Origin of the sequence: Methanococcoides sp. AM1 (assembly GCF_900774055.1) — an archaeon.
GTDB lineage: Archaea > Halobacteriota > Methanosarcinia > Methanosarcinales > Methanosarcinaceae > Methanococcoides.
Window position 1 is genome coordinate 114,156 of sequence record NZ_CAAGSW010000001.1, and the last position, 230,686, is coordinate 344,841.

The 230,686-nt window shown below is 44.2% G+C and carries 226 protein-coding genes, 6 tRNA genes, 1 other RNA gene and 2 pseudogenes (1 of these 235 running past the window's edge); 129 read left to right on the forward strand and 106 right to left on the reverse strand.

From position 1 onward, the window contains the following. Positions 1–829 precede the first annotated feature (829 nt). A complete protein-coding gene (locus E7X57_RS00580; protein ID WP_135609487.1) occupies positions 830–2,134 on the forward strand; it encodes a PQQ-binding-like beta-propeller repeat protein in 1,305 nt (434 codons plus the stop codon). A 558-nt stretch (positions 2,135–2,692) separates the two neighbouring features. Here the strand turns inward: E7X57_RS00580 and E7X57_RS00585 are convergent. From E7X57_RS00585 to argC, 13 genes are all read right to left on the reverse strand, one after another. After that, entirely contained in the window at positions 2,693–3,091 is a 399-nt protein-coding gene (locus E7X57_RS00585; RefSeq protein WP_135609489.1) for a hypothetical protein, read from the reverse strand. Between the two features lie 135 nt (positions 3,092–3,226). After that, entirely contained in the window at positions 3,227–4,168 is a 942-nt protein-coding gene (locus E7X57_RS00590; RefSeq protein WP_135609490.1) for a DUF4430 domain-containing protein, read from the reverse strand. Between the two features lie 667 nt (positions 4,169–4,835). Next, complete coding sequence (locus E7X57_RS00595) at positions 4,836–6,710, reverse strand: PQQ-binding-like beta-propeller repeat protein (RefSeq protein WP_135609492.1); 1,875 nt, start codon at positions 6,708–6,710, stop codon at positions 4,836–4,838. A 768-nt stretch (positions 6,711–7,478) separates the two neighbouring features. Next, on the reverse strand, positions 7,479–8,255 hold the full coding sequence (locus tag E7X57_RS00600) for a hypothetical protein (RefSeq protein ID WP_135609494.1): 777 nt from the start codon (positions 8,253–8,255) through the stop codon (positions 7,479–7,481). A 25-nt stretch (positions 8,256–8,280) separates the two neighbouring features. Beyond that, the gene (locus E7X57_RS00605) at positions 8,281–9,927 is read right to left on the reverse strand and encodes a PQQ-binding-like beta-propeller repeat protein (RefSeq protein WP_135609496.1); all 1,647 of its coding nucleotides are present in this window, start codon (positions 9,925–9,927) and stop codon (positions 8,281–8,283) included. Positions 9,928–10,247: 320 nt separating this feature from the next. Further along, positions 10,248–12,728 (reverse strand): nitrous oxide reductase family maturation protein NosD, encoded by a 2,481-nt coding sequence (locus tag E7X57_RS00610; RefSeq protein ID WP_135609498.1) that lies wholly within the window; start codon positions 12,726–12,728, stop codon positions 10,248–10,250. A 61-nt stretch (positions 12,729–12,789) separates the two neighbouring features. After that, on the reverse strand, positions 12,790–16,053 hold the full coding sequence (locus E7X57_RS00615; RefSeq protein WP_167880847.1) for a PQQ-binding-like beta-propeller repeat protein: 3,264 nt from the start codon (positions 16,051–16,053) through the stop codon (positions 12,790–12,792). A gap of 940 nt (positions 16,054–16,993) precedes the next feature. After that, positions 16,994–17,236 carry a hypothetical protein gene (locus E7X57_RS00620; RefSeq protein ID WP_135609502.1) on the reverse strand — a complete coding sequence of 81 codons (243 nt, stop codon included), beginning with the start codon at positions 17,234–17,236 and terminating at the stop codon, positions 16,994–16,996. 204 nt (positions 17,237–17,440) lie between these two features. After that, positions 17,441–18,790 (reverse strand): ADP-dependent glucokinase/phosphofructokinase, encoded by a 1,350-nt coding sequence (locus E7X57_RS00625; protein ID WP_135609504.1) that lies wholly within the window; start codon positions 18,788–18,790, stop codon positions 17,441–17,443. 9 nt (positions 18,791–18,799) lie between these two features. Beyond that, a complete protein-coding gene (gene pfkC / locus E7X57_RS00630; protein ID WP_135609506.1) occupies positions 18,800–20,260 on the reverse strand; it encodes an ADP-specific phosphofructokinase in 1,461 nt (486 codons plus the stop codon). Between the two features lie 36 nt (positions 20,261–20,296). Then, positions 20,297–21,481 carry a bifunctional ornithine acetyltransferase/N-acetylglutamate synthase gene (gene argJ / locus E7X57_RS00635; protein WP_135609508.1) on the reverse strand — a complete coding sequence of 395 codons (1,185 nt, stop codon included), beginning with the start codon at positions 21,479–21,481 and terminating at the stop codon, positions 20,297–20,299. Between the two features lie 10 nt (positions 21,482–21,491). Next, positions 21,492–21,956 carry a CBS domain-containing protein gene (locus E7X57_RS00640; RefSeq protein WP_135609510.1) on the reverse strand — a complete coding sequence of 155 codons (465 nt, stop codon included), beginning with the start codon at positions 21,954–21,956 and terminating at the stop codon, positions 21,492–21,494. Positions 21,957–21,979: 23 nt separating this feature from the next. Further along, positions 21,980–22,993, reverse strand: coding sequence for an N-acetyl-gamma-glutamyl-phosphate reductase (gene argC / locus E7X57_RS00645; protein WP_135610261.1), 1,014 nt, complete (start codon positions 22,991–22,993; stop codon positions 21,980–21,982). 590 nt (positions 22,994–23,583) lie between these two features. Here argC and E7X57_RS00655 point away from each other — a divergent pair. From E7X57_RS00655 to E7X57_RS00670, 4 genes are all read left to right on the forward strand, one after another. Then, positions 23,584–24,468, forward strand: a complete 885-nt coding sequence (locus E7X57_RS00655) for a DUF1616 domain-containing protein (protein ID WP_135609514.1) — start codon at positions 23,584–23,586, stop codon at positions 24,466–24,468. 1 nt (position 24,469) lies between these two features. After that, the gene (locus E7X57_RS00660) at positions 24,470–25,411 is read left to right on the forward strand and encodes a CPBP family intramembrane glutamic endopeptidase (RefSeq protein ID WP_135609516.1); all 942 of its coding nucleotides are present in this window, start codon (positions 24,470–24,472) and stop codon (positions 25,409–25,411) included. A 129-nt stretch (positions 25,412–25,540) separates the two neighbouring features. Continuing rightward, positions 25,541–25,801, forward strand: coding sequence for a hypothetical protein (locus tag E7X57_RS12645; protein ID WP_244603550.1), 261 nt, complete (start codon positions 25,541–25,543; stop codon positions 25,799–25,801). A gap of 322 nt (positions 25,802–26,123) precedes the next feature. Further along, a complete protein-coding gene (locus E7X57_RS00670) occupies positions 26,124–26,552 on the forward strand; it encodes a nucleoside 2-deoxyribosyltransferase (protein ID WP_135609518.1) in 429 nt (142 codons plus the stop codon). A gap of 17 nt (positions 26,553–26,569) precedes the next feature. Here E7X57_RS00670 and E7X57_RS00675 read toward each other — a convergent pair whose 3' ends face one another. The 5 genes from E7X57_RS00675 to E7X57_RS00695 all read right to left on the reverse strand — a co-directional run bounded on the left by E7X57_RS00675 (position 26,570) and on the right by E7X57_RS00695 (position 32,404). After that, positions 26,570–27,172 (reverse strand): TIGR00296 family protein, encoded by a 603-nt coding sequence (locus tag E7X57_RS00675; RefSeq protein WP_135609520.1) that lies wholly within the window; start codon positions 27,170–27,172, stop codon positions 26,570–26,572. 22 nt (positions 27,173–27,194) lie between these two features. Then, a complete protein-coding gene (locus tag E7X57_RS00680; protein WP_135609523.1) occupies positions 27,195–28,439 on the reverse strand; it encodes a phosphoglycerate kinase in 1,245 nt (414 codons plus the stop codon). Positions 28,440–28,554: 115 nt separating this feature from the next. Then, on the reverse strand, positions 28,555–29,622 hold the full coding sequence (locus tag E7X57_RS00685) for a phosphotransacetylase family protein (RefSeq protein WP_135609525.1): 1,068 nt from the start codon (positions 29,620–29,622) through the stop codon (positions 28,555–28,557). 49 nt (positions 29,623–29,671) lie between these two features. Then, positions 29,672–31,762 (reverse strand): acetate--CoA ligase alpha subunit, encoded by a 2,091-nt coding sequence (gene acs / locus E7X57_RS00690; protein ID WP_135609527.1) that lies wholly within the window; start codon positions 31,760–31,762, stop codon positions 29,672–29,674. Positions 31,763–31,861: 99 nt separating this feature from the next. Then, complete coding sequence (locus tag E7X57_RS00695) at positions 31,862–32,404, reverse strand: dihydrofolate reductase family protein (protein WP_135609529.1); 543 nt, start codon at positions 32,402–32,404, stop codon at positions 31,862–31,864. 238 nt (positions 32,405–32,642) lie between these two features. On the opposite strand from E7X57_RS00695, the gene E7X57_RS00700 reads away from it, so the two are divergent. Together E7X57_RS00700 and E7X57_RS00705 are read left to right on the forward strand one after the other, a co-directional pair. Continuing rightward, positions 32,643–33,206, forward strand: coding sequence for a flavodoxin family protein (locus E7X57_RS00700; protein WP_135609531.1), 564 nt, complete (start codon positions 32,643–32,645; stop codon positions 33,204–33,206). 112 nt (positions 33,207–33,318) lie between these two features. After that, complete coding sequence (locus tag E7X57_RS00705) at positions 33,319–35,058, forward strand: chloride channel protein (RefSeq protein ID WP_135609533.1); 1,740 nt, start codon at positions 33,319–33,321, stop codon at positions 35,056–35,058. An 83-nt stretch (positions 35,059–35,141) separates the two neighbouring features. Here the strand turns inward: E7X57_RS00705 and E7X57_RS00715 are convergent, their stop codons facing one another. The 3 genes from E7X57_RS00715 to cgi121 all read right to left on the reverse strand — a co-directional run bounded on the left by E7X57_RS00715 (position 35,142) and on the right by cgi121 (position 38,157). After that, a complete protein-coding gene (locus E7X57_RS00715; RefSeq protein ID WP_135609535.1) occupies positions 35,142–36,434 on the reverse strand; it encodes a tRNA (N(6)-L-threonylcarbamoyladenosine(37)-C(2))-methylthiotransferase in 1,293 nt (430 codons plus the stop codon). 11 nt (positions 36,435–36,445) lie between these two features. Then, positions 36,446–37,534, reverse strand: coding sequence for a class II fructose-bisphosphatase (glpX, locus tag E7X57_RS00720; protein WP_135609537.1), 1,089 nt, complete (start codon positions 37,532–37,534; stop codon positions 36,446–36,448). An 89-nt stretch (positions 37,535–37,623) separates the two neighbouring features. Beyond that, positions 37,624–38,157 carry a KEOPS complex subunit Cgi121 gene (cgi121, locus tag E7X57_RS00725; protein WP_244603551.1) on the reverse strand — a complete coding sequence of 178 codons (534 nt, stop codon included), beginning with the start codon at positions 38,155–38,157 and terminating at the stop codon, positions 37,624–37,626. A 157-nt stretch (positions 38,158–38,314) separates the two neighbouring features. On the opposite strand from cgi121, the gene thrC reads away from it, so the two are divergent. Together thrC and leuS are read left to right on the forward strand one after the other, a co-directional pair. Further along, the gene (gene thrC, locus E7X57_RS00730; RefSeq protein WP_135609539.1) at positions 38,315–39,523 is read left to right on the forward strand and encodes a threonine synthase; all 1,209 of its coding nucleotides are present in this window, start codon (positions 38,315–38,317) and stop codon (positions 39,521–39,523) included. Positions 39,524–39,565: 42 nt separating this feature from the next. Next, on the forward strand, positions 39,566–42,448 hold the full coding sequence (gene leuS, locus E7X57_RS00735) for a leucine--tRNA ligase (protein WP_135609541.1): 2,883 nt from the start codon (positions 39,566–39,568) through the stop codon (positions 42,446–42,448). Between the two features lie 63 nt (positions 42,449–42,511). On the opposite strand, the gene E7X57_RS00740 is transcribed toward leuS, so the two are convergent. Then, the gene (locus tag E7X57_RS00740; protein WP_135609543.1) at positions 42,512–43,120 is read right to left on the reverse strand and encodes a hypothetical protein; all 609 of its coding nucleotides are present in this window, start codon (positions 43,118–43,120) and stop codon (positions 42,512–42,514) included. Positions 43,121–43,359: 239 nt separating this feature from the next. On the opposite strand from E7X57_RS00740, the gene E7X57_RS00745 reads away from it, so the two are divergent. From E7X57_RS00745 to E7X57_RS00755, 3 genes are read left to right on the forward strand one after another with little or no spacing between them, the layout of a single operon-like run. Then, entirely contained in the window at positions 43,360–43,869 is a 510-nt protein-coding gene (locus E7X57_RS00745) for an ArsR family transcriptional regulator (RefSeq protein ID WP_135609545.1), read from the forward strand. Then, positions 43,866–44,654 (forward strand): winged helix-turn-helix transcriptional regulator, encoded by a 789-nt coding sequence (locus E7X57_RS00750; protein ID WP_135609547.1) that lies wholly within the window; start codon positions 43,866–43,868, stop codon positions 44,652–44,654. The genes E7X57_RS00745 and E7X57_RS00750 overlap by 4 nt, the downstream gene beginning before the upstream one ends. Before the next feature lie 38 nt (positions 44,655–44,692). Further along, positions 44,693–45,223: a metallophosphoesterase gene (locus tag E7X57_RS00755; protein WP_135609549.1), complete on the forward strand. Its 531-nt coding sequence runs from the start codon at positions 44,693–44,695 to the stop codon at positions 45,221–45,223. Positions 45,224–45,243: 20 nt separating this feature from the next. Here E7X57_RS00755 and E7X57_RS00760 read toward each other — a convergent pair whose 3' ends face one another. The 13 genes and pseudogenes from E7X57_RS00760 to E7X57_RS00815 form a co-directional block, all read right to left on the reverse strand. Continuing rightward, complete coding sequence (locus tag E7X57_RS00760) at positions 45,244–45,480, reverse strand: hypothetical protein (RefSeq protein WP_135609550.1); 237 nt, start codon at positions 45,478–45,480, stop codon at positions 45,244–45,246. A 102-nt stretch (positions 45,481–45,582) separates the two neighbouring features. Then, positions 45,583–46,149, reverse strand: coding sequence for an RPA family protein (locus tag E7X57_RS00765; RefSeq protein ID WP_135609553.1), 567 nt, complete (start codon positions 46,147–46,149; stop codon positions 45,583–45,585). Further along, the gene (locus E7X57_RS00770; RefSeq protein ID WP_135609555.1) at positions 46,150–47,412 is read right to left on the reverse strand and encodes a replication protein A; all 1,263 of its coding nucleotides are present in this window, start codon (positions 47,410–47,412) and stop codon (positions 46,150–46,152) included. A gap of 106 nt (positions 47,413–47,518) precedes the next feature. Further along, on the reverse strand, positions 47,519–49,351 hold the full coding sequence (locus E7X57_RS00775; RefSeq protein ID WP_135609557.1) for a cation:proton antiporter: 1,833 nt from the start codon (positions 49,349–49,351) through the stop codon (positions 47,519–47,521). Positions 49,352–49,553: 202 nt separating this feature from the next. After that, positions 49,554–50,957, reverse strand: a pseudogene (gene mtbB / locus E7X57_RS00780) ([dimethylamine--corrinoid protein] Co-methyltransferase). Between the two features lie 23 nt (positions 50,958–50,980). Continuing rightward, complete coding sequence (mtbC, locus tag E7X57_RS00785; protein ID WP_135609559.1) at positions 50,981–51,646, reverse strand: dimethylamine corrinoid protein MtbC; 666 nt, start codon at positions 51,644–51,646, stop codon at positions 50,981–50,983. Positions 51,647–51,770: 124 nt separating this feature from the next. Then, on the reverse strand, positions 51,771–51,929 hold the full coding sequence (locus tag E7X57_RS12330; protein WP_167880836.1) for a hypothetical protein: 159 nt from the start codon (positions 51,927–51,929) through the stop codon (positions 51,771–51,773). A gap of 12 nt (positions 51,930–51,941) precedes the next feature. Further along, positions 51,942–52,238: a hypothetical protein gene (locus tag E7X57_RS00790; RefSeq protein WP_135609560.1), complete on the reverse strand. Its 297-nt coding sequence runs from the start codon at positions 52,236–52,238 to the stop codon at positions 51,942–51,944. Between the two features lies 1 nt (position 52,239). Further along, positions 52,240–53,304: a DMT family transporter gene (locus tag E7X57_RS00795; RefSeq protein WP_135609562.1), complete on the reverse strand. Its 1,065-nt coding sequence runs from the start codon at positions 53,302–53,304 to the stop codon at positions 52,240–52,242. A 129-nt stretch (positions 53,305–53,433) separates the two neighbouring features. After that, positions 53,434–54,084, reverse strand: a complete 651-nt coding sequence (locus tag E7X57_RS00800; protein ID WP_135609564.1) for a methyltransferase cognate corrinoid protein — start codon at positions 54,082–54,084, stop codon at positions 53,434–53,436. A gap of 38 nt (positions 54,085–54,122) precedes the next feature. Continuing rightward, a pseudogene (mttB, locus tag E7X57_RS00805) lies at positions 54,123–55,613 on the reverse strand ([trimethylamine--corrinoid protein] Co-methyltransferase). 813 nt (positions 55,614–56,426) lie between these two features. After that, positions 56,427–58,049 (reverse strand): methylamine methyltransferase corrinoid protein reductive activase, encoded by a 1,623-nt coding sequence (locus tag E7X57_RS00810; protein ID WP_135609566.1) that lies wholly within the window; start codon positions 58,047–58,049, stop codon positions 56,427–56,429. A 200-nt stretch (positions 58,050–58,249) separates the two neighbouring features. Then, the gene (locus E7X57_RS00815) at positions 58,250–58,849 is read right to left on the reverse strand and encodes a hypothetical protein (RefSeq protein WP_135609568.1); all 600 of its coding nucleotides are present in this window, start codon (positions 58,847–58,849) and stop codon (positions 58,250–58,252) included. Positions 58,850–59,181: 332 nt separating this feature from the next. Here E7X57_RS00815 and E7X57_RS00820 point away from each other — a divergent pair, with 332 nt between their 5' ends. Next, a complete protein-coding gene (locus E7X57_RS00820) occupies positions 59,182–59,496 on the forward strand; it encodes a DUF6951 family protein (protein ID WP_135609570.1) in 315 nt (104 codons plus the stop codon). Between the two features lie 36 nt (positions 59,497–59,532). On the opposite strand, the gene E7X57_RS00825 is transcribed toward E7X57_RS00820, so the two are convergent. Both E7X57_RS00825 and E7X57_RS00830 read right to left on the reverse strand, forming a co-directional pair. Further along, a complete protein-coding gene (locus E7X57_RS00825) occupies positions 59,533–60,396 on the reverse strand; it encodes an RPA family protein (protein ID WP_135609572.1) in 864 nt (287 codons plus the stop codon). A gap of 5 nt (positions 60,397–60,401) precedes the next feature. Beyond that, positions 60,402–61,703 (reverse strand): Single-stranded DNA binding protein, encoded by a 1,302-nt coding sequence (locus E7X57_RS00830; RefSeq protein ID WP_135609574.1) that lies wholly within the window; start codon positions 61,701–61,703, stop codon positions 60,402–60,404. Positions 61,704–61,923: 220 nt separating this feature from the next. Here E7X57_RS00830 and E7X57_RS00835 point away from each other — a divergent pair, with 220 nt between their 5' ends. Continuing rightward, positions 61,924–62,145 carry a histone family protein gene (locus E7X57_RS00835; protein ID WP_048195467.1) on the forward strand — a complete coding sequence of 74 codons (222 nt, stop codon included), beginning with the start codon at positions 61,924–61,926 and terminating at the stop codon, positions 62,143–62,145. Positions 62,146–62,161: 16 nt separating this feature from the next. On the opposite strand, the gene E7X57_RS00840 is transcribed toward E7X57_RS00835, so the two are convergent. From E7X57_RS00840 to E7X57_RS00890, 11 genes are all read right to left on the reverse strand, one after another. Further along, a complete protein-coding gene (locus tag E7X57_RS00840) occupies positions 62,162–62,668 on the reverse strand; it encodes a small multi-drug export protein (protein ID WP_135609576.1) in 507 nt (168 codons plus the stop codon). 4 nt (positions 62,669–62,672) lie between these two features. Then, complete coding sequence (locus tag E7X57_RS00845; protein ID WP_135609578.1) at positions 62,673–63,647, reverse strand: replication factor C small subunit; 975 nt, start codon at positions 63,645–63,647, stop codon at positions 62,673–62,675. Between the two features lie 149 nt (positions 63,648–63,796). Next, the gene (locus E7X57_RS00850; protein ID WP_135609580.1) at positions 63,797–64,129 is read right to left on the reverse strand and encodes a DUF4870 domain-containing protein; all 333 of its coding nucleotides are present in this window, start codon (positions 64,127–64,129) and stop codon (positions 63,797–63,799) included. Positions 64,130–64,145: 16 nt separating this feature from the next. Then, positions 64,146–64,943: an Rnf electron transport complex subunit RnfB gene (rnfB, locus tag E7X57_RS00855; RefSeq protein WP_135609582.1), complete on the reverse strand. Its 798-nt coding sequence runs from the start codon at positions 64,941–64,943 to the stop codon at positions 64,146–64,148. After that, positions 64,940–65,527, reverse strand: coding sequence for an Rnf electron transport complex subunit RnfA (rnfA, locus tag E7X57_RS00860; protein WP_135609583.1), 588 nt, complete (start codon positions 65,525–65,527; stop codon positions 64,940–64,942). Before rnfA ends, rnfB begins: the two co-directional genes overlap by 4 nt. A 1-nt stretch (position 65,528) precedes the next feature. After that, complete coding sequence (gene rnfE / locus E7X57_RS00865) at positions 65,529–66,140, reverse strand: Rnf electron transport complex subunit RnfE (protein WP_048195476.1); 612 nt, start codon at positions 66,138–66,140, stop codon at positions 65,529–65,531. Between the two features lie 11 nt (positions 66,141–66,151). Beyond that, the gene (gene rnfG, locus E7X57_RS00870) at positions 66,152–66,724 is read right to left on the reverse strand and encodes an Rnf electron transport complex subunit RnfG (protein WP_135609585.1); all 573 of its coding nucleotides are present in this window, start codon (positions 66,722–66,724) and stop codon (positions 66,152–66,154) included. After that, on the reverse strand, positions 66,717–67,646 hold the full coding sequence (gene rnfD / locus E7X57_RS00875) for an Rnf electron transport complex subunit RnfD (protein ID WP_135609587.1): 930 nt from the start codon (positions 67,644–67,646) through the stop codon (positions 66,717–66,719). The genes rnfG and rnfD overlap by 8 nt, the downstream gene beginning before the upstream one ends. Position 67,647: 1 nt before the next feature. Continuing rightward, on the reverse strand, positions 67,648–68,988 hold the full coding sequence (gene rnfC, locus E7X57_RS00880; protein ID WP_244603552.1) for an Rnf electron transport complex subunit RnfC: 1,341 nt from the start codon (positions 68,986–68,988) through the stop codon (positions 67,648–67,650). 31 nt (positions 68,989–69,019) lie between these two features. Continuing rightward, positions 69,020–70,495 carry a methanogenesis multiheme c-type cytochrome gene (gene mmcA / locus E7X57_RS00885; RefSeq protein WP_135609591.1) on the reverse strand — a complete coding sequence of 492 codons (1,476 nt, stop codon included), beginning with the start codon at positions 70,493–70,495 and terminating at the stop codon, positions 69,020–69,022. 11 nt (positions 70,496–70,506) lie between these two features. After that, on the reverse strand, positions 70,507–70,908 hold the full coding sequence (locus E7X57_RS00890; protein WP_135609593.1) for a hypothetical protein: 402 nt from the start codon (positions 70,906–70,908) through the stop codon (positions 70,507–70,509). Positions 70,909–71,165: 257 nt separating this feature from the next. On the opposite strand from E7X57_RS00890, the gene E7X57_RS00895 reads away from it, so the two are divergent. Next, positions 71,166–72,062: an FAD:protein FMN transferase gene (locus E7X57_RS00895; protein WP_371413131.1), complete on the forward strand. Its 897-nt coding sequence runs from the start codon at positions 71,166–71,168 to the stop codon at positions 72,060–72,062. Between the two features lie 102 nt (positions 72,063–72,164). Here E7X57_RS00895 and thpR read toward each other — a convergent pair whose 3' ends face one another. Beyond that, positions 72,165–72,710, reverse strand: coding sequence for an RNA 2',3'-cyclic phosphodiesterase (thpR, locus tag E7X57_RS00900; RefSeq protein ID WP_135609595.1), 546 nt, complete (start codon positions 72,708–72,710; stop codon positions 72,165–72,167). 123 nt (positions 72,711–72,833) lie between these two features. On the opposite strand from thpR, the gene E7X57_RS00905 reads away from it, so the two are divergent. Beyond that, a complete protein-coding gene (locus E7X57_RS00905) occupies positions 72,834–73,727 on the forward strand; it encodes a diadenylate cyclase (RefSeq protein ID WP_135609597.1) in 894 nt (297 codons plus the stop codon). Positions 73,728–73,741: 14 nt separating this feature from the next. Here E7X57_RS00905 and E7X57_RS00910 read toward each other — a convergent pair whose 3' ends face one another. Then, positions 73,742–74,785: an mRNA surveillance protein pelota gene (locus tag E7X57_RS00910; RefSeq protein WP_135609599.1), complete on the reverse strand. Its 1,044-nt coding sequence runs from the start codon at positions 74,783–74,785 to the stop codon at positions 73,742–73,744. Positions 74,786–74,834: 49 nt separating this feature from the next. Continuing rightward, positions 74,835–76,832 carry a ribosome rescue protein RqcH gene (rqcH, locus tag E7X57_RS00915; protein WP_135609600.1) on the reverse strand — a complete coding sequence of 666 codons (1,998 nt, stop codon included), beginning with the start codon at positions 76,830–76,832 and terminating at the stop codon, positions 74,835–74,837. A gap of 142 nt (positions 76,833–76,974) precedes the next feature. Between rqcH and priS the strand changes: the two genes are divergently transcribed. The 9 genes from priS (at position 76,975) to E7X57_RS12335 (ending at position 82,496) form a co-directional block, all read left to right on the forward strand. Then, positions 76,975–78,147, forward strand: a complete 1,173-nt coding sequence (priS, locus tag E7X57_RS00920) for a DNA primase catalytic subunit PriS (protein WP_135609602.1) — start codon at positions 76,975–76,977, stop codon at positions 78,145–78,147. Continuing rightward, positions 78,137–78,847 (forward strand): hypothetical protein, encoded by a 711-nt coding sequence (locus tag E7X57_RS00925; protein WP_135609604.1) that lies wholly within the window; start codon positions 78,137–78,139, stop codon positions 78,845–78,847. The genes priS and E7X57_RS00925 overlap by 11 nt, the downstream gene beginning before the upstream one ends. Before the next feature lie 29 nt (positions 78,848–78,876). Continuing rightward, entirely contained in the window at positions 78,877–79,155 is a 279-nt protein-coding gene (locus E7X57_RS00930; protein ID WP_048195501.1) for a 50S ribosomal protein L44e, read from the forward strand. Next, positions 79,152–79,337, forward strand: a complete 186-nt coding sequence (locus E7X57_RS00935) for a 30S ribosomal protein S27e (protein ID WP_135609606.1) — start codon at positions 79,152–79,154, stop codon at positions 79,335–79,337. The genes E7X57_RS00930 and E7X57_RS00935 overlap by 4 nt, the downstream gene beginning before the upstream one ends. Before the next feature lie 11 nt (positions 79,338–79,348). After that, positions 79,349–80,149 (forward strand): translation initiation factor IF-2 subunit alpha, encoded by an 801-nt coding sequence (locus E7X57_RS00940; RefSeq protein WP_135609608.1) that lies wholly within the window; start codon positions 79,349–79,351, stop codon positions 80,147–80,149. A 7-nt stretch (positions 80,150–80,156) separates the two neighbouring features. Continuing rightward, a complete protein-coding gene (locus tag E7X57_RS00945; protein ID WP_135609610.1) occupies positions 80,157–80,327 on the forward strand; it encodes an RNA-protein complex protein Nop10 in 171 nt (56 codons plus the stop codon). Further along, the gene (locus E7X57_RS00950; protein WP_135609612.1) at positions 80,320–81,093 is read left to right on the forward strand and encodes a proteasome assembly chaperone family protein; all 774 of its coding nucleotides are present in this window, start codon (positions 80,320–80,322) and stop codon (positions 81,091–81,093) included. Before E7X57_RS00945 ends, E7X57_RS00950 begins: the two co-directional genes overlap by 8 nt. A gap of 9 nt (positions 81,094–81,102) precedes the next feature. Next, complete coding sequence (locus E7X57_RS00955; RefSeq protein WP_135609614.1) at positions 81,103–82,326, forward strand: TIGR00375 family protein; 1,224 nt, start codon at positions 81,103–81,105, stop codon at positions 82,324–82,326. A 51-nt stretch (positions 82,327–82,377) separates the two neighbouring features. After that, positions 82,378–82,496: transfer RNA gene (locus E7X57_RS12335), tRNA-Ser, on the forward strand. A gap of 264 nt (positions 82,497–82,760) precedes the next feature. Here E7X57_RS12335 and E7X57_RS12910 read toward each other — a convergent pair. The 4 genes from E7X57_RS12910 to E7X57_RS00975 all read right to left on the reverse strand — a co-directional run bounded on the left by E7X57_RS12910 (position 82,761) and on the right by E7X57_RS00975 (position 85,238). After that, entirely contained in the window at positions 82,761–82,904 is a 144-nt protein-coding gene (locus E7X57_RS12910) for a hypothetical protein (RefSeq protein ID WP_135609616.1), read from the reverse strand. 138 nt (positions 82,905–83,042) lie between these two features. Then, the gene (locus tag E7X57_RS00965; RefSeq protein ID WP_135609618.1) at positions 83,043–83,384 is read right to left on the reverse strand and encodes a DUF3795 domain-containing protein; all 342 of its coding nucleotides are present in this window, start codon (positions 83,382–83,384) and stop codon (positions 83,043–83,045) included. Between the two features lie 177 nt (positions 83,385–83,561). Further along, positions 83,562–84,410, reverse strand: a complete 849-nt coding sequence (locus E7X57_RS00970) for a protease inhibitor I42 family protein (protein ID WP_135609619.1) — start codon at positions 84,408–84,410, stop codon at positions 83,562–83,564. Between the two features lie 120 nt (positions 84,411–84,530). Beyond that, positions 84,531–85,238: a DNA alkylation repair protein gene (locus tag E7X57_RS00975; protein ID WP_135609621.1), complete on the reverse strand. Its 708-nt coding sequence runs from the start codon at positions 85,236–85,238 to the stop codon at positions 84,531–84,533. Between the two features lie 90 nt (positions 85,239–85,328). On the opposite strand from E7X57_RS00975, the gene E7X57_RS00980 reads away from it, so the two are divergent. Both E7X57_RS00980 and E7X57_RS00985 read left to right on the forward strand, forming a co-directional pair. Then, a complete protein-coding gene (locus E7X57_RS00980) occupies positions 85,329–86,435 on the forward strand; it encodes a hypothetical protein (RefSeq protein ID WP_135609623.1) in 1,107 nt (368 codons plus the stop codon). Positions 86,436–86,450: 15 nt separating this feature from the next. After that, positions 86,451–87,608 carry an ABC transporter permease gene (locus E7X57_RS00985; protein WP_135609625.1) on the forward strand — a complete coding sequence of 386 codons (1,158 nt, stop codon included), beginning with the start codon at positions 86,451–86,453 and terminating at the stop codon, positions 87,606–87,608. Between the two features lie 285 nt (positions 87,609–87,893). On the opposite strand, the gene cofD is transcribed toward E7X57_RS00985, so the two are convergent. After that, on the reverse strand, positions 87,894–88,814 hold the full coding sequence (gene cofD, locus E7X57_RS00990; RefSeq protein ID WP_135609627.1) for a 2-phospho-L-lactate transferase: 921 nt from the start codon (positions 88,812–88,814) through the stop codon (positions 87,894–87,896). A 64-nt stretch (positions 88,815–88,878) separates the two neighbouring features. On the opposite strand from cofD, the gene E7X57_RS00995 reads away from it, so the two are divergent. From E7X57_RS00995 to E7X57_RS01030, 8 genes are all read left to right on the forward strand, one after another. Beyond that, positions 88,879–90,075 carry an HD domain-containing protein gene (locus E7X57_RS00995; protein ID WP_135609629.1) on the forward strand — a complete coding sequence of 399 codons (1,197 nt, stop codon included), beginning with the start codon at positions 88,879–88,881 and terminating at the stop codon, positions 90,073–90,075. A gap of 18 nt (positions 90,076–90,093) precedes the next feature. Next, complete coding sequence (locus E7X57_RS01000; RefSeq protein WP_135609631.1) at positions 90,094–90,441, forward strand: hypothetical protein; 348 nt, start codon at positions 90,094–90,096, stop codon at positions 90,439–90,441. Between the two features lie 8 nt (positions 90,442–90,449). Then, complete coding sequence (locus tag E7X57_RS01005; protein WP_135610269.1) at positions 90,450–91,001, forward strand: UbiX family flavin prenyltransferase; 552 nt, start codon at positions 90,450–90,452, stop codon at positions 90,999–91,001. 219 nt (positions 91,002–91,220) lie between these two features. Then, positions 91,221–91,298: transfer RNA gene (locus tag E7X57_RS01010), tRNA-Pro, on the forward strand. Between the two features lie 121 nt (positions 91,299–91,419). After that, on the forward strand, positions 91,420–91,698 hold the full coding sequence (locus E7X57_RS01015) for a ubiquitin-like small modifier protein 1 (RefSeq protein ID WP_371413132.1): 279 nt from the start codon (positions 91,420–91,422) through the stop codon (positions 91,696–91,698). A 41-nt stretch (positions 91,699–91,739) separates the two neighbouring features. Beyond that, a complete protein-coding gene (crcB, locus tag E7X57_RS01020; protein ID WP_135609635.1) occupies positions 91,740–92,132 on the forward strand; it encodes a fluoride efflux transporter CrcB in 393 nt (130 codons plus the stop codon). Next, positions 92,116–92,481: a fluoride efflux transporter CrcB gene (crcB, locus tag E7X57_RS01025; protein WP_135609637.1), complete on the forward strand. Its 366-nt coding sequence runs from the start codon at positions 92,116–92,118 to the stop codon at positions 92,479–92,481. Before crcB (E7X57_RS01020) ends, crcB (E7X57_RS01025) begins: the two co-directional genes overlap by 17 nt. Before the next feature lie 22 nt (positions 92,482–92,503). After that, positions 92,504–92,824, forward strand: a complete 321-nt coding sequence (locus E7X57_RS01030) for a DUF190 domain-containing protein (RefSeq protein ID WP_135609639.1) — start codon at positions 92,504–92,506, stop codon at positions 92,822–92,824. A 14-nt stretch (positions 92,825–92,838) separates the two neighbouring features. On the opposite strand, the gene E7X57_RS01035 is transcribed toward E7X57_RS01030, so the two are convergent. The 3 genes from E7X57_RS01035 to E7X57_RS01045 form a co-directional block, all read right to left on the reverse strand. After that, a complete protein-coding gene (locus E7X57_RS01035; protein WP_135609641.1) occupies positions 92,839–93,105 on the reverse strand; it encodes a YhbY family RNA-binding protein in 267 nt (88 codons plus the stop codon). A gap of 91 nt (positions 93,106–93,196) precedes the next feature. Next, positions 93,197–93,898, reverse strand: coding sequence for an RAD55 family ATPase (locus E7X57_RS01040; protein WP_135609643.1), 702 nt, complete (start codon positions 93,896–93,898; stop codon positions 93,197–93,199). 219 nt (positions 93,899–94,117) lie between these two features. After that, positions 94,118–94,651: a molybdenum cofactor biosynthesis protein B gene (locus E7X57_RS01045; RefSeq protein ID WP_135609645.1), complete on the reverse strand. Its 534-nt coding sequence runs from the start codon at positions 94,649–94,651 to the stop codon at positions 94,118–94,120. 322 nt (positions 94,652–94,973) lie between these two features. Here E7X57_RS01045 and E7X57_RS01050 point away from each other — a divergent pair, with 322 nt between their 5' ends. The 5 genes from E7X57_RS01050 to E7X57_RS01070 all read left to right on the forward strand — a co-directional run bounded on the left by E7X57_RS01050 (position 94,974) and on the right by E7X57_RS01070 (position 100,615). Then, on the forward strand, positions 94,974–95,492 hold the full coding sequence (locus E7X57_RS01050) for a 50S ribosomal protein L16 (protein ID WP_135609647.1): 519 nt from the start codon (positions 94,974–94,976) through the stop codon (positions 95,490–95,492). 32 nt (positions 95,493–95,524) lie between these two features. After that, the gene (locus E7X57_RS01055) at positions 95,525–96,136 is read left to right on the forward strand and encodes a translation initiation factor IF-2 subunit beta (protein ID WP_135609649.1); all 612 of its coding nucleotides are present in this window, start codon (positions 95,525–95,527) and stop codon (positions 96,134–96,136) included. A gap of 389 nt (positions 96,137–96,525) precedes the next feature. After that, on the forward strand, positions 96,526–97,737 hold the full coding sequence (locus E7X57_RS01060; RefSeq protein ID WP_135609651.1) for a radical SAM/SPASM domain-containing protein: 1,212 nt from the start codon (positions 96,526–96,528) through the stop codon (positions 97,735–97,737). A 68-nt stretch (positions 97,738–97,805) separates the two neighbouring features. Further along, positions 97,806–99,104 (forward strand): tryptophan--tRNA ligase, encoded by a 1,299-nt coding sequence (locus E7X57_RS01065; protein WP_135609653.1) that lies wholly within the window; start codon positions 97,806–97,808, stop codon positions 99,102–99,104. Positions 99,105–99,127: 23 nt separating this feature from the next. Continuing rightward, a complete protein-coding gene (locus tag E7X57_RS01070) occupies positions 99,128–100,615 on the forward strand; it encodes a phenylalanine--tRNA ligase subunit alpha (RefSeq protein ID WP_135609655.1) in 1,488 nt (495 codons plus the stop codon). Between the two features lie 66 nt (positions 100,616–100,681). Here E7X57_RS01070 and E7X57_RS01075 read toward each other — a convergent pair whose 3' ends face one another. Genes E7X57_RS01075 through larE form a run of 4 tightly spaced genes read right to left on the reverse strand, consistent with a single transcriptional unit; the run spans position 100,682 to position 103,649 of the window. Continuing rightward, a complete protein-coding gene (locus E7X57_RS01075) occupies positions 100,682–101,821 on the reverse strand; it encodes a DUF362 domain-containing protein (RefSeq protein ID WP_135609657.1) in 1,140 nt (379 codons plus the stop codon). Between the two features lie 5 nt (positions 101,822–101,826). Continuing rightward, entirely contained in the window at positions 101,827–102,387 is a 561-nt protein-coding gene (locus E7X57_RS01080) for a DUF531 domain-containing protein (RefSeq protein WP_135609659.1), read from the reverse strand. Between the two features lie 3 nt (positions 102,388–102,390). Next, positions 102,391–102,825, reverse strand: a complete 435-nt coding sequence (locus E7X57_RS01085; RefSeq protein ID WP_135609662.1) for a GNAT family N-acetyltransferase — start codon at positions 102,823–102,825, stop codon at positions 102,391–102,393. 2 nt (positions 102,826–102,827) lie between these two features. After that, positions 102,828–103,649 carry an ATP-dependent sacrificial sulfur transferase LarE gene (gene larE, locus E7X57_RS01090; protein WP_244603553.1) on the reverse strand — a complete coding sequence of 274 codons (822 nt, stop codon included), beginning with the start codon at positions 103,647–103,649 and terminating at the stop codon, positions 102,828–102,830. 171 nt (positions 103,650–103,820) lie between these two features. On the opposite strand from larE, the gene E7X57_RS01095 reads away from it, so the two are divergent. The 10 genes from E7X57_RS01095 (at position 103,821) to E7X57_RS01140 (ending at position 111,919) form a co-directional block, all read left to right on the forward strand. Further along, positions 103,821–104,225 carry a hypothetical protein gene (locus tag E7X57_RS01095; protein WP_135609664.1) on the forward strand — a complete coding sequence of 135 codons (405 nt, stop codon included), beginning with the start codon at positions 103,821–103,823 and terminating at the stop codon, positions 104,223–104,225. 42 nt (positions 104,226–104,267) lie between these two features. After that, a complete protein-coding gene (locus tag E7X57_RS01100) occupies positions 104,268–105,392 on the forward strand; it encodes an ATP-binding protein (RefSeq protein WP_244603554.1) in 1,125 nt (374 codons plus the stop codon). 14 nt (positions 105,393–105,406) lie between these two features. Beyond that, positions 105,407–107,005, forward strand: coding sequence for a VWA domain-containing protein (locus E7X57_RS01105; RefSeq protein ID WP_135609667.1), 1,599 nt, complete (start codon positions 105,407–105,409; stop codon positions 107,003–107,005). A gap of 57 nt (positions 107,006–107,062) precedes the next feature. Continuing rightward, a complete protein-coding gene (hpt, locus tag E7X57_RS01110) occupies positions 107,063–107,635 on the forward strand; it encodes a hypoxanthine/guanine phosphoribosyltransferase (protein ID WP_135609669.1) in 573 nt (190 codons plus the stop codon). Further along, positions 107,622–108,617 carry a diphthamide biosynthesis enzyme Dph2 gene (gene dph2 / locus E7X57_RS01115; RefSeq protein ID WP_244603555.1) on the forward strand — a complete coding sequence of 332 codons (996 nt, stop codon included), beginning with the start codon at positions 107,622–107,624 and terminating at the stop codon, positions 108,615–108,617. Before hpt ends, dph2 begins: the two co-directional genes overlap by 14 nt. Before the next feature lie 7 nt (positions 108,618–108,624). Beyond that, positions 108,625–109,230, forward strand: coding sequence for an METTL5 family protein (locus E7X57_RS01120; RefSeq protein WP_135609673.1), 606 nt, complete (start codon positions 108,625–108,627; stop codon positions 109,228–109,230). A gap of 149 nt (positions 109,231–109,379) precedes the next feature. Further along, on the forward strand, positions 109,380–110,171 hold the full coding sequence (locus E7X57_RS01125) for an exosome complex RNA-binding protein Csl4 (protein WP_244603556.1): 792 nt from the start codon (positions 109,380–109,382) through the stop codon (positions 110,169–110,171). Positions 110,172–110,204: 33 nt separating this feature from the next. Beyond that, complete coding sequence (locus E7X57_RS01130) at positions 110,205–110,480, forward strand: DNA-directed RNA polymerase subunit L (protein WP_135609675.1); 276 nt, start codon at positions 110,205–110,207, stop codon at positions 110,478–110,480. 87 nt (positions 110,481–110,567) lie between these two features. Continuing rightward, complete coding sequence (gene pscS, locus E7X57_RS01135) at positions 110,568–111,722, forward strand: O-phospho-L-seryl-tRNA:Cys-tRNA synthase (RefSeq protein ID WP_135609677.1); 1,155 nt, start codon at positions 110,568–110,570, stop codon at positions 111,720–111,722. 125 nt (positions 111,723–111,847) lie between these two features. Continuing rightward, positions 111,848–111,919, forward strand: a tRNA-Gly gene (locus tag E7X57_RS01140). 170 nt (positions 111,920–112,089) lie between these two features. Here the strand turns inward: E7X57_RS01140 and E7X57_RS01145 are convergent. Then, complete coding sequence (locus tag E7X57_RS01145) at positions 112,090–113,040, reverse strand: hypothetical protein (RefSeq protein ID WP_135609679.1); 951 nt, start codon at positions 113,038–113,040, stop codon at positions 112,090–112,092. Continuing rightward, on the reverse strand, positions 113,033–114,055 hold the full coding sequence (locus E7X57_RS01150; RefSeq protein WP_135609682.1) for a hypothetical protein: 1,023 nt from the start codon (positions 114,053–114,055) through the stop codon (positions 113,033–113,035). Before E7X57_RS01150 ends, E7X57_RS01145 begins: the two co-directional genes overlap by 8 nt. A 227-nt stretch (positions 114,056–114,282) precedes the next feature. On the opposite strand from E7X57_RS01150, the gene E7X57_RS01155 reads away from it, so the two are divergent. The 7 genes from E7X57_RS01155 to E7X57_RS01185 all read left to right on the forward strand — a co-directional run bounded on the left by E7X57_RS01155 (position 114,283) and on the right by E7X57_RS01185 (position 122,104). Continuing rightward, entirely contained in the window at positions 114,283–115,545 is a 1,263-nt protein-coding gene (locus E7X57_RS01155; RefSeq protein WP_135609684.1) for a rhodanese-like domain-containing protein, read from the forward strand. After that, positions 115,542–116,504 (forward strand): L-histidine N(alpha)-methyltransferase, encoded by a 963-nt coding sequence (gene egtD / locus E7X57_RS01160; RefSeq protein WP_135609686.1) that lies wholly within the window; start codon positions 115,542–115,544, stop codon positions 116,502–116,504. The genes E7X57_RS01155 and egtD overlap by 4 nt, the downstream gene beginning before the upstream one ends. Beyond that, positions 116,501–117,682, forward strand: coding sequence for an aminotransferase class V-fold PLP-dependent enzyme (locus tag E7X57_RS01165; RefSeq protein WP_135609688.1), 1,182 nt, complete (start codon positions 116,501–116,503; stop codon positions 117,680–117,682). Before egtD ends, E7X57_RS01165 begins: the two co-directional genes overlap by 4 nt. After that, complete coding sequence (locus E7X57_RS01170) at positions 117,679–118,095, forward strand: SufE family protein (RefSeq protein ID WP_135609690.1); 417 nt, start codon at positions 117,679–117,681, stop codon at positions 118,093–118,095. Before E7X57_RS01165 ends, E7X57_RS01170 begins: the two co-directional genes overlap by 4 nt. Positions 118,096–118,669: 574 nt before the next feature. Continuing rightward, positions 118,670–119,968: a PKD domain-containing protein gene (locus E7X57_RS01175; RefSeq protein ID WP_135609692.1), complete on the forward strand. Its 1,299-nt coding sequence runs from the start codon at positions 118,670–118,672 to the stop codon at positions 119,966–119,968. Between the two features lie 217 nt (positions 119,969–120,185). Further along, on the forward strand, positions 120,186–120,770 hold the full coding sequence (locus E7X57_RS01180) for a metal-dependent hydrolase (RefSeq protein WP_135609694.1): 585 nt from the start codon (positions 120,186–120,188) through the stop codon (positions 120,768–120,770). Positions 120,771–120,841: 71 nt separating this feature from the next. Next, positions 120,842–122,104: a serpin family protein gene (locus E7X57_RS01185; RefSeq protein ID WP_135609696.1), complete on the forward strand. Its 1,263-nt coding sequence runs from the start codon at positions 120,842–120,844 to the stop codon at positions 122,102–122,104. A gap of 73 nt (positions 122,105–122,177) precedes the next feature. Here the strand turns inward: E7X57_RS01185 and E7X57_RS01190 are convergent, their stop codons facing one another. Then, positions 122,178–122,678 (reverse strand): phosphate-starvation-inducible PsiE family protein, encoded by a 501-nt coding sequence (locus tag E7X57_RS01190; protein WP_244603557.1) that lies wholly within the window; start codon positions 122,676–122,678, stop codon positions 122,178–122,180. 320 nt (positions 122,679–122,998) lie between these two features. Between E7X57_RS01190 and E7X57_RS01195 the strand changes: the two genes are divergently transcribed. Beyond that, positions 122,999–123,583: a class I SAM-dependent methyltransferase gene (locus tag E7X57_RS01195; RefSeq protein WP_244603570.1), complete on the forward strand. Its 585-nt coding sequence runs from the start codon at positions 122,999–123,001 to the stop codon at positions 123,581–123,583. 62 nt (positions 123,584–123,645) lie between these two features. Here the strand turns inward: E7X57_RS01195 and E7X57_RS01200 are convergent, their stop codons facing one another. Both E7X57_RS01200 and E7X57_RS01205 read right to left on the reverse strand, forming a co-directional pair. Continuing rightward, the gene (locus E7X57_RS01200) at positions 123,646–124,161 is read right to left on the reverse strand and encodes a GNAT family N-acetyltransferase (protein ID WP_135609700.1); all 516 of its coding nucleotides are present in this window, start codon (positions 124,159–124,161) and stop codon (positions 123,646–123,648) included. Between the two features lie 43 nt (positions 124,162–124,204). Continuing rightward, a complete protein-coding gene (locus E7X57_RS01205; protein WP_135609702.1) occupies positions 124,205–124,825 on the reverse strand; it encodes a YigZ family protein in 621 nt (206 codons plus the stop codon). 128 nt (positions 124,826–124,953) lie between these two features. Here E7X57_RS01205 and E7X57_RS01210 point away from each other — a divergent pair, with 128 nt between their 5' ends. The 10 genes from E7X57_RS01210 (at position 124,954) to comE (ending at position 136,036) form a co-directional block, all read left to right on the forward strand. Continuing rightward, positions 124,954–126,087 carry an aldo/keto reductase gene (locus tag E7X57_RS01210; protein ID WP_135609704.1) on the forward strand — a complete coding sequence of 378 codons (1,134 nt, stop codon included), beginning with the start codon at positions 124,954–124,956 and terminating at the stop codon, positions 126,085–126,087. Between the two features lie 89 nt (positions 126,088–126,176). Further along, the gene (locus E7X57_RS01215; RefSeq protein ID WP_135609706.1) at positions 126,177–128,174 is read left to right on the forward strand and encodes a PAS domain-containing sensor histidine kinase; all 1,998 of its coding nucleotides are present in this window, start codon (positions 126,177–126,179) and stop codon (positions 128,172–128,174) included. Between the two features lie 280 nt (positions 128,175–128,454). Beyond that, positions 128,455–131,163, forward strand: coding sequence for a PAS domain-containing sensor histidine kinase (locus E7X57_RS01220; RefSeq protein ID WP_135609708.1), 2,709 nt, complete (start codon positions 128,455–128,457; stop codon positions 131,161–131,163). Positions 131,164–131,211: 48 nt separating this feature from the next. Continuing rightward, positions 131,212–131,445, forward strand: coding sequence for a cytochrome b5 domain-containing protein (locus E7X57_RS01225; protein ID WP_135609710.1), 234 nt, complete (start codon positions 131,212–131,214; stop codon positions 131,443–131,445). 184 nt (positions 131,446–131,629) lie between these two features. Continuing rightward, positions 131,630–132,883 (forward strand): cysteate synthase, encoded by a 1,254-nt coding sequence (locus E7X57_RS01230; RefSeq protein WP_135609712.1) that lies wholly within the window; start codon positions 131,630–131,632, stop codon positions 132,881–132,883. A gap of 1 nt (position 132,884) precedes the next feature. After that, on the forward strand, positions 132,885–133,649 hold the full coding sequence (locus E7X57_RS01235; protein WP_135609714.1) for an ATP-binding cassette domain-containing protein: 765 nt from the start codon (positions 132,885–132,887) through the stop codon (positions 133,647–133,649). Then, positions 133,646–134,344 (forward strand): GTP-binding protein, encoded by a 699-nt coding sequence (locus E7X57_RS01240; RefSeq protein WP_135609716.1) that lies wholly within the window; start codon positions 133,646–133,648, stop codon positions 134,342–134,344. Before E7X57_RS01235 ends, E7X57_RS01240 begins: the two co-directional genes overlap by 4 nt. Positions 134,345–134,347: 3 nt before the next feature. Continuing rightward, positions 134,348–134,974 carry a (Fe-S)-binding protein gene (locus E7X57_RS01245; protein ID WP_135609718.1) on the forward strand — a complete coding sequence of 209 codons (627 nt, stop codon included), beginning with the start codon at positions 134,348–134,350 and terminating at the stop codon, positions 134,972–134,974. 4 nt (positions 134,975–134,978) lie between these two features. Next, positions 134,979–135,476, forward strand: a complete 498-nt coding sequence (comD, locus tag E7X57_RS01250) for a sulfopyruvate decarboxylase subunit alpha (RefSeq protein WP_135609720.1) — start codon at positions 134,979–134,981, stop codon at positions 135,474–135,476. After that, the gene (comE, locus tag E7X57_RS01255) at positions 135,473–136,036 is read left to right on the forward strand and encodes a sulfopyruvate decarboxylase subunit beta (RefSeq protein ID WP_135609722.1); all 564 of its coding nucleotides are present in this window, start codon (positions 135,473–135,475) and stop codon (positions 136,034–136,036) included. The genes comD and comE overlap by 4 nt, the downstream gene beginning before the upstream one ends. Here comE and E7X57_RS01260 read toward each other — a convergent pair. The 6 genes from E7X57_RS01260 to E7X57_RS01285 all read right to left on the reverse strand — a co-directional run bounded on the left by E7X57_RS01260 (position 136,005) and on the right by E7X57_RS01285 (position 142,759). Next, a complete protein-coding gene (locus E7X57_RS01260; RefSeq protein ID WP_135609724.1) occupies positions 136,005–137,282 on the reverse strand; it encodes a methanogenesis marker 16 metalloprotein in 1,278 nt (425 codons plus the stop codon). The two genes, comE and E7X57_RS01260, sit on opposite strands and share 32 nt — an antisense overlap. Positions 137,283–137,300: 18 nt before the next feature. After that, the gene (locus E7X57_RS01265) at positions 137,301–139,301 is read right to left on the reverse strand and encodes a cation:proton antiporter (protein WP_135609726.1); all 2,001 of its coding nucleotides are present in this window, start codon (positions 139,299–139,301) and stop codon (positions 137,301–137,303) included. Positions 139,302–139,436: 135 nt separating this feature from the next. Continuing rightward, positions 139,437–140,573 carry a hypothetical protein gene (locus E7X57_RS01270; protein WP_135609728.1) on the reverse strand — a complete coding sequence of 379 codons (1,137 nt, stop codon included), beginning with the start codon at positions 140,571–140,573 and terminating at the stop codon, positions 139,437–139,439. Positions 140,574–140,672: 99 nt separating this feature from the next. Next, positions 140,673–141,626 (reverse strand): tyrosine--tRNA ligase, encoded by a 954-nt coding sequence (locus tag E7X57_RS01275; RefSeq protein ID WP_135609730.1) that lies wholly within the window; start codon positions 141,624–141,626, stop codon positions 140,673–140,675. Positions 141,627–141,749: 123 nt separating this feature from the next. Then, positions 141,750–142,478 (reverse strand): tRNA(His) guanylyltransferase Thg1 family protein, encoded by a 729-nt coding sequence (locus E7X57_RS01280; protein ID WP_135609732.1) that lies wholly within the window; start codon positions 142,476–142,478, stop codon positions 141,750–141,752. Between the two features lie 8 nt (positions 142,479–142,486). After that, positions 142,487–142,759 (reverse strand): PRC-barrel domain-containing protein, encoded by a 273-nt coding sequence (locus E7X57_RS01285; protein WP_048195595.1) that lies wholly within the window; start codon positions 142,757–142,759, stop codon positions 142,487–142,489. 279 nt (positions 142,760–143,038) lie between these two features. Here E7X57_RS01285 and E7X57_RS01290 point away from each other — a divergent pair, with 279 nt between their 5' ends. From E7X57_RS01290 to E7X57_RS01305, 4 genes are all read left to right on the forward strand, one after another. Beyond that, positions 143,039–143,464: a hypothetical protein gene (locus E7X57_RS01290; RefSeq protein ID WP_135609734.1), complete on the forward strand. Its 426-nt coding sequence runs from the start codon at positions 143,039–143,041 to the stop codon at positions 143,462–143,464. A 198-nt stretch (positions 143,465–143,662) separates the two neighbouring features. Beyond that, complete coding sequence (locus E7X57_RS01295) at positions 143,663–144,424, forward strand: ribonuclease H-like domain-containing protein (protein WP_135609736.1); 762 nt, start codon at positions 143,663–143,665, stop codon at positions 144,422–144,424. Between the two features lie 49 nt (positions 144,425–144,473). Beyond that, entirely contained in the window at positions 144,474–146,279 is a 1,806-nt protein-coding gene (gene uvrC, locus E7X57_RS01300) for an excinuclease ABC subunit UvrC (protein ID WP_135609738.1), read from the forward strand. 165 nt (positions 146,280–146,444) lie between these two features. After that, complete coding sequence (locus tag E7X57_RS01305; RefSeq protein ID WP_135609740.1) at positions 146,445–147,146, forward strand: YkgJ family cysteine cluster protein; 702 nt, start codon at positions 146,445–146,447, stop codon at positions 147,144–147,146. 6 nt (positions 147,147–147,152) lie between these two features. On the opposite strand, the gene E7X57_RS01310 is transcribed toward E7X57_RS01305, so the two are convergent. From E7X57_RS01310 to E7X57_RS01335, 6 genes are all read right to left on the reverse strand, one after another. Further along, positions 147,153–148,259: a TIGR04013 family B12-binding domain/radical SAM domain-containing protein gene (locus tag E7X57_RS01310; protein WP_135609742.1), complete on the reverse strand. Its 1,107-nt coding sequence runs from the start codon at positions 148,257–148,259 to the stop codon at positions 147,153–147,155. Positions 148,260–148,269: 10 nt separating this feature from the next. After that, the gene (locus E7X57_RS01315; protein ID WP_135609744.1) at positions 148,270–149,388 is read right to left on the reverse strand and encodes a site-2 protease family protein; all 1,119 of its coding nucleotides are present in this window, start codon (positions 149,386–149,388) and stop codon (positions 148,270–148,272) included. An 18-nt stretch (positions 149,389–149,406) separates the two neighbouring features. After that, complete coding sequence (locus E7X57_RS01320) at positions 149,407–149,820, reverse strand: DUF126 domain-containing protein (RefSeq protein WP_135609746.1); 414 nt, start codon at positions 149,818–149,820, stop codon at positions 149,407–149,409. Then, positions 149,807–150,994: an aconitase X catalytic domain-containing protein gene (locus E7X57_RS01325; protein WP_135609748.1), complete on the reverse strand. Its 1,188-nt coding sequence runs from the start codon at positions 150,992–150,994 to the stop codon at positions 149,807–149,809. The genes E7X57_RS01320 and E7X57_RS01325 overlap by 14 nt, the downstream gene beginning before the upstream one ends. A gap of 24 nt (positions 150,995–151,018) precedes the next feature. After that, a complete protein-coding gene (locus E7X57_RS01330) occupies positions 151,019–152,284 on the reverse strand; it encodes a UbiD family decarboxylase (protein ID WP_135609750.1) in 1,266 nt (421 codons plus the stop codon). 549 nt (positions 152,285–152,833) lie between these two features. Next, complete coding sequence (locus E7X57_RS01335) at positions 152,834–153,298, reverse strand: DUF5806 family protein (protein ID WP_135609752.1); 465 nt, start codon at positions 153,296–153,298, stop codon at positions 152,834–152,836. 244 nt (positions 153,299–153,542) lie between these two features. On the opposite strand from E7X57_RS01335, the gene E7X57_RS01340 reads away from it, so the two are divergent. From E7X57_RS01340 to E7X57_RS01355, 5 genes are all read left to right on the forward strand, one after another. After that, positions 153,543–154,712 (forward strand): FtsX-like permease family protein, encoded by a 1,170-nt coding sequence (locus E7X57_RS01340; protein ID WP_135609754.1) that lies wholly within the window; start codon positions 153,543–153,545, stop codon positions 154,710–154,712. Then, on the forward strand, positions 154,705–154,878 hold the full coding sequence (locus tag E7X57_RS12915; protein WP_371413134.1) for a hypothetical protein: 174 nt from the start codon (positions 154,705–154,707) through the stop codon (positions 154,876–154,878). Before E7X57_RS01340 ends, E7X57_RS12915 begins: the two co-directional genes overlap by 8 nt. Further along, a complete protein-coding gene (locus tag E7X57_RS01345; RefSeq protein WP_371413135.1) occupies positions 154,856–155,365 on the forward strand; it encodes an ABC transporter ATP-binding protein in 510 nt (169 codons plus the stop codon). The genes E7X57_RS12915 and E7X57_RS01345 overlap by 23 nt, the downstream gene beginning before the upstream one ends. 4 nt (positions 155,366–155,369) lie before the next feature. After that, the gene (locus tag E7X57_RS01350) at positions 155,370–155,861 is read left to right on the forward strand and encodes a Fe-S-containing protein (RefSeq protein WP_135609756.1); all 492 of its coding nucleotides are present in this window, start codon (positions 155,370–155,372) and stop codon (positions 155,859–155,861) included. A gap of 138 nt (positions 155,862–155,999) precedes the next feature. Continuing rightward, complete coding sequence (locus tag E7X57_RS01355) at positions 156,000–156,410, forward strand: universal stress protein (protein WP_135609758.1); 411 nt, start codon at positions 156,000–156,002, stop codon at positions 156,408–156,410. Between the two features lie 76 nt (positions 156,411–156,486). Here the strand turns inward: E7X57_RS01355 and E7X57_RS01360 are convergent, their stop codons facing one another. Continuing rightward, positions 156,487–157,296 (reverse strand): sugar phosphate isomerase/epimerase family protein, encoded by an 810-nt coding sequence (locus E7X57_RS01360; protein ID WP_135609760.1) that lies wholly within the window; start codon positions 157,294–157,296, stop codon positions 156,487–156,489. 92 nt (positions 157,297–157,388) lie between these two features. Here E7X57_RS01360 and E7X57_RS01365 point away from each other — a divergent pair, with 92 nt between their 5' ends. From E7X57_RS01365 to mtrH, 10 genes are all read left to right on the forward strand, one after another. Then, entirely contained in the window at positions 157,389–158,423 is a 1,035-nt protein-coding gene (locus tag E7X57_RS01365) for a peptidase U32 family protein (protein WP_135609762.1), read from the forward strand. Beyond that, on the forward strand, positions 158,420–158,806 hold the full coding sequence (locus E7X57_RS01370) for a DUF5402 family protein (RefSeq protein ID WP_135609764.1): 387 nt from the start codon (positions 158,420–158,422) through the stop codon (positions 158,804–158,806). The genes E7X57_RS01365 and E7X57_RS01370 overlap by 4 nt, the downstream gene beginning before the upstream one ends. Positions 158,807–158,993: 187 nt before the next feature. After that, on the forward strand, positions 158,994–159,899 hold the full coding sequence (mtrE, locus tag E7X57_RS01375) for a tetrahydromethanopterin S-methyltransferase subunit E (protein WP_135609766.1): 906 nt from the start codon (positions 158,994–158,996) through the stop codon (positions 159,897–159,899). Then, a complete protein-coding gene (gene mtrD / locus E7X57_RS01380) occupies positions 159,896–160,615 on the forward strand; it encodes a tetrahydromethanopterin S-methyltransferase subunit D (RefSeq protein ID WP_135609768.1) in 720 nt (239 codons plus the stop codon). Before mtrE ends, mtrD begins: the two co-directional genes overlap by 4 nt. 1 nt (position 160,616) lies before the next feature. After that, positions 160,617–161,429 carry a tetrahydromethanopterin S-methyltransferase subunit MtrC gene (mtrC, locus tag E7X57_RS01385; RefSeq protein ID WP_135609770.1) on the forward strand — a complete coding sequence of 271 codons (813 nt, stop codon included), beginning with the start codon at positions 160,617–160,619 and terminating at the stop codon, positions 161,427–161,429. After that, on the forward strand, positions 161,426–161,749 hold the full coding sequence (locus tag E7X57_RS01390; RefSeq protein ID WP_135609772.1) for a tetrahydromethanopterin S-methyltransferase subunit B: 324 nt from the start codon (positions 161,426–161,428) through the stop codon (positions 161,747–161,749). Before mtrC ends, E7X57_RS01390 begins: the two co-directional genes overlap by 4 nt. Position 161,750: 1 nt before the next feature. Further along, positions 161,751–162,476, forward strand: coding sequence for a tetrahydromethanopterin S-methyltransferase subunit A (gene mtrA / locus E7X57_RS01395; RefSeq protein ID WP_135609774.1), 726 nt, complete (start codon positions 161,751–161,753; stop codon positions 162,474–162,476). A 5-nt stretch (positions 162,477–162,481) separates the two neighbouring features. Beyond that, positions 162,482–162,718 (forward strand): tetrahydromethanopterin S-methyltransferase subunit F, encoded by a 237-nt coding sequence (locus E7X57_RS01400; RefSeq protein WP_135606500.1) that lies wholly within the window; start codon positions 162,482–162,484, stop codon positions 162,716–162,718. After that, a complete protein-coding gene (mtrG, locus tag E7X57_RS01405) occupies positions 162,715–162,942 on the forward strand; it encodes a tetrahydromethanopterin S-methyltransferase subunit MtrG (RefSeq protein WP_048195637.1) in 228 nt (75 codons plus the stop codon). The genes E7X57_RS01400 and mtrG overlap by 4 nt, the downstream gene beginning before the upstream one ends. Positions 162,943–162,956: 14 nt before the next feature. Next, on the forward strand, positions 162,957–163,913 hold the full coding sequence (gene mtrH, locus E7X57_RS01410) for a tetrahydromethanopterin S-methyltransferase subunit H (protein WP_135609776.1): 957 nt from the start codon (positions 162,957–162,959) through the stop codon (positions 163,911–163,913). Positions 163,914–164,284: 371 nt separating this feature from the next. On the opposite strand, the gene hdrB is transcribed toward mtrH, so the two are convergent. Both hdrB and hdrC read right to left on the reverse strand, forming a co-directional pair. Next, positions 164,285–165,166: a CoB--CoM heterodisulfide reductase subunit B gene (gene hdrB, locus E7X57_RS01415; protein WP_135609777.1), complete on the reverse strand. Its 882-nt coding sequence runs from the start codon at positions 165,164–165,166 to the stop codon at positions 164,285–164,287. Positions 165,167–165,191: 25 nt separating this feature from the next. Then, complete coding sequence (gene hdrC / locus E7X57_RS01420; protein ID WP_135610280.1) at positions 165,192–165,650, reverse strand: CoB--CoM heterodisulfide reductase subunit C; 459 nt, start codon at positions 165,648–165,650, stop codon at positions 165,192–165,194. A 395-nt stretch (positions 165,651–166,045) separates the two neighbouring features. Here hdrC and glnA point away from each other — a divergent pair, with 395 nt between their 5' ends. The 8 genes from glnA (at position 166,046) to E7X57_RS01460 (ending at position 174,943) form a co-directional block, all read left to right on the forward strand. After that, positions 166,046–167,395 (forward strand): type I glutamate--ammonia ligase, encoded by a 1,350-nt coding sequence (glnA, locus tag E7X57_RS01425; protein ID WP_135609779.1) that lies wholly within the window; start codon positions 166,046–166,048, stop codon positions 167,393–167,395. 71 nt (positions 167,396–167,466) lie between these two features. Next, positions 167,467–168,519: a glutamine amidotransferase family protein gene (locus E7X57_RS01430; protein WP_135609781.1), complete on the forward strand. Its 1,053-nt coding sequence runs from the start codon at positions 167,467–167,469 to the stop codon at positions 168,517–168,519. Beyond that, positions 168,516–170,027, forward strand: a complete 1,512-nt coding sequence (locus tag E7X57_RS01435) for a glutamate synthase-related protein (RefSeq protein ID WP_135609783.1) — start codon at positions 168,516–168,518, stop codon at positions 170,025–170,027. The genes E7X57_RS01430 and E7X57_RS01435 overlap by 4 nt, the downstream gene beginning before the upstream one ends. 4 nt (positions 170,028–170,031) lie before the next feature. Beyond that, entirely contained in the window at positions 170,032–170,775 is a 744-nt protein-coding gene (locus tag E7X57_RS01440; RefSeq protein WP_135609785.1) for a hypothetical protein, read from the forward strand. 4 nt (positions 170,776–170,779) lie between these two features. Next, positions 170,780–171,796 (forward strand): Coenzyme F420 hydrogenase/dehydrogenase, beta subunit C-terminal domain, encoded by a 1,017-nt coding sequence (locus E7X57_RS01445; protein WP_135609787.1) that lies wholly within the window; start codon positions 170,780–170,782, stop codon positions 171,794–171,796. A 138-nt stretch (positions 171,797–171,934) separates the two neighbouring features. Continuing rightward, entirely contained in the window at positions 171,935–173,158 is a 1,224-nt protein-coding gene (gene xseA, locus E7X57_RS01450; RefSeq protein WP_135609789.1) for an exodeoxyribonuclease VII large subunit, read from the forward strand. A 4-nt stretch (positions 173,159–173,162) separates the two neighbouring features. Further along, positions 173,163–173,444 (forward strand): exodeoxyribonuclease VII small subunit, encoded by a 282-nt coding sequence (gene xseB, locus E7X57_RS01455; protein WP_135609791.1) that lies wholly within the window; start codon positions 173,163–173,165, stop codon positions 173,442–173,444. A gap of 116 nt (positions 173,445–173,560) precedes the next feature. Then, a complete protein-coding gene (locus E7X57_RS01460; RefSeq protein WP_135609793.1) occupies positions 173,561–174,943 on the forward strand; it encodes an ATPase domain-containing protein in 1,383 nt (460 codons plus the stop codon). 69 nt (positions 174,944–175,012) lie between these two features. Here E7X57_RS01460 and E7X57_RS01465 read toward each other — a convergent pair whose 3' ends face one another. Further along, a complete protein-coding gene (locus E7X57_RS01465; protein WP_135609795.1) occupies positions 175,013–175,252 on the reverse strand; it encodes a MarR family transcriptional regulator in 240 nt (79 codons plus the stop codon). Between the two features lie 110 nt (positions 175,253–175,362). On the opposite strand from E7X57_RS01465, the gene ffs reads away from it, so the two are divergent. The 3 genes from ffs to E7X57_RS01480 all read left to right on the forward strand — a co-directional run bounded on the left by ffs (position 175,363) and on the right by E7X57_RS01480 (position 176,156). Beyond that, positions 175,363–175,677, forward strand: an RNA gene (gene ffs / locus E7X57_RS01470) — signal recognition particle sRNA. A gap of 79 nt (positions 175,678–175,756) precedes the next feature. Beyond that, positions 175,757–175,841, forward strand: a tRNA-Ser gene (locus tag E7X57_RS01475). A 69-nt stretch (positions 175,842–175,910) separates the two neighbouring features. Further along, positions 175,911–176,156, forward strand: coding sequence for a hypothetical protein (locus E7X57_RS01480; RefSeq protein WP_135609797.1), 246 nt, complete (start codon positions 175,911–175,913; stop codon positions 176,154–176,156). On the opposite strand, the gene E7X57_RS01485 is transcribed toward E7X57_RS01480, so the two are convergent. Both E7X57_RS01485 and E7X57_RS01490 read right to left on the reverse strand, forming a co-directional pair. Further along, positions 176,153–176,485, reverse strand: coding sequence for a ribonuclease P protein component 4 (locus E7X57_RS01485; RefSeq protein ID WP_135609804.1), 333 nt, complete (start codon positions 176,483–176,485; stop codon positions 176,153–176,155). The two genes, E7X57_RS01480 and E7X57_RS01485, sit on opposite strands and share 4 nt — an antisense overlap. A gap of 46 nt (positions 176,486–176,531) precedes the next feature. Beyond that, positions 176,532–177,197 carry an MBL fold metallo-hydrolase gene (locus E7X57_RS01490; protein WP_135609806.1) on the reverse strand — a complete coding sequence of 222 codons (666 nt, stop codon included), beginning with the start codon at positions 177,195–177,197 and terminating at the stop codon, positions 176,532–176,534. 261 nt (positions 177,198–177,458) lie between these two features. Between E7X57_RS01490 and E7X57_RS01495 the strand changes: the two genes are divergently transcribed. Then, positions 177,459–177,854, forward strand: coding sequence for a DUF1699 family protein (locus E7X57_RS01495; protein ID WP_135609808.1), 396 nt, complete (start codon positions 177,459–177,461; stop codon positions 177,852–177,854). Positions 177,855–177,939: 85 nt separating this feature from the next. On the opposite strand, the gene E7X57_RS01500 is transcribed toward E7X57_RS01495, so the two are convergent. Together E7X57_RS01500 and E7X57_RS01505 are read right to left on the reverse strand one after the other, a co-directional pair. After that, positions 177,940–178,359, reverse strand: a complete 420-nt coding sequence (locus E7X57_RS01500) for a secondary thiamine-phosphate synthase enzyme YjbQ (RefSeq protein ID WP_135609810.1) — start codon at positions 178,357–178,359, stop codon at positions 177,940–177,942. Between the two features lie 13 nt (positions 178,360–178,372). Next, positions 178,373–178,552: a hypothetical protein gene (locus tag E7X57_RS01505; RefSeq protein ID WP_135609812.1), complete on the reverse strand. Its 180-nt coding sequence runs from the start codon at positions 178,550–178,552 to the stop codon at positions 178,373–178,375. A 107-nt stretch (positions 178,553–178,659) separates the two neighbouring features. On the opposite strand from E7X57_RS01505, the gene E7X57_RS01510 reads away from it, so the two are divergent. Both E7X57_RS01510 and E7X57_RS01515 read left to right on the forward strand, forming a co-directional pair. Continuing rightward, on the forward strand, positions 178,660–179,160 hold the full coding sequence (locus E7X57_RS01510; RefSeq protein WP_135609814.1) for a hypothetical protein: 501 nt from the start codon (positions 178,660–178,662) through the stop codon (positions 179,158–179,160). A 22-nt stretch (positions 179,161–179,182) separates the two neighbouring features. Continuing rightward, a complete protein-coding gene (locus E7X57_RS01515; RefSeq protein WP_135609817.1) occupies positions 179,183–180,571 on the forward strand; it encodes a DHHA1 domain-containing protein in 1,389 nt (462 codons plus the stop codon). Here E7X57_RS01515 and E7X57_RS01520 read toward each other — a convergent pair whose 3' ends face one another. Both E7X57_RS01520 and E7X57_RS01525 read right to left on the reverse strand, forming a co-directional pair. Further along, complete coding sequence (locus tag E7X57_RS01520; RefSeq protein WP_135609819.1) at positions 180,572–181,330, reverse strand: DUF128 domain-containing protein; 759 nt, start codon at positions 181,328–181,330, stop codon at positions 180,572–180,574. It abuts the gene before it with no gap. A 93-nt stretch (positions 181,331–181,423) separates the two neighbouring features. Then, positions 181,424–182,155, reverse strand: coding sequence for a glucose-6-phosphate isomerase family protein (locus E7X57_RS01525; protein ID WP_135609821.1), 732 nt, complete (start codon positions 182,153–182,155; stop codon positions 181,424–181,426). A 208-nt stretch (positions 182,156–182,363) separates the two neighbouring features. Between E7X57_RS01525 and E7X57_RS01530 the strand changes: the two genes are divergently transcribed. The 9 genes from E7X57_RS01530 (at position 182,364) to thiC (ending at position 196,090) form a co-directional block, all read left to right on the forward strand. Then, positions 182,364–183,812 (forward strand): exonuclease SbcCD subunit D, encoded by a 1,449-nt coding sequence (locus E7X57_RS01530; protein ID WP_135609823.1) that lies wholly within the window; start codon positions 182,364–182,366, stop codon positions 183,810–183,812. Continuing rightward, complete coding sequence (locus tag E7X57_RS01535; RefSeq protein ID WP_167880850.1) at positions 183,809–186,475, forward strand: AAA family ATPase; 2,667 nt, start codon at positions 183,809–183,811, stop codon at positions 186,473–186,475. The genes E7X57_RS01530 and E7X57_RS01535 overlap by 4 nt, the downstream gene beginning before the upstream one ends. Before the next feature lie 111 nt (positions 186,476–186,586). Continuing rightward, positions 186,587–187,357: a hypothetical protein gene (locus E7X57_RS01540; protein ID WP_135609826.1), complete on the forward strand. Its 771-nt coding sequence runs from the start codon at positions 186,587–186,589 to the stop codon at positions 187,355–187,357. Positions 187,358–187,383: 26 nt separating this feature from the next. Continuing rightward, on the forward strand, positions 187,384–190,908 hold the full coding sequence (gene smc / locus E7X57_RS01545) for a chromosome segregation protein SMC (protein WP_135609829.1): 3,525 nt from the start codon (positions 187,384–187,386) through the stop codon (positions 190,906–190,908). Next, positions 190,905–191,726, forward strand: coding sequence for a ScpA family protein (locus E7X57_RS01550; RefSeq protein ID WP_135609831.1), 822 nt, complete (start codon positions 190,905–190,907; stop codon positions 191,724–191,726). Before smc ends, E7X57_RS01550 begins: the two co-directional genes overlap by 4 nt. A gap of 15 nt (positions 191,727–191,741) precedes the next feature. Beyond that, positions 191,742–192,845, forward strand: coding sequence for an SMC-Scp complex subunit ScpB (gene scpB / locus E7X57_RS01555; RefSeq protein WP_135609838.1), 1,104 nt, complete (start codon positions 191,742–191,744; stop codon positions 192,843–192,845). A 113-nt stretch (positions 192,846–192,958) separates the two neighbouring features. After that, positions 192,959–193,510: a TATA-box-binding protein gene (locus E7X57_RS01560; protein ID WP_135609840.1), complete on the forward strand. Its 552-nt coding sequence runs from the start codon at positions 192,959–192,961 to the stop codon at positions 193,508–193,510. Beyond that, the gene (gene aglJ, locus E7X57_RS01565; protein WP_135609842.1) at positions 193,511–194,440 is read left to right on the forward strand and encodes an S-layer glycoprotein N-glycosyltransferase AglJ; all 930 of its coding nucleotides are present in this window, start codon (positions 193,511–193,513) and stop codon (positions 194,438–194,440) included. Positions 194,441–194,806: 366 nt separating this feature from the next. Then, positions 194,807–196,090 carry a phosphomethylpyrimidine synthase ThiC gene (gene thiC, locus E7X57_RS01570; RefSeq protein WP_135609844.1) on the forward strand — a complete coding sequence of 428 codons (1,284 nt, stop codon included), beginning with the start codon at positions 194,807–194,809 and terminating at the stop codon, positions 196,088–196,090. Positions 196,091–196,319: 229 nt separating this feature from the next. On the opposite strand, the gene E7X57_RS01575 is transcribed toward thiC, so the two are convergent. Next, on the reverse strand, positions 196,320–196,595 hold the full coding sequence (locus E7X57_RS01575) for a hypothetical protein (RefSeq protein ID WP_135609846.1): 276 nt from the start codon (positions 196,593–196,595) through the stop codon (positions 196,320–196,322). A 250-nt stretch (positions 196,596–196,845) separates the two neighbouring features. Between E7X57_RS01575 and E7X57_RS01580 the strand changes: the two genes are divergently transcribed. The 3 genes from E7X57_RS01580 (at position 196,846) to E7X57_RS01590 (ending at position 198,454) form a co-directional block, all read left to right on the forward strand. Continuing rightward, the gene (locus E7X57_RS01580; protein WP_135609848.1) at positions 196,846–197,271 is read left to right on the forward strand and encodes a peptidylprolyl isomerase; all 426 of its coding nucleotides are present in this window, start codon (positions 196,846–196,848) and stop codon (positions 197,269–197,271) included. Positions 197,272–197,431: 160 nt separating this feature from the next. Continuing rightward, on the forward strand, positions 197,432–198,175 hold the full coding sequence (locus tag E7X57_RS01585) for a hypothetical protein (protein ID WP_135609850.1): 744 nt from the start codon (positions 197,432–197,434) through the stop codon (positions 198,173–198,175). Between the two features lie 66 nt (positions 198,176–198,241). After that, positions 198,242–198,454, forward strand: a complete 213-nt coding sequence (locus tag E7X57_RS01590) for a DUF1059 domain-containing protein (protein ID WP_135609852.1) — start codon at positions 198,242–198,244, stop codon at positions 198,452–198,454. A 29-nt stretch (positions 198,455–198,483) separates the two neighbouring features. On the opposite strand, the gene E7X57_RS01595 is transcribed toward E7X57_RS01590, so the two are convergent. After that, complete coding sequence (locus E7X57_RS01595; protein WP_135609854.1) at positions 198,484–198,840, reverse strand: helix-turn-helix domain-containing protein; 357 nt, start codon at positions 198,838–198,840, stop codon at positions 198,484–198,486. Between the two features lie 90 nt (positions 198,841–198,930). Between E7X57_RS01595 and E7X57_RS01600 the strand changes: the two genes are divergently transcribed. The 9 genes from E7X57_RS01600 to E7X57_RS01635 all read left to right on the forward strand — a co-directional run bounded on the left by E7X57_RS01600 (position 198,931) and on the right by E7X57_RS01635 (position 205,992). After that, positions 198,931–199,590 (forward strand): NAD(P)/FAD-dependent oxidoreductase, encoded by a 660-nt coding sequence (locus tag E7X57_RS01600; protein ID WP_135609856.1) that lies wholly within the window; start codon positions 198,931–198,933, stop codon positions 199,588–199,590. 134 nt (positions 199,591–199,724) lie between these two features. Then, positions 199,725–200,513, forward strand: a complete 789-nt coding sequence (locus E7X57_RS01605) for a DUF166 domain-containing protein (protein WP_135609858.1) — start codon at positions 199,725–199,727, stop codon at positions 200,511–200,513. 27 nt (positions 200,514–200,540) lie between these two features. After that, entirely contained in the window at positions 200,541–200,861 is a 321-nt protein-coding gene (locus E7X57_RS01610) for a CGGC domain-containing protein (protein ID WP_371413137.1), read from the forward strand. Positions 200,862–200,891: 30 nt separating this feature from the next. Beyond that, the gene (locus tag E7X57_RS01615) at positions 200,892–201,260 is read left to right on the forward strand and encodes an ATP-binding protein (RefSeq protein ID WP_135609862.1); all 369 of its coding nucleotides are present in this window, start codon (positions 200,892–200,894) and stop codon (positions 201,258–201,260) included. A 6-nt stretch (positions 201,261–201,266) separates the two neighbouring features. Continuing rightward, positions 201,267–202,241, forward strand: coding sequence for a formylmethanofuran dehydrogenase (locus E7X57_RS01620; protein WP_244603558.1), 975 nt, complete (start codon positions 201,267–201,269; stop codon positions 202,239–202,241). Positions 202,242–202,358: 117 nt separating this feature from the next. Further along, positions 202,359–202,850, forward strand: a complete 492-nt coding sequence (locus tag E7X57_RS01625) for a metal-dependent transcriptional regulator (RefSeq protein ID WP_135609863.1) — start codon at positions 202,359–202,361, stop codon at positions 202,848–202,850. Between the two features lie 303 nt (positions 202,851–203,153). After that, positions 203,154–205,181 carry a ferrous iron transport protein B gene (gene feoB, locus E7X57_RS01630; protein WP_135609865.1) on the forward strand — a complete coding sequence of 676 codons (2,028 nt, stop codon included), beginning with the start codon at positions 203,154–203,156 and terminating at the stop codon, positions 205,179–205,181. Further along, the gene (locus E7X57_RS12340) at positions 205,178–205,342 is read left to right on the forward strand and encodes a hypothetical protein (protein WP_167880851.1); all 165 of its coding nucleotides are present in this window, start codon (positions 205,178–205,180) and stop codon (positions 205,340–205,342) included. Before feoB ends, E7X57_RS12340 begins: the two co-directional genes overlap by 4 nt. Further along, the gene (locus E7X57_RS01635) at positions 205,339–205,992 is read left to right on the forward strand and encodes a metal-dependent transcriptional regulator (RefSeq protein WP_135609868.1); all 654 of its coding nucleotides are present in this window, start codon (positions 205,339–205,341) and stop codon (positions 205,990–205,992) included. The genes E7X57_RS12340 and E7X57_RS01635 overlap by 4 nt, the downstream gene beginning before the upstream one ends. A 13-nt stretch (positions 205,993–206,005) precedes the next feature. Here the strand turns inward: E7X57_RS01635 and E7X57_RS01640 are convergent, their stop codons facing one another. Next, positions 206,006–206,323 (reverse strand): cupin domain-containing protein, encoded by a 318-nt coding sequence (locus tag E7X57_RS01640; protein WP_135609870.1) that lies wholly within the window; start codon positions 206,321–206,323, stop codon positions 206,006–206,008. Between the two features lie 182 nt (positions 206,324–206,505). On the opposite strand from E7X57_RS01640, the gene E7X57_RS01645 reads away from it, so the two are divergent. The 4 genes from E7X57_RS01645 (at position 206,506) to E7X57_RS01660 (ending at position 213,105) form a co-directional block, all read left to right on the forward strand. Next, positions 206,506–207,732: a hypothetical protein gene (locus E7X57_RS01645; RefSeq protein WP_244603559.1), complete on the forward strand. Its 1,227-nt coding sequence runs from the start codon at positions 206,506–206,508 to the stop codon at positions 207,730–207,732. Positions 207,733–207,878: 146 nt separating this feature from the next. After that, positions 207,879–211,997, forward strand: a complete 4,119-nt coding sequence (locus E7X57_RS01650) for a hypothetical protein (RefSeq protein ID WP_244603560.1) — start codon at positions 207,879–207,881, stop codon at positions 211,995–211,997. A gap of 47 nt (positions 211,998–212,044) precedes the next feature. Further along, on the forward strand, positions 212,045–212,596 hold the full coding sequence (locus E7X57_RS01655; protein ID WP_244603561.1) for a sarcinarray family MAST domain-containing protein: 552 nt from the start codon (positions 212,045–212,047) through the stop codon (positions 212,594–212,596). 98 nt (positions 212,597–212,694) lie between these two features. Beyond that, positions 212,695–213,105: an HIT family protein gene (locus tag E7X57_RS01660; RefSeq protein WP_135609874.1), complete on the forward strand. Its 411-nt coding sequence runs from the start codon at positions 212,695–212,697 to the stop codon at positions 213,103–213,105. A gap of 173 nt (positions 213,106–213,278) precedes the next feature. Here E7X57_RS01660 and E7X57_RS01665 read toward each other — a convergent pair whose 3' ends face one another. Further along, positions 213,279–213,479 carry a hypothetical protein gene (locus E7X57_RS01665; protein WP_135609876.1) on the reverse strand — a complete coding sequence of 67 codons (201 nt, stop codon included), beginning with the start codon at positions 213,477–213,479 and terminating at the stop codon, positions 213,279–213,281. A 312-nt stretch (positions 213,480–213,791) separates the two neighbouring features. Here E7X57_RS01665 and E7X57_RS12845 point away from each other — a divergent pair, with 312 nt between their 5' ends. Beyond that, positions 213,792–213,926 carry a hypothetical protein gene (locus E7X57_RS12845; protein ID WP_256369401.1) on the forward strand — a complete coding sequence of 45 codons (135 nt, stop codon included), beginning with the start codon at positions 213,792–213,794 and terminating at the stop codon, positions 213,924–213,926. A gap of 94 nt (positions 213,927–214,020) precedes the next feature. Here E7X57_RS12845 and E7X57_RS01670 read toward each other — a convergent pair whose 3' ends face one another. From E7X57_RS01670 to E7X57_RS01725, 11 genes are all read right to left on the reverse strand, one after another. Next, entirely contained in the window at positions 214,021–216,945 is a 2,925-nt protein-coding gene (locus E7X57_RS01670) for a DUF3427 domain-containing protein (RefSeq protein ID WP_135609878.1), read from the reverse strand. Between the two features lies 1 nt (position 216,946). Continuing rightward, the gene (locus tag E7X57_RS01675; protein ID WP_135609881.1) at positions 216,947–217,342 is read right to left on the reverse strand and encodes a (deoxy)nucleoside triphosphate pyrophosphohydrolase; all 396 of its coding nucleotides are present in this window, start codon (positions 217,340–217,342) and stop codon (positions 216,947–216,949) included. Between the two features lie 785 nt (positions 217,343–218,127). After that, a complete protein-coding gene (locus E7X57_RS01680) occupies positions 218,128–219,447 on the reverse strand; it encodes a PAS domain-containing sensor histidine kinase (RefSeq protein WP_135609883.1) in 1,320 nt (439 codons plus the stop codon). Between the two features lie 618 nt (positions 219,448–220,065). Beyond that, positions 220,066–220,572 carry a hypothetical protein gene (locus tag E7X57_RS01685; RefSeq protein ID WP_135609885.1) on the reverse strand — a complete coding sequence of 169 codons (507 nt, stop codon included), beginning with the start codon at positions 220,570–220,572 and terminating at the stop codon, positions 220,066–220,068. Positions 220,573–220,879: 307 nt separating this feature from the next. Then, entirely contained in the window at positions 220,880–221,638 is a 759-nt protein-coding gene (locus tag E7X57_RS01695; RefSeq protein WP_135609889.1) for a HEAT repeat domain-containing protein, read from the reverse strand. Positions 221,639–221,824: 186 nt separating this feature from the next. Further along, positions 221,825–222,976 carry a Fic family protein gene (locus tag E7X57_RS01700; RefSeq protein ID WP_135609891.1) on the reverse strand — a complete coding sequence of 384 codons (1,152 nt, stop codon included), beginning with the start codon at positions 222,974–222,976 and terminating at the stop codon, positions 221,825–221,827. 427 nt (positions 222,977–223,403) lie between these two features. Continuing rightward, positions 223,404–223,476, reverse strand: a tRNA-Gln gene (locus tag E7X57_RS01705). 52 nt (positions 223,477–223,528) lie between these two features. Then, complete coding sequence (locus E7X57_RS01710; protein ID WP_135609893.1) at positions 223,529–224,620, reverse strand: GTP-binding protein; 1,092 nt, start codon at positions 224,618–224,620, stop codon at positions 223,529–223,531. 55 nt (positions 224,621–224,675) lie between these two features. Further along, a complete protein-coding gene (glp, locus tag E7X57_RS01715) occupies positions 224,676–225,893 on the reverse strand; it encodes a gephyrin-like molybdotransferase Glp (protein WP_135609895.1) in 1,218 nt (405 codons plus the stop codon). Positions 225,894–225,945: 52 nt separating this feature from the next. Beyond that, complete coding sequence (gene ilvE / locus E7X57_RS01720; RefSeq protein WP_135609897.1) at positions 225,946–226,824, reverse strand: branched-chain-amino-acid transaminase; 879 nt, start codon at positions 226,822–226,824, stop codon at positions 225,946–225,948. 167 nt (positions 226,825–226,991) lie between these two features. After that, on the reverse strand, positions 226,992–227,549 hold the full coding sequence (locus tag E7X57_RS01725; RefSeq protein WP_135609899.1) for a hypothetical protein: 558 nt from the start codon (positions 227,547–227,549) through the stop codon (positions 226,992–226,994). 214 nt (positions 227,550–227,763) lie between these two features. Between E7X57_RS01725 and E7X57_RS01730 the strand changes: the two genes are divergently transcribed. Both E7X57_RS01730 and E7X57_RS01735 read left to right on the forward strand, forming a co-directional pair. Next, positions 227,764–227,838 (forward strand) — tRNA-Arg (locus E7X57_RS01730). 371 nt (positions 227,839–228,209) lie between these two features. After that, entirely contained in the window at positions 228,210–229,844 is a 1,635-nt protein-coding gene (locus E7X57_RS01735) for a glycosyltransferase family 4 protein (protein ID WP_135609901.1), read from the forward strand. A gap of 198 nt (positions 229,845–230,042) precedes the next feature. Here E7X57_RS01735 and E7X57_RS01740 read toward each other — a convergent pair whose 3' ends face one another. After that, on the reverse strand, positions 230,043–230,686 hold the 3' portion of the coding sequence (locus E7X57_RS01740; protein ID WP_135609903.1) for a Mur ligase family protein. It continues 952 nt past the right edge of the window; 644 of the gene's 1,596 nt are visible here — the last part of the coding sequence; its start codon lies off the right edge, out of view; the stop codon is at positions 230,043–230,045.

Below are 230,686 nucleotides of genomic sequence, written 5' to 3' on the forward strand. Positions count from 1 at the left end.
TGTAAATAAGAGATGATAATATATAAACAAACTTATAAGAGTTTTATTCATATAATTAGAAACTTGATAATAACTATTGTTAGCTACAGTGCAAATGACAACTCATTAAGTTCTACAAAAACGTTCAATTAGGCCATAATTCCTTCCATTCTAATTGGATATCACCAAACTTATACGTAATTTACAAATGAATCCGAATCTATAACCATTTTGCAAGTTCGTCATCAAAGCAATTGATACGCTGTAAACGTTATTGTAACATACAACTTCTTGTTTTTTATTCCATTTGAATCAAGTATCAGAGTTCTTTGAATCAGCTATTTCCACATACATCGCAATTGTACCCAAAACAGATCCAATATCACAAGAAAGAAAGTAAAAGCGAGACATATTATAAGGAACCTTTCTGAAGGTATTCCCTAAGAACTTTCTTTCTGATATGCCTAAAAGCTGCATTTGTTACATCGATATTAGTCCTATTAAATGGACAAAGAAGCGTGATACAAACTTATGATGTTATCTTTTTTGATAATGTATTTTTGCTTTAAGGGAAACTATATATATAATCGATCATTATCATTATGATCATAGTGTTACTTCTAAAATAAACACTATAAACTACAGGAAATCTGAGAAATAGAACTTGAAAAATTAGATAATCGAGGGACTCCTGAAATCAATTTTGGTAAATGTAAACTGATTTCAAGAATCCGCATCAATAGATAGTTCTTTCTCCTAAATAAGTTTTCCTGATTAGTCGATAAGAAATCACTTATTAGGTTTTTTATTGACACAAAATCGAAAAAGAAACATACGGAGAAACTAAAACATGCAATCAAGAAATTTAGCACTAGTAATTAGTGCAATGATGCTCGTGGGTTTGCTTGCAATCCCTGCATCTGCCGATACAGACTGGGCACAGTTCCAGGGAGATTCCGACAAGAACGCTTTTACGGCTGAAGACGGACCTACCTCTGTCAGTACAAGTTGGGAAACCTATATTGGAGGCGGTGGCTGGATGGGAGTCGATTCCACCCCTATTGTAGTAGGTAACTACGTATATGCAATGTCCTCTAATGGAAATCTTTCCAAGGTAAGTGATACAGGAACTGCAGTTACTTCAGGAAACTGGCCAGTTGATCTGGCTGGAAGCGGTTTCCAGAATTCTGTAGCAGCAACAAACGGAAGTGCAATTTTCGTAGTAACAACAGGTTATAGCAGCGCCACACCAACGCTTTACGCAATCGATGCAGATGATGGTAGCACACTCTGGGATGAGACAATTGGAACCAGCGATTACCAGTGTTCATGCCCTATCCTCTACGATAATGGTAAACTTTACTTTGGTACTGTCAAGATGAGCAACCTCGATGCCACCAATGATAGTGATGATGGAACCTATTATTGCTATGATGAAGACGGAACTCTGGAATGGAGCACTTCTACAACAGACAACAAAGGATACTACTGGGCAGGAGCATGCAGTGTAGGCAATTATATTGTCTATGGTAACGATGCCGGTAATGTAACCCTGGTCGAGAAAGCCGATGGTGATGTTGCAGATTCCTTTGACATCAGCACTGTATTCTCTGACAATGCAGAAATCAGGTCAACATGTGTTTTCGATAGTACAAATAAGAGAATATATTTCACCTCCAAGAGTGGCTATTGCTACTTTGTAGGACTGGATTACAACCAATTTACCCAGGTATACTCCTTCGACACCACCGATACCGCAAGCAGTTCCAGTATGTCCTACAGTACATCCACTCCTGCAATTGACATCGGCGGAGATGTTGTTTATGTTTGCGCAGGCAGCTTTAGCAGTGGCGGACTGTTTGCTCTGAATGCTGATGATCTCTCCGAGAACTGGCAACACGGTTCAGATGGCGCACAGTCATCCCCTGTGGTAAGTGAAGATCTGGACAGCACTAAGAACGTTGTCTACTACACTACAAACGTAGCCCAGGGCACATGTTATGCCGTAAGGGACGATGGTTCTGGTAGCAACGATTACACCCAAAAGTTCGCATACACTCCTACCAACGATAACTACATACTTCAGGGTGTAGCAATTTCAGGCAGCCAGGTCTTCTTCGGTAACGATGATGGTTACCTTATTGGACTTGCATAAATAATTCCTAAATTGAGAAGATTGTGCTTAGGCAAATCTTCTCTTCTTTTTTATTATTCAAGCATCATAATTTAAATTAATTCACTCGAATTGTTGATGTAAACATATGTCGTCCTGATCAAAGCAGCATTATCATTAATGTTTTCAACTTTACCAAAAAAGGAATTAAACGATAGTATCTTTAAGAACAAAATAGAAGATCCTTTGGTCGAATCTCTAGAAATCAAATAACAGGATGCATTATCTCATATTAAATGTTCATTTGTCTTTTTAATGATAAAGCTATCTGTGAATATGCGGTTCACAAGCCCTCAATAACTTGTTGCTATCAATACAACCTTTCCAAAGTTTGCTGAAATACCGGGAAATCCGAAAAATAATCGAGATTTTTAAAGGCAGATTTGTTCAAATCGGAAAGGACCTGTTGCTGACAAAAAAATCCAGATGTTCTCAGCTTTTTTTATATTTTAATTGCTAAAAATAAAGCCAAGAACACTAGTACCTAGTTTAACTTACAAAGATTAGACTCGAAGTTACAGACAATATAAAGCTAAATGTTTAGGAATTCAAACGATGTACGTCATACACTAACTGTTCATTTCCCAGGCGTACATCTATTGTTACATTTCCAATATCATACCCCTTTAGGTATTGGTCGCACATTTCAGAAGAGTACTCAAAGTATGCGTCTGCTTCAAAAGGATCATGGAGTAAAACCACAAGTATTTTTTCACCATTTATGACCAGAAAACTGACTTCCTTAATGCCATCATCCTTTTCCAGTTCGATTTTAAGCTGCTCAATCGATTCGTCAAACCCAGATGTATTATCTCCCGTAATCTGATCACCAGATACATCCGGGGATGTAGACGATTCTTTATTTATATCAGTACATCCGGAGGATATACAAATTATGAGAACTAACAAAATAGAGAGGGATGTGGAGTTTCTATTCATAACTTAAGTTTCCTTTTTACTTTGATATTCATTATAGAAATAAATTATTTATAACAACAATTAGGATTGTTATTTAGCCAGATTCTGGCTTCGAAAAGAAAGGAGCATCTGGGAAACCAGATGCTCACTACCAATTTACGTCTCGTCTACCTCCACTTCGATCTCAACGACGTATGTTGCATTTGCTGCATCTACATCGATGTAAGGTGGTACAAATGTGTATTCAAACGGTGCATAAAGGAATGTCAGCTGATCGTTGTCACCTACATCATTGGCACTAAGTCCGTATGGTGCAAGCTGGTCATTTATGTAAATAAACCATGATGTTTCATCGGTATTTTCGATTCCATTTATGTCAGTAAGGAAAAATGAACCGAAATATCCATAGTATGCATCAGATGCATTATAGGTAAATCCATCATTTTCATCATTAGAAGCTGCATCAAGGGCACCATGATCAGTCAGTGTGTCAACCTGATAACTAGCAGTCGGGTTGTTGGAAGGCACGAAAGTGAAAGTACCTGTTTCTAGTTTGACTTCACCATCAAAGAACTCTATCAAGTCAATTTCGTCCTCAACTTCCTCGATTTCCACTTCAATCTCAACAATGTATGTTGCATTTGCTGTGTCTACATCAATGTAAGGTGCTACAACTGTATATTCAAATGGAGCATAGAGGAATGTTATCTTATCATCATCTTCTACTGCATTGTCACTAAGTCCATATGGTGCAAGCTGGTCATTTATGTAAATGAACCATGATGTTTCATCGGTATTTTCGATTCCATTTATGTCAGTAAGGAAAAATGAACCGAAATATCCATAGTATGCATCAGATGCATTATAAGTAAATCCATCGATTTCATCATTAGAAGCTGCATCAAGGGCACCATGATCAGTCAGTGTGTCAACCTGATAACTGGCAGTAGGATTATTTGAAGGCACGAAAGTGAAAGTACCTGCTTCTAAGTTCACACCTCCATCAAATATTTCAACTGGCTCTGCTGCTGCAGCACCAACCATCATTACACTGAGAAGTGCAACTAAGGCTATACTTATTATTTTTTCTGTTTTCATTTATTTCATCTCTTGCAAATATATATGGAATTATAATAATTTCTGCTAAAAATATTGTAATAATGTACAATGTTCTTGACTTAGCAATTATAATACCATTCAAAATATAACATTACGCATAATCAGATACTGTTAATATATATAACAATATCTTTTTTGATAATATATAATAGTTAAAAGGATAATATAATTTGGAGACGTTAAACCAGCAATCTGTTTGGAATTACTGTAGCGTCTATGAGTAAACACTAAACTCTCGTGAAATATTCAGAGTTTGGATGGAAACGTGCAGATAACCTGATTAGTATCAACTGCTTCGTCGCATTCGAAGGTCCTATGTACATACGATGAAGATAACACCGCCAAGAATGTGCAGAACATCCTGAAAGGCGTCTCCAGAAAACATCATGCTGGATAGACCATCAATTAGATTGCTCATACAATCTTTTCATCCCATGAACAACCCAGGACGAATAATAAAAAAGAAAAAAGGGATTTTACAGATATAGCATCGGGTTTACAGACTGTGCCTTTTTGCACATGCCTCTGATCCGGGAACAAGACACTATACATGTACAAAAATGCACAGAGAGTAAACTTGTCGATACATATCTTTTGTATTCACCAGCTTTTGATCTTTCTTCGGCGATCCATGTTTAGCATAGACTTAGGAAGTTAGCCATAGATTGATCAGATTCTGCAACCTGTCAGTTGTGATTATAGAATCTGTTACTGGTGCGGGTTCATCCGTTAGCCAGCAATTGATCGCCTCCTGCAGTTCTGCTGTATCGATAGCTGAACTTAAAGTCGAGTGTGGATCATCCCATGGGTTCCACTCTGCAAGCCCGAAAAGATAGCCCCTGTCATTGCCATAGAATATACGACCGTCCTTTATCGCCACACCATGCAGCGTATATTCATTCAGTTCAGAGGGGGCTTCATAGTACCACTGAAGTTCAGGCTCAGTATTTCCCGTATAATCCTTCAGGCAATATACCCTTGCATCATCAATGTTCGTGGTGAAGTAGATGTATACTTCCCCATCCCCGTCATCGTAGGCAGTGGATATTACCGGAGAGCCCTGTACACCACCATTCGGAGTGTATTTCCAGATCTGTGAAAGATCAGCTTCGTTGAGGCAATAAACATCTCCCGAGCCTGTGAAAGTACCTGTACCCACGTATACCCTGCCATTGTAAACAGTTGGAGTACATGTGCTTTTACCGATGGAGGCCTTCCGGGCATCCGCAGTGTTGAAGGTGCCGTCCTGATTGAAACCGATCGAGAAGCAGTAACCCGCTTCTGAAGAGGAATAGAGGCGACCTGTTTCCGGAACATATGTTATCGAATTCCTGATCTCATCCCGTTCTCCGCCATAACCAAAGCCCAGTAGTTCGGAAACGTTTACTTCATCAACAACGGTTCCGTCATATTTGTCCAGGGATGTAAGATGAAGGGCATCATCACCAAAAATCATATATCTTCCCACAACTGACGCTCCGGCCCAGTAATAGCCCTTTCCGGTAGGTGAAACATATGTCCAGGCCAATGTGCCATCTTCATTATAACAGAAGTACTTGCGGTTTGTTTCTCCGAAACTTTGCCATTCCCCGAAATAAACCCTGCCATCATCATACATTACAGGAGTGTTCAACTGGGTGAATTCCAGGTTTTCAGAATCAACAGTGACATTAAACAGCTCATCGCCTGATATGGCGTCATACGCATAAAATTTCCCGAAAGCGGTAACAAACAGTTTACCGTTCCCGTAAGCCGGGGTTCCAAGGGGAGCAGTGACACCTTCGGCAATATCATTCGTCCATTTAATATCCCCTGTGTTCCTGTCAACTGCAAATACGGAGCCCATTGCTGACACATAAACCATATCCCCTACTACAAGAGGGTGCACATCGATTCCATAAGCACCTGCTATCCCGTATGTCATAGTAGACCAGGATTCTGACATATCCGGTTCCTGAACAGGAGCCCTGTCGCTTGTGACAGCATTGTTGTACAGATCTTTGCCGATCAGGGGCCAGTCCGTGGAAGTGAATACCTCATCACCGATAATCTCTACTGTGGAATCACCGGTGACTGCACCACCCACAAGGATCTCTGCATCAAAAGCAAATGCATTTGCCTCCCCAGTAATACTTTTAGCACCGGGACCTTCTCCGGAAGGGATGGTGACAGTATAGACATAAGTTACGGTATCCCCGGGAGATATTTCCTGAGCAACAGCCTGCCATGTATAGGAATCTCCGATAGGAGTAGGACTGCCATAACCCGCATTGTCGACTTCTGCGAAAATCCAGCCACTTGGCAATGTTTCTGTAGTTTGCATGGATACAAGATGATCAGTGGAAGAACCGGTACATTCCAGCTCCACTGTAACGGTAAAGGTATCTCCCGGCTCTGCATCAGTCACCGAAATAGATCGAGTTGCTGTCAACCCTATATCTGCCAGGGCAGGAGTTGCCATGACAGTAAGGTAAACTATTACCATAAGCAGCAATAAACTAATTGTTCTTTTTACATTCATATTTGTACCTCTATTATTCAAGATAATTACATTCGAATTTGTTATACTCAGTTAAACACAAATAACTGGATTTCCGAGTTCAAAAATATGTGGTACGTGGCCGGAATGATTCTGTTTTTCCGCAAGAATCGATGCTACTAGGAGCTACGGACATATGGAGAATAACACGAATGATGCTATTGTTAATATCATATTCTTATGTAACACCACACCACCTGTCTGAAACCGAATGCAAATCTACCACAATTAAACTCTAAAGATCACCTTTACCAGAAACGGAACTTAAGTGTCAGTCCCGGCGAAATGTACCAATAAAATATTTAAGGTATTTTACACCAAATTATAAAATAAATATATTTAACCGTTGCGCTTAACCTTACATATATAATTTAAAAAGATTTCATGAATTAAAGAAAACGTTTGACGTCAAAAATAATTTTCATACTTTTTGCTTGTTTTTTCTAGTTCAACACAATAAATGGATTGCCGGAATTAACTAAACTCAAATTCCAGCCTTCAGAAAGGTCTTCATGGATGGCTAGAAACTAATTTCGATGATCTAATAGATAGTCCTAGCAGATAGCCATGCTGTGTACCCTAACGCCATACTGGATCAAAAACGACCATCATCCCCTTCGTAATAACTCCTCTGCTGCCATTGCAGGCAGGAAAAACGAAACAACTAGTAAAAATGCCACCAATCGCAATAATGTTCTTTTATATTCATTATCACCTCCCTTTTCCATTAGAGAGTATGCTTTACCTTATTCAGTATCTTTTACACAAATACACGGACATCAATAGCCCTACAACAGCTAACATAAGATCGAAAACCGGGAGTTTAGTCTCAGAATCCGGATGTTGTACATCAGCCTCGGAAACATCAGAGTTCGGAAGTTCCTCCGCAGACCCTTTCCCAATGATAGAATCGATACTGCTCCCTTCTTCATTCACTTCAACATTACCTTCAGAAATTGATTCAGTAGTGAACGTGGAAGTACTTGTTGAAGAAGAGTTGCTTGAAGAAGGTTCATCAGAAATATCAGCGTTTCCGGAAGATGCCGATCCCATTACAGTGATCGAAGAGTCACCTGAAACCGCACCACCCACAATGATCTCTGCGTCAAATGAAAATGCATTTGCTTCCCCGGTAATACTTTTAGCCCCGGATTCTTCCCCGGAAGGGATGGTGATATTATACACATAAGTTACTGTATCCTCAGGATACATTTCCTGAGCAACAGCCTGCCATGTATATGAATCTCCGATAGGAGTAGGGGTGCCATAACCCGCATTGTCCATTTCGGCGAAGATCCAGCCGCTTGGCAACGTTTCTGTAGTCTGCATGGATACAAGATGATCAGTGGAAGGACCACTACATTCCAGCTCTACTGTAACGGTAAAGGTATCTTCTGGCTCCGCATCAGCCACCGAGATAGATCGAGTTGCTGTCAACCCTATATCTGCCAGGGCAGGCGTTGTCATGACAGAAAGGAAAACTATTGCCATAAGCAGCAATAGTCCCACTATCCTTCTTACATTCATATTCGCACCCTTATTTTCAAGATTATTACATCGGGGTCTGCTTTTTCCATTTAAACACAAGTAGCTGGATGTCCGAATTTGAAATTATGTGACCCGTATCTATCGGGGTCTGCTTTTTCCATTTGAACACGGCAAACTGAATCTCGCTGTTTGTTATCAAGCTTCCACCATCTGACTCAGGGTTGTTCCAGGGATTCCAATCGACATTGATATAGCCCACCTTTGTTTTCATGTCCATTCCCTGTGAACCTATCGCTGTCAGGGTTACGTTGTAAACGCCTGCCGTATCATAAATGTGTACAGGATCCCTTACGGTATAGTCCGTGTTTCCATCACCATCCACGTCCCATCTCCACATGGTTGCTCCGGTGGACAGATCGTTGAATTGCACAGTGAGTGGAGCATCCCCTGAGGTTGTATTTGCCGTGAAATCCGCAAAGACATATTGCGTGTTGAGGCTTTCACTGGTAGCAAGGCTGAACAGGTAGCCAAGATCATTGCCATAGAATATCCTGCCGTTCGAGATGGAAACTCCCTGAAGGGTATACTGGTTCTTCTCTGAAGGTGGCTGGTATTCCCACATCACGTCCATCTGGGTGTTTCCCGGAAGATCCTTCAGGCAATATGTCTTTGAATATTGACTATTTGTGGTGAAGTAGATATAGATCTCACCGTCCCCGTTATCATAGGCTGTGGATATCACAGGAGAAGCCTGTACACCGCCATTTGGAGTATGGCTCCATATTGGTGAGAGGTCCGATTCATTCAGGCAATAGAATTTCCCATTAGATCCGTAAAGGCCACTTCCTACGTATACCCTGCCATTATAGACCACAGGAGTTGAGGTACTCGCCAGATCAATATCCTGCCTGATTACATCCGATTCATTGAAAGTTCCGTCCGGGTTCATACCTACGGCATAGCAGTAACCTGCTTTGGATGAAAAGTAGATCCTGTTGTTCTCCTCGTTGTAGCAGATCGATGAAGAGATCTGGAGGGCATCAAAACCCGGCCACAGGGAGGACATATTAAGTTCGTCCACGGTTGTGCCGTCATTTTTGTTGACGGAAGTAATATAGGACCCATCGTCCCCGAAAACAAGGTAATCCCCTGAACTTCCAACCACTGATGCTCCTGCCCATTTATACTGTTTTCCGCTGGAAGATGGCCTGCTCCAGCATTCTGTCCCGGTACCATCATAGCAGTAATATTTGTTATCTCCTTCAAAGTCACCGATGTATATCCTGTCACCAATGAACGTGATAGGAGAATTCAATTCTCCGGAAGATACTGTGACATTCCAGAGCTGAACTCCTGTCACAGCGTCGAAAGCATGGACCTTCCCGGCATTGGTGGGAACGAACAGCTTTCCGTTACCGTACGCAAGGTTCCCTGTAAGGAAACCACCGCCACTTGAGGAATTTGTCCATTGCAGCACTCCTGTGTTCTTATCATATGCCCACACCGACCCGTCAAATGTTGATACATACACCATGTCCCCGACAACAAGAGGAACAATATCTATTCCCCCCATGCCATTTGAAGCCACATACGTGTCCCAGCACTGCGAAGTTTCAGGCGCGGTTATAGGTGCTTTGTCAGACGTTATGCCTGTCCTTTGTGTATTCACCTGGAATTGTGTCCAGTCGGCTGCTGAAACCAACATCGGCATAAATATCAGAATTATGAGTATTGAACTTAGAAACAAAAATGTTCGTTGATCTTTTTTCAAAAATTTCCCTCCATCCCTGCAGATTTGCTTAATTTGATAAATTGATAAATTTGCCTTTTATCACACAGGACACCTGTTCATACTAACTCCAGCCCTTCAGGTAACCTGAAGAAAACATATCCCACCTGGACAAAAACCTGCTATTGTTATTCATATTCTCTCAAAAATTATATTCCACCACATTTTCCGTATTATCAAAAAATTAAAAAAAAGTTCACCCGGTTTCCCGGATGAACAAGACCTGAAATCGCAATTCAGGTTTATTCAGGAGAGTCAAGCCACTGTGTGATGACGAACTGCAACCTGTCTGTGGTAATTTGTGCCTCTGTTACCGGAGCAGGTGCGTCGGTAAGCCAGCAGTTGATTGCCTGCTGCAGTTCACTGGTGACCACGTTCTCATCAGCTACAGAGTCAACATCATCCCATGGGTTCCAGTCATCGCTGATTGCAATAGAAGCATCCCCACCTACAGGAATGTCATCAACATCTGCTCCAAGAGCGAATGCAGAAACCAGACCTGTGAAGGTATAGTCAGCCATAGGCTCATCGTATGGAATCTGTACGATGTATGAGATGGTTACTTCCTCTCCATCAGTCATATTGTCTGCCCATACCCATTCATAGGTATCTGCTGCATCAGGGTATTCCCTGAATGATGAACCATTGTTGTCTGAAGGAGTTAATATCCATCCTTCTGGAACATTTTCCTTAAGAGTCAATGCTTCAATATCTCCTACAGCTTCCATTGTAATGGTCACAAGGGTTGCATTGTGCTGTGTGACACCTTCAGCTTCGAGGAAGCTGTCCTGCATGAAGGTCTGGTACATGATATCCCTGGTTGCAATTACCGGAGTATTTTCGTTCATGTTGACATTGATGCACACACCATAGTTTGCACCGTCTGCGCCAGCAACCCATGTACCGGTTTCATCCTGTGTCCAGAGTGGAGCATAGAACTCAACGACATCGCCATCATTGAGATAATTGGCACCGAGACCATTATCTGCTGGAATTCCATTGATCAGAATTCCCCAACCTGTACCGCCTACAGCACCGATATCATTGATCCAGAAGGAAGCAGGATATGGATCTGATGCAGGGGAATAGCTTGCATCGATATCAAGACCGGTTTCCATAAGAGCTGCAAGGTCTGTACTGGAATCCCAGGAAGTTCCTGCAGCAGGGTCGACTGAACTTGGATCGATCTTGCCGTATTTGTCAAGTGTAACTTCATATGACATCAACACAAGGCTGGATTCGACTTCACTGTTCTCAGCATTCCATGCGCCCATGAGTGGGTAGGTGTCGTTAACCGGAGGAATGTCAGAGATCAAATACCAATCTTCACCAACACCGTCACCGTTGCTGTCTTCACCTGCGTAGTCGGAATAGTAGTTACCGAGGTAACCTGTGTAGGTTGTACCCCTGTAGGAGTAGGTTACCGGAGTGGAGGTGTTACAAACTGCCGGTACTCCGTTATTGTATGCGCTAATACCGTCACAATTAATGAAATTGTTCAGGTATACCTGGCCATTAAATTTTATGGCAGATGTAGCATTTCTGAATTCATTGTAACGAATGATGTTACTACCGGAGTTGTAAGCATTAATATTTCCAGAAGTGCCTTCAAATACATTGTTCTCTATTAAGAGGTTACCCCCTTGATTGACAATGTACACGTTATCAAGTGTGTTGCCTCTTAAAATCAAATTGCTGGAGTCACCTCTTATATTACCATTGCCGCTGTTATCCTCAATTGTTACATCATTGCCAGTAAGCACGAGCTTAGTATATGCTCCAAATGTAGAATTTCTGACAACTGAATTGTCTGCAAGACAAAGGGTTTCAAAATCACCAGCAGGAAGGTTAAAGCTACAACCATCATATAACGCATCAGAGTAAGCGTATGCACTATTGCTATCACCAATAGATTCAGGACAACTTATAGCAAGTCCATCATCAAAAGTTATTCCTACAAATGAAGTTCCAGATGCATCATATATTGGAAATGCTGAAAAGTCGTCTGCTGGATCTAACCCTATAAAAATTGAAGGCATGCCGCCTGTTGGAGCAATGATTACTTCCCCGCCGTCAGCCATGAAAGTAAGGTTAGGCTTGGCTATGGACAAAACACCCATTCCAATTGAGTTAACATCAAGATCATATGCACCAGGAGCCATCATGATTGTGTCCCCGTCCTGTGCAGCGTCCACTGCTGCCTGCAGGGAGTCGCCTGGGCTGATTGAAATTATTGGGTTGTGAAGGACATTGACATCTGTGTCGCCGAGAGTCGTGCCCGATAAATATACCTCAGAGTCAAATGTCCATGCAGATGATGTTCCGCTGATACTCTGGACACCACCACTTTCACCGGCAGGAATGGTAACATCATAAACAAAGGTTACAATGTCCCCGGGAACCATTTCCTGGGCAACAGCCTGCCAAGTGTATGAATCACCGATAACAGTGGGACTGCCATAACCTGTACTGTCCACTTCTGTGAAAATCCAGCCGCTTGGAAGGATTTCTGTAACAGCCATCGCGGTAAGATGATCAGTGGAGGTAAAATCTGTGCATTCCATCGACACTGTAACTGTGAAAGTATCACCTGGTGCCGCCTCGGTAACCGAGATGGATCGATCTGAAGTCAAACCTATATCTGCCAGGGCAGGGGTTGCCAGGGCAGTAACAGCTACTATTGCCACCATCAACAATAGCCCAAATGTTCTATTTACATTCATTTTCGTACCTCTATTTTTCACTCTGTGTTTTTACTCTTCTTTTTATTTTTCAAAGCTTGTTTTACATGGGAGTTTGTTTTTTCCACTTGAATACAAGTAGCTGGATATTCGAATTTGATATCACATAACCTGTACTCGGCAGAAGTGTCTGCTTTTTCCACTTGAATACAGCATACTGTATCTCGGAATTGGAGATCACTGCACCACTTTCAGAGAGCTCATCATTGAAAGGATTCCACTCACTTTCAATGCAGTAGACACCAGCATTGGTACCATAGTACACCTTGCCCTGGGAAACTGCAGCTCCCTGTAAAACATAGCTATTATCACCAGGAGGATTATACTCCCAGATGAGCATGCCATTCTCGTCGATACAATACAAGGACCCGTCCTCCATTGCCGACGTGAAATAAATAAACGGTTTATCGTAATAGGTTGAAACGGCCGGTGATGATTTTACACCATCCGGTACATCGTATGACCAGATCAACTGCCCTGTGGAATCATCCACACAGTTGAGCTTACCAGTATAGCCGTGCTCCCCCTGTCCGACATACACCCTGCCATTATAGACCACTGGAGTAGACGTGCTGAAACCCTGCATCAGGCTCCATCCATCATTCAGGATTTGACCTGTACTGGAATCAAAACCTACCTTCCAGAGGAAACCCATAGCCTGGCCCTGCTCAGAGGTTGTATAGACATAACCGTCTTCATATACCACTGAAGAGCGGAACAGACCCGGAGTTTCGTTTGCAAAAGAGATCCTGGTATCCAGATCGCTGTCAAGGTTCACCTCATCGACAAGTGTACCGACCTTCCGGTCAAGGCATACCAGTTTACCCTCATGTGTAGAATAAACAACATAATCTCCGACAACTGCAGCACCGTTCCAGAGGAAGCCGCCACAATCAGCATTCGGATGGCTCCACAGGTGATTCCCAAGATCATCATAACAATGGAAATATTTGGTGCCCACACCCTGTCCCAGGCCATCACCAATGTATATCCTGTGATCATAGTAGGTTATCGGGGATTCGAAACAGTCCCCAGCAACATCGATTGTCCACTGCTCAACACCGGTATCAGCATTGTAGGCAGACAGGGATCCACTCTTTGATGCAACGAATATATTACCATCGCCGTATGCCGGAGTACTGGACTGGATAACGGCAGGATCAAGACCTTTCTTCCACAGGTAAGTTCCATCGTTCTTATTATAGGCATACAGTGAACCATTTGAAGTGAAAGTGTAAACCACATCTCCAACCACAACCGGCGGACAATCCACACGTTCTCCTGAAAGATCTACACTCCATTTGAGAGCTGCAGAGTCCTCGATCGGAGCATAGCTACCTGTTTCACCAAGGTTGTTCCACCCATTCTGGAACTGCGCCCAATCATCGACTGCAAGGGTCTCGATCGTCGTTTCGGGCATCACAGAAACTGAGACATCTAACGCGTTGTTTGATTCTGAAAGTTCCTCATTCCCATAATCCGTGTCAACGGTAACGGTTAATGAACTGTCACCGGTGGTGGATGGTGTCCATGTAAAACTGACATCTTCACTTGTACCCGGAGCCACTGCAGGCAATGTAACATCACCAATAATAGTACTGCCTTCCTTAACAGTAACAGTGCAGGGAACAGAATACTTGTAACCGATGTTATTGACAGTAGCTGTCATATCATAGACCTGGTTCACGTAGATCTCAGATGGCGTAAGAGATATAGGCTGAAGGTCACAACCTCCGTCCATCACGTAGATGGATTCCGAGATGATATTGTTTGCTTCATTATTTTCCACGATAGAATCCTGCGGATCAACAGAGATCGAAATTGTGTGCGTACCTGCCTCAGCTACTGTAGGTGTCCAGACAAATGTGACATCCTCTGACCAACCTGCGGCAACATCGATTGTCTGACTGCTGATCTCCACCCCGTCGTCCAGCAGGGAAACCTTTACATCGGTGATGTAAGTTGTTCCCTGGTTTTCGATGGTCGCTGTAAACTCATTTGGAATATCAACATATGCCTCCAGGGTTGCAAGATCAAGGCTCGTAGGCGTCAGGTCATTGACAGCATTGCCTCCATCATAACAATATAGGCTCTTATCATTGTGTATCGTGAACAGTTTGCCATTGTATATTGCCGGCGAGGAACCTCCGTAAGGAGCTATCCAACGCATTTCACCGGTGAGTGCATCCAGGGCGTACAAAGTATCATAGCCACTCGTCATTTCGCTACCACTAGGCGCAGCGCCCCTTCCGACATACACCTTCCCATCAGCAACAGCTACCGATTCAGTCCAGTGTCCGATCCAGAGAGAACCGTCTGTTTCCCACACAGTATTACCGGTAGTTGCATTGAAACAGTAGACTTTACCCCATTCGTAGCCACCAGCCACATAGACATTGCCATATGCAAGTGCGGGGGTTCCATCCGTCCTCCATGTTTCACGCTCCCAGATTATTGAACCGTCATTGGCATCAAGCGCATACGTGGCACCATTACCGTAGAAATTATAACTAGATACGTAAACACGTCCATCGTCCCCGCAAGCCACAGAACCGCATCCATTCTGTTCCATTGAGGTCTTCCACTTTTCAGTACCGGTTTCAGCATCGACACAATATACGAAACCCTGTGCAAGAGAACCATTCTCAACGTGCTGGTAACTGAAACTTGTCAGGTATGCTTTACCATCCATATAGGCAACACAGCCCTGAGCCCTGGGACCATTAAGTCCTGTTCCACCGGAGTCATAAACTGAAAAGTTCCATAACTGTGTACCGTCCGCTTCATTAAGACAATAATAGTGCCCTCCATCCCAGTCGCTGCAGAATACCTTTCCATCTGCAATGGTCGGACCACCATTTACAGAAGCAGCTATAACACCTTCAACCGGCGGATTCACAAATGTCCATTCAATATTCCCTGTTGCTGCATCGATACATGATGTGTTTCGCCCCGATGATGTGAACACATAGCCATTATGGTATGCAGGTGAAGACCAGGACCCATATTCCATGGAATCTAACTCAGTACTCCAAACCAGACTTCCATCGGTAATATCAACTGCTTTGATCCAGCTATAACCGTCAGGTCCGACGTATTGATAGCAATTCACAAAGGCCTTACCCTCAGCAATGACCACAGATGAATCCTTTATAGCATGAATAGGACCAGTTGTCCAGGCGATATTGTTCGTGTCCGGCCCATCGACCTGATAACCTGTGTGCTCAACATCCTTGTGGAACTGATGCCACGAAACATCTGTTGTCTCTTCTGCCATAGCTGGCGAAACAAGCAATACTAAACTCAAAAAAATGAGTGTAAAGATAATTGTTTTCAACTTATTATTCATCAATAATAACCTCCATTAGAGATTTTACAATTTTTTATCCAAAGTTATGTTATATATTAAGATCATACCTGGTCACCACACCAATTATATATTGTATGATATTTAAACAATATATTGCATATTGAACTTAAAATTAAAAGGATTATATATACTTAAAGGTATTGAGTTAGATAACTTATTTTAGCTATATTGATAATATGAAATATATAAGATTCAAATATTAGACTAATTCCATCATTTCCCCTATTAAGAGGGGACATCACGCTTTTTTTATCCAATCTAAAATTACATTTTGAGATCATACCCGGTCACCACACCAATTGTATATTGAACATCTTCAGATAAACAGTTAGGATTCTGACTTTAAAATGATAGGTTTTTACATATATAAAGTTAGTTATTTGAATAATACAACTTATTGAATTGGATAATTGTAGCAAAATATTAACAGTCACCAACTTGCCAAAATTTCGAAATCCACGGTTACAAACAGGCCTGATAACTTGCATTAAACCAATATAATCAAAAGCAGCTTTTGGTATCCTTCAGAAAAAGTTCTGCTCTATTTACATTGAAAATATTTCAAAAAATAACAGAGCAAAAAACGAGTCAATTTGAGCAGATCAATGAAAAAGAAGCGTCCTTTTGATCAAATATCTATCTGGTTCCCACCTTCTTTGTATAAATGTGAACAGACATGAAAATGATGTCTGATCCCATATCAATATGCGTATTGGACGGATGTCCGCTAGTATCCGGCATCAACTTACGTTATGAAAATGTATGCAGTTATCCCCATTAAAAGAGATAACTGCACAATTCCGCTTATGTGCCCGACAAAGTCCTTCTATAATAGAAACGAACCTATCCCACTTTTCAGATGCCAGCAACGACCATTTTACATGGGGTACTGGTTTTTCCAGTAGAGCACTGCGAGCTGAATCTCGCTATTTGCTATAAGGCTACCTCCGTCCGAATCCGGATCATTCCAGGGATTCCAGTCCAACACAATATAAGGCCTGTAAATGACATAATCACTTACCTCAGCCACTGCATGGTTCACCACCCCGCTGTAACCAGAACCGTCTGTTCCGGTGTAGGTCTGCACATTACCACTAATGTTTGCACCGGTGATCAGCACATTTACAGCACCCGAGTATACAAATTGAATTTATTAAAAATGTTGTTATGACTTATTTATTAGAAAAATATTATTAGATATGATTATTGAGATATCTTTTAATGCTAACATATGGTTGTCATAAAACAGGTGGAAGTGAATCGAGCATCCTGGTTATATATCCTGTCCTTGACCACCCTGCTTCATTAGATAAGCTTCAAGTAGTTATTGCCCCTCATCCACCCCGACCTCCAGCCACCTTAAAAAAGTAGCCGAAGACACCGTATCCCCAAGCCCCACCGTAGATACAGGCTTTTCACAGATGATTGTCGGCAGGATACACACCGAATAACCCCTGTACTCCCCGCATACACCGCCCTCAAGCTGTTCACCGCCGATACAATCCTGCAATTTGTTCAACTGATCAACTCCTTCTTCACTTCTGGCAAGACCACTCACCGATTTCTCAAGTTGTGATCGAACAGGCAGTTTTCCTGATGCTGCAAAGGCTGCTGCACACATCACACCGAATTGCATACTTTGCATTTCACGAATGGTACTGGAAGTTCCTTTCCTGAAAATGCTCATAATGAAATCACGGGTATGCAGGATGATCTTCTTCAGGCCCGTCGATAAAGCACATCTCACACAGGCATCCAGAATAGCACAGGCATCCATTTTTCGGATCATGTCCGATGGAACACCATGAAGTTCAGCAAGCATCACCAGTTCGTCCTCGTTCATTCCAATGCTATCCGCCGTACCGGCAAGTTCGGAAAAAATGGAAACACCCATATCCATGCTCATGAAATGACCTAGCTCAACATGTATCGGCAGATCAGGATTCCGTTCTTTCCAACCAATTAATTGAGAATGTGCCCTTTCAAAGCGCTCAGAATAACCGGAACCGTCAGGATAGCATTTCTGCAGTTGGTTGAAACCGGAAATGATCGCACCATCCATCTCGGCCACGTGCTCAAGGCTGTATTCTTCAAATTCAGGAGTGATGGTAAGTTCTGTATTGACATCATCATAAGTAGCAATGAAACGATTCTCCCGGGGTACGATTACATCAGTACCAAAAAAATCGAACTGGGTCCCACTGCTAAAATCAAAAACGAAATGGATGATCTCATTTGCTTCTCTGGAGAGTGGAACATCCTGTGGAACAGACTTTCCCGAAAAAACAATATTTTCCCCTGAAATCAATGGTTTTATAGATCCTATATCGCCAACCGCATTCATGACAACGTGCTCTGCACCCATATGGGACATGATGTTTGCCATTATGCCCGCGTTACCACCAAGGCGGATCTCACTCTTTTCATAATAACGGCTTTTCAGGAAATGGAAAACATCGTCCGAATAAATGAACCATTCCGCACCTGTTCCTTTCTGCATATGCAGGATCAGTCCGGCCACTAGATCAGAAAGTGACCTTATTTCACCCGGAGCATCGCATATTTTCCCGATCAGTTCATCTTTATCCACCAACTTCAGCAGATCAGACATCTCCAGCCCGGTTATCGTGTACAAAAAATCAATATTCACATTATATCCGCAAAGGACCTTCATGCAAAACCCTCATTTAAGCTTTGAAAGAAATGCCACAAAAGCAGTAGCTGATATCGCATCCCCTATTCCAACTGTGGCAACCGGTTCGCTTACGACCTTTGTCGGGACGACAAGTGCATCATAATAGGGAGTGCAAATACATCCGTTCTCGAAGTCCTCCATGCTTGACATTCCACTCCTCACAAGATGCTTTTCGAGCTTTTCAAGTTCTTTGTGACCTTCATCAGAAATGGGAACATCAAGACCTGACTCCGTACTTTCAAGAGAAACGATCTCACCATGAGATGCCTTTGCAGCTGCAACCGTTGATCCAAAAAGCAGGGCACTGCGGTGATCCTCAATGGACACCGGACAGTCTTTCGATACAAGACATATGTAAAAACCGAGGGAATGAATGTGTACCCTTTCAAGTTCAAGCTCCCTCAAAAGCTTCACCGCACCCTCATATAGTGAAATGATAGAATTCTCACCCTTATTAATTACAGAATAGGCCAGTTCCTCATAACCAAGAACATTCAGGGCATTTGCAACCTCAACGGTATCAAGGCCAAGAGAATGAACATGCTGTCGGACTATATGTTTTAGTATTGCCTTCCTGATAACCTTGTTCTGTATTGAGGTGAATTCCACGTGTATACGTATGTCAGGATTTCCTTCCTTGAGCTCTTCGATGACATTTACTGCCTTCCCAACATAATCCATGTAGGTTGAACCGTCCTCATACTCCTCTTTTATCATCTGGTAGCCTGCAAGTATAGCACCGTCAATGTCCGCCTGCAACTGAGGTATCCTCTCGTAAAGCTCAGGGTCCATCTCGATACGGATCCACTTTGGCCGGGAAGAGATGATCAGACGATTATCTCTTGGAATGACGAAATGTTCTCCCGCAAACTTCACCTCCATTCCCTTTGAGAATTCCAGTATCCAGTTGACCTTTGGACTGTTATCAGGATCAAATGCCTCTTTGGGATGCTTGAGAATCAACTTCCCGTCCTCCACAACAGGAAAAAGCAGGTTCTCAGAATCAACAAAGTACTCTGCCTGCTCCTCAGAAAGCCATGGTACATAGGTAATTACTTTCTCTATCCCCATGGATGCAAGAAGATTGGAGATAATTCCTGCCTGCCCGCCCATTCGTGCAGAATCAAAGACAAGATGATCAGTAAGCCAGTCATGTATGTCAGTTGTGTTCGTAGGTACCTCTGCAGCCTTACCATCGCGCATAGCGATGATAAGTCTTGCAACAAGGTCAGAAGGAGAATCTATCTGGCGCGGATATTCGAAAACCTTCTCCCGGACCTCTGAGATATCCACATTCATCAGCAAATGCTCAATATCCTCCGCACCTATGTGCTTGATGGCATCGATATTGCTGTTATATGCAACAAATATCCCCCTTACATTTCCAATAGACGAAAGAATGTCCTCATAGGACTTATGATAAATAGACTCCCACTCCCTTATTTCCATAAGATCACCTTCATTTAAAATGCCAGATCGGCCATTTTACGTGGTATATTCGGCATTGATCCTCACATAATCGTACGTCAGATCGCAGCCCCATGCTGTCGCACAGGAATCACCCATGTGGAGATCTACCTTAATAATTACCTCCGGGCTACCCATGATCGACCCCAGCTTTTTTAGCAGATCATTATCCTCTGATACGATCTTCCCGTTATCAACCAGAACTGCAGAATCCGAAATATTGGAAAATGCAAGCGATATCTTATCCTGATCAACATCCGCACCGGAATAGCCTGCTGCTGCCACAACTCTCCCCCAGTTAGGGTCCTTCCCGAAAACTGCAGATTTAACAAGTGGAGACCTGACAATAGCTTTTGCGACAAGTCTGGCGTCTTCCAGTGAAACTGCACCACTGACCTGTGCCTCGATCAGCCTTGTAGCACCTTCTCCATCTTTTGCGATCTGTTTTGCAAGATCCATCAGGACATGCTCAAGCCCCTGCTGGAACTCGTTCATATCAGGCTTTTTCCCGGAAGCACCTGTGGCTGTAAGCAACACCATGTCGTTGGTACTGGTGTCCCCATCCACTACCACCATATTGAAACTCTTATCCACAGCTTTTTTCAGGCAACTATCAAGAACATCGGTAGCAACTTCAGCGTCCGTGTATACAAAACCAAGCATCGTTCCCATATTCGGTTCGATCATTCCGGAACCTTTGCCAATACCACCAATACAAATGCCAGAACTAAGTTCAACAGCAGCCATCTTCGGAACAGTGTCCGTTGTCATAATAGCGCGTGCAGCATGGCTGTTTCCCTGAGGTGATGATATAAGTGAATCCACGACTTCATCGATGTTGTCTTTTATCCAGCCAACATCAAGTTTCCTTCCGATCACACCTGTGGATGCCACCCCAATAAGCTCACTGTCAACCCCAAGTTTTGCCGAAAGAACAGATGCCATCTCCCTGGCATCAGCCAGACCGTCCTCACCGGTAAAAGCATTTGCATTGCCACTGTTAGCTATTATAGCAGCCAGTTTTCCATTCTTTTGGAGCGCTTCACGGGTCACGACCAGAGGAGCAGCTATCACTTTATTTCTGGTAAAAACGCCTGCTGCATTCCCTTCGCCTACGATCACCGCAAGCCCCATCTTTCCCGGCTTGATACCGTAAGAACGTACACCTTTTACTGAACAGATCCCACCATCTATAATTTTCATTTAAATCACATTAAATACCTGCAAGACCGCGAATTATATCCCCACGTGTAATTATACCCACAAGCTTATCACCATCGAGCACCGGAAGCCTGTTAACTTTATGCTTTGTCATTAATCTGGAAGCATCTTCAACTGAACTATCAAGGCTTACCGTAAAAATATCTTTCACCATGATCTCACTGACCGGTTTTGAACCGACATCTGAAAGCATCTTCTTGGTATCCTCCCAGCTGATAAGTTCACGTATGGGTATCTCTATGACCTCAAATGGACTGGGAAGCCATAGACCGCCATGTTCAGGGATCTCCAGAAGTTTAAGAAGGTCAACTTCTGAGACAATGCCCATGACATTACTATCAGAGACCACAGGAACTCCGCTTATGTCCTCTTTCTTCAGCAACTGTGCAACACTACTGATGGAATCTTCAGGACTGCATACAATGACACTGCTGCTCATAATATCCTTTACTTTCATGATCATATCTCCTTTTTCATTATTTATGGTGAAGTTGCCGGAGTCCAGAGACCTGTGGTCTCATCAAGCCCACACATCACATTCATGTTCTGGATCGCCTGCCCTGAAGCACCTTTAACAAGATTGTCTATCGCTGAGATCACAACGATGCGACCATTATTAGCATCTACTTCAAATCCGATGTCACAGAAGTTAGAACCCCTTACAGCACCAAGGGACGGGATGTCATCCAGTACCCTGACAAAGGGTTTGTCCTTGTAGAAATCTGCATAAATGTCCCTGACATCTTCCACTGACAAGCTGTCATTTACGAAAAGGTGAGCTGTTGTAAGAATTCCACGAATGGATGGAATTACATGTGGCGTAAAACTAACATCCGTGAGTTTGCTGTCCAGGCGATTCAGTTCCTGGAAGATCTCAGCCCTGTGCCTGTGGGTTGTCAGCTTGTACGCCTGCACATTCTCTGCCATGTTAGGATAATGAGATGACAGTGTTGGATTGATACCCGCACCTGTGATCCCTGATTTGGAATCGAATATGGCCATTTTAAGAAGCCGGGCAGCAGCAAGTGGAGCTGCAGATAGAGTTGCCCCTGTGGGATAGCAGCCCGGATTCGCAATGAATGACTGTTCCTTTATTTCCGGATGGAGCTCCACAAGACCAAAGACCACATCCCTTGGATCAGCGTGTTCCATTCCATAGACATCTTCGAAAATATCGGTCTTCAAGCGATAATCTGCGCTCAGGTCAATTACCTTCACATCATTGCCAATAAGCTCAGGAACTATGTTCATTGCAGTTCCATGCGGTACTGCCACAAAAACAACATCACACCGCTCTTTGATCTCTTCCGGATCAAGATCTTCGAACTTAAGGTCAGAAAAACCACGCAGATGCTTGTGAGTATCACTTACAGCTTCCCCTGACAGACGGCGGGATGTCGCTGCCTCAATATTAACATTCGGATGGTTTAAAAGCAGGCGCATCAGTTCGCCACCTGTGTAACCGGAGGCACCGACTATTCCTGCATTGATCATATCGGTCATGCATTTATGTATAGTTCCAAGATTAATTAAGGTTGTTATTTTTACGAGAAATTAAGGTTGTTATTTTCACGAGATATTTTGTGAGAAAAAAACTGAAATATAGGTGAACAGAACAGTTCATGGATGAGGTTTAGTAAAAGAAGAAATTATTATTAAAGATTTGGTCTAAAAGTATCATATTAGCTTTAAGAACAGGAATATTCAAAATATTTCGATGAATATCAGAACGCATCTTGATATTCTATCGGATGTAAAAGCAATATCGTTCACCTGATTTGAAACTCCCACCACGGCAACATCCTAAGATTTGTATAAACTAATTCACTGAAACAAATACTAAACACATGTATTTATTTCAGAACCACCCACTAATATGTCAACTACTTTTGAGTCTGTTCTACACTGCATTAGTATTTTGGGACAGAATCGCATAAATATGTGAAACTATTTATTATGAAGAATCAAATAAAAGACTAGATATACAATTAAAAGTTAAATGCTGTGCAAAGCCTCCCATAAATAGATGTAAAGCACATAATATATTTACAAATGTGCTGCCACATAAACTGTTGAGAAATAAAATGTCACATAGGAATAAGATTCCCTCCGATATTCAGGTTGTCATAGCACTTGTTCTACTTACCTGCATATTCATAATGGTCCCCACTTTGAGCAACACACCCATACGAACTGCCCTGGGGCTTCCAATGATCTTGTTCTTATCAGGTTATGCATTGATAGCAGCACTTTTTCCAGCCAGAGATGATCTGGACGGAATCGAGAGATTCGCCCTTAGTTTTGGTATGAGTATTGCAGTAGTTCCTCTTATTGGCCTTGCACTCAACTATACACCATGGGGGATCAGGCTTTATCCCATACTAATATCACTTTCAGCCTTTAGTATCATAATGTGTACAGTAGCAGTGTTCAGGAGAAAATCCTTACCCGAAGATGATCAGTTTACGGTTCCTTTTCAGTCAGCATATGTTTCATTAAAAGAAGATATCTCAAAGAAACCGGAGAAAAAACTTGACTGGATCCTGACCATTCTTCTGGTGCTATCAATAGTGGCCTCAATGATAGCGCTTGCAAATGTAGTTGTTACACCAGAAGAAGGTGAAAAGTTCACTGAGTTCTACATCCTTGGACCTGAGGGCATGGCTGAAGGTTATCCCACAGACCTACAACTTGGTCAAAATGGTACCGTAATCATTGGGGTTGTAAACCATGAATATACAGATACAGAATATTCTATAGAGCTAATGCTTGATAATAATTCACAACTGATGGATACGGAATCACTTCACATAATCCTCCCACACAATGAGACTTGGGAAAAGGAAGTATCTTTTACACCAGCATCTGCAAATGAAGACATAAAACTTCAATTCCTGCTCTACAAAGATAAGGATATGACAGAACCATATAGAGACCTCCATTTATGGATTGATGTCAGGGAGATCTAAAATGGAGACTGAAGCTGAAGATTTTGTTGTAGAAAACGAGATATTTAGCAAAATAAGGAGGGCGGACCAATTCCAAATTGATCTTCTTGTTATAGCCATCCCTTCAATAATGATAATAATTGCAGAGATGTCATTCTTTACTGGTATGACAAAGTTCACGTTGTGGACACATTTGGTCCTGCTGATAACTTTAACATTCTCTACAATGATATTTAACGACAAGAACAAACAGCATATATTAAGTGCATTCATTCTCCTGTCCTTGCTAAGGATAGTCAATCTATCAATGCCAGTGTTCTTTGAGATGACACTTCATTCATATATATTGATATATGCGCCTCTGGCAATTCCGATATATATTTTTGTAAAGAACCAGAACCTTGGGATCTCAGACCTTGGAATTACCAGGAATATAAAGTACTATGACCTGCCTCTTGTTCTGATAGCAAGTGTTGTGATCGCAGCAGGGGAATTCCTCATCATCAAACCCAGCTATCTGATACCTGATCTATCATTATTGAACTTATTTAAATTATCGATCATAATGATTTTTTTTGTAGGGCTTATTGAAGAACTTATATTCAGGTCAATACTGCAAACGAAGCTTGAAGAAATGATAGGCAGGTATCAGGGACTTATCCTTGCAACTATACTTTTCGCAGTTATGCATTCCGGATATAGCACTCCATATGAAATAGCATTTGCCGGGTTTGCAGGTTTTATACTTGGAACCATTTATTTAATAAGAAGAAATCTGTTACTTGTGACGATGACACAGGGATTGGTGAACATACTACTCTTTGGAGTACTACCTCACATAGTAATTCCAAAATTGAATACTTCAGGGTTAGCCATGGAAAATACCAAGTTGATAGTTGGATTCATATTTTTGATCATATCAATCGTTGCAATCGGATTCATTGAATTAAGAAAGAAAAAATGATCCAAACCAAAACATTCCCTTTGAACTATCTTAATATAAGTTCTGCTTCAATTAATGGTCAGACTTAGAAAAGCAAATATAATTTCATAACGTCCTTATAAATACTAATAATGTTTTAATTAAGGGAGAGTGTCGCAAATTCTAACGAGCATAATTCCAGCTACTGGTGCTGTATCATCAACTGTAGTACTAATGATGACAGAGATAGGATTGCATGAATATGACATACTAACAGTTATTGTTCTTATATTTCTACTGTCTGCAAAGGAGATATTATCTGCTTCAAAGTACTGGACAAAATCGTTAGGTACATCCCTTAATATGAGTATACTCACACTTCTCGTAGTCTTTGCAAGCATTGTGATCTTCAAGATAACAGAAATAATTTAAAATTATATCAAAATAGCAGAAAAAGTTATTTCCTTTCAATTTTTCGACTTTTTAATTTGTTTCTTGTTTATGGAATCTTGAGAAATATTCCCTGCAAGTACATTTTCAAATGAATTATCAAGAATCACTTCAACCTTATTTTCAACTGAAGTTCAACTTCATTGAAAAACATACATTGTGAAATGAAAGTGGATCAATTACATCAAAAACCATCGGAAATAGAGTTTATAAACAACAATTCAACTACAGTTGAAGTCTCCAGAATGATTATGAATCTTAACTTACATTACGTAGAGGGCAGAATCAAGTCAAGGGAGATAAAATGAGCATAACTAAAAGAATATATCTTGCAGCGCCCCTGTTCTCTGAAGCTGAACAGGAATTCAACAAAAAGCTGGAAACTGCACTGGAAGAGCTTGGATTCTCGGTCTTTGTGCCTCAGGAGGACTCGAACGATACAGAAGCAGCAAGAGAGGATATGAACTCCGGTAATATCTTCAATCTGAATGTTGAAGCCATCGATGACTGTGACATAGTCGTTGCTGTTCTTGATGGCGGCACTGATGTGGACTCAGGGACTGCATGGGAGATTGGCTACGCCTATGCAAAGAGCAAGACAGTAATAGGCATTAAGACCGATTTCAGAACACTGGGACCTGAAGGTCTTGTAAACCTTATGATCGGAGAATCTGTTGATGAGCTTGAGACCAGCTTCAAAATCCTTCTGAAAACAATGGAAAAATACAGTTAAGAGGACTCTAACCCTCTTCACTTACAACATGAATTGAACTTTTCTTCTTCAATGTCGCCCCGCGGGCTCATCTCTTTGAAGATCTGTCCTTCAAACCAATACATTTGTGCACTTGTAAGCCAGGCATCGTGCGACAGACCAGCCTTTAAGCAGGTATGGCTCAAAAAATCAATAGCATCAAAATCGTTTTCAGGTGCCACCTGTGGAAGCAACAACCCCTGGTATGGACCGTCCTTAGCAATAAGACCGTGTCGACCTATTTCGATAACCTCAGGAAGCTTTTGCGGAGGCACGTCGATAAGTTCAGGTTGCGTCAGTACAGTTACCTCCACAACAATATCATCCATCTCAGAGATATTCACTGCAGGGAAGCGAGGATCCCTTGTTGCTGCCGAAATAGCAGAATCAATGATAGCATCATTCAAAGGTGAGTCAGGATATGGATGACCGATACAACCCCTTAGTTCACCTTCTATTGTCAATGTAACAAAAACACCGCGTAATTCATCGAAAACTTTCGGCAGTTCGGATACATGCATTTTCTTGCCGCTCCTAAGGAACAGTTCGATCGTATCCCTTGCGAGACCTACAGCCTTCTTACCTTCGGAATCACTGAGCATATTCAACCCCCCCATATCACATTCATTCAATGTCAAGATATTTCCTTGCAGCCACTTTCAAGGCTTCTATACCGGGTAGTGCATCCCCGGCAAGGAAATCGATACATGCACCACCGCCGGTACTGATATGTGAGAACTTGTCCTGATAACCCATATTGCGCACCTCAGCAGTGATATGACCGCCGCCAGCAATCGAGTATTCGGCATTCGCTGCAGCTTTTATGATCTCAAATGTGCCGATCTCAAATCCATCGATCTCCGAAACGCCTGCAGGACCGTTCAGGACAACTGTCTTTGCATTCTCGATCTCACTGGAATATGCAACAATGGTCTCAAGGCCAATGTCATTTATCGGAAGGTTCCTTGAACCAACTTCTTCAATGCTAACATTGACCCGGTTACCCTTATCGTTCAGTGCAGCATCGCGAGGCAGGCCGATCTTTCCATCAAAATGATCAAGGACCTGTTTTGCTTTATCGATCTGGTCCAGATAACCCTGGGATTCGATGAATTTCATATTGGGTTCACCAATATCAACACCTGATGCAGCAAGCATGACGTTTGCCACAACACCTGTGACCAGCACCCTGTCAGCACCGCCACTGGAGAGAACGTTCTCTGCAACTTTGATGGAATCATCCACTTTTGCACCCCCAAGTACGAATATACATGGACATTCATTCCCTTTCAAACTCTTATCAAGAGCTGTGATCTCTTGCTCCATCAAACGTCCAGCACCACTTGGAAGCAGCCCGGTAAAACCAACGATGGAGAGTTGTGACCTATGGGATACTGCAAAAGCGTCATTAAGGAAAATATCAAATAGTGGAGCCAGTTGTCGTACCATGTGAGTACCCTGCTGCTCGCTTACAGGCCTTTTCAGGGACTCTTCCGAATAGAAACGCACATTCTCAAGAAGTAGAACATCACCATTTTCCATTGCCGATATCCTTGACCTTGCATACGTGCCAAAGATATCATCAATATAGGTCACCTTGCGACCAAGGTGCACGGACATTATCCGCGCATGTGCCTCCATGGTAGAAAAATCGTTCTTCCCGGGCCGGCTCTGGTGGGCAAGAAGTACTACCTTTGCGTTCTCAAGGGCCCTCAGAGTAGGAATGTGGCTATTGATCCTCATGTCATCAAGAATGCCACCCTCCGGATCCATTGGAGAATTCAGGTCAACCCTCACAAGAATTGTTCTATCCTCAATGTCAAAATCGTCGATCGTGAGAAAATCTTTAGCAGTCAAGGTATTCATCACCAGTATCAATATTTGGATTAGTAAGATAATTTTGTTTTAAATCGAAACGAATGCAATGCACGACATTATATACCAATTTTATATTTATCTATATCCATCTGAAATATTCCAGATCTCATAGACCTATAATTGATAACAAGCTATTAACGTCCACATTATTCTCGATAAGCTCAACCATGCGACCGAGTTTATGCTCTTTCCTGAATCTTGCATGCCCGATCAGGCTTTCCATCCTACCTATGGTAGACATGGTATCACCTCGAACAAGTATTACAGGAATTCCTGCTTCGTCCGCACTTCCCAGCACCGCGCCGCTCGGCTGGAGATTGCCGGTAAGCACAAGACATTTCACACGTGCTTCAATGGCAGCCATCTGAATATCTGCCCTGTCACCACCGGTAATGACAACTGAACCAGGATTGCGTCGGAAATACTTGATAGCCGAGTTAACCTCCATTGCACCTACAAGATAGTGTTCCACAAGCTCTTCAAGGTGCTCTGAACCAGCAAGGACCTCTGCATGCAGATCTTCAACTATCTCGGAGAGAGGAACTGAACGAAGTGTTGAGTCTTTTGGTAAAACACCAACGACCTTGATGCCCTTATCCTCCAGGAAAGGAACAACCAGTTCGCAAACATACGTCATCTGCCCCTCATCGACCTCGTTGAGTATAACGCCTGCAAGCATATCAGGATCATTTATCAACTTAATATCACAGAGGATTCGGTCCACAGCATAGACAGAATCATAGCGCGTCACCAGAAGCATCTTTGTTCCAAGTATAGAACTTACCTGAGGATCAGAAAGACCATACATCGCGCCTCCCCCAATGCCACCTGTACCTTCAATGAGAACGACATCCTTGCCTTTTGAAACTTCAGAGAATGCATTGGTAAGAGTTCTATCGAAGTGCTTCTCAACGCCTGCAAGAGCATCTTCCGCGAGGTTGTCGGTCAGCAATATAGGAGTGATATGATTTATATCATCTTTCAGGTCGAAGACCCTGCGCATCTGTTCCGCATCCTCATCGGAGAGGACACCGTTAACATCCACCAGCATGTTACCTATCGGTTTCATATAACCGACAGAATAACCCTTGTTCTGGAGGATGATACCAATTCCCGTACAAAGAGAGCTTTTACCCGAGTATTTTTCAGAGGAACTTATCAATATAGATGCCACAATTACCACCTTTGTCTTTCAATTATCTCAAATGTCAATGTTAGCATGTTCATTCACTCCCGAGGGTCAGCCTGATGTCCATTGCAACACAACCCTGCCCTTCAGGCAGCACCATCAGAGGGTTGATCTCAAATTCAAGGATCTCAGGAAAATCTATAACGAGTTGTGAAACCCTGCAAAGGGTATCAACTATTGAATTAAGATCAGAAGGGCTCTCACCACGCACACCTGCAAGTATTGGATAGGTCTTGATCGAAGAGAGCATCTTTCGGGAGATATCCTTCCCAATCGGAGCAACACTAAAAGATACGTCCTTAATTACTTCCACATAGGTCCCCCCGAGGCCGAACATTAGCAGAGGACCAAACTGTACATCCCTGTTCATGCCAATGATCACTTCTTTCCCACCTGTGATCATTTTCTGTATCTGCACACCGGATATAACAGCATTTGGCATGTATCGCCTTACATCCGACATCATGGTGTGATAGGCCCGTTCAACATCATCCCGGTTCTCCAGGCCAATGCGAACACCACCGACATCGGTCTTGTGGGAAATATCAGCGGAAAGTACTTTCATTACAACAGGATAGCCTATCTCCGCACAGGCATCGATCGCTTCCTGCAAGGTCTTCACGTTGGAAGTTCCCACAATGGGAATACCATATGCCTTCAGTATATCAAAGGATTCCAGTCCAAGAGTATGCCTGCCCTCAGAAAGTGCTTTCTTCAATATCGAAGATACTACATCCTTATCTGCATCGATTTTCTCGGGTTCAAGGTAAACGCGTTTTTTTATCACACCATAGTTGCACAGCGCTGCCATGCTTGAAACTGCCCTTTCCGGAAAAGCAAAGTTCGGTATATGATTCTGATCAAGTATGTCCTCGCCTTCCTCGATCCTGGTGCCACCGACAAAACTGCACAGGATAGGTTTTCTTGAGGAAACGGCCTTCTCTGCAACTACTTCAGCGATATTCTTAACGTCCGTCATTGCCTGTGGCGATGTCAGTACGATTATGCCATCAACATTTGGGTCATCAAGGATCGTTTCAAGTGCATACCCGTAGATATCCGGATGTGCGTCACCAAGTACATCCACCGGATTGTAGAAATTCGCTGCAGGAGATAACTTCTCACGAAGGCGATCTATCGTAGATTCATCAAAAGATGACAGTGAAAGACCTGCATAATGGCAGGCATCGGCTGTCAGTATGCCTAGTCCACCAGCATTGGTAACTATTGCAATGTTCTTTCCATCCGGCACTGGCTGGCTGGAAAAAGCACGTATGTAGTCGAGCATCTGCTCAACGGAATCAGCCCGCATCACACCGCTCTGCGCAAATGCTGCATTGTAGGCCTCATCTGAACCCGCCAGCGTACCGGTGTGAGAAGACACTGCTCTTGAACCTACTGCAGTCCTACCGGATTTTACCACAACGATAGGCTTCTCGTGCGATACCTCGCGGGCGATCTCCATAAACTTTGGCCCGTCCTTCACACCTTCAAGATAAGCTGCTATTACCGAAGTTCTATCATCGTCAGCCATCTCCAGCAGGAAATCGTTCTCTGAAAGGTCTGCCTTGTTCCCAAGACTGATGAATTTTGAAAATCCGACCCCTCTGGAATCTGCCCAGTCAAGCGTAGAAGTGCATATCGCACCGGACTGTGACATCATTGCAATATTACCTTTCTTTGCCATGGATGCAGCAAAGGAAGCATTCAGACCGGAACCGGTGTCAATGATACCAAGACAGTTGGGGCCGACCATTCGCATCCCGTACTTGCTGACGATATCAGCACATCTTCGTTCCAGTTTTGCTCCTTCGATACCCGACTCCTTGAAGCCTGCGGAGATCACGACAACATTACTTACACCTGCAAGACCACATTTTTCCAGTGCATCGGGAACCATTGCTGCAGGCAGGACAACGACTGCAAGCTCTGCTGCATTTGGAGCATCCAGAATGTTCGGATAACAGCGCAGGCCAAGGATCTCATCCGCCTTCGGATTTATAGGAATGATCTCCCCCCTGTAGCTCTCGATCAGATTATCAAGTACCGCCCGCCCCACTTTGCCCTTAGTACGGGAGGCACCAATTACCGCCACAGATGTTGGTTCAAATAATTTTTCAAGCATTGTTATACCTGTAATTTTCTACCTAATATTGAAGATAAAGGTAGATAATGGTTTTTATTAGATATTGCTTAAAATATTCAATGAAGATGGCTTATCGGTTCAGGAACCATCAACTACTGTGTAATGCAATTGCACCATTCCCTTTTGATAGCTACTTACATTCAGAAGTTCCAGTTTTGTTTCACCTGAACCCTCATGGAACAGAGGAAGACCATCGCCCAACAGGACAGGCATAATTCCAATAATGATCTCATCGATCAAACCGGAACTTAAAAATTCACTGACCACTGCCCCTCCGCCCAATATCCAGATATCCTTTTCCGTACTGGAACCAATCTCATCAACGAGCTCATCGATCGGAGATTTAGTAAAGCTTACAGTATCAGTATCATTAAATTCATCACTGCTGGTCAGAACGAAACTGGGAATTGATCCATACGGCCAGTCGATATCAAAGGACATTATCATTTCATATGTTTTCCTACCCATGATAATAGACCCGATGCCCTCAAGGAAACTTTCATAAAAAACATAATCGGGATATTCTACAAGCCAACCAATATCCCCGGACTTGGTGGCAATATACCCATCCAGGCTCATGGCAATGTACAGGATCTTTTTAGGTTCCGTCTTTTCACCCATAATAGAGTTATCTCCGTTAATGCTGTTCACTAAAATCTTATGATATAACAAAGCACAATTGCAATACAACATCAATACAATAACTATAGTACATCACGCTCTCTAAGCTTAAGTAATGGACTAATTCACCAGATTGACTTCTATAAAAACTATTAATCAACAGGTTTAAGAAGTTACAGCCCGGAAACGGTACCCAAATACTAATAATACCGCACTAACTATGCGTATCGGTGATCATATGAAGATACTTGGAATATCCGGAAGCCCTACAAAAGAAGGCAACAATGAGAAGATCATAAGCGTAGTTCTTGAGATAGCAGGAACAAAAGGTTTTGAAACAGAAAGCATACTGCTCTCCGAAAATAAGGTCAGCCCATGCATCGCATGCGGAACCTGTTCACGCGGAGAGAAATGTCCTATCAATGATGACATGCAGGACATATACACCAAGCTTGCAGAAGCAGATGCTATCGTGTTCTCATCACCGGTCTACTTCGGCGGAATGACAGCACAGCTCAAAGCACTGTTCGACAGGAGCGTCCTTCTCAGAAGGCAGGGATTCCAGCTCAAAGGCAAGTTCGGTGCAGCTATGGCCGTTGGTGGATCACGTAACGGCGGACAGGAAAAGACAATCCAGAGCATCCATGACAGCATGCTCGTCCACGGCATGATGCCTGTTGGAGACGGTGCCCACTTTGGAGGCATTGCACAAAAACCGGTGGACGATGATGAGATCGGAATGAAGACGATCATTGACACCATCGAGAACCTTTGTGAGACGCTGGAAAGACTGGAAGCCTGAACAAGCGTTAACTATTCAACAATCGTACAAAAGAACAGGTAAGTCCTGTTCTTTTTGATCTATTCTTAATGGCTCTTCCAAAGAACCATTTAGTGTTTTTAAGAGGCGCTTCTTGAACAACAGGTTCTCAAAATTGAACATAAAGGATGCAATATTCAGAAGACTGCATTCAGAACCAGGAATCTCAAATAATCTGGCAGTACTGATAGGTATCTTCACAGGCCTTACTATCGTTGCATATGACCTTTGCCTGAAATATGTGGAAGGTCTGTTCTGGAATGGAGAAATTTCAGGTCAATATTATGTGATATTTATCCCTGCAATTGGGGGGTTGTTCGTCGGGCTCGTGACCCACCTCTACAAGGACCTGAAACGATGCAATGTAGCTGAAGTTATCGAAGGCACTGCATTACACGGAGGAAGAATTCGGATACGTGAAGCTTTCCGGGAAGTCCTTCTGTCCATAGTATCCATAGCAACCGGAGGTTCCGTAGGAAAGGAAGCACCCGGAATACTTGCCGGAGCAGGTATCGGAACCATTTTTGCAAAAGCTATCAATGCGCCCGACAACCGTTACAAGATATTTCTTGGCTGTGGTGCTTCCGGAGGCATAGCTGCTGCATTCAACGCTCCTCTTGCAGGAGTTGTCTTTGTCGTAGAAGTGATATTTGGAGAACTTGAAACAAAGACTTTCATACCCATTGTACTGTCCTCGGTCTTTGCAACACTAGTTGCAAACCTCATTTTCGAAGTACATCCAATAGAAGTTTCCTATTACGGGCTTGTAGACCCCATCAGGGAATCCGGTCTTTATCTTGTTCTGGGCATCCTTTGTGGTATTGCTTCTGTTATACTGATACGAACCCTTTACATCACCCATGATACCTTCCGGAAGATCCCGGTACACCCGGCATTTAAACCAGCCATTGGCGGACTTTTTGTAGGTATCATCGGATACTTTTACCCACAGGTCAGAGGCATAGGATATGATGTGATCACAGAAGTTCTGGCTAATAATTTCACACTTCAGTTGCTGCTGATACTTCTTGTCCTTAAGATCCTGGCCTTTTCATTCACCATTGGATCAGGAAATGCAGGTGGTTCCATCGTTCCTTCTATGTTCGTAGGCGCTATGCTGGGTGGTGCATACGGAACTATCGTGCATCAGCTTTTTCCCGCAACTACCGCCGTTTCCGGAGCTTATGCACTTGTAGGAATGGCAGCAACCCTTGCTGGAACTGCGAGGGCACCTCTAACATCCATGCTGATCCTCTTTGAGCTCACAAAGGACTATAATCTGATCCTCCCACTGATGTTCGCCTGCGTTGTAAGTAACTCAATATCAAATGGTCTTCACGAGGAATCCATATTCACAGAAGTTCTCAAAAGACGTGGATTCACAATTCGCCGGGGAAAAGAGATCAACGTAATGGAATCCATGCTTGTAAGAGGCAATATGAGATCCGATGTCCATACGATCTCAATGAACGACACTGCAAAGGACCTTCTTAACCTCATGCAATCAAGCCGTCATGCAGGATTCCCTGTCCTTGACGAAAATAAAAAACTACGAGGCATTGTCACCCTGGAAGATATGCGGGAAAAAGTGAATTATGGAGAACTTACCACAAAGATCAGTGACATTGCAACCCTTGATCCTGTAGTGGCATATCCCGATGAATCACTGGACGTTGTCCTTAAAAGACTTGCAATGAAGGATATCGGAAGGTTGCCTGTGGTGTCCAGAACTGATGAAACCGAACTGCTGGGAATAATCACAAGAAGTGATGTTGTCAAATCCTATAACAAAGAAATAGTCAAAAGCGTTCACGAGAAGGATGTTCAAAAATGAAAAAAGTACGGTCAGCCAGTCGATAAATAGATCGATCAATCAATCAATCAATCAATCAATCAATCAATCAATCAGTGATCAAATTAATCTACTAACCTTGCAAGGAAATATCCTGATGTTGTATCGTAGATCTCAACATTGCATGAACTTCCAGGCTGAACGGAACCTTCCGGAATTACGACAGGCTTATAGGAAGCTGTCCGTGCCATCACTCCTTTTACCTTTGCATCCATAGATACGAAAACCTCACCTTTCCAGCCGACCATTTTTTTCTTTGATCCTAACTTGATCTCATCGCATAGACGGTGAAGTCTATTGGACCTATTCACAACGATCCGGCTGTCGATATTACGATATTCAAGTGCCTTTGTCAGAGGACGTGGGGTATAGCGGGATATGTTCACCTTATCCGGCCTGATGTCCTTTACCCATTCAAGTGTCCTGTCGAAATCATCATCGGACTCCCCGGGATAACCGACAATTATATCAGTAAATATTGTAAGTTCCGGGAAGACTTCCTTAAAGCGTGAGATGATGTCGTTGGTTTCTTCTATGGTGTGGAAACGATTCATTTTTTTCAGGACAGCATTCGATGCAGACTGTATCGGCAGGTGAAGTATCTTGTATATTTTGTCCGACCTGAAAGCCTCGATAAGATCATCGATTATAGGTGTCACTGAAAAAGGATTCATCATGCCTACACGGACCTTGAAATCACCGGGGATCCCCACGATACGTCCCAGAAGTTCCGGCAGCAGTACATCCCTGTCAGTACCATACTGGCCGTTGTCCTGCGAGGTCAGCCAGATCTCACGGCATCCTTCAGAAACTGCCATGCGAACATCCTCAACTATTGAATCCGCATCAAAGGACCTTAAGCTGCCTCTTGCAATTGTTACGATGCAATAAGCACAGCTGTAATTGCAACCCTGTGATATCTGGCAGATGTGAATATTAGGATTGAACCTTGAATGAGCGGTCTTAAGGAAACCTTCCGGTTCGGTACTTAGCAGTTGTACCCTTTCATGTGAGCCGCCACTGCGGGAATCTTCGATGACATTCAGGACCTTGCCGATCTTTGCAATGGAATTAACGCCAAGGATATGTGCATCAGGGTTCTTCTCAAGTATAGCTTCCAGTTGAACCTGTGGCATGCAACCGGTAACGACCACATCTATGCCCTTATGCCCGAGATCCTCTATCCTGAAGAGGATCTTCTGCTCAGTTGCATACTTCACAGTACATGTGTTGATAACGACAACATCGGCATCCTTTTCATCAACAAGCTCATGCCCAAGATCCCTGACCGAAGCGATCATGATCTCGGATGATGCCTGATTTGCCGAACATCCATATGTCAGGACATGTACTTTCATTTTTTAAAAAATTACATACGAAGCGGAGTGTCCTCTTTGTCCCCGATGTAGATGGAATCGGTGAACTTCACAACGCCGGAACTTCCCATAGATATGCTGTTCACCCTTGCATCGCCGCCACCAAAGAGGTTAACCTGATGCAGGAACTGACCCGGTGTGATACCTGATGCTGCAAAGATAACATCCTTGCCGGGCACAAGTTTATCCGTGTCAAGTATATCATTTATGTTCTCTTCGGTGATACCCATGGTCCTGAGCCTTGGCATTTTCTCTGCCTTTTCCTTTTCGATCTCTTCATCAGACATTCCGTTAGCAACCGATGGGAGGACAAGCCTTGCAAGGACCTTGCCGCCGAGTATCTTTATGGCAGAGGCCGTAAGGACTGCCTCACCTGAACCGCCTGAACCCATGACAACATGCACACCTGAACCTCTGATAGCCGTTGAAACACCTGGCATCAGGTCACCGTCAGTAACAAGGCTCACACGTGCACCGGTTGCACGGATCTCCTTGATCTTGCTCTCGTGGCGTTCCCTGTCAAGGATGACTACGACCAGTTCCTCGATGTCCCTGTTAAGTGCCTTTGCAACGATCTCAAGGTTCTTCGCAACAGGAGCATCAAGGTCGATCTTCTCATCGGGGTGTTCCTTCTCATATTTTACGACCTGGGAACCCACCACGATCTTATCCATATAGACATCCGGACCGTGGAATAATCCACCGGGTTCTGCCATTGTCATAACTGAGATCGAACCGGGAGTCCCATCCGCAGTAAGGTTCGTTCCCTCAAGCGGATCTACAGCGATATCCACTGCAATATCACCTTCACCGGTACCGACTTCCTCACCAATGTACAGCATAGGAGCCTCATCGCGTTCTCCCTCACCGATCTTGATAACACCTTTGAAATCAAGACAGTTCAGCATCCTGCGCATGGCTTCCACAGAAACGTGATCGGCATAGTTCTTGTTTCCTCTTCCCATTTGATAGGAAGCGGCAATAGCTGCAGCCTCTGTAACGTGAACGAGGCTGGGTAACAAGGCAGTCTCAATAGGGCCTGCACTTTTCATCATGTTTTCTGCTGTCTTTGGGTGAGGCAAAATATCATCTCCAATAAATGTATGTAGCTGACTAATGTTCCAAAGTTATTAATATTTTCCACCGGCTTCACTTTTCTGCCTGAGTACACTTATTTCAGGACATCCACAAGAGCAACGCGTTCCAGTACCAGCTCAGGGATCATTTCATCTCCCACAGCGGCAAGCTCATCCCCGGTGATGCAGAACTGTGAAACGATAGCATCCTTTTTGGAATCGGAATAATCCAGTACCGATGAAGGTCCCAGTGACCCGGAAAGACTTTCCACAGCGCTTTCTACTGAAGCAGTTTCCCCGATGACAATGAATAACACATTCATCTGCCCTTCCGTAAGACCAATTGAAAAAGCTTCCCCGATCTGCCTCTTCCCGGAAGCGTAGCGCATAATCTCAACGCCAATATCCTTGGCCACATTTGTACCGTTGTCCATAGAACGCATGGCTTTTTTGATGGCACTGTCCACATGGCCCTTACCTGCGACCTTGTCTGCATTGATCCCCTGTATGATGACATCATGTTCTGATGCCATTGTGGAGAGTCTCCCCAGATATGAGCGCAGATCATCAATGAAAAGTGAACCTTCTACAAGCCGGATATTCATAGGTGTAAGGGATGATATTTTCATTCAATAAGTATGACGGTCGGGACCACGAAATGAAAAGACCAGATCCCAAAGCTAAACGATTATTCCGCTTCTTTTATTTAGGTTGTCATTTATTAAACACATTATAATCAGACACTATAATGAGACCATTGATGCTCTTATTTTGAGGAGACCTTTGATGTACCATCTGGAATGCATAGAATGCGGTCAAAAGTATACAAAGTCAGAAGTCATCTATACCTGCAAATGTGGCGGGTTGCTCGATGTTATCTATGACTATTCTGCTATTGAGATCGATATGCAAAAGCTCCGGGATGAAACACCATCTGTATGGAAATACAGGGTATTGTTGCCGATCGAGGCAAATCCTGTCAGCATCCAGGAAGGTGGCACACCACTTTACCGTTGCGATCGCCTTGCCAGGAAGATCGGGATCAAAGAACTGTACGTCAAACATGAAGGTCTGAATCCAAGCGGTTCTTTCAAAGACCGTGGGATGACGGTCGGAGTTTCAAAGGCGATCGAACTTGGGATGAAGACACTTGCATGTGCATCCACAGGAAACACATCTGCATCCCTTTCCACCTACGGTGCTAAGGCCGGTCTGCCTGTTATTGTATTGCTTCCGGAAGGTAAGGTAGCTCTTGGAAAGGTCGCACAGGCATTGATACATGGTGCAAAGGTCTTAAGCATCAGGGGAAATTTTGACGAGGCGGTGGTCCTTGTACGTCAGCTTTGTGATGAAGAGAAGATCTACCTGCTCAATTCTATTAATCCGTACAGGCTTGAAGGCCAGAAGACAATTGGTCATGAGATCATTGACCAGCTTGGTCTCAATGTTCCTGACAGGGTCGTTGTTCCGGTAGGTAATGCAGGAAATGTCGCTGCAATCTACAAAGGATTCAAGGAGTTCATGGAACTTGGGATCACAGACCGTGTCCCGAAAATGACAGGTATCCAGACCGAAGGAGCCTGCCCGGTCACAAAAGCATTCAAAATAGGTGCGGAAGAAATTGTTCCTGAAAAGAACCCGGAGACCATTGCAACGGCAATACGCATAGGTAACCCGGTCAATGCAAAGAAAGCTCTGAGGGCGATCTATGAGTCAGGTGGTAATTCAGAAGCAGTGTCAGACGAAGAGCTTGTACAGGCACAAAAGGATCTTGCACAGCTTGAAGGGATAGGTGTCGAACCTGCGAGTGCAACTTCTGTGGCAGGACTTAAAAAACTTGTAGATACAGGCATTATTGGTCGTGATGAAACGGTCGTTTGTGTCACAACAGGTCATCTGCTAAAGGACCCTGAAGAAGTTATTAATATATCTACAGAACCAATTAAAGTGGATGCTAATATTGAAGCTGTCCGCAAGGCGGTTTTCTCCAAATAACAAAATCTCCGGATTACAAAAATTGTTGGAACGGTGTTATTCATGCAACAAGATTATATTTCACGTGATATCGAACAGAAATGGCAGAAAAAATGGAATGAGAGCGGCGTCTTTGAAGCTGAACCTGATGAACGCGAAAAGTTCTTCATAACCATTCCATACCCTTACCTGAACGGGAACCTGCATGCCGGACACACAAGAACATTCACCATCGGAGATGTTGTTGCAAGGCACAAGAGGATGCACGGGTATAACGTCCTGTATCCAATGGGATTCCACGTAACAGGAACACCTATAGTCGGACTTGCCGAACTTATCCAGAACCAGGACCCTCAGACCATGAAGGTATATTCCCAGTTCCACGGCATACCAATGGAAACATTAACGGGACTTGATACCCCTGAAAAGATCGTGGAATACTTCAGTGTGGAAGCTGAGAAATCCATGCGATCAATAGGTTATTCCGTTGACTGGAGACGCAAGTTCACCACCACCGATCCAACTTACAAGAAGTTCATTGAATGGCAATTCAACCTATTATACGAAAAGGACCTGATCGTAAAGGGTTCCCACCCTGTAAAATGGTGTCCTAATGACAACAACCCTGTGGAAGATCACGATATTCTCCACGGTGAAGAGGCAACAATTATTGATTATACCCTTATCAAATTCAAGTACGATGATATCGTATTACCCTGTGCCACCCTCAGGCCTGAAACAACCTTCGGTGTAACGAATCTCTGGATCAATCCTGACCTTGAACATGTCAAGATCAAGGTAACATTCGAAGGCATGGAAGAGTTCTGGGTCGTCAGCAAGGAAGCATACCACAAGCTCACTTTTACTGACAGGGAGATCGAGTTCATCGAAGATGTGGATGCAAAGTCACTTATCGGCATCAAAGTAAAGAACCCGCTTACAGGAGCAGAGGTTATCACTCTTCCAGCATCTTTTGTAAAAGGTGAGAACGGAAGCGGTATTGTAATGAGTGTGCCATCACATGCACCTTATGATTATCTCGCTGTACGTGACCTTTACGACAAGGACCTCAGCGAATATGGTATTACAGAAGACCTTCGAGACATTAAGTTCATTTCACTTATCAAGGTCCCGGAGTTCGGGGAACTTCCAGCCATAGAAGCTGTGGAACAGTTCAACGTTAAGGACCAGAAAGACCCTAAAGCAGAGGAAGCAACAAAGATAGTCTATCGCCGTGAGTTCCATGGTGGTGTGCTTAAAGAGAACACCGGAAAGTATGCGGGAATGGCAGTCTCCAAGATCAAGGATGTACTTACAAGAGATCTTATCGAACAGGGACTTGGAGAAGTCTTCTATGAGTTCAGCGAGCCTGTTGTATGTCGCTGTGGAACTCCCTGTGTTGTCAATATGGTCAAGGGACAGTGGTTCCTGAACTATTCTAGCCCGGAGTGGAAGGATAAGGTCTACCGTTGCATCGAGAATATGGACATCATCCCTGAGGAACTAAGGGTCGAGTTCAATAATAAGGTAGACTGGCTCAAGGACAAAGCATGCGCCAGGAAGAAAGGCCTTGGTACACTTTTGCCATTTGACAAGGACTGGCTTATCGAATCCCTGGGAGATTCCACCATCTACATGTCCTACTATATCATTGCCAAGTTCATAGCACAAGGCATTGAAACGCAGCAGTTAGTTCCTGCACTGTTCGACTATGTCCTTCTTGGAAAAGGAACTGTTGAAGATGCTGAGGCACAGAGTGGTGTCAGTTCAGATATCCTTGAACAGATCCGAAGTGATTTCGAATACTGGTATCCTGTTGACCTGAGATCATCAGGTAAAGATCTGATACCAAACCACCTGCTATTCTTCCTGTTCCACCATGTTGCACTCTTCGAGGAGGATAAATGGCCTCGTGCAATCGCTATCAACGGCTTTGTGTCACTAGAAGGAAAGAAGATGAGCAAGTCCAAGGGGCCTTTGCTTACCCTCAATGATGCAATAACCAATTATGGTGCAGACATATCCAGGATGTACATACTTTCAAGTGCTGAACAGATGCAGGATGCTGACTGGAAGAACAGCGGCATAGAATCTGCAAGAAAGCAGATCGACAGGTATTACAAGCTTGCAAAGGACATCATCGAATCCGGTGCATCATCGGGCATTGGCAGTGATATGAAAGGTATCGACCGGTGGATGCTGAGCAGACTGCAACAACGCATCCATGAAACAAATGAAGCCCTGGATACCATAAAGACAAGAAATGCGTTGCAGAACTCTTTCTTCCTGCTGCTCAATGACCTGAAGTGGTATCAGAAGCGTGGTGGAAGCATACTTCTCTACGATATTCTTGAAACATGGGTACGCCTTATGGCACCGTTCACACCTCACGTCTGTGAAGAAATATGGGAAGCAATGGGCAAGAACAGCATGGTTTCTCTTGAAGCATATCCGGTGTATGATGAAACACTTGTCGACAACCGTGCTGAGTTTGCAGAAGAGCTGATCAGCAGCACACTATCAGATGTTGATGAGATCATAAGGGTTACAAAGCTCACACCGCAGAAAGCGATCCTTTACACAGCACCGGAATGGAAAACAAAAGCCTTCAAGATAGCACTCTCAATGCAGAAGGAAGGCTCTCTTAACCCCGGTGTACTGATAAAGGGATTAATGAGCGACCCGGAAATGAGACGTTATGGAAAAGAAGTATCTAAATTTGCACAGAAACTTGTTGCAGACATAACATCCATGAGCGAGGATACGTTCAACACACTGGTAAACTTCGATCTTGATGAGAAGATCGCCCTTGAAGAGAACATCGATTTCTTTGAAAAGGAAATTGGGTGCCCGGTAGAAGTATATTCAGCTGACAATGTAGAATATGATCCCGAGAACAAAGCGAGGTTTGCTTTCCCATTAAGGCCGGCGATCTATCTGGAATAAGGTGAAAGGGGCATCCCTTCACCACTATTAATTTTTAAAGAACGACTTTCAGAAAAGATTCACTTAGATAAGAGTTATCTGTTTGGTCTTGGGTATAAGGCCGCTCAGATCAGACATATCCTTTGTTAGTGCAATGAGAACAGAACCTTTCAGTGCAATGAACTCGTCTGTGGATGAAGCTTTGTCCGCCTCATATGCAGGATCCGTATCAGGGACCCGTATCCTTGTAATAGACCTTCGAAGATCGCGAATGTCCTTTCCGTTTGTCTCTTTGACAATTAAAAGAGAACGACGATAATTCCTTATGTGAGAATCATTGATCCCCACCATCTTTAGCTCTTCCTTAAAGACAGGCCTCTCAAAGATGGAGGATAAGATGCAAACTGCTGCCGGAAAACGAGCGTCCGGATCAAGTGAATGAAGATGTTTGGCTAGCAGGGAATAAATATCATTTTCAAATGTTTCAGAACCTTCTACACACACATATATCTTTGATGGAGGTATTTCCACCTCATTGAGCTTGTGCATGTCCCTCAGTGCACGAAGATAACCTGTCAGAATAAGACGATGCTCATCAAAACCCTCTGCTTTCAGCTCCCTGCTGATCCCACTGATGGACAATTGCTTCTTTTGAAGTATTCTGCATATCTTCGCGTAAAGGTCTTCAGACATAATATCTAATCAATATTGATAACAAAGTTGGATAAATGTATCGGTCAATTAAAATGATGTGGAATTTCCAACAAAAGCATTCTATAACAACAAAAGATCCGGCTTGTAAACAACCTTGCCACAACACATTTATTTAGTTAGAGTTGCATATGTACCAAAGCTAAGTTAACAATCGAACTGGATTTATTATCTATCATATTGTATTATCCCCCCTACGTACCTAATAAGAGGTATTAATGATGCCCAAAAGGACTCGAATTATAAATGATCCCTCAGAACTAGTTCCCCTTCTCCAAACCTTTCAGTCAGGACAACATAAACAGGTCTTCAATCTTCTTTTGGTTGAATGGATGACAAAAGGAGACCTGGAAGACAAAATGGGTTGTGATGTTTCTGAAAGTATCACAATATTGAAAGAATGTGGCTTGCTCGAAAGCCAGTGGCATATGCCAGAACCAGGTAAAAAACCTGAAAAAGAGTACCATTCATCTTATTCCAAAGTGCAGACAAATTTCCAGTGTTCTTTTGAAGACCTAAGTGAAATTATAATGCTCACATTCCACCCTTATGAAGAAATAAAAGATGTAATAGAGGAACTGGAAGAACTTGTGGAAAAAGGCAATCACTCAATGAGCAGCTTGACACGTGCAATGAACAAGAGTCCAATTTATGTTCGTTCTCTGGCAAGAAGGTCACCTAAACTCACTGTTATGGGACAAAGACTCAAGATCAATGAGGAAACTGAATGATAGATATTCTCCAAAGCAAAAGCGGCATCACTAAATTTCAGATCCTGACAGAAGTTGCTGCTCATCAGCCTAACGTTCGTCAAAAAGAAATTGCTGAAAAGATCGGTGTAACACCACAAGCAGTATCTGAATATATCAAGGAACTCACAGCTGAAGGTTTCATCTATTCAGATGGAAGAGTAAGGTATCGGATCACGAAAAAGGGCGTGGAATGGGTACTGGAAAATGCCGCTGATATGAAACGCTATGCTAATTTTGTCATGAGCGATATAATCAGCCATGTGTCTACATGGACAGCAATCGCAGATGAAGATATTGAAAAGGGGGAAAATGTATATCTTCAGATGAGAAACGGATTGCTTTATGTGAGCAAAAGTATTGAAACCGGTGCAACGGGCATGACCATATCTGCTGCTGAGAAAGGCGATGATGTAGGCGTCACCAACCTTTTAGGCATGATCGATCTTGAAAATGCCAGTATTACTGTCTGCAAGGTTCCGCGTAGTGAACGTGGAGGATCACGCAATGTTGACCTGGAGAGGCTACAAAAGCTTGCCAGTTCAAAATCCTACATAGCAGTCATCGGCGTCGAATCTCTTGTTGCATTGAAGAAGATCAATATTACCCCGGATGTCATGTACGGAGCTAAAGAATCCGTTGTTGAAGCAGCTTTCCACGGATTATCATCTCTTGTGCTTGCTATTGATGAAGAAGTGCCCCAGATCATGAGCCGATTGGAAATGGAAAATCTGGATTACGAATTAGTTGACCTTACCCTGCCGTGAACTGGCAACAGCAGGTTATGAATAGATAAGGGATCGATATGAAGATAATTGCTCTTTCTGATACCCACCTTATACGAGGGGGGATCCCACCCACATTCAAATGCCTTCTTGATGACTGCGACATAATAGCTCATGCAGGTGATTTTACAACAATGGAATGTTACCAGGCTTTTGCCGATACTGGCAAGCTAAAAGCAGTCCATGGAAATTCAGATGATAGCGAACTAAAAGAAATATTGCCTGAAAAGTTAGTGTTTAATGCCGATGGTGTCAAAATAGGTCTTGTACATGAGGGAGCGCTATCAATTATGGATACCACCCCATTACGCTATCTTGCACTCGAGATGGAAGTGGATGTTTTGATATTTGGTCATATCCACAGGCCACTGGTGGAAACAAGCGATGTCATACTTATCTGCCCGGGATCACCTACAAACCCCCGCATGTCTGATCCATCCATCGTAGAAATCAATGTTGATAATGGTAAAGTCTCTGCAGAGATAGTGGAGATAGAGGGACATTCATGTGGATTTATTGACTTTTCTCGTAAGCTTGAAACCATGAAGTAAAAAGATACCAGAATTTCTTTTTATTCATCCGCTCCGTTAATAGTTTCGATCTTGAACATTGTACCAGTATCATGAAGACTTAAGTGGACCTTGTCACCAAAACTCAATATCTCATCAAGATCGACGTTGTTGCCCCACTCATAAACATAATCATATGCCCCCTGAATTGGTTTAAAACCCATTGACATCAATCTTCTATTGACATCTGAAGGACTGGCACCATTACTGCTGAACCATATCAATAGGTATGTCTTCATGTTATCACCCAATAATAACAAAGATAGACTCCCTTATCATTTTTGTGGTTAAAAAAAGATAGCTACTGCACTTAATATGCAGTAACACTTATAAAATGCAGATCAAACATCTTCTTTTAATGATCTCAAGGCTTCCTTTACTATTGAAGAATATTGTGTACTATCAGCACCATAGTGCTCTTTTGCCTTGATGACATTTGGATCCATACTATCAAGATCTTTAATGCGTTCAAGTGTTCTTTTTGCAGTGTCTGCAACCCATAGATCACGTGTAGCACCATCTACCAGGGAAATTGATTCCGGTCTGACAGATGTTAGTACAGTGCCTTCTGCTGTCGTGTAGGTACTTGGTTTCCCTACAATGGCTACAAAAGCAGGTGTTTCACATTCCGCAAGGAACTGGGCTGCTTCGGGTTGATACTGCCCGGCATATATCATGAAAGATCCTGTAGGGTCAGACACCCGGCCCCTCCAATATTCGGAATCGGTCCCAATATCTTCTTTTTCAATAAGTGTCCCTACAATAAAAAGACGATTTACTTTTGCACCGGTAGGGGTTAACAGGTACTGTGGAGAATATTGATCGTCACCATCCTTGAATGTCAGATTGGATTCCCTGAACTCTTGTGCAAAAATGCGACGTGAAACTTCCCTTACATATCCGGCCATTTACAACACCTCCGCCTCTGAAATAAGTTCATCAATTGTTTCCGGGCTCAATTCCGCCTGCTCTTCGATAGAATCGACAAGGATATTACGGTCCATCTTGGAACCGGTGACAGTGAAATATTTTCCGAGAAGCTTAAGTTTCATCTGGTCAAGAACAACACCCTGATCAAGAGCATCTGCTGCCATTGAGATTGCATCATCAAGGGTCATATTGGAAACCTGTTCTGCAAGTTCCCTCCTAAGGAGCGAATCCTGGGCAATGTTCCCATCATCAAGAACGGCTTTGATACGAAGGTCGTAAACACCATTTACCTTTCCATGTTCCATACATGCTCCTTTGGTCAATGCCCTGTTGCATGTAGGACAACGTTTTATCAGGCCTGATCCGGACTGAACATCCACCATTACACCACTAAAAGTAACAGAAGATGTGCCGATGTCCACGTCCTCATCAAGCTCTTCTATTGCACTGTTCTTGTTAAGAGTAACTTCAAATCGGTCATTCCATTCCTGAGCAACCACGTTGTTGAAAAGATAGCTTTTCTCTTCTTCGATATCCGGAAGACCAGCACTTGTCCACTTTATGAATTTGATAGTGCCTGTTCCATCCCCTATCAGACCGACCTGAGATATGGATTCATGAGTATTGTCCCAGAGCTGTGATACCCTTACTTTAAGAGAGACCCACTTACCATCTTCGGTAATATCAGCAACACTTACCATAGGTGCAGGCTGACCATCTGCCGGAGAAGACAGTGCAGTGGATACTACATCGATATCCTCAGAGATCTCTTCGATAACCGTGTTCTTGTTAAGTGTTATCTCGAACCTTCCGTTCCACTCATTGATGACAACATTGTTGAACTGGTAGCTTTTACCTTCCTGGACATCAGGGACATCATCGCGTGCCCACTTAATGAATTTGGTCGTTCCGGTATCATCGCCTAAAAGACCTACCTGAGATACGGATTCATGGGTGCTGTCCCAGAGCTGCACGACCTTTCCCCTGATGTTTACCCATTTACCACCCTCATTGACCTCATTGATCTTTACAAGAGGAGTTGATCCCTGACCTGTGAAAAAATCATTCCTGTCAATGTTGTATTCTTTCAGGAAATATGCTATAACGCTCCTGCGGGCTTCATCCAAAGGAACCTTGAACTTTGTGACAAGTTTGTCAAGTCTTTCGGTAATATTCTCAATGGGTATATCTACACCAAGTTCCAAAAATCTATTCTTGATATTCTCTGCTGTCTTATCCATATTAATTCCTCAAGCCTCTTGTTTGTATCTGATTTGAGAGGCAAGTTAAGTTATAACTCATAACTATATAAAAGTAAAGTTAGCAAGGTGAAAGTATTCACCTTACTTATCTGCCTAACAGGTCTGCAACGATCTTTGCAGCATCCCCTTCACCTATGACCGTGACCATATCATCGAATTCCAGCACAAGGTTTCCGTTTGCGATAAATGACTCATCCCCCCGCCTTACCATCAACAACAGGCTATCCTCAGGAAGTGATAGCTCTTTGATGGCTTTGCCGGAAACTTTTGGATTTGTAACCTTGACCTCAAGTATATCACCGCCTTCGCCTACCTCACACATAGAGAACATATGCGGCCTTCCGACCATATTGTCAAGGAAAAGAGCAGTACTCATGGCAGGGCTCATGGCACGGATCTCAAGGTCCCAGAACGCATGAAGGTTCTCCATGTTGTTGACCCTTGCAATGATCTGATCTTCTTTGAAGCCGAACTTGGTCTTGGCTATCTGGCAGACCAGAAGGTTAGTATTATCCTGATCAGTACTTGCAATGAAATACTTTGCATTTTCGATACCCGCTTTTTTAAGCACATTGACATCTTCAGCATCACCATGAACCACGCGTATTCCGGATTTCATCAAACGCTGGCAGTTCTCTTCAGAGGATTCAATAACAACAACATTTTCACCCCTCTTTTCAAACCTTTCAGAGAGGATCCTTCCGACTTCCCCTCCGCCTACTACAAGAATTTCCATAGGTATCACTCCTAAAAATCTAGCTACAGGTTTTGACAGGAAACCTGTCATGAACACAGTAATAATTACAGTTAAGAATACCAGACCAACAAGTTCCTGACCACCTGTTATGTTCAAGCCATTGAGCTTAATTGCGAAATATGTTGCAATTGATGCAGGAACAACGCCACGTGGCCCTACAAATGAAATGAACAGCTTTTCTTTTGTCCTGAAAGTTGTCCTTGCAGTACTGGCGAACACGGAAAGCGGCCTGACAAAGAATATCAGCAGCAATACAACAATTATCCCGACAGTTCCGATCCTGAATATATCTTCGAACTTTAGCATTGCAGCCAGGAGAATGAATATCAATGACAGCATCATGACCACAAGGTCTGATTTGAATTCTTTCAGTGCAGCTTTGTAAGGAACATTAGAAGTCCCTACAATAATACCGAAAAGCGCCACTGCAAGAATTCCTGATTCTGCACCTAATGACTCAGCTATGACAAAAGTTGCTATCACTGAGGTAAATGTCACAAAACGGACCACCTGCTCAGAGTGGACTGAACGTGACAAAAAGCGAGTTAGCAAAAACCCACTCGCTACACCCATAATAAGACCTATCATCGCCCTGTAGAGCAAAAAGCCTACAACTTCAAATCCTGAAAGTTCGGAAATAATTACCTCGAACACAAGCGCAGCCAGGATAACACTCACAGCATCATTAAGTATTCCTTCAAGCTCAAGCGTTTTGCTTACCCTGTGATTTACACGCACCTGCCTTACAACAGGAGTGATCACAGTAGGTCCCGTTGCAGTCACCAATGCTCCAAATACGGCAGATATCTCCAGTGGAAGACCAACGATGTAGTAGGTGAAAAATGTTGCACAAATAAATGTGATCATCACACCAACTGTAACAAGACTTAGCACACCCTGCTGGATAGACCGTATGGACTTCACATCGATGTGAAGACCTCCATCAAATACGATCACTGCCACAGATAATGAAACGATTGCTGTCAGACCTTCCCCAAGAAGTGTCGGGTCCAGTATACCAAGAACCTCAGGTCCTATTATGATACCTTCGACCAGAAGGAAGATAAGAACAGGCATCTTGAATATTTTGCTCAGGCTTTGGGCCACAAGACTCATTACCAGAACAGCAAGTGCGATCTGTAACAAATATATGGATTCCACGATCAATCTCCAGAATATATGTAATTATAAGAATTACCAAATAACATCATGGAGATAACGCAATTAAAATATAAATTGTTTTTGAAAAGATGACCTTGATTGAGGCCACATTATCGAATTGACAGACCTATAGAATGGTCTTAAGATACCTAGTAAAAAGAAAAGATACAGACCGGGTAAAACCCGGGTCTGTTTATTGAAATTATGCGATGGTTTCCCTGAACTTGTCACAGCAGTTGATGTTGATACCGAGAAGTTTCTCGATGTTCATCTTAGCTGCAATACCTTTTGCGCATCCAGGAACTGATGTGATTACACCAATGTCGAGTTCTTCTCTGAGCTCTCTCATGACGTACTCGTCGGAAAGGTCTGCATTCTCGACACCGAGCTTCTTTGATACGAAGTCCTTTGCGTCGTTGATCCTCATGTTCTTGCTGAACTGCATCCTTGCAACAAGGTCACCAGCTGCTCTCATTCCGGTCATACCTGATGCCATGATGTGTGCAATTGGCATACCGAGTGGGTCGCCAACACCGATCTATATACCATCGACGCCTGCGATCTCGACCATTGCCTTGCTTGCCCTGGTTACTGCATCTATTGGTGGGGTCTCAAGCATTGGGATACCACCGACACCCATACCCATATCTACGTGACATGGTATTGGAGATGCCTCAACAGCTGCCTTCATGAAGGTAACTGAGCGACCAAGGTTCCATGCGGAGGTCTTGCTGGTGTTAGTGTTACATACAGGACCGAAGATGTTTGCTCCTGCCTTTGCAGCAAGTCCTACCTGCTGGTGTGGCCAGAGACCTGCCAGTACTGTACCATCGTACTCAAGCTCACCGTGCATACCAAGAACTAGTTCTCCTGCCATACCTGCATTGATGTACATGTTAGGGAATTCTTTCCTCAGTGCTTCGATTGCATTAAGTGATGCATACATGTCACCGTCACCGGCTGCACCGATGGTATCGAAGTTGACACCGTCGCAACCGACGTGCTGGAGTCTCTGCATGATCCAGGTCATGTCACGGATTCCGTGGTCACCAGCTTTCTGGATGGATTCCTGAGCTTCAGATATCTTGAATGCTTTCATCAGGTCACCTGGGTTTTCGAATGGACCATCAGGTGTGTAGTACAGACCCATGTTTGGCATTGCACCGTAGAGCATAGGAATGATCATGTTCTGCTGGCAAACTTCCATTGTCTGCTGTTCCTGGGAAATGACTGGCTTGACAGGTTTGTAACTGTAGTCGATGTGACCGAGTTCCATTGTGTCTGCACCAAATGCACGCTCGTGGATCATTGAACCGACGAGTCTGCTTGCAGGAATACCTACACCGCTGTTACCCTGGTCACCATCGATCCTGATTGCACCGATGTCGTGTGTTACCGGAACTTCCATTCCTGGTTCTACACCGACAATTCTGCCAGGTGATATGATGATATCGAGCATTTTCTCCATTTCATCTTCTGAAAGGGATGGGATGTCCCCAAGGTCAGCTGCATCTGCACAACCTGCTTCGATGTCAGCTCGGATGTCTTCCTTGCTCATGAAGATCTTTGCGCCGTCACCCATTCTTAAGAAATATTCTGTTGCCATGTTTACACCTTAATTAGATGAAATTATAAGAGGAGTTCTTTTGCTTTTACTACAGCTTCACTTGCATTTTCTGCATAGCAGTCTGCACCGATCTTCTTTGCCCATGCGTCTGTTGCTGGAGCGCCGCCGACCATGACCTTGATACCATCTCTCATACCGTTTTCCTTGAGAAGCTCAATGACTTCTTTCTGGCCCTGAAGGGTGGTTGTCATAAGTGCGGAGAGACCGACCATGTCAGCGTTGGTTTCCTTGATCTTGTCGATGAAGTTCTGGAGTGGAACATCCCTGCCAATATCGTGGACTTCAAAACCTGCTGCCTGGAGCATTGTTGATACGATTGCCTTACCGATGTCGTGAACGTCACCCTCAACTGTACCGTTGACGATTACACCGAGCTTAGCGGATCCTTCCCCGGATGCAAGTTCATCCTGAAGAAGTTCAACACCAGCGGACATTGCATCTGCTGCCATCATAACGTGTGGAAGGAAGAGTTTTCCTCTCTCGAAGAGTACACCGACTTCGTTCATACCTGCTGCGAGACCGTTGTCGATAAGTTCTACTGCTGGTGCCTGGCCCTTTGCCTTGCTTACTGCAGCGATTACATCATCTTTCTTGCAACTTACTACCGCATCGGATAGTTCTTTGAATAATTCTTCTGTTGTCGTTTTAAAACCTCCTTTGAAAACAATTCTATGACAATCCCACAGGGATTTTATAGAAAATGTAAATGTAGTTGGCGGATATGCCCCGGGAATTTAACCCGGTGCTTACCCAAAAGCCCAACTACATATATATATTTTGTGTTCCGTGTCTTTAGAATTGGGACACAAATGTCCTTGCCTGCCACAATGCAATCAAAGCAATAACAATGATCGCGATCATCCAGGTGTATTCTGCTGCTGGTACAGGGGCCATGGTCATGTCAAAGCCTTCGCCATAGTAACCTACCATATAGTCGTTCATTACTCCCATATTCAAACCTCCTTATACGTACTCCAGACATGCATCGGATGCACGAACCTTTCCGAAGTCAGTGATCACATACTTGTGCAAGAGGAAGCCTTTCTTGTATATGCCATCCTCATCGACCTTTGACTCTACAGATTTAAGCATACCACCTGAAGCAAGCTCAAGGATATCGAAGTTGATCGAATCCCTGCCGAAATTGCTGTTCATGTTGTATTCTTTCTGGATCTGTGTGACGATCTCGTTGTTCCAGTGCTCTTTCTCATCAGAGAATAGCTCAAGTAACCTGAATTTTAATGGGCGTTGTCCAGCCATATTATTCACCTCTCAGAGATTCTGACTCACCTGTTTCTTCAGAGATCATTACAAAGCTACCGAGTACACAAAGTGCACCACCGACAAGTACGGTCCATGCTGGCACCTGTGCAAGGAACAGGTACATGAAGATCACAGCACAAAGACCGTAAAGGTTTCCAATACCCTGACCTCTTCCAACACCAATGAGTGGGAATGATTTATACCAGCAAACATAGCAGTAACCAAATGTGATACCTGCGAATCCCAGGACCATTATTGACAGTGGGTTGAATGCCTGAATTGCATACTCGAAGACTGGATATCCAGCCAGTGCGACTGCAGGTACAAGGATTACCCACCAGATAAGGTTCTCACCAAGGAACCTGATTGTAATTCCTACATCCGGTTCTGCGATATCAAGACCTTTTCCGGCAATTGCGCCTTCAATACCCCATCCTAATGCTGCCATCAGACCACCAATGTATCCAATGTAATTGATACTGCCAGATGTGATCTCAGTAATTGCTCCACCGACGAAGATGGTCAGACCACCAACAATAATAACAAGGATACCTAACCAGGCCCTCTTGGAAATCTGTTCACCATACCATTGTCTTGCAAGAATGGAACCGATCACAGGGTACATCAAAGCAGCGACTGCTGCGAATCCTGCTCCAATGAAACCAATAGCGATGAATGAACCAAGGATAGCGATAGGTCCACCGAAGATAGATGCAAGGAAGAACCATTTACTGCATGGGTGGAACTCTTTCAATGTCCTCTTCATCTCACCGAACTTACCAAGCACACCGTTCCATAACAAAAGTGCAATTATAACAGTTAGCGCATTGAATGCGGATATCAGCACAGCGACCACAAGTGTTGCAGCTGTTGCACTTTCATAGGTTCCTGCACCGGTTGGGTCTGCGATGTTGATCCACATTGCATCGAATGGAGGTACTGCCCAGATAATAGTACCTGGAATATACCATATACCCCATAAGATTGCACAGAAAAGGGCCCACATATAACCCTTGTTCATTTTCCTTTTATTTTCTAATTTCTTCAACTCTCTTATGTCCAAAATAACTCCTCCTCCAACTCTTTTATAATGATGATAATTGACACAAGTTATAATATATACAGATAGATCAGCTTAAAGAATTACAGTGAAGAGTTCTTACGAACACTCCACTGCGCTTCTAAAGCAGATTTACTCAGCAGCTGCGTTACATTTAACGACTGCGTCTGTTGCGTTCTCAGCATAGATGTCTGAGCCGATCTTGTCTGCCCAGTCCTGTGTGACAGGTGCGCCACCGACCATGGTCATGACAGTGTCACGGACACCAGCTTCCTTGAGCTGTTCTTCGATCTGCATCTGAAGGACCATTGTTGTGGTCATGAGTGCGGAAGAACCGACTACAAGTGGGTTGTGTTCCTTGACTGCATCGACGTATGTGCCGATTGCAACATCTCTGCCGAGGTCAACGACCTTGAATCCAGCGATCTTGAGCATTGTTGCGACAATGTCCTTACCGATGGAGTGGATGTCACCCTCGATGGTACCGATGACGATTGTTCCCTTGGATTTTACAGCTCCGCCCTGTGCCTCAAGGACAGGGGTGAGGACTGCGACACCAGCGCTCATTGCTTCGGATGCTGCAATGACGTGTGGAAGGAAAAGGGTACCCTGTTCGAACTGGTCGCCCACTTCGTTCATACCTGCGGTAAGACCGTCCTGAATAAGGGATACTACATCGACCTTTGCTTCGATTGCTTCTTCACATATTTCTTCTACTGCTTCGTCATCGAAATCCATGACTGCAGCTTTTGCTTTTGCGTTAATTTCATCCTGTGATACCATTTTTAAAACTCCTTTATTTATTTAGATAGTTAGCCAATTTACATGCTGGCTCTGAAGTCAGCATCTGCCTTGTCTACTACAGCCTGCATGTCTGCTAAGAGGTCAGCGTCGATTGCCTTTACCTCATGGTTCTTCATGATGTCAACAACCTTCTCGTGTGCGACGGTTGCAATGTCCTTGGAACCTGCTGCTTCCCAGTCTCCGAACATGTCCCTGTCAATGAGCTCAGGGGCAGATACGAGATTGAGGTTGTTCCTGGTTTCCTTGTGTGCAAGGAAGTTGTTACCGATTCCTACCTTCTGGATGGATGGTACAGCGAGTGTCTCGTCTGATACTGGGACACCGCGCATTGCGGACTGTGTCATCTTGATGATGTCAGCGTCGATTACAAACTGTTCCATAGAGAATGTCATACCGAGCTCGAGCATACCTCCACCGTAGATGGTGTTACATCCGGCGAATGCTGGAAGGAGGGTTGTCATTGTCTTTTCGTGGCCTGCCTGTGCATCTGGGACCTTAGCATCTGCCTAGGTACCTGCAACATAGGTTGGGAGGCCATAGAACTGACCCATCTTACCGACTGCAGCGCTGATAAGACCGAGTTCTGGTGCACCGACTGGAGCTGTTCCTTTTCTCAGGTCGAAGGTTGTGGTTGAGCTACCGTAGAATACTGCTGCTCCTGGCTGGACGAGCTCTGCAAGTACGATACCTGCAAGGATCTCTGCGTTGTGTGTAACGAGTGTACCTGCTCTGAATACTGGTGAGGATCCACCGGACATTGCCATACTCAGGACGTTCACTGGCATACCGAAGCGTGCACCTTTCATGATGACCTGACATGCGTTGACACTGAGTTCGAGTGGGCTGGTTGGGCAGAGAAGCATGGACATGATTGGTCTCTTGCGAGCTTCTTCAGAGTCGCCACCGTAGTATGCGTCGACAATTCCCTTGTAGTACTCGACATTCTCACCGACAGGGTCGATGTGGTGGAAGTGTTTGGTAGTACCTGCGAGAGGTGTGATGGTCTCGTGGACATCCTGTGCTCCCTTTCCTGCCCAGTCCCTTGCGGAAACGGTAAGTGAGAAGTAGCTGAACTCATCGAGGTAGTCACAGACCTTTGCGGTATCTGTAATGTCCTGCTCGACAGAGTCGATTGTCTGGTACTTGCCTGGTGAAACGTAGTTGCACATCTTGACACCGGTACCGAAAGGTATGTAGTGGACCCTGCCTTTGTGAACCATATCGACAGTGTTCTTCTTGTCACGACCATAAAGCAAGAACCTTGATGGTGCGTCAATAAGTGCCCTGTTTACAAGGAACTCTGGGATCTTTACGACCTGGGTCTTCTCGTCGACTTCACAGCCAGCTTCCTTGAAGATTGCCCTTGCTTCTGGATCAGATACCTGGACACCAGGGTTCATGAATACTTCCATTGAAGCGTAGTGGATAGCTCTCATGTCATCGTCAGAGAACAACTCTAACTGTACGCCCTGAAGTGGGAATCTAGCTGGATAAGATGCTTTTACCATTTTCTTTACAACTCCTTTATTTATCTTTTTTGATAGGTCAGGTCACACCCGAATCGAATGATACTGACCATAATACTGACAGATCACATCCAAAAGCGATGAATGCAGTCATGCCAACATTAAATGTTTCGAAATGAATACATGCAAAATGTTTCACGCATGCGGTGCATAAATGCCGATCCCGAAGGAACACATGCAGATTCATCATACAGCATTTCATATGGTGTATTACAATATCCAATGGAGCCCAAATGTCACACCCAAGGCAAATATCTACAAGAGATCCATGCCAAAAGGATATGTATTCGAGTCGTTCCACCATCCGTTGTCAGACACACTTTCGATTTAACTGATACTACCCTGTTTTCAACACGAATATATATATTTACTGGTTAAGTTATCGAAAAATATATGATATAAAATGCCCTCATGCGGACAATTTGTGAGGATGTACAAGCCTTATTTTTTTTGTAACCCTGACAAATCAAGAAGATTTGCCCATCGGATATGTAACATACAAATAGCCGTATAAAATTAAAAAACAGTTTCAAGAGAACCATATAGTGGATATATGATGAATATAGGCAAAATAACACAAGAAAAGTTGCTCCTATAAGTTGAATATACACATGTGCCAATCGACAGTACAACAAAATATGAAATGAGTGCGTGAGTAAAACATCACACTCTTAGAAGACATATAATAAGCAAAAAAGAAATACAATTTTGCAAAAGGCTTAAATAGAAAAAAGAAAGCCGCCCTGACTCAAGGGCGACAGAAAGTAATGCCATAGATATATGGCAAAATACCAATCATTCCTTAATGGAAATAGTCTTATAATGGATCGCAGACACAGGACAGATCGAAACACAACGCCTGCAACTGGTACCAAGACACCTTTCACTATTATAGTTTGCAAACAGTTCCCCATCACGTTCAATTATAGTGATAGCATCTTCAGGACATTCTTCCTCACACTTGTGGCAAAGAATACACTCAGAAGCTTCCTCTTCAATAATAATTCCAAGATCACTGACGATCTTTAATCCGTCTTTTCCAACCTCATCAATGTCCTTTGCAACCCTCTTCTCGATACCTGGATTCTCGAACGTCTCAGGAAGAGGAGGAAGCTTGTACATACCGAGCATCTGGTTATACGTCTCGATAGGCATACCCTGCGTCCAGTAGGAAAGCTCACAAACATAGATATTAGAGAAAGTATCGCTTGTAGCCATCATCAGGTGATCTGCCTTGATCTTATGTGCGACCTTAATAACCTCATCCAGTTTGGACTCATCCATTACAAGATCCCTTGCAAGAGCGACTGAAGTATTACCAAATTGTACGATATTGTGTGCGAAGTTAGGACATGAACCCAGCTTTCTTGCCTTATCTGCATTTACATAGGCACCGGTAGCACCGGCCATGTACATATTCTCAAGGTCCTCATAAGCAGTACCGGATTCTAATAGAAGGGTCAGCTGTGCAGCCCTGATAGCACCAATTGCTTTTCCCGCCTCTTCAATATCCTTTTCAGTAATTTCAATCCTATCCCCAAGTATAAGTTTTCCATTTGGTACCTCAGGGATCTTTGTAATAATTCCAGTCTCAATAGCCAGAGAAAGTGCGGCGATAGCACCTGTACCGGTCACACCTTTCGCAACAATTTCAGAAGATTCCTTGATCACGCCGGTAAGCGGATCTATCAAATGCCCTTTGCGCTCGTCCATAAGCCCATCGAGGATCGTGACCCTCCAATAGTCACCTTCAACATTAACATCAGAGATAGCACCAGGACTTGCCAGCATACCACAGCTCATGCCCTGACCTTCTATTGCAGGTCCGGCTGCAGCACTTCCGGTTATGATCTTGTCACCTACTTTAATGGCCATTTCTGCATTTGTACCATAATCGGTTACCATCGAAGGGACATCCATATCCATGAAATCAGTCTTTATCATCATCGCCAGTGCATCTGCACCGATCTCGTGTTTAATAGCAGGAGGCACGATCAAGGTACAGTTAGGAAGATCTACGATGCCCTCGAACAGTTCACTTGCAGGAAATACTCTTGCATCGCGAGAAACATTTTCAACACCAAGTTTCTTTTGTTTGTTCTCACCGGCATAGGCAAGATCCCTGATCTCTATGTTCTGGAATAAAGACAACTGTATAGGATTACCACACACAGCAAGCCTCTTGATAAGAGTGGTGTCTACATCCAGTTCATCAAATATCTTGCTAACGGTGTCCAGTATGATCTCGTGTGCAAGATCAGCACCCACCTGGATAGCAAAGTCCAGATGATCCATCACATTTCCACCCGGAAGCGGATGCCTCATAGTAATAGCAGTCCTTAATACCTCCTTAGCTTCCAGATCGATCAATTGAGCACGAAAACCACTTGTTCCCAAATCCAATGCAATACCATACATTTTGATTACCTCTGACTTATAATATTTAATTTCAGTAATAGATAGACATATGCATTAAAAAAAACAAGTTAATGATATATAAGGGCTTTGTACAAACCACGCAAAACCCCCTTAACGCGTGTTAACATTCGACAGCAAGAGAAGAAAGATCATAAATAAAAAAGTAAAAACATAAAGACTTTTAAAAATAAACTATTTAATTATTCACATTCACACTGACATTTGCACTCAAAGTCAAAACCAAGAAGGAAACTTCCAGTACCATGCTCGCTTTCAAGACCCATCCTTTCCTTCAGGTATTCATCCGTTGGTGGAGAAGGTGACGCAAGGGTTACATTGCAAATATGAGGTAACTCTTCGATCTCTACACAGGGCTTTGGCGGTAATACCACAACAAGAGGCTCGGACTTACTATTGAGAGACGTCAGTACAGATTTATCATATATCACAATATTCCCGATCACAAGGGAATCACTGCTTTGTTCCAGTGACTTTATTTTATCCGCATCATCAATGTCCTCTCCAACAACCTTGTCATCATGCATAAGGATAACATTAGGCCCACATGGCCATTTGTACTCCATTGTTGTCTGGAAAGGTATAATGACATCACGCTGAAGAACGGCCTTTATACCTTTATTGTCACCCCTGCCAAGTCCCATCAAGGTCATCTGGTCTGCTTTTTCCTCAAGTTGAGCGATGGTCTTACAGTCCTCATCATTAAGCACCAGTGTTTTGCCAACACCGACCATACATTCCAATCCTTCTCGTACCGTTTTGATAATCTCATCTTTTTCCATGACAATCCCTATACCTGCTTGTAGGTTCAAATTAACATGATCACAGAGGCAATTTGAAGAGATACAATAGCGAATTACCTATTCTACTTTGCTTATATAAGCATATCGAATATACTTCAAAAAATCAAAGTAATTTAAATTACTAACGATAATGAAAAAAAGAAACAAACAGATGTATTAAACAGACTTCAAATTGATCAGGACCTGACGGTTTTGCATGTGCTCCACAAAACCCTTATATACAAAGTTTACTATAATGTACAGTATAAAGACGTCAGAATAGCGATAATATTGCTTTTAATTGACATTCATTACCCATACAGAGGATCAACATGACAGACATCACAGTGAATTCAAGAATTTGTGGTTTTACACACAAAATACACGGAACCAAGGATGGAAAGAACGTTAAAGTAAAGATCGAAACGCAATGTCCAAAGGTTAAGAACATTTCCGAGCTTGAAGTACCAATGATGCAGCTCTTTGGCATCAAAGAGAACATTGTCACCGCTAAAGCACAAGAAGGAAACTGTTGCGCAACATGTCTGGTACCATGCGGAGTCCTCCATGCATGCAACCTTGAACTGGGACTTATCTCCGAAAAACTTGCAAAAGATGTAGGCGATCTCAGCATCGAGTTTGAGTGAACCGGAAAAATAGAAATACTGGGATCTGAAATGATGTTATGAGATCGGCCTAATGATGCCGATCTTTGGTTCATAACATTGCCCCTTTGCAAGCAAAGACCTGACTGCTGAATCTACTGCTTTTTCATTTATATTGCGGGAATTTGCAACTGAAAGAAGATCTATATACTCCACACCTTTTCCTTCATCAAGCTCTTCCAGCAATTCCATTACGACAACATCTATGTCTTTATCGCCATCTGCAGAAGATGCAAGATCGGTGAAAACAATACACTTTTTAACTACAGACCTCAGCTCATTCAGATAATCAGTACCAGTACCGTAATTCTCAATGGCCAGGCAGATGCCCTCTGATAAATTAGATGGAATTGCCATATTTTCCGTACAATTGCAGGAATCAGGATCACCTTTACATAAGGACAGTATTTTTGAAAATAAATCGACCCTGTCAAGAGTCAGTTCTGCAGTATCAGTTACCCAGCAGTTGCGCATACTTTCATCTGCCAGATGGATCTCTTCAGGCCTCAGGGATATGATCGGGCTCCCGGCATCCGGCTTATATACACGCACTTTCCCCACTACGGAAACGAATGCAGGAGTTTCAACCGACGAAAGGAATATAGCTGCTTGTGGTTGATACTGGCCGGCATATATTGTAAAAGCCCCTGAAGGATCAACCACACGGGCTTTCCATGTATCCGTATCATTGCCTACATTATCAACCTCCGTGAGAACACCAACAATGAAAACACGATTAACCATTGTTCCCAGAGGAGTGAGAAGGTAATTTGGAGTATGGCCCTCTGAATTTATTGCCTCGTCAATAGTAGAATGTATTGTAGAACTCGAATCGTTCAACTCTTTTGCAAATATCCTGTGTGCAATTTCACGCTCCACCATAAAGATCACTCCACTCCTTCAAGTCGCTCCAGAAGATCTGATGCCCGCTTATCAAGATCCTCAGACGGAACCCATACGGATTTTGCTACGAATGTGACACCATACTCGATCTTCGAAGTATTTCCACGCACACCGAGATAATGCCCCGTAAGAATACTTTTCATATCATCATAAACAACATTTGCAGACATTGCCTTACCCATAAGAGACTCAGACTCCTGAAGCGTCTTACCATAAACGATCTCGGAAAGTTCCCGATTCAGCATAACAAGAAGAGACCCTGTACCATCATCGAGGATTAGCTTGATACGCATGTCCTGAACCCCTTCTACACCACCATGTGACCGACAGGTGTCCTTCATAATGACACGATTACATTCCGGACATCGGGCAATCACACCGGAACCCGGTCGTACGGAAACAATGTTCCCTTCCACCGATACATCGAACATTCCTTCATTTTGTAAAACATCCCCTATAGGCAATGGTTTTGGTGGCAGGTTCACTGATGCAAAAGTGAAAGGCAGGTTTTCCCCGGATCCGACAATATGAACCGAGGTCGATTCATTCAGGTGTATGGAAGGTACACCCCGATACATGCTAACCGATGCATCTTCGAAGCGCACTATTGTGCCGATGTCCACACCATCAAGAAGAGACCATGAAACAAAAGGCAAGCGACTGGTCTCATCAGCGAGAACACCTTCTATGATAGTAAGGTCCTTTCCTTTCACATTGACATCCCTGTGATATAGTTCAATGACTGCTGCCACCGAACTTATGAACATGTCCGAATAGCCAACCTCGCCTAATTTTTTAATAGGAGTTGCTGAAAGTTCAGAGATATCAGGGAGATATGTATCCTCAAGAAGTTCCACTTCCGAACGATCCCCTATACTAACTTCCGCCCTGTTATGCCAGGCCCTGACGCTGGCATCCCGGATCCTTACAGCATCCCCGGGATTTAGAGAGATCGGTTTCCATGATGTGAACGAACATAATCCAGTCTCATCAGCAAGTGCACCGGAAAAGATAGTTACAGAATCACCACGTAAATTAACATTTTTTTCATTGATATTAAGAATGCGAACCTCAAGAGCTATTCCCCTGTCACCGATAGCAAGATCTTCCACCTTTTTCGATACCGGAGAATCGTTTTGGAATTTCTTAAGAATTGATCTCTTTGCCTCGTCTATAGGTACTCGGTACTTTAGCAACAGTTCCAGTTCATCTTCTATAGTAGATCTGCTTATGTTTCCTAGCGCCTTTGTTAGCTCTTCAATATGAGGCGCAAATTTCTTGTCCATGCTGTCTTCCCTCACGTGTGAGATGTTTACATAATCAAAGCCATACACACATAAATAAGGTATACCTGAATTATTAAAAGGAATTGAAAGGACTAAATTCCAAAAAACATAAATATGTAGCTTTTTAAGTTAATAAAAACATATTTATAGATTTTTAACTAAATTAAAGGTACAAATACAATTAATTAAACATAATAGGTACAAAAAGAGGTTATAAAAAATGCCCATACTACCATTGGCTTCTGTAGAACGTTTAATTCGCAGTGCAGACTCAGAAAGGGTCAGTGAATCTGCAGCATCTGCACTTTTGGATATACTCGAAGATTACGGTGTAAAAATATCAAAGGAAGCTATAATCTATGCAAACCATGCCGGAAGAAAAACTGTAAAAGCTGAAGATATAAAGCTGGCCTATGACATGCTCACGAAGCCTCGTGACTAATGTCATATTCCTTTTTTTAATTTAACAGGTCAATAGCACCCATTCCTGCAAGGGTCACCAAAGTCACCACAATACCCGAGATCATAACACCTGCTGCGATCGCCATCATTGCATGCCTGAACTTAATGCCAAACACGAAGGCAGCTGCACAGCCAGTCCATGCGCCTGTAACCGGTAATGGAACTGCCACGAACAGAGTAAGTGCAAGTATGCCATAACGTTCCATATTCCGAGAATGCTTTTGACGAGTTCTTGTAAAAAGCCAGGTGAAGAATGAATCCCCTACTTTGAACTGCCTGAGGTAAGATGACACAGGATCCAAAAAAAGTAAGAGAGGGATTACCGGTAGAAGGTTTCCTATGACTGCAAGAAGATAAGCATCAATAGGATCAATACCGTATATCCCGATAGCAACAGGGATCGCACCACGAAGCTCTGACACCGGCAATGCACTGAGCACTACGGTTGCCAGCCATGAAGGAACGCTTGCAAGTGTATCCAGCAGTTGCTCTTCAAAAGGCATTGCCTTATTGCTCCTTTGTCAACGCAAAATGTGCCAGCAAAGCATCAAGCTGTATTCTTTCATTAGCACCTTCAGTAAGCCTGAAATCAACTTCCCCGATCATATCCATAAGATCAACCATACGCTGACCGGATACTTCCATGTCGAAGATAGCACGATATATCTGCCCGACGACATCCTCTCCTGAAAGACCTTTTTCCAGCATCAAAGTATCAAGCTTTTTGCGTGCCAGTACAAAATTACCGGATAGTGCAGTCTTGAGGAGCTCCATGATCTCTTCCGGGTGAGCTGTTGCAGTTATTCTGTATATGGCATCCTTGTGGATGGTCTTATCAAAAAGAGCTGCTGCCTGTAGTGCATTTATTGCTTTTCTCATGTCACCCTGGGCAACATACTTCAATGCGTCCATACCATCATCAGCAATTGAAAGACCTTCCTTTTCTGCAATATGCCTGCACCTTTCAGCTATAGAATCTTCAGTAAGGTGGCGGAATCGGTAAACAGCACATCTTGACTGGATGGGTTCGATTATCTTTGAAGAGTAATTGCATGACAGGATAAACCGACAGTTGCTGGTATACCGTTCCATTGTACGGCGCAGTGCAGACTGTGCATCGGATGTCAGAGCATCTGCTTCATCAAGGAAAATTATCTTGAAATCGGCACCTCCAATAGGAGATGTCTTCGCGAAGTTCTTTATCTTCGTCCTCACTACATCGATACCGCGCTCATCTGAAGCATTGAGTTCCGTGAAGTTCTCGCGCCAGCCATCCCCGAACAGTTCCCGCGCAATGGACACAGCAGTTGCGGTCTTTCCAACCCCCGGAGGACCTGAGAACAACAAGTGAGGAAGATTGCCGCTCTTTACATATGATATCAGCCTTTCCGTCGTTTCCTTTTGACCTACAATGTCTTCAAGCTTAAAAGGCCTGTATTTCTCGATCCATATCTCTTCTTTTATTTCGAACCCTCCAGTCATAACTGATAATCTATGATATCGATGCAGGGAGAATAAGGTTGATTTTGCTTTTTAATCTTTCGTGACGTGACCGGTAAAAAATAGAATATAAGGATCATGGTCTTTACGAATGCATGATCCATTAGGGATGAGAACGGAATGATCCGAACTCACTTATATACATAGTTGTAAGCGATCTTACCGATAACCGGAACCTTGATCTTTGAACCTCTCCAGGCAATGAACATTAAAGAAAGCCAGACGAAGAGGGAGAAGAATCCTCCGAAATCAGCAAGCAGCCAACCGACGTATGGAATCCATGCAACCAGGAAGACGATAGCTGTCAGGGTCATAAAGACCATTGCTGACTGGATCGCGTGGAAACGGACAAACTTGTTCTCCTTCTCAATAAAAAGGAAAAGAACACCAGTCATCCAGAATCCCAGATAGCACAATATCCCTACAATATTCTCATTAAGTCCAATGGAAGTCTTGTATGTCATATAATCACTCCACTCCTTACCTCATTTCAATACATTTCTGCGGGCATTTCTCAACACATATGCCGCAGGCTGTACATTTGTCCTGATCGATCTCTGCAAGGAACTTCGTTACTGTGATAGCTTCTTCCGGACAGTTCTTTTCACATATCTTACAGCCGATACATCCAACTTCACAGACTGCCTTTACAGTCTTACCTTTGTCATGTGAATTACACTCCACATGGACCTTCTCAGAATCCTTTGCAAACATCAGCACATCGTTAGGGCATGCCTCGATACAAAGACCACAGCTCTTACAGAGGTTCTTGTTCACAACAGGAAGACGGTCCTCGCCGATCGTAATAGCATCGAATGGGCATGCACGCACACAGGTTCCGCGACCCATACATCCGTAATTACAACCCTTCTCACCGTCAGAGAGCATGATCACAGCAGTACAATCCTGGATACCTACGTAATCGAACCGGTCAACGCATTTGCTACCACCATTACACTTGAGGTATGGGTACTCCTTCTCTGCTTCTGAAACATCCTGCCCGAGAATTCCACCGATCTCCTTTGCAGTCTCAAAGCCACCTACAGGACATCCGTCAAGAGGAGCATTTTCCTCAACGACGCGTTCTGCAAAGTCTGCACATCCTGCAAACCCACAAGCACCACAGTTAGCACCTGGAAGGACCTCAACGACCTCTTCAACAAGTGGATTGGTCTCCACCTTGAACAACCTTGATGCTGCGATCAGCATGATACCGATCACAAGACCAAGACCACCAAGTGTTGCCATTGCCTGGATAATTAAAGTTGTCAGGCTCATATTGGAATCACTCCGAAGTAGTTAACAAATGCCATTGAAAGCATTGTTGCGATAAAGAATGCCTGAGGAAGACCACGAATAGAAGACGGAACACTAACAAGAGTGCTACGCTCCCTGATACCTGACATCATCAACATAACTATAGTGTAACCGAGACCTGCTGCAACTCCAAACACAACACTCTGTATGAATGAGTATTCATTCAGGACATTGAGCAACACAACACCAAGAACCGCACAGTTGGTTGTGATAAGCGGGAGATAGATACCAAGTGAACGGTATAGTGAAGGAACATTCTTCCTGACAACGAACTCTACAAGCTGTACAAGAGCTGCGATCACTACAATGAAACTGATCAGGCTAAGGAACTCGAGCTTTAGCGGTATCAATACGTAAGAGAATATAAGATACGACACGGTTGCTGCCATTGCCATTACAAAAATAACAGCACCTGACATTCCTGCAGCACTCTTTGTATCCTTGGTAACACCCACGAATGAACACAGGCCAAGGAACTGGATGACCAGGAAGTTCTTTATGAACACACCATCCATGAATATCTGGAAAAGACTTGCGTCAGCCATTTTAGCCACCTCTTGCGAGCTTCTTTGCTCTTCTATAATTGACTATTGCCATCAAAACACCTATTGTAAGGAAAGCTCCTGGTGAAAGGATCATGTAAGTAATAGGGTTAATTGGGATCTGGATGACTTCCAGACCAAAGATCACGATCTGACCGGTTCCGAGAAGTTCCCTGATACCTCCGATGAGCACAAGGACAAGAAGGAAACCAGTTGATATTCCCAATGCATCAATGAACGAATAGAACATGTTGTTCTTATTAGCATATGCTTCTGCACGTCCGATGATGATACAGTTGACAACAATAAGAGGAATGAACACACCCAGTGCCGCATACATCGGTGGGAAATAAGCTTTCATTACCATCTCTACGATCGAAACGAACGTTGCTATTATCAAAATAAATATTGGCAATCTCACTGAAGCAGGGATTTGCTTCCTCAGGCCTGAGACCAGCAGGTTGGAACAGATAAGTACGAAAGCCGTTCCGGCTGACATACCAATCGCATTTTCAATAGACGTGGTAACTGCCAATGTAGGACAAAGACCCAATACCAAAGCAAATATAGGGTTATCTTTTGTAATTCCACGAATAAATTCACTTAAAGCATTCATCATATCACCTATTAAGCCTCTGCTCCCCGTATAACTTCAACCTGGGCATTCAGGGCATCTACTACTGCCTGAGATGATATCGTGGCACCGGTAATTGAATCAATTGCACCACCAGACTTTGACAAACTCAGGTCTGCTACTTTTACGTTTTTGAACTGATCCTTGAAAGCGGGTTCAGTGATCTTTGATCCCAGACCAGGAGTTTCTGTGTGGGACATGATACTCATACCACTTATCTCATTGAATGACGAATCAACACCACCGGCAACTTCCAATAGACCTTGTGCACCGGGATGTTCCCTGAAGAAAGCATATCCGATAAGATTGCCGGAACTATCTTTTGCACGGTAGTATAAAATTTCCCTGTCACCCTCATCGTTAATGATCTCATCGCCGTAAACTGGCTCAAATTCTGCTGCCTGAGGCATCAGCTCAGCAAGCGTTAAGGTCCTCGCTTCTTCATAGTTCTTCTTTAATTGTTCACTTGTAGGCACATATGTTACAGCCAGAAGTGCTGAAGCGACCACCGAGATCAGAACCAGCTTACCTATGATAACTATTACATCCTTGTTTGAATCAGTCATCTAATAACACCTCCAGGCGGTCCTTGAAAGGAACCTTTTCCAGAATGCGTTTGTACTTACGCTGCAGGTAGGTCTCTGAACCATAAGATCCAGGAAGTGTGTTGTTATCGATCAATGCTGAAACACAATTTGCAAGGAACAGACCATAGAAGGTCGCATCGATATAATTTGCAAAATGACCATATATTACAACCAGAACACCACAAACGATCCCATAGATCACACGCCCGTTCTTTGTAACAGGTGAACTTGAAGTGTCCGTTGCAAGGAACAATACTCCAAACAGAACAACACCAAGGACAACGTATGATAAACTGTCACCCAGAAGAACTGCGAGCAATATAGTGGTCACGAAGAAGGAAACGGGAATTCTCCATTCAACATAACGAAGTAATATTAATATTCCACCTGCCAGTAACAATGCAAGAGGAGATACCCCTGCCATTACACCTGCACCGGTTTCCAGTACCAGATCAGACAATGCTGTAGTCTGCGGATAGGATAATGGAGACATTATTGAACCCCATGCAAGACTCAGGAATACCCATGCAGCAAGTACCGGGTTGAACACATATGATCCGATACCACCAAAGGCATGCTTACCTATTCCGACCGCAAAGACAGAACCTATCATCGGCATCCATAATGGGACCTCCGGCGGGACCACCATAGCGACCATTAGACCGATAAGAATGGCATGCCCATCTGCAATTGTTATCTTCTGGTCAAATGCTTTCTGTATTGCAACCTCGGTCACAACTGCTGCCAGAATGCCTGCAATGACCAATCCTATTGCAGGAAGACCAAATAGATATACAGATAGCAGGACCACGGGCACAAGAACAATTATCTTGGCCCACATAATCTTATTAAAAGTGATATCCTCTTTTTTATGAGGAGGAGCTGAAATCGTAAATGTCATCTTATTCGCCTCCACCGCAGCCACATCCTAACTTAAGATTAGTAGATGATTCTTTTGGAGCAAAGTCTTCATACGCCTTTTCGATAGAATTCTTTGCATATTTTATAAGCTGAAGAACATGTATCTTTGAAGGACAAACGGCTGCACATCTGCCACATTCAACACAATTCATAATATGCATCTGACGGCATTCATCAAAACGTCCCTGGTCAGATAGTGCTGCGATCCTGCTGGGTACGAGGTTCACAGGACATACATCAACACATCTTGCGCAATGCGTACAATCAACAAATTCTCCCCTTACCACATCATCAGCTGACTGAACGAATATGGATGTCGTCGTCTTACTCACAGGCACTTCATCAGTATACTGTGCTACACCTGTGATAGAACCATTTGCGATCAGCTTACCAGGTTCACCCACATAGCCACCACATGCATCAATTACATCTTTGAAAGTAGTGCCGATCCTTACAAGGATCTTCTGTGGATCCTTCACATTTCCGGAAACTGAAACCACGGTTTCGATATATGGCTTTCCGGTATTCACTGCATCATAAAGTGCTTTTGCAGATTTTACACTGCATATAGCAACACCGACATCAGTAGGATCACAACCAAAAGAAACCTTCCTACCCGTTAAATTATAAGTGAAAAGATCAAGGATCTTCTTTCCGTATATGTGGTCCTGTGATACGACCACAATATCCGAAGACATCTCTTTAAAGTAATATTTAACCTTCCTCTTTCCGATCAACGGAGCAACAGTAATGTTCTTTCCATCAAAGTTTAATCCGTCAAAAGCACTGATGGATTCAAGATCATCCTTCCTGAGAACGATCGCACCTTTTGAAGCTCCTGCAGCCTTCATAAGTAATCTCAATGCATCAAGCATCTGTGATGAATACTGGGAAGGAGTGTCGTAGTGACCGCCTATCCATTCTGAAGAAGTTGCATTTACCAGAACAAGATCTATTTTCTTACCCTCAGGTTTCAGTACCATATGTGTCGGACACCCATAGTGCTCAACAATACCTGCATCCTTTATCAGATCTGCAAGTTCAGAAGCCTGAACATCCTTTGATTTGAAATCAGCACATTCTGCCTCTTCGGATGGCTGGATCACAACACTGTTCACCTTGTTACCGTTGGGGTGGGGAGCTTCCTCAATAGAAATAACTTCCCCGGATACACTTGAATGGACAGATGCGGAATTATATGCTCCGCATTCACCTATCTTCTGCCCTTCACACACCATATCCCCTTTCTTCACAAGTGGTTCACATTCCGCACCATTATGCTGTTTTAAAGGAATAATTACCTTCTCGGGCATATTTTCCATAATATTGACCTTTGTCACAAACACCAACTCCTTAGAATGCAGGCTCCCTGTCAACTTCAGGAGGTTTTGCTCCTGGTATGGTCGCATCGATAGTCTTTATTGTGAAATCTGTTGGCGGATCGGTCTGTGCCGGATCGGAATCATAACCGATCATTTCCCAGTCAATTGCTGTCGCAGTTGAACCATGGCAATCAGCACATTCAAGTGGATCTGCCATTCCTACCTCTGAACCTGCGATGTTGTGACTAAGCCTGTAGTGAAGATCAACGGTCCTGAGTACAGCATTCGGATAATCAGCTTCACCATCGGCGTTTCCGTCATAGCTTCTCATCTCACCGACTGTCACCGTACCATCCTGGTCTGCATCAGCAGCTTCCACATATGCTACAGCTATCGGGTCACCGGTCTCTTTGCTGGCATTTGGTGACTCTGCGACCCCAGGGTTCAAACCCTCATCCCACCAGATACCGGTTACGATATTGAAAGGTGCAAGTTTCACATCAGCATCATCCTTTCCATCAGGGATATTAAGTTCATCCTCACCCACACCATTGGACCATGCAAGCACAGGAACAATCGTTTCCATCTTGAAGGAATCGACACGTTCACCGTTCGACCAGTCAAATGACTCAAGGGTCGTTCCACCTGGAAGCTCTCCTCCCGGAAGTGCAGGAATGTGACATGACTCACATTCTACAGTCTCAAGGTGAGCATCAGCGATAGGTCCGTGTGAGATACCTGCATGACAATCTGCATCATCACAGCTGCGGGTCTCAGCTTCTAATTCATGAATATCCTCAACATCCGCCTTTACCAGAAGGCTTGAATGGGATATCTCATGACATTCGACACAATTGACCTCAGCATGTACGTCGAATTCCTCATAATCAGGTGCAGACCACATTACTGCCGTAGTCGGTATATTTGCCTCATGGCAATTCTCCGCACATGATTCTTTTGCAGGGGCACCATTGACAGTGTCGTGGAACAACAACAACAATGGGAGTGGAGTAACAGCATTTGAGAAATAGGTGAACTTTCTTATATTGTCTTTCTGCACAGCTTCATTTGCTTCTACCATTGCTGCTGCGTTTGCATTTTCAAAGTCACCTTCACTGAACTTTGCAGCGCGTGCTTCAAAATCATACATGCCATACTGCTCATGGCAGACCATGCAGTCCACATCTACACCATACTCTTCCAGTGCTCCACCACCAGGGTGATAAGCACCATAGCGTTCGACCCATTCGTCTTCGCCCTCTACCTCAATATCAAAGTTTGTCAGTGGGTCCCATTCGTCGATATCTCTCTGGATATGAGTGTTGGTCTCCACATGATCAGATACCGTGAAGTGGCAACCTCCACAACTTGAATCCGACCATTCCCCTTCGGTCATATAGTGATGAGCGATCGCTTCATTACCACTATATCCCATGCTTGCGAAAACGCCTGCAAATCCGAAGATGAAAATGGCGGCTGCCAGTAATATTACCTCTAATTTTGCCATATGATCCCCTCTTAATCCTCTGCCACGTCCTCCAATTCCTTGAGGACAACGCCGATAATCGTAGTCATATGCTGCTCTTCCAGAACAGTCATATCATCAGAAACGTATTTGTGCAGCTCAAAGCTCTTGGGGATCTCCCTTACATTAAAATCAAAGACCTTATCCAAAAGACCTTTCTTTGGCGTTATGCCTAAAAAGTTTACATCAAGACGATTTCCAACCTTGTGTGCCTTCACTTCTACCTTGTCCAATGGTGAACCGGACTTTACGTAGATCATGTGATGATCGCCACCAAAGTGTTTTTCGATCCCCTTCCAACCATATTCTTCTATGATCTGATGAATTGCAACAGCGAGATACTTGTCTTTACCGGTATTCCCACCAGATGCAATTCCTGCACTAGAATTACTCATACAAACACGTCCTATCATGAATAATGATTAACATTCGTCGATTAATATAATTGCCAGAATCATTGATTGCGAATATTTATAGGTTTCGAAATAAGCTTAATATTAAGCGTATCTATCCCTACAGCATGGACAGAAAAACCGTTCTATTGCTAGTATTAATCGTTATAGTTTCTATTTCATTCACAGTATTATATGAGGAGCAAGAGGACAGATTAACTACCGAAAATAAAATATTTTATACTGATTCGCGCAGTATAATGGATACAACAGTTACAATCGCCATATATGATTTTAATGAAGAACATGCGGTACAGACTGTTGACAAAGCTTTTGCAAGAATTATCGATGTCGATGACGTCATGAGCAGTTACAAAAATGATAGCCAGACCAGCATACTGAATGACGGATCAAGACTGGAGGGTGCCTCACCGGACCTTATCTACGTTATTCAACGATCTATGTATTACTCCACGATCAGCGACGGTGCATTTGACATCACAATAATGCCAGTACTTGACCTCTGGGCAAGCAAGTTCAGCCCCGGTGGAACATACCAGCCACCCACACAGGAAGAAATAGACACAACTCTCGAGCTTGTTGATTACAGAATGATAACAATCGAAGATGGAAATATATCCATGGAACCGGGCATGAAGATCGCACTTGGAGGAATCGCAAAAGGATATGCTGTTGACCAGGCCATAGCAACATTAACATCTGAAGGCATAACCAGCTGTTTTGTTGACGCCGGCGGAGACGGGCGATATATTGGCACAAAGCCCGATGGGAACATGTGGACAGTAGGTCTCCAGAACCCAGACAAACAGGGAGATTTCATTACTGTGATGCAACTGGAAGATATGGCTGTCGCAACAAGCGGTAACTACGAGCGTTACTTCAGTGATGCTGCAAAGGTCTCTCACATATCTGACCCAAGGACCGGCTACTCAGTTAATGAATTGATCAGCGCAACGGTCATCGCAGAAACAGCCATGGATGCCGATGCCCTGGCAACCACTGTGTTCGTACTTGGAGAAGAGGAAGGAATGCAGCTCATCGAAACCCTTGAAGGAGTCGAATGCCTGATAATCACGTCAGACAAAAGGATACTTCGATCAACTGGCTTTGCGCAATATGAAACACCACTGGAATAATTGAAAGATAGGGAAGTAACAGGAACAGTGGCCAGAAGCCATGTTCCTGTTATTAGTATTATATTCGATTAGAGTATAGCATATTTTACTATAGCATTATTATTATCCCAACATGACCTCATGAAGTGTCTCATATACAGGACCCTGTGGAGTCAGAGTACTTTTCTTTAGACTTATCCTGTCAACTACCATATTGCCAAGTTCAATATCATCAAGCTCATCAAGTAATTCCAGGAATTCATCCATCTGACCCGCAGGCATAAATTTCACCCTTGCAAGAGTAGCATGTGCAGTGAACTTCTTCTTATCCTTTTTGAACCTGAACTTTGAAAGCTTTGATTCCACCTCATCATGAAGAAGCTCAAAGTTCCCTTCTGCACCCAACCAAACAACTCTTGGAGCTTTAGGCTTTGGGAAAACCCCAATTCCGCCGACAAGAGCATCGAAAGATTTGCATTCAAGGTCATCCAGGGCTTCTGCAACCTCCTGAACCATTGATTCCTTAACTTCACCAATGAACTTCATAGTAATGTGTACAAGACCAGGGTCAACCAATTTCAACTTCAGCCCGGAAAAGCGTGTTTGTATGACCCGGACCTCATCACGGAACTCCTCTGGCAGATCAACTGCAACAAATATTCTGGCCATATAAACAAAATAGACAATATACCTGTTAAATAGTGCCGTTGAACACAGATGAAAATGTTTTATAGATAATATATATAATCGATAATTTCCATAATTAATAATACAGAATATATGAGGGAATGGATGGATACTACCAATACACCAAACATACTGGCAGGACATGCAGTTCAGATCGCTAAAGAACTGGGAGCTCCGGCCATAATAGTATCCGGAGATATAAACCTTGAGAATATTGAAACCGACATTCCCATATATTATGTAACCCGACGCCAGAAAAGCATCATTGATAACCTCATTTCGGACACTACTGATGAAGGCGAAAAGCTGAAAAAGATCATTGAACCCATTAACAGGGAAACTTCAGGAAATGTCCGCTATATAGAAGAAGCAGCTGCCATCGAGCATATAATCGGCGAACTAAGGGAAGGCACTATTGTCGGAGTGATCCAGACAAAGGAATCCAGCGCAATAATAATCCACGAGATCTCACAAAGCCCTCTTATCAGAACACTTCAGGAATGCGAGGAAAGAATCGAACCTGAGGTCATGCGTGCAGCACTCACCATAGCATTTGACATCGCTGCAAGTGGAAGAGAAGGACACAAAATAGGAACTGCTTTTATCCTGGGCGATACTGAAGAGGTCATGCAGCGTTCCCATCAGATGATACTAAACCCTTATGCAGGCCATAAGGATGAACATAAGAACATACTGGACAGGATGAACTGGGAATCTGTCAAGGAGTTTGCCCTTCTTGATGGCATTTTTGTAATATCGGAGGAAGGCATTGTCAATGCTGCAGGCAGATATCTCGATGTTGATGCAAAAGATATCGATATTGAAAAGGGACTTGGAGGGAGACATGTTTCAGCAGCTGCGATCACAAGGGACACTTTTGCAGTAGCGGTGACAATATCCGAATCAGGAGGTACTGTCAGAGTATATATGGATGGAAAGGAGCTGCTTTGCCTTGATTACATCGAAAGACCTGCATTACGCGGCAAACCACAGTACTGAGGATCATATTTTCATCAGATCTTAAATCTCAACAAGGCTGCTATACCACCAAGAGAGTGCAATTTCTGCCCGGGCTCGAACTCTGTACTGAACACAACCATAGAACCCTGCGCATGCTCGACTTCCTGTATCATAGCATCAATATTACCCTCTTCCCGTTCCAGGCGAAGCAATTCATCAGCCACCAGAAGTTTTTCGACAGCACCATAATCTATTGCTGTTTTCACCTCATCCATACCATATGCGACCTTGCCACCAAGAGCCATTTCCTTCAGGAACTCATCCATAAGTGAAGATTCCCTGGCGATCCTGGACTCTTCCATTATCCTGTCAACAGCACCTCTTCTGAGCACTTCCTGAAAACCGGACATGCCTATAGAAGATGTATCCTCAACAAGGATACCTGCTGCCAGCTCGGAATTGTTTGAAGAGATGTACTTCATAAGATCATCCTTGGTAAACCCCGGGCCTGCAACAACAACCGACTCGGTTCCGCACATGGCATGACCTAACTGTTCGAGGATAGTGCTGAAGAAAACCTCACGAAGCGTTCCTTCGCCTTTCCCGGATGACTGCCGGATGTGGGAATAGACCTCTATACCATAATGACGCACAAAACCAATATCTGCATCCCCTTCTTCAATGGTAACGATAATGACCTTGGGTCTTTTGGATGTAGCTTCTGCTTCGTTCACACGCTCTACCTGATCTTTTTTCCAGTGCTTTATTATAGAGAGGGCAGTTCCCTCCTCAAGATTGAGAGTATGGTGAAAACCAGCATCCATCCCATGCTCAATAAGACCATGGACCCTGAGACGATTGGAGAACTTATGGAACTCAAGGTCATCTACCCTGATACCAAGCCTCACGTTCTTTTTCTCGACCTTCTCCGGCCTGAGCTTATCGCTGGAAGCCTCAGCTTTCCTTTTAGTGAGAGCAAATACAAGGTCGCCTTTCTCGATGATGTATTTCAAATGCCACAGATCATCAAGTGTCTCCGGAGTAAGGGCTATCTCACCTTCCTTATTCCCCCTCTGGTCTCTTTTTGTTACTCTCATGATAATACCCATCAATTTAGACAGTCATATACCCATACATATCAGAAGTTCACTTTTTGATATCAGATTCCCCTGGTGGAAGCATCCTTGCAATACTATCGGGAGATGCTACCTGTTTGACAAATGAAGGATCCTTCAGTTCATCTACATAAATGCGATAGACCTTCTTTGCAATATCATTCTGATTAAACTTACCGGGAACCAGCTCGACCACATATTTGCCGGAGCGTGCGATAGCCGAGACAGGACCTCCTATGACGCGGGTTTCCGCACCAAGCTCCAGGCCAACAGCAATACCTACGGGAACATCCTTGTAGTAATTGCGTTCTCCGCGGATAACAAAGGAACCTTTCCTCAGGTATTCGCCGGATTCCGGGGTCTTGGAGACCTGATCAGGTTTTATCCAGTAACAATCACCGCTGAACTGGCCTGCTTTCCAGATGCTGGAATAGGAAACCACGAATCTTGCAGCTTCCTCAAGGGTCGTTTCCGGGACATACTTCCCCTCGGTCTTGATAATTGTAATAGGTGCGCCGGGTACCTGTGTGTGGAACACGATATCTCGCTTTTCCATATACTTTTTCACAAGCTCCTCATTAGTATCAGCATCCCTTCCACCAACAACAAGGAAGCCGTCGGATGAAAAGAACCACCTGAATCGGTCGTACCAGTGTTTCTTGAGGAAAGCCTTCCTTCTTTTGGATACTTTCTTCTCCCTTTTCTGCATTGCAACCTTCGTATCCTCGATCGCACGCAAAGCACCATCACGCTTTTTGCTTAACTTTTTAGCTTTATCATAATATATCTGAGCATTTTGCGGAACGGTCTTACGAATATTGATACTCGCATTGACACCATCAAGATCAACTACGACAAACCCTTCCGCTGAATCGATACTTATGATCAAGCGTGCTGCGGGCAGTTCATCTTTTGCCTTTTTGAGTATAGAACGGATCTCAGCCCAGGAATAACCTTTATCGCGTGCATTCTCCAGAACAGCAAGCACCTGTTCAATGTTCTGGTAATGCTCATAGACCTTCTCTGCAATGGTAGTGTACTTTTCAGAGTCCTTCTCGAACTTCTTGATAGCTTCCTGCTGCTTACGAAGCCTTCTTTCAAAGACATCGACCTTTTCCTTCTTTTTAGCAACTACTTCCTCGATTACTTCTTCAGATGCTTTTTTACCGAAGAATTCGTCAAGAGCCTGATTGAAGGACGGGTAAAATTCCTTCTCCGCTTCAGAATACTGTTCAAGTTCCAGAGGTATGACATCAATTGCTTCCAGTTCGCCTTTAACGTCCTTTTTGACGATACAGGGCTTTAGCTTGCGCTCCACGATCGGGGAAAACACGATCTTTACAGCTTCACAAAGTGCCTTTATATCATCGGACGTAGCATCCTTTGCTGCTGTTTTCTTATCAACACCTGCTCTCAGGCAGACTTCCTCTGCAAGAACACCGCCGAGATTGTAACTGGTTGCTATGGTCCTGACAACATCCGCAGTGGAAGAGGCAAACAGATCAGCCATGCCATCCTCTTCAACATCAAGCGGACTTAGCTGTGCTTCAGGGTATTCATATATCTCACCACTGCGAACCCTGCGCCCCCTGAAGGTCACGGGATTCATCGGGAGAATGATCTTTCGGTCACTGTCAAGAAGAACGATATTGCCTCTTGAGAACAATTCACATACAAGTATTGTCTCAATACCACCACGGATCACACCGATCTCAATGATCCTGTCAAAGTCATACTGATCAACAGAAGTTATTCTGCCACCCGTTATATGCTTCCTCAACAGCATAGGGAATGCATGGGGTAACTTTGGGCTTGGACGCAAATACTTGCTCATGTGTGCTCTCTTGCCGGCCTGTATCACCAGATTGTCACGTCCTTTTCCGAATATGAAAAGATTTATCCTGATCTCACCCGGAACTGGCTGGTACACCTTAGCGATCTTTGCATCGATCAGAGAGCCTTCAACATCGACGTTACCAAGTTCGGATACAAGAGCAGCAACATCTGCACTCGTCATCTCCTGCTTCATAGATGCTTATAGAGTTCGACCTGACTTAAGGTTTATCCATATTGGAAGTAACTGACAACAACAAATCGAAGTAATAAAGAAATAGGATTAACACATCAATTAGTTAGAGTCTTAAGCAGACAATATCAGCAGGAAACAAGAAATGAACTTTAAGACAAAGTATTTCCTCAAATCGAAATTCCAGGAGTATTACAAGACAGCGGAGATACATATCCCTTCCAGGCTGGAAGCTCGCGAATGGGGATTCATCTCTTTTGACGAGATGCCGGAAACCGTGATGAGAAGACACAAATCATTTGGATCACGCGGAGAGGTTGAGGAATATCTCGCAGGCATGGCACCTGCACACGCATACCATTCTGTTGCATACTATACTTATCCCAGTGCACCCACTATGAAAGAGAAACAATGGCAGGAAGCCGACCTCATCTTTGACCTTGATGCGGATCACATACCCGGTGCACCCAACTCATATTCAGAAATGCTTGATCATGTCAAAAAGGAGACATTAAAGCTATATGACCTGCTGATAAATGATTTCGGTTTTAATGAAGATGATATAAGGGCGGTATTTTCGGGTGGCAGAGGATACCATTTCCACATAAGTGACCCGCGTGTTCGCTCCCTTGGAAGCGCAGAAAGAAGGGAGATCGTGGATTATATCAGTGGAAGGGGGCTAAATGTTGAGAAGATCTTCTACAAGAAAGCGGTCAGTGGTGATGCAGGTAGTGAGAATGCCAGAATGAACATGCTTTCCCCCGAGACTGAAGGAGGCTGGGGAGGAAGGATCAACAGATACCTTGTATCCTACCTCACCGATCTTGCAAGTAAGGAAGATGCAGAAGAGCTCTTCATCGGTTTCAAGGGCATCGGCAAAAAGACCGCACAAAAGATGATAGATATATTAAGGGATGAAACGCAGGTCGAGTTGCTACGCAAAGGAAACATGGAGGCTCTTTCAAAGGTCAATAAGGATATTATACAGACCCTCGCGTTGCAGGCAGTGAATGACATGTCAGCAAGCGTGGATGAACCTGTGACCGGGGACATAAAGAGACTTATACGCCTGGGAGGTTCACTTCATGGAAAATCAGGAATGCGTGTTACGACACTGTCCATTTCAGAACTTGAGAAGTTTGAACCATTGACCGATGCTGTCGTGTTCTCAGACAAGCCGGTAAAATTAAAAGTGATAAGACCTTTTGCAGTACAAATGAAAGGTAATGACCTCTACGTAGAGGAAGGTACACAGGAATTACCTGAATACGCAGCCGTGTATCTTATGTGCAGAGGTGCAGCAGAATATGGATCGTAATGAGCTCAAAAGCATACTCCGGGAAGAGAACAGTTCGGCTTTAAGGTCGTTGCCGAATGGGTTCTACCGTCTTGTGGATGATTATATCCATGAGCTTGAAGAAGAGATCCGAAAGATCAACAATCCACGCTCTGCTGAATCGAAGATACTCGAGGATGAGCTCCAGAGTGCCATCAATGATGTGGAAACCATATTCATTCGACGAGTACGAAAGGTCACTTCAAGAGCAACATCCAATGCATTCTCAAGCAGCTCACCAAGACAGGACCTTGACAAACTTCTGCCTGCAGAACAGGCGGTATATGAAGCAACGCTTTCGGCAATACAGGTAGCAAGGAACGGTTTGCTCGAACCGATACTTGATCCGTCCTCATCAATAACCCCTGCAAAGGCTCAGGAAGATACAGAACCGGAAGTATCCTCACAAAAAGTCACAGGTGAACCAACTGCCACAGGATCGGTACAAGGAGCATCAGCATCGGCAATTGATACCAATGATGGGGTTAGGGACAAGGTAGAAATAGCCAAAAGGAATATAAATGAAGAATACTTTGTTGTCCGAATATTGAAAGACCTACCGACATTCAATGCCGTAGATAAGCGAAATTATACTACCCATGCAGAAGATGTCGTTGTTTTACCCGCAATGAACGCAAATGTTCTGGTAAAACGAGGTGCTGCTCATCTTATCACAAAATAAAACATTCAACTTGATAAAAGGTGTAAATAATGAAAATTCCAAAGAGGTTCAGAACATATTGCCCATCCTGCAAAAAACATACTGAACACATTGCAGAGAGAGTAAAGAAAGGCAAGGCATCAGCTATGACACATATTGCCAGACAGAAGAAGAGGCAATCAGGCATCGGAAACAGTGGTAAATTCTCAAAGGTTCCTGGAGGAGACAAACCAACCAAGAGAGTACAGCTCAAATACCGCTGCGCCGAGTGCAACAAGTCACACCAGAGGCCATGCTTCAGAGCAAAGAAATTCGAGTTTAAGGAATGATAATAATGACACAACCAAAAAGCAGATTCTTACGCGTAAAATGCAACGACTGCTCCAACGAGCAGGTTATCTTCGGTAGTGCAAGCCGCAAGGTCACATGCCTCGTATGCGGAAGAACACTCGCAGAATCCACCGGCGGAAAGTCAACAATTACAACACATATCCTGGAAGTCCTTGAGTAAAGTGGTGTAGAATGGATAATAATAGCTGGCCTGAAAGCGGCGACTTTGTAGTTTGTACTGTAAAGAACGTAGTCGACTTTGGGGCCTATACCACCCTTGAGGAATACGGGGGTAAGGAAGGATTTATCCATATCTCCGAGATCAAGGCCGGATGGGTCAAGTATGTCCGTGATTACGTAAGGGAAGGTCAGAAGATCGTCTGCAAAGTGCTGGACGTAGACCCGAACCGACGTCACATTGACCTCTCCTTAAAGGATGTCAACGAACACCAGAAACGTGCGAAGATCCAGGACTGGAAGAACGAACAGAAAGCTGAAAAATGGCTCCAGTTCGTAGCTGAGGACACCAAGACAAGCACAGAAAAGATGGACGAGATAAAGTCCATTTTCATGGAAGAGTTCGGAAGCTGCTACACTGGCTTTGAAGAAGCTGCCATCAACGGAAAGGAAGCATTCGAAGGCATGGCCATCACCAAGAAACTGGCCGCAAAAATAGCAGACATCGCTCAGGAAAATATTAAACTTCCATTCGTAGACATCGCAGGATACGTGGACCTTACCTCCAATAGCCCTGACGGGATCGATATTATCAAGAAATCCCTCAAAGCAGCTACCAAGATCAAGAAAGATGATGATGTCAGGATAGACGTCACATACACAGGCGCACCGAGATACCGGATAAAGATAATCGCACCTGACTACAAGACCGCAGAAGCTGTTTTGAAGAAAGCTGCTGAGAAAGCCATTGACTATATCGAAAAGAAGGAAGGAAAAGGAATTTTCCACCGACATATCGAATCAACAAAGGCGTGATGTTCCATTGGGAAACAAGATCCGAAAATGTGTTCAATGCAATGTTTACACATTGAAAGAGAACTGTCCGGAGTGTGGAGAACCATCCAGGAATCCACTTCCGGCACGATTTTCCCCGCTTGATCCCTATGGCAAATACCGCCGAATCTCTAAAAGGAGGGAGACGGAACATGCGTGAAACAACTGTGATCCGCCTTAAGGACGATATCCAGCTAAACGACCCCATACTACTTGTTGGCCTTCCGGGAGTCGGGCATGTTGGAAAGCTTGTTGTCGATCACCTGATCGAAAAGCTTGAAGCAGAAAAAGTATTTGAGATATATTCCCCTCATTTTCCACCACAGGTAATGGTAAGCGAGGAAAGTACCGTCAAACTTGTCAATAACGAAGTTTACATCTGCAAGACTGACGAAAGAGACCTCGTACTTCTGGGTGGAGACCATCAGAGTACAACTACAGATGGTCATTATGAACTTGGAGGCATCTATATCGAACTTGCTGCCGAACTGGGAGTATCAAAGATATTCACTCTTGGAGGATACCCAACCGGCAAGCTGGAGCACACCGACGAAGTAATGGGTGCTGCCAACGATGCAGAGCTTATCGAGGAACTGAAGGAATTTGGTGTTACTTTCAAGCCTAACGAACCCGGAGGAGGTATCGTAGGTGCATCAGGTCTTTTGCTCGGACTTAGTAAGTTCAAGGACATTAAAGCTGCATGTTTGATGGGATTGACCTCAGGATACCTGGTTGACCCGAAAAGTGCACAATCACTCTTGGCTATCTTAAGCAAGCTCCTGAACATCGAGGTCGAAGTAGATGAACTCGAAGAGCGTGCAAAGGACATGGAGAAGATCGTTGCTAACCTCATGGAAGCAAAGCAGCAGCAACAGGGCGTATTGAGAGATACGGCCGTTGAAGAAGACCTGAGATACATCGGTTAAGGTGGGAACATGCAGATCAATGCTGATCTCCACCTCCATTCTAAATATTCCATGGCGTGCTCCAATAAGATGGAGCTGCCGACAATTGCTGTAGAGGCGAAGAAAAAAGGCATCGACCTTGTGGCTACAGGCGACTGTATCCACCCGAAATGGCTCGATGAAATTAAAAATGCCGCTACGGATGATGAGACAATTCTCATCAATGAAACTTATTTTATTCCTACCACAGAGATCGAGGATAAGAACCGCGTCCACCATCTCCTGATCCTGCCATCCATCTCAAAGGCCGAAGAGCTGGCAGAGACCATGTCAAGATATGCCGACCTGGCAGTTGATGGCAGACCCACGGTAAAACTCGACGGCAGTGAGATAGCACAGATAGCAAAGGACATCGGTGCACTGATCGGACCCTGCCATGCATTCACCCCCTGGACAGCCCTGTATGCATACCATGACTCACTCAAAAGCTGCTACGGTGATCTGACAGACTATATCTCATTCGTAGAGCTGGGACTAAGTGCTGATACTGATTACGCAGACCGCATCAGCGAACTTCACAGGCTCACCTTCCTGACAAACTCCGATGCACACTCCCCCTGGTCCAACAAGCTCGCACGCGAGTTCACCCGATTTGAAGTTCCATCCATTGATTTCGAAGGACTGGAAAAGGCCATCCTGCGCAAGGAAGGCTACAAGGCCACCCTGAACGTAGGGTTCTTCCCGGAAGAGGGAAAGTACAACGAGTCCGCATGCATCAAGTGCTTCACCCACTACACCCTCGAGGAATGCATACAGCAGAACTGGCGGTGCCCTCAATGCAGGGGACTGGTCAAGAAAGGCGTGCAGGACAGGGTGAACGAGCTTGCGGACCTGCCAACCCCGGTACACCCCGACCATCGCCCGGATTACCTCCATCTCGCACCTCTTGCAGAGATCATCATGATGGCACTGGGACATGCCAGCATTACCACCAAAGGCGTAAGAACAGCATGGGACCTACTAGTAGAAAAGTTCGGCAACGAAGTTGCAGTGCTACTGGATGCAAATCCAGACCAGCTTGACATCGTAGATCAACGAATCGTCGATGCCATACTGGCATTCCGAAATGGCGAGGTCATCATCCACCCCGGAGGCGGTGGCCAGTACGGACGGATAGGACTCCCGGACTCAGAGAGCAAGCTAAAGGAAGCTCCAAAGAACAGCAAAAGCCAGAGTTCCCTTTTCGACTTCTAATACACTTTTTCGACACCTATATAACCCATAAACGCCTTCAAAAACAACAATGCCGGGGTGGCAGAGCGGACTAATCCAACGGTGAATTAACAGCCGCGGAGTCTATACGCGGCAGGCTCGAGACCTGTTTCTCCTAACGGAGTGCTTGGGTTCAAATCCCAACCCCGGCGTGCTACTTTTTGGATTCACGCGAGTTATGCATATATTTTTATCACAGCTTCTATGATGTTGTATTATTAATTGTATCAATCAAACTTGTTCCACGATTATATCAATCTGGGGTTTATTGCACTCATATCGTTGATAGTAAAACTGTTATAAAAAAGCAGAAATAATCCAAACTCACGAGTAATGAACACCACCCTCGGATTCTAAAAAAAGAAAAACAGTTTTTAAGATTATGATCTAGGTTGAATTAACCGATCAAAATAAGGTCACTCAACCTTTGTGTACTCAGTCCTATAACATTGTGGGCATGGTGGCAGTTTAGCGTCATCACTTTCCAATACCACTTCCTTTGAACAGGAAGTACATCTGTATGTGCCTTTTCCTGGTTTCTCTCCAGCATTATATATCATATATCCACTCCTAAGGATGCCGATTTAATAAATACGTTAATGTATTTGTATCAGTCCTTATTAATTAATTTGTAACACGCTTATATATATATGTCTAAGTGTTGTGTAAATTCACAAGTCCTTTCTTACCATGAAAATTCAATCAAGCTTTCCATAATGGTTTTTCCATCTGTCAGCCATTTTGATGAACTCCCCGTAGCCCTCTTTCCGGATGAACTCGATAGATTGCCTGCATTTCCCGCGGGAATAGCCCTTCGCATACCATTCCTGAACAATATCACATGATTCCCATTCCGGACAATCGGCACAAGTTTCGTACTTCTTATCCCTGAAACAGCACAGCTTCATCTTGCACTTTGCCCTGTTGATGTCGCGTTCCCCATCCTCATAGCCCAGCTTGCATCCGCGACAGTTCTTGTTCTTGAACTCACGACAGGTCTTGCAATAAGCCCCACAGCAACCGATCTCAATTGTAGACATTGGTATCCCTGTAATAATCTTTGATCATATGCTGCAAATAGCTTTTGGAAGAGAAAGTTGCTGTGATGCAGACATCACTTAAGAAATGTATGATTGTCAAATGAAAACTCGAATGTTCCTTGAAGAAAAAAGAAGAAGAAGAAGCAATCTGAAAAAAATGAGGTCCTAGCTTGAACCTCACTCGATCACATTGTCAACAGTGAACTCGAAGGTATCCGTCACACCATTCACATCCACCGTATAAACACCTGCTTCAAGACCATACACATCCAGAGGGATGTTCACTTCAAATGGTACAAGTGCCTGGGTACACATGGCATCTGCCGGCCTTTTGGTCTTCAGGGCTACATTGAAGGTGTTACCATCCATTGTGACATCGATGTTCTCCCCATCGATAATAGTGCATCCATCAGGAAGGTATCCTGTAGCAACAACGCTGACCTGCAGTGGGAACGATTCCATCATCAATATCTCGATCTCATCGACCACAGCATCACCAACTATGTATTCAGTGTCATCTTCATCCACGATCGTATCATCTCCATCAGCATCATCCTCGCCGTCATGTTCACCTGAAGCGAGTACAGTTACGGTCATGCTGAAGGTATCTTCCTCACCGGTTGTGTTTTCCCAGGGTCTCTTGTAGATCGCAGAGATCTCGTAGGTTCCTTCGGTTTCTGCCTGAAGCTTCCATTCATGGATGCCACCTGCTCCCACCAGATCTTCATCCTCCGGAGCAATTACAAAATCGTCTTCCACCAGTGTCAGGCCTTCAGGGACCGTGAGCTCCCAGGAATAACCTGTTGTCGGGTTCTCTTTAAGCTTCAGCACAATGAGATCATTTTGTTCCATTGTAACCTCACTTGCATTTGCATCCTCATTGAACACAGTTCCTGATTCAACGATCTCCACATCATCGGTAAGATCCGTTTCCCCATTTTCGGTGCAGCCCATGGAAAAGGCAGTTACGGTCACCACTACGATCGTTATCAGAACCAGAATGCCCATACCTGTATATTTTGACATGATAATTTATCTCCCGTATCTATACAAATGAATGACTCGTAGCTATATAGCCATTACTTAAGCTACGAATCGATCTGAAGTCATCCAATAACGATTATACAACACCGGATACACAAACCCTCATTTGTGCAGACGCTTCTGGACAGCTTCACTGGTAAGCTCTTTTAGTGCATCAGTCCCTATCCATCTGGCACTGGCAAGATTCGAGCCTGTAAGCCTTTGTGATACTTCGATGGCTTTTTTGTTCAACTCGAGGTTGCGTTTGCCGATCTGCCTCAAAGCCCAGTTGACAGCTTTTTTCACAAAATTGCGTGCATCGATGGATTCCTTTTCGATCAGCGGGAAAAAGTCCTCGAAAACCGGACCCTCCGCCTTCTTGTCAGCCACAGCCATCCTTGCCATGAGGACAAAGCCCGAGCGTTTTACAAACTCCTCTTTACGGGAGCTCCACTCGATAGCTTTCCTGTAAGAATGAGGGGTTTTCTGGAAGAGGTTCATACAGCACTGGTCGCATATTTCCCAGTAATCAAAGTCCCTGACCCACGCTTCCATCTGTTTTTCACTGACCTGCTTTGGATCATCCACCATGGAAGCAAGTATCATCGTCTCCCTATAGCCCTTATCCCACAACATGAGAGCCAATTCATGATCCTTACCGGTCTCTTTTGCAACCTTTCTCAGCTCCGGAATCGACACGCCGTAGCACTTCTCAGGAGTTATCCAGAAATGTGACATGCCTTCTATCATCTCAGGATCACTCAGTTCTTCCAGTTTAGTTATGATCTCATCAAAGATTTCTTCTGTTGTACCCACAAGAACAGTCCCCATGTTTTTAATTTGTTATATATTACATTGCATGTATGCTTTTTAAATATTAGTAAAGGATACTTTTTTATTAAGTAAGAAGGGGAAAACAAAATGGAAGGCGGAATAAGTAAACTGGTAATCTTTGTTCTGATAATACTGTTCACGACAACAGCTCTTGCATCAGCAAACACCGGGAATGATGCTGATACAATGATCGAGATCGAAGAGATATACAGCAGCATTGATTCCTGCGATATCGCACTTTCATCTTCTTCAACATTAGAAGACCTCATCCTTGAAGTACAGCTTGTACGTGAAGACAGGATCATCGACAGTGCCACTATCCCTATTGACAGTATCAGCGTTAATTCCAGGATCATAAAAGTTATCCAGTGGGAAACAAAGACCACCGAAGACGGTGCATATGAAGTACGTGTACAGGTGCTTAACGATGAAAAAGAGATCATCTTCACGGAATATGAGTTCGTCCACGGCAGGCAGGTCATCCCGGAGGTCGTAATAGAAGGCACCATTTCCAATTCCGAAGGTGTGACCGCGGTCATAAGACCTGTTGACGCAACCCTTGTGGATATCGAATATATGCTAGTGGACGGTTTTGATGTCATCTACCTTGCAAAGGATGAGAAAGTATCAGTTCATACAACTCCCCTCACAGTCCATAAGAGATGGAACACACTTCTTCTGAACAATAAGGAATACACAGGACTTGTAAAGGTCAGGCCATCAAACGAAAAAAACGCGATCGTGGTAACAGACACCTTCACTTCAATGGACAATGCGAAGATCACCGATGTGTATAAAGATGAGATCGGTGCAAGTGCTACCATTGCAGGAAATTCCCAGGTTCCATTTGATGGGTATGTACAATTCACAGTTTATGATGAGAACGGGGAGAATGTAGTCGAATCTGCGATCATGAGATCACCCGTCCTGCTCACAGATGATGACGAAACAGTAGAAGCCATCTGGGACAAAAGGCTCCGGGAAGGCAAGTACAAACTTGTGATCGAGATCATAGGCAATGATGGGGACGGACTTGACATCCAGGAAACCATTATCGATGTGGGAGAAACTGTAACAATATCAAACAATGTCCCTGAAGAAGCAGAAGAGGACAAAAGCATACCAGCATTCCTGCTCACACAGGCTGCATTCGTTCTTGCCGTGGCATTTGTGCTCCGCAGAAGAGATACATGATAAAGGGTAATTAAAATGCCATACGAACTGTTCATTGCCCTCAGACATCTAAAAAGCAGGCGACGTCAGTCGCTTATATCCATAAGTGCTATTGGGATCGCGGTAACTATACTTGTGATCTCGAACGCTTTTATGGCAGGATTCACAGAAGAGATCTATGATGTGACCGTCGAGAACCTTCCACATGTGGTCGTTACTCCTGATGAGGAAGAAGAATACATCCATTTCTACAATAGCATCATTCCAAACATCGAAAGTATTGAGGGGGTGGTGGGAACCTCGCCTGCCCTGGAAGGGGAAGCTACGCTTCGATACAAGGAACAGACACTCAACGTCTTTATGAGAGGGATAGAACCCGAAAAGGAAGATTCTGTATCCCACATCTCAGAGGATATAGTAGAAGGGGATATCTACAAGCTTATCCACTCCAAGAATACAATTGTGATCGGGGACAGCCTTGCAGAGGATCTTGATGTGAAGATCGGCGATAAGCTATCCGTAAACTTCCCCACAGCAAACCCGGCATCTTATGAAATAGTAGGGATCTTTGACACAGGAACACCTGCAGATGATATTCTTACATACACTTCCCTGAAGACAGCACAGGAATTCTATGATACCGGTGATGCCATCAATGTCATCAACATCCGTCTGGCAGACTATAACGAAGACAAGAATATCGCAAAAGAGATCGAAGGTCTCGGCTATGAAGCATCCGGCTGGACAGCAACAAATCCGGAGATCCTGCAGACGATCACAATTGAAACAACATCCAACAACATAATACTCGCACTCATACTCCTGATAGCATCGTTCGGGGTGGTCAGTACACTAAACATGGTAGTAATGGAAAAGGTCAAAGAGATAGGAGTTCTAATGGCCATGGGAGCACCTGCTTCCACAATACGCAGGATCTTTATTCTGGAGAGTGGCATCCTTGGATTGATCGGTGCGGTTATCGGTTCCATACTTGGAGCTGCCATTGCCCTGATGATAGGAAGTTATCCCGTTCCTGCTGAGTTTTATGGCATTGAGAAGATACCAGTGATCATCCGTATATCAGATATACTTATAACTGTTGTCGCCGTATTTGTACTCAATCTCATTGCAGGTGTTTACCCTGCCCAGCGCGCAGCCAGGCTGGATCCCTTAGAGGCAATTTCAACACATTGAGAATAAATAAATTATCAGGTGTGTTCGCGCCGTTACTTTTTTAAAAAACCCATGGAGTTTGCAAGGAAATTCCGTTCAAGATACTTGCATGCCGTAAACTGTATATACAATTACAAAATACTAGTCTTTGTGTAATGAGCGGGACCCTAATTTCTTTTCAAGTACCCCCACTCCCCAACCCGCTCATGCCACTATTCATCGGTTTTTTATGAAATGAACTGTTTTTTTGAAAATGTTAAAACCGATACTGCAATACATTATTATATCACAAAAATTATATAAATATTATATAGTATTGAAAATACCGATGATGTTCTCTGCAAGATCCTTGCTTATATCCGCAGACCTCATCAAAGTATCCGTAAAGAAGACATTGATCCCCATATCCTTTACAATATCGCCTGCTGCTGCATCCCGGACATCGAGGACCATAGTATCAAGGATATCATTGTAGCACTCTGCAACACCTGCTGAAGACACATCGAGCCCGCATGCAGCCATTAGCTTTCCTGCCGGGCCACTTATGGGTTCTCGTCCTATGATAGGACTTACTGCAACTACTTTTTTTTCTTTGAGGATATCGCGCATACCCGGCAGGCCAATGATCGGACCTATACTTGTGATCGGATTGCTGGGACCTATCAGGACCTCATCCTCCTTCTCCAGAGCTTCAATCACCCCCGGAGATATGGATGCATCCTCGATCATATCCTGTGAAACCTCTAACACCTCAGGCTCACCATGTTGCTTTACCCAGAACTCCTGAAAATGGATCCTGCCGGAGGGTGTTGTTATCATTGTAGATACAGGATCATCCGACATTGGTAATACACGGGACCTAATGCCAAATGAAGATGTCATTTCCTGTATAGCTTCTGTAAGGGAAAGGTCCTGCCTTAACAGTTCAGACCGCATTATGTGAGTAGCCCTGTCAAGATCGCCTATCATCATCCCTTCATCATGACCGGCAAGCTTCATTGCCTCATGTGTACTGAAAGTATCATCCCTGACACCCCACCATTTATCCTTATCGATCCTGCCAGAGAGCAAATAAAGCACAGTATCAATATCAGGCGTGATAAGATTTCCTGATACCCACAGGTCTTCAGCTGTGTTCACGACCACAGTGATATCCTCTTCAGGAAGGACTTGTCTTAAACCATCGATCAATTTGGGAGTTCCTGTTCCACCGGACAATACGATCATAAAACAACCTCTGTTTCCATCAAATAACGGAACATCATTATACCATGAAGACTATTTAAATCATATGAAAGTCATTCGGGATCCGGTACACGGGTACATAGAACTGGACCAGCTTGTATTGTCATTGATAGATACACCCCAAATGCAGCGTTTAAGGAGAATTCAGCAGTTGGGACTGTCCAATCTTGTATATCCCGGAGCAAACCATACTCGTTTTGAACATTCCCTTGGAGTAATGCACCTTGCAACTACACTTACATCCCAGCTAAACTCGATCGAGAAAGATGAAAAGGATGAGATCCGTGCAGCTGCACTTCTTCATGACGTCGGTCACGGGCCACTGTCACATGTCACAGAAAGTCTCATAAAGCAGTATACACGCCAGAGACATGAAGATGTGAAACCTATCCTCAAAAAAGGTGAGATCGCAGAGATACTGGACGAACATGGACTCGATCCTGTGACCATTGCAGACCACATAAAAGGTGAAACATCACTGGGAAAGATCGTGAACAGCGAGATCGATGTTGATCGCATGGACTATCTGGTGAGGGATGCTCATTACACAGGTGTTGCTTTCGGGCTTGTTGACCATGCACGCCTGATCCATGAAATGCAGTTCTACGAAGACAATCTGGTTGTCGGACTGGGAGGTCTGAAAGCTGCAGAATCGCTCCTCGTCTCACGTTTCCTTATGCACCCATCGGTCTATTACCACCACGTATCCAGAATAGCCGAAACGATGTTCACGAGGGCTGTGCAGGACCTTATCAACAAGAAGACACTCGACCCGTTCAAACTGCGCCAGATGGAGGATGCCAGATTGTTCGAGATGATAAGGGCTGACGATGGATACGCAGGTGAACTTGGAAAACGACTTGATGAAAGAAGGCTTTACAAACGTGCTCTTCATGTTGGCATTGATGCTGTTGGTGAGAACGTCCTGCGTTACAGGGGAAAGGTCGACAGGGTGGAAAATGAGATCGCTGAGATGGTTGGTATCGACAGCAGCGAGATCCTGATCGATATCCCAAAGCGGCCGGAGATAGCAGAGATGAAAGCACTGATCAAGGTCGACGGGAAGATGCTGAGACTTGATGAAGCCTCCAATATTGTGGCTACGATAGAGAATGCCCATCAGGATAACTGGAGAATGGGCGTATACACCATTAAGGAACACAGGGATACTGTCAGGAAAGCTGCACAGGAATTCTTTGATACAAAGAAGGGAACAAAGCAGTTCAGACTTACAGACCTATGAGGTGGTACTTTGCAGGAAATGAGGATACAAACAAGCAGAGGAGAACTTTTACTTGAACATCGGATCATCGGCAAAGACATGATGATAGCCCTTACAGGTGGTAAAGGTCACATTGGAGCAGTGGCTGTGGGTTACTATGACAGAATTCCAGGACATGCATCCTCATCGGTGATCACACTTCCATCCCACAGGGATGATGCTATCGCTCTTGATGCTGCAAGGCGTATAAGTTCGGTCACACATACCACAACAGTCGTTACCGTCGGAATAAATTTTGAGAATATCACCGTTGAAGAGATCGAAGAAGTGCTGTCCGCTTCGAACGAACTGATCAATGAGTTCATGGAATCACTGAAGGAGAATTAAGAATGGCGATGGAGATAGTTATCGGGATAAGTGGCGCATCCGGTGCACAGTATGGTGTCCGCCTGCTTGAGCTTCTGGCAGATATGGACATAGATACACATCTGATACTCACAAAGGCTGCAGAGAAGATCATCGAAGTCGAGACCGACCTGACAATCGAAGGCATAAAAGAATTGGCAACATCAGTACATGATGAAAATGACTTCACCGCACCCATAGCAAGTGGATCTCACCCTTTTGCAGGCATGATCATAGCACCCTGCAGCATGAAAACACTTGCATCGGTGGCAAACGGAACCTCAGATAACCTCATTGCACGCACAGCCGATGTGTGCCTTAAGGACAGGAGAAAGCTCATCCTAATGACCAGGGAGACCCCACTCAGTGGTATCCACATAGAGAATATGCTAAAAGCACATAATGCCGGAGCAATCCTGCTACCCGCATGTCCTGCATATTACAACCGACCGGAATCCATCGATGACCTCATCAATTTCATGGCAGGACGAGCACTCGACCTTATAGGTGTCGACAATGATGCCTACAAACGCTGGAAGTGATTTTAGATCTCTCCGGCACAGGCAATGTATATTGATAGAACATGAAACCTTTGTCAATAACAAAATGAACAATATTCGTACAATGATCATTGAAATTAAGCAATAAATTGCCAAAGATGCAAAACCTGATAGTTAAGTATATCTACTATGACTTCTATTTAGGGGAACGTGCTTCCAAAGGCACTGCATGCGAGGTCTTTTGCATGCAATGAACATGATGGGATAGTAGGGTAGCCTGGTCGATCCTCGAGCGTTTGGGACGCTTGGACTGCGGTTCAAATCCGCGCTATCCCACCAAATTTCAAACTTTTTTAATTAACATTTATCACTGACATTTACAACATGCTATCGAGATGTCATTTTTGGCGTATTTGGATTAGTTTTATTTATTATGCAGTAGTCAGAAATTCTCATGGTTATGGCAAAAATAAAGTTATTTGCAAATCTCAGGGAGTCAGCAGGAGAATCTGAACTGGAGATGCAAGGAGATAACGTACAGGAGATCCTTGATGGCCTTCTCAAAAGATACCCTCAGCTCCAGGAACTGATATTCAATGATGCCGAAGGGAACAGGGAACTTCGAAGCTACATTAACATACTCATAAATGGAAACAACATCCTGCATCTTGAAGGGCTGGATACCATTGTCAATGATGACGATGAGATCGCAATATTCCCACCGGTATCGGGTGGCTGATCATCTTAAGAAGCTTACTACATTGAACTTCAATTCCAAAAATGACACTCCCGGAACGAACACAGGACCTGGCAAGTATAGCATTCGGAGGATTTTTAGGTGCTGTTTCCAGATATGCAGTTTCATCCAGCACGCTCTCACCTAATGGAACACTGGCCGTGAATGTGGTTGGAAGCCTTCTTCTGGGAATGATGATGTATGATTATGATTACCTTGGTCACATAAGCCAGAGGACACGGCTTACATTTGGCACAGGCTTCATGGGAGCTTTTACGACCTTTTCTACTTTCGCCGTTGAAACCTACACGCTTGGAGGGACCTCTGCGATCTTTAATATAGGAAGTAATCTCGCACTGACCCTATTAGCAGTGTTCCTCGGAAGAGGCATTATCGTCTACCTGTTCAGGAGGAAAGGAGATGCCCACAGGAATTGAAGCAGTGCTGCTGGTGGGACTTGGTGGCTCCATAGGATCCTGCCTAAGGTATCTTGTATCAGGGGTCGTACCGCTTTTGAAAGGACTTCCCACGGGAACCCTTCTTGTGAATGTCATCGGGAGCACCATACTATCCACATTGACATTTCTCTCAGTACCATACGCCAGCTTTCACCTTATCAACATAGGGATCCTCGGCTCCTTCACAACGTTCTCAACCTTTGCATACGAAAGCTTCAAGCTGCTGGAAGAGGGTCGCACAGCACTATTTGTGTCTAATATTACACTCAATCTTTTGCTTTGTCTTTCAGGGGTTTACATCGGACAGCAGATAGCAAGTTTAATCTAATTTGAAAAATAGAGATTAACATATGACATCAGCTATTCTCAGAATATACCTTAGTGAGAACGATTGCTGCGATGGAAAACCTGCACATGAGATGATACTTGAATTTATGAGAGATTCAAATATCTCCGGTGCAACCGTTCTTCATGGTATCGAAGGATACGGAGTTCATAGCAAGATACATACAACAAGCATCCTGAGACTTAGCACAGACCTGCCGATCATTGTGGAAGCAGTCGATTCCGAAGAAAAGATAAGAAAGATCCTCCCTGAACTTTGCAGGATGATCCCAAAAGAACTTATCACCTTGCAAAAAGTAGAGATCATTTCAGGGGAGAATATCTGAAGGAATTCTGAACATTAGCGGTAAAGTACTACTGAGTGCCCCCTTACATCAATGATCGTTGCCCTTGTGGCATATGCAAGCTTTTCAGCAATGCCGTCAATTCCATCCTCTTCCTCGTAAGAAGCACTCTTTAAGACCTTAACTTTGACAAGATGCCGATCTTTAATTAGTTTCTTCAGTTCGATTATCAGTTGGTCGGAAACCCCGCCTTTGCCTACATTTAACATAGGCTTTAAGTGGGTTGCTTCAGACTTTAGTTTGTACAGCTTTTCTTTATCCATAGGAACCTACACAAAATTTATGCCAATTATACCTTGCGGCAGTATTTGCATATAGTAATGCAAAATAGCTGACTTTAATTAAAGAAAAGGTTTATTCAGGCTTCTCAATACTTACATTACTGCCATCGATCTCAAAATCATACCAGGGAGTGGGTTTTGGAGTAATACCCAATATCCTGATAGAATAACCGGAATCGTTTTCCTTTATTTCTATCATCCCATCAAAAAGCTGTTTCAGGGTAGCTACTGTCTGTGCATCATGCATTTCGCCTTCCACAATGAAGATACCAAAGGAATTTGATGCTTTAATACGACCTGTGAAAACATGTAAGAACCTGAATAATGTCTGAAGATTGGAATACATCAGGATAGTAGAAAGGGAATTGATACAAAATCTCAACCCAGGGGCTTCTTTCTTAACAAGGAACTCCTCGAAATACTGACCGATCCTTACCCCGATCCCTGTGAGATCCACAGGACTGGCTGCCCTTTTTATGTGCTCTTTGTCCGATGCAGGGATACCAAGTGTTTTCGTTACGCAATCAACAACACCGAGATTTGCAGTGTCAATATCCAGGCCGCTATCAGAGAACCATTCCAGTACACGTTCCCCGGTCTCACGTGTAGAGACAATAATAGAAGAATCGCCCTCTTTAAGCCCGTTATATATTATAGTATTAACGAGATCATCTTTTCCGCTCATAGGAGGACCGATAAGCATCAGGTTGGTACCCTCTTTAACACCACCGATCAGATCGTCAAGTTCCTTGATACCAAACAAATATTCAGTCATGTAAACCTTCCCAGGGCAGATTGATCCCTTTCAACGCATGAAATTACAGGTATTTTATTTGAACTGCACATAGCCAACAAATGACTGCAACCATATCTGCATCAAACTATAACAATTAAGCTATATGAATTATGAATACATCATAATGATATTAATAATATATCTTTTGCATGGACTGTACAAATATATTGAACATATGTCCTCATGCACTATTAATGTTCACCTTATGTGTTTTACAACATGACCTGCTTCCGGAAGGATGATCTCTGAGAGAGCAAGTTCCACTGCACCTGGCGATCCGGGAAGACAGAAGATCGCTTTGTCCCCCATAATTCCAGCAGATGCACGGGTCAGTATCACTGCAGAACCGATCTGATCAATGCTCTTGTATCTGAAAAGTTCTCCGAATCCGGGCATCTGCTTCTCGAACATTGGCACCAGGGACTCGATAGTAACATCTGTAGGAGTAAGACCAGTGCCACCGGTAGTAACAATAATATCTGTTTCTTTTTGCAGGGCATCCAGAACAGCCTTCTTTATATCAGTGGTTTCATCAGAAACAAGCTCATACCCCAGTACATGATGACCAGCTTTTTTCACAAGTTCCACCATCAATTCACCGGATATATCCTCAGCGTCTTCGGGAGATCGGGCTGATCCATATTTGGCAAACCTTGAAGTAGATATTGAGATCAAATAAAAACCAAGACTTTTTCGGGCATCTTTCTTGTGCTCATGAGTAACAGAGTTCATATGGCAAATTATAGGCATGCAATATATATTGATTTCCAGAAGATACATTTTTGAATATAAATACTAAAGATGCTTCCAAAACCCGGATATATAAGATGTAATTTAGTATAGCACAGGAAAAAAGGAAAATACATTTTCTATTGATAAGACTTATAAACCCCTAAGTAGTAGGGGGATGCACCATTGACACATTTACAACTTAAAGATTTTCAAGACGCGTTGCCAACATATATAGGACAGCGATTCGCTGACCATATCAAAAAAGCAGGAAACTCAATGCGTTCTTAAGATCTCACAGATCATATTAAGGAGGTTCAATCTCATGGTAAGAAAACCAGCAAGTATGTACAGAAACGTAAAATCACGCTCAAACACAAGACGAAAATATATGGGCGGTGTTCCAGGCAGTCACGTAATCCACTACGATGATGGAAACAAGACAGCTGAATTCCCGGTGAAGATCACACTGATCTCAGAAGAAAGATGCCAGATCAGGCACACAGCTCTCGAAGCTGCACGTATCACTGCAAACAGATCAATGACAACAGCAGCAGGTCGTGCCGGCTACCACATGAAGCTCAGAGTATATCCTCACGAAGTTCTCAGAGAGAACAAGCAGGCTACCGGAGCAGGAGCGGACCGTGTATCCAGTGGAATGAGAGCAGCATGGGGAAAGAACGTAGGTACTGCAGCAAGAGTTTCTGCAGGACAGAAAGTATTCACAATATCTGTTAACAAAGAGCACTTCCCAATGGCAAAAGATGCTCTCCGAAAAGCTGGCCAGAAACTGCCAACCCCTGTGAGGATCGTTGTCGATCAGGGTATGGAACTGGTACAGTAAACAGAACACTGATCAAAAAAGAGGGTATCAACATGGATGATTACGAAGCGCTATTGGAAAGGGCAATTGAAAACCTGCCAGATGTGGAAACTACGGATGTTCGTTTCGTAATTCCCGAACCCAGGATATTTGTGGAAGGTAAGACCACCGTCCTTGAGAACTTTGGGAACATTGCGGACGTACTGAACAGGGATCCGGACCACCTTATGAAATACCTCACAAGGGAAATGGGAACTGCCGGAAAGCTTGATGGAAGCCGTGCAATATTCCAGGGAAAGTTCCCAAGAGAGAATATCAAATCAAATATCGACGCCTACGTTGAAGAGTATGTCATATGCTCCGAATGTAATCGCCCGGATACCCAGCTTGTCAAATCCGACAGGATAATGATATTAAAGTGCTCAGCTTGTGGTGCACACCGTCCTGTTAAAAAGAGGAGGACCACAATTGCAACACCCCGCGATGCAGTCGAAGAGGGCGAGGAGTACGAGGTCAGGATCGATGCCGTTGGTTCAAAAGGAGACGGAATCGCTAAACTTGCCAAATTCACCATATTTGTCCCAGGCGCTGCAAAAGGCGATGTCGTAAAGATCAAGATCAAGAGGATCAGCGGGAACCTTGCATTTGCAGAACGCGCTTCTTAAGCAGCGTTCTTTGATCACAAACATCATTGATCTAACCCTTTCCAAAAATGTCTGCCCGGGACAAAACTGTCCAGGGGCAGATAACAAAGGAAACAGGATATAAAGAGGGTTTAGATGGACCGGAAACCAATTTCAAGACCAGAGTTCGATGAACTTATTGAAAGCGGGTTTCCAGACAATGATGTTATATTCTTTACAGAACGAAACTGGCAAACCCGGTTTCGGAGTTCATTTTTTAGATATAACAAATATCAACAATGCCTAACCGACGGTTTATACAAATGTAAAAGAGACTTCTTAAAGATCATCAGTATAATACATATCCAAAAGGCATTCCAATAAAATATGATGCAAAGGGTTGTAAGACCCGACATAAAGAGGAATTTGAAATGGCTAACACTGACAGAAAAACAGATTCGGACCAAAGTGAAAAAGATATTACAGTACTTTCGGTTCCAGGCCTTACAATTGACCTGAAGCATCAGAACGGTTTTTTACAACTGGAAGCAAAAGGACATTTACGCGGTGTTTGCTCCCCTTTCCTGAAAAAGTTCAATTCCACCCTTCAAGCTGAAAAACCAGCCCTTGTTGAAAAAGACAGGGTCATAGCATCCACATGGCTACCACCCATACCCGGAAAAGTATTCAAAAGGCTTCTTTTTGCAGAAACACAGATCGCACTTGGGAAATATATTCCTGAAACGGTGTCCTTTGAGATCACAAGGAACTGCAAGTGTAACTGCGACCACTGTTTGATCAGTGGTGGTGGTGGGGACCTCGATGTCGATACTGTGAAAAGGACCATCGATGATGCCCTGGACATGGGCGCTGTTGTCATCACATTTACCGAAGGAGATCCCCTTCTTCGAGAAGATATATTCGAACTTATTGATTACGTTGACAAGGACCGTGCCATTGTCAACATGTATACACCTGGCACAAATATGACACCGGAAGTTGCTGAGAGGCTAAAAGAGGTCGGACTTCACAACCTTCTGGTGAGCATATATTCCACTGTTCCTGAAGAACACGACGACGTACGAAAGCTGGAAGGCGCTTTTGAAAAAGCGACCAGTGCCATCAGATACGGACTCGATGCAGGGCTGCTAGTTACAATGTGCACCCACGTTTCCCCGAAGAACATGGAGAAACTGAAATCAATGTACCAGTTCGCAAAGGAGCTCGGAGTGCATGAGTTCTCATTGTGGGAATCCGTACCAAAGAAACCCGAAGACCCCGTGATCACAGATGAGGACCGGGAAGTCATAATGGAAATGTACCGCAGGATAAATGCCACCGAGGACGGACCCAGAATATTTGCAAATACGTACTTTGAAGGCGAGATGCTGGGATGCATGGCTGGCCAGCGCTGGTTGCATGTCTGCGTGGAAGGATCGGTCAAACCCTGTCCCTACATACCATTCAGTTTCGGGAACATCAAGACAGATGACCTCAGGACGATCTGGAGCAGGATACGCAAGGTCAGTGATTTTAAAGGAGAGAGGCACTCCTGCCTGATGCAGGAGAAAGATTACCTGAAGCTTGTATCGAAGATCCCCGAAGATGCAGAGGTCCCATACGACTTCGATCTTATCAGGTAACCGATATATACGTTCAGCTATTCAAGGATAATAACTAAATCTTAAGCGGAATTTGACAGAGGCAGCACATGAATATGAAACTTGACCCCTGGGGTTCAGTCAATATTGACGATTACTCAAAATTGTTCGATGAATTCGGCATCCTTCCATTCGAGGATATTTGCTCTGAACTCCCTGACCCACACAGGTACATGCGCAGGAAGATAATCTTCGGGCACAGGAGCTATGACCTGATAACAGATGCAATGAAGAACAAGGATCCTTTTGCGGTCATGAGCGGGTTCATGCCAACCGGAGGCGGCCATCTGGGACACAAGATGGTCATGGAAGAGATCATCTGGCACCAGAAAATGGGAGGTGGCGCGTTTGTGGGCATTGCAGACAGGGAAGCCTACTCCGTAAGGGGCGTTTCATGGGAAAAATGCCGTCAGATCGGAATTGAAGATTACATCGTAAGTCTTATAGCCCTTGGTTTTGAGCCAAACGGCCACATATACTTCCAGTCAGAATCCGATAACGTCAAGGAACTTACGTTCGAACTCGGCGCAAAGACCAACTTCTCCGAGCTAAGTGCCATCTATGGATTCAGTGGTGAGACAAGCGTGTCACACATGACAAGCACACTTTCACAGAGTGCGGATATACTCCAGCCACAGCTCTCAGAGTATGGTGGCCCAAAGCCTACGGTAATTCCAGTAGGTGCTGACCAGGACCCACACATGCGCCTGACACGTGGTATCGCACACAAGATGAACATGTTCAGGATCGAAGGACGTGAAGATAAGAACAAGGACAAATACTTCAGTGTTCGTAGCAAGGCTGCTCCTGAAGGTGCACTTGCAGATGTCGCGGAAAGACTGCCATGGGATACAAAGCTTTTCGAGGGACATGTCGATGTCTTCGGAGCTGATGACTATAACAAACTCCTGAATACTGTAAGGGAAGTTGAGATCGAATACGGAGGCTATGCTTTTGTGCCGCCTGCTTCTACTTACCACAGGTTCATGTCAGGACTGCAGGGAGGTAAAATGTCCAGCAGTGTCCCTGAGAGTATCATTTCACTAAAGGAAGATCCAAAGGAAGCTGCAAAGAAGGTCAAACGTGCCAAGACCGGCGGCAGAATGACACTTGAAGAACAGAAGAAGCTTGGAGGAGATCCAAATAACTGTTCTGCCTTTGAACTCCTTATGTTCCACCTCGTCGAAGACGATAAGGAACTGGAAGAGATCTACGATGAATGTGTTTGCGGAAAACGTATGTGTGGCACCTGCAAAGCCCTTGCTGCAGAACTGATGACCGAATTCCTGACAGAACATCAGGAAAAGCGTGAGCTGGCAAAGGACCGGCTGGACGATTACGGATTATAAACCCAAAAAGGACCCTGACCGACATGAGCAACTATAAACTTACTACGAATGAAAAAAATGTGCTGCTCGCACTGGATGAACTTGCATCCACCACCCCGGAAGATCTTGCAGAAAAAGCATCCATGAAAGTGGAAACTGCAATGCAATCCGCTTTTTTGCTCTCAGAGAACGGACTGGCAGAAGTAAATGATACAATTACTGAACTTTACGCACTGACAGAAGAAGGTCGTACCTATGCAAAGGAGGGACTTCCTGAGCGCCAGCTGATCAACGCGATCAGCGAACCGACAGCTATCGATGAGCTAAAAGAAAAGCTTTCACCAAAGATGGTGGGTATCGCAACAGGATGGCTTCGCAGGAAAGGCTGGGCTAACATCGAGAACGGCATGATAGTCCCATCCGGTGATGCAGGAGAAGCAGAAGCAGAAGACGAAAAAGTGCTTGCAAGATTTACAAAGGAAGCACATACTATTGAAGAGCTTGAAACCGATAACAAGATCATAAAGGACCTTATCAAACGCAAGCTTGTTTCAAAGACCGAAGAAAAGGACCGTAAAGTCTCTATCACAGATGCCGGAACCGAACTTGTGAAAGCAGGCATCACCATTGAAGAGGAGATCACACAGATCACATCCCAGCTATTGAAGAGCGGGGAATGGAAGAACAAGAACTTCAGGCCTTACAATATCCAGACACCTCCAAGACCGGTTTATGGTGCAAAAGTACATCCATACCAGCGCCTTATCGACCAGATGCGCCAGATCTTCCTTGAAATGGGATTCACCGAGATCAAAGGAGATGTCGTACAGAGCTCATTCTGGAACTTCGATGCACTGTTCCAGCCACAGGACCACCCTGCCAGAGAGATGCAGGACACGTTCCACCTGTCAAGCCGTTCAGAGCTTCCTGAAGACTACACTGACGGAATAAGGGACATGCACGAACATGGTGGCGACCTCCAGTCCACCGGATGGGGAGGTAAGTGGAGTGAGGATATTGCAAAACGCGATGTATTGAGAACCCACACCACTGCTGTTACTATCAAGTACCTTGCAGACAACCCGAACCCTCCGGTAAAGGCATTCTGTATTGACAGGGCATACCGCCGTGAGACCATCGATCCCACACACACACCCGAGTTCGAGCAGCTCGAAGGTGTGATCATGGACGAGAACATGTCATTTGCGAACCTGCTTGGCTGCCTTGAAGAGTTCTATCACAGGATGGGATTCGAGGATGTCAGGTTCAGGCCGGGATACTTCCCATACACAGAACCAAGTGTGGAACCTGAAGTATACATTGACGGACTTGGCTGGGTAGAACTCGGTGGAGCCGGAGTGTTCCGTAAGGAAGTCACCGAACCTCTCGGTATCAAACAGCCTGTTCTTGCATGGGGTCTTGGTGTCAGCCGTGTGGCAATGCTCAAACTCGGACTCAAGGACCTGCGTGAACTGTACCAGGCAGACATCGAATGGTTACGCAAGAGCCAGGTGTGCCAGCTAAAAGATTGAAGAAAAGAATCAACATGACATCGGCGGCCCTGTGCCGCTTAATCTTTTTTTGAACTATATCCGATATTAGACCCTGTTCTTTATCTTAAGCAATATCTTTGCAAAAAGTGAGCGTTTCATTTCCACCGCATTTGAAGGACAGAGCTCACGGCAACAATAGCAGAGAATACATTTATTGTGGTTGATCTTCAGCTGACCATCTTTCTGTTCGATAGCATGCGGCGAGCAGTTCAAAACACAGGTGCCACACAAAGTGCATTTCGAAGTATTGATAAAAGGCTTGATAATGAATAGTTTCCCAAGTCTGCTGAGAAGGAATGGAGGCACCTTTTGAATATGGGTCGTAGCTGACATCTTGAACTTCATACTCACATCATCAATAGGAACTCCCAATACTTCCGGATCCAGAGTACCATATCCCCTCTGAATTGCTGCTTTGTTTGTCGGGACTTCCATTGGATCAAGACCAATAACCTTTGAAGCTATTACATCCAGGGATACACAATCGAAACTTGCCATCACCATACCTATATTCACAGGTGTACCTTTTGAAGGACCATTGCCTTCCATCCCCACAACACCATCCATTAAAGCAAGATGAGGGGGCCTTGCTGAATGAATATCCACTACGGCCTCAGAGAAAAGGTCCACTTTACCAAGCAGATGGGCTTCTTTTCTTATTTTTAAAGGGACAGCACCGAACATATTCTTGACAGAACCTGTAAAAATGGTCAGTTCATGGGTCTTAAGTTTTGGAAGTGATATCACCACATCTGCATCCACCACAGGCTTTGCAATGTAGAGCTGAGAAAAGTGTGATGGATCGGGAACATCAACGACCTCATAACCGGATGTCTCAAAGCTCAGAACCTCGGCACCTGCTGTTTGGGCAGCTTCCCTTATGCCGGAGATATCCAGAGCTTCATCAGTAACTCCCGGATGGGTTATGCCCGCCCCATCCCCTACAATGGGAATACCTCCTGCCTCCAAAACAAGTTCACACATTGCAGACACAATGGCAGGATGTGTGGTGACCGCTTTCTCAGGAGGAGTTGCAGCAAGCAGGTTAGGCTTTAGAAGTACCCGCGCACCCGGGAAGATAATGGTCCCAAGCCCGCCGACAAGGTCAATTGCTTCCCTGACAGCTTCTTTGGCTTGCGAGTAATCTTCACAGCGTACTATGGATACCTGAGTTCCCGGGTTCATATCTTTTAGTAGCCCCTGTCCTTGCAAGTGTCTTTCAGCTTCTTTCTGGTGTTAACGATCCCCATAATGTAGGAAGGGATCGTCCCGATAGCCGTGCAGGTCTCAAGAGATATCCCTTCACATGTGATGTCAAGATGGTGATCCGAAAAGGAGAACAATTTTTTGGGCAGACCTTTCCTGCCAAGCCCGACAAGCAGAAGATAGGACTGGTTGTGCTCCACCCCATCAGCGATCTCTTCGGGAGTTACAGCGTATTTTTCTTCAGGCTTTGAACTGGTTATCACAGCAGTTCCGAACTGGGACTGGAAGCCCTTCTTTGGAAGATCGAAGACGAACAGACGGTTGCTTTCATGAAGCAATTTCAGGTATTTTCCTGACTCACCGATAGTCGTCTTGTCCATTACATATTCCACAAGTTCTTCCGGGGTCATCTTGAAAGGAAAATCAAAAAGGCAAAGGGTAAATCCATAAGCGTAACAAATTGGCGCAGCCCTTGCAATTGCACGGTAATGGGCATCAAGCACCTTAATTTTATCATAAGTATTCACAATACCAAGCGTTAACACAATTCATACCTCATCCGTTTGAATGCACATAACATGCTGTTTACATCTGTCAAATCTATCGCATTCCCGACAATCATCCCATAAGTTAACTTTCTCGGACATCGGTAGTTCAATAAAACCTAATTTCCTGAAAAAGATAGGCGAAGTCGTCCTGACGTAGATCCTCTCCTTATTTACACTTTCGAAAATTGAGGAAACCATCTTTGAACCGATCCCGTTACCACGATAATTGGGATGTACTGCTATAGAATGTATCTCACAGCAGCTCCTGTCCGCCAAAGCTGCAACACCCACGATCTTGCCATTGGCCTCTGCAACGATAAAATCATCGATGGGGACTTCATCCATGTCAAGGAAATATGTTGAAAGAAGACACTGTACAGACTCCCCATCCTTCTCACCAGCTTCCCTGATAGCCACGTCAATATATTCAGACATTCTTATAGTACCTCGTCCATGCTTCCACTTCTGAAACCTTCCATGTCAAGCGTGATATATGAATAGCCCAGTTCTTTGAAACGGGAAAGCAATAGGTCCCTTTTTTCATGAACAACAGGGAAATCGTCCGGCAATACCTCAATACGTGCAATGTCATCATGTTCGCGGACCCTGACATGCGTGATCCCGAGGGACAGAAGGAACTCTTCTGCACGTTCTATTCTCCTGAGGGATTCATTTGTTACTTCTACACCATAAGGCAGTCTTGATAGCAAACAGGCATTAGATACCTTATCGGCAACTTCAAGTCCCAGATGGCGAGCTATCTGACGCACTTCCTTTTTTGTAACGTCGAACTCCGTATAAGGAGTTAGGACCAGATCCCCTGCCTCATTTATTGCAGCCCAGCCCGGCCTGCGGCCGGTGATCTCGGAAGCATTGGTTCCTTCGATCAGCACATTCAGGCCTTCCCGGTCCATCACATCTTTCAATGTTTTCATGACGAGTTTCTTACAATAATAACATCTATCCTGATCGTTCTGTCTGATCATTTCATCGGACAGCATATCGTGTTCCAATACGATATGGCGGATCCCGATCTGTTTTGCAGTCCTCTTCGCATCCTCCAGTTCACTTTGGGGGATCGCGCAGGAATCAAGCGTCACTGCAAGGGCATTGTCGCCCAATACTTCAAAAGCAAGGGCTGTCAGTGTTGTACTATCTACGCCTCCGGAAAAAGCAACCAGTACTTTTTCTTTTTCAGCTATCGCTCTTTTGATCTTTTCGATCTTTTCGGAAAGGGATGGATATTCAGAGATGCTCACAATAGTTCCAAAGTTCCATATGGATAAATAAGTAGTGCAAGCTGCAAAATAGGGCAGTATACAGATAAAGTTTTATTAATTTAACAATATAAATGAAGTAACTTACTAATCATGATCATGATGGCTCTGGGGATGAAGAGCTTATTTACAACAAGAGAAAAAGGTGAAAAAGTGGAAAATGAATGGCAGATCGACTTGAAATTACCGGATATCGGAGCCATGGCCACACTTCTGGCAACCTCCATATGCTCTGCAATACTGGGTGCTGCGGAGATCGCATACACGATGGTGTGGATAACCGCAGCCTATGAACGCCATGGGAAGAGCTTCTTTATAGACCTGATCAACGCAAATGACCTTACATGGACTGCTGAATTTATAGTTGTAGCAGGATCATTGCTACTACTTTCATCGATAGTTTTCCTGATAACCATGTTCTATTCCCTGGTAGAGCTAAATGCATTGAGAAAACCGGAAAAGACTGTCAGGATGAATATCGTATTTATACTGTTCATCATTGGGTTGATACTGCTGTTCATAGCACTCACTTCTGCCCTGATCCTGAGATACATGTGATCAGTAAAACATCTAGCTAAAAATTCACAGGATGGAAATATCATGAGCTTTACCAATATCACAGGCAGCATAAAGGAAGTCCCGAAACCTAAAGAAGAGAAGAGGACCAGGTTTGAGGACATAAAGAAAACAGCGACCAAAACCAAGAGGGTGATGTATCCCATCTCTGCCATTGTCGGACAGGAGATGATGCTTCGGGCACTGATCCTGAACGCCATTAATCCTTCTATTGGCGGTGTGCTGATAAGAGGACAGAAGGGAACCGCAAAATCAACCGCTGTAAGGGGACTGGCAGAGATCCTTCCGGAGATAGAGGTCATTGAAGGGTGCAAATACAACTGCGACCCCCTTGACCCCGAAAAGTTCTGCTGGGAATGCAATGATAAGCAGAAGAAAGGAATGATCAAGATCGAAAAGTCACCCATGAAAGTGGTTGACCTGCCGGTGGGTGCCACAGAGGACAGGGTAGTAGGTAGCCTTGACATCGAAAAAGCGGTTAAGGAAGGAGTGCAGGCCTTTGAACCCGGCATCCTTGCAAATGCTAACAGGAACCTCCTGTATGTGGATGAGATCAACCTTCTGGATGACTTCGTTGTGGATGCCTTACTGGACGCCGCAGCAATGGGTGTGAATACCGTTGAAAGAGAAGGTGTCAGTGTCAGCCACCCTGCCAATTTCATCATCGTTGGAAGCATGAACCCTGAAGAAGGGGAACTTCGACCACAACTGCTGGACAGGATAGCCCTGCAGGTGGAAGTTGAAGGTATTGCAGATATCGAGCAGCGCATAGAGATCATTGAAAGAAGGAACCAGTTCAACAAGGACCCACAGCAGTTCAGAAGGGACTTTGAGAACGAACAGGAGAAGCTGCGTACAAGGATAATCAAGGCAAAGCAGTTGCTCGGAAGGATCACTACAACACGTGAGAACCTAAGGACAATTGCACAGATCTGTGTGGCATTCAATGTTGATGGCCACAGGGCTGATATCATGATCGAGCGTACTGCACGTACAAATGCGGCTTATGAGAATCGTGAAAGGATCACAAATGAAGATATTATCGAAGCCGCTGAGATGGTCCTCCCCCACAGGATGCGAAAGAAACCTTTCGAAGAAGAGGAATTCAGCGCCGAACAACTTCGTGCTGTGGTAAATGGAACTGTCTGATAAGGGTATAACGGATGAAGGATAAATCTGCTGCTTCCCGTATGCGAAGGGAGCTTGACCGGGAATATGACATGAAGATATTCAATCCCGGAAGGCTCGTTCTCAGCATCAGGTTACCGCTGGAGGAACTTTCACAGATCAGTGGGACGGATACATTAGCTGTGCATGAGAAATTGCTTTCCAGAACTGAAAAACTGCATCCGGAAGATGTGGAAGACATTTTCATAATCTCTGATAACGACCATGTTGTTGTAGAACCGGTGTCTTTTTTCAATTCAATTGAAGATGAGGTCAGCGTCCCGATATCTCCTGTTGAAGAACCAGAAGAAGAAGCTGAAGCCCTCCCCATTGCTGACCCGATCGAAATTATGAGCATAGAGGTCACCGAAGAGAGTGATGGATGTAGTGATGAAGATATCCAGGTTCATCTTGTTCCAACAGAATACGAACCATGTGTTGAGACCGGACCGAGAAGGATCAGAAAAAAGGCCCCGGTACTTGTCAAAAAGACCAACAATAATAGTAACGAGGAAACAAAGGCTGTTTTCAGGGCTCCTGAGACAGCATTACAGGCCGTTTCGAAAGACACTGTACCGACAGAGATCCAACCAGCGGAAGAGAAACAGGAGGAGGAAAAAGTACAGGCAGATCCTGATGCAGGTGTAAAGTTAGAAGAAGAAGCAGAAACCCCTTCATTAAAAGTAACACCTGCAAACAGTGAGAAGAAAGATCCTTTAGAGGATGAGAAGGTCGTTAGCAAGATACTCACCGATTTTGCCAGGAACAAACAAAAGAAAAAGGTCGTATCAGGCAGGCTCAAATCAGGAAGGCGTGCGGAAGTACTTACCAAGAGCAAGCGTGGCAGGTATGTAAGGTACCGGATGCCCGGTGACAAGATAACTGATATTGCTATTGCTCCCACTATCCGTGCAGCAGCACATCATGCTGTGGACGGGAAGATCGTTGTCAAAAAGAGCGACATGCGGGAAAAGATAAGGCGTCGGAGAATATCCACACTCATTAACATCGTCTTTGATACGTCCGGTTCCATGGATGAGAGCGAGAAGATAAAGATCACAACTGATGTTGTACTTGCATTGCTAAAGGATGCATACCAGAGAAGGGACCGTGTTTCGCTTGTCACATACAGCGGAAGGGCAGCAGAACTTGTACTGCCGTTCACATCATCGGTAGAAGCTGCAAAGAGGTATCTGGAAATGGTCCCGTTCGGAGGCACGACCCCAATGGTATCAGGGATGCTTACCGGACTTGAGACGCTGCTCCAGGAGCTGAAACGTGAACCTGCTGCAGTCCCTATTATGATACTGGTCACTGATGGTACGGCAAACGTCCCGATGCATCTTGGAGGCAATATTAAACGGGAACTTATGCAGATGTGCAGGAGGGTCGCAGACAAGAAGGTCAACATGCTGGTAGTTGATATCAGCAATAATGGCAGCGTACTTGCCGAAGGTCTGGCAGAGGTTGCCGGTGGCAGGTATTACCATCCAGTACTTTTAAGTAAGGAAACACTTTATTCTGCAATAAAAGAGGAACGTGACGATCTGACGGATATTGCATCTTCTGCTTCGCCTGAAGTGATTGGAACATGATCGTAACGGTCCGGGGCTGTTAATATGGCCTGACCTAAATTTAAAGGGCACGATAATATGTTAGAAGTTCTTCAGGAATCACTCCGGAAAGCACCTATTGTGAACAGAGGCGAATACCCTTATTTTATTCACCCCATATCAGATGGCGTACCATCACTTGAGCCTGAACTGCTCGATGAGATCGCTGAACATATGATCAGTATCGCAGGTACCGATTATGACAGGATAGTTTCTATCGAGGCAATGGGCATTCCCCTTGCAACTACCCTGTCCCTGAAGACAGGCATCCCATTCTCCATTGTAAGGAAAAGGCAATATGGACTCGAAGGAGAGGTCATCCTATCCCAGAGCACCGGGTACTCAAAGGGAGAACTGTACATCAATGGTGTGAAGAAGGGAGAAAAGGTGCTTGTGGTCGATGATGTGATCAGTACCGGAGGTACACTAAAAGCACTTTTGCCGGCCCTTGAGAAGATGGGAGCACAGATCACTAACGTGATCGTTGTTATCAGCAGGGGCGATGGTGCCATTAAGATGCACGACATGGGCTATGAGATCGACACCCTTGTTAAGATAGATGTTGACCGGAACGGAGTCTCCATTCTGGAGGTGGCTGGTGAGCAGCAGTGAAGCCTTCGACTTCAGGATCGAACATATTATTGATGTTATAAGGGACGTACAACCTGCAATTATCGGATTGCAGTTCCCTGAGGGATTTAAAAGACGTGCACCTGCTATCGCATCACAGATAAGTGAAGCTACCAGTGTTGATATACTGATCTCTGCAAACCCCTGTTATGGGGCATGCGATCTTGATATTGCTATCCTTGACAATGTTGACCTTTTATTCCATTTCGGCCATGCTCAGCTTGATGATAACAGATACAGTGAGAAGGTCATTTTTATTGAAACACGCTCCGATGCTGACGTGACGGAAGTTGTCAGGAAAGCCATTCCTGAGATAAAAGGCAAGCGAGTAGGAGTGCTTACTACAGTACAACATATACAGAAGCTGCCGCAGGTTTGCGACATCCTTGCATCCGAAGGAAAAGAATGCCTGATAGGAAGAGGGGACAGCAAGATAGCATATGCAGGACAGGTTCTCGGATGTAATTTCTCAGTGGCTGACGGGCTCGAATGTGACGAGTTCCTCTACATCGGTAGCGGACAGTTCCACCCCCTTGGCGTTTCACTGGCCACCGGAAAAAGGGTATTGATCGCGGATCCGTTCTCAAATGAGGTGCGTGAGGTCGAGCCCAGAAAGATACTAAAACAGCGCAGTGCAGTTATTGCTAATTCACTGGATGCGGAAACCTTCGGGATACTGGTGTCAACGAAGCCCGGCCAGAACAGAATGACACTTGCAAGGCAATTGAAAGAGCTTGCTGAGAAGAAAGGCAAGACCGCATATATACTTACAATGGACCTGATAACGCCTGACCAGATGTTGCAGTTCAAGGTGGATGCTTTTGTGAGCACCGCCTGCCCAAGACTTGCAGTTGATGAGGTTGGCAGGTTCTCTGCACCTATGCTCACCCCGCAGGAGTTCGAGATAGTGATAGGAGAGCGCGAGTGGGAAGAGATCACTTTTGATGAGATAAGGGGAGAGTAAGGAAGCGATGAAACAACGCAAGCTGGAGATACTTCTTGAAAAGGTGAGAAGTTTTGACTCCCCGGATGTTACGCTTGAACAATATTCGACCCCTTCCGTACTTGCTGCGGAACTGCTCCATTTCGCGTTCATGAAAGGCGATCTTGATGACACTGTCTACGACCTGGGCTGCGGCACAGGGATGCTGGCGATCGGGGCAAAGATACTTGGCGCCAAACGGGTTGTCGGCTTTGATTCCGACCCTGCTGCCCTTGATATTGCAAGGGAGAACGCAGAAAAGCTCGGTGTTGAGGTGGAATTTGAGTGCCTGGATGTCAGGCAGGTCAGGGGACATGCACATACCGTTGTGATGAACCCACCGTTCGGAGCACAGGTAAAGGGAAGCGACAGACCGTTCCTTTCAACTGCCATGAAAGTTGGGGATGTGACGTATTCCATACACAATCGTGGAAGTCTGGCCTTTGTCAAAAAATTTATAGAACCTGCTGTAATAACAGAATGGTATAATACAGGGTTTCCAATAAAACGAACCTTTAAATTCCATAAAAAAGATGTAGAAAGAATTGAGGTAGAAATATACAGGATAACAAAGATAAGTGACCAGGACGATTGAGCAAAATAAACTGGCATATCTAATCTACAAGAGGGATTCCTATTAGAATAAGAAACCGTAAGAAAACGACCAGAAGGAACATTAAATCTTCAAATGAAGAGACCAAGGTCGAAGAAGAAACAGCAAAAGCTGCCAGCGAAAAGGTAGAAGTGGCAGAGAAAAAGACCGGGGACAGGGAAAACAACAGGACTCCTAAGAGAGAAAACGCCCCCAGGAAAGACAGCAGAGATTCCAGAAGGGATAACAGAGATTCCAACAGGGACAGCAGAGGACCCAGGAAGGATAACAGAGACTCCAGGAAAGACAACAGGGGCAGATCCAGACCTAAGCCGGAACCAGAGCCTGAACCTGAAGTTGAGGAGCTTGAACACATATCTGCTGAAGAGAAGACCTTTGTACTGCCAGGAGACCTTATCGGCACTACAGAAGAGTTCGAAGGCGGAGACAACACATTTACGGTCAGGGGAGATATACACTCACTCGCTACCGGACATGTAATGGTCAACAAGAAACGCAGGAAGATCACTGTCAAACCAACCACAAGCGTACCTCCGACCATGGGAAGAGGAGATATTGTTGTTGGAACGATCATGAACGTGCGCGATTCCATGGCACTTGTGCAGATCGGCGCTATCAAAGGAAACGATGACCGAGAGTTCATCAATCCGGGCATCGCTGCGATCCACGTGTCCAATGTGAAGGAGTCATACGTCAAGGAAATGTCACAGGAGTTCTCCGTTTCAGATGTTGTCAAGGCAAAGATCATAAACACCGACAACATGAGGATGACAACTGCTGGCGATGAACTTGGAGTAATGACCGCAACATGTTCAAATTGTGGTACCACACTTAAGCTCGATGGCGATAAACTGAAGTGCCCTGAGTGCGGACATGTTGAAACACGCAAGTTGTCTTCAGGCTACGGCACAGGTATAATTTGATCAGATCACATAATCATTGCAGGAGATCATTCAATGGAACTTAAGATCTTAGAGAAATCAGAAGATGAAATGAAACTTGAGATAGCAGGAGAAAGTCATACCCTCCTGAACATGCTCAAGATCATTCTTCTTGAGGACGACCGTGTCCATACGGCATCATATGACATGAAACACGTTACTATCAGTGAACCGATCCTGTTCGTCAAGACCGAGAACGCTGATCCTATAGATGTTGTCAAGGATGCTGTTGCAACACTGATCAAAGAGTGCGACGAGTTCATCTCAGTCTTTAACAAGGCTGTTGCATGAACCTTTTTTCTTTTTGTGACTTACAGTAATAGTTTATACTTTACAAAAAATACGGCTGCATTACTAGCCCGACCCTGATGTGAATATATGACACTTGATGATGCATCATTACAGAAATTTGGATTTATCGAACGCCCAGCTAAGGGTCTGATCAATATCGACCCCCTGCAGACCGGAGGAATACTGACAGAGGATGCCAGACGCGCACTTGTCGAGTGGGGAGATGGTTATTCCATCTGCGACAACTGTGGCGGTGTCCTTGACCTTATCAAGAAGCCACCGGTGCAGGAATTCGTGCACAATGCCCTCCCGGAGTTCCTGGGTGTGGACGAAGCACGGGTCACACACGGCGCTCGTGAGTCAAAGTTCGCAGTGATGCATGCAATGGCACAGGAAGGCGACACGGTGGTCCTGGACGGCCTTGCACACTACTCCTCAGTGGTCGCTGCACAACGTGCCCGCCTGGAGATCAGAAAAGTGCCACACACCGAGCGCCCGGACTACTACCTCGATCCTGAAGGCTACGGCACTGCCATCGAGGAGACCATCAGCGAGACCGGCAAGGCTCCCGCACTGGCACTCCTGACATACCCGGACGGCAGTTACGGCAATCTAGCAGATGCCAAGAAGATCGCATCCGTCTGCCATGAGTACGACGTCCCCCTGCTCCTCAACTGTGCATATTCCGTGGGAAGGATGCCGGTAAACGCCAGGGAACTGGGCGTGGACTTCATTGCAGGAAGCGGACACAAGTCAATGGCAAGCTGCGGACCCATCGGAGTCCTCGGTGTCAACGGCGACTATGCCGAAGAAGTGTTCAGGAAATCCCCAACCAACAAGAACAAGGAAATAGAGCTTCTGGGCTGCACAGCCCGCAGCGCTACCCTGATGACCATGATAGGATCATTCCCCGAGGTCGTCAAACGTACCCGCAACTGGGACAACGAGGTTGCAGATGCCCGCTGGTTCTCCGGAAAGCTCGAAGACCTCGGCCTCATCCAGATGGGACAAAGACCCCACAACCACGACCTCATGTTCTTCGAGGCCCCAAACCTCTACGAGATCTCAACAAAGGTCAAAAAAGGAAGATACTTCCTCTACAAAGAGCTAAAGGCCCGCAACATCCATGGCATCAAGGCCGGCCTCACCAAATTCTTCAAGCTCAGCACCTTCGGCGTCGGCAGGGAAAATCTCTCCTTCATCGTAGATTCTTTCGACGAGATCATCCAAAAATACGAGTGAGGGTAGCCTCACTTTCTCTTTTCTTTCTATTTTCACATAACCGCCAGTTGCAGCACCCTTGAAATCGCAACCAGCAAACCAAAACAGCTATAATCTAAAAAGAATAACAGAAGATAGTACATTGTGCGGCTGTGGTTTAGAGGCTATGACCTGAGCTTCCCAAGCTTGGAACCCGGGTTCGATTCCCGGCAGTCGCATGGTTTTCTGATAGTGATTTTAGTTGTTGTTCCAGTGAAGCTACTCTTGCTTCGAGGTCTGATTGAGCAGTTGGTTGTACAATTTTTATATCGGCATCGAATTTTTCGTCGAGAGATATTACAAACAAAGGCTTCACATTGCGATTAGAACAATTAAAAATCGAAGGGAGTTAATCAAAAAGATTAATAATTTCCTCCCCAAACTTTTTAGAGTCATATGTCATTGTCCCCCTTGATGCTGGTTTCTCCAAACTTAAATCCGTACGAGATACAACATTCATGAACTTCGGAAGCTGGCATGATCCTAATGCTCTAAAGAATTCAGACCCACGTTCACATTCTGATAGTTTAAAATCGTCCATAATTTGTACATAGTTCATAAAATTATTGGGAGTTAATAAACTAGACAAATCTTGAACTTTATCAAGAAGATCACCTTTTCCTAATTTTCTTTGTAGTTGAACTTTTCTATGCTTTAATTGTTTTTCTTTGACCCAAGAATGAGGATTTCTATCATTAAGTATTTCTGATTCAAGCTTCACCATTTCTTTAACATAGTCTGGCACATTGGTATTAATTCGATCTGCTACATGCACTCTCGCAGTCATCGGAAATTCTTCAATGTCAATTTCAGAAAATGCCATCCTCAGACCTTCTGGATTTTTTAATTGTGCGGACAATTCGTATTTCACTTTATCAGTTAATGGTTCTGGAGATGACCTAGTGTTAACTAGGCTTTTTAAGAAGCTATCATCCATACGATATGAAATTTCTACACTAAATAAATCAAACTTCAAAGCTGGCTTTAAATCTATAATGCATCTGTCTTCTTTTTCATATACATTATCTTTTATAACTTCTGGAAAAGGAGAAAAACCAGTTGTTTTGATATCATAAACTTTTGATTTTGGTAATTCTAAAGTTCCATTTGTTAATCCATTCATCCATTTCGAAAATCTACCATCCACTTTCATATGAGTTGTATGAATTCCAAACCCATTCATGCACTCTAATCGTAAAGAATTTTTTTTCTCTACATTCATTTTATTTGATACTTTTTCTGAAATATGCGCAAGTGAATTAAGATCTTTGATTGTCTTTAGTGCCATCAATTCAGTCATTTGAACACCTCCTAATGGACAATAAATCTCTAACTGATATGCTGGTGTCAATTTCAGAGTTTATTGTAGTCCTAATTTCAACTGGGTCCCCACACTCTTGATTCAATAAATCAGTTGCATGTATTTTTATTGCAAGTTGACAAATTCCCTTATTAATTGTAACATTTAACAACGGATTCGAAAAGTATGCTTTATTAATTGAATACGTTTCAAAGTATTCATTTAATGGTTTTAGTACTAATTTTTCAAGGCTGTTTTGTTTGTAGAATATTGACATAAATAGAGTGATGAATGCATCTGCAAAATTTTCATCACTCATAGCCTTAGTTAATTTTTCATCTAAATCTTCAATATATTTTGTCATTGACATTTTTTCTTCATTTAATTCCAGCATCAAATCTATAGTATTAGAATGACTTGGAAACTTTAACTTTAAATCAATTAGTCCCTCGTTAAATATATTTGTAATATTTTGGATTTCATCCTTTACATCTGAAGGCATATCAACTATGCAATGATTGTCTTCTAATTCTTCAATATCAAAAAATACAGTTGTCTTACCTTGAAGCATTATCTCGATTTCATCACTAAGCATAGAATCATCATCGATATAAATTACAGAAGGCACCTGAGATGCGTTTACAATAGTACTAAATATAGTACGCCTTTCATGAAAAGAATAAATTATTCTATTATCTTTAATAAAATGGACTTTCAAGCTTCCAGGATGATAATAATCGTTAGTTGATTCTGTAGATAATATGCCTCCAAGGTATCCATCAACTTGAAAATCTCTGACAATAATCTGATTATTTTCAAAAATTGCTTTGTTGATATCTGAATTGTGAATTTCGAGTAATGAATTAAATCCATCTATTTCAAGTTGAATTTCATCAGGATTATCTCCATCCCACAATATAAAAAAAGGAACATCTTCTCCTTGTATGATATCATTAGCCAAAAAAACGTCACTGATTTTAGTGTCGTATTCAATGTTTTCTATATCTTTTAGCATAAATATACCTAGTCAACAATGACTTTTTTTTTACAAATAGTTATCTTTTAATTAGTTGCTTAATTAAAAATAATTAGTTGTTTTAAAACTGACTTACTATAGGTTGAACTATACTTAGCAAATCCTTTCACAAATAAACAAACTCACCACACTAAACCCAGCACCCAAGAATTTCCACAATGCCACCCCCCAAAGAATAATATAATAATTCTGATAGATTATATTGCATGGGGGAAATCACAACTAGCGAATTAGCTGAAAACCTGCACAATTATAAGATAATTGATATCAGGCCTATCGATGCCTACAATGGCTGGAAGGAGCGGGGAGAGGCCAGAGGCGGGCACATAAAAGGTGCAAAGACGCTGCCTTACAAGTGGTTACACTATATTGACTGGATAGAGATCGTCAGGAATAAAGGGATCCTGCCGGAAGATCCCCTGGTCATTTATGGGTATGACAGGCAGAAGACAGAAGAAGTGGCAAGGCAGTTTGGGAAAGCCGGCTACCCTGATGTAACTGTTTTTAACTTTTTTCTTGAATGGACGGAGAAAGGTCTGCCAATGGAGCATCTTGCAAGATATCGACAGCTGGTCTCAGCGGACTGGCTTAACCGGTTGATAACCACAAATAACGCTCCTGAATATAGCAATAATAAGTTCGTTTTGTGTCATTCTCACTACAGGAGCCCTGCCGATTATGAGGAAGGACATATTCCGGGAGCAATATCCATTGACACGCTCTCTCTTGAATCTCAGGAAACATGGAATCGTCGCTCTCCTGAAGAAATAAAGGAAACCCTGGAAAGCGCGGGTATAACCCATGATACAACGGTCATTATCTATGGAAAGTTCTCTGCACCAAGTTATGATGATCCGTTCCCGGGAAGCAGCGCAGGCCATCTGGGTGCAATGAGATGCGCATTCATCATGCTTTATGCCGGTGTAAAAGATGTTCGCATACTTAATGGCGGACTTCAGTCATGGCTTGATTCAGGTTATGATATCACCCGGGAGTCTGCTGAGAATAATAAAGTGTCTTTTGGAGTTGAAATCCCTCAAAGACCGGAAATTATGGTTGATCTTGAAGAAGCAAAAGAGATCCTTTCTTCCCCTGACAAGAACCTGGTGTGTGTTAGAAGCTGGAGAGAATACATTGGGGAAGTGAGTGGGTACCACTACATTAAGAAGAAAGGAAGGATCCCGGGAGCGGTATTCGGGGATTGCGGAACAGATGCTTACCACATGGAAAACTACAGGAACCTTGACCACACCATGCGCGAAGCTCAGGAAGTTGCAGACATCTGGGAAGAGAGCGGGATCACTCCCGAAAAGCGCAATGCGTTCTACTGCGGAACCGGGTGGAGGGGAAGTGAAGCCTTCTTTAACGCGTGGCTTATGGGCTGGGATAAAGCAGCGGTCTATGATGGCGGATGGTTTGAATGGAGCAACAACGATCTTCCTTTTGAAACAGGGGTCCCCGAACAATGATCATAGAAGATTTCATGCCACAGACAGGAGATAGCTCTATCAGGGAGAAACTTGCAGCCTGCCTGAGAGCAGATCCTAAAACACTTCCTTCAATGTTCTTCTACGACCATCATGGATCCGAATTGTATGAGAAGATCACTAAATTAGAAGAATACTATCCTCCAAAGATCGAGATCCCATTGCTCAGGTCAACTGCTCAAAAATTGAAACATGAGATGCAAGACTGCGATCTCGTAGAACTGGGAAGTGGGGACTGTTCGAAGATTTCAGTCTTCCTCGATGAAGTACCAAAAGAGATCCGTCAGACCATCGTATATTATCCGGTTGACGTCTGCAAAGATTCCATCGAGAAATCTGCCTGTAATCTTCAGGATAAATATCCTGAAATGAAGATCCATGGGATCACCGCTGATTTCCTTGAGCATATTGAGAAGATCCCGGGGAAAAGAAAACGGTTCTTCTGCTTCTTCGGAAGCACTATCGGTAATTTTACCGAGGCAAGGGCAATGGAATTCATGACCGATCTTGGCAAAGTCATGAATAAGAACGACAGGCTTCTCCTTGGAGTGGATATGGTAAAAGATATTGGCATCATTGAAAAAGCATACAATGATAGCAAGGGGATCACTGCAGAATTCAATAAGAATATATTGAATGTTACAAATGAACATCTTGAGACCGATTTCGACCCGGAGGAATTTGAACATGTTGCATTCTTCAACAGGGAATATTCCCGGATCGAGATGCACCTGAAGGCAAAGGACGATCTGGAAGTAGCAAGCCCCATTCTGGATGAGAAGATAATCCTCAAAAAAGGCGAGACCATCCACACAGAGAACTCTCACAAATACACTGTTGACGGCATCAAAAGAATGGCAGAGGCTGCCGGGCTTTCCGTAGAGAACATCTTTAGCGATGATAAAAAATGGTTCTCCCTTGTTGAAATGGTGAAAAGATGACAGATTTTGCAAAAGATTTCCCGATACTTTCACAAAAGGTGTACGGGAAAAGACTGGTCTATCTTGATAACGCAGCAACGACCCAGAAACCGGACTCTGTGATCGATACGATGTCTGATTTCTATAGGACAGATTATAGTAATATCCACAGGGGTCTGCATTACCTGAGCGAGGTCTCAAGTGAAAGGTATGAGGAAGCACGAAAAAAGGTCAGTGACTTCATCGGTGCCCGCAACCCGAGTGAAGTGACATTCACTTCCGGAACCACCGGTTCCATTAATCAGGTCGCACGCTCGCTTGAGCCTTCCTTAAAAGGAAACGAAGTTCTGGTAACCGGTGTGGAACACCACTCAAATATCGTACCTTGGCAGCTTGCAGGAGCAAATGTAAAGGCAATCCCGATGGATGACGATTGCAAATCGCTGATAGACTCTATGGAGATCACGAACAAAACAAAATTGATAGCCATAGCTCATGTATCAAATGTTCTTGGTTCTGTAAACGAGATCAAAGAGATCACTGAGATTGCAAAGGATCACGACATCCCGGTCCTTGTTGATGCAGCCCAGTCAATACAGCATTTGCCTCTTGATGTAAAAGAGATCGGTTGCGACTTTTTAGCTTTCTCAGGCCATAAGATGTATGCATCTACCGGTGTTGGAGTGCTTTATACAAGCGATCGCTTCAGTGATATTATGCCGGCAATAGGCGGAGGGGGCATGATCGATAAGGTAACTCTTGAAAGATCAACATACCTGGATCCTCCTTTGAGGTTTGAAGCAGGCACACCGGATATTGCAGGAGCAATAAGTATCGGTGCAGCAATTGACTACATGCAAAAAACAGGCATGAATAAAATAAAAAAGCATGAGCATGAGGTATATTCCTACGCCAGGGACAAACTGCTGGAAATAGATAATGTGACAGTTTATGGGAATACCACCCAGATGTGCGGAGCTGTCTCATTCGATCTGGACAATATTCATCATTATGATACAGGATTGATCTTAGACAAGATGGGGGTTGCTGTCAGGACCGGACATCATTGTGCCCAGCCACTGATGAAATTCCTCGGGGTAGAAGGCACAGTGAGAGCAAGTTTTGCATTGTATAACACAAAAGAAGATGTTGACATGCTAATTGAAGGAATAAAGAAAGTAGAGATGATGTACAAGTGAACGATGCTATCCAGGATGAGATCATAGAACAATTTGACGGCCTTGAATGGTTTGACAAATATGGTCTCCTTATTTCTTTTGCTAAAGAACTCGAACCGATGGATGAAGAATTTAAGGTGGAAGAAAATTCGATCAGCGGATGCCAGTCCAAAGTCTGGATCAGAAGTTATACTGAAGATGGCAAATTGATCTTTGACCTCGATAGTGATGCGATGATAACTAAAGGGATAATTGCTCTTGTAGCTAAAGTAGTGAACAATCGGTATCCTCAAGAAATATTAGATACTGATCTCTATTTTATTGACAAAATTGGATTGAAGTCAAATCTCTCTCCTGCGAGATCGAATGGACTGGAGTCGATCATCACCAGGATAAAAGAGATTGCTGAAAAAGAAGCTAATTTGAAAAGTTAAAAAGGATAGGAATAGTTTCAGAGTATATGGCCCTGCAGAGATCCTTATTTTCGCCAAAGAACAGCAACCCGGTTTGGTGACAATTTTACAATGATATTTTACGCGAAACCGTGGCATCTGCACCCAATCCAATGAACTTCACAGTTGTTCCTGACAATGTGCTTTTCGAAAGCTGTGTTGTTGAGGGATGATCGCAGACTAAACCCGACCCTCCTCTTCGCACAAAGAAGGATGTGCCCTACCCCTGACCCTTGTGCTGACATACCATACACAGGGTCGGGAAGGAATACGTGATCACTGGCGGCCTGTCATTGATCAGAAGCTTATCTGAAGAGGTGTTATGTAGTGATCTTTTCCGCAGTGCTTCTGGTGGAGGGTGTGGCGGGGCTGCTGGATGTGCTATTTGGGGTGTCGGGGTTGGCCAGAGGTTTTGGCGTGGTTCATTTGTTTAGTGCAGAGTATTATATTATTATCCAAATACATAAATAATTATATATGCTTATAAACCTACAAGCCATGAGAGAAGGAGGGAGTATCCATCAAACTCATCACAATAATTGCTATATTTTTACTTTTGCTTGTTCTTGGCAGTTTCAATTCAACTGCATCAGACATAACACTTGAACCATCATCTCAGATCGTCACAACCGGTGAAAACTTTACAGTGGATGTTTTTATTACACCGGATACTGCAATTGCAGGATTACAGTTCGATCTCGAGTTTGACAGCTCAAAAATACAGATAGACAGCGTATCCGAAGGCAGATTCTTAAGCCAGAATGGGGCTTCAGCATTTTTCAACGAAGGAAACATAGACAACAATGCCGGAATACTTTCAGATGTTTACGGGTCGATAATTGGCCCTTCAAGCATCTTAGGCCCTGAGTCATTTGCAATCATCACAATGAGTGTAAAGGACCAGGTTACAAGCACATCAACAATTAGTCTGAAAAATGTGATAGTAAGTGACCCATCAGGAAATCCTATAGATGTCTTGATCAATGATCTGACCCTGACCATTAACGAAGGACCTGTAGCAGTTGCCAATGGGCCCTCCGAAGTTAATGAAGGTGATATATTATCTTTTGATGCCTCGGGTTCCTATGATCCGAATGGTGTTGAAATAACATCATATGAATGGGACTTCAGTGATGGAACAGCAGCATCCGGCCTGGAAGTCACACACGCTTATAAAAACAACGGCATCTATACGGCAACATTGACAGTAACCGATGATAAAGGTGCATCTGCATCTGACACACTTACAGTAACGGTAAACAATGTTGCACCAGTTGTGGATGCAGGACCGGACCAGACAGCTAATGCAGGTAATGAAGTCCGTTTTTCAGGAAACTTTGATGATCCCGGAATTCTCGATACCCACATAATTTCATGGGACTTCGGAGATAGTGAAATTGCAGAAAGTGCATTAACACCTGCTCACACTTATGCTGATAAAGGTGTTTATAACGTGATCCTGACCATAACTGATAATGATGGTGCATCTACATCAGATACAGCAACGGTCACAGTGGCAGCACCTGAGATCAACACCATTTCTATTGACAGCACCAACATGTCAGTTGTGGAAAACTACAATTTCTGGAAATGGACCCGGATATACGCCACAGCAGAAGTAAAGATTGTTGATTCCACCGGCAGTCCTATCGATGGTGTAGTAGTCTCCGGCCAGTGGAGTGGTACGACCAGCGATAGTGATTCCGGAGTAACTGACAGCAATGGAAAGGTTACTGTAGACTCAAAGAAAGTGTGGGGATCCGGACCAAGAACATTTACCTTTACGGTAGACGGCGTTTCCCATAACATCCAATGGGACGGCGAGACAAGATCCGGCACGATCACATATCAGTGAAAGCATTTGTATTCATGAGGAGAAAGGAGTAAACTCCTCATTTTTATTATTAAACGCACTCATAACTCCCTCCATTCTCCACCCCCCTCCTCCTCTGGAGCTGACTATTCCGAACAGATATAACATTTAATTTTTCATTAAATAGATAGTAAAATAATTCCAGATCCCACCACACATCTCCGATATTATTATACCCTCGGGCATCCTATCTATTAATATGCCATATCCAGTTGCGCATGTTATGTTCTTCGTGCTCTGCATCTGTGCAATAGCAGTCTATACACCCCTTGTGGCACTCCTTCGCAGGGATATTTCATTCAAAGAGATCAGACATATCCTGTTGCTGCTGTTAATAGGAGCTTTTTTTGCACTGTACCCGGACATCACTGCTGCTTATAACATCATTGTGAATGGTACCCTAGAACACACCCTGATCGGACCGATCCCAACACATTCACTGCTGTTCAGTTCCTCTGCACTCCTGTTTGGAGCGATTATTGGATATATGGTATATCGGGAATTTAGCAAGGCTGCATATATGGGGTTTTTTGCCGAATCTGCATCCCTTTCACATCTATTGCTGGATGATCTTGCCGGAGGAAACATAAACTATTATTACCCAATATCCAGTAGAACGATTAGCGTGTTCTCATATATGGATGTAGGATTAGCATGTGGTAATCTCATAAATTATATGCTCGCATCCTATGTAGCAATTCTCTTTATCGCCGTTGTGATAATGATGGCATTGTTTGCATTGAACCACCTTGGTTTTGAGTTCAGGTATCGATCTGAAAAGTGATGAACTGCTGACTTCTCACTTTTTCCAGCAACCATGACAAAATATTTCAATGTTGAACACATTGTAAATTTATGACATCCAAACAAACGGCACTGGCAATCTTGCTTCTAGCATTCGCATTAACGTGCATCGGCTGCATCGAAAATACACAGGCAGACCCTGATACCACCATAAATGCGCAATCTGTTGAGGAATATGACCTTGCTGCTGCGAACAATGCTTTTGCCTTTGACCTGTACTCTGAATTACAGGAAGGCAAGGATGGGAACATGCTCATTTCTCCTTACAGTATCTTCACTGCAATGGCTATCTGTTATGAGGGTGCTGAGGGAACTACACAACAGCAAATGGCAGAGGTACTTTATTATCCGCTTGACAGGTCTGTCATGAGACTGAGCGCCAAAGAGTATATCGATACCGTGAACCGGAATTCCGATGACTATGAACTAAAAACTGCAAATGCAATCTGGTTACGGGAGGACCAGCAGCTTGTAGCTGACTATGAAAATAACATAGAGGAATATTACAATGGGAACGTCGATAAACTCGATTTTGAAGGGGAGCCTGAAGAGTCTGCAAAAACAATTAATGAGTGGGTCGAAGAACAGACCAACAACAAGATAAAAGACATAATCGACGGGCAGTCATTTGACGGGTATACCAAACTCGTGGTCACAAATGCTATTTATTTCAATGGAAGGTGGCAGGAGGACTTCGTGGAATTCAGGACGAACAAAGAACCTTTCCACCTGACAGAGGGTGAGGAGATCCAGGTGGACATGATGTATGATCAAAGAAAAGCCAGTTACGGGGAAACCCCGGAAGCAAAGATACTGGAACTTCCATACAAAGGGAATGACCTTTCAATGTATGTTGTACTCCCGAATGAGAACAACATCGACAATTTTGAAAGCACTTTCACGGTCAACAACTACGATAAGCTCAAAAGGGGAATGAGTGATGAATATGATGTCAGGATATGGCTGCCAAAATTCAAATTCCAGACAAAAGAAAAGCTTTCATACCCACTCGTAAAAATGGGATTAACTGATGCTTTCTATGATTTTGGTTTTACAGGAATAACTGAAGAGACGGACCTGACCATTTCAGAAGTGATCCACCAGACTTATATCGACGTGCAAGAAAAGGGAACAGAAGCCGCTGCTGCAACAGCCGTTGAAGCAGTAGACTGTGCCATAGTCGATGAGCCGGTCATAAAAGAGTTCAAGGCAGACCACCCATTCATGTTCTTCATCGAAGACAAAAGAACCGGATGTATCCTTTTCATGGGGAAGGTTGAACACCCTGAGTACGATCAGGTTGCAACAGCATGAAAGCAGGATGAAATATTGATAACAAGTAACAGGATGGACAGGATCCATACTGTTATTTTGACTTTTATCCCACTTATGTTTCATTTTTCTTTTGTTTCACTTTTCCTTTCTGCTTCCCGGCCATAAATGGCGGTGCAAGGTCATGCAAGTCCTCAGGAGAATACCTGATGGCAAGAACACGCACGATCCCCAGGACCAGTATAAGCGCTGCAAGGGCAAAGATGAAGCCGGACTCGAATTCCTTTGCGTACATTCCCATAGCGATCTCACGCATCACGATCAGGATGGTGGCGTCAGTAACGTATGTCAGTTTGATGCGCTCATGTTCGTGGTAATCTACAAAGGTGTTGAACAGGTCGATCAGTATGAAGATCGTGAGCACGCTGGAGACCATGTGGTTAAAGCCGACATCCAGTGATGTGAAAACAGTGAATCGCAGGTCCAGAAGGGTTTTAGCCATTCCTACAACCAATGTCAGAAGAAGGATGTATAGGACAAGGGTCGTTATTGAATCGATTATTTTCCTGAATACTTTTGTATTGTCTATCATAGTGTTGCCTGGAGGAGGAGTCATTGAACATGAACCTCAGGCGTTGAACAGACAAACGTACATATAGAGCTTGTCTGGATAGAATATAGATGTCTGGATAGAATATAGATGTGTGCAATGAATATATAGAATACATATATATCCTGAATGCTTGCTTTAAAAGATCACTTGCTGATCAGTTATTAGTAAAACATAGGATAATGAGATAGTATTTAGCTATCATCAAACTCATGCCAGGAAAAATAGGACATGGCTAATACAACACAATTCATACCGGAAAAATATGAAAAAATGTTCGCAAAACCATTCCATACTATCAGAATTTCCAGAAAGAAACCATCGATCTGCTAAAGACGGCAAAGCCTGACTGCAATCACTGGCTTGACACTGGTTGCGGGACCGGGTCATTGGCTGAACTTGCAATCGACACATTTGAGAATTGTACATTTCACCTGAACGACCCTTCCGAACACATGATAAGGTATGTGAAGAACAGACTGGAAGGCAACCATGCCGAAAGAGTCTCTTTTCACAACTTCACTACCCTGGACCTGCCCGTGTCTGAAATCCCTGAATGTGATGTCATCACAGCGATCCAGTCACATCACTACATGAACAGGGAAGAAAGAGCTGCTGCAACAACAAAATGCTTCGGGATGCTAAAAGAAGGGGGCATCTACGTAACCTTCGAGAACATAATGCCGGGATCAGAAAAAGCAACCAATCTCGCCCTCGACAGATGGAGGAGATTCCAGCTGGACAATAAAAAAGAGGAAATGGTTGTTGAAGAGCATCTGAAAAGGTTCAACACAGCATATTTCCCGATCACGATAAAAGAGCATCTTGAGATGTTAAGGGAAACAGGCTTCAGCACATGCGAACTGTTCTGGACCTCCTACATGCAGGCCGGATTCTATGCTATCAAATGATCACTGCTGCCTGCAATGATCATCGCCAAATTGCCTTTAACTAAAATACCCTTATAAAATTATCAAACCTCGTTGAACTCATCAGGATATTCAACAACACCTCTTACATCATCCAGTGCACCATCGACCAGCTCCATTGCCATGAATGCCTCGTCCGGTACATCTTCAAAAGGAGCACGTATGCCCCACTGCGATGCAGGTCTGAAACCAAAGCGTGGATAATATTCGGCATGACCCAGAACAATGACCGACCTGTGTCCGAGGTTCTCAGCTACAGTAAGTCCTTCCTTTACAAGCGCACTGCCAATACCCTGCTTCTGGAACTTCGGAAGAACGGACATTGGTGCCAGTGAAAGGGAGTCAAATTCCTTGCCATCATCAACAACTTTGATCGGGAAGAACAGGATATGACCTACGACCTTGCCATCTACCTCGGCAACCAGTGAAAGCTCAGGAACAAAATCGGAATGCATCCTCAGGTTTACAACAAGCCTGCCCTCGTTCTCCTGACCAAAAGCATGATCGTTCACCTCTGTGATCGCTATATAGTCTGTATCTTCTTCTTTTCTGATCAGCATAATATGATCCCCAAAAAAAGATAGATTACCTGAAATAAATAGTTTACTTGTAAGAGTGAGAACAGCCATTGATATATGCCACATTAGCCCTGTTCCTTGTCAGGTCCGTGACCTTTGAGATGAGATCGTCCTCAGTGCCTTTTCTCACTTCAACAGATAGCTCCACGATATCGGTGTAGTTCTCATCCACAATGTTGCCGCATTCTTCGATGAGCTTCTTCACAGTCTGGATATCGGAATAGGTGACCTTCAACTTCAGGGCCACCATCTCATGCACTTCAATGATGCCGGCTTCTTCGATAGCAGCTACCGCTGCCTCCCTGTAGGCTCTGGAAAGACCTCCGAATCCCAGTTTTATGCCACCGAAATAACGGGTCACCACAACTGCCACATTGCTCAGCTCTTTAAGCTCCAGCACCCTGAAGACCGGCTTCCCGGAACTGCCTGCAGGCTCGCCGTCATCGTCATATTTTGCCACAAGAGTGCTTCCGTTCTTGATCAGGTAAGCAGAAACATTGTGGTTGGCATCAGTATATCGCTCCTTAACGGCAAGCACAAAAGCCTTCGCATCTGCTTCATTCATTATGGGAGATGCGTGGCCTATAAAGACCGAGTTCCTGAACTCCTTCTGGGAAACACCATCAGACCTGACCGTTCGATACAAAGGATCACCAGCACAACGATTGAATATTAATAACGGTAAACATCTATCATTAGACCTGTAGAAGAAATTCGATACAATACCGTGCAAGCTCAAGAGATAGCTGATGATACATAAAATAGAGGGATGAGATGTTATACCGCAAATTTGGAAGAACAGGAGAGGACGTTTCAGTACTTGGTTTTGGGTGTATGAGGTTCCCTGTTATCGATGGAAAAGACGACCAGATCGATGAAGAGCAAGCAACCAGGATGATAGAATACGCCATCGAACAGGGTGTGAACTATTTTGACACAGCTTATCCATATCACGAAGGAAAAAGCGAACCATTCGTGGGCAAAGTGCTGAGCAGCGGTTATCGTGAAAAGGTCTACCTTGCAACAAAACTGCCGCTATGGCTGGTGGAAACAAGAGAGGATATGGACCGCTATCTTGACGCTCAGCTTCGCAGGCTTCAGACAGACTACATTGATTTCTACCTCATGCACGGATTTACCAGAGGCCACTGGGAAAAGATGAAAGAACTGGGCATGTTCGACTTTATTGAAAGTGCAATATCCGCCGGTAAAATAAAGTATATAGGATTCTCCTTCCATGACGATCTTGGGGTATTCAAAGAGATTGTGGACGGCTATGACTGGGACTTTTGCATGATACAGTACAACTTCATGGATGAGAACTACCAGGCAGGAAAGGAAGGTCTGCACTACGCTGCCGATAAAGGTCTTGGTGTTGCTATCATGGAACCACTGCGTGGCGGAAGTCTTGTGCAAATGCCAGATGAAGCACAGCAGATATGGAACAGTGCAGATGTTAAACGCACACCTGCAAACTGGTGTCTTCAATATCTCTGGGACCAGCCACAGATAAGCATCGTCCTGAGCGGGATGAGCAATTTCGAACAGCTGGAGCAAAATATCGCCTATGCAGAAGAAGGAATTGCAGGATCGCTTTCTGAGAAAGAGCATGAGCTTATCGGGAAAGTTAAGGACGTATATCTTGAAAAGATCGAAGTGAATTGTACCGACTGCAAATATTGCCTGCCGTGTCCTTCCGGAGTGAACATCCCGGCTGCGTTTACCTATCTGAACAGTGCTTCCATGTACGGGAATCTTGAAAAAGCACGTCTGCACTACGATCTGTTCGTACCTGCGGAAGAAAGGGCATCCGGATGTGTTGAATGCGGACTTTGTGAACAGAAATGTCCACAGCACATTTCGATACAAAAAATGTTGAAACACGTTTCAAAGATTCTTGAGAACTGAAGAAGTAACATACACTCAAAAAAATTCATATAGAATTAAGTAATCATAATGATAATCATAATTTATTTTTTTTTAGAAGGCAGTCCTAAATGACAAGTCATATAGAGAGCGTCACTATGCATGATGCATTGAATGCGGAAGAAAATAAATGCGACTTCCCCATCGAGATCATCAGCGACATATCCTATATCTTAGATTCGGAAGGTGTTATAGATTATATCAGTCCCCAGATAAGCAAATACGGACTGGATCCGGAAAGGATGTATGGCACTCCTTTTTTGAACTATATCAATTCATCCGACCGTGAGACTCTGGCATCCGGATTCCAGAAAAGGATGACGGAAAACACATCTATTGACACATTATTAAGGGTTTTTGACCAGGATGGGAAAGAACACTGGCTTAAGAACCATGCCGAATTCCAGAGAGGAAGAAATGGGAAACCATTCCGGATCATCGGCATCATGAAAGATGTTACTGACCACATCGCAATGCAAAAAGAGCTGCAGATATATCGTGATAGATTTGATGATAAACTCAAAGATCAAAATGCTGATCTGATAAGATCCAATGAAAACCTTAAACAGGAAATTGATGACCTGAAAGAAGGAGAAGAGAGAATTGTCAGCCTGAGCCAGTTCCAGCAAACCGTTATTGAGAACGCGGATATATGGCTTGATGTGCTTAACAGGGATGTAGAGGTAGTAATATGGAACAATGCTGCAGAAACGATCAGTGGTTACAAAAGGGACGAGGTTGTCGGCAGCACGAAGATCTGGGACCAGCTGTACCCGGATAAAGAATATCGCAATGAGGTCTTTTCAACAATTTCCAGGATCATAGAAGAAGGATTGGAGATATCCAACCTGGAAACTACTATCACAAGAAAAAATGGGGAAAAGCGTGTAGTCTCATGGAACTATAAGAAACTCCTGAACTCAAAAGGAGAGAACATCGGAACGATTGGCATCGGTAATGACATCACAATAAGAAAAGAAGCAGAGGAGATGCGAATAAAGAATTTCCATTTCATGCAGGAACTCATTGATGCCATACCTGCACCTATTTGTTACAAAGATAAAGAAGGGATATATCTTGGATGCAACAAGGCATTTGAGAACTTTTCCGGTATCGAAAAAGAACAGATAATTGGAAAAATTACCTCAGAACTACAGATTGATATCCAGATCGCTGAATCAGATTGTACGGACATGGAACTGATCGAGACCGGAGGATCAAGGACCTATGAAAAAGAAGTGATCTACGCCAGCGATAAGAAAAAGCACAATGTTATGGTCAATAAATCTGTTTTTACTGACATAAAAGGAGATGTCCTCGGAGTTATCGGCGTAATTATTGATATCACGGACCGCGTCAGGTCTGAGATGATCCTGAAAGAGTATGCTGAACAACTTGAGCGTTCCAATGAACTTAAAGATATATTCACGGACATCATGCGTCATGATCTGCTCAACCATGCAAATGTGGTCAACGGATTTGCATACATGCTCCTGCAAATTGAAAAGGATGAGAACAAGATAAAGAATCTGGAGAACATCGAGGACAGTAACCGTAAACTTATGGAACTCATCGAATCTGCGGCATCTTTTGCAAAGTTTGAAACGATCGATGAGATCAATTTCGAGCCAATAGAACTTGCAGGAATGTTAAAAGGTGCTATAAAGCATTTCCAGTACCATGCCAACCAGAAGAACATCGTTATCGATTTTCCGGTACACGGAGAATACAATGCGTTAGCCAATCCTATGATAGAAGAAGTGTTCGCAAATCTGATATCAAATGCTATCAAGTATGGGCCTGATAACTCAAAAGTTATTGTAGATATCATCAATGAAGATCGGAATTGGAAAGTCACAGTTACCGATTTTGGAGATGGGATCCCGGATGATGAAAAATCACTGATATTTGACCGTTTCAAACGTGTGGACAAAAAGGGAGTGAAAGGAACCGGGCTCGGACTTGCCATTGTTAAAAGGATAGTTGACCTGCATGAAGGAGATCTCAGCGTGGAAGACAATATCGTAGCTAATGGGACTGTGTTCGGAGTAACTTTCAGAAAAGCATGAAATATCCTTAATGATCAAATTGATCAAAAATAGATTTACGATAACAGACCCGGCAGTAATTATCATACAGTTTTGATTCTCAACTTTATAGGTCACAGATTGTACATTAGCAGAAATTCTCTGCAATTATTATTGGGCCGACACGTATTGCTTTTTCAGACCAGACAAATATAGTTATATACTTCATCAGAGCATAATAATATTCTGTTTTGTTTTTCATTGCTCAGGGGGGTAAGCTATCAAGACAGATACCATAGACTATGTTTCCATAGAAGATCTGGTGAACAAAGGGAAGGAAAAATATCAATACCTGATCGAGAACACCAATGATATAGTTTACATCACAAATGCAGAAGGTATCATTCTTTACATCAGTCCCCAGATCAAACGATATGGATTGGATCCTGAAGAGATGGAAAACAGCCCTTTTGCAGATTATATCTATCCAGAAGATTGTGAAAAGTTAACCTCAGATTTCCAAAAAGCAATGATGGAAAAAAATGCCCCAACCAGCATCTTCAGATTATCTGACAGTGAGGGGAATGTACACTGGATCGAGAACTACCCACACTTCCAGAGCGATAAAGATGGCAACTCCAGGGGATTGATCGGCGTACTTCGAGATGTGACCAGACAAAAGCTTGTAGAAGATGAGCTCAAACAGTATCGTGATCATCTCGAAGAGCTCGTAGAAATAAGAACATCTGAACTGAAAAAAGCCAATGAACAGCTCAAAATGGAGATAGTTGAAAGAAAACGTGCTGAAGAGAATTTAAAAGAAAAAGAACAGCACATAACCACTCTTTTTGATGTTGCTCCGATAGGGATCGGACTTTCATGTGACAGGAAGATACTGTATGCCAATGAAGAGGCTTACAACATACTTGGATACTCAAAAGAAGATATCCTCGAAAAGGACACGCGCATGTTCTACCCATCTGATGAACATTACAGGCTCGTCGGGGAAGAAGTGGAGGCTGTTATAAAGGAAAAACGCACGAGAACTACACAAACCCAATTCATGCATAAAGATGGAAGGATCATTGATATTTCCATGAAACTTGCACTTCTGGATCCTGAAGATAATCCCAGGAGGATAATATACACATTGCAAGACATTACGGAAATAAAAAATTACGAGAAAGCTATCAAGGAAAAGGAAGCAAAGATCAGAAGTGTATTCCTTGCAACACCGACAGGAATTGGAGTGGTTTGGGACAGGGTTTTCAGAGATGTTAATGACAATATGTGTGAACTGGTGGGATATTCAAGAGAGGAAATTGTGGGAGTTAATACAAGATTTCTTTATCCTGATGATGAAGAATACAACAGGATCGGCAATATATTGAAAGGGTTTGGCAAAGATAAAGCTCCGATCCAGACACAGGGTAAATGGATACGAAAAGATGGGAAAAAAATTGATGTTGCCTTCACTTTTGCCCTTATAGATCCAAAGGACCCTCCGGCAGGAATTACTTTTACAGTAGAAGATATCACTGAAAAATTACTGGCTGATGAAAAGATATGCAACCTGACACAGTTCCAGCAGACTGTTATTGAAAATGCAGATATCTGGCTCAACGTTCTTAACGAAAATGCAGAAGTTGTTATATGGAACAAGGCTGCAGAAAAGATAAGTGGATACTCCAGAAAAGAGATTATTGGTACTACTAAGGTATGGGACCTGGTATATCCGGAAAAAGAATATCGGGATGAGATATTTGCAGAGGCCAAAGCCATTTTAGAAGAAGGTAAGCGAGTAGCAGGGTTTGAGACCACCATCACAAGAAAAGATGGAGAGGAGCGCATAATATCATGGAACTCGAGAAACATTGTTAATGAAAATAGAAAATTCATAGGGTCGATAGCTATTGGAAATGATGTTACGCAACTCAAAGAGGCTGAAAAGGTCCAGAGAACATATTTCCATTTCCTGCAGGAACTTATAGATGCTATCCCCTTACCTGTGTTCTACAAGAATAAAGATGGGATATATCTTGGATGCAACAAAGCATTTGAGGATTTTATAGGAATTAAAAAAGAAGAGCTTGTAGGAAAAACTGTTTTTGAATTGTGTCCTGATGATCTTGCACCAAAATATTATGAAAAGGACAACGAACTTTTTGAAAAGGGTGGAATACAGATCTATGAGTCATGGTGCGAATCAGTAGATAGTTCAAGACGTAGAGTGATGTTCAACAAATCCTTATTTACGGACCTCAATGGAGAAATTGCCGGGCTTGTCGGAGCAATTATTGATGTGACAGAGATAAAGGAAACTGAGGAAATGCTCAGGAAATATGCAAAACAACTTGAGAACTCAAATGAATTTAAAGATATTTTCACAGACATCCTCAGCCATGATCTTCTGAACCATGCAACTATCATAGATGGATATACTAATCTTTTGCTTATCGAAGAAGATGATGAAAATAAGTTACAGAAACTTGACAGAATTGATAACACAAATCAAAAGCTCATCGAAATTATAGAATGTGTGGCAGCTTTTGCCAAATTGGAATCAACGGATGAGATCGATTTTGAACCTGTGGATATTACAAAGATCCTGAATGATTGCAGACTTCATTTTGAATACCAGGCAGCCCAGAAAGAAATGAAGATCATACTTGGAACAAAAGGCAGGTATGATGCACTTGTAAACCCGATGATAGAAGAAGTTTTTGCAAATCTTATATCAAACGCTGTAAAATACAGTCCTGAAAATGAAAATATCAAAATTGACGTGAAAGACCAGAAGGAATACTGGAAGGTCACAGTCGCGGATTCAGGAAAAGGAATTGCTGATAAGGACAAAGACCTGATATTCGACCGTTTCAAGCGAGCAGCAGGAAATTACAAAATAAAAGGAAGTGGGATTGGGCTTGCAATTGTCAAGAGGATAGTTGAACTCCATGGAGGAGAAGTTGGAGTAGAGGACAATCCGGAAGGGGCTGGCAGCGTATTCTGGGTAACATTAAAAAAAGCGTAAATCATAATTAATACGGAGTACTATTTATTGAGAACGGAGGGAATTAAAGTGGAAGATTTTACAAAAGAAGAACTTGCAAAATACAACGGTAAGGATGGAGCAAAGTGCTACATGGCTTATCAGGGAAAAGTCTACGACGTAACTGAAAGTATGCTATGGGATGATGGAGATCACCAGGGAATGCATGAAGGCGGTATAGACCTTACCGATGAGATGGACGACTCCCCTCATGATGATGACGTCATGGAAGAGATCCCTGTTGTTGGAACATTGATAGATTAAAGATCTTTTTTGAGGGATGGATGATCCCTTTTAAGGACATGACTGAAATGCCCACACGTATTTTTTTACACTTTTTTCAAATATATTGCCTAATCGTCCATCGTGCATACCATAACAAACCCAAAGCGGTAATTTATGCCTATTTAATGGAAAAATATATAAGCAGATTCTCCGACTTGAACTCATGAACAAGTATGTCGTGAAATGTCCTGAGTGTAAAGAAGTGCAGGATCCGTATGCATTACATTGTCCAAATGACGATGCATTGCTGCGCACAGAGTATTCTAAGAAACAGATCGAACCGGCAGACATGCCCGGGATCTGGAGATATTACGACTGGCTCCCGGTAAACGGCATAATCGAGGAAGGTTCCGGCAGACCTGTGACATACAGAAGTGAGGAGTTTGCAAAAGAGCTCGGACTTAGCGACCTGAACATCACTTTCAATGGCTATTGGCCTGAAAAAGAAGCTTTCATTAGAACATGCAGCTTCAAGGACCTCGAGTCCTTCCCCACAATGCAGCGCTTAATTGAGAATAATGAAGAACGTATAATGGTAGTCGCATCTGCCGGCAATACCGCCAGGGCATTTGCACATGTGGCATCCATAACAGGGCAGAAATTACTGCTGATAGTACCAAAGAACAGCACACATCGACTCTGGACAACGGATGAGAACTCGTCCTCCATCTGTACGGTGACCGTGGATGGGGACTATTACCAGGCTATTGCAATGGCAGAAAAGATAGCAGCAAGAGATGATTTTGTAAGCGAAGGTGGTGCTCGAAACGTTGCCAGAAGGGATGGGATGGGGACCGTGATGCTGGATGCAGTACTTACTACCAAAAGCCTACCACACCACTATTTCCAAGCAGTTGGAAGCGGAACAGGCGGGATCTCAGCCTGGGAAGCATCGATCAGGCTCCTTGAAGACGGTCGTTTTGGCAACAACATGCCAAGGCTTCATCTTGCGCAGAACCTGCCATGTGCACCACTCTACTCATTATGGACAGGCATTGAACTTACAGGCCGCTGTCCTGAAGAAATGCATGATGATGTACTCTACAACAGGAAGCCGCCATATTCAGCGATCGGCGGTGTGAAAGATGCACTGGATGATACGAACGGAATGATCTACGGGATAAGTAACAAGGAAGCTGAATCTGCGCAGAACCTCTTCGAGGAAAGTGAAGGTATCGACATACTGCCGGCACCCGGTGTTGCCTGTGCTGCACTGATCAAGGCTGTGGATTCTGGCGAGATCAAAACTGATGATCAGATCGTACTGAACATAACCGGAGGGGGACAAAAACGACTGGAAGAAGAATTCCCGACACAACAACTGGAGATCGGTCTTACTGTATCCCCCACAGACCCGGATGCGGAGAGAAAGATACTGGAAAAGGTATCCGAACTTTTCGGGAAAGGAGGTTACTGATATGAGCAATTCTATCAAGCTGACGATCATCGGAGGCGTTAACAAGGATGGTACAAAGGAACTGGTGGAAAGAGTTGAACTAAATCCGGGAGATATCCTCGGAATAGTCGGCCCCACGGGTTCCGGAAAAAGTACACTCATCGATGATATCGAACAACTTGCACAGGGTGATACGCCAACCAGACGCAGGATACTTATCAATGATGAAGAACCGGACACAAAAATGAGGGTTGATCCTCGCCTGAAACTTATAGCACAGCTTTCACAGAACATGCATTTCCTTGCTGACATGAGCGTTTCTGAATTCCTGCAGATGCATGCCAGAAGCCGTGGAAAAGACCCTGAGCTTATGCACAAGGTCATCGAGCTGGCAAACATACTTACAGGAGAACCCATCCACGAAGAGGACCAGCTTACCGTCCTGAGTGGTGGACAGTCACGTTCCCTCATGACCGCTGACATAGCAGTGATCAGTGATTCACCCATCGTGCTTATCGATGAGATCGAGAACGCAGGGATTAAAAAACAGGAAGCATTGGACCTTCTTGCAGGTGAAGGGAAGATAGTAGTGGTAGTCACACACGACCCTGTACTGGCACTTATGGCATCCCGCAGGATAGTCATAAAGAACGGAGGGATGACCGATATAATCACAACGAGCGCTGAAGAGAAGAATGTCGGAGATCGTGTCTCAGAAGTTGATAACTGGTTGATGGACCTTCGCGAGATCATTAGGCGAGGGGAGATCGTGGAAGGTGTCGTATGAAATTAGTAGTTGTTGCAGGAACCCCGGGATCCGGAAAAACGTCTGTATTATTGCATACCATACAGGCCCTGAAAAGGCGTGGCAACAAGCCTGCAGTCGTCAAGGTCGACTGCCTCTGGACAGATGATGACAAGAGATTTGGAAGGCTTGACGTGCCAATTCGAGTAGGTCTTGCAAGGGATATGTGCCCTGATCATTTTACAATCTATAATACAGAGCCCATGCTGCAATGGGCAGAAGAGGAAGGTGCAAACGTCCTGCTCAATGAGACCGCAGGACTATGCTTAAGGTGTGCACCATATCCGGATTCATGTCTGGCGGTCTGTGTCATCGATGTGACCACCGGTCCGAACACACCACTGAAAGTCGGACCACTGCTAACAACAGCCGATATCGTGGTCATGACAAAGGGCGACATCGTCTCACAGGCAGAACGTGAGGTATTCAGGGAAAGGGTACTGGAAGTCAACCCTGAATGTATGGTTGTAGAAGCTAACGGGCTTAGTGGAAAAGGCGCCATCGAACTTGCAGAGCTAATAGAAGATTCTGTTGAAGCAGGAAAAGATATGGAACTCAGGTATAACCCCCCACTTGCGATCTGTACCCTTTGCAGCGGTGAAAAACGTGTTGAGCGCAAGTACCACATGGGAGTTCTCCGACACCTTGATGGATTCATGGAATATAAGGGAGAGTGAACAATGGAAGAGATCGTTGAGCTGCTTCCCGGATATAATTGCGGCAAATGCGGATACAAGCAATGTCGTGATCTTGCAGATAACATGAGAAAAGCTGAGGACATCGGCCTCTGCCCATTCATGGGAAAGCAACAGTTTGCTAAGAACAGGAAGAAGCTGAAGGAACTGTTAAAGGACAGGTCTGACGGAACCAATATTATTGGTGTGATCGACGGCCTCGAGGCAGATTTTACCCTTGCACCACTGTCCGGTGAACCAACTTGCCGGGAGGATATTCATCCTATCGACGGCACCGAGCTCAAAGCAGGCGATCTTGTAAGGTACAGACCGCTTGGTTGCCCTATAACCCATTTTGCAAAGGTCATTGAAGCATCCCGAGGAATGAACACCATCCACATGGTAGGACCACTCCAGCGTCTTGGAAATGAAGATGTTGAATTTATCGATGCAGGGATATGCCTGATATTCGCTTTTGATGGAAAGGTCGAAAAAGGACGCATCCCGAGAGTAGGTGAGACTGTGAAGTTCATCCCCACGCATTGCATGATGCAGAAAGTTCATTCAGGTATCATAGTGGGAGTGGAAGAAAGGAATGTAAGGATCGAAGCCATCGACCTGAAAGTGTGGTGAGAACATGGACCCAAGCATATCGGTATTCAATGGAATGAGAATGATAGGCATCGACCTTGTTGTCAGTGTACCCTGTATCAACCTGAAGGATATACTTCCAATGATAGACAGCGACCCAAACATGATCCATGTGCCTGTGACCCGTGAAGAAGAAGGTGTAGGCATCTGTGCCGGCGCTTACATGGGAGGAAAGGTTCCGGCAATGCTCATGCAGAACTCAGGACTTGGAAACTCCATCAACGCACTTGCATCCCTGAACAAGCTGTTTCACATCCCCCTGCTCCTTATCATGAGCCACAGGGGTGTAGAAGGTGAAACTATCTGTGCCCAGGTACCTATGGGTCAGCTTACTCCATCTTTACTTGATGCACTTGACATACCATATGTAGTGCCTAGCATAGACAATGTGGAAGAAACAATACTTCATGCATGGAAGATCGCATCTGAAAAAGGAAGGCCTGTTGCAGTCCTTCTGGAGATCGGATTCTGGGAGGCAGAATGAAACGCTTCGACGCGATCTCAATGATAGCCAAAAAGGCAGAAGAGAAAGATTCACTCATAGTATGTAACATCGGATATCCCTCAAGGGAACTGCATCACCTGAATGACAGGGCGGGGAACTTCTACATGCTTGGCTCCATGGGCCTTTCATCCTCCATTGGACTCGGACTTTCCCTTTCGGTTCCGGAGAGACATGTTATCGCAATAGACGGAGATGGCTCTGTCTTAATGAACATGGGCACTTTTGCAACCATTGCACACCAGAGACCTGACAACTACCTGCTTGTTGTGATAGACAACGGCACTTATGGTTCGACCGGGGACCAGCCTACGGCCACATCCCTTGGAACTGACCTTGGTGCTATTGCAAAAGGAGCAGGGATACAGGAAGTTCATATAGTCGATAATGAAGATGATCTGGAAAATATGCTCAAAAAAGTTGACAGGGGAGTTCTGGTTGTACGTGTGGATGCCGGAAATGCAACCGTGCCTGTGATCTGCCTGTCCCCTGAAGAGATAATCGAGCGCTTCATGACTGAATGTGCCCGACCATCTGAGTAAGTCTGAAAGAACCTTCCAGGATCTTTTCTTTTAATTTTTCTGAAAGCTCCAATGCTCTCTTTTTGTCAGACTGGCGCAAGACAATCGGAACGTTCGCCGAATGCTCACCTAGCTCGAAATTGATGGAACCCATCTTACCGGTGAATACATCCCCCACACACAAAGTTGTGCACAGGCCACAGTTAAAGCATGCATACCGATCAAGCCTAACCTCGTCCTCATCAAAGCTTATGGCGGCCATAGGACAATTCTCCTGAGGTTCGCATAAAGCACAATTGATACATTCTTCCGGATCGAACGTTACTTCCAGATCCACATCCTCCCACACATCGCCATAGGTGGAATAACCCACACATGCCCTTTTGTCCACAGCCATTACTGACATCTTGATCTGCCTGTCACGCTCTGCTATTGCATCCACTACTGAAGGATCGGTCACAGCTATGGGTACAGCCCATGAAACAATGCATTCCGGACCAACTGACGTGAAAAAACCACCCATGTATTCAGGGTCCATATCGTGCATATCCGCAAAAGCCGCAAGATTTGGTTTTTCTTTAGCACTACGGGTACCGGCACCCAGTATGAACCCTTCTGAGCCGTTCATAAGGATGCGTGTTCCAATACCAATGGACCGAAGAAGCGGGTCGTTCTTTACAGGATTGATCTGCCCACATCCGGAGATCGTGGCCTCTGTGAGCCTTGGTCCGAAGTCGATCGCATGGAATATGGAAGATACGGTATCATCAGAGGTGTTAACAAAAGCTGAATAGTTCTTGAAAGCATGCCGGGTACCATACATCATGGCATATGGCATATCGTCAAGTGTAACTTGTGTCGTGAAGGTTACATCACCATCAGTGACTACCTTCACATCAACCGGATTGCCTGCTGCAAGATCACGGAAAAGATGTCCGGCACCATAGTGGTGATCATCCAAACTGTGATCGGTACCAAAGAGCATCAGATCAAGGATACCAAGCCTTTCATTGGGACAGGGACCTACATGAGCAGGAACCCCGTTCATATAGACTTCCTTCGCACGCAGGAAACTGCAGGGCGCGTCCACAGGAAATGAAAGGATCGCATAGGTCCCACTCATGATCGCACGTGTCGCTGCTGTCACAACATCCACGTTTTCGATATTTTCCCCGCGATCTGCAAGTTCACATACCTCCTGTGCAGTAAGCACAATAGCTTCACCTTTTCCGATGCTTTCATTTATACTTTCAATGCTACGCTCCATAGTAACCCTCCAGATTACTTATTCCACATCCCCGCCCGCAAATAGCGGATCTGCTTTTGAGATCATTTCAGGCGTACCCATCAGTACGACCACGTCACCTGAGATCAGGGAAATATTAGCATCCGGACTTGCAAGAATTTCTGAGTTCCGTCGGATCGCAAGTATCGTTACGCCATATTTCTTTCTCAGGCCAAGCTGAGTTAGTGTTTTTCCAACCACATATGAAGATGCCTTTACCCTTACATTCGTAATGTTCATTTCCGGAATATCAACTTCCATGTCATAGATGTTCATCGTACCTGACAACGTCCTGAACATCTCATAACCGTCTGATCGTATCTCTGAAACCAATTTATCGATCTCATCCTTTGGAATAAGATATCTCTTCATCAATCTTACAAAAATCTCGATGGATGTCTCAAACTCCTCCGGAATGACCTCATTTGCACCCAGTGAATACAAAGGTTCCATTTCCTGCAGATACTGCGTACGCGTAATAATGTGCAGATTGGGATTTAATTTCCGGGAAAGTGCAACCGTTCTTCGGGTTCCCGCCGGATCGGATATACATACCACAAGTACCCTTGCATTCTTGATGTCCGCATGCTCCAGTACACCTTTCTGGGAAGAATCACCATAATATACCAATTCACCTTTTAGCTGTTCCTTTCTCACGGTTTCCGGATTGGTGTCGAGAACTATATAAGGAATTCCTGCCACTGTTGCTGCCTTTGCAACGGTCCTGCCATTGAACCCAAATCCTGCAATGATCAGATGATCTTCAAGATGGGTCTTTTTGCTCAGAACATCCTCCATCGCCCCGGGGTGAAAACCACATTTGAGCTTTGATGGCAGAGGTAGGTTCACTACCCTGTCCGCGACCCTGGGTGAAAGTGACATGACAGATGAAGTTACTGCCATTGTAAGGATAGAAACCACAAGGAACAGCTGGTACACATTCTGATCAAGAATACCATATTCCAAACCGAATCTGGACAGAACGAATGAGAACTCACCAACCTGTGCAAGTGCAAGTCCGCCCAGAATTGCTGTACGCATAGGAAATCCAAGTAAGTAGGATGCAAAGCCAGCTATGACTGATTTTAACAGCAGTACCCCGGCAGCCACAAGTATGAACAATACCGGAGCCTCAAAGAAGTGACCGATGTCAAGCAGCATCCCTATGGAAATAAAGAAGAAGCTCATGAAAATATCACGGAAAGGAATGAGATTACTAAGTGCCTGATGGCTGTACTCGGATTCAGAAATGATCAAACCTGCAAGAAAAGCACCTAATGCCAGGGACAGGCCCATGCTGGATGTCAGCCATGCGACTGAAAGGCATACGACAATGATGCTCAGGAAGAAAAGCTCTGAATCGCGGGTCTTTGTGATCTGATAGAGAACGGTTGGAACGATCCACTTCGCACTGGCCATGACCAGAACGACCAGGCCTATACCTTTTGCAATTATGGGAAGAAGTGCTGCATCTCCGGCAGAACCCACCCCTGCTAAGAACGGAGTCACCAGAATCATTGGAACCACAATAACATCCTGATAAAGCAGGATTGCAAGAGACAAACGTCCATGAGGAGCATGCAACTCGCCCCGCTTCTGCAAAAGCTTGAGCACGATAGCCGTACTACTAAGAGAGAACAAAAAACCAATAAAAACAGATTCCGCAAAACCGGCCCCTATCCACGAAGATATGAAATATACAACTGCTATTGTAAGCAGCACCTGAATGGAGCCACCGATCAGAACAGCCCGCTTTATGCTCCAGAGATCCTTTAAAGATAGCTCAACACCGATGGTAAAAAGCAACAGTACGATACCGATCTCGGCAAGTACTTCTACTTCTTCAATGGCATCTATGAGACCATAGCCATGAGGACCTAATAGCATACCCGTGAAAAGAAATCCGACAATTATGGGTATATGAAGACGGTGACAGAAATAAAGGATCGCAATGGAAAGACCGAAAATGATTGTAAGATTATTTATTATGAAAGATTCCATTAAGCCTTCCCCCGAATAAATATCAGAGATATCCTGATGTAATCTCTGTTTCAGGTAATATATAAGATAATAAGATATTGAAATAGATAAAAAGACAGGTCATATTAGAGATATGACCATCCGGACCTGAAAGTATCAGGAACTCTCTACACCAAGAAGGCTTGCAAGTTCCAGACCTTCACTTCCAAACTCTGAAAGCTGGTCGAAAAGTTCAGTCTTACTCACATATTTCTCAGTACGGGTTCCATCATTCTGCTCGATCTTTATTGTGATCTCATTTTCAACATACCCTCGATCAATGCATTCGTTGATGATGTCCGTGAACTGTTCAGCTATGAGCTTCAGGCAATCGAATGTCTGGTTGTTACGAATAGCATCTTCGCCATCGATCATAAGCTTGACAAGGGTCTTCCTCTTAACATGAGACCGTATATAATCTTTAACCGCATCGAGCATTGATCTTACATTCTCTTCTTTGACAGAGTTCATGAGTGCCGGGTCTGCAGTGGTCTCATTGCCATCATAATAGATAACAAGGGAATCTCCACCCATATCGACCTTTAAACGCTTGGTAGCTTTCTTGTTAACGAACATTGCACTAATGTGATGATCATCAAAATCAAGGGTCGAAAGACGGAAATCGGATACATCTTCCAGCTTCACTTTATCTTCCTTGTATATGATACCGGACCTTGTCCAGGTCGGCAAAAAGAGAGTGCCGAATAATCCTCTTATTGTTGCAGAGCTATCGGTGAAGGTAAGTTCTGACTCATATTCCATTCCGGCAACAGTGGACGTAAGCTTACCCCGCAGAACATTCCGGTCCATGGAAGCAAAATACTTTTCTGTTGTGCCATAAACGCCACCTTCAAAGAAGGGATCGAGTATGGAGAGGATCTGTCGTTCCACATCATCCAGTCCGGCATCAATATCCTTGTTAATACTCTCGATCTCGGAAAGCATGGCACCTGAACTCTTGTTGAAAGAAGCCTCACATGCATCAAGAATGGAATTCCTGTAATCAAGGAGATCTTTTACTTCAAATTCTCCAGTGGTCTTGTCAATGAAATCCAGGATATTACTATTAGTGGACTCCAGTTCCCCAGATCCGGTCTCCAGAGAAATTCGCCTGCCTATCAGATCATCGTTCTTCTCAATGGAAGCATTCTCAATAGGAAGGACTTTGCTGGATGTGTAAACAAAATCCTGAAGGTCCTGTATAACATCCCTCTGGATAGATAATTCATTAGAATCTTGAAATGTATATTTCATGCGGCTCCCCAATTCGACTAATTCTTATTGGGTTAATTCTTATAGTGCAAACGTTAAATAGATTGCGTAGGCAGCAGCGATTCTGCTGCCCCTATCAGATTATCCAAGAACTGCCCTTACAGGGTCAAGTATCTCATTGATGTACTTGCCGGCACCGTTCTTCAGGTCCATTGGGTGAAGACTTCCGTCTGCAAATACTGTCTCAAGTTCTGCATAGCTCTTGCATACAAGGTCGCCACCAAACTTTTCCGGCCTTTCGAAGACGATCTCATCGTAGCGGGGCATTATGTGATACTTGAATAGCTCAAGCATCGGATTATCTTCAATAACACCTGCAGGACAGAATGCTTTCTTAAGCTTCTTAGTAATGGATGCTGCATCATCATCCACTGAAATGTAGTTCTCGTTGGATGATGACATTTTAGTACCATCCAGTCCGAGAAGTATAGGAGTGTGGATACATAAGGGGGCCTTGAAGCCAAGTCCTGGAAGACCTTCCCTTGCAAGCATGTGGATCTTTCTCTGGTCAATACCACCTACTGCAACATCTACTCCGAGAAGTGCGATATCGACAGCCTGCATGATCGGGTAGACCATCTGGGAAACCTTTGGATCTTCCATCTTTCTTCCGACCTCATCCATGCTTCTCTTCGCCCTGTTCAGTGAAGTGGACTGGGTGAGCTTGAGCACATTGAGCATGTATTCGGGAGAAAGCTGGAAATCAGAGCCATATACGAAATTAGTCTTTTCCGGATCAAGTCCCAGTGCAAGGAAACATTCCTTGTTGTAGTCCGCAGTCTTGCGCACTTCTTCCATGGTACCTTTCTGGTTCAGGTAGGCATGAACATCCGCAAGAAGAACAGTGATCTCGAATCCTGCTTTCTGAAGGTCCATCAGCTTGTTCACAGTAAGAACGTGACCCATGTGGATCTTCCCACTAGGTTCGTAGCCGGTATATGCTGAAGGGTGTTCCTTGGTTTCCAGCAATGTTGTAAGCTCCGCTTCTGTGACAATCTCCTGTACATTTCTTTTAATAAGGTCGATCTTTTCCATGAATTCACCTTCGATGTCATAGTATAACTATAAAATGACCACTATGAATGATGGAACCTTAAACTCAGGTCATGACCATATAGGTTACGGTACATCAGCAGCCAATATAGGGCAGCACACCCATCAGCGACCCAAATATTTTTTCAAAAAATCATCCCCTTCCTCAGACGAGAACATGGGAATATCCCAATCCTGGACCACTTTAGACCTTTTGCTCCGGGTCTTTTCATTTTTCACGGGGTCAAAACCGGTCTTATGATACTCGGTCTTGTGTATGACAACACCCCTTTTTTGCCATGATGGGACCTTATCAAGGTTTATGCCACGCTGGAACAGCATCTCATGTATATACTGAGCTTTCTTGCCCCTGATAGCAGCCGCAGCTTCACTTTCGTTCAGGCCTTCCGAACGCAGCGTGTAGTACCCATATGAACTTACACAATTTCTCCAGGCCTCGTTCTGGCGCCAGATCAGGTACTCCGGGACCTGCCCTTTTTCGATCGGAATGATCCGGGAATCAAAGGACACAGGCTCGTCGAGACCCATCTTTATGGTAAAAGCACTGCTAAGGTAGCTGGCGACCACAGAATCAAGCTTCTCTACCCTGCCATCAAAAGGCAGGTCAAAGAAAAGAATGCTCGCCTCATCAGAAAAAGTATATGCTAACGCTGCACTCATTCCGCTTTTTTTGAAGAAAAGTTCCAGAGAATCTGCCATGGCAGATGCAAACCTTTCATCATACGGCTTTTCGCAACCAAGCCGTGACAGCGTATGTTTGAACGTCCTGCCATCAACGCGTATGATAACAGGAGGAATGCAGCGCAGACCTGAATAGATCTCCCGCTGTTTCATGAGAAGTATCAGTCTTCTTTTTCTTCCTCTTTTGCAGGTTTCTTGAACCTTTTAACGATATCACGTATGAGGACAATATCCCCTGTAGTTACCACCCAGCGGTATGGAAGGATGACCCCTCTTGTTGCAACATCGAAGATGTCACGGTTGATGTCTGAAAGAGCAAGGCCGGAAACGACCCTCTCATCCACATCAAAAACGAGATCGTTCACTTTTCCCACATACGTACCCTGATTCGTATACACATTTAACCCAAACAGTGATGTTATATCTGCGCGCATGATAGCCCCTGTTGTATTGATCTATTGAAATTGTAAATATGATTTACATGTTGATAATATATATAAAATGCGTACTCTTACGCCCTAAAACATTCCGAGCAAAATTAATAAAAAAGGTATTAAAAGCTACACATATGTGTGTTAAAATTCCCTCTGCATGCATTTCTAATTGCAAAAAATGCCTCTGCTGTTCGATTTGATTTTAAACCTACTTAATGCACCAAAAATTATCTAACGAGAATGCCCATATATTTATACAGTTGGGCTCTTTTCTAATATATGGTCAGTGGGTTCGCAGATATTTGGATTTCTATGATAAAGAATAATTTCCAGATGCTTGGCTTGGATGACTCAAAACCTAGAGGGATAATTATTCTTGGAATCCTTTTCGGTTTGGGTGCAGTACTCCAAATCATTTTCAGTTTTACAGGATACCCGCTATATGTTATGGGTTATTCCTTACAGTCAGGATTTGCGATTTATGTTTACCTCCTTTATGCGTTGGTTTCTGTGAGTCTGGCATACGGATTCCTTAAATTGAAAAAAGTCGCATTTTATTTTGCAATCCTGTGGTTTTTGTGGGGTGCAGCCAATGGAATATCCAATTACCTGATGCTGGCAGATTTAGAGGTGATTGCAGATGGTGCTCTCAGCTTTGTATTTTTAGCTTATATATATTCAAAAAAGAGATATTTTGTGAATTGATATTCATTATTATTCTATAAGCATACTATTTATCAAAGAAGAACCACTTTCCACAATTTGCTATTTTTAATTGTTGCATTCGCTTACAAATACTAATGACTTAGCACCAAACTTTTAACAAAACCTAAAGCTTTACTCTTAGAAACGCACCATAATTAAATAGAAGTATAGCTGAAAAGTCCAGAGGGGCAAAAGAACATGCTTACAAGCACCTACATACATATTCCCGGCATAGGGAAAACAATTGAAAAACGCATATGGGAGAGCGGGCACTCCCAGTGGGACGAATACCTGGAACACCAGGACTACATTTCAATACCTGCAACGAGAAAAGAGAGGATCGAAAAGGGGATCAGTGAATCGAAGGATCACCTTAAGATGAGGGATTTTGAATACTTCGCCAATTGCCTCCCGGGTGCAGAACACTGGAGAGCTTTTGAGCATTTCTCGGATTCTGTCGCTTATGTTGATATTGAGACTACCGGCCTGTCTGCAAATAGTTCCTGCATTACCGTGGTCGGGATCTACGACGGAAAGGATGCGAAAACATATGTCAAAGGCATTAACCTTGATGATATCGTGGAAGAGCTGGAAAAATACGAGCTTCTGGTCTCATTTAACGGAGCGCGCTTCGACCTGCCGTTCATCAAGCACGAATTCCCTGAAATAAATTTCAACCAGCTTCACGTCGATCTTATGTATCCGCTGCGCCGCATTGGACTCACAGGAGGACTTAAGGCCATCGAGAAAAAGCTGGGGATACAGCGAACTGATGATACGGTCGACATCACCGGCTTCGATGCGGTAAGGCTGTGGCATGAATACGAGCATGGAAATGAGGAATCACTTGACCTTCTTCTTGAATACAACCGGGAAGATATTGTCAACCTAAAGACCATTATCATGCAAACGTACCCGCAGTTCATCGAAAGGACATTCCAGAAAACCCTCGGAAAATGAGATCAATCGTCATTCTTTTACTGCAATATACGAAGGATGATCAAGTATAATGAAACCGGACATATCCAATATTCCTAACCTGCCGGGCGTCTACCTGATGAAGGACGGCTCCGACAACATCATCTACATCGGAAAGGCAAAATCCCTGAAGAAAAGGGTCAGCCAGTACTTCCAGTCCGGAAAGAACCATTCTTCAAAGACCAGGGCAATGGTCAGGAAGATCGAGGACATCGACTACATTGTCACCGATTCCGAAGTTGAGGCATTGATACTTGAGGCCAATCTTGTAAAGAAGAACAGGCCGCATTACAACATCGACCTGAAAGATGACAAACGTTATCCTTACGTCAAGGTCACGGTCAACAAGAAATTCCCGAGGATATTCATAACACGCAAGAGGCTAATGGACGGAGCCCTTTATTTCGGGCCTTATACAAACGTCAAGCCTGTACGCCGTACACTTGACATGATCTCGCAGGTGTTCAGGATCAAGCGGTGTAACCGGAAGGTAGACGGGAAGAGAACACGTCCCTGTCTTAATTATCATATCGAACGCTGCTATGCGCCATGCAACGGTTCCATTTCAGAAGAAGAATACCGCAGGAACGTTATGGAGGCAGTGAAGTTCTTCAAAGGGGAGACCTCAGGAATTATCAATTCCCTTCAGGAAAAAATGCAGGAGCATGCAAAAGCACAGGAGTTCGAAGCTGCTGCTGTGATGCGTGACCAGATAGCCGCCCTCAAAAGCCTGTCCGAGCAGCAGACAGCTACCGCCGGCAACAATGACAGTGACCTCATAGCCACGGCAGCTGATGAGGATAACATATTCGTGCAGATATTCTATATCCGTGACGGGAACATGGTCGGTAAGGCTGACTTCTCACTTTCATGGGGAGATGCAGCGGGAAATATCACCAGGATCGTCGCGGAGTTCATTAAGCAATATTACCAGGATGCACCGGTGCCTCCGGAGATCCTTGTGCAATATCCTATACCTGAAAAAGAACTTATCACAAAATGGCTCTCCGAAAAAGCATCCAGAAGTGTCAGTATACAGGTGCCTGCAAGAGGAGATAAGAAAAAACTACTCGACATGGCTGCAAGGAATGCGGTCATGACAATGGAACAATCACATATCAAGAGAAGTGACAGGGAAAATGCCCTGCAGGCACTGGTACAGCTTCGTGATGAACTCTCACTTCCTACCCTGCCGGTACAAATAGAGGGCTTTGACATATCCAACATATCAGGAACTGATGCCGTAGGATCACTTGTAGTATTTAACAATGGAATGCCTGCAAAGGATAAGTACAGGCATTTCAACATCAAGACCGTAAAGGGCATCGATGACTTTGCCATGATGGCAGAAGTGGTCAAACGCCGGTACAAGAAGCAGAAAAATGAGGACAACAAAATGCCTGACCTGATCCTCATTGACGGTGGCCCGGGACAGGTTGGTGCAGCAATGGGATCGCTTAAGGAACTGGGACTGGACATCCCCCTGGTCGGTCTGGCAAAAAGGTTCGAGCACATCATTGTCCCGAAGGAAGGGGAGGATGATGTTGTCATACTTCCACATACTTCTGATGCGCTCAGGATGCTCATGCAGGTAAGGGATGAATCCCACCGCTTTGCAGTTTCTTCACATCGGAGAAGAAGGACTGCAAGGTTGTCCCATTCGGAACTGGATTCAATACCAAGCATCGGTTTGTCCAGAAAGAAAGCACTATTGAACCATTTTGGGTCCATTGAGAAGATAAGACGGGCGTCTGTGGAAGAGCTTGCGGAAATAGAAGGTATCAGCGGAGGGCTTGCTGAGAAGATCGCAGAGCATTTCAAGAACAAGCAGGATTGAAAGTCGACAGTGGACAGGATCGATACTAATACAGCCTCATGCATTATTCAGGGACGGATGAAAAAGAGACACACTTAAACTCAGGCTTTGAAACTGAGATAGTATTTTATTACCGAAGTATCTTAATGTCGAAACCGGATATTACATACAGAACAGCAAAAGGTGATGGAAGTTAATTCTATAGAAGAACAGATCAAGGATACAAAGAAGGAACTGGAGGAAATGCTTGCATACCCTGATGAAAAGCTGATCGATATCATCAAGGAAGTAGGTTTTGAATGTGACCTCTGTGCAAGGTGCTGTACTAAAGAGTTCAACGACCATGTTTTCCTGCTCGACAAGGATACAGAGTTCATTAAAAGTATTGATCCGGGCCTTATCAAGCCTGCACCTTATTACGAGTTCTGCGACCAGAACGGGCGATTCTATGTTTCAGGATACGCACTGAGAACAAAGGAAGATGGAAGCTGTGTCATGCTTGAGAACAAAAGATGTACTATGTATGACAGAAGGCTCACAATCTGTCGGCTCTACCCTTACATGCTCCACAGGGAAACAGATGAGGAAGGAAACCTTGACTGGAGACAGATATCCGGACTTAACGAGCATGGGTGCTACCACTCCGAAATATCGGATGATGAAGCTGAAAAGATAGCTGCAGACACTAAAGCATATGAGGAAGCATACCTTCGTCAGCAGATCGAATTCTTTGAGAAAGTCAGGGATCACTTCAAAAAGAACGGACTTCGCCATGTCAAATCGATCTATGACAGGAAGATGCGTGCTTTTTCCAAAGGCGAAGAGATCGAAGTTTACGTATATTACAAGGACGAACTCGAGCTTTCACGAGCATCCATTGATGACTGAATTTTTTTACTTGACCCAGTTGCCGCTGAGCTTGCCGTCCCTTGCCATCCTTCCCAATACCTTATGAACCGGGTCACTGATGGGCGACGGAACTATGTTCTCATAAGGGGTGGATGGAAGCGGGGCCAGGTAATGTGCCCTTACCTTTCCACCTTTGCGGCATATCCATTTGATCTGTTCAAGTGTGCTCTTCTGATCCTCTTCACGCTCATCCGGAAAACCAAAGATGAAATCCACGATCGGGGTTATTTCATGCTCAAAGCAGCGTTCAATTGCAACTGTGACATCATCTGAAGTATGGCCGCGGAGCATTTCTTTCAATATCCTGTCACTACCGGATTGTGCACCCATGCTGATCGTTCTGTTGGTGCAGTACCGGTCGATCAGGTCCAGGCCCTCGTGAGTTGTGAATTCCGGACGGATCTCTGAGGGAAAGGTTCCGAAATATATATTTTTGTCTCCCATTGAATGTAGCTGTGACAGAAGTTTCTCAACCTTATCAAAACGTGGATGGACCCCATCGCCTCCATAAGCAAAAGCATTCGATGAAGTGAAACGCAGGTCACTGTAGTGTCTTGCGAACTTCAATATGGAATCAATACTCCGATGTCTCATTCGGTTGCCAAATAAACGAGGGGTCTGGCAGTATTTGCATTTCCACGGGCATCCCCTGCTGATCTCAATAGGAGCACGTATGCCTTCCGGATCAAAGCATGGATAAGCATCAAGATCCACGGATTCACGTTTTTCAGTATACTCCACATTACCGTTCTTTCTATATGCTATTCCCCTCACATCAGAAGGACTGTTTCCGCTAAGAAGTGTCCTTACAAGTTCCGGAAGCGTTTCCTCCCCTTCCCCGATAACAACATAATCGAAATGTTCAAGGGTATCCTCCACAGAACCGGATGGATGAGGACCTCCTGCAATGTAAATGGAATCGGTGGAAGAATCGTCGACCTCTGCGAAGATATCTTCTTTCTGTTTAGTTGCAAAGCTGTATATCATGATACCATCATGAGGCTGCTTCACAACCGTGTTATCGGGAACAAGGGGTAAAAGTGCTGCAAGGCTGTAAGTGTTCTTCTGCATCAACCTGAAACAAATATCCACACATCTCACCTCAATTCATGACCAGAGTTAACGGCACTAATGTAAAACACAGGATCCCCAGTATAAAAGTGAGAATTCCAAGTGCCATCCTTTTGTTGTCAAGTATTATTTCATCATTTAAGGGTTTTGGATGACCGGCCAGAGCAAAGAGTAAAAGGAAGAATGACCAGAACAACCAGATGCCTCCATTTTGCTCAAGAACGAAGATCACATACAACGCAAGAGCACCCAGTACCATCGGCATCATGAGGGAGACTTTCCTGGCACGCTCACCTACCATGGCGCGCATGATATGACCGCCATCAAGCTGCCCTGATGGCAACAGGTTAAGAACAGTTACGAGCATGCCCACCCATCCTGCAAATGCAACCGGATGCATCATTTCGGAGGTAGTTCCCATGATCCGGGTTATCGCTTCGAACAGAAGTGGAACCTGAATATCGATCATGATCGTACCAGGATCAGCAGGAAACTCCACCGGCGGCAGTGAAAGACCTATGAAGGTCACGATCACAGATGCTACAATACCTACAAGCGGACCTGCAACTGCTACATCGAACAATGCCCTGCGGTTAGGGATGATACCGCGGTGTTTTATTACGGCGCCCATGGTACCGATAAAAGTAGGAAAGGGAATAAAATACGGAAGCGAGGTTCGCATACCATGCATCTTTGCAGCCATGTAGTGTCCCATCTCATGGGACCCCAATACGAACATTATCGCCAGGGTGAAAGGCAGGCCTTTTATGAAACCGGAAGGTTCGCTGAATATATCCACCCCGAACATTGCTGCACCGGCTAACATGGTTGTAAATACAGTAGCTATTGCCAGCACCACATTGATCCAGATGCGTTCGGGAACATCATGAATAGGAGATGCGATCAGCACATCCTCACCAAGCTCGGACACCAGAGTAAAACGATATCCTTTTGCTCCAAACTTGCCCCATAAACTATTGTTAATGGTTTGCTTATCCGTGGTCGGAACGCCATAGAAGTATATGTCTCCATCAACATATCCCACTTCATAGACCTTAAAAAAAGGATGGACATCCCCGTAAAGGTTCATGACCAAAGCTTCTATTTGCTGATCGTCCAGATGCCCGGAATGAGAGTCGTTTTTTTCCATCATGTCACACTAATGATCTCACTTATCCGGGATATCAATGTAGCCATTGCTGCTGTCTACCCTTATATGATCGCCGTCTGAAAGGACCTTATATGGGTCTTCTTCCAGCCTGTCCACAAGAGGAATATCTGATATGATGGCACCAACTGCCACTATGGGCTCGGAATCTATGTTGATCATGCCTGCTGGCGCTACATTGTTCTTTTTCAGCTGGTAGATCACATATGACCCGACAGTAGAACCTTTTCCATGAGGGAACACCAGGATCTTGTCCTTGATGCACTTGCCATAGATAGCATGTGAAGGGTCCACCACAACTCCGGTCTTTGGGTCAACATTACCTAAGAATGAGAGTGCATCGGTTGACAGGAGTACCTCACCTTCTGCGACACCCCTTGCGATAGTACGGCATTTGATCTTAATTGTCACCACCCACCTTTTTGATACATTCTTCAAGACTACCGATCCTTGCGGCAACCTTGCACATTCCCGGAACATATGCAAGCGCTTTTCCTGAGTTCACCATCATGCAATTATGCCCTTCCGTAGCAGGGGACACGACCATACATGTGTCACAGAGCACTTTTGCCCCACTCTGCTCGATCTGTTTAACAAGTTCAGCGTTCTTCTCGGCAACTTCCCTTGAAGTACATACCCATAGTTCCTTGTCAATTCCTTTTCCTTCCAGAAGCCTGGCAATATTCTCCAGCTCATCTGCTGAACAATGTGGACAGCCAACTGCCGCAATATCGCACTCCAGATCATCGGCGCCTCCGATGACTTCTTCGTAGACCTCATCTATCTGGCTGCGTTCGATCACGATCCGATCTTCAGGATTCGCAAAACCGACCTTTTGTGCTTCAGGTGTTATGTCCTCAACGTGATACAGTGCAACTGCTCCGGATGCTGCCATTGCTGCACCCAGTGCTTTGAGGTTGTCAGATGATGGGGTTGAGGCCATGTAGAAAATAGGAACCCTGTTGCCCACATCTTTTCCTGCAAGATAACCCAGTGCACCGTAATCAGAACCTGATAGTTCACATTCCACGGTCACGGAAACTGTGGGCACACGATTCTCATCAAGATGGTAACCATAGTTCGCTGTCTTTCCCACAAGTGCTGCGGAAAGTGCAGACGGACCGCCTTCACGGTTTGTGCGTGCGCCGATAACTGAATTTGCATAGGATACAGCAGAGGATTCACTCCAGGCAAGGTGGTCACCATAGGTAGCTGAAAAACCTTCAAGATAATAAGGAGTGCATGTGCACATGGAACGGATACCAAGACTTTCGTATGCCTTAATTACCTCCACCTGCTTCTCAGCAAAATCCGGTTCAATGCCCATATCCCGCCAGCGCTGCATATCCATGCCAGCAGGGTTCAGGATAGAAGGCACTTTTACCTTGCCATTGAGGTCAGATATCCATTCAAGTCCCGCATCTCCTATGGTCTTATAGGAAACTCCCGCTATCTGTGCGCTCTTGACAGGTATAAGGCTGTCAGCACCATAGATATCACCAAGTGCGACAAGGATCTCCATTGCTTTCTGCAAGGTTTCCCCGTCCTCACCGTTCAGGGTCCGTTCTTCTTCTTTTGTAAGATGCATGTTATTTTCCGCTTAGCTTAAGATTCATTCCGGCATCTTAGCACGCTCAAAATTCTCTTTTTCTGCAAGCACTTTCGTGGCATCGATACCAACCTTGGTGGTAGTGCCATCAGGTGCGCCTCTGGGGTCAAGTGAACTGCCGCGCACGTTCGGTATTATCATCATATCAGAATCACCCTTTACACGTGTCGCAATGGCAAATTCCACATCCTGCATGTCGAAGATGTCAATATCTTCGTCCACAATTACAACATGCTTGAGACTTGTGTGCGCTGCAAATGCCGCCATGATAGCATTCTTGGCATCACCTTCGGTCTGTTTCTCGATCTGCACAACAGCATGCAGGTAACAGCAACCGCCTTCGGTGAGCACGACATTCTTTACAGTAGTTACTTCTGAAACAGCATTGTAGATCTTTGGCTCATAGGGCACACCCATCATGAGAAGGTGTTCCGGGCCTGCAGGGAGGATGCCGTGATAGATAGGGTCACGCCTGTGCATGATCTTTGTAATGCGGATCACCGGTTCCTTGCGCACAAGGTCGTATGTTCCTGTAATGTCCACGAAAGGACCTTCATCCACCCTTTCCACAGGATCGATGTACCCTTCGAGTATGATCTCTGCATGTGGTACTTTGACACCATTCTCACATTCGAACAGTTCCACAGGAGCACCGCGAAGGGCTGCTGCATACTCGAATTCCTTTCCTGCAGGTACACGAGTCGTGGAAGCAAAAGTGATGACAGGATCTGCACCAAGGACGATGGCAACTGGAAGTGGTTCGTTGTTCTCGGATGCCTTCTTGTGCAGGACGAAGCTATGGCGCGGTGGAACAAGGCGTGCAGCCAGTTTGTCCTTTCCTACTACCATGAGCCTGTGGATAGATGCATTCATCATCCCATCGTACTCAGAAACCACAACACCTGCAGTAATGTAAGGCCCGCCGTCCTTCTCAAAGTGTGTCATAAGAGGGAGCTTTGAAAGGTCAACCTCCTCAGTTATGACCTCCTGTGTCGGGGATGAGTCAACTAGCTTCACTTCTCCATCCGGACGAACTTCAGAAAGCTTCTGGATAATACCATCCTTTGGTACACCGAACATGTCAGCAAGCTCATCCCTGGAACCGAGAAGGTTCATGATGGCCTTCTGGCCGTCAATGTCGTGGAAAAGTATAGGACCATTGCTCTTCTTTGCAAGTCTTGGTGCTTCGAATACCTTCGAAACAGTATCATTGACCTCAACAAGCCTGTCGCTTGCCCTTAGATGATCGATAAAATCTCTGAAACTCATTGTATCGATATAGTAAAAAGTGTCTCTCGATAAATACATTGTCGTCTTTTTTTAAATTCAGCCCTATATAAGTACGTAAAAAAGAGAAATACCTTCAGAAAAAGGAGTTGCTCCCATCGATGATGAAAATGGGTTTGGAAATCAGAACGAAAGGAAGCCGATGGGAGCTGTTGGAAGACAACACATAGAACTACACATAGAAACGCATTATAGTATAAATATTAATGCTTTTAGCTAATTTATATAATCTAAATGAATAACTTAATATTAGTAAAGAAATTGTATCCGGATGATATCAGTATATTAGAAACCAGCTACAATAGTAAACACTGTTTTGAATTGAAAATTATGAAAGTTTTACAAAATTTGTGATCATGAAAAGGAATTGCTCCCATCAATGAGGAATTGATCAGAAATCAAATAAATTAAGTGATGGGAGCGGTTGTAACACTGACCATAGAGAGATTCATAGCATAAATAGTAATGGGTATGGATAATAGGTTTTATTTAAAAGGGTAACTTTTTCTGCAAAGAATAGCTGACAACTTATCAATCCAGATCAAGAGATTCATTGATCCTATGTAACGCTTCTGCAACCAGCATTTGTACATCGGTCATATGCTCATCGGACACTTCCCCGTTTTCTGTTTCGATCAGTTTTTTAAGATCTGTCACGATCTTATGGATGATCAGGATCATTTCATCTTTGCTGATAAGTCCTGCATAATAGGCATAAAAGAAAGTTGTACCACTGCGCTGGACCTTATGCTTGAAAGCAGCATGTGCATTAGAAACTTCCTGCCTTGTGTACGGTTCATCCACGAACGGAACCAGATCAGGCAGGTTCTGGCCGATCCAGGTCATTTCGGAACGGTTTGAGAGATTCTTGAAGTCTGCGCATAAACGGGCAATGATCCATTCACGTGCAGTAAGATGCGTGGTCTGTTTAAGGAAGCGTGTCACATCCGAGTAACTCTTATTCTCCAGTTTTGTGAATTTCTCATATTTGTTCATTTCATCCCCTCAATGACCGATAACATGTATGTATTGCAACCAGATAAATACTTCCTTATGGCAATCCAGCTTTAGCAAAAAAAGAGATGACAAGTGCCAAGGTATAAAATTATTTAGAATTGAAATTCGTTAATTACAATGGATCAGGATCAGAGACAGCGTTCCTGAATAAGTTTGCCTTTTGTTAGAGGCCATATTTACCCTGAAAATTGTATTTATCTGCCTTTTACCCACTTAGCCCTTTATGCGCTTACACTCTGTTGTCCTGAAAGATATTTTCAGACGCAAGAACAAACTTGCGATCGCAGTACTGGGAGTGATCGTTGCCACATCTGCTATTGTAGCAGTGGTCACGACATTTTCCGCTGCAACTGAGAGCCTTTATGATGAATCTGCCAGCTTTGGTGCAAATATCATAGTAAGGCCCCAAACAGACTCAATTCCCCTGATAGCCGGATCAACATCCCTGGGATCAATATCAACCGGTGAGAACTATATTGCCCAATCCGATATTCCCAGGATATATAATATTGAGAACAATGCAAATCTTGCCGTCGTAGCACCTCGACTTTATGGTATTGCAGAATTGGGAAAAGAAAATGTCATTGTTATGGGAGTTGATCTGGAGCAGGAGAAGATACTCAAATCATGGTGGAACATTAAAGGGGAATGGCTTTCCGACCCCGAAGCTATGGAAGTTCTACTTGGACAGGACATCGCAACTCCCCTCGGCCTTACTACCGGATCGATCGTTGTTCTTGAAAAAAATAGCATTGCAATGAACCTTGAAATAAAAGGCATCATTGAGAGTACCGGCGGGGAGGAGGATGGCTATATTATAATGCCACTTTCGATCTCACAGAAACTTCTTGACAGGGAAGGCAAGGTCAGCAGTATTGAGATCCGTGCCCTATGTAATGATTGTCCCGTCTCGGAAATGAGCCGTCAGATAGAAGAAATACTGCCTGGCGTTGAGGCAAGGGCGATGAGTCAGATCGTGCAAAGCGAAATGGCCATGATAGAGCATACCCGAACTTCCGCAATGGCTGTTTCACTTATAACACTGCTTGTAAGCACACTTACTGTCGCCTCAACCATGCTTGCATCCGTAAACGAGAAGATAAGGGAGATCGGCATAATGCGTGCAATTGGGGCAAGCGACCACCAGGTCATAAAAATGCTGTTCATCGAAGGTGCACTGATCGGGATCATAGGAGGAAGTATCGGCTTTATTACCGGAACCCTTGTATCCTACTCAATCGCCCCTTTATTGAGCTTTGCAGAACCGGCCCCGATGTGGGAACTCTTATCACTGGTATCAGGAATGTCTGTAATTGTAGGGCTTGTTGCATCCATTCTCCCTGCAAAACGTGCACTGAAGATCGATCCTGCGGAGGTGTTGAGAAGTGTCTGACGCAAGTATTCAGGTAAAGGAACTCAAAAAGAGCTATAGGATCGGCTCAAATGATGTAGAAGTATTGCACGGTATTGATCTGGATATCAAAAACGGTGAATTTGTTTCTGTAATGGGACAGTCAGGATCAGGCAACCACACTGATGAACCTTATCGGCATGCTTGACAGGCCTACCGGTGGCAGAATACTGATCGACGGAGTGGATGTTACCGAAAAATCCCAGAAAGAGCTGGTCAACCACAGAAGAAAGACAATTGGTTTCGTTTTTCAGCAATTCCACCTGATCCCTTCCCTCACAGCATACGAGAACGTTGCATTGCCACTTGTTTTTGCAGGAGAGAAGGAACAGAGCAGGATCAACGAGGCTCTTGAAAGAGTAAACCTTTCGCACAGGCTTGACCATAAGCCATCCGAGCTTAGCGGTGGAGAGCAACAAAGGGTTGCGATCGCCAGGGCACTTGTAATGAGACCGAAGATACTTCTTGCCGATGAACCGACAGGAGCACTGGATAAAGAAACAGGAGAAATGATAATTTCGCTTCTAAGATCCCTGAGGAGTGAGATGACAGTTGTTATGATCACACATAATCACGATCTTGCTGAAATGTCAGACAGGATCATCAATTTACAGGACGGAAAAATAAAGGAATGATCATATGAATTTAAAATTAGCAGTATACATAGTATTAGTTACTTTTGCAGTTGTGCTTGCTGCCGGTTGTCTTGATAACAGCGCACAGGCAACAATTACAGCAGATCCTGTTGCTGCAACATGGATAGAACCACAGGTTATCGAAAATACGGCTGCAATTCCCGTTCAGACCATATATGAAAATATGAATTCGCACTTCAAAGTAGAAACAACTGCAGGAGAAATAGCAGTAATGGCTTACAGGCTTGGGGACGATATCGTGATCCGATCTAATGTTTGCCCCCCATGCGGATCGATTGGTTTTAGTCTTGCCAAAGACATTCTTGTTTGTGATTCATGCCGAACGACCTTTGATGCAGCAACCGGACAAGGCATACAGGGGGCATGTGTCGATTATCCAAAAGAGAACATCCCATATACAGTATCAGATGGAAATGTCATAATTGAAATAAATGATATCGTAGTAGCTCACATGAATACAATACAAAGAGGATGAAAGCTTCATCCCTTTTGACTTTTTTTGATAGATACTTATGCAGATCCCGATAGCATTGCCCTTTACCGGAACCCCGGGAACAAAATGCCATGGGAAAATCCAATAACTTAAATACATTCAATGCTAACCCGAAATTATATGAAACTATTACTACCCACGGATGGTTCCACATATTCAAGGAACGCAGCAAAAGTTGCGGGCAGGATCGCAACGAAACATAATGCAGAGATAGTAATAGTCCATGTGGTCGAAGATAAAGGACTTGGACGGAAAACCTGGCGTGAGACCGGTGCAGGACAGGTGATCAGTTCCATAAAAGAGGAACTGATCTCAATGGGATGTGAAGAATCAAAGATTCACGCCGAGATCGTGGATGGCAATGCGCCGGAAAAGATCGTCAAAACTGCCAGAATGCATAAAGTTGACAGGATTATCATTGGGACACGCGGGCAGACCGGTATCAAGAAGATAATGGGTTCGGTCACACAGAAAGTACTACAGATGTCTGACATCCTTGTTCTTGTAGTACCACCTGATTACAAGATATAAAATTATAAAGAATGAATCATCGTGACCCTCACCATGATTTAAAACTGTTCATTGAAGATAATAACTAAAATCGTTTTTACGGCATCACGTATTTACCTATCACTTTTTTCCCGGCAATAACATCATCAAGGGAGAAAACTTCCAGATTGAATATCCCATTATACTTTTTGAGTCCTTTCAGGACAGAATAATCAATATTGCCACTTCCGGGTGCCATGTGTTCATCGCCATCATAATTGGAGGTCCAGAAGCCGTAGTTATCGTGTAAGTGTACGTGGACCACGTGTTCCGAGATGGCATTCACAAAATCAGCCAGTTTTTCAGGATCACCGCCGCAGGTCAGGTTTGCGTGCCCAACATCAAAGGTCACACCGAGGTTTGGAGAATCTACAGCATCGACCACCCTTAACAATTCTTCTGCCTCACAGCAAAGGTTCCCGGGATCGGTCGATTCCTTATTCTCAAGCCCGAGCATTACGTTGTTCTCAGATGCAAATGCAGCAAGCTGTTTGAGATTGGAGATCATCCTGCCCAGTGATCGTTCCCTGTCATCACCGACCCTTCCGGGATGAAGTGCCACAGCTTTTGTACCAAGTCTTCCTGCAAGGCCTATACAATCCTCCATCAAAGAGAAGTGTGCTTTTTCCATTGAAGCAGTGTCCACAACGAGCTCTTTAGGATAAGTGGGAACATCTGCAAAGTAGTGTGCATGCATGGATGTCCGGAGGTCACATGTTGAAAGCTCATCCAGAACCGTTTCCAGTCTGTCCTTTTGGAGTTCTGAGCCGTCATAGACACCGAGTTTTGGCATATAAAGCTCAACTGACTCTACATGACCATCCAGTTCCCTTAGCTCACCTGCAAAAGAAGACGCACCTATCATCATATTAACTAGAACTAAATGGATTTTAATAACTATTTTGGTCTGAACGAACAAACCAAAATCCTTATCTAAAGTCACCCGATAAGAAAGTTCCAATGAAGCTGTATGTACCACACATCGGTCATTTTGAAGGACTTAAGGAGCTATTAGCGGGTTCTGATAATATATACGCAGTATACATGGCAGGATCCCCCGAATATGTCGGGACCGGCAGGACGAACCTGAGTGCCCCGAAACTCGACGACATCGCGCAACAGACCGAGTACGCACATTCAAAAGGCGTCAAAATGGAGATCGTGCTGAACAGTTCCTGCATGGGCGGACAGCACCTTACCCCTGAAGGTTACCGCGCTATAGACTGGTATTTCGACAAACTGAACACCATCGGTATCGATTCCATAACCGTTGCAGACCCATACCTTGTGGAGATGCTGGCAAAGGACTATGACATGGATGTAGTGGTCTCAGTACTTTCATTCGTGGACACGCCGCAAAAGGCAGAGTTCTATGAGCAGCTGGGAGCTACGACCATTGTAGTGGACCCGGCAGTGAACAGGCATTTCGACAAGCTGGAAGCCATAAGGGATACAGTCTCATGCAAGCTTAAGCTGCTCGTCAATGAAGCATGCCTCTACCAGTGCCCTTTCAGGTACGCCCACTTTAATTTCTTTTCACATGCCAACGGCCCCGGTCCTAAGCCGAACGTCCTTGACGATTACTATTACTACAAATGCCTTTCCCTGAGAATAAAGGACCCGCAGCAGATCATTAAATCACCATGGATCAGGCCAGAGGACCTGAAAGAATACAAACATATCACTGATACCTTCAAGATCGGAGGGCGCACTCATTTCGTTAACTGGATCCTCAATAATGTTGAGGCCTACGCAAATGAAAGATATGAGGGTAACCTGATGGACCTGCTGGACAGCATAAAGGATCTCAAAGACACATTTTATATACCAAACAGGGAACTGGATGGTGCCATCGAGCAATGGAAAAAATGTGACAAGGTATGCCACAAATGCGGCTACTGCAAGCGCCTTGCTGAAAAGGTCATACACACATATTCCGGAAGTGGAGAAGATATCCGGAAAATTCCACTGGGATCAATAGGAGATAGAATATGAGCATGACACAAGAATTGCTGAAAGCGCGCACATCCCTGGAAAACAACCTGCGGGAACTTTTAGGAGTGCCAGTGTTCCTGATCGAAATGGATGCTTTCGCACTCCCCTGCGGATGCGGAGGGGTCACGATCAACACAAGGGGACTCCAGCTGGATGACCTGGAAGTTTTTGAGGAACACATAGTTAAGCACCTTACAGATACGGTGACATCACTTGATATTGAACCGTCTTTTCTGTTTGCACGCCTGATTCCGGGGACAGCAGAGATCGCTTCGATCAATGCGCGTGTGCTTTGTAACAGCTGCTACATGGACTTTGGAAGAGGAAGTGGGAAGCAGCCAAGGCCTGACATTTACATAATGAGATTTGACAGGCGCGGATAAATTTTTTCCACCTGTCAGCATCGCCTTTTTTCAGGAAAGTTCCGAAAGGTTTATGAAGGATTTCAGATAATCCCCACCATCTTACGTTAGTCTATGCCATAATTATAGACATGGCTGAATTATCGAAGGACGTGCAGACTTTCGCACTCATACATATTGATTTAGAACTAGGAAGGAGGATAAATAAATGGAACCACTCATGGGCATGGGTGTTTTAGCACTTATGGGTGCTGCCGCAACTATTGCTGGCACAACTGAGGATCTTGAATCTGATGTCGGATCTCAGAGTAACCCTAATTCACAAGTGCAATTAGCACCCCAGATGATGTACCCACACAGGATCTATAATAAAGCAATTTCCGGTGAACCACCATCGAATGCATTGATTTGTGCTATTGGCGGAACCGTGGCATCTGTATTGATGACCGCTGGTCTGTCCGTGGTCTTTGCTATCGCTGTTGGTGCGCTCATTGCTACATCAGTACATGGAACATATGCTATTACGTCTTACATGGGACGTACTGCAAGTCAGAAGCGTTTCAGACAACCAATATATCTTGATATTATCCGATCACACACGCCGGTGATCATGGGATATGCATTCATTACAACATTCTGTATCCTTGTTGTATCATACATTATGGTAGCTGTTCTCGGACACCCATTCCCACTTGCACTTATTGCATTCATATGGGGAATCACCGTCGGAGCTATCGGTTCATCAACTGGTGATGTTCACTATGGTGCAGAACGTGAGTTCCAGAACGTCGAGTTCGGATCAGGTCTTAATGCTGCAAACTCCGGTAACATTGTAAGGAAAGCAGAATCAGGACTTCGTAACGGTATAGACAACTCATGGTTCTGTGCAAAGTTCGGAGGACCAGTAACTGGTCTCGCATTCGGTATGACCGTTTTCTTAAGCGGTTGGGTAACAGCAGTTTTTGATCCTGCAATAAGCATCACAATGGGATGGCTTTCAGTTGTAGCAGGAGCAGTTATTGTATTACTTATGATCATCTGGAACAGAAGGATCGAAGTAGCAGCACGTGAGGCATACGGACCTTACAAGGAAGACGAGGAGGTCGCTGCATGATAGATATAGCAGGAATTCTCGCAGAGAATATAGCATACATAGTAATGGTCACCCTTGGTGGCATGTTAATTTCATGGAGTGTTCACTTCGTGCCTGTAGGTGGAGCACCTGCAGCTATGGCACAGGCAACTGGTATTGGTACCGGTACTGTCCAGCTGGCAGCAGGAGCAGGTCTTACCGGGCTTGTCACCGCAGGAGCAGTTATGAACGTCAGCGACAGTGTTGCACTGGTAGTCGCATCAGGCGCAGTCGGCGCAATGATCATGATCGCTGTAACAATGATCGTCGGTACATGGGTATACGTTTATGGTGTTGGCGTACCACCAGCATCCGCAAAGGTAGACTATGACCCGATCACAAAGGACAGGCAGGACCTCTATGTATCCCAGGGTACAGAGGGACACGGACTTCCAACCGTTTCATACGTAAGTGGTGTTATCGGTGGAGCTCTCGGTGGTGTTGGTGGAGCTATGATCTACTACGCACTTATGAGCACAAGCACAACCCTGAGCCAGAGTAACCTTGTAGCACTCGCAAGTATCTTCGCAGTAGGTATCTTCTTCGTGAATGCGGTAATCCCTTCATACAACATTGGAGGAACCATCGAAGGATTCCACGACCCTAAGTTCAAGAAATGGCCAAAGGCAGTAGTCGCATCCTTTGTAGCAACATTGATGTGCGCATTTGTCGGTGTAATGACAATCGGAGGTCTCTAAGATGTCAGCAGGAGGAGCTGGTGGAGAAGCCACTGGCGGTATTGCACAGAACACATTGATCGCTGTAGGAGCTCTTGGCGGACTTATTGCCGCATACGCAGGACACTTGCTTGTACAGGCTGCAGGACCAGCATTCGCATTTATTGGCGCTCTTGGAGCGATCTGTGCGATCGTATGGGGTGCCGCAGCAGTAAGACGTGTAGCAAGCTACGGTCTTGGTACCGGTGTACCATCCATTGGTATGATGGCACTTGGTATGGGAGTTGTCGCATCTATGTTCGGACTTGCCGTTGGTGGCATTGCCGGACCTATCGTCGCATTCATCACAGCATCCATCATTGGACTCGTCATTGGTGCACTCGCTAACAGGGTACTTGGAATGGGCATTCCTATAATGGAGCAGTCCATGACAGAGATCGCTGGTGCAGGCGCACTTACCATCATTGGACTCAGTGTCGCAATGACTGGAACTTTCATGTTCGATGCTGTACTGGAAACCGTTGTTGCAACAGGATACATCGCTGTGATCTTTATCGCAGGCGGTATGGCGATCCTTCACCCATTCAATGCAAACCTCGGTCCTGATGAAAAGCAGGACAGAACACTCACAACAGGTGTTGAGAAAGGTGCTATCGCAATGATCATTGCAGGTATCGTCGCAACTGTATCAACCGATGCATCAGCTATACCAACTATCGTGATCGGTATTGCTCTGTGGTATGTTGCATTCAGGAAATACGTTGAACTCGTTAACAGGGACGCATACAAGGTACTTGGAACAGGTCTCCTGCCAACCGAGGAGGAATTAGAATGAGCATGGTACACGTAGCACCAGAAGCACATCTTGTACTGGACCCACTTACATCAGTCCTTGCAGAAGAGCGTGAAGACATCATCTGTTACTCAATGGATCCAGTAATGGAACAGATCGATGAACTTGACAAGATCGCTGATGATCTGATCAATTCACTCTCACCTGACAGAAAGCTATTGAACTCATACCCAGGCAGGGAACAGACAGCACTCAAAGCCGGTTTCTACGGTAACACTTTCTATGGTGTTGTTGTCGGTCTCATCTTCTCAGGTATGGTTGCATTGGCTCTTTACATACTCAGTCTGATCGGAGGATTCTAATATGGCAGATAAAAGAGAACCAGCAGATGGTTGGCCAACCCTGAAAGGTGAATATGAGATAGGGGACGTTCAGAACTGCGTTGCAGTCATCACCTGTGGATCACACCTGCCAGGCGCACCTCAATTAGAAGCAGGAGCTGCCATCACAGGTCCATGTAAAACAGAGAACCTTGGTCTGGAAAAAGTAGTTGCACAGATCATCTCAAACCCTAACATCAGATTCCTCATCGTAACAGGTTCTGAAGTAAAGGGACACATTACTGGTGAAGCATTCATGATGATCCACAAGAACGGTGTCAGTGACAACCGTATTGTTGGAGCAACAGGTGCAATTCCATATGTTGAGAACCTGAGCGATGAAGCAGTCGAGAGGTTCCAGAATCAGGTAGAGCCTATAGAAATGATCGGTACCGAAGATATGGGACAGATCATTGCAAAGATCAAGGAATGTGTAGCAAAAGACCCTGGTGCCTTTGATGCTGATCCTATGCTCATCGAAGTCGGCGAAGCTGGCGGCGAAGAGGAAGAAGAGGCAGGCGGACTTAAGCCAATGGCGGCTGAGATCGCAACCATCAGGAACAGGATCCTTGACATTGACAGGGAAATGGTCATTGCCGGTAACTGGAACAAGTACCACGCAGGTGTACACGCGGGTAAGGTCGAAGGTATCATGATCGGTCTTGCAATTACGCTGTCACTACTTGGCCTATTGTTATTCGGGAGGTAATTGACATGGCAGAAGAAATAGAAGGACAAGGAGTCCCAATGGTCATCAGCCCACAGATGGGTGCCATTGAAAACGTTGTCGAAAGAATTCGATACAGGGCTCAGCTTATCGCAAGGAACCAGAAACTCGACTCCGGAGTTAATGCTACAGCTGCAACCGGTTTCATTGTCGGTTTCGCATTTGCAGTGCTGATGGTACTGATACTCCCATTGATCATCTGGCAAGTAGGTGGTGTAATATGAGCGATGGAAAAAGCGCAACAGCAAGTGTTGTAACAGACCCTGCAGATTTCAACGAGGTTCTTGAGAAGCTCAATGAGATCGACGAAAAGATCGAATTCGTAAACAGTGAGATCGCACAGAGGATCGGAAAGAAAGTAGGAAGAGACATAGGAATCATATACGGAGCAGTCGCTGGTATATTGATGTTCCTCATCTACATTTCAATATCCCCGATACTCATCTGATAAGAGGTAATAACATGTTCAAATTTGACAAGAAACAGGAAGTATTCGAGGTTGGAGGCGTCAAGTTCGGCGGTCAGCCTGGCCAGTACCCAACAGTTCTGATCGGTTCAATGTTCTACAACAGACACAACATCGTGACCGATGAAGATGAGGGAGTTTTCAACAAGGAAGCAGCAGACAATCTCTGGAACCACATGCTTGAGATGACAGACGTAACCGGTAACCCATGTGTTAACCAGATCGTCGGTGAAACACCACAGGCAATCAAGAAGTACATTGACTGGTTCGTTGCAGAGGATGATAAGACACCATTCCTTATCGACTCTTCAGCAGGTGAAGTACGTGCAGCAGCAGCTGAGTACGTAACAGAGATCGGTGTAGCTGACAGGGCTATCTACAACTCTATCAACGGTAGTATCCATGATGACGAGATCGAGGCTATCAGAAAGAGTGACATCGATGCTTCAATCGTCCTTGCATTCAACGCAACAGACCCAACCGTCAAAGGAAAGCTCGAGGTTCTTGAGTCCGGTGGCCCAGGTCAGAGCATGGGTATGCTCGACATCGCAAAGGACTGTGGAATCACAAAGCCACTCGTCGATGTAGCTGCAACTCCACTCGGAGCAGGTGCAGGTGCATCCATGAGAGCAGTCGTTGCTGTAAAGGGACACTTCGGTCTCCCTGTTGGCGGTGGATACCACAACCTTGCATCCGCATGGGACTGGATGAAGGAATACAAGAAGCAGTTCGAGACAAAGGAACAGCGCAAGGCAGTTTATATGCCAGCAGATATCGGAACAAACCTTGTCCCACAGACACTTGGTTCAAACTTCCAGCTGTTCGGTCCTATCGAGAACACTGACACAGTCTACCCTGCAACCGCACTCGTAGACATCATCCTTGCTGAGACCGCAAAAGAGCTCGGTCTTGAGATCATGGATGAGAACCACCCAATCAACAAACTGGTTTAAACAAACCAGTTTCTTTTTTCTCTTTTTTGTTAACTGCTTTTTCTCGTATTTCTGATCGTTCTTACCACCATGATTCCATCATGGGATTGCAAACCCAAAAACAAAGCTATTTACACAATGTAGCAGTTTATCTTAAAATAATTAGAAAACAGAGTGTTTTATTTATACTGTGTATAGTAATTACAACTTATGAATTTAAATAATTTATCTGGCACAATCTTTGCCATCATCATCGCCTTTGCAATCATAATTATACTTGGACTATTGTTATTCGGAAGGTAATTGAATATTATTAAAGAAGAACTACGACTTCATAGCTGTGGCTCTGGTCACATGATCAAAAAAGTAAAGGTATAAAATAAAAGGAAATATTATACGAATTTCTCAAAGAACTCTGAGTTCTTCGTTTCATTCAGGTCGATCCCCAGATCCTCCACAGAGAAACCAAGAGCCAATCCCAGAAGCTGTGTGTAGTGAAGTACAGGAATATTGTGCGAGGTACCATGTTTCTCATTGAGATCCACCTGCCCGGCATCCAGCTGCATATGGCAGAAGGGGCATGCATTCACAATGCAATCAACGCCCACGGATTCGATCATGGATAATTTGTGACCGGTAAGTGCAAGAGCTTCATCAGGTAATGCAGATCTGACCCCGCCACCAGCGCCGCAGCACTCCGTCTTGTCAGGATATTCTACACTTTCCGCACCTGTAGCTTCCACAAGTTCATCAAAGAACGATGGCCTCTCAACACTTGAACCAACACGTCCTTTAGATGGTTTCAAAAGATGACAACCATAGTGCACAGCGATCTTCAATTCTAACGGCCGGGTGATGATCTCACGGATCTTCTCCGTACCAACTTCTTTGTACAAAAATTCGGTGATGTGACGGACATCATGACTGCCCTTAATGCTCCTTCCGATCTTTCCAAGATGGGAGTTCACGTCTTTTTTAAGCTGTTCATCTGCCCTGACCTCTTGATTTGCATCAGCAAGTGAGCCATAACAACCATTGCAGATCGTTAGCAGGTCGCGGTCCAGCTCTTCAGAAAGTGCAATGTTCCTGCCGGCCAGCGCAAGCCAGGTGGCTTTGTCAAAAGAACGGAGCACCCCCGGAGCAGGGCAGCATGATGCACCTTCCAGGTCAACACAGTCTACTCCAAGTTTATCAAGACAGAGCTTTGTGCTCTTTTCAATACCTGGATAACGATTAGGGATGACACATCCCAGAAAAAGTGATACATTTGTCATATATTTCCCTCGGAACTTAAAGACATCATTTATCGGACATCAATTCATCGAACTTACATGATGCCAGCAATTTCTTTACCTCTTCCAACCCTTCCGGGAAACTGTGAACTGTAGGTGGTAGCGGATCAAGCCCCAGAGCTTCCCTCTTTGCCCTGTTCTCTTCATTAATGGGGACGGCATGCCCATGTTCCAGCAGCAATTCCCCCACCGCCCGGTGTTCAGGATAAATTATACCTTCGTGAACAGCAAGTGCACGCATCTCGAATATAGCATCAACAATATCTATGCCACGCGGGCACCTCTCCTGACAATTGTAGCAGGTAGTGCACATCCACAAGGAATCATCAGAAAGGACTTCCGGATCATTGCGTGCCTTCTTCAGGAGCTTTCTGACATTCAGGCTTGTATGTCTTCCCGAGGGACAGCTACCGCTGCAAACCCCGCAATGCATGCATTTTAGAATTGTAGAGCCGGTCTTTTCCATACGGGAAAGTACATTCGGTTCATTTCTGACAGACATCAAAGGGAGTTATCTTTTCATACATTATAAAAGATGCCATTGCACACTTTGGTGCAAACCATGAAAAGCAATCGTTATATTAGAGTACATTTATAAGATTTATATATTCAGAGTGTACCCGTCAGTATAACTGCTCACAAGGGGGACAAAATGAGCAGTATGAGGCGTCATTTAAGATCATGAGGTCGAGGTGCACTAAAGGTCTGTAGTGATGCTATCATTGCCAATAATAGTAGTGATTAGAATGAAGAAAAAGTTGCTATGGCGAATATAGAAAAGTAAAAAACATAAAAGTAAACAATAGTTTTAAATAGTATAATGCGGAAGGAAGATTCTGTATACCCAACGGAAGTGCAGATATGACAAACTCTGACAAAAAGATACAGACCAAGGAAGAAGTTCTGGAAGCAGTTACCGAATGTGATGTAAAGTTCATCAGAACACAATTCACAGACACATTGGGAATGATCAAAAGCTGGGCGATCCCTTCAGAGAATCTGGAAGATGCATTCAATGATGGTGTTATGTTCGATGGCTCATCCATCGAAGGTTTCACAAGGATCGAAGAATCGGACATGATGCTCATGCCTGACCCGACCACCTTCAACATACTCCCATGGAGACCATCTGAAGGTGCAGTGGCACGTATCATCGGCGATGTCAAACTGCCTGACGGGACACCTTTCCAGGGAGATCCCAGATACATCCTCAAAAGAGGAATCCAGCAGGCAAAGGACATGGGATTCACCATGAACGTCGGACCGGAACTGGAGTTCTTCCTCTTCAAACTGGACGAGCACGGAAATCCAACTACCGAACTGACTGACTATGGTGGATATTTTGACTTTGCACCCCTCGACAGGGCCCAGGACGTTCGCAGGGAGATCGACTATGCCCTCGAGCACATGGGGTTCAAGCTGGAAGCCTCACACCACGAGGTCGCACCCTCACAACACGAGATCGACTTCAGGTTCGGGGATGTCCTGACCACAGCAGACAGTGTTGTGACCTTCAAATACGTTGTCAAGTCCATTGCCTACCACAAAGGGTACTATGCAACATTCATGCCAAAGCCGCTATACGGCGTCAATGGCTCAGGAATGCACGCAAACCAGTCTCTGATGACAGAGGACGGGAAGAATGCATTCTACGACCCTGATGCAGAGAATGGCCTTTCTGAGAACGCCAGATACTACATCGGAGGACTCCTCGACCACATCAGCGAATTTACAGCCATCACAAATCCGGTGGTAAACTCTTACAAGCGTCTCGTCCCGGGCTATGAGGCACCCATATACATCACATGGTCCGACAGCAACAGAAGTTCACTTATCCGCATCCCTGCTGCAAGAGGAAAGGGAACACGTGTGGAACTCAGGAACCCGGACCCTTCATGCAACCCGTACCTGGCATTTGCAGTGATGCTGGAAGCAGGACTTGATGGTATAAGGAACAGGATCGAACCCGGAGAATCACTCAGGATGAACATCTTTGAACTTAGTGAAAAAGAAAGAGAGGACATGGGGATCGAGTCACTTCCCGGCAACCTGAAAGCAGCGATTGACAAAATGAATAAGAGCAAATTCGTGAGAAACGCTCTTGGAGACCATGTATTCGAGAATTATCTCGCTGCAAAGACTGCGGAGTGGGATGCTTACAAGGCACGTGTGCATCAATGGGAACTTGACACGTACCTTAGCATATTGTAAGGACTTTACCCTTACACCCCTCCGCCCTGACAACAATATGCGGTTCATATTAATTTAACAAGGTGATAAAAATGTGTGGAATAATAGGTGTGATCGACAGGAAAAGGGCACTGATGGATGGTTCCAGTATTCGCGATGCACTGAGTCTTATGAATGAAAGAGGAAGTGGAGAAGGTGCAGGCTATGCAGCATATGGGATATATCCTGATTATCAGGACTGCTATGCGATCCATGTTTTCTTTGACAACCTTGTAGAACCAAAGTCCCGGGTTGATCATATGCTCCATAAATGGGGCCGCATCGTGCACCAGGAAGCTATACCAACATACGAGCAGGACGGACTTAAAAGGAGCCACATCCCATGGAGATACTTCTTCAAACCTTACAGTGACCTGATGGCAGGAAGTACAACTCCTGAAGATGATGTCATGAAGTACATTGTCATGGAAACAAATTCCAACATACAGGGAGCACTGATATTCTCATCCGGAAAGAACATGGGAGTTTTCAAAGCTTCCGGCTGGCCCGAGGATGTTGCCAACTTCTACCGCATTGAGGACTACAAAGGATACATCTGGCTTGCACACAACCGCTATCCAACCAATACCCCGGGATGGTGGGGAGGAGCGCACCCATTCAACCTTCTTGACTGGGCAGTCGTGCACAACGGAGAGATCACATCATACGGTACGAACAGACGTTATGTTGAAAGCAATGGATACACCTGCAGCATGTTCACCGATACCGAAGTAGTCGCATATCTTTTCGACCTTCTGGGCAGAAGGCATGGACTTCCGGAGGATATTGTGGTAAAAGCACTTGCACCACCGTTCTGGGATGAGATAGACAATATGCCGGAAAAGGAACAGGAGCTAAACCATGCGATCCGCCTCACCTACGGACCTGCCCTCATGAACGGACCGTTCGCAATAGTAGTGGCCACTCATGAAGGGATCGTAGGATTTACTGACAGGATCAAGCTAAGGCCACTTGTAATTGGCGAGAATGGAGACCGCCTTTACATCTCAAGCGAGGAAGCTGCCATCCGCGTCATGGACCCTGAAGTACAGAACATACACATGCCAAGAGCAGGAGAACCTGTTATCGGGAGGTTGAACGTATGAGCCTGGGAAGCGTACCCCTAAAATACAAAGTTACAATCGACCGCGAGCAGTGCATGCACTGTATGAGGTGTATCGATAACTGTTCGTATGGAGTTTTCCACAAGGAAGATGACAGGATAATCATCGATTCCCGAAAGTGTACCGCATGTCACCACTGCATATCCATGTGCCCGAGAGATGCCATATCACTGAAAGAACGACCTGTGGATTACCGTAGCCATCCGCTCTGGACAGCTGAGGCACGCGAGGATATCATCAACCAGGCACGTACAGGAAAGATCATCCTTGCAGGCATGGGAAATGCAAAACCATATCCGGTTATCTTTGACAGGCTTGTGCTTGATGCCTGCCAGGTAACAAACCCGAGTATTGACCCGCTGCGTGAACCAATGGAGCTTCGGACATATATTGGAAAGAAGCCATCAAGACTTGAGATCGATAAGAAGGATAATGGTGACATAGATCTGCTCACCAAACTTACACCTAACCTCAAACTTGAAACTCCGATCATGATCGGCCATATGAGCTATGGCGCCATCAGCCTGAACGCACAGCTAAGCCTTGCTAAAGCTGTGGAGAAGACAGGGACTTTCATGGGAACCGGGGAAGGAGGCCTTCATGAGGCCATCTACCCGTACCAGAAAAATATGATAGTACAGGTGGCTTCCGGCCGTTTCGGTGTGGACATCAACTACCTCGAAAGAGGAGCTGCCATAGAGATCAAGATCGGACAGGGTGCAAAGCCCGGTATCGGAGGTCACCTTCCGGGAGAAAAGGTATGTCAGGATGTGTCCTGTACCCGCATGATACCCCTTGGAAGTGACGCGATCAGCCCTGCGCCTCACCATGACATATACAGCATAGAAGACCTTGCACAGCTTGTGAGAAGCCTTAAGGAAGCCACCGAGTGGAAGAAACCTGTGTTCGTGAAGATAGCCGCTGTGCACAATGCGGCGGCAATTGCAGCAGGTATTGCACGTTCCTCGGCAGACGCTGTGGTCATAGACGGATTCCGCGGTGGTAGCGGAGCAACACCAAAGGTATTCAGGGACAATGTTGGCATTCCTATCGAGGCAGCTGTTGCAAGCGTTGACCAGAAGCTCAAGGACCAGGGGATCAGGAACAAGATCTCGGTCATTGCAAGTGGCGGTATCCGCAACAGTGCGGATATTGCAAAATCCATCGCTCTCGGAGCAGATGCAGTTTACATCGGCACAGGAGCACTTATCGCAATGGGATGCCGTGTTTGCGGCCAGTGTTACAGGGGTATGTGCCCCTGGGGAATTGCAACCCAGAGACCTGACCTTGTAGGGCGCCTTGACCCGGAAGTAGAATCCGAGCATGTGGCAAATCTCATCCGCTCATGGACACTTGAGCTTAGCGAACTGATGGGAGCTGCCGGTATCAACAGTATTGAAAGCCTGAGGAGCAACAGGAGCCGTCTGCGAGGATATATGCTGGATGAAGGGACCCTTGATGTCCTGCAGGTCAAACCGGTAGGGGCCTGATAACATGGAAAAACTAGAGATCGATGCAAAAGGAATGCACTATACCCCCCTCAATGAAATGATAAGAGAGGCGGTCAAAAACGGTGCAAAAGAGATAATCCTGAACAATGTGCTAGGCCAGCGGTTCATCGCTGATGGATTGAAAGGTGATGTCACCATCAGGATCAACGGAGTTGCCGGAGGTGACCTTGGAATGTTCATGAACGGACCCACCTGCATAGTTAACGGAAATTGTGACCATGCCCCCGGCAATACCATGGATGGCGGAACGATCGTCATCCACGGGAGTGCAGGAGATGCCGCAGCACATAGTATGCGTGGCGGAAAGCTGTTCGTGGAAAAGAACATCGGCTATCGCGGAGGTATCCACATGAAGCAGTATGAGGAAGACCGGCGACCTGTACTGGTCGTAGGTGGCTCTTCACATGCATTCCTGGGAGAGTATATGGCAGGAGGCCTGATCCTTGTACTGGGCATCGGGCAGGAAAATCCGGTAATGGACCGTGGGATCGGCAGTGGCATCCACGGAGGAATGATAGTTATCCGAGGGGAAGTAGAGGATAAGCTTCTGGGCGTTGGTGCCAGAAAGATGGAATTCGGAGAAAGGGAACTGGAAATGATCAGCCCATATGTGGAAGAATTCTGCAAACACTTTGGCATGGAACCCTCCGGGTTACTGGATATGAACTATACCTGCATAGTACCTGCAAGCACCAGACCGTTTGCAGGCAAGTACACATGGGAGTGATAACATGTATGAACGAAATTATACAGATCTTGAAAGCAATATCTGGCACACTGGAAAATGTGCATGTTGTGGCGCATGTGTTGCAGTTTGTCCGGCAAATTCCCTATTCTTTGAAACCGGAGAGAATTCCACACACCCATTGAATGACGGATACTGCAAGTCAGCTGTTGATGGGGTGTCCTGCGGCGCCTGCTATGAGGTCTGCCCGAGGATAGATGAACGGAAGATCGAGACCATTGGGAATTCGATCAATATAGTGTCCGCCTCGGCAAACTTCGATGTTGAGAAGAAGCAAAGTGGAGGTGCGGTCACTGCAATTCTTATGAACGCACTTGAACAAGGTCTTGTGGATGCGGTCATCACTGTTGCCGAAGATCAATGGAGTCTTAAGCCCAGGTCAACGATCATAACTTCCAGCGAGATGATGACTAAACATGCCGGAAGCCGGTATAACTGGTGGGTACCCCTTTTATGGGCATTAAAGGAAGCTGTCATCACCAAAAAATACCGCAATATAGCGATAGTAGGTGTACCCTGCGTGGTCCAGGCGATCAGTGAGATGCGAAAAAGTGAGCATGACCTGATAAGGCCATTCAAGGATTCCATCAGGCTGATGATCGGTCTTTTCTGTACAGAGACATTCGACTATGAGAAAATGGTAGAGGGGAAGATCAAAAAAGAGATGGGAATATACCCATGGCAGATCAAGCGCCTTGATGTTCCCGGAAAACTGGAGATCACCACCGAGAACGGAAAAATTCACACAATTCCGCTTTCCAAGCTTGATGACTGCATACGCCCGGGTTGTGCCATATGTAAAGACCTGACAGCACTCGATGCGGATATTTCTGCCGGGTCCATCGGAAGCCCACAGGGTCAGACCACACTTATCGTACGCACACCCATAGGAAACAAGTTCTTCATGAGCGCTGTTGATGAAAGAAAGCTTGTGGTCTCGGATGGGGTGGACCTGAAGCCCATAGAAACTCTTGCGAACAAAAAGATAAAAAGAAGAGCATGAAACAGTATTAAGTATCATGCGCCATTGCATGATACTTTTTGCTCGCAGTGACACTTCTTGTTATTACTTTCAATATGCTCACAGCAGGTACAAATAAGAGGTACAATATAACGTTATGCGAAGTTGGAGAAAGTGTCAATGCCTGCATATACTGTTACGGAACTGAACAATTTTATCAAAAATATACTGACAACTGACCCGAATCTGAACAATGTCTGGGTACAGGGAGAGATCTCAAACCTCACAAAACATGGGTCAGGACATTATTATTTTACCATCAAGGACAAAAAGAGCCAGATAAGCTGTGTTAGTTTCAGGTCCGTGAACAGGTCACTTAGATTCGAACCTGAAAAGAACATGAAGGTACTTGTTTTTGGATCCGTGGACGTATATACCATCCGCGGCCAGTACCAACTGCGTGTGATGGACATGCGACCGGATGGGATCGGGGAATTATACAAAGCTTATGAGCAGCTCAAGGAAAGACTGGAAAAGGAAGGACTTTTCAGCGATATCCACAAGCAAACCATACCAAAATTCCCGAAAAAGATCGGTGTTGCCACCTCTGCCACAGGTGCTGCAATACATGATATATTGAATGTCATCGGGCGCAGATACCCTGTTGACATACTACTCTCACCCACCATCGTACAAGGAGAAAGGTCTGTGGAAAGTATCGTACATTCCATAGAACTGCTGAACAGGACCGATGTGGATGTGATAATAGTGGGCCGTGGTGGCGGCTCCCTTGAAGACCTCTGGTCATTTAATGAGGAAGCGGTCGCAAGAGCTGTTTTCAACTCCGAAAAACCCATTGTTTCCGCAGTAGGCCATGAAACTGATTTTACCATATCTGACTTTACAGCCGACCTTCGGGCACCAACGCCTTCTGCAGCTGCAGAGCTTGTAGTGCCTGACCAGAAGGACGTAAAAAGACATCTGGTGAACCTGAACATGAGGATGGAAAGCGAAATTCACCACCTCATATCTGAAAGAAAGAAGCATCTGGAACATCTTCAGGAAAAGATAGAACCTGAACATTTCAGGGACATGCTAAGACAGGATTTCCAACATATTGATGAGCTCACATCAAAGCTGACAACATCCATTGGAAGAATTGTAGAGAACAAGACATCTGAGCTCAGGCTTCATGCTTCCAGACTCAATTCGGTAAGCCCTTTGAACACCATGGGAAGAGGCTACAGCATTGCAGTATCCCCTGATAGCAGGAGGATCATCACAAAAGTTGCCGATGTAAAGGAGAAAGATAAAGTTGATGTAATTGTCAGCGATGGTATTCTGGAATGTAATGTAAAGAGCATAAGGGACGACAGGAAGAAATACCTGCTATTTGAGAGGTGAACATATGGGAAAGACAGATAGTACCGACGGTATTAGTGAAGACAACATTAATGAAGAGATCATTGATGAATTTACATTTGAAGAAGCGCTTGAAGAACTGGAAACTATTGTTGAGCATCTTGAAAGGGGGCAGCTTACTCTGGACGATAGTATAGGAACCTTCGAGAAAGGTATGAAGCTGGCACTCCTCTGTAACCGTAAAATAGAGGATTCTGAAAAGAAAATAGAGCTCCTGATAGAAAAGAACGGTAAACTTGCGACAGAACCATTTAGTGAAATGGAATGAAGGAAAGACGCTAAGAAAAAAGAAACAATCATATAATATTATGTAATGTATTTTTATAAGTATATATATGGAATCAAGAAATTATAAGTAACCCTTTGTCCATATGGAAAATTACAATGTCAGAACTTCAAAATTTGTCATGCTGTATCGACGGCTTTGATGAGATCCTGGGGGGATTCAGGAAACCATCAACAATACTGGTTGCGGGTACAGCAGGGGTTGGCAAGACCACAATGATACTGCAGATGTTATCAAATGCTGCCAAAAGGGGAGAAAAAACACTATACATACCTCTTACAACGGAGACTGCAGGGAAAACCGAAAGACTGCATTCAATATACCCATTCCTGGATGAGAATGTCAAAGTATATCCGGTGAGCCGCCCTGCATCTGAGAAGGATCCATTGAGCACATTGATAGATGTCGGAAATGTAATAGCCTCGGAAAATCCCGACCGTCTGGCCATTGACCCGATCACACCCATAGGATTTGGCTTTGTTGAGCAGGAGAGAAGGCGTTTCTTCTACACACTGGATTCCATGCTTAAAGAATCAAAAGCCTTTGTGATGCTCACAGGAGAGCTTGTTGAAGATCAGATACATGGGTATGTTGCCAGCCACCTTACAGATGGGATCATATATCTTTCAAAAGAGAACTCCGGCTACCATACTGCCCACAAACTGAAAGTCCTGAAGATGCTTGGCATCGAACCGAGCAACAAGGCAAGGTGTACCGCCCGCGAGTACAGTTACGACGTCAGCTCAGAAGGATTTACAGCATACCCTCGCCTGATCGTTGAAGATGCAGGTGAGCTTCCTGAGACCAGGATAAAGTCAGGAATGGAAAACTTCGACCTTATGCTTCACGGCGGGATGATTGCCGGCAATAGTACCCTTATTGCAGGTGAACCCGGAACAGGAAAGAGCATATTTGGATGGCAGTTCCTCATGGAAGGACTCAGGAACGGAGAAAAGGGTATAATAGTCACATACAACGAGCTCCCACAGCAGATCATTCAGGAAGCATCAAAGTTAGGATATGACATGCAGAAATACGTTGATTCCGGAATGCTGAAATTCATCCATTCCAATCCGGAGGAGATCCATCCCGATGAGCATGCCACAAGAATAAAAGAACTTGTTGAAAGCATGGAAGCTACAAGGCTTGTAATAGATGGACTGATTAGTCTGGAGATAACATTCCCCGACATTATCAAACTCCGTGGGTATCTTCAGCGCCTTACAGCCTATCTGAAGACCAGGGGAGTTACATCGGTCATTACTACGGAACTGAGCGCTCAGGAGAATGACAGGATCATGAGTAAAGACGCCTCTTTTATTGTTGACACTGTAGTAACGGTCAGACAGGTCGTATTCTCAAATGAAGTTAAACGGTATATCAGAGTACTCAAATCGAAAGGTTCAAAACATGCACTGAACATGCGCGAGTATGTGATCTCAGAAGCAGGAATAAAGATCAACTGTGATGTTATTCTTTAAAAAAAGGAAGCAATGGACTAAAAATAAAAAAAAGAGAGAGCTAAATACCTCTCAAGTATATCTTTTTCATCAGATTGCGTGGATCGACCTCTCAACACTTGTTCCGAGCTCCGTGAGGTCGTATACACCACCATCTTCGCTTAACAATTCCTTTTCAACAAGCTCGGCCAGTATCCTATCAACAGATGGCTTTACCACGTGCATGTTCTTTGCGATGCGTGCTGCATCCATCTCCCCTTTAGATCCAAGCAGAGCCAGTAGTTTCTGCCTGTTCTTGTTACCTGTTACAAATCCCATTAATTCATCCATGATATCACCATAACAAAGTATACTAATGCATCATATAATTATTTACTCACGATCGACTTTCAATTGATGAAAGAGGAATACTTTTATTACCTGTAATGCATATGTATGCGTGGCGGGCTAGTCTGGGTAGGCCGGCGTTACCTGTAACCCGAAATCGCCGATATGCGGGAGACGAAGCCAAAAGAAGTTGTTTTGATCATTTCCAAACCTGTGATCTCAACTGAGAAGCCCCGTCCTGCTTGGATGGTGTTGGTAGAAGAACTAATTGGAGAATTGGTCCTCTTATCTTCACCGTGGGAACCAGTCGAGGCCCGGAAGGGAGCAGACCTACCATGGGCACTTGTCGCTTGTAGGGCTGCGGGGTGGAGGCGAGATCTCAGACCACTTGGTTTTGTGATGGACAGCAACTCGCGGCGTGCCCGTCACTTTGAACTTCAAACGAAAAGCATTAAATAATGCTATTGCCTTTAAGGAGAACGCGTGGCAATGAAATGCTAACTCAATGACGAGATAGCCAAGCCCGGTATGGCGCAGGATTGCTAATCCTGTGGTGCTTTGCGCCTCGGGGGTTCGAATCCCCCTCTCGTCGCTTTTTTATACACCATTGAACCCATAATGGACATACAATTGTTTCACATAATCGTTGCAGGCGAATATCATGCCAAAAACAAAACCTATAATTTCAGTGCTTAGCGAAATGCCAGCAGAGAACAACGTAGCTGAAAAGGCACCTAGCGGATGTGGAGGCTGTTCAGGAGGCACTTGCGGAGCTTTTGGTATAAGGGCAGGATCTGAAAAGGACGTAGTGATCAGGAACTTGCTCATCTTTGCAATTATGGGGATTGGAATGCTTCTTGCAGCATACCTTATTGTGAAGCTCCTGAACCTTGTCACAGGGAATTAAAAATTCGTTTTTTTGTCAGTAGTATAAGGATAACGCATCTCTTTCCCACATTTAAGGCAGGTTATTGTCATATACCTGCCATGAAGCCTTATCCTCGAGCTGTTGCCAGGAACCAGAAAAGAATGGCAACCCTTGCATACCCTGCGCTTTAAGTAAGAAGGAAGCCTCACGCGATATCTCATTCCGATCCGCCTTGCCAGAGCTACGTACCGGTCACTCCTATCAGGATGAGAACCATAGTTCTGCCCTGCAAGTTTGAAAAGATATTCGATCCTTTCAGTTGCTATATCCTTTATCAGGTTCTTTTGCTTCTTTTTTATTCGTGCCATACAAAAATACCTTTGTGTATCTTACTTGCTTACCTTACGGACCTACTTATTTGTCCTGTAAAATGATCACTTCGATTCGAGGATCCTTTTCGTTTACAAGTTCCTTAAACCTTTGTGGATCTGACTCAGTGCATTCCACGCAACCATAATGCATGGGTATGGCGACCTTCGGACCTATAAGTGCAGCAGCTTCTGCAGCTTCCTCTTCACCCATAGTAAAAAGTGTACTAATAGGAAGAAGGACAACATCTGCCTTCATATCCTTCATTTCAGGGATGAGGTCTGTGTCTCCTGCATGGTATATTCTCACACCATCAAGCTCGACAATATAACCCACGCCATCCCCACGAGGGTGATTGGGCTTGTCCAGATTATATGCAGGTACCACTTCGATATTGACACCTTTTATTGCAAGATCACCGGTCAGAAGATCACCTGCATCGATACGTCTTGCATCACCCTTGAATTGTAAGCTCATTTTTTCAGGAATGATAGTTGTAGTTGTGCTTCCACGCACCCTCCTTATGGATTCCGGATCGCAATGATCAAAATGTTCATGTGTCAACAATATAATATCTGCATCGCCCTCATGACCAGGACCATCAGGCAGCATATACGGATCGATGTATACGACCCTGCCCTGACCTTTCAATACAAATCCGGCATGACCGAGCCATTCTATAAAGACATTACCAACCTGTGTACTTCCCATCCTATACCCTCCTTAAATCATCGCATCATTAAAGTTTCATCTTTGAACCTGAATGTGAGAATAACACGATCCATCTTAAAACTGCCGAATTCTTTTACAGTACTCGTATATCAGATGATAAGACCGTGTAATTTTTTGAACTATCATTCGATAATATTTATATAGAAGTGGGTGTTGTATATACAATAAAGAGTTATGTGTAAATATATTTGAAAATGGGTTTGAGAAATATAGACATACTCTAAAAAAGGAAGTGACAAAATGAAGATCAGAGTTGTAAGTTCAAAAGAAGAGATCCAGTCATTAAGTGAAAACGAAGAGATTGTACACCTTGCATTCAGACCATCAAACACAGACATATTCTCATTAGTTGTAAAATGCCCTAGTGTAAAAGCACTTCACATCCCAAGCTCATACAAGAAAACAATATCCAAATCTGCCAAGATGTATCTTGAGATGCAGGGTATCAACCTTCTTGAAGGTGACGTATGGGGACACAGAAAAGACATCAACGAGTACTCTGAAGTATCACAGAGCGTCTACGACCGCATAAAAGATTACAGGACCGAAGGCCTTTCTGAAGAAGAGATCAATGAGAAGATGGTCAGGGAAACAAGACTCAGTCCTGATTTCATAGAGTTCCTGATGAAGCAGTAATACTGCAACTTAAAAAACGAAAAACTGAAAAACGACAGAGGACTGTCCAACGACGGACGGTCTTTTCTACTCTTTTTAAATTAATTCATTCACCAACGATCTGAACGACCAATTTGCGCGAACGTGCCCTGTTATCCAGATCAATGAATATGATCTGTTGCCAGGTCCCAAGAAGTATCCTGCCATCCATCAGCGGGAAAGATTCACTTTGCCCCAAAAGAGATGCGCGGACATGGGAATGACCGTTGCCATCATGCCACCTTTCGTTGTGCTTATATTCGATATCCTGCGGTGCTATGCGCTCAAGTGCCTGCTGCAGGTCATGGATAAGTCCCGGTTCATACTCGAGAGTGGAAACTGCTACAGTAGAACCTGCTGCAAAAACAGTAACGATCCCATTATTAATTCCGGATCCGCTCACTGAACTTATGACATCGTCAGTGATATCGATGACCTCGGAATTACCATTTGTATCATATTCCAGATATCTTGTAAGAACCGGCATACTATTTGCCTGCTTAGTCAATACGTGTTATTTTGATACCAGCAAAAGATACAGCCAGCACGAATAACACAAGGGCTGCCGTAAAACCATAGCCTTGTGGCTCTATTTCAGCAAGATGCACTAATATGAGCATTACAATAAACATGAGTACTGAGCCTATACCCAGAATGATCTCCATTGCTTTCTTGTTCATCACACCATACATTACATCAGTAATACATCAATGTAACGCCGCCTTAAGAACAACATTTTAAAAGATGCCAATATTATCTAAACAAAAAGACAGGATGAGGTAATGATATGACAGAATTTGAAAGGGAACTTGTGCAGTCGTTCAATGCTTTTTTTGAACAAAATGACGTAAGGGGGATAGCGCATCGCCTCAAACAGCACCGATTCACACCGCAGTTCCTGGATGTCCTTGTAGACTCCCTGAACCCGGATTACTATATGGGCATAGAATGCAAGAGCATATCAGTTGAAAAGGGTGCCAATGCACTTTATTTCACCCAACATTTCACAGTAGATAAGAAAGGTTCACACCAGATAGACCGCATATCCGACTTCCTGAGAAGATCCGGACGTAACGGATTTCTGGCGGTTGAACTGAGGATGGGGGCCGGGTGTGCGAGGAAAGCACATATCATCCCATGGGATGAACTTTACAGCAGGTTCCATGACGAAACATCGCTCAAATACACAGTCGAAGAGATACAAACGTACCCACCGATCGAGCGCAAGAGCGGGCATTATCTTATAGAACCGGTAAAATGGAGAGCCGGTAAAAGGATAATTGAATAATAGATCTTACTGGAGCATATAAATGATTGAAAAAATCCAACAGATAAGAACAAAAGCTTTGCAATGTTCATCTGAAATACACAAATACGATTCTGTATATGTGGTATCACACATAGATGCTGACGGTCTTACCTCTGCAGGGATAATCGGAAAAGCTCTTGAAAGAGCAGGCATCGATCATTCGATCCATTTTGTCAAGCAACTCGACGAGGTGGAAATTGAGGCTATAGCCGACCAGAATCCGGAACTTGCGATCTTCACAGATCTTGGAAGCGGCATGATAGAGTCCCTTAACTCACATGGGATAAATTCGATAATATCAGACCACCACCAACCAAGGGGAGAACTGGAACATCACCTGAACCCCCATCTTTTCGGCTTTAATGGATCATACGAGCTCAGCGGCTCCGGAATGACCTATATGCTTGCGAATGCTCTCGGAGATAACCGAGACCTTGCAGACCTTGCCATAGTCGGAGCCATAGGGGACCTTCAGCATTTGAAAAAAGGACATCTCACAGGAATTAATCGTTACATTCTCGAAGAAGGTGTAAACGAAGGTGCCCTCCATTACGAGAAAGACATAATGCTCTTTGGAAAACAGACACGCCCTGTCTTTAAACTGCTGCAGTTCGCATCCGACCCATACCTTCCCGGACTTACCGGAAATGAAGATGCGTGCATTGGATTTTTACATGACCTGGGAATACGGTTCAGCGGAGATGAACGCTGGAGAAGATGGATAGACCTTGAGCAAAATGATAAGCAGAAAGTGGTATCCGCCCTTGTGCAATACTGCCTCCATTCAGGTTTGCCACCTTACAAGATCGAAAGGCTCATTGGAGAGGTCTACCTGCTCATGAAAGAGAAGGAAGGCACAGAAATGAGAGATGCATCAGAATATTCCACTTTGCTCAACGCCACAGCACGCTACGGACATGCGGACATCGGCCTGGCGGTCTGCATGGGCGATCGCGGCAAAGCTTATGAATCCGCCCGCCAGCTGTTGAGCGAGCACCGCCAGAACCTTGTGAACGGACTCATGTTCGTCAAGGAGAACGGCATCACAGAACTCAAAAACCTTCAGTATTTCGATGCAGGTTCCAGTATCATGGAAACTATTGTTGGCATCATTGCAGGAATGAGCACATCCATCACCGGAAACCGCTCCCTTCCGATAATAGCCTTTGCAGATTCGAAGGACGGTGTCAAGGTCTCAGCCCGCGGAACACAGGACCTTATCAGGAAAGGACTCAACCTCTCTGAAGCCATGGCACTGACAACTGCACAGTTAGGTGGTGCAGGAGGAGGTCACGATATCGCAGCAGGTGCAACTATACCATTTAATGTAAAAGAAGAATTCCTGCAAAAGCTCGATTCTGTCATTGGCGAACAATTGCACAAAAAGTGATCAGACAAAATCATCGACGTGTTTCATTTCATCTATGTCTATCAAAGTTGACATCGCATTTGTGCGAACCTCAAAGCCCTGTTCCTTTGCCATTGCCATGGGGTTGGTCCCACCGATGACAACAACACCGAGATGATCTCGCTCCACCGGAACATCAAGCACGCGGGAGTTCGGCTCCCCAACTTCCATAATTCCACTGATACCTGCATCCAGCATATCAGAGAGAATATGGTCAATATCATCTCTTGCGACCAGTGGTGCTTCACGCAGATTGGCAAGGATCTTTCCAGAGCCTGTCCTTAACATCTGGGACACAGAAGTAACATCCTGCGACATCAGGACCTCAAGAGGATCGACAGTTGTGCTCACATAGGTAACCACATCAGTGAACCTCACCGGGTGTCCGTTCTTGATCTGCACGACTCCCCCAAGTTTAGGGTTGATCATCACGCCACCTTTTAAGAGCACACCATCGATAGTGATACTGCAAACAGTAGCAATCCCCACATCGCCATTGGAGATCCTGAAATCACCTATCTGCTCCCCCCCTTTGATTATCTTGAGGAAAGGACTGACCGATAATCCACTCCTGATAGCCAGCGCATATACATCGAGAATAGATTCAAGATCTTCTTCCTTAATGAGAGACAGATTGACTATAACATCACCTGCCATTGCAACCGGGTCGAATGTGGTCCTGAACATAAGGTCTTCAATACGAGACGAAGTGAACTGGACACGATGTGGTTTGTTGATCATAGAGACACCTTGTCATTTCAATAAAGTAAGGAAATTACCCTATTATAGTTTTGTGCATCCCGAACACTTCAACGAGATTTTAGACCGTTGCTCTCAAATAGTAACAATGCTCTCAAACACGCCAACGAAATCCTGTGGCTGCTTCAGGAAACGAAGCTTTTCGGCATCGTTTACGAGTTCGTACATATCCCTGCCACATTCAAGACCAAATTCCGGAATGTCTATCGGAGTGATGTATCTTAGCTCAGGAAGGTCCTCATATCGAGGATTCTTGACAAATCCATTATCCAGCAGATAATATGCACCACCTTCCATATCCCTGAAAGGTATGTAACTGGAAGCAAAGTCACAGCATACCCAATTAGCCATTTTCAAAGGCTCATTGGATGCATTTATGGTAACATGCCCATAATCCGGAGGAATGAGTGCAATATCCCCTGCTTTTGCTTTAATTACAACAACATCGATAACATCATCGCCTTCATGCTTTTGCAAAAGGTAGGTTGCCTCCCCTTCAAGCACCTGATAGACCTCAGGATAGGATATTTCCTCACCCGGAACATTCGGATGATAGTGACCTGCAGTCTTGATAAATTCACGTCCCATCATTCCGGAAGGAATTACCGTAATATCATAACGCAGATGCTGCTTGTTAATAGTTTTAAGTTCCGCCTCGGACATGGAAAGATGCCTGAACATATAATATAGTTCGAAGTCATCAACTGAATCGAACCATTTTCTGTCACATACGACCTCTTTCATGTCATGGAGCATCCTGATATCAGGATCCCTTTTAACTCCCCCAAATTCAATATTATAAACCATATTTAATAACCTCTTCAAAAACGATCGCCTGAGCGGACCCCACCGGCCAAACGATCATGGTAACAATAAAAGTACCGGTCTTAAAATAAGCCTACTACATATTAAATTTAACTCATGGGAATAATAAAAAATAGGTAGAATCGCCATTAATCCTTCGATATAGCAAAACAATAAGCTTAAAAGTACATGAGAGACTATACAATGGGACATGGAGAGGGATATCAGAATACTGCATACTGCTGACACACATATTGGATACAGACAGTACCATAGTGAAATGCGCAGGCAGGATTTCATTGATGCTTTTTCCAGGGTCATTGACGATGCTATTGAGATGAAAATGGATGCTGTTGTCCATGCAGGCGACCTCTTTGATTCAAGGAACCCTACCCTTGAGGATATCCTTGACACGATCAACATACTCTCAAAGTTGAAACAATACAATATCCCGTTCCTTTCCATAGTCGGAAACCATGAAAGCAAGCAGCATACCCAATGGCTTGACCTGTTCGAGAGTATGAAGATCGCCATTCGGCTTGGGACCGATCCATACAGGATAGAGAATATTGCCATCTATGGAATAGACAATGTCCCGAGATCGAAGATACCACTTTTTGATTATTCGAAGTTCACAGATGAGAACTGTGGAGAATGCAATATTATAGTAATGCACCAGCTGATGTCACCATTCCCATTTGGGGAGTGGGAATGTGAGGAGGTCATCGAAGGACTTCCTTTTGAAGTACATGCCATCCTGCTTGGAGATTATCACAAAAATGAAAAGATCAGGGTCGACCAGACCTGGGTAACCTATTGTGGAAGCACAGAACGTAACAGTGCAGCCGAAAGCGATGCACGCACGTACAACATTGTTACGATAAATGATAATGGTATCGACATCGGCAGACGTAACATCACCACCCGCGAGTTCCTGTTCATTCCGGTTGAGCTCCGGGACAGGGACAGTGCCTATGAACTGATCATCAATACCATCAAAGAATATGATGTTTCTGAAAAGGTTGTCTTTGTGGACATTTCAGGAAATCCGGAAGTTGCCATATCCTACAATGAGATAGAGGAGCTCCTTGCGACCCAGAATGCACTTGTCACCCGTATAAGGGACATGAGACGCGGAGAAGAGATCCTGGAAGATAAACCTGTAGAGGTTTCTTTTTCAGACCCTGATGAAGCAGTCAAAAAAGAGATCAGGAAAATGACACTTACCAGCGGCGGCATCATGATAGACGAGATAGTAAGGGATCCGGGCGTTCCAAAGACAAAGGTTGACCTTGAGGCTGAAACCCGCATAGGGAACCTGCTTTCAAGTATTGATTTTATGCAGCCGGGAACCTACATGATCCAAAAGGATACAGAAAGCGACACTGGAACGGAAATAGTAACAATTGATGATGAAAACGATGCCAGAGGAGATGCGGATGTTCAACAGGTTGCAGAAACCCCTGAAGGATATGAGCTCCGCACTGTAGATGAAAAAGATGATGCTCCAGAGGATGTCGTTGTTAAGGCTGAAACTGAGCTGTCGCGAACAAATAAAGAACCATCCGAACCAATCGGACCATCTGAGACCAATGGTTCAAAGGAAAAGAAAATTGAAACCCCGAAACCAAAGCAATACAATCTGGGGGACTACCTGTGAAACTGAAAAGGGTACGTATTGAGAACATCAGAAGCTACAAAGACCTGGACATAAGCTTCGAGGATGGTGTCACCGTGGTATCCGGTGTGAACGGGAGTGGTAAGTCCAGCCTGCTGGAAGCATGTTTTACAGGACTTTTCGGAAGCCGCACCCTTTCAAAGGAATTCGTGCTCTCGGACCTTATACGCAAGGGTGCCACAAAGGCATCCATTCTGGTCGACTTTGATAATAGCGGCCATGAATACAACATTGAACAGGGATACAAGGTCAATCCAAAAACCGGAAGTGCATCTAACAATAGATCGGTCTTCAAGATCGACGGGGATATAATGGTCGACCAGGCCAGCCAGACCTATGAAGCTGTAAAAGCGCTTCTGAAAATGGACGAGGAAGCCTACAAGAACTGCGTGTACATCCGTCAGGGAGAGATCGATGTACTGATCAACGCAAAGACAAAGGACCGGCAGCGGATGATCGATGACCTGCTCCAGATAGGGAAACTGGAAGAGTACAGGGAGCGCGCAAGTAGTGCAAGGAAAGGCGTGGGAAGGCACCAGAGGGAAACAGATGCGCGTATCAAGGACAATGTTGCAGATATCGAACAAATTGAAACCCTGAAGCCATATCAGGTACTCAATACAGTTCAAACTGAGATGAACGAGACCGGTGCAAAAATTTCAGATCTTGATACAAAAAAAGAACGAGCCAGGGGAATTGTGGAATCCATTGAGGAAAAGATAAGCAAATACACAGAAACCCAGGAGCAAAAGAAAGCGATCGATGTTGAAATAAAAAGTTTCAAGTCAAAGATCACAGAAACATACAGCGAGATCGAGAGATCCAGGAACATTGTTAGTTCCGGCAGGCAGGAGGTCCAGCAGCTTAAAAAATCAACTGCCGACCTTTCTAAACAGATAGATATGCCGGAAGATGCTGATATTGAGAATTATGCTGCATTCATAGAGAAAGAGGAAGTCAGCGCCCGGGATGCTGTCAGTAGCATTATCAAAAAGAGAGAACTGACGCAGAGTAATGAGCGATCACAGAATGAATTCCTGCTTAACCTGAATGAACAAGTGAAGACAACGTCCATTGCCATCCAGAATAAGGAAGCTAAGATCAAAACCATTCAGGAAGATATTGAAAGACTTTCTGTAAACATCAGGGAACTGGATGATGAGAGCAAGAACATATCAAAGGAAGCCACTGAACTTGGATTCCCTGCTGATAAACTCGAAAATATAGATGATATTGCCGAACTTCTGAGCCTGAAGCAAAAACAGCTTCATGGAAAAGAAAGGGAAAAATTTGCCACCCTTGCAGAAATTGATAAAAGGGTGAAGAAAGCCAAAGAGCTACTGGACAAGGGACTGTGCCCCACCTGCGGACAGGACCTTAAAGGCTCAAAGATATGCGAAGAAACAGCAGTTGATGAAGAACAAAAAGCCGGTCTTTTGGCCGAGCTACAGAGCATACGTTCCGAACAGGCAGATGTGGAAATAAAAGTAGAACGTGTCAGAAATGCGAAAGAAATTGCAAAAAGGATGGCAGATAACGATCACCTGAGCCAGATCAAGAAGAAAGACATCGCTGCAAGTGAGAAGCTGATCGAAGAGAACCACAAAACCATCAGGGATGAGAAAGAAAAGGAAAGTGGTCTTAAAGAGCAGATAAATGATGTCACGATAGCGATCAGGAAGATCAGGGAAGATGTTGTTTCCCTGGAAAAAGATGAAACTGCTGCAAGGGATTCTCACAAGGTTGTAAAAGAGAAGCTCGATATTGCAAGAAAGATAAGAACTAACCAGCTAGAGGTCAGAAAAGTCCAGAGCGATATGCAGCGGTCACAGGATGGGATCAATAACGGGCTGGAAAAGGTAGGACTATTCGAAGAGCAGATAAAGGATCGGAAGCAGCGCCTTGATCATTTCGAAGAGGTACTTGGGGATGTGGACATAGACAAGCTTCGGACAGAAAGGATGCAGTACGATAGTGCATACAAAGGTATCATTTCTGAACTGGAGAAATTTAACCTGAGGATAAAGGAACTCCACAAGGAAATCGGGCGCATCGAAGGGGAGATCAAAAGGCTTGATGCGCTTAAGCAAAAGCACAGGATGCTTACCAATAAAAAAGAGTTTCTTGCAGCCGTTTACAATGATGCGGAAGATCTTGAGACCATGTACATACGCCTGCGTGCTGAACTGCGTGCAAAGAATATTGATGCGCTTGACAGGTTACTCAATGAGATATTCTCTTTCATGTACACCAACAATGCATACTCGCACATCAAACTTGATCAGGAGTACGATCTTACCATCTATGAAAAGGATGGCACTGCCCTTGAGCCTAAATTATTAAGCGGAGGCGAGAGAGCGATATTCAATCTTGTGCTAAGGTGTGCCATCTATCGTTTACTGTCCCATTCACCCGGAACCACAGGTAGTTCAGAGCTCCCTCCACTGATACTGGACGAGCCCACTGTGTTCCTTGATCGCGGGCACGTCCACCAGTTGATAAAGCTCATTGACATGATGCGAGACATCGGTGTTGGCCAGATCCTGATAGTCTCGCACGATGAATCACTGATAGATTCTGCAGACCATGTGTTCGTAGTTGAGAAAGACCCGATCACAAATAGTTCTTCCATTTCCGCAAAATGAACATCTGAAGGGAAAATTGCGACCATAAGATATATTAGAGTTTTTACCATTATTACTGAACAGGATAATGGTTTGGTATTAAGAGGGATAAAAAGGTTTGTGAGGTATTGAATGAGCTCCGAAAACAGGGACTTTGTTATAGAAAGGCTTGAGCGAAAGCTGACTGAAAAGGAAGAAGAGATAGAGACGATCAGCACCAAACTTCGTGATTCTATCATGAAAGAACTTCGCGAGAACCTGAAGAATGACCTCGACATCAACAACCGTCTTGTCAAGATCGAGCAGAAGGTCCAGGAGCTATCCAGCAACTTAAGTGGTGTTATGGATGAGCTACTCGACCAGAAATCACAGATCAGGTCCATGAGCACAAGCACTCAAACAGAGAATACGGAACCTTTTAAAGTAACAGCAACACAAAATCCTTTCAATCCCCCTGCACCAAAGCCTGCAGAGGTTTCCGGAAATAAAGGTCAGCTTGCAGATTCCCTGTTCGGTCAGAAAAAAGCTGCACCAACCACAGTTCCTGAAAGGACGATACCTGAACCGCCATCACCAAAAATGACGGTCCCTGAGTCCAAACCGTCTTCGGGATCACAGTGGAGTAAACTGGTAAACCCGAACGAGGTCAACATGGAGATCAGGGAAATAAGGACCGAGGAACCGGCAGAAGAGCAAATCAGGGATATACCATCAGAATACATTGTAGCGGATGGCATCGATGCACCCCGGGAAAACAATTATTCAAGGCGTCCGGAAGATGAGTGTGAATATATCGTTGCTGAAGAAGGCAAGCCTCCTCGTACTCGTTCAGAAACAGAGTATGAGACCGTAGAAGACCGTGATGATGAAGATACTGTCGTCACAACGACCCGCAGGAAATAATTTTAACTCGATGGCAGAGGAATCACGTGTACATCAAAGAAATTGAATTTATAAATTTCAAGTCTTTTGGGAAAAAAGTCAAAATACCATTCTTTGATGATTTTACCACTATATCAGGACCAAATGGAAGCGGAAAATCCAATATTATCGACGGGATACTTTTTGTTCTCGGACTTTCCAGCTCACGTACCCTGAGGGCTGAAAAGCTGACAGACCTTATTTATAACGGGGATAAGGCTAAAAAACCGGATTTTGCACAGGTCACAATAAAGTTCGATAATGCTGACCGTGAGATGCCTGTGGACGAGGAAGAGATCACCATCAGCAGGAAGATCAGGGAAACCGAGAACGGATATTATAGTTATTTCTATTTCAACGGGAAGGCGGTCAGCCTTACAGATATCCATAACCACCTTGCAAAGGCACGAGTGACCCCCGAAGGCTATAACGTGGTCATGCAGGGTGATGTTACCCGTATCATCACCATGACAGCAGGTGAGCGCCGTAAGATCATCGATGAGATCGCAGGTGTTGCTGAATTCGACAACAAAAGAGACAGGGCCCTGAACGAGCTGGAGATAGTAAGGGAGCGTGTCGAAAGGGCGGACATATTAATAGAAGAGGTTGAGAAGCAACTGGAGAAGCTCAAGGTCGAGCGCGACCAGGCTGTGAAGTACCAGAGCCTCAAACAGGAAAAAATGAAGTTCGAAGGCTTTGTGCTGCTTGCAAAGCTCAAGGATGCAAGGGTGGAACTTGGGAACGTGAACCTGGACATCGATTCAAAAAAGGAAGTCCAGGAAAAATTGCAGCAAGCCCTTGATCAGAAGCAAGAAAAGCTGGAAGATCTTGAGAATGAGCTTAAGGAGCTCACTTCCGAGATCCAGAGGATGGGCGAGGACGAGCAGATACAGGTCAAGAAGGACATCGAAGAGATAAAGGGAGAAGTCTCAAGATGTGTCAACAGCATAGAGCTCGCAGATAATGAGATCGAAGACATTGATTCCAGGCGTAAGAAGGCGTTCCTTGATATCGAGCAAACGAAGAACAGGGTCAATGAGATCGATTCAAAGCTGTCTGAGGAAACACTCCGCAAGGACAGTATCTTTTCAGAGATATCCGAAAGAAAGACCGAGAGGATGATCCTGCAAAGCAGGATAGCGGATGTGGATGAGAAGTTCGCCCAGACCAGGGACGAACTTACAACATTCAAGAATGAACTGGAAAATTTCAGGAACGACAAGAGCGAGCTGATGCGACAGGAAGATCGCCTGCTTGACTCCCTGAGAAGAAGGTCAGCAGAAGTAAGGGATATCGAGAACGAGATAGAGGATGCAAAGGTAAAAGCACAATCATCAGACAGCGATACAAAGTCTGCACAATATGAGATCGAGAAAAATACCGAGCAGATAAATTCCCTGACAAAGGACCTTGATGACCTTGAAAGCAATCGTTTCCAGATAAAGACCGTAGTAACAGACCTTGAAGCTACACTCAGAAAACAACAGCAGGATTACGCAATGCTGGAAGCACGTGTCCGTGCGGCAGAGGATACAAGTAATTATTCCAAAGCTGTGGACATGATAATCGCCGAGAAGAAGCACCACGGACTTCCCGGCATCTACGGCACTATAGCCGAACTTGGAAGCGTGGACCAGAAGTATTCCACAGCTCTTGGCGTTGCAGCAGGCGGACGTATGCAGGCGATAGTGGTCGAAACCGACCAGGATGCATCCCGTGGGATCCAGTTTTTGAAACAGCAGCGCGGAGGACGTGCAACCTTCCTGCCACTTAACAAGATGGAAGCCAGGAGGCCTTACAAGGACCTTTCCGATCGCCAGGGTGTCATCGGTTATGCCATTGACCTGATCGACTTTGAGCCAAGGTTCGAGGCTGCATACTGGTACGTATTCAGGGACACACTTATTGTTGACACGCTTGAAAATGCACGCCGTCTCATCGGCGGTCTTCGCATGGTCACACTTGAAGGTGAGGTCATTGAAAAGAGCGGTGCAATGACCGGCGGATCCATGCAAAGGAAGTCAGGGCTCTCATTCGCCGCCTCTGAAAAGGACAAGCTTATAAAGATAGCTGAGAAGCTTACCGAATTTGAATCAAGGCGCAATACTGCTATCAAGAAACTGGACAGCGTCGAGGGACATATTGCGGACATAACCCGTGAGATCCATGAGCTGGAGAAAGAGATCTCTAAGAAAGAGATGATCTTTGAGGAGATCGGCAGCAGGTCAGAGCGCCTCAGCCAGTTAATTGAATCAAAGAACGTCGAACTTTCACAGATAGAAGAACAGCGCTCAAAGCTCCGCGAGGAAATGGAACTGGTCGTTACCCAAAAGGATGAGAAGGATGAAAAGTCCGGGGAACTGGAAGAGAAGATCGCTGTTATTGAGGAAAAGCTTTCCGAATCAGAGATACCTGAACTTAACAAACAAGCTGAACGCATCGATGAAGAGATGCGCAGGCTGGACGGGCGTATCCGTGACATTGAAGCTGATGTCAATGCCCTGAACCTTGACCGCGAGTATGCTTCATCCAGGATCGAAGACAGTCGCCAGCTTGTCAAGGAAATGGATGAAAAGAGATCTACACACCGTGAACGTGTGGACGGCTTTAAAGCGAAGATAACCGAGCTGGAAGCCACCCTTAAGAGCAAGCAGCAGCGTGAACAGGAACTTACGGACGAACTTAAGGAGATGCAACAGAAGCGTGCCATTAAGCAGACCGAGTATAACGCTGCTGAAAAGGACCTTTTGGCCACCAGATCAAAACTGGACGATGCTGACAAGTCTATGATGGCACTGGAAGCCACACTTAGTGCCCTTGTTGACCAGACAAAGGACCTAAAAGAAGAACTGGACAGGCGCGGTATCGAAGAAGTGGAAGATGTGCCGAACTACGAGACCGTCAGCACAAGGATAGCATCCATCGAAAAGGCTATGGAAAGGCTTGAACCGGTGAACATGAGAGCCATTGATGAGTACGACGAGGTTGATGCAAGGGTTGTAGACCTTAAGACCAGAAGAGCTATTCTCTTCAATGAAAGAGAGCAGATCCTCGACCGCATAGACCAGTATGAGACCCTGAAGAAAGATGCTTTCATGGAAACATACAACGGCATCAATGAACCTTTCAAAGAGATATTCAACGAACTTTCTGATGGTAGCGGAGAACTCGTACTTGATGATTATGAAGATCCTTTCAATGGAGGATTAACACTTAGGGCACAGCCAAAAGAGAAAACGCTCCAGCGCCTGGAAGCGATGTCTGGTGGAGAAAAGAGTCTTACCGCCCTGGCTTTCGTGTTCGCTATCCAGCAATATCGTCCGGCTCCGTTCTATGCATTTGACGAGATAGACATGTTCCTTGATGGTGCAAATGCTGACAGGGTCGCCCAGCGTGTGAAAAAAGCAGGAACAAAAGCACAGTTCATTGTCGTATCCCTGCGTAAACCGATGATCGAAGCAGCTGAACGTACCGTTGGTGTCACCATGCAGGAGAACAATATCACGAGCATTACGGGTGTGAAATTACGTTGAACGACCTTTCTGAAAGTATCGAGGAAAGCGAAAGCAATATCCAGAAGATCACCAGTACCGCCGACAGCTCTGTTGACCCTGAATTTCTGGAAACACTACGCAACCTCGGTGTTGATGAATCACTTATAGAGTTCTCAGATGATGTGCTCTGCGAACCTGTGGAGATCTTTGTCAAGCTTGCCAGGGACGGTGACATCAACCCCTGGGATATCGATATCGTTCAGGCTACAGACAAGTTCCTTGCATACATTGAAGATATGAAGCTCATGGACCTGAGGATATCGGGCAGGACACTTTTGTATGCAGCCATACTCCTCAGGATGAAATCAACCGGTATCGTTCAGGAAGAAGAGGAAGAAGATGAGGATTTCCAGGACGATGAGATGGATTTCTATGAAATTGAGGAATACCCGGTACCAAAACTGCCCATCCGTCGTACTGCGACCCGACCTGTAACTCTCCAGGAACTTATTACGGAACTTAAAAAAGCAGAGAAGGTCGAGACCAGAAGAAAGGACAGAAGAATACGCCATCGTATCGAGGTAATGGACAGGGCCACCACAGATGATGTACTTGGTATCGCGCATGAGGAAGATATCAGGGGCAGAGTTGATACCCTTTATGAGTATCTGGAAGAGCTGTTCAGGGACCGCGAAGAGGTAATGTTCTCGGACCTTATCGATAATTCCAACAGCCGTTCTGAAAAAATGATGACATACATTTCACTGCTTTTCCTTGCAGCTGAAAAAAGGGTATGGTTATCACAGGAAGAGCTTTTTGGAGAACTATATGTCCATCAGGGTTGCGCGATCGAATGATTTGAAGAGGAAAATATGAACGACAAGGAGATCATTGAAGCCGTACTTTTTGCGGCAGGGGGAGCTGTTGACACCCAGACGCTCGCGAAGGTCGTTAACAAGTCAGCAAAGACAATCACACCTGTTGTCAAGACCCTTATGGAAGAGTATTCAGCAAGAGATTCCGGGATGGAGATCGTTGATCTTGGCGGACGTTATGTTATGCAGGTCAAACCAAAATATACCGACCTTGTAAGTCCGGTAGCCCCTAAGGAATTGAGAGCCCCGATCCTTCGTACTCTTTCCATGATAGCTTACCACCAGCCTGTGGTCCAGTCAGAACTTGTGGACATGAGAGGCAATTCAACATACGACCACATACGTGAGCTTAAGGAGAGAGGATTTATTGAAGCAGTGCCTCACGGAAGGACAAAACTTCTCCAGACAACGTCACTTTTCGCAGATTACTTCGGACTTAGCTCCAACGATCCGGAATCCATAAAGAAAAGGATAGTTGAACTTTCCCGCCAGCAAAGTGGAAATGAAGGGCTTGACAGGTGGCTTGGAAGGAAGTTCGTGGGCATCACCCCCATGTACCGTTCACTTGCTGATCTTTGCGGCATCAAGGATTACAGGATCATTAATGCTTACAGTCCCACAGAAGAGGAACTTGAGAGCCTTGCTGATGTTTTTAAGCTGGTAGTTTCCAGAGGGTATGAGGAGAAGGTCAGCAAATTTTACGATGGGGAGATCATCGAGGTCAGGTCGACCACCTTTGGTGACATAATTGATGCCATAAACGCACTTGAGAGCGTTGCGGACCCTGAGAAATCAAAGGAGAACATCGAACTGATAACAGATCTGAGGGACAGGTATGTCTCAAAGGCACTGGTCATCAGCAAGAAGGTGAAACCTGCAACAGATATGATCGCACGTATCGTAAGCGACCTGAGGCTTGGAGTTTCTGCTGAAGGCTGTGTCATAGCTCCCGATTATGGCACATCCAGTGAGGGAGTGGAAATTTCCGAGGGAGCTGATATCCTTGTCCCGACACACTCAAAGGTGGACGGGGATATTGTGGACAGGGTCTGCAGGAAATATGATGCCATCATAGATGGCCTGAAAGATCTTGAAAAATAACAATATTAACACATATATAAGTAGCATTTAAATAGATATATAAAGAGAAAGGTATAAGCTTATATACTGTATTGGCAAATATACCCACCCTTAAATACTGAGGATCAAAGAATATGACGGAATATAATATCAAGATAGAAAACGTGGTTGCGTCAACCAAACTTGCTGAAGAATTCGACCTTACAAAGATAGAAGCGGAATTCGAAGGCGCAGAATACAACAAACAGAAGTTCCCGGGACTTGTATATCGCGTTTCCGATCCAAAAGCTGCATTCCTTGTATTCACATCCGGAAAAGTAGTATGCACAGGTGCAAAGAACGTTGCGGACGTACACACAGTCATCGGAGATATGGCAAAAAAGCTCAATGGTATCGGGATCGAGACAATTGCTGACCCGGAGATCACAGTACAGAACATTGTTGCTTCAGCTGACCTTAAAGCAGTGCTCAACCTTAATGCAATTGCTATCGGACTCGGTCTTGAGAACATCGAATACGAGCCGGAACAGTTCCCAGGTCTTGTTTACAGGATCGATGAACCAAAGGTTGTCGTACTTATCTTCAGTTCCGGAAAACTTGTGGTCACAGGTGGAAAGTCACCTGAGAACTGCGAGGAAGGAGTTGAGGTCGTAAGGCAGCAGCTTGACAATATGGGACTTTTGTAAATGGATATTCAGATCCCCCTGGACAAGAACGATGTGTGTATCCTCATTCCCGCACTGAATGAGGAAGCAACCATAAAGCAGCTCATCGAAGATTTCCAGGCAGAAGGATTTGAGAATATCCTTGTCATCGATGGACACAGCCATGATCGCACCCGCGAACTTGCTGAAGAAAGCGGTGCAAGGGTCGTGGTCCAGGAAGGAAAAGGCAAGGGTCAGGCAGTTCAGGAAGCTTTCCAGCTTATCGAGGACCCCTACACCGTCATGATCGATGGTGATGGAACCTACCTTGCAAGTGATATTTATACGGTCCTTGGACCGCTTCTTGAAGGACGTGCTGACCAGACTATCGGCAACAGGTTTGCAAACTATGAGCCAGAAGCTTTTACAAAATTGAACCTGGCAGGCAACAAATTGCTCAACAAGCTTTTTGGTTTTGCGTATGGCATATGGCTGGAAGATATCCTTACAGGATACCGCGGTTTCACACGAAAAGTGATCAAAGGTCTTAGCCTCAACGAGATGGGATTCGAGATCGAGACAGAGATCACTGTTGAAAGTGTTAAGAACGAGATGAAAGTAGAGGTCGTGCCTATCACTTACGTATCGAGGCATTCAGCAGCGGCCACCAAGCTCAATCCGTTCAGGGATGGGATCAAGATCGGGAAAACCATCATCAGGATGGCAAGATTACACAACCCGATGTTCTATTTCGGGATATTTGGCACGATACTGACGCTATCAGGCATCGGTACGGGACTTTATGTAGTAAATGAGTGGTTAAGCGGAGTAACCCGCATACCAATGACAATACTGACTGCCTTATTAATACTTACAGGCATACAGATGTTCATTTTCGGGATGTTGAGCGACCTTATAGTATCACTCCACAGGGAAACGATGCGAATGTTGCGCCAGAATAACGATCGTTGACCTCCTTTACAAGATTAACTTTTTTTCGTTATTTATTGTTACAGTGCAACATTCCTCCATTACAACATAGCATCGAAATTATACAACGCAAGTAAAATTTACTTGATTTTTTGTCAAATGAAACAGATTTTATTTGAGGGAGAGGCCTTTGCAAAATTTTGAATATAGTTACATCAAATAAATTTAAAGGTATTAGATGACGATTAATAAGATGATCATATCCAATGTTGTGCCGGACATATATAATAAGTAGGAATTGTGAGAAAATCCATTCAATTTTACTTTACCTGCTCTAAAGTTGATTTTTCGACAACGCTTATATAAAATACCTTCTTTTTTTAGTCAACTAATAACGAGGTTATAACAATGACAATAGTAGAAGATGCCCAAGCTGGCCAAATTACAGAGCCAATGAAAGTTGTCGCTGAAGTCGAAGGTTTAGAGCCTGAGTTCATCAGACGTGGAATCGCTGCAGGTAGGATCGTAATCCCAACCTCCCCATACAGGGATGTCAGATACTGTGGTATCGGTGAAGGCCTTACAACAAAGGTCAATGCATCAATCGGTGCATCCTCAGATATCGTCGACCTTGACATGGAAGTTGAAAAAGCAAAGGCTGCTGAAGCTGCTGGTGCTGACACTCTCATGGAGCTTGGAACCGGCGGAGACTTCCTCGGCATCAGGAAAGCTGTCTGTGACGCAACATCACTTTCCGTTGGATCAGTTCCTTTATACCAGGCATTCATCACAGCTGCAAAGAGAGACGGTTCCATCATCCACATGACAGAAGATGACCTCTGGCATGCAACTGAAGAACAGGCAAAGCTTGGTACAAACTTCATGGCTATCCACACAGGTATCAACAACATCGTTCTCGACAGGCTCAAAGCACACGGTCGTTATGGTGGTATCTGCTCCCGTGGCGGTGCTTTCATGACAACATGGATGCTCCACAACGAGAAGGAAAACCCACTTTACGCTGACTTCGACTACCTCTGTGAGATCCTCAAGGAACACGAAGTTGTCCTCTCCACAGGTAACGGAATGCGCGCAGGTGCTATCCACGATGCTACCGACAGGGCACAGATCCAGGAGCTCATCATCAACTCCGAGTGCGCACAGAAAGCACACGACAAATATGGTCTTCAGGTAATTGTAGAAGGTCCAGGTCACGTACCACTCGATGAAGTAGAGATGAACGTCAAACTTATGAAGTCCATGAGCGGACACAAGCCATTCTACATGCTCGGTCCACTTGTAACAGATATCTCCCCAGGAAGAGACCACATCGTAACCGCAATCGGTGCAGCAACATCCGCATCACACGGCTGTGACTTCCTCTGCTACGTAACTCCTGCAGAGCACCTTGCACTTCCAAACAAAGAGGATGTTATCGAAGGTGTAAGGACATCAAAGATCGCAGCTCACGTCGGTGACATGGTCAAACTCGGAAAGAGGGATCAGGACCTTGCAATGGGCAGGGCACGCAGAGACCTTGACTGGGGTAAGATGTTCGACCTTGCACTCGACCCAGAACTCGCAAGAAAGATTAGAACCGAGAGAGCATCAGCAGATGAAGATGCATGCACAATGTGCGGTGACTTCTGTGCTGTGAAGATCGTCAACCAGAACTACAATCTCGCAAAGTAATGCCATCGGCATTACTTTAATCTTTTTTTTTAAAGGCCACTATGGTGGTCTTTATATTTTCTTTTCAGCTACAACTCATTTATATCATTTTTAGTTAAAGCAGAAAGCTATAGCTATGCTTTGAGGACTTTAATTAAAATAGCAAAATAAAATAAGCAAATCACCATTCCATGTCAGAATGGTGCTAAACATCGAGCTAGCAGAACTTCCCCCCAAAGAAAAAATAAGATCAGTAGGGGGTTTTAGTTACGTATGACAGGTCGATCTTTGAAACGTTGGCTTTCTGAACAAGGAGAATAGACTTCCCATAGTCAGGGTTCTCATAATCGAAGATCAACCATGTGATCTCATCTTCTTCTACTTCACGGCAATCCGTGATGTTATCATACCATATGATAGATGATGAAGCACCGTCAAGTAAATACAGATAACCTGACAGCTCGTGCCCCTCAGGCACATTTTTAATCATTTCAAGAATGGAATTAATCATCTTAGTAACACCCATTTTAACAAACCTTGAACGTATAAAATGATTTTGGTGAAAACACCCATGAATACGACATCGGCTTTAACTTTTTTATAAAATTAACCTGTCTGACGATCCCATATAAATAAAGAACCTGCGAAAGGATAAGCAAATATATAAACCAAACTCATGAAAAGAGATATTGGATCTTTTTACATATTTTCTGATTTCTTACTTAACAGAAACCCTTAAATCCAGATTTGCCGTAAATCCCGGTGGGAGACAATTAATGAAAAAAGCAATTATTGATACAAACAAAGGTCAGATCGTACTGGAACTATTCGAAAAGGATGCACCAAAGACAGTTGCAAACTTTGAGAAACTGATCAAACAGGGATTCTACAATGGCCTAACCTTCCACAGAGTAATACCAAACTTTGTCATCCAGGGAGGATGTCCAAAAGGAAACGGTTCAGGCGGACCCGGATACACCATTAAGTGCGAGATAAATCCAAAGAAGCATACAAAGGGTGCACTTTCTATGGCGCATGCAGGAAAGAATACCGGAGGAAGCCAGTTCTTCATCACACATTCACCGCAGCCACACCTTGACGGAGTACACACTGTTTTCGGAAAGGTCATAGAGGGTATGGATGTGGTCAACAAGATCAAAGAAGACGATGTAATGACAAAATTAAAAGTAGAAGAGGAGTAAAACCCTATTCCATTCCTTTTTTTAAAGAACAGAGGGAAAATGGACGCAATGAGAGGACTGTTCACAGCATGCGGGTATGCATACCCGGTCATGAAGAAGTTAGCCCTGTTGTTGATCCTTACCCTCGTACTACTATTAATAATTAGATCTGCGGTGTAACATGGATAAAAACACGTTCAATAGGGTCAGAATAGCAGGACTTGTCATCAACGAGATAGAGGACCTAGCACCAAAAATGTACCCATATGTCGAATTCGTAAAGAACGAAGATGAAAGCGAAGGCAAATACAGTGTAACCCCACTCTCAGGAGAGGGACTGGAAGTGCACGAAATACTCCTGAACAAATACCAGAAATGGTATGCTTGCGTTCTGGAATTGTTAGAGCAGTATTATCCTGAAAAAGCCGAGGAATTCACACAAGCATATGAGAAGGCTATTCTTTACGCCACTCTTGAATGCAAACCAAGAGTTCCAAACAGCTTCAAAATGCAGTTCGAATTCGTCAAGTACCTGACAGCCCAGAAGATAATACTTTCACATCTTTTCTCAAGGATCTCCACCATGGAGATAACAGAAACCGAACCTGATGCAATTGAAAGTAGAGATGTTGTAATTGCAGAAGGGGAAATCCCAGTGGAAATGAAGGCTTTACTTTTCAAACAGGCTATCAAACCGGTCCTTGATGAAGAGATTCAAAAATTCGTGGACAAAATTGCCCGGGATGACTCCGCACTCAGCAAGGTCTCAGATATTGCTGAAGACATAATCGCCAGTGACGCTGCAGATATAGAGCAGATAAAAACCAAATGTACCAGTCTTCAACAGATCTGCCGGAAGGATGACTTGTGCACAGAAAATATGAAGGAACTGGGAACACTATTCAATATAATAAGCAGACTATAAGTTCTGCTTTTTATACTACTTTTTATAATATATTATTATAGAATCTCAAAGGGTAGGGAAAAGCAGATGAAAATTATAAAATGCAGGGACCTTGGATTCAATTGTGACTTCATGGCAACAGGCACTGCCTCTGAATCTGACGATGTTAAACAAAAAATGATGGAACACATAACTGAAAAACATCTCTCAGAAAATAATATGTCAAAAGAAGACCTTGAAGATATAGCTTCACGTATCAGCATTCTGCTGAGCAGAGGTTGTGGCTGCGGAGCTCTCTAAGCAAGCGCCGCATATTACCGTTACAAATATTATAAATTACATTTTTTGCAATTGGAAAGACCACATATCTTGTTCTCGAATTTCCATTCGAGACCCCACTTCTTAATAGACTGGATGATCTCCATGAACTCAGTTCCACTTCTGGTCAGAGAATAAGTGTATATAACGGGGTCCTTTGAATCATCAAGGGTCTTCTTCACAAGACCTTCCTGCTCCAATTCCTTGAGCCTTATTGAAAGGGTCTTTGGAGTAATGGTCTGTAATTTCTTCTTAAGTTCGTTGAACCTTTTTTCCTCGTTGTTGCCTTTGTAAAGCTCCAGCAATATGCACAAAGTCCATCTCTTGCCAATTATATCGATCGTTTTGTAGATGGTACAATCTTTCATAGTATCAGGAAAGAAACTGGCATTATATATAGAAGTATCCCAAATATACTTAGTGACGAAAAACAACAAAATTTTAAAGGAGAGTACTAAATGACAAAGGACATACCAGAAAAGGGAGCAATTATTCAGAGAGACAAGGAAACATTCGCGATCGCACCACATATTCCCGGAGGTATTACATCACCAGACCTTCTCAGGAAGATAGCTGACGTATCCGAGAAATATGGTGCAGCTGCAATTAAGGTCACATCTTCCCAGAGAATGGCCATTGTAGGCCTCAAGGAAGAAGACCTTGACAATGCCTGGGAAGATCTTGGAATGAAGCCAGGCGCTGCAATCGGCCTCTGTGTCAGGAGCGTTAAGATATGTCCGGGAACCACATTCTGTAAACGTGGTCAACAGGACTCTGTCGGACTTGGCCTCAAACTTGATGAGATATACCATGGAATGGAACTGCCATCAAAGCTCAAGATCGCAGTATCAGGCTGTATGAACTCCTGTGCTGAGAACGCCATCAAGGATATCGGTATCATGGGTACGCCAAAGGGATTCACTGTCATGGTAGGCGGCAGTGCAGGACTCAAGCCACGTCTTGCAGATACCATTGCAGAAGAGCTCGATGAGGAAGAGGTTCTTGCCCTTGTTGACAAGATCATCACATACTACAAGACCCACACAAAGAAACACAGGATCGGAAGGATCATTGACGAGATCGGACTTGAAACCTTCAAGACAGAAGTCGGCCTCTGAGCAGACAATTATTACGACTGTCGGGGTTCTTTGCAGGAACCCCAACAATCCCCACGAATCGCTTACGAACACGATCTACAGGGTAGTTCGGACAAGAACCCTGCTTATTTTTCTGAGAGATAAAAGAGGAGACCATGCAGATCAGCTTTTATTATACCGGAGAGTTCGGAAGGAAAGTTATCGGCAATGTGGTGAATTCCAGCACATTCTGCACATCATGTGGAGAACTTTGTGACCACTGCAGAGAGAAGAAGAGATCGTATGCTGACCGAATCGTTGACATACACGAGTTCCCGAGCGACCTGCCGCAGTTCATCGAAGAGCCTGAAGAGTACCTGCCTGAGAGCATGGGCAAATGTGACCTGCTAATTACTATGGACCTTCACCCGGACATTCTTTCTGTCCTACCAAAAATGGTAGAGATGGCAGGCGCAAAGGCTGTGATCGCACCCATAGAGGTTCCAAAGCTTGCACCTGCAGGACTTGTTCAGCAAGTAAAGGAAACCCTTGAATCAAAGGGGATAGACTGCGAATTCCCAAAGCCATTCTGCTCACTTGAAAAGTCAGGAAAGCCACTGATCGATGAATTTGTAGACATGGGATTTGGCAGGCCACTGCTTGCCATACAGGTCGATAAAGAAAGGAACATATTCACACATGCAAAGGTCCTGAGGGACGCCCCATGCGGATCCACATGGTATGTTGCCAAAAAACTTGGATGGTCGGATATCGAAGTCTACAAGGAAACAGTATCCGGTGCACACCATGCATACCCATGTACTGCAAGTATGGATAAGGACCCGCAACTCAAAGATACCATCCTGCATGAAGCCGGATACATAATCAGGAAAAGCATTGAGGAAGCAGCCAATATAAAAAATAAAAGTAAGAAAGAAGACGTTTCTTATGAAGATGAAAAATGAGGTGAGAACATTACTGAAGATAAACCTGTGAAAATAGCAGTCCTAAGATGCGATATCGTATCAGAGGCATGCCCGGGAACAGGATGTTTTAAAGCTTTCAATGAACGGAGAGTAAAGTTCGCCGACTATGATGATAATACACAGATGGTTGCTTTCTTCACATGTGGAGGGTGCTCAGGCAGACGAGTATTCCGACTGGTGCGCTCCCTGCAGAAAAACGGAGTGGATGTGATACACCTGAGCTCATGCATGCAGATGAAGAACTACCCCGAATGCCCGCATATTGATACCATTAAGAAGACGATAGAAAATGCAGGTATCAAAATTGTTGAGGGAACGCATCACTGATAACTTAGAATAAAGAAAGGAGAGGATACAATGGTTAAACGAATGATAGTCAAGATCGATGAAGATAAATGTACAGGCTGCGGACAATGTGTTTCTCCCTGCGCTGAAGGAGCCATACAGATAATCGACGGCAAGGCAAAGGTCGTTTCCGAAGATCTCTGCGATGGCATGGGATTCTGTATCGGCGTCTGCCCTGAGGGTGCTATCACCATCGAAGAAAGACAGACCGTAGAGTTCAACGCTGAAAAAGCAGAAGCTCAACCAAAAAGCACTGATGTATCCATCAGGTGTTTCAGCTGCGGTGCCGGGGAAGATGAGAGGTACCTCATGCCCATGAGACATAAAATGGAGAGCCTCTGGGTCTGCACACGCTGTCTGCCCCAGCTTATCCATGGGTGAATTAAATTGATAGAGCTTGAACTTACCTCAAAAGTGGATCACCTGTGCGATTACACGTTCAATTTCTACTGGCATGAAAAGGAACTTGAACCCGATGCAGTGATCCCGTCCCAGAAAAATACTGAGCATACGTACAGGCAGCTAGTGGACGAGCTCAAGGAAGGCGAGGACGTTCACATAAAGGGAAGTGTTGGCACAAGGTTCGCATATAGCCTCGGGGTTGACCTTTCACATTTTGGCGGGACTGGTAAGACCGAGCCTGCCGGACGTATCTTTGTAGACGGGGATATCGGTCCGGAAGCAGGGATGTCCATGTCAGCAGGTGCACTTTACCTGACGGGAAATATTGAGGAGCCACTTGGAAACATCATCGAGGTCAGTTCCGATGAGGAAGGATACCGGAAGTTCATCTCCATCACAGAACTGCTCTGTGGAAACAGCTCCGAAGTCCCTATTGGGAACAGTTTCGATGCAGGAAGCAAGAAGCTTGTACTGACAGACAATATTCTCCGTGGAACCCTTGCTTCAAGATGTAACTGCAATGCAGAGATCGTCGTCGAAGGGGATGTTTACAACGGCACAGGACTCCTGATGGAAAGCGGCACCATCACGGTCAGAGGTGATGCAGGGCTCAACACCGGTGCACACCTGAACGGTGGCAATGTCGTGATCGAAGGAACTGTTGGTGAATTTGCAGGTGCTTACATGAAAGCCGGCGTCCTGCTCTTCAATGATGTGAAAGGATATGCAGGTGCAGGCATGCTTGGAGGTACGATCTATTCCAGGAAGAAGATCCCACCAGCGCCCCCTGCTGAGAAAATAAGGATGGGAGGCAAGGACAGTTCTATCGTGAGAAAACTTACCGGTGCAGGCCGCGTGGAGTCCATGCTTTACAATAAATATGAAGTAGGTGAGGAGAAAGCACAGTATATCAAAGTACAGATGAGGGATGGTTCCATCGTTATGCGCAAAGTGTACTGAAAGGCATTAATATTACCACTACTGCTAACACCACCAACTGTTTTCCTTACATAACATATATAAGACGTAACATTGTATCCTGATAGTATTAGATATACCGAAAAAGGTTGGATGCACTTGACTACTGAGAGAACTGAAGATTACCTGAAGGCTATTGATACCATAATTGAGAAAAAAGGATACTCACAGGTAAAGGATATTGCGCGGTTCCTGAATGTAAGCCCTTCCAGTGTTACAGGAATGTTCAAGAAGCTCACCAAAGAAGGATACATCAATTACGAGAAATACGGAGGAGTTACCCTCACTCCGGAAGGAAAGAAAGTTGCCAGGAGCACCAAGGAAAAGTACAGTGTGCTGCATGAGTTCCTGATCCTGCTGGGAGTTGATGAGATCACCGCGGATGACGATGCATGCAAGATGGAGCATGCGGTGACAACACAGACACTTGAGAAACTGACAAAGTTCAGTGAATTTGTAAACCGTAAAGAGGAAATGCCAAAATTCTTCCTCCATTTCAAAGAGTTTTGTGAAAAAGGTGAGATCTCCGGATGTAAGAAAACAACTGGAATGGTCCCTTTAAACAAAAATACCACGAAAGAGTGCAAATAACTTTATTAATGCAATCGTAGCAAATGAAAAACAGTCACTTTTCCATTGCTAATTTTAGATTGACATAGGCTGTTTTGACTTAATATAATTAATGTAATGCCCTTTTATATCCTGTTCTTTTGTTGAAGCACCTTCAGGATCATTTCCTGATTGCTCGACCCTATCGTTTTTCAACAGTAAATATACCCGGCTCCGCCATTTTTAAATGTGACGTATAATGTTAGGTATGCCAAAATTTATATATGATTGTGAACAGTAGTCCAATAAATTAGGATAGCCTAAATATTGGAGGCTTATGAACAAATGTTTACCAGATTAAAAAAGAAAAAGTGTTGCAATCCCGAGGACAATACTGAAAGTGCCCTTGAGAAAATAATCCTCGTAGGAAACCCAAATGTGGGCAAGAGCGTCATCTTCAACCATTTCTCAGACAGCTATGCCATTGTTTCAAATTATCCGGGAACTACAGTAGCAATAAGCAAAGGAAATGGGAAAATCGCAGGTAAGGAATACGAGATAATCGACACTCCCGGAATGTACTCATTGTTACCGATAACAGAGGAGGAGCGCGTTTCACAAAGTTATCTCTTTGAAAGTAAGCCATTTGTTTACGTTCATGTTGTGGATGCTAAGAACTTGCAACGTATGCTTCCTCTGACACTCCAGCTAATAGAAGCACAGGTACCCCTCATACTTGTCCTGAATATGATGGATGAGGCTGCTGAGAGAGGAATTGAGATCAATGAGGCTCAACTCGAAAATGAGCTGGGAATTCCTGTTATCTGTACGACCTCAATAAAGGGAGAAGGGCTCGACAGGCTTGAAAACGCAATCACCAGTTATGACCTTCAACATGTCGATAACAAAGTAAAGTACAGCAGGGGAATTGAATCTGCAATTGAAGAAATATCATCATTGGTAAGATCTGAATACGGGATATCAAAAAGGACACTTGCACAGCTGCTTCTCCAGAATGATAGGGTTGCTTTTGATAAGATCGTCCAGAACAATGAAGAAGTCAGGTCGATCAAAAATGTCATCGAGGAAACGGAAAAAGGATACACAGATCCACTTAATTATGTCCTCACAATAGAAAGACAGGCCTTTGTCAATGATATTGTCGGGCCTGTGATGAGTACGACCAAAAAGACAGATACTGTTACAAAAAATACTGATGAAAGACCACAAACATCACTTCGGGAACGTGTTGACAAACTCCTTATACACCCTGTAACAGGAATACCAATACTGCTAGTGGTACTCTATTTTGGATTGTACAAATTTGTAGGAGGCTTTGCAGCAGGGACTGTTGTGGACTACCTTGAAGGAACATTGTTCGGGGAACAGATCAACCCGTGGGTGATCGAGACCTTCAGTTCCATTGTCCCATATCCGGTCATACAGGACCTCTTTGTAGGCGAATACGGAATACTGACACAGGCTGTGACATATGCAATTGCACTTATAATGCCGCTTGTGGGTGCATTCTTTATTGTGTTCTCCATAATCGAGGATACGGGTTACCTTCCACGCCTTGCAATGCTGATAGACCGTGCATTCAAGAAGATGGGAATGAGCGGTAGAGCTGTCATTCCCATGGTGCTTGGTTTTGGGTGTTCTACAATGGCAACCATGGTTACACGCACCCTTGAAACAAAAAGGGAGAAGATCATCACAAGCATGCTACTCTCGCTGGCGATCCCATGTTCTGCACAGCTTGGTGTAATACTGGGAATTCTCTCGTTCAGCGGGAAAGCACTATTAATATGGGCTTTTGTTATCAGTCTGGAACTTTTGGTGATAGGATACCTTTCATCAAAGGTGCTGCCCGGGAAAAACCCCAGTTTCTTCATGGAAATACCACCGCTAAGACTTCCGAAGCTTTCGAACGTGCTCATAAAGACGTATTCAAGGATGCAATGGTATTTCCTTGAGGTCATGCCCCTGTTCGTTGTGGCAAGTGTGCTGATCTGGATAGGAAAGCTTACAGGACTGTTCGAGATGGCAGTTCGATTGTTCGGATATCCCGCACAGTGGATAGGACTTCCTGTTGAAGCAGGGGTCATGTTCCTGTATGGGTTCTTCAGGAGAGATTTCGGTGCTGCCGGATTGTTCGATATGTACAATGCAGGAATGCTGACCGACATCAACCTTGTTGTCGCTGCCATCACACTGACATTGTTCATGCCATGTATAGCACAGTTTATGGTAACTGTGAAAGAAAGAGGAGCTAAGATAGCCCTCGGAATGGCTGCATTCATCTTCCCCAGTGCATTTGCGGTCGGCTTTGTTGTGAACTATGTCCTGACAACATTGGGAGTGGTACTATGAAGTGCCCTCTTTGCAGCTGCGAGTTCGATGAGCCCGACAGGTCAAAATGTACAGGTTGCGGGAAATTCAGTTCATGCAATATGCAGCGCTGCCCGAAATGTGAGTACGAGATCCCGCCGGAAACAAAACTGGAAAAAATCATAAGGGGGATATTCAAATGAAAATAAGTGAGAATGCGGAAGAGGTCCTGGAAAAGATGTGGGTCTGCACAAACGAAAAGAACACGGATACTGTGAGTCTGGGATCCCTTGAACTGGACGAAACTTCCCCAGAGATACAGGAACTGCTCAAGATCGAGAATATCACACTTTCCGACTCACATATCAGCCTTACAGAGGAAGGGACTGCAAACGGCAGGACCGTTGTCAGACGACATCGTCTTGCTGAGCGTCTTCTTGCGGACGTTCTTAACACGAAGGATAAATACGTACACAGCTCTGCATGTGAGTTCGAGCATATACTGTACCATGGTATCGATGAGAACGTGTGTATCCTGTTAGGACACCCGCGTACATGCCCACATGGAAAGCCGATCCCTGAAGGGGAATGCTGTAAAAAGGCAAAAGAAGAGCTCGAGCATGTGGTTGCATCCCTTTCTTCCCTGAGGAACGGACAAAGCGGGAAGATCGCTTATTTTAATATGCGTGAAGAGGACAAGATGCAGAAGATGCTGGCAATGGGTGTACTTCCGGGCATCCCTATAGATCTTGTCCAGTCATATCCTTCCTATGTATTCGACCTGAACCATACGAGATATGCAGTTGACAGGGAAATTGCCGACAGCATATATGTAAGGATAAAAAGGGACTGAGAACTAATTTAGCTCAATAATGTACCGCCAACCAGAGGGTTTCTGTCGTGTCACTGGTCCAGATGACCCTGTGTTTGCAGTGGGCTGGAATATTAATATGGTCGCCGGGATTGAGGTGCACCACCTCTGAATCTTCAAACAACAACTTCGCCTCCCCCTGCAACACCATTACCCACTCACTGCGATCCTGATCGTACCATTGGCCCTCCGGAGTCACATGTTTCTTTGAAATAATACGCTCGATCAATACCCCATGTTGATCCACCAAAGGCTCAAACACTTCATGGGTTAGATCGGCTGGTATTTGGTTAAAAATATTATGTTTTTCCATGGTACACCTCATGGGCCCTATCAATAAAAAGGACACCTTAAGGCACCCTTGCATTGTCAGGATCATCGAAAAATGGCTATTTCATCAAGGACCTTTTTTTTAATTCATGGATATAGTGGATGATCGGATCTTCTCCCCGATAATCAAAAACTTTATTTGGCTTTCGACACAGACTCCTGCTGATGGAGAAAAGAGAAGAACATTCTTCAGTTCAAGCTAAGGAAGACCTTTTGCATAAGATGGTCATGCATATCCACGAACAACCCTACAGGATCGTTCTTGCGATAACCGGAGGAGGAGCCGGAGCCATTGAACAACTTTTAAAATACGGAGGAGGTTCCGCAACCGTCCTCGAAGCTACCGTACCATACAGTTCCAAAGCGCTTGATGATCTTATCGGCAGGAAGCCTGAGAAGTATGCATCACCCATAACCGTAAGGTCCATGGCGATGGCAGCGTACCGCCGTGCATTATCCCTTACAGAAGATGATGATCTTGTTAGGAACAAAGATGTGATGGGCGTGGCAGCTTCCTGCAAGCTTTCAGCTGGAAGTGATGAGCGTGAAGGCCGTGAACATGAAATATATGTTGCCATCCAGTCCTTTGATAAGACATTGGTAAGAACCCTACGGCTTGGAGAAGCGCGTACACGACAGGAAGAGGAGCACATCGCAACCTGTATGATAATAGATTCCATCCCGAAAGAGTGCGGCTGGGATGGGGAAATGCATCTTGACCGACTGTTGGGGAAGGATGAGTGTATTGAAGAAAGGAAAGCAACAGTTTCCAAAGAGATCGCTCAGATGCTTGTGCGCCCTGATAGCATTATGAAACGCACGGACCTCAGGCCTGATGTGGTCAGGTTGAACCTGAAAGGTAAGGGAGTTGACGATAAACCTGAGATCATTTTTTCAGGCTCTTTTAATCCATGCCACCGCAACCACATTGTAATGGCTGAGCAGGCATTCCAAAAACTTGGGAAGAAGGTCCATTTTGAGATATCCATCACAAATGTGGACAAGCCACCAATAGACTTCATATCACTTCAGGAAAGGCTGGACTCACTTAAGGAATACAGGGACAGGGATTTCCTGGGAAATATTTACCTCACAGTTGCCCCGCTTTTCATCCAGAAGGCGAAGCTTTTTGAAAACGTTACATTCATTATCGGAGCTGATACTGCAAACCGGCTGTTCAAGACCAGATACTATCGCAACGAAGATGACATGAGGAACATGCTGGCAGAGTTCCGTGAAAAGAACATCCATTTCCTGGTGTTCAGGAGAAAAGATGTGGAACTGAACATCGAGCCGGAAATATGCGACCTTTGCGAGATCGTATCCATGGAAGATTATGAGGATAACGGCATTTCATCCTCTGCCATCAGGAAAGAGATGGACATTGAATGAGCCTGCTTCCTGCTTCTTTTTGTAATTTTTAACTTCTGAAATAATAAGGTTGCTGCTATTAAATATTTATATAAACCATGAACCGGAAGACTTGCCAGAGCAAACTGTCCATCAGGATAAAATGAGGACAGATGGCAGGTGGAGCCATGAAAAACGAAGCTGTGCGACACCCACGAACTGCACAGGAAAGAAAAACGAAGCGACCCGCATATAAGTGTTGGAAATCACTGAAAAAAGTGAGCTTACTTGCCCGTAATACCGATGCATACATCCCTTTCTCAGTCATCGGCATCTTTGTCATACTCGGAGCTGTGCTTACCTCAGCCTACTTCCTGCAGACGGATTACGACATCGCACAGACCATTTATACCACAGAAAAGACGGATCCTGAACAAGTCGCCATCGGATTTGCTTCTGCGGACCTTTCCCGATGTCTCAATTATGCAGGGATGGAAGCCCTGAAATGGAAAGGTGAGCACCCGATAATCCAGCCTGTGGACTCGTTCGGAGGCACAACCTCGGAAGATGATTTCATGGTCAATGCCCGCACCCATGACCTTGAGGCAGGGGATACATTACATGTACAGGTCGACCTGCCTTCGGATGTGTGGTATAGCATATCTTCCCTCTGGAAAGACCAGGACATCATACTGAAGATAAAGGATAGCAACGGCCAGACCATCGATTCCGTGGACTACGGTGAAGCTATCAGTACCTGGAAGACAGTATCCTTTGAGGAAAATTTCCAGTTGCCACAGGAGATAGACCCCGGCTACGGCACGATCGAGCTTGACTGCGGAAGCACTGTGAAGGCAACCGACTGGTTCAGTGTTGCTATGAATCCTGTGAAGGATATCTCTGCAAAGCATTTCAACGAGCTGATCACAGGTAACTACCAGTATGACCAATATGTCTATGACAAATATGCCATCAACGTGGAGCCGGACATACAGCCGCACCAGATACTCATCGAGGAGATAAACGGGACACTTGAAAGGCAGATAAACGATGACAACAGGACCTATTCTATATATTACACATACACGATCCGGAACCTGAACTATACACTGGTTGACCTTGTGACTGGTGAATCCTTCAACCGCAGTATGGACATAACCACGCTTGTGACAGCAAGGGAACCGCTGCTTGAAGAACTTACTACGGAATATGAGCGATCGCTGAACAGTGCCGAGACATCGAACATCGTTCTTGGCGCCATGAACATACGCTCGTTCACCTACGGACCCTGGCAACACTATGCCAACGGCCCGCTGAACATCATTACCAACCCTGCGCTGGCATCTGCGGTCAATGCAGGAACTGCCTATTCCCAGAAGCGCACTTTCGATTCAGTAGACCCCTGGGCACTGATGTACACTACATATTACAATGGCAAGGTTTTCTACGAGGATGTGCACGGGACAGCCGACCAGTATGACATTAATGGCTCTGCCAACCTGACATCCACCTACGAGGAACTGGCAAAGAACAGTTCGTTCAGTGTGGATATCGGTGAAGGTATCAGCGAATCGATGATAGATACCGGAACGACATTCGAGCAAGTGGATGAACAGTCAACGATAAGAGTAGCAGCCGCGGATTACATCCCGAGCCTGGTAGACGGTTGGGTTTTCAATGACCATGTCTGGACGGATGAGCATGACCTTGTGCACGATGTTGCCCGGGAGGTATATTCCGCCGGCGTACAAGCGCAGATCAGGAGAGATGGATTCAATGATACGATCCCGGTGTTCACTGATACCAGAGGAAATGTAGTTTCATCCTCCTATGACTGGCACACTGTGTCCTGGAAAGCCTCGTATGATATTGAAGGAAATCATACCGGAGCTATCAAGCCGTCGTATTCGTGGGATGGAACATGGAACCGAACGCATGACCGGACACTGGACCCTAAGATCAACCCTCCCCGTGGAATGCTCACAAGCTGGAAACTTACAGGTGCCACCGTGTCCCTCAATTCAATAGAGACCGAAGTCACAATAACCCCGGTGTTCCGCTACAGGGAGAACGATAATGTCACCGGCATGATGCGTACCGACGGATATCTTGAACGTGAAGACCATGTATTCGACTGGAATGTCACATATAATATCGACTACCGCGTCACCTCGACGTGGGAGATAGATTACAGCTATTTCTACAGATACAAGTGGAAGGAGATCACCGGCTACCATACCAATCAATTCGGTGCAAAGATACCGGAATACAGTCATTATTCATCAAGCAGCACAGGATCAAAGACAGAATATATCACGACCACGGACACCCACTCGACCTCGCACCTTGAAACAGAGACCGAAAACTTAAGCATACTGTACCACAAACGTCCTCCCACCGGGACATACGAGGGAATTATTTCCTACACCGACCCGGTGACCCGGGAATACCGCACGACCACCATAGAGGTTGACGGTATCGAACTCCAGGACCCTGCCTGCAGTGATGCTGCTGATAAGTATAAAGAAAAGTACATCAATATCCACGATGTCGAGACCCACTATATGCTGTTTCCCAACGATTTCTACCTTCCGGAGCAGAAGGTGGAGTGCGACATCCCGGACTGGCTTCACAAGATGATGGCAGATGAACTGCTGGAAATGGTCGGCTCCATTGAAGCAGCGGACCCGGCTGTGAACGTGTCCCTGATGAACGACCCGGGTGCAGACCCGACACTGCTCAGGTATGAGGCTGCAAAGGAGCTGACAGCCGACCTCAGCGATGACACTGAAAATTACGTGAACAGGCAACAGCACCTGACAGGCGGCGAGATGTACACCAGCAGCGATGCAGCACGCTATATTACAAAAAATGAGGTTTACCTGAAGCTGATGAACGAGATCGAGTCGCAAAACCGGAAGCTGAACAGCGATCTTAATGACTACCTGCTGAAGAAGCTCACCGAAGCGAATGTTGACATCCCGGGGCTTGACACAGGAACACTGGACAGCGTGACCTCCGGCTCACTCTCACTTTTCAACAACCCTGCCGTGAGCATGGCAGGCACCGCACTGGGAACCGAGATGGGTATCATCGACACTATGACCATTACAGGCATGCCGGAGAGCAAGTACAACTGGACCGAAGGCATGACGCTGGTGGTGGACCAGTACCCGGACTACCTGTACCATGATCCTGAATTCGACCTTAACGGAGAATACGAACTGAAGGACCCGAAGGGAATGACCATCTACCCTCTGGGCGTGAAGAACACCTGCGTATTCTCCACCGGCATTGCAGATGACATCGCCGGTCTCCTGGAAAAGACCAGCAGCCCTGTAAAGGAAGCGACTGCACAGATGGTCAGCAGCAGCATAGAGGACCTCAGTACAGAAGTAAAGTCACTGGAGCAGAACCTGAGCGAGCAGGCCATACCTCTTGACACCACAACACTGGACATGCAGGTCAGCGGCCTGACAAGCACCTACAGCAATCAGATGAGGGAGGATATCCCTGAAATGATCGCTGAGGAGGTGAGAGCTGACCCGGTGGTATCCCTCTGGATAACAGAGACCGAAGTTACCACCATCACCCAGAGCCACCTCAACAGCCTGTCAAACCGGGAGATCATCAACCAGTCCGCAGACGGAAACCTACCCGCCGGGATCTCTGAAAAACTGAGAGCAGAGATCATAAAGGACAATCCAACCCTGACCGGCGATGAGATGGATGCAGTCCTGAACCGCCTGGACACCGATGTCCGCGTGGGGATCGCCGAGGGGATCAGCGTTGTGATAATAGATAACAGCGCAATGATCGACGCATCCTTTGAAGCCGTCAACAGCGAACTCCAAAAACTGACAGACGACGCCACCACTCAGCTCAGCGAGGACGTCGCAAACAAGGTCAACAAGCGTCTGGAAAAGACCATGAAGCACGTCCCCATGGGATTGCCTGTGCTTCCCCCGCACTGGATGTTCACCGTCAACGTCTGGACCTACGATGTGATTGGCAAGTATGAGTATTTCAGGGTGACCGATAACGACAATGAGGTTATTTTGAACACTTATATCGGGCACGAGGGGCAGGTGTATGTGAGAAAGGAAGAAGAGATATACCACCCATTCAAAACTGATGAGAACGGTTATCCTCTAAAAATTGGCGATAATAAGAATATAGCATTTAACCAAGCCGGATATGCTGGTACAATCGTAGGCGTCAGCCAAAAAGGCGTAGGAGATAAAATTGGAGGACGAGTTGAAGAGTCAATTGGATACTCCGATCTTTCATTTGAATTTGGAGAATAAACATGAGATATAGCTTATTGGTAGTTTGTCTAATCCTAATCGTTAGTATGTTTTCAATATCCCCCACTGCTCTTGCATACAATTCATATGGGGAAATATACACATATGAAGCTTACTACAATGACGAAGTTTTAGAGTTCGATGCTGCAAAACCAACACTGAAAATAGATGAACCATTCAAAGTTAAAGTCGAATTTACTGTTTACCAAGAATACAAAGTTTCAGGAAAATTAACAGAAATTGTATCTGGGAACTTTGAAGTTGTAGATGGACCATCTGAAATGGACACATACTCTGTAGCGTATTTAAATCCAAATGAATCACATACTTTCGAATGGACTGTCAAACCAACAGAAGGGTGGGCAGGTGGTTCATTGCCATTGAATTTTCATTACTCAATTATAGAAAAATACAATCCAGAACCAGTAGTAAATGATGAGTTTACAATTGTCTATCCATACATCTCCACCGAATACTACGACACCCCCGAAACCACACCAGCAGAACCCCCGGAAACCGACACCAACCAGACCCCTGCATTCACCCTCCCGGCTGCCCTGCTGGCAATAGCACTTGTTGCCCTGCGCAAAAAGTGCTAACAATTCTTTATTTCACTTAATCAAGCACTTTAAATAATTTGCCAGTAGTAGAATCTTATATATAAGTGAAGGCCGGAATATAACTGAGGAGTCGAAATATGGAATGTCTGTTCTGCAACATAATAAAGGGAGATATCCCGTCCTACAAGGTCTACGAAGACGAAACAGCCTATGCTTTCCTTGACATAAACCCCTGTGCCAGAGGACACACCGTGGTTGTCCCGAAAACACACTACGAAAACTTCACCGACATGCCTGCAGAGGAAGCCGGCACACTTTTCGCCACTGTAAGGATGATCGCAAGACTGGTAGAAGATGCCGTATCCGCAGACGGCTCGAACATCGGCCTGAACAACAAGCCCGCCGCCGGTCAGCTTGTTCCCCATGTCCACGTCCACATTATCCCCAGATTCGAAGGAGATGGCGGCGGATCCATGCATTCCATTGTATCCGTTCCCGGTGCAGCGGATGATCTGGAGGAAATGGCGGAGCTTTTGGTGATGGAGTGAGGAGTTAATCCTCATTTTTTTCTTTTCTTTGAGATCATTTGATCATTAAGCCACATTTGCCCGGCCATCTATGCAAAGATGACACTTTCTGACGGCAGGTGGCCTGTCCAGGAAATTATTTTTCATATTCTAATTCCTGTTCTTCTATTGTCGATCCGAAGACATACCTCGGATCAGTGCTTAGCGTAGACGAAATAATCCCCTTTGGGATGAATGCCCGGATACGTATAATCGCAATAGATCTGTGCCCGGTAGCCTTTTGCCCTATATTCCTGTTCCAGTGCTTCAGCATCATGAGAGCTCATTCCGAGCACGTCGGAGACAAGATCATAGGACTCACCGTCATAGTTTCGGGTCTTTTCCTTTATGCACATGTGGTTTCACCTTTTCGTTTTTCATAATGTTTATCGGGATCTTTGCCTTAACTTTAAAGATACCCGATAAAGAAAATATCCATTCGTTCAATATACACCTTTTTACCCACAATATTAAGAGTGTTATACAAATCTTGTTGTAATCCATACTGACAATACATAATATCTAAATAGATAGTGTTAAATATTTCCACATTTTAACTATTTTCAGGTTACCAGCAGACTTCACTCCGGCTTCACCCACAAAAGCAAGGAGATACCAGGAAAGCTGCCCGGAACCACATTGTCAGAGAACCGAAACGAGATGAGGAAATGAGAGAAGAACCCGAACAACCAATGGAAACATGTAAGCAGAACAGTGACAGAAACCTGTGCGTGTACATACGTACCACAAAGAACTATCATAAGCTCGCAAAGGAGCAGGATTATTATACCGGACCGAAGTAATCGAACTGAACCGGTGGTATTGGGGAGATTAAGGGGATAGTAGCGGAGCTTTTGTATATGGGGTTTGGAAAAACGGAAATCAAGTCTAAATTCATTAACTACTTGGTGCTGTAATGTACTCATAAATAGAGTCTTCAACAGGGTGATTCATCCTATACCTTACTTTTACAACTGGAACAGCTTTATTGTTGTCATCTAACAAAGTAGCCTCTTCGAAACTTTCATCAATGGGAGTCACATCACCCATATAGTAGAAATCGTTACTTTCACCATTACTTTTTTTGATGAATAAAGGCAATCTTAGTCCGTCTCTGTAATTCCTAATGGTAGCAACATCATCACTCTTCAGTGTTCTGTTAGACTTAGACATCCATTCAAATTCAGAACTATCGACAAAGCCTTCTTCGTATTTCGTAGTACTCGAGATATCTTCTTCTTTGTGATAGTTTACGAATATTGGACAATTTGTCTTCTGATTATTAGTACGGTAACCTCCAACATTCTGTGCTAACGGATTCTGATCCCAATTCAGAATTCTAAAGACATCTTTCCGGGAATATTTCTGATACAATATGAAGCCATCAACATACTTATTTTTGTCAAATTTTCGATTATAAATTGTTTCGGAATAATCCAGCATGTCATTAAGAAAACGCGAGAAAGTGTCATTTTTTAGTGAATCCATAAATTCATCACTAAATGAGATAAGTCCATTTGTATAAGAAACAATATTTAAATCATATATTTCTCTGACACTAACTAGATTGCCATTGTGTTTTTTAGTTACAAATTCAAAATTGATATTTTTAATACACGATTCTATTGTTTCATCGGAAACTGAAAATCCATATTTATCAAAAATAATTGCTTTAAATTCTTCCTTTAGCAGAATATCTCCAGCAATCAATTTCTTAAGAATAATAACTTCCTCGACCCTCTTAGTATTTGCAATTTCATTGGAGAACAATTCGAGAAGCTTGATTTCATTTTCAGATAGTTTGTTCTGTAAGGATTCTTCTTGACTCGATACAAAGTTAAAATAGGATTTTGAATAGTTTGCATACAATTGCGGATCTCGAGAACCATGTTCTACAAAGTCCATCATCATAGGATATCTGCCAATCTTGAATTTTAAGAGTTCGTAGCCTTTCACAAGATCTTTTTTGAGATGTAAATTCGCTTTATCTATTGCTGTGAAGATCCTATCATGTGTAATTTTATCAAAATTGATAGTTGAAGAACCCGGAATTAAACTGCTTCCACTTAACATCAATTTACGCAATGTGTCCTTGTTGTAGGTAGTATCACCATATAATGCAATTGGAACTAAGTAGTTATTACTATAATTACCTATGAAATCAATCACAGTAAGGAATTCTTTGTCGTTAGCTTTACGCAATCCTCTTCCTAATTGCTGTACAAAGATTATGGCTGATGCAGTGGGTCTCAACATAATAATTTGATTTACTTTTGGAATATCCACTCCCTCATTGAAGATATCAACAGTAAAGATATAATCCAATTTTTCAGAAGAATCATAGCTTTCCAATCTGTCTATCGCATCAATCCTCTCTTCTTCACGATTTTTACCAGACAATGAAACCGTTTTGTAACCCCTTGCATTAAATGCATCAGACAATCCCTGACTTTCAGCTACACTGCTACAAAAGATAAGCCCTCTCACACAGCCGTTATCACAGCCATAAAATTCAGCTTTTTCAATAATCCTATCTACACGTTCTTTTGCTGTCAATAAAGAAAACGCTGCATCTTCATCTAAAACTTGATCATCTACAGTAACGTCTTTTACACCAAAATAATGAAAAGTCGATAACATTTTTTCTTCTAAAGCCCTATGCAAACGTATTTCGTATGCAATATTGTGTTCAAACTGAGAAAAGATGTCAAAACCATCTGTCCTTTCAGGAGTAGCAGTCATACCCAACAGAAATTCTGGTTTAAAATGATTGAGGATTTTTTGATAGCTTTCTGCCCCTGCTCGATGAGTTTCATCTATAACTATGTAATCAAAATATTTTTGATGGAACTGGCTTAAATGTTCATCTCTGGAAATCGTTTGAATCGTAGAAAATATAAAATCAGCATCAATTTCTCTTTCGTTTCCTGAGTAAAGACCCATACTTCGGCTATTGCCAAAAATCTTTTTGAAGCTCTGCATAGCTTTTTCAGCAATATTTCTTCGATGTACTACAAATAAAAACTTTTTCGGATTATATGATTTCACATCAAATGCAGACAGATATGTTTTCCCTGTCCCTGTTGCAGAAATTAGTAGAGCTTTATCTTTATTATTTGACCTTAAAGATTTCAGGTTTCCCAATGCTTCCTTTTGCATTGCATTTGGAGTTATTGAATCATTGTGGTGAGATTCGATGCTGTTTCTTGAACTTGAAATGAACTTCTTTTTCAAATTATAATCTAATGCATAAGAATCAATGAATTCATCATCCACCAATACAGCATTTTCAAATTCATTTCTGAATTCGTTAATAGAATCAGCTATCAATTTTGAGTCACAAGTAGCTGAAATTTTTAGGTTCCATTCTCTATTTGAACATAATGCATTAGCTGTAAGATTACTGCTCCCAATAATCAGATTATATCGATTGCTTTTTTTGAATAGGTATCCTTTTGCATGGAAATCACAGTTTACTGCTATCTTTAAGTCAATATTATTGAACTTTGACAAAGATCTCAATGCTTCTGGTTGAGTAAAATATTGATATTGGGACACCAATATTTTTCCTTTAATTCCAGCATTTTGAAGTTCTTCAAATGAATTAATTAGACTAGTTACACCACTTTTTGTTGCAAAAGCTACTGAAAACCAAAATTCGTCACAATTTTTTAGTTCTCTAGATATAGTCTGTAGTACCTTTTTCCCATTATCAGTATCATTTACTAGTAACTCTGGGAGATACTCTTTTTTTGAAGCTAAGGACTGGTCAATAAAACCAGTTTTCAAGCTATCTAATAAAGACACAGGAAAGTTATCCATTTTAACATTCCTTCATTAATTTAGAGACAATTGGCAGATCTGCTTCAGCCCAATCCAAAATTGATAAATTTTCTGGATTTAACCATTTGAACGCAATGTGTTCTTTTAGATTCAATGTTGGGTTTAAGGCACTGCAAATGAAAGTGTGCATAGTAACACTAAAATCAGGATACTGATGATTTACAGTTAGAAACTCCCTCTCAATTTCAATATTTAGATCAAGTTCCTCTAATAATTCGCGTTCTAATGCTTGTTCTTTAGATTCATCAGGTTCTATTTTTCCACCTGGGAATTCATATTTTAAAGAAATGTAATCGTATTTTCCATGATTTCTTTGAACACATAGAACTTTATCATCATCCATGATTATTGCTGCAACTACTTCATAGTGCTTCATTTGTTTTGTACATCCCGGAAAATATGATAACTGAGATAATTTATAAACCTTTTTAAAAATGTCGGGATAGTTTTGCAGATAGACTCGTCCTCTCAGCTGTTGCAACCCTCATACCAAGTATATCTCTCGGACTCATGTTTGCTATCTATCGTATCAGAAAGGAAGTAAATCAAATGGATACTACTTTTAAACAAGAAGTATTAACCCAACCATCTTCCCTGAAATCGCTCACAATGACCATATGAATGCATTGATGCCACCATTTCTGTATTGATGTAGAAAAGTCTCGCCTTATGTTGTTTTACAATGCCTTTGTGCATAAATATCGAGGAATAATTATAAATAATACATTGTGTATTTTATACAAAAAAACTATAAAAATTTATATATAATGTTATGACGTGGTGGTAATCATACAAGACAAAAAAGTAAAAACGATAATCATTTCGTTAGTTGCAATTTCTTTGCTGCTAATATACAATTTAAGCTCTTTTTTTGGAAGGAGTATAAGTTCATCGAAGACTATTCCATTGCTCTTAATTACAGTGGGATTTGTAACGATCGGGATAATCTATCTGCTGGAAAACAAGAGGAATAAAGCGGAAGAATGACGATGGAAACAACCATATTGGCGAGGGTTGAGTCTTCCTGTCATCGCGCTGTGGTTTTCTTTGAAGATCCGGGATAAGATACTCCACAAGCATTTTGAAAACAAAAGGGAAAAGTAGGGTTGAAGTACTATTAAAAAAATAAAATGGGTATTCAGCAAATGATATACTGATATTTTAAAAGTCCGACTTTCGAGGATTTGTTGGTATACTAAATCCAAATGTACTTCCCTTTTCAACCTCACTTTCAACCCAAATCTCGCCACCATGCGTTTCTACGAAATTTTTAGCAATCGCAAGTCCGAGCCCTACACCCCCGTACTTTCGCGTAATTGAGCCATCAAGTTGTACAAAGGGTATGAAAAGTCTTTTTTGTTCTTCTGAAGAAATGCCAATACCCGTATCCATTACAGATATTTCCATAAACTGATTGGATTTTTTTGCTGTTACTGACACAGAGCCTTTTGTTGATGTGAACTTAATAGCATTTTCAGTAAGGTTGTATAAACTTTGCTTAATCTTTTCCTTATCTGCGTATATAGTTCCTAAATTTGTATCAACATCAAATGTCAGATTAATATCTTTTGATGTAGAGAAAGGCATTAGCGATGTTTCAACTTCCTTAACAACATCCGGTACACTGAATGGGTGGACCTCAAGGTTCATTTTCATAAGCTCAATATTGGAAATACTCAATACATTGTTGAAGATACCCAATAATTGCTTCCCGTTCTTCAAAACGATTTTTGCACATTTCGTTTGTTTTTCAGTTAAATTTTCATCAACCAACACATTCGAAAAACCTATGATTGAATTTAAAGGTGTTCTGAGTTCATGGCTTACATTCCTTAATAACTCAGTTTTTGCCTTGTTGGCAGCTTCAGCAGCAAATTTTCCATCTATCATTGCTTTTTCTGCCTTTTTGAATTCGGTGATGTCCACCGACGAACCCATTATCCCAAGGGGTTCACCATCTTTATTCAATACCATGTTTACTGAAAGGAGTAACGGAAATTCCGTACCATCTTTTTTTACACCTATCACTTCCCCTTCCCACCTTTTTTCAGAGAGCAACGTTCCCAGAATTTTTTCGGCTCGTCCATTCCTTTTCCAAAATTCTAAAATGGGTCTTCCCAAAATTTGAGTTTCATCATCATATCCCCACAACCTGAGAAACGCAGGATTAACATACGTCAAATTGGCATTGAGATCCGCAAAACCAATGGCATTGATGGAAGTTTCGACAGCATTTTCTTTTATTAAAAGTTTCTCTGACAACTGCTTTGTTTTATGCTTCACTGATTGATAGCCCAGGATTGAAAAAATAGGCAAATAAACACAAAGCGCTGTGACCATTATCAGGAGATATGATAAAGGCAAGTCCGTCGCAACATAAATAAGTGCAACTATAATTATGATTGAAAATACGACTATGCCATAACAGACAACCATAAATATTTTCCAAAGATCTCCTTCTCCCCAGAACTCCCGATTCATAATAAATAATTGGAATTAAAAATATATAAGACGTGTTATTGACTGCATGAGTAATCCTCAATTGATGAGATCTCCAGCCAAAAACAGCTTATGGATTATGCTTTGGGAATCTCGAGATTCAATTCACCATATTTCCAGATAACTGAGAAAAATACTTCATTCGTATAGAACAATTAAAAAAACCTATTGTAAAACAATGAGAAGATCTAAAATAATTTGATAGCCTCGTCCGAATTCGAACCGGGGTCCCAGACTCCAAAGTCTTGAAGGATTAAACGCTACCCTACGGAATCTCACATCCTGCATATTGTACAACAAAACCTATTTGCCGTGTAGAAATTAACTAATTTCTGGATAAGGACAGACCATCTCCATACGCCATCAAAGTGTCCGGCCAGGTCCTCCTTGAAAATGTCAGGATGCTTTTCCAGATGGTACTCGTATTCTCAACTGTTGCAACCCTCATGATGTGGAAGAAATTTTTGTCTTATGCTAAATTGCAGTGACAAATGTATGGCAAACGTCATGAATGGGTGTGGAAGAGAGTAAAAACCTGATATTTTTTATCAAAAATGAAAATAGTGTGGTCAACATTTGAACCAGATCACCAAATCGCTCTTAATGTTCCTCATCCGGTAAATACGCACAACCCTGGCGTCTAATTTTTGCAATACACTTTTCAGCAAGTTCTCGTCCAATATGTAAATTTGAAGCTTCCCGGTAAATATCTTCAAGTAAAACTTTATCGGAAGGAGAAGATGATCGGAGCTGGTCGATTATTTCACGTATGACCTCTATATCTCCACTTGACACTGTCACCTCTTTATTATCGGCAGACAGTTTCTTTTCTTTAATTTTTTCAATTGAGTTAGCTTCTAAAACAAAATCGCCGGTAGTGGATGTTGATCTGAAGTCTGCTTTTAGTACTCCGGTTGCAATGATCTTATCTTTAACATTTACAGTGTCCACCAGGTCTCCTTCCAGATGAACGATCAATGACCCTGGGTCATAAACATTATCGAATTCCCTGATCTCGATCTGCTGAGAATCATTTATGGTTGAAACTTCACCCTCAACAGATATTGTATTTGAAATGTCCTTGCTTCTAATATCCCTTATTTTCAAAATTCCACTCCCACTAATATGAATAACATACTCAACTATTATTTATGTTGTATCGATACCTCGAATCACGCAGAACCAGAAATTTGTGGAAATGCATGGTGGCGATATTTGGGTTGAAAGCGAACTTGGGAAAGGAAGTACCTTCGGATTTAATATACCTATAGATAGCAAACCTCAATAAAGTACTATTCAGGAATATTTAGTGAAATCATCATTGAGCTTGCCCACACGATTTTAAAAACCAGAGTTAAGAGATTTACAATTAACTACTATTCCTTTCAAAGAAAATTTATTATTTAGACAATACTTATGCAAATGAAAAAGTGCCATAGACAAACCTCACAGGCACCTGGTAGACACCTCTTTTCTCCGCCTCAGTGCTGATAATCCGATACATTTCATCCATGGACGAAGTTCCGGGATCCACATCTGTCATTACCTGTATGTACCCGCTCTTTTGAGCATGTCCGAGACACATGGAAGAATTTTCTATAGGCGGGAATTCACTGAAATTTACACCGAAAACTATCTCACCAACGTTGTTCCGGTAAGACCTCTGTTCTTCGGTAAGCGGGTATGGAAGCTCACCATAGGTCCCATATACCTCATAGGTCTCATTCAACGGCGCGAGAACGTATGCCGCATGATACAGGATAAGTCCGTCTTCACCATTGCTCAATCCCCTGAGAGATCCAAGTGACTCTTCGTCCCCGATATCCCCGAGAGCAAGGATCGAAGCCATCCTGAGATACTTATTTTCGGATTCGTTCATTGAAATATCCAGAAGCAGGTCCGTTGTGCTGTTATCACCGATCTTGCCAAGAGTGGTGATTGCATTTTTTCGCATTTCGATCGAATTGTTTTTGTTTTGCACGACCTGCACAAGTGATACGATTGTCTTTTCGTCACCCATGCCCACAAGCTCATCCATTGCACCGGAGCTGATACTCTCATTCTCGTGATCAAGATCTTCGATAAGAGGATTCACATTAGTGTCCTCTACGCATCCCGGCGACATGATCACTAAAGCAAAAAGGATGATTGCAACAGATCGGGTGAATTTCATGTTGATCCAAACCTCAAATATTAAGTCAATAACTGTCCACTGTCACATACGCAGAATTGACAGATTGTTGTTGAACGATGTGAAGATAATAACTATGGACAACTATTTAGAGATTTACTCAATTTTTTGATGTGAGAAAGAAAATAGGCTGAAGTACGGGAAGATAAAAAATAAAATAGCCGGATCTCAAATATTGTTCGTTCCCCTGCTGATAATACCTACATACTCTTCAAAAAGATATTTCTTGTATCTCTTCTTACCGGTGATCTCGGTCAATATACCGATCTCTTCGAATTTGATTACGAGATTGTTTGCGGTAACGGTTGTTATATTAAGTCTGTCTACAACGTCCTTATTGCTAATGATAGGGATTTCAAAGAGCATATCTATCAATCTGATGGCATGGATGCTTGAGATGGAGTGCTCATAAAGCCGTTTTGTCATTTCATCTTTTAGCTGTATGATCTCTCTTGCAGTATCGACGGCTTCCTGTGATGTTTCACTGACACCCTTGAGGAAGAATTTGAGCCAATCCTCCCATGCACCTTCTGTACGCACCTTCATAAGCAGGTCATAGTAGTCATTCCTGTGGTTCTTGAGATAAAAACTCAGATACAGAAGGGGTTTTGACAGAATTTCTTTCCAGACCAGGTAGAATGTGATGAGCAACCTTCCCATTCTACCGTTTCCATCAAGGAATGGGTGAATCGTTTCGAACTGTGCATGAATAAGCCCTATCTTCACAAGATCCGGGATATGGTCTTTTTCCAGAAGGAAACTTTCAAGTGCTTCCATAGCAGGTATCGTAATATCCGGCGTTGGTGGTACAAAAGTAGCCTGCCTTATTGATGCACCTGGAATGCCGATGTAGTTCTGGCAGTTTTTAAACTCTCCGGAATTCAGTCCGTCCCCTCTTGTACCTGCAAGTAATATCTTATGGATCTCCTTAATAAGTTCTAAGGACATTGGAGTCTCAGAAAGTCTCTTGATCCCATGGTCCAGGGCCGAGATATAATTCACAACTTCCTTTATCTCATTGACATCTTCTTTCGGCACAAGGTCGGCCTCAAACTCCAGAACTCCTTCAAGGGAAGCCTGCGTACCTTCGATCTGTGAACTGAGAAGAGCCTCCTTCTTTACATACATTGCAATGAAAAGATCAGGATTAGGTAGAACTGATGTGATCCCGTCAAGTCTTGCAAGGTTTCTGTCCGCTTTAGAAAGCAGTAAATGAAGCTGATCGTCATATTCCAAAGGTGGGACCGGAGGTAACTCTTTAGGTATGAACGATCTGTATCCTTCAGGTGTCAGTACAAATTTTCCAGCTCTTTCATTCATAGGATAACTAACCTTTACTTAGACCTGGTGTTCTAAGTTTAAATTAAGCATTCTTTAGTTAACGTGATATCTTTGATTCTAATTAAATGTTCCTTTACTTAGAATGATCAAACGAGTTCTAAGTAAAGCCGTTTTAGTATTTTGTTGAATTTATTAGTAATGTTTCCATTGCTCTAAAGATACCGATAAAGGCTTTCATGTTTTCATCCCACCTTTTTTGCCAAACCTGCCGCTCATCCGACAACCCGAATTGTGATGTAACTACTTTCATCTTATTTGGCATCTTTTGAGATATGAAGAAATGGATGTGATGCCTGCTAACCAAAATATGTCGTCGTGTGGATAATAGCATAATAGGAATCACTAAAGAGATACTCAAATCTTACGAAATATAGAGATCTGGTAAGGAATATCTAAAGAAATTATATAGTCCCGCCCGGATTTGAACCGGGGTCCCAGGCTCCAAAGGCCTGAAGGATTGACCGCTACCCTACGGGACTTCACATCCTGCATATTGCACAATAATACTTATTTGTTGTGGAAAATTTCAGATCATTTCTGGATAATGAGGGTCAGCACATCACCATCTTCCAGATAGTGGTCAAGACCTGCTCGCTGCCCTGGATGCTTGGCTGATGGACCCCATATCTGGGAATACCTGAACTTATCACGGAAATCGCGGTGCAGGCGGTCACAGATGTCAGCTACTGTCACGCCGTTGGTCACGATCATTGGCTCATCCATGTCTGCGGGGCCACCCTGTGGTTTCAGGTACACCCTGATGAAATCCAGGGTTTCGTATATCAGGTCCTTGACGGCTTCAAGGTTCTTCTCCTCGTTAGCAGAAATGAATGTAGCATCAGGGAACTTTGTCTTGCAGAACTCCAGAGCCTCCTCAGTAGCCATATCCACCTTGTTGATGACGATCACAGCAGGGATATAAACCCTATTGGCCATCACAGAATCAATAAGCTGGTCCATGTTGATGTTTTCCCTGAGAAGGAGGTGGGCATTGTGTATCTTGTACTCGCCCAGGATCGCCTTGATCAGGTCGTCGGACATCTCAAGCTCCATGGTCGTGCTGATGATAACACCACCCCTGTCCATCCTCTTGATAGTAACATCAGGAGATGACATGTTGATCCTGATACCTGCATCGTAGAGTTCCTGCATCAGCACCTTATGGTGCTCGGGCTGGAACACGTCCAGCAGGAAAAGCACAAGATTAGAGTTCCTCACCACGGCGATGACCTCCTTACCACGGCCACGACCACTGGCAGCGCCTCTTACAAGACCCGGCACATCCAATATCTGAATGGTCGCACCCTTATAATCCAGCACTCCCGGGATCACATCAAGGGTAGTGAACTCATACGCACCCACCTCAGAATTGGCACCGGTCAGCTTGTTCAGGAGGGTGGACTTACCCACAGAAGGGAATCCCACAAGTGCAACAGTAGCATCGCCTGACTTCCTAACAGAATAGCCCTCGCCGCCGGACTTGGCAGAAGCTCTCTTCTGCACATCTTCCCTCAGGCGTGCAAGCTTCGCCTTCAACTTACCGATGTGATGGGATGTTGCCTTATTATAGGGAGTCTTACGGATCTCGTCCTCGACTGCCTGGATATCTTCGTGTAAACTCATCTGCTCCCTACCACAACTTCAATATAAAAAAGATTTTCCTTAGAAGGCCCGGAAGTTACCTGTATACCCCTTCAAAAAGGATAACTTCTACCTCAGTTCCTTCCCTTGCCATCAGCTCACCTGCAGGTATCTCAATGAAACCATCCGCAGCTGCAAGAGTAGTGATCGAAGCCGAAGACTTATTGACAGAAAAGGCCCTGTTCCCCTCCAGCCGTACAGCATGAAGCTCATGCCTGGTCTCAGAAATGACATCCTCTCCGAGGACTGCCAGTACCCTCTGCTTCACCGGTTCCGAAGCGCCCAGGCATCTCCTGACAAGCGGCAACAGAAACTCATAGAAAACCGTAAGCGAAGCCGTCGGATGACCGGGCAAGGCCACTATCGGAGTCTCATTTATGATCCCAATGATCACAGGCTTTCCCGGCTTGAAGTTAAGGCCATGTGCCAGTAGCTCGCCCTTTTCCTCAATGATATTGTACATGAAATCATCAGGTCCGGCTGACGTACTGCCCGATGTCAGCACCAGGTCACACTCAGCAATTGCCCTATCCACCGCCTCCCTGACCGCTGCCCTGTCATCCCTCACAATGCCATAGGGGAAAGCATCCGCACCGCAAATCACAACACTTGCATAGAGCGAATAGGAATTGCAGTCGTAGATCATGCCCGGGTCAAGAGTTTCTCCCGGAACTGTCAGCTCATTCCCGGTGGAAATTATCCCCACTTTCAGGGACCTGACATCCACATTCCTCTGCCCGATGGATGCAAGCACACCGACCTCACGTGCTCCGATCCGAATGCCTTTGCGAAGCACACGCTCGCCCTTTGCAACATCCACACCTGCATGTATCAGGTTCTGGCCTGCATTGGCTGCCACTTTGATGAGAACATTGCCGTCCTGAAGTTCAGTATCCTCCACCATTACAACAGCATCGGCACCTTCAGGAATAGGACCGCCTGTTGCAACCTCCGCTGCCTCCATCTCATTCACACGATACCGGGGAAGCTGTCCTACCGGGGAGAATCCAACCAGCTTTAGAGATACTGGGCCTTCCTTTGCTGAAAGCAAGTCATCTGAACGCACAGCATACCCGTCTTTCAGGGATTTATCGAAATCCGGGACAGCTATAGCTGAAATAACGTCCTTTGCAAGAACACGGCCTGTTGCAGCCTCAATGGGCATTGGCCTCACATGGGTCCGGACATCAAGTCCTTCAAAAAGGCGCCTTGCATCCTCAATGGACAGCAGGTCCCTCAGTATTTTTCGTGGCATTGTTGGTTCAAAATAGTTAGATCAGGAAAGAAAAAAGAATGATCCCAGGAGATCATTCGAAGATAGGAGTGCCTGTGCTGCCGGTAACTTCTTCAAAAGCAGCGACTGCTGCCTTGGTGATAGGACCGACTGAACCGTCGCCGATAGGACGTCCGTCAAGCTTTGTGATAGGTGCAGCCTCTGCTGCGGTACCTGTGACGAAGATCTCATCTGCGGTGTACATATCGAACAAGCCGAGGTTTCCGACAATGACCTCATACCCGCGCTCCTCAAGAAGCTCAATTGCAGTAGCCCTTGTGATACCCTTAAGGTTGTTGATAGTTGGAGGAGTGTAGACCTTGCCGTTCTTGATAACGAAAATGTTGTCTCCGGAACCTTCAGAAACGAAACCATTCTGGTCAAGGAAGATAGCCTCATCGCCACCCTTCGCGTTTGCCTCGATCTTTGCAAGGATGTTGTTCAGGTAGTTTAGTGACTTGATATTAGGGGACAGTGCATCCGGTGCATTACGTCTGATCCCGACTGTTATTGCTTTGAGACCGACCTCATAGAGATCGCCATACATTGCACCCCATTCCTGTGAAACGATGTAGATGCTTGGCTTTGGGCACTTGCGTGGGTCAAGACCAAGGTCACCAATACCACGTGTAACGATAGGGCGGATGTATGCATCTGTGAGGTTGTTCTTCCTCAGGGTCTCAAGGATAGCCTCGCTCATCTCTTCCTTTGAGATCGGGACCTCAAGAGCAATAGCCTTTGCAGAATCATATAGCCTGTCAACATGCTCCTGAAGCTTGAAGACACGACCATTGTATGCCCTGATTCCCTCAAAGACACCATCACCATACAGGAAACCGTGGTCGTAGATAGAAACCGTTGCATTTTCCTTTGTGACAAACTCACCGTTGTAATAGATCAGTAATTCGCTCATATGAATCCTCTTTAATAATACCAATTAAAGGTACGTTTTGTAAATATTGTATTCCTGATGATATCTATGTTATATATGAATATTTGTACCAGCCGAAATACTGAGGAGAGTAAAAGTGCTACTTAAACAGTAAATTACAAAAAATGAGAATGATTGTAAGGCCAGGGTCAGGAATGTTCCTGCTCAGTTGAACTTTTCATAGCCTGCTGTTCAGAATATTTCCTGAAGATCGATTCATACTCATACCATCCCATTACAAATATGACAATTGCAGCAGGAACCAGAACGAGCATATTCAGGGAAATATCAGAGAACAACGTCATCACTACAAAAATGAAGAACATAAAACCGGTCTGGAATAAGGAACAGCCGAAAGCCGCCTTTCTTGGACCCTCTTTCATTGCATAAACACCCCAGAACCTTAAATTAAGAATATCCCTTAATGCAGGAGAGGAAATGTCCTCTATACCCTCCATTCCCTTCATGAATTGCCTCATCCTCATGTCTGAGATCGTTTTAGAATAGAAAAGGGACAGAAGCAAAATAATGACAAATCCAAAACTGCCGATCAGGGGCTGCCCAAGCAGGATAAGAAGGGTTGAGATAAACATGAGGAAACCAAAGATCGCCGGGAGGTAGCTGGTCTTTTCTCTGACTGCTTTTTTCAGATTGTAAAGTGTCATTAGTGCGAAGAAGAGAATGCCTAAGATGAGGATTGTTGACATTATTGGTGGAACCTTTGTTATATTAGATACTGACCATATGACGAAGACATTATATAAAAATAACATTGTCACATCAATTTGTTTTTACATATGCCCATATAATGAGAATGAAAATTTACTTTTAACTCCCCAATTGACCCAACAAAACTCTCCTGTACAAAAGGCTTTTATGTATAAACACCCATGTCGTATCTCATCCGCCCAAAATCATTTTGGGCCCGTGGCTTAGCCAGGATATAGCACCGGGCTTCTAACCCGGGGGTCGTGGGTTCAACTCCCACCGGGTCCGTTAGAATCGACAGATAGTCCTCATACGACTATCTTCTTTTTGCTTTTTTGAAATTGACATTTTGATATAGATCCATCTTACAATTCAACACTTGGAATTTGACCATTGCATTTCGGTGCACGAACAATTCGTCCCCAATACATTATTATATTACTTTTTCATCTTCAAAGTTCGAACCTCAATATCGCTTTAACTTAAAGCTCCATCCGGTTACAATTAAGATCACTGGTTTTGAGAAGTATTCATTAATACAGGACTTTCCGAGATGGCTTTGAAGGATACACTGAAAAAAGAAAGGAGTGAAAGATGATAATTTTAAATATATGCAGAAATAGTTATAGAAATACATAAAAAAATTGGGTTTGAAAGAAATGGGGAAATTTTTAAACATCGGGATGTTCTCCTGGGAGAGTTTACACTCGATAAAAGTAGGTGGCATAGCTCCGCATGTTTCCGAACTTGCGGAAGCTCTTGCTGAGAAGGGAAATTCGGTCCACATATTTACCAGAAATTCAGGACTTGAAACAGATGAGAAAGTTAATGGAGTTCACTACCATCGGGTAGACCATTCTCTTGACGGAGGCATTGTCCAGCAAATGGATAACATGTGTGATTCAATGTACTCGAAATTCCTTGAGGTTACCGGGGAATATGGCAAGTTCGATATATTGCATGTCCATGACTGGCATCCTTTTAATGTTGTCTCAAGGATAAAACATGAATTTGGAATACCCTTCATGGTCACATATCACAGTACCGAATGGGGACGAAACGGTAACGTACATGGGGACTGGTGGGAAGCCAGGGAAATATCCCACAGGGAATGGAAAGCCGGCTATGAATCTATAAAGGTCATATCCACCTCACAACAACTTACAGATGAGATCAAGTTCCTGTACCAGATACCAAATGAGAAGATATCCATCGTTCCAAACGGCATATTCCATGGAAAAATTAAGAAGGACGTTAACCCCGGTGAAGTGAAAAAAAGATTAGGGATACATCCTCTTGCACCGGTTGTTCTTTTCATAGGACGCATGAGCTACCAGAAAGGACCGGATCTGCTTGTTGAAGCAGTCCCTAAAGTATTGGATCATCGCTGGGATACTCAGTTTGTCTTCATTGGAGAAGGTGAAATGCGCCCTCACTGTGAGTCTCTTGCAAGTTCCGGAAAATGTTCTGATTATTGCCATTTCCTGGGTTATGCGGATGATGAAACTGCCAGGGACTGGATAAATGCCTGTGATATTCTCTGTATCCCAAGCAGGAACGAACCTTTCGGGATAGTTGTACTTGAAGGATGGGATGCTGAAAGGACCATCGTTGCAACAGATGCTGTACAGATAATAGATAATTTCGTTGATGGAATCCTTGTATACAAAAATCCGGAGTCTATTGCATGGGGTTTGAATTACGTGCTTGATGATCTCTCCAATGGCAGCATGAGAAAGGCTGGTAAAGAACTTATCGGCACCAAATTCAACTGGCATAGGATCGCAGAAAAGACGATCGAAGCGTACGACCTGGATGAACAAGAGGAGTGGGTACCTGCGAAGACGCTTGGAAAAGCAAAAACATTCTGGTGGAAAATTGATAGTGACCTCAACCTTTCCATAACCAGGGAATTTAGTTCGCCAAATGGTAACCTCAAAGTTGATAAGCTCATAATGAAGGACGAATTGAGCAAACTGGATGATTATATGGCAGATGAGAAGTGGAAATGCCTGTCAAACAATGTGGCAAAATTAAGTGACGGGAGTGAAAAAGAAGGAATTGGGAAGTTCCTTTATCATGATCTTAACTGGACACAGACAGAATGCCAGCTATCAAGTCACATAGGATCAATATTCTATCAGGCCGGTGTTTGGGAATACAATGGTAAAAAGAGAGGGATTCAATTTAGAAAAGTAACAGACGATTGGCACAAATTGATGAAAACCTACTATGGAGAATGCATTAAAGAACTTGATGAAACAGAGCAATATAATAGCGTTGATCTTAACTGATCAACGCTTAAAGTTTCGACCCTCTCGTTTTACGTATTAATTGTACGCATTATCCTTTTCATATCTTCAACCATTCTTTTTCATCAATATTCTTCACGGACTCGGAGCTTTCAGGGTTAGATGAGGAAATTGCTTATTGAGAAGTAGTTTTGAGCTTGGATTTGTTTTAGTGTCGCCTTTTGATGAAAATGAAAAACATCAGGTTGAGCTGATTTTTGCATTCATTTTTTCCAGAGTATCGACCTCAGGTGAATAATGCTTATTATCTCCCATCCTGACCCTTCTTGAGATCTCAATCTCCATCTGCCTCATGAAATCATCCACAGTATTGCCCATGAGAATAACAGGCAGACCTCTTTTTTCCATCTCATCGAGAACCATGGAAGCATTATCACCTGAACGGAACTGCCGCGTTGGTGCCTTGAGATTCATTGCAAACGGATCGATCGTGCGGCCACCAATGAAAACCTCATCTATGTAGCCTTTCTCAAAAAGGTGGTTCAGGTAGTTCACAAAAGAAAAGGACCTGCCCCTGCGCTCATCTCTCAGGTATACAAACGGAAGTATCTTGTTCTTTCCGACAAGCTGCTGGCGTATCATCTCAGTGCTTTCCACATCGTTGACCTCAGCTGCATTGAAGATCGTACAACCCTCAAGTTCCATCCAGCGAGGCTGCATTGACCTTATATAAGAATCCAGCTCCTCAAACGGGATCGGAACACTGCCAACCTCCTCGAGAACGTAGTTTAAAGAATGTACAGTTTCAGAACCCAGAAGACCCCTGTGCTCATCAGGAACCACCACATTCCGGACAGTAGCCCCGCGCTTCTCGATCTCTTTTT

What these genes read in the sequence shown, in the direction of transcription:
- E7X57_RS00580 (WP_135609487.1), top strand. Translation starts at nt 830, where the DNA reads ATGCAATCAAGAAATTTAGCACTAGTAATTAGTGCAATGATGCTCGTG.
- E7X57_RS00585 (WP_135609489.1), bottom strand. Translation starts at nt 3,091, where the DNA reads ATGAATAGAAACTCCACATCCCTCTCTATTTTGTTAGTTCTCATAATT.
- E7X57_RS00590 (WP_135609490.1), bottom strand. Translation starts at nt 4,168, where the DNA reads ATGAAAACAGAAAAAATAATAAGTATAGCCTTAGTTGCACTTCTCAGT.
- E7X57_RS00595 (WP_135609492.1), bottom strand. Translation starts at nt 6,710, where the DNA reads ATGAATGTAAAAAGAACAATTAGTTTATTGCTGCTTATGGTAATAGTT.
- E7X57_RS00600 (WP_135609494.1), bottom strand. Translation starts at nt 8,255, where the DNA reads ATGAATGTAAGAAGGATAGTGGGACTATTGCTGCTTATGGCAATAGTT.
- E7X57_RS00605 (WP_135609496.1), bottom strand. Translation starts at nt 9,927, where the DNA reads ATGCCGATGTTGGTTTCAGCAGCCGACTGGACACAATTCCAGGTGAAT.
- E7X57_RS00610 (WP_135609498.1), bottom strand. Translation starts at nt 12,728, where the DNA reads ATGAATGTAAATAGAACATTTGGGCTATTGTTGATGGTGGCAATAGTA.
- E7X57_RS00625 (WP_135609504.1), bottom strand. Translation starts at nt 18,790, where the DNA reads ATGAAGGTCCTTTGCGGATATAATGTGAATATTGATTTTTTGTACACG.
- pfkC (WP_135609506.1), bottom strand. Translation starts at nt 20,260, where the DNA reads ATGGAAATAAGGGAGTGGGAGTCTATTTATCATAAGTCCTATGAGGAC.
- argJ (WP_135609508.1), bottom strand. Translation starts at nt 21,481, where the DNA reads ATGAAAATTATAGATGGTGGGATCTGTTCAGTAAAAGGTGTACGTTCT.
- E7X57_RS00640 (WP_135609510.1), bottom strand. Translation starts at nt 21,956, where the DNA reads ATGAAAGTAAAGGATATTATGAGCAGCAGTGTCATTGTATGCAGTCCT.
- argC (WP_135610261.1), bottom strand. Translation starts at nt 22,993, where the DNA reads ATGATCAATGCAGGAATAGTCGGTGCCTCCGGTTACACAGGTGGCGAA.
- E7X57_RS00655 (WP_135609514.1), top strand. Translation starts at nt 23,584, where the DNA reads ATGTCACATAGGAATAAGATTCCCTCCGATATTCAGGTTGTCATAGCA.
- E7X57_RS00660 (WP_135609516.1), top strand. Translation starts at nt 24,470, where the DNA reads ATGGAGACTGAAGCTGAAGATTTTGTTGTAGAAAACGAGATATTTAGC.
- E7X57_RS00670 (WP_135609518.1), top strand. Translation starts at nt 26,124, where the DNA reads ATGAGCATAACTAAAAGAATATATCTTGCAGCGCCCCTGTTCTCTGAA.
- E7X57_RS00675 (WP_135609520.1), bottom strand. Translation starts at nt 27,172, where the DNA reads ATGCTCAGTGATTCCGAAGGTAAGAAGGCTGTAGGTCTCGCAAGGGAT.
- acs (WP_135609527.1), bottom strand. Translation starts at nt 31,762, where the DNA reads ATGCTTGAAAAATTATTTGAACCAACATCTGTGGCGGTAATTGGTGCC.
- E7X57_RS00695 (WP_135609529.1), bottom strand. Translation starts at nt 32,404, where the DNA reads ATGGGTGAAAAGACGGAACCTAAAAAGATCCTGTACATTGCCATGAGC.
- E7X57_RS00700 (WP_135609531.1), top strand. Translation starts at nt 32,643, where the DNA reads ATGAAGATACTTGGAATATCCGGAAGCCCTACAAAAGAAGGCAACAAT.
- E7X57_RS00715 (WP_135609535.1), bottom strand. Translation starts at nt 36,434, where the DNA reads ATGAAAGTACATGTCCTGACATATGGATGTTCGGCAAATCAGGCATCA.
- cgi121 (WP_244603551.1), bottom strand. Translation starts at nt 38,157, where the DNA reads ATGAAAATATCATCCCTTACACCTATGAATATCCGGCTTGTAGAAGGT.
- thrC (WP_135609539.1), top strand. Translation starts at nt 38,315, where the DNA reads ATGTACCATCTGGAATGCATAGAATGCGGTCAAAAGTATACAAAGTCA.
- leuS (WP_135609541.1), top strand. Translation starts at nt 39,566, where the DNA reads ATGCAACAAGATTATATTTCACGTGATATCGAACAGAAATGGCAGAAA.
- E7X57_RS00740 (WP_135609543.1), bottom strand. Translation starts at nt 43,120, where the DNA reads ATGTCTGAAGACCTTTACGCGAAGATATGCAGAATACTTCAAAAGAAG.
- E7X57_RS00745 (WP_135609545.1), top strand. Translation starts at nt 43,360, where the DNA reads ATGCCCAAAAGGACTCGAATTATAAATGATCCCTCAGAACTAGTTCCC.
- E7X57_RS00750 (WP_135609547.1), top strand. Translation starts at nt 43,866, where the DNA reads ATGATAGATATTCTCCAAAGCAAAAGCGGCATCACTAAATTTCAGATC.
- E7X57_RS00755 (WP_135609549.1), top strand. Translation starts at nt 44,693, where the DNA reads ATGAAGATAATTGCTCTTTCTGATACCCACCTTATACGAGGGGGGATC.
- E7X57_RS00760 (WP_135609550.1), bottom strand. Translation starts at nt 45,480, where the DNA reads ATGAAGACATACCTATTGATATGGTTCAGCAGTAATGGTGCCAGTCCT.
- E7X57_RS00765 (WP_135609553.1), bottom strand. Translation starts at nt 46,149, where the DNA reads ATGGCCGGATATGTAAGGGAAGTTTCACGTCGCATTTTTGCACAAGAG.
- E7X57_RS00770 (WP_135609555.1), bottom strand. Translation starts at nt 47,412, where the DNA reads ATGGATAAGACAGCAGAGAATATCAAGAATAGATTTTTGGAACTTGGT.
- E7X57_RS12330 (WP_167880836.1), bottom strand. Translation starts at nt 51,929, where the DNA reads ATGGGAGTAATGAACGACTATATGGTAGGTTACTATGGCGAAGGCTTT.
- E7X57_RS00790 (WP_135609560.1), bottom strand. Translation starts at nt 52,238, where the DNA reads ATGGCTGGACAACGCCCATTAAAATTCAGGTTACTTGAGCTATTCTCT.
- E7X57_RS00800 (WP_135609564.1), bottom strand. Translation starts at nt 54,084, where the DNA reads ATGGTATCACAGGATGAAATTAACGCAAAAGCAAAAGCTGCAGTCATG.
- E7X57_RS00810 (WP_135609566.1), bottom strand. Translation starts at nt 58,049, where the DNA reads ATGTATGGTATTGCATTGGATTTGGGAACAAGTGGTTTTCGTGCTCAA.
- E7X57_RS00815 (WP_135609568.1), bottom strand. Translation starts at nt 58,849, where the DNA reads ATGGAAAAAGATGAGATTATCAAAACGGTACGAGAAGGATTGGAATGT.
- E7X57_RS00820 (WP_135609570.1), top strand. Translation starts at nt 59,182, where the DNA reads ATGACAGACATCACAGTGAATTCAAGAATTTGTGGTTTTACACACAAA.
- E7X57_RS00825 (WP_135609572.1), bottom strand. Translation starts at nt 60,396, where the DNA reads ATGGTGGAGCGTGAAATTGCACACAGGATATTTGCAAAAGAGTTGAAC.
- E7X57_RS00830 (WP_135609574.1), bottom strand. Translation starts at nt 61,703, where the DNA reads ATGGACAAGAAATTTGCGCCTCATATTGAAGAGCTAACAAAGGCGCTA.
- E7X57_RS00835 (WP_048195467.1), top strand. Translation starts at nt 61,924, where the DNA reads ATGCCCATACTACCATTGGCTTCTGTAGAACGTTTAATTCGCAGTGCA.
- E7X57_RS00840 (WP_135609576.1), bottom strand. Translation starts at nt 62,668, where the DNA reads ATGCCTTTTGAAGAGCAACTGCTGGATACACTTGCAAGCGTTCCTTCA.
- E7X57_RS00845 (WP_135609578.1), bottom strand. Translation starts at nt 63,647, where the DNA reads ATGACTGGAGGGTTCGAAATAAAAGAAGAGATATGGATCGAGAAATAC.
- E7X57_RS00850 (WP_135609580.1), bottom strand. Translation starts at nt 64,129, where the DNA reads ATGACATACAAGACTTCCATTGGACTTAATGAGAATATTGTAGGGATA.
- rnfB (WP_135609582.1), bottom strand. Translation starts at nt 64,943, where the DNA reads ATGAGCCTGACAACTTTAATTATCCAGGCAATGGCAACACTTGGTGGT.
- rnfA (WP_135609583.1), bottom strand. Translation starts at nt 65,527, where the DNA reads ATGGCTGACGCAAGTCTTTTCCAGATATTCATGGATGGTGTGTTCATA.
- rnfE (WP_048195476.1), bottom strand. Translation starts at nt 66,140, where the DNA reads ATGAATGCTTTAAGTGAATTTATTCGTGGAATTACAAAAGATAACCCT.
- rnfG (WP_135609585.1), bottom strand. Translation starts at nt 66,724, where the DNA reads ATGACTGATTCAAACAAGGATGTAATAGTTATCATAGGTAAGCTGGTT.
- rnfD (WP_135609587.1), bottom strand. Translation starts at nt 67,646, where the DNA reads ATGACATTTACGATTTCAGCTCCTCCTCATAAAAAAGAGGATATCACT.
- rnfC (WP_244603552.1), bottom strand. Translation starts at nt 68,988, where the DNA reads ATGGAAAATATGCCCGAGAAGGTAATTATTCCTTTAAAACAGCATAAT.
- mmcA (WP_135609591.1), bottom strand. Translation starts at nt 70,495, where the DNA reads ATGGCAAAATTAGAGGTAATATTACTGGCAGCCGCCATTTTCATCTTC.
- E7X57_RS00890 (WP_135609593.1), bottom strand. Translation starts at nt 70,908, where the DNA reads ATGAGTAATTCTAGTGCAGGAATTGCATCTGGTGGGAATACCGGTAAA.
- E7X57_RS00895 (WP_371413131.1), top strand. Translation starts at nt 71,166, where the DNA reads ATGGATACAACAGTTACAATCGCCATATATGATTTTAATGAAGAACAT.
- thpR (WP_135609595.1), bottom strand. Translation starts at nt 72,710, where the DNA reads ATGGCCAGAATATTTGTTGCAGTTGATCTGCCAGAGGAGTTCCGTGAT.
- E7X57_RS00905 (WP_135609597.1), top strand. Translation starts at nt 72,834, where the DNA reads ATGGATACTACCAATACACCAAACATACTGGCAGGACATGCAGTTCAG.
- E7X57_RS00910 (WP_135609599.1), bottom strand. Translation starts at nt 74,785, where the DNA reads ATGAGAGTAACAAAAAGAGACCAGAGGGGGAATAAGGAAGGTGAGATA.
- rqcH (WP_135609600.1), bottom strand. Translation starts at nt 76,832, where the DNA reads ATGAAGCAGGAGATGACGAGTGCAGATGTTGCTGCTCTTGTATCCGAA.
- priS (WP_135609602.1), top strand. Translation starts at nt 76,975, where the DNA reads ATGAACTTTAAGACAAAGTATTTCCTCAAATCGAAATTCCAGGAGTAT.
- E7X57_RS00925 (WP_135609604.1), top strand. Translation starts at nt 78,137, where the DNA reads ATGGATCGTAATGAGCTCAAAAGCATACTCCGGGAAGAGAACAGTTCG.
- E7X57_RS00930 (WP_048195501.1), top strand. Translation starts at nt 78,877, where the DNA reads ATGAAAATTCCAAAGAGGTTCAGAACATATTGCCCATCCTGCAAAAAA.
- E7X57_RS00935 (WP_135609606.1), top strand. Translation starts at nt 79,152, where the DNA reads ATGATAATAATGACACAACCAAAAAGCAGATTCTTACGCGTAAAATGC.
- E7X57_RS00940 (WP_135609608.1), top strand. Translation starts at nt 79,349, where the DNA reads ATGGATAATAATAGCTGGCCTGAAAGCGGCGACTTTGTAGTTTGTACT.
- E7X57_RS00950 (WP_135609612.1), top strand. Translation starts at nt 80,320, where the DNA reads ATGCGTGAAACAACTGTGATCCGCCTTAAGGACGATATCCAGCTAAAC.
- E7X57_RS00955 (WP_135609614.1), top strand. Translation starts at nt 81,103, where the DNA reads ATGCAGATCAATGCTGATCTCCACCTCCATTCTAAATATTCCATGGCG.
- E7X57_RS12910 (WP_135609616.1), bottom strand. Translation starts at nt 82,904, where the DNA reads ATGATATATAATGCTGGAGAGAAACCAGGAAAAGGCACATACAGATGT.
- E7X57_RS00965 (WP_135609618.1), bottom strand. Translation starts at nt 83,384, where the DNA reads ATGTCTACAATTGAGATCGGTTGCTGTGGGGCTTATTGCAAGACCTGT.
- E7X57_RS00970 (WP_135609619.1), bottom strand. Translation starts at nt 84,410, where the DNA reads ATGTCAAAATATACAGGTATGGGCATTCTGGTTCTGATAACGATCGTA.
- E7X57_RS00975 (WP_135609621.1), bottom strand. Translation starts at nt 85,238, where the DNA reads ATGGGGACTGTTCTTGTGGGTACAACAGAAGAAATCTTTGATGAGATC.
- E7X57_RS00980 (WP_135609623.1), top strand. Translation starts at nt 85,329, where the DNA reads ATGGAAGGCGGAATAAGTAAACTGGTAATCTTTGTTCTGATAATACTG.
- E7X57_RS00985 (WP_135609625.1), top strand. Translation starts at nt 86,451, where the DNA reads ATGCCATACGAACTGTTCATTGCCCTCAGACATCTAAAAAGCAGGCGA.
- cofD (WP_135609627.1), bottom strand. Translation starts at nt 88,814, where the DNA reads ATGATCGTATTGTCCGGTGGAACAGGAACTCCCAAATTGATCGATGGT.
- E7X57_RS00995 (WP_135609629.1), top strand. Translation starts at nt 88,879, where the DNA reads ATGAAAGTCATTCGGGATCCGGTACACGGGTACATAGAACTGGACCAG.
- E7X57_RS01000 (WP_135609631.1), top strand. Translation starts at nt 90,094, where the DNA reads ATGAGGATACAAACAAGCAGAGGAGAACTTTTACTTGAACATCGGATC.
- E7X57_RS01005 (WP_135610269.1), top strand. Translation starts at nt 90,450, where the DNA reads ATGGAGATAGTTATCGGGATAAGTGGCGCATCCGGTGCACAGTATGGT.
- E7X57_RS01015 (WP_371413132.1), top strand. Translation starts at nt 91,420, where the DNA reads ATGGCAAAAATAAAGTTATTTGCAAATCTCAGGGAGTCAGCAGGAGAA.
- crcB (WP_135609635.1), top strand. Translation starts at nt 91,740, where the DNA reads ATGACACTCCCGGAACGAACACAGGACCTGGCAAGTATAGCATTCGGA.
- crcB (WP_135609637.1), top strand. Translation starts at nt 92,116, where the DNA reads ATGCCCACAGGAATTGAAGCAGTGCTGCTGGTGGGACTTGGTGGCTCC.
- E7X57_RS01030 (WP_135609639.1), top strand. Translation starts at nt 92,504, where the DNA reads ATGACATCAGCTATTCTCAGAATATACCTTAGTGAGAACGATTGCTGC.
- E7X57_RS01035 (WP_135609641.1), bottom strand. Translation starts at nt 93,105, where the DNA reads ATGGATAAAGAAAAGCTGTACAAACTAAAGTCTGAAGCAACCCACTTA.
- E7X57_RS01040 (WP_135609643.1), bottom strand. Translation starts at nt 93,898, where the DNA reads ATGACTGAATATTTGTTTGGTATCAAGGAACTTGACGATCTGATCGGT.
- E7X57_RS01045 (WP_135609645.1), bottom strand. Translation starts at nt 94,651, where the DNA reads ATGAACTCTGTTACTCATGAGCACAAGAAAGATGCCCGAAAAAGTCTT.
- E7X57_RS01050 (WP_135609647.1), top strand. Translation starts at nt 94,974, where the DNA reads ATGGTAAGAAAACCAGCAAGTATGTACAGAAACGTAAAATCACGCTCA.
- E7X57_RS01055 (WP_135609649.1), top strand. Translation starts at nt 95,525, where the DNA reads ATGGATGATTACGAAGCGCTATTGGAAAGGGCAATTGAAAACCTGCCA.
- E7X57_RS01060 (WP_135609651.1), top strand. Translation starts at nt 96,526, where the DNA reads ATGGCTAACACTGACAGAAAAACAGATTCGGACCAAAGTGAAAAAGAT.
- E7X57_RS01065 (WP_135609653.1), top strand. Translation starts at nt 97,806, where the DNA reads ATGAATATGAAACTTGACCCCTGGGGTTCAGTCAATATTGACGATTAC.
- E7X57_RS01070 (WP_135609655.1), top strand. Translation starts at nt 99,128, where the DNA reads ATGAGCAACTATAAACTTACTACGAATGAAAAAAATGTGCTGCTCGCA.
- E7X57_RS01075 (WP_135609657.1), bottom strand. Translation starts at nt 101,821, where the DNA reads ATGAACCCGGGAACTCAGGTATCCATAGTACGCTGTGAAGATTACTCG.
- E7X57_RS01085 (WP_135609662.1), bottom strand. Translation starts at nt 102,825, where the DNA reads ATGTCTGAATATATTGACGTGGCTATCAGGGAAGCTGGTGAGAAGGAT.
- E7X57_RS01100 (WP_244603554.1), top strand. Translation starts at nt 104,268, where the DNA reads ATGAGCTTTACCAATATCACAGGCAGCATAAAGGAAGTCCCGAAACCT.
- E7X57_RS01105 (WP_135609667.1), top strand. Translation starts at nt 105,407, where the DNA reads ATGAAGGATAAATCTGCTGCTTCCCGTATGCGAAGGGAGCTTGACCGG.
- hpt (WP_135609669.1), top strand. Translation starts at nt 107,063, where the DNA reads ATGTTAGAAGTTCTTCAGGAATCACTCCGGAAAGCACCTATTGTGAAC.
- E7X57_RS01120 (WP_135609673.1), top strand. Translation starts at nt 108,625, where the DNA reads ATGAAACAACGCAAGCTGGAGATACTTCTTGAAAAGGTGAGAAGTTTT.
- E7X57_RS01130 (WP_135609675.1), top strand. Translation starts at nt 110,205, where the DNA reads ATGGAACTTAAGATCTTAGAGAAATCAGAAGATGAAATGAAACTTGAG.
- pscS (WP_135609677.1), top strand. Translation starts at nt 110,568, where the DNA reads ATGACACTTGATGATGCATCATTACAGAAATTTGGATTTATCGAACGC.
- E7X57_RS01145 (WP_135609679.1), bottom strand. Translation starts at nt 113,040, where the DNA reads ATGACTGAATTGATGGCACTAAAGACAATCAAAGATCTTAATTCACTT.
- E7X57_RS01150 (WP_135609682.1), bottom strand. Translation starts at nt 114,055, where the DNA reads ATGCTAAAAGATATAGAAAACATTGAATACGACACTAAAATCAGTGAC.
- E7X57_RS01155 (WP_135609684.1), top strand. Translation starts at nt 114,283, where the DNA reads ATGGGGGAAATCACAACTAGCGAATTAGCTGAAAACCTGCACAATTAT.
- egtD (WP_135609686.1), top strand. Translation starts at nt 115,542, where the DNA reads ATGATCATAGAAGATTTCATGCCACAGACAGGAGATAGCTCTATCAGG.
- E7X57_RS01165 (WP_135609688.1), top strand. Translation starts at nt 116,501, where the DNA reads ATGACAGATTTTGCAAAAGATTTCCCGATACTTTCACAAAAGGTGTAC.
- E7X57_RS01180 (WP_135609694.1), top strand. Translation starts at nt 120,186, where the DNA reads ATGCCATATCCAGTTGCGCATGTTATGTTCTTCGTGCTCTGCATCTGT.
- E7X57_RS01185 (WP_135609696.1), top strand. Translation starts at nt 120,842, where the DNA reads ATGACATCCAAACAAACGGCACTGGCAATCTTGCTTCTAGCATTCGCA.
- E7X57_RS01190 (WP_244603557.1), bottom strand. Translation starts at nt 122,678, where the DNA reads ATGACTCCTCCTCCAGGCAACACTATGATAGACAATACAAAAGTATTC.
- E7X57_RS01200 (WP_135609700.1), bottom strand. Translation starts at nt 124,161, where the DNA reads ATGCTGATCAGAAAAGAAGAAGATACAGACTATATAGCGATCACAGAG.
- E7X57_RS01210 (WP_135609704.1), top strand. Translation starts at nt 124,954, where the DNA reads ATGTTATACCGCAAATTTGGAAGAACAGGAGAGGACGTTTCAGTACTT.
- E7X57_RS01215 (WP_135609706.1), top strand. Translation starts at nt 126,177, where the DNA reads ATGACAAGTCATATAGAGAGCGTCACTATGCATGATGCATTGAATGCG.
- E7X57_RS01230 (WP_135609712.1), top strand. Translation starts at nt 131,630, where the DNA reads ATGAACAAGTATGTCGTGAAATGTCCTGAGTGTAAAGAAGTGCAGGAT.
- E7X57_RS01235 (WP_135609714.1), top strand. Translation starts at nt 132,885, where the DNA reads ATGAGCAATTCTATCAAGCTGACGATCATCGGAGGCGTTAACAAGGAT.
- E7X57_RS01240 (WP_135609716.1), top strand. Translation starts at nt 133,646, where the DNA reads ATGAAATTAGTAGTTGTTGCAGGAACCCCGGGATCCGGAAAAACGTCT.
- E7X57_RS01245 (WP_135609718.1), top strand. Translation starts at nt 134,348, where the DNA reads ATGGAAGAGATCGTTGAGCTGCTTCCCGGATATAATTGCGGCAAATGC.
- comD (WP_135609720.1), top strand. Translation starts at nt 134,979, where the DNA reads ATGGACCCAAGCATATCGGTATTCAATGGAATGAGAATGATAGGCATC.
- comE (WP_135609722.1), top strand. Translation starts at nt 135,473, where the DNA reads ATGAAACGCTTCGACGCGATCTCAATGATAGCCAAAAAGGCAGAAGAG.
- E7X57_RS01260 (WP_135609724.1), bottom strand. Translation starts at nt 137,282, where the DNA reads ATGGAGCGTAGCATTGAAAGTATAAATGAAAGCATCGGAAAAGGTGAA.
- E7X57_RS01265 (WP_135609726.1), bottom strand. Translation starts at nt 139,301, where the DNA reads ATGGAATCTTTCATAATAAATAATCTTACAATCATTTTCGGTCTTTCC.
- E7X57_RS01270 (WP_135609728.1), bottom strand. Translation starts at nt 140,573, where the DNA reads ATGAAATATACATTTCAAGATTCTAATGAATTATCTATCCAGAGGGAT.
- E7X57_RS01275 (WP_135609730.1), bottom strand. Translation starts at nt 141,626, where the DNA reads ATGGAAAAGATCGACCTTATTAAAAGAAATGTACAGGAGATTGTCACA.
- E7X57_RS01280 (WP_135609732.1), bottom strand. Translation starts at nt 142,478, where the DNA reads ATGAAACAGCGGGAGATCTATTCAGGTCTGCGCTGCATTCCTCCTGTT.
- E7X57_RS01285 (WP_048195595.1), bottom strand. Translation starts at nt 142,759, where the DNA reads ATGCGCGCAGATATAACATCACTGTTTGGGTTAAATGTGTATACGAAT.
- E7X57_RS01290 (WP_135609734.1), top strand. Translation starts at nt 143,039, where the DNA reads ATGGTCAGTGGGTTCGCAGATATTTGGATTTCTATGATAAAGAATAAT.
- E7X57_RS01295 (WP_135609736.1), top strand. Translation starts at nt 143,663, where the DNA reads ATGCTTACAAGCACCTACATACATATTCCCGGCATAGGGAAAACAATT.
- uvrC (WP_135609738.1), top strand. Translation starts at nt 144,474, where the DNA reads ATGAAACCGGACATATCCAATATTCCTAACCTGCCGGGCGTCTACCTG.
- E7X57_RS01305 (WP_135609740.1), top strand. Translation starts at nt 146,445, where the DNA reads ATGGAAGTTAATTCTATAGAAGAACAGATCAAGGATACAAAGAAGGAA.
- E7X57_RS01315 (WP_135609744.1), bottom strand. Translation starts at nt 149,388, where the DNA reads ATGGAAAAAAACGACTCTCATTCCGGGCATCTGGACGATCAGCAAATA.
- E7X57_RS01325 (WP_135609748.1), bottom strand. Translation starts at nt 150,994, where the DNA reads ATGCATCTTACAAAAGAAGAAGAACGGACCCTGAACGGTGAGGACGGG.
- E7X57_RS01330 (WP_135609750.1), bottom strand. Translation starts at nt 152,284, where the DNA reads ATGAGTTTCAGAGATTTTATCGATCATCTAAGGGCAAGCGACAGGCTT.
- E7X57_RS01335 (WP_135609752.1), bottom strand. Translation starts at nt 153,298, where the DNA reads ATGAACAAATATGAGAAATTCACAAAACTGGAGAATAAGAGTTACTCG.
- E7X57_RS01340 (WP_135609754.1), top strand. Translation starts at nt 153,543, where the DNA reads ATGCGCTTACACTCTGTTGTCCTGAAAGATATTTTCAGACGCAAGAAC.
- E7X57_RS01345 (WP_371413135.1), top strand. Translation starts at nt 154,856, where the DNA reads ATGAACCTTATCGGCATGCTTGACAGGCCTACCGGTGGCAGAATACTG.
- E7X57_RS01350 (WP_135609756.1), top strand. Translation starts at nt 155,370, where the DNA reads ATGAATTTAAAATTAGCAGTATACATAGTATTAGTTACTTTTGCAGTT.
- E7X57_RS01355 (WP_135609758.1), top strand. Translation starts at nt 156,000, where the DNA reads ATGAAACTATTACTACCCACGGATGGTTCCACATATTCAAGGAACGCA.
- E7X57_RS01360 (WP_135609760.1), bottom strand. Translation starts at nt 157,296, where the DNA reads ATGATGATAGGTGCGTCTTCTTTTGCAGGTGAGCTAAGGGAACTGGAT.
- E7X57_RS01365 (WP_135609762.1), top strand. Translation starts at nt 157,389, where the DNA reads ATGAAGCTGTATGTACCACACATCGGTCATTTTGAAGGACTTAAGGAG.
- E7X57_RS01370 (WP_135609764.1), top strand. Translation starts at nt 158,420, where the DNA reads ATGAGCATGACACAAGAATTGCTGAAAGCGCGCACATCCCTGGAAAAC.
- mtrE (WP_135609766.1), top strand. Translation starts at nt 158,994, where the DNA reads ATGGAACCACTCATGGGCATGGGTGTTTTAGCACTTATGGGTGCTGCC.
- mtrD (WP_135609768.1), top strand. Translation starts at nt 159,896, where the DNA reads ATGATAGATATAGCAGGAATTCTCGCAGAGAATATAGCATACATAGTA.
- mtrC (WP_135609770.1), top strand. Translation starts at nt 160,617, where the DNA reads ATGTCAGCAGGAGGAGCTGGTGGAGAAGCCACTGGCGGTATTGCACAG.
- E7X57_RS01390 (WP_135609772.1), top strand. Translation starts at nt 161,426, where the DNA reads ATGAGCATGGTACACGTAGCACCAGAAGCACATCTTGTACTGGACCCA.
- mtrA (WP_135609774.1), top strand. Translation starts at nt 161,751, where the DNA reads ATGGCAGATAAAAGAGAACCAGCAGATGGTTGGCCAACCCTGAAAGGT.
- E7X57_RS01400 (WP_135606500.1), top strand. Translation starts at nt 162,482, where the DNA reads ATGGCAGAAGAAATAGAAGGACAAGGAGTCCCAATGGTCATCAGCCCA.
- mtrG (WP_048195637.1), top strand. Translation starts at nt 162,715, where the DNA reads ATGAGCGATGGAAAAAGCGCAACAGCAAGTGTTGTAACAGACCCTGCA.
- mtrH (WP_135609776.1), top strand. Translation starts at nt 162,957, where the DNA reads ATGTTCAAATTTGACAAGAAACAGGAAGTATTCGAGGTTGGAGGCGTC.
- hdrB (WP_135609777.1), bottom strand. Translation starts at nt 165,166, where the DNA reads ATGACAAATGTATCACTTTTTCTGGGATGTGTCATCCCTAATCGTTAT.
- hdrC (WP_135610280.1), bottom strand. Translation starts at nt 165,650, where the DNA reads ATGGAAAAGACCGGCTCTACAATTCTAAAATGCATGCATTGCGGGGTT.
- glnA (WP_135609779.1), top strand. Translation starts at nt 166,046, where the DNA reads ATGACAAACTCTGACAAAAAGATACAGACCAAGGAAGAAGTTCTGGAA.
- E7X57_RS01430 (WP_135609781.1), top strand. Translation starts at nt 167,467, where the DNA reads ATGTGTGGAATAATAGGTGTGATCGACAGGAAAAGGGCACTGATGGAT.
- E7X57_RS01435 (WP_135609783.1), top strand. Translation starts at nt 168,516, where the DNA reads ATGAGCCTGGGAAGCGTACCCCTAAAATACAAAGTTACAATCGACCGC.
- E7X57_RS01440 (WP_135609785.1), top strand. Translation starts at nt 170,032, where the DNA reads ATGGAAAAACTAGAGATCGATGCAAAAGGAATGCACTATACCCCCCTC.
- E7X57_RS01445 (WP_135609787.1), top strand. Translation starts at nt 170,780, where the DNA reads ATGTATGAACGAAATTATACAGATCTTGAAAGCAATATCTGGCACACT.
- xseA (WP_135609789.1), top strand. Translation starts at nt 171,935, where the DNA reads ATGCCTGCATATACTGTTACGGAACTGAACAATTTTATCAAAAATATA.
- xseB (WP_135609791.1), top strand. Translation starts at nt 173,163, where the DNA reads ATGGGAAAGACAGATAGTACCGACGGTATTAGTGAAGACAACATTAAT.
- E7X57_RS01460 (WP_135609793.1), top strand. Translation starts at nt 173,561, where the DNA reads ATGTCAGAACTTCAAAATTTGTCATGCTGTATCGACGGCTTTGATGAG.
- E7X57_RS01465 (WP_135609795.1), bottom strand. Translation starts at nt 175,252, where the DNA reads ATGGATGAATTAATGGGATTTGTAACAGGTAACAAGAACAGGCAGAAA.
- E7X57_RS01480 (WP_135609797.1), top strand. Translation starts at nt 175,911, where the DNA reads ATGCCAAAAACAAAACCTATAATTTCAGTGCTTAGCGAAATGCCAGCA.
- E7X57_RS01485 (WP_135609804.1), bottom strand. Translation starts at nt 176,485, where the DNA reads ATGGCACGAATAAAAAAGAAGCAAAAGAACCTGATAAAGGATATAGCA.
- E7X57_RS01490 (WP_135609806.1), bottom strand. Translation starts at nt 177,197, where the DNA reads ATGGGAAGTACACAGGTTGGTAATGTCTTTATAGAATGGCTCGGTCAT.
- E7X57_RS01495 (WP_135609808.1), top strand. Translation starts at nt 177,459, where the DNA reads ATGAAGATCAGAGTTGTAAGTTCAAAAGAAGAGATCCAGTCATTAAGT.
- E7X57_RS01500 (WP_135609810.1), bottom strand. Translation starts at nt 178,359, where the DNA reads ATGCCGGTTCTTACAAGATATCTGGAATATGATACAAATGGTAATTCC.
- E7X57_RS01505 (WP_135609812.1), bottom strand. Translation starts at nt 178,552, where the DNA reads ATGAACAAGAAAGCAATGGAGATCATTCTGGGTATAGGCTCAGTACTC.
- E7X57_RS01510 (WP_135609814.1), top strand. Translation starts at nt 178,660, where the DNA reads ATGACAGAATTTGAAAGGGAACTTGTGCAGTCGTTCAATGCTTTTTTT.
- E7X57_RS01515 (WP_135609817.1), top strand. Translation starts at nt 179,183, where the DNA reads ATGATTGAAAAAATCCAACAGATAAGAACAAAAGCTTTGCAATGTTCA.
- E7X57_RS01520 (WP_135609819.1), bottom strand. Translation starts at nt 181,330, where the DNA reads ATGATCAACAAACCACATCGTGTCCAGTTCACTTCGTCTCGTATTGAA.
- E7X57_RS01525 (WP_135609821.1), bottom strand. Translation starts at nt 182,155, where the DNA reads ATGGTTTATAATATTGAATTTGGGGGAGTTAAAAGGGATCCTGATATC.
- E7X57_RS01530 (WP_135609823.1), top strand. Translation starts at nt 182,364, where the DNA reads ATGGAGAGGGATATCAGAATACTGCATACTGCTGACACACATATTGGA.
- E7X57_RS01540 (WP_135609826.1), top strand. Translation starts at nt 186,587, where the DNA reads ATGAGCTCCGAAAACAGGGACTTTGTTATAGAAAGGCTTGAGCGAAAG.
- scpB (WP_135609838.1), top strand. Translation starts at nt 191,742, where the DNA reads ATGAACGACAAGGAGATCATTGAAGCCGTACTTTTTGCGGCAGGGGGA.
- E7X57_RS01560 (WP_135609840.1), top strand. Translation starts at nt 192,959, where the DNA reads ATGACGGAATATAATATCAAGATAGAAAACGTGGTTGCGTCAACCAAA.
- aglJ (WP_135609842.1), top strand. Translation starts at nt 193,511, where the DNA reads ATGGATATTCAGATCCCCCTGGACAAGAACGATGTGTGTATCCTCATT.
- thiC (WP_135609844.1), top strand. Translation starts at nt 194,807, where the DNA reads ATGACAATAGTAGAAGATGCCCAAGCTGGCCAAATTACAGAGCCAATG.
- E7X57_RS01575 (WP_135609846.1), bottom strand. Translation starts at nt 196,595, where the DNA reads ATGGGTGTTACTAAGATGATTAATTCCATTCTTGAAATGATTAAAAAT.
- E7X57_RS01580 (WP_135609848.1), top strand. Translation starts at nt 196,846, where the DNA reads ATGAAAAAAGCAATTATTGATACAAACAAAGGTCAGATCGTACTGGAA.
- E7X57_RS01585 (WP_135609850.1), top strand. Translation starts at nt 197,432, where the DNA reads ATGGATAAAAACACGTTCAATAGGGTCAGAATAGCAGGACTTGTCATC.
- E7X57_RS01590 (WP_135609852.1), top strand. Translation starts at nt 198,242, where the DNA reads ATGAAAATTATAAAATGCAGGGACCTTGGATTCAATTGTGACTTCATG.
- E7X57_RS01595 (WP_135609854.1), bottom strand. Translation starts at nt 198,840, where the DNA reads ATGAAAGATTGTACCATCTACAAAACGATCGATATAATTGGCAAGAGA.
- E7X57_RS01600 (WP_135609856.1), top strand. Translation starts at nt 198,931, where the DNA reads ATGACAAAGGACATACCAGAAAAGGGAGCAATTATTCAGAGAGACAAG.
- E7X57_RS01605 (WP_135609858.1), top strand. Translation starts at nt 199,725, where the DNA reads ATGCAGATCAGCTTTTATTATACCGGAGAGTTCGGAAGGAAAGTTATC.
- E7X57_RS01615 (WP_135609862.1), top strand. Translation starts at nt 200,892, where the DNA reads ATGGTTAAACGAATGATAGTCAAGATCGATGAAGATAAATGTACAGGC.
- feoB (WP_135609865.1), top strand. Translation starts at nt 203,154, where the DNA reads ATGTTTACCAGATTAAAAAAGAAAAAGTGTTGCAATCCCGAGGACAAT.
- E7X57_RS12340 (WP_167880851.1), top strand. Translation starts at nt 205,178, where the DNA reads ATGAAGTGCCCTCTTTGCAGCTGCGAGTTCGATGAGCCCGACAGGTCA.
- E7X57_RS01635 (WP_135609868.1), top strand. Translation starts at nt 205,339, where the DNA reads ATGAAAATAAGTGAGAATGCGGAAGAGGTCCTGGAAAAGATGTGGGTC.
- E7X57_RS01640 (WP_135609870.1), bottom strand. Translation starts at nt 206,323, where the DNA reads ATGGAAAAACATAATATTTTTAACCAAATACCAGCCGATCTAACCCAT.
- E7X57_RS01645 (WP_244603559.1), top strand. Translation starts at nt 206,506, where the DNA reads ATGGAGAAAAGAGAAGAACATTCTTCAGTTCAAGCTAAGGAAGACCTT.
- E7X57_RS01650 (WP_244603560.1), top strand. Translation starts at nt 207,879, where the DNA reads ATGAAAAACGAAGCTGTGCGACACCCACGAACTGCACAGGAAAGAAAA.
- E7X57_RS01655 (WP_244603561.1), top strand. Translation starts at nt 212,045, where the DNA reads ATGTTTTCAATATCCCCCACTGCTCTTGCATACAATTCATATGGGGAA.
- E7X57_RS01660 (WP_135609874.1), top strand. Translation starts at nt 212,695, where the DNA reads ATGGAATGTCTGTTCTGCAACATAATAAAGGGAGATATCCCGTCCTAC.
- E7X57_RS01665 (WP_135609876.1), bottom strand. Translation starts at nt 213,479, where the DNA reads ATGTGCATAAAGGAAAAGACCCGAAACTATGACGGTGAGTCCTATGAT.
- E7X57_RS12845 (WP_256369401.1), top strand. Translation starts at nt 213,792, where the DNA reads ATGAGAGAAGAACCCGAACAACCAATGGAAACATGTAAGCAGAACAGT.
- E7X57_RS01670 (WP_135609878.1), bottom strand. Translation starts at nt 216,945, where the DNA reads ATGGATAACTTTCCTGTGTCTTTATTAGATAGCTTGAAAACTGGTTTT.
- E7X57_RS01675 (WP_135609881.1), bottom strand. Translation starts at nt 217,342, where the DNA reads ATGAAGCACTATGAAGTAGTTGCAGCAATAATCATGGATGATGATAAA.
- E7X57_RS01680 (WP_135609883.1), bottom strand. Translation starts at nt 219,447, where the DNA reads ATGAATCGGGAGTTCTGGGGAGAAGGAGATCTTTGGAAAATATTTATG.
- E7X57_RS01695 (WP_135609889.1), bottom strand. Translation starts at nt 221,638, where the DNA reads ATGAAATTCACCCGATCTGTTGCAATCATCCTTTTTGCTTTAGTGATC.
- E7X57_RS01700 (WP_135609891.1), bottom strand. Translation starts at nt 222,976, where the DNA reads ATGAATGAAAGAGCTGGAAAATTTGTACTGACACCTGAAGGATACAGA.
- E7X57_RS01710 (WP_135609893.1), bottom strand. Translation starts at nt 224,620, where the DNA reads ATGAGTTTACACGAAGATATCCAGGCAGTCGAGGACGAGATCCGTAAG.
- glp (WP_135609895.1), bottom strand. Translation starts at nt 225,893, where the DNA reads ATGCCACGAAAAATACTGAGGGACCTGCTGTCCATTGAGGATGCAAGG.
- ilvE (WP_135609897.1), bottom strand. Translation starts at nt 226,824, where the DNA reads ATGAGCGAATTACTGATCTATTACAACGGTGAGTTTGTCACAAAGGAA.
- E7X57_RS01725 (WP_135609899.1), bottom strand. Translation starts at nt 227,549, where the DNA reads ATGTCAACAATCCTCATCTTAGGCATTCTCTTCTTCGCACTAATGACA.
- E7X57_RS01735 (WP_135609901.1), top strand. Translation starts at nt 228,210, where the DNA reads ATGGGGAAATTTTTAAACATCGGGATGTTCTCCTGGGAGAGTTTACAC.